Source organism: Pseudonocardia sp. GCM10023141, from assembly GCF_042653605.1.
Genome location: NZ_JBHSIR010000030.1, coordinates 168,575 through 341,692 on the forward strand (window position 1 = coordinate 168,575; position 173,118 = coordinate 341,692).

The window sequence follows — 173,118 nt, forward strand, 5'->3', positions numbered from 1 at the left end:
GGCGATCAACCACGCCCAGGCGGCCGACGTGCCGATCGTGGTCGCGGTCAACAAGATCGACGTCGAGGGCGCCAACCCGGCGAAGATCCGCCAGCAGCTCACCGAGTACAACCTGGTGGCAGAGGAGTACGGCGGCGACACGATGTTCGTCGACATCTCCGCCAAGCAGGGCACCAACATCGACCAGCTGCTCGAGGCCATCCTCCTCACGGCGGACGCCTCGCTGGACCTGCGGGCCAACCCGAACATGGAGGCCCAGGGCGTCGCGATCGAGGCTCACCTCGACCGTGGCCGCGGTCCGGTGGCCACGGTGCTGGTGCAGCGCGGCACGCTGCGCGTCGGCGATTCGATCGTCGCGGGCGACGCCTCCGGGCGCGTCCGGCGGATGCTCGACGAGCACGGCGCCGACGTCATCGAGGCCTACCCGTCGCGTCCGGTGCAGGTCATCGGCTTCACGTCGGTCCCTGGTGCCGGCGACACGTTCCTCGTCGTCGACGAGGACCGCGTGGCACGCCAGATCGCCGACCGGCGCCGGGCCCGCGAGCGCAACGCCGAGCTGGCGGGGCGTCGCAAGCGGATCAGCCTCGAGGACCTCGACGAGGCCCTCAAGGAGACCAACCAGCTCAACCTGATCATCAAGGGCGACAACTCGGGTAGCGTCGAAGCTCTCGAGGACGCGCTCATGAAGATCGACGTGGGCGATGACGTGGAGCTGCGGGTCATCCACCGCGGCGTCGGTGGCATCACCGAAAGCGACATCAACCTCGGTATCGCCGACAACGTCATCGTACTGGGCTTCGGTGTCCGGGCCGAGGGCAAGGCCACCGAGCTGGCCAACCGCGAGGGCGTCGAGATCCGGTACTACACCGTGATCTACCAGGCCATCGAGGAGATCGAGCAGGCGCTGAAGGGCATGCTCAAGCCGGAGTACGAAGAGGTCCAGCTGGGCCACGCGGAGGTCCGCCAGGTCTTCCGTTCCTCGCGCTTCGGTTCCATCGCCGGTTGCCTGGTGATGGACGGGCTGATCCGCCGCAACGCCAAGGCTCGGTTGCTGCGCGACAGCGCGGTGGTCGCCGACAACCTGACGATCAACTCGCTGCGCCGGGTCAAGGACGACGTGGTCGAGGTCCGTGAGGGCTTCGAGTGCGGCCTCACGCTCGGCAACTTCAATGACGTCAAGGACGGCGACGTCATCGAGACCTACGAGCTGAGGGAGAAGCCGCGGGCCTGATGGCCCTCGGACACAGGTGCGGGCCCGCGCCCGCACCTGTGTCCGCGCAGCGGCGCTGCACATGTTCGTAGGCGCGCTCGAGCTGGACGTCCTCCTCGGGGATGTCGGATCGCTCAAGGAGAAGCGATCGGTCGTACGACCGATCGTGGCAGAGCTGCGCAAGCGGTTCGAGGTGGCGGTCGCCGAGGCCGGCCACCTCGACCTGCATCGCAGGGCTCTCATCGGGGTCAGCTGCGTCGCCGCCGAGTCCGGGCACGTCACCGACGTGCTGGACGCGTGCGAGCGGCTCGTCGCGGCCCGCCCCGAGTTGGAGCTGCTCTCGGCCCGGCATCGGATGCTCGGGCCGGAAGACGACTAGGTCGTGCGCGCACCGCGCCCCCGGGCCGCGGTCGCGCACCGGCGACGGAGGAGCTCGTCATGGTGGATCAGGCCCGTGCGCGCAAGCTGGCCAAGCGCATCTCGCAGATCGTGGCCGGCGCGTTGGAGCACGAGGTGAAGGACCCGCGGCTGGCGATGGTCACGATCACCGACACCCGCGTCACCGGTGACCTCCAGGAAGCCACCGTCTACTACACGGTGCTGGGTGCCACCGTCGATGCCGAACCCGACCTGCAGGGTGCTGCGGCGGCGCTGAGCAGCGCCACCGGGGTGCTGCGTTCGATGGTCGGCGCGGGCACCGGGGTCCGGCGCACCCCGTCGCTGACGTTCCAGCCCGACATCGTGCCCGACGAGGCGCGCCGCATGGAGGAGTTGCTGGCCCGCACGCGCGAGTCCGACGCCGAGGTGGCGCGGCTCGCGGCTGGTGCCCAGCCGGCCGGGGACGCCGACCCGTACCGCGCGCCGCGCGAGGTTGCGGACGACGAGGAGTGAGCGCGGTCCGCGTCGCGACCGCGTCGCCACTGCTGCCGGAGCGCGTCGCCGCGGCGGCCGCGCTGCTGCTCGAGGCACGCGACGTCACGCTGCTCTCGCACGTGCAGCCCGATGCCGACACCCTGGGCAGCACGCTGGCGCTCGGGATCGTGCTGCGCAGGCGCGGTGCATCGGTCCGGGTGGCGTTCGCCGCTCCCGACCGGATGCCCGAGAGCCTGCTCCCGCTCGATGTGGAGCACCTCGTGGTCGCTGCCGCCGCGGTGCCGGAACGGGCCGAGCTCGTGGTGGCCTGCGATGCCGCGGAGCCGGCCCGGCTGGGCTCGCTCGCCGGCCGTCTCACCACCGCAGGCGCCACCGTGATGATCGACCACCACGCCTCGAACCCGGGCTTCGGTGACGTCCAGGTGCTGGATCCGGGCGCCGAGGCCACGGTCGTGCTCGTCCACCAGGTGCTGGCCGCGATGCGGGTGCCGCTCGACGTGGACGTCGCGCGGTGCCTCTACGCGGGCCTGGTCACCGACACCCGAGGGTTCCGCACCGCGGGCGCCGCGGCCCACCGGATGGCGGCCGAGCTCCTGGAGGCCGGCGTCGATCCGGAACCGCTCGTCGGACCGATCATGGACGCGCATCCCTACGGCTGGTTCGCGGCGCTGGGCCGCGCGCTGGAGCGTGCGGTGCTCGAACCGGCGGCCGCGGGCGGGCACGGGCTCGTGCACACGGTCGTGCCGCTCGCCGACGTCGAGCGCTTCCGCCCCGAGGAGATCGACAGCGTCATCGACGTGGTGCGCACCGCCACCGAGGCCGGTGTCGCCGCGGTCCTCAAGCAGGTCGGCGAGCGCCGGTTCACGGCGTCGCTGCGGTCGCGGGGCGATGTCGACGTGTCGGTGGTGGCGGCCCGGCTGGGCGGTGGCGGCCACCGTGCCGCCGCGGGGTTCACCCGCAACGGCACGGCCGAGGAGGTGCTGGCGGCAGTGCGCGCGGCACTCGACCCCGCATACACACCACGTCCTCGCACAGCCTGACCCGTCCTCGCGCACCGTCGAGACCGTGCGAAGACCGGAGAAGGTGTGCGAGGACGACGCTTGCGGCCGTCAACTAGCCGCGACCTGGACGTTCCCGGTCACCGTCTTGGTGCGGATCACCGACGCCGCACCGTTGTCGGAGGCCACCGTGAGGTTCTTGCGCCCGGTGATGGTGGAGGTCTCCAGCCGGTAGGGCGAGCCGCCCGGCACCGAGATGGCGATGTTGCCGCTGGTGGAGTTCACCTGCAGCAGGTCGGGCCTGGTCACCGCCTCCACCGTGACGTTGCCGGTGGTCGACGTCGCCATGGTGGTGGCCGAGCCGTGGTCGTGGAACCCGATCGCACCGCTGATGCTCTTCGCGGTGACCGCGCCGCGGGCCCCGGTCACGTCCAGTGCCCCGCTGGCGGTGGCGAGCTCCACCGACGTGGAACGCGGAACCTGGAACTCGTAGTCGATGCGGCAGCCGCCGGAGCCGCCCGACGGGCACGTGGCCGCGATGCGCAGCACGTCGCCGTCCCGGCTGACGGACTCCTGCGGTTCGGCGGCCTGCCGATAGATCCGGCGGGTCACGCTGACCGTGTCGCTGTCGGTGCCGACCAGCGTGATGCGCCCGGCCTCGGCCGACACCACGACCTTCGCGATGGACCCGCCGAGGTCCTCGGTCTTCACCTCCAACGGCTCGGAACCGCCAGACCCGCCCGAGACCACGACGTTGCCGTTCTGGACGGTGACGGACGTGCCGTCCTTGCCGTCGGCCCCGCGCACGGACCGCCCGTCCGTCGACGTCACGGACTCACCGTCCTGCCCGGATGCGTCTGCCGACGATGACGTTCCCGACGTTCCCTGTGCGCTCACGGAATATCCCTCCCGGCCGGGCTGCCCGCTCGTGGAGACCATCGATCCCGATGTCCCACAGGCGGTGAGGCCCAACACGGTTGTTGCTGCGGCGAATATGGCGGCTGTGCGGGTGGCTCTGTTCATCGTCATCACCCCTCCACGACAATGGTCCCGTCGCGGAGGCGGCCGTCGCAGTGGCGCGAGCGGTGGGAAACACCGGCACCCTGGTGAGGGTTTGCTGCCCGTCCGGCAACTGCTCACAGGTGTCCTCGGGTGCGACGATGGTCTGTTACGCCTGCACCGGTCCGAGCACCCGTTCAGCGGGGTCGGTACTCCTGCACGCGCATGCCGGCGAGGTCGCGCTGCTCGGTCACGTCCATCGACTGGCCCAGCCGGCTCGTCACGATCCGATCGGGGTCGGTGTACCAGTCGTGGCTCAGCACGAGCCACACCCGCTGCCGGCCGGCCACGAGGGCGTCGAGGTACGGCACGTCCGACACGGTCATCCGCGGTTCGAGCGCGCCCCGCTCGAACGGCTCCACCGGCAGCCCGCGCGGGTCGATGGACGCCCCGGCGGTGCGGTCGTAGTAGTAGCGGAACGCCAGCTGGGTCCAGCCGGCGTCGAACAGCACGAGATCGCCCGGCGCAGCCCGCTCGGCGACGAACCCGGCCGCGCCCGACCAGTCCTCGATGCCCGCTGCGCCGTAGTAGCTGCTCAGCGAGAACAGGTTGAGCGCCAGCACGGCGGCAACGGCTACGGCCGCCCACCGCCGCCACGGCAGCCGCAGCAGGCCCACCGCGAGCAGCACGGTGAACGGCAACGACGTCCAGATCAACGTCTGGGAGTAGAAGATCGGCCTGCGGATGCTGATCAGCAACTCGCCCACGAGCGGGAACAGCAGCATCATCAGGAGCAGGCCCAGCACCTCGGGCCTGCGGCGCAACGTCCACGCACCGTAGGCGACGAGCGCGCCCGCCACGAGCACGATCGGCACCAGCAGCGGGGCCGGTGACCAGGCGCTCGCCAGGTCACGCAGGTGTTCGAGCACCTTGTTCCACGATGGCGGCGGTATCCAGAAGTCGGCGTCGACCCGTCGCGACTGCAGGAGGAAGCCGGGCAGCCACGGCAGCCAGAGGAACATCGCGACGACGAGCGCGAGCACCCAGTGCCGCACGGCCGGAGCCGTTGCCGCTCCGGGCAAGCCCGCCGGCAGCCGGATGGTGCCGTCCGGATCGCGGGCGAACCGGTCGGCGGCCGCCGCGGCGGCGCGGCGGCGCAGCACCGCCAGCACCACGACGTACGCGGCAACGGTGGCACCGAACAGCACCGCGGTGTTGTGGCTGAGCATCGTCAGCGGCAGCGCGACGATGAACCCGGCCCAGGCCACGATGTCGCCCGTCTCCATCGTGGCGCCGGTGCGCAGCATCCGTAGCAGGCACAGCATCGCCACGGCCGCGAAGAACGGGAGCATCGTGTACATGCGGCCCTGCTGGCCGAACCCGACGTGCAGCGGCGACACGGCCTGCAACAGCGCCACGACCAGGCCCAGCACCACGGGGTTGAGCCGGCAGGCGGCGCCGACGAGCCGGCCGATGCCGTACATGACCGGCACCGTGGCCACACCCCAGGACGCCGAGAACACGCGCAGGGCGGCCTCGGAGCTGTCGGCCGTGACGAAGGGGTGCAGGAGCAGGTAGTACAGCGGCGGGTGCTGGTCGGTGCGCAGCGTCGCGCTCAGCAGCGCCTCGACGGGCTGGCTGGCGATCCAGAGGGTGAACGACTCGTCGACCCAGAGGCTCTTCGCGCCGATGTCATGCAGCCGCAGCGCCAGCGCGAGCAGCGTGACAATGGTGACCAGCGCGGCCGGGAGCCAGGTCCGGCGGCGCGAGGGTGCCCGGTGTCGGGTGGACGTGGACATGGCGGGTCACGTCAACGCTGGACCGGGGAGAGCGCTGCCAGGGAGGAGGCGCCCTGGCTCAGCACGTAGATCCGGTCGCTCGTCGGGCTCACGGCGATGCACACCGGCCCGTCGTCCACCGCGAACGCCTTGGACATCGCGCCGCTCGCGAGGGTGATCGCGCTGACGGTGTCGTCGTCGCGGGCGGCGACGTAGAGCGCGGTGCCGTCGGGGCTGATCGCCAGCCCGATCGGGGCTGAGCCCGCCTTGAACACCTCGGCCTTGGCCTTGCCGGCGGCCGTGTCGACCGTGGAGATCGTCGAGCTGAGCTGGTTGGCCACGTAGAGCGCGGTGCCGTCCGGGCTGACGGCGAGCGCGACCGGCCCGTCCCCGACGGCGATGGTGGACTTCAGGGTGTCGGTCGTGGTGTCGATGACCGACACCGTGCTCTCCCCGAAGTCGCCGGCGTAGAGCGCGGTGCCGTCCGGGCTGATCGCGAGCGCGTACGGGCTCTTGCCCACCGCGATGGGCGCGCCCACCACGGCGTTCTGCGCCGTGTCGATCACGGACACCGTGTTGTCGTCGGCGTTGCCGACATACAGCTTCGTGCCGTCGGGGGAGACGGCGAGGCCGTCGGGGAAGCGGCCGACCGGGATCGCGACCGTCACGGTCGCGGCCTCCGTGTCGATCACGGAGACGGTGCCGCCCTTGGTGTTGGAGACGTAGGCCTTGGCTCCGTCCGGGCTCAGCGCGATGCTGTTGGGCTCGTCACCGACCTTGATCGGTTCCCCGATCGTGGCACCCGTCTCGGCGTCGAGGACCTGGACCGTGTCGTTGGCGATGCTCGTGACGTAGGCGCGCGTCCCGTCCGGGGACAGGCGCACCTCCGCGGGCTGGAGGCCCACGGCCGACGACGTGACCACCGTGAAGGCGGCGGCGCCTCCCAGCAGCCGCGGCGCGACGAAGATCCCGACCGCCACCAGCACCGCGACGATGATGATCGCGATGATCCAGCGCAGCCGCTTGCGGCCCGCCGCGGCCGGTGCCGCCGTCGGGGACGTGGCCGGTCGGGACGCCGGCCGCGACGTGATCCGATCCGATCCGCTCGCCCGGCGCGACGGGATCTGCTCGGTGGCGTCGGCGTTGCGGGTCGAGAGCACCTCGGTGGCGTCGGCAGGCGGGGGCGGGGTGCCCTTCTTGCGGACCGGCAGCATCTCCGTCGGCTCCGCGGCCGCCGGGACCGCGGGTCGCGACACCGTCAACGCCTCGGTGGCGGGGGCGGGTACCGACGGGGTCTTCGACGGTGGCTTGGCGGCCGGCGGCGTACCCGGCCGGCCGGTGGGGTTGCCGTTCGCGGGCCGGTTGCCGGGGATGCCGGTGGAGCGGCCGGGTGCGACCGGGCGGGTCGACGACGGCTGCTGGCGAGCGGCGGCACCGCGGTCCGGGCGACGCACAGGTTGGCTGGGTGTGGCCGGACCCTTCGCCCCGGCTCCCGGTCGGGGCTTCGGCCGCGGGGCCGACTCCGATGCCGGCTTCCGGGCGGCTGCACCCTGTTCCTCGATGCGCAACCGCTCGCGCGCCGCCTGGTTCTCCCGGGCTGCCTGGGCCGCCGCGGCGGCATCCACGCCGGCCTTGGCCTTGGCCTGGGCGGCGGCCTGCAGGGCCTTGGCCTCGGCCACCGCCTCGTCCGTGGCCTTCCCCAGCCAGGGGAGCACGTACTCGCCCGACGGGGTCAGCCCGAACTCGGCGAGCTTGGGCTGCTCGTCGGGGACGTCGGGATCCGCGTCGTCCCAGCCGTGCCGATCCGGGCGGTAGGGGGCGGCGCGGCGGCCGTGACCGGGGCCGGGGCCCTGGGTCGGGACCTTGCCGCGGCCCTGGTTCGACTGTTGCGCGGCGGCTTGTTGGGCTGCTGCCTGTTGCGCGGCTGCCTGTTGCGCGGCGGCGAGCTCGGCTGCTTGCTGGGCTGCTGCTTGCTGGGCGGCTGCCTGCTGTGCGGCGGCGAGTTCGGCTGCTGCCTGTTCCCGCGCTGCCTGTTCCCGCGCCGCCTGCTCGAGAGCTGCTTGTTCTTGCGCAGCTTGTTCTCGGGCGGCCTGTTCTCGGGCGGCCTGTTCGGCGGCGGCCTGCTGTGCGGCCTGCTGGCGGGCCGTCTCCCGCTCCTCGGCGATGAGTTCCTGTGCCGCGAGGTCGCGCGCGACCTTCTCCAGAGCGGCCTGTTCCTGCGCTGCCTGTTCCTGCGCCGCCTGTTCGAGAACGGCCTGTTCGAGAGCGGCCTGTTCGAGAGCGGCCTGTTCCTGGGCGGCCTGTTCGGCGGCGGCCTGCTGGCGGGCCTTCTCCCGCTCCTCGGCGATCAGTTCCTGGACGGCGAGGTCGCGCGCGGCTTGCTCCTGTGCCGCCTGCTCTCGGGCCGCCTGCTCTCGGGCCGCTTGCTCCAGGGCGGCCTGTTCCTGCGCTGCCTTCTCGAGAGCGGCCTTCTCCTGGGCGGCGAACTCGCGGGCGGCCCGTTCCCGTGCCGCCTGCTCCGCTGCTGCCTGCTCCGCAGCTGCCTGCTCCGCAGCCGCCTGTTCGGCTGCCGCGCGGTCCGACGCTGCTTGTTCGGCCGCAGCTTGTTCGGCCGCAGCATCCACCGGCGCTGCGTCGGCCTCGACGTCGGACTGGACGTCGGCCTGCACGGCGGGCTGGATCGTGATCGGGAAGCCGGCCGCTTCGGTCTCCGTGTCGTTCTTGGCTGCGCGGCTCGGCTGCGGGGAGGCCAGCGGGACCTCCAGCGCCGCGCGGGCCGCGGTCGCCAGCGCACCGGCCGTGGCGTAGCGCGTGTCGGGGTCCTTCGCCATCCCGCGGAGCACGACGTCGTCGAGTCCGGGGGGCAGGTCGGCGCGGAACTCCGACGGCCGCGGCGGTGGCAGCTTGAGGTGCGACTGCAGTGACTCCAGCAGGTCCTTCGCGGGGAAGGGCCGCCGAGCGACGAGGCATTCGAACAGCACGCAGGCCAGCGAGTAGATGTCGACCCGAGGGTCGAGCTCACCACCCAGCATCCGCTCGGGTGCCATGTAGGCGGCCGTGCCGACGGCGAGTCCCGGCCGGCTCAGCGTGGCCCCGCCCAGCGTCGTGGCGATCCCGAAGTCGGCCAGGTAGGCGAAGCCGCGCACGGCGGCCTGCTCCGCGGTGCCCACCACGAGGATGTTGGACGGCTTGACGTCGCGGTGGACCATGCCGTCCCCGTGCGCGGCATCGAGCGCGTCGGCCATCTGCGAGATGATGTCGACGGTGCGCGACGGTGAGAGCGGCGCGATGCGCAGCAGCGCCGCGAGGTCGATGCCCTCCACGTAGCGCATGTCGATGTAGAGCTGGCCGTTGATCTCGCCGTAGTCGTGGATCGGGATGATGTGGGCCTCGCGCAGCTTCGCGGCCAGCGCGGACTCGCGGCTGAACCGCACGCGGTACTCGGGGTCGGCAGCGAGGTGGCGCGGCATCCGCTTGAGCGCCACGACCCGGTCGCGGCGGGTGTCGAAGGCGCGGAACACCTCGCCCATCCCGCCCTGACCGAGCATCGCGTCCAGCCGGTACGGCCCGAAGATCTCCGCTCCCGGCTCGGTCTCCACTGCTTCATTCTCCGCGTGTACTGGGGGTGCCGCCGACTCCGGCACGGGGATGGCTCGTCGTCGCGAGGTCAGCACGATGCGTCACCCGCAGCGCTATCGTTCCCTACGCCGCAGACATCGGCTTCCTCATATGCCCTTTCCTGCGTCCTTTCAGCTGTACGCGTGCTCCCGAGCTCGACGGCCACGGCGTTTCCGACGAGCCGTCCGACGTCCGCACGGTGATTCTGGTCGTTCGAACGTCCGTCGCAGACACCGGTCGGGCACATCGTGGACTGGACCGCGAGCGGCACCAGTGCGCTGCGCGCCGCCACGGACTCGGTGATCAGCGCGTCGAGGCAGCGCCCGGTGCGGGTCGCGACCGGTCCGTCGGCGACCAGCACCGGCCGGGACGGGTTCCCGGCCGTCCAGGTGTCGACCGCAGCGCTGACGAGCGGCCGGTACGCGGCCCGGAAGCCGGGGTCGCACGCGCCGGGTGCACCCGATCGCGGCGACGCGTCGACCGCGAGGTCCACCACGATCGCGGCGGGCGACACCGCGGCGATCACGGCCGCCCACTGCTGCGGGCGGGTGTCACATGCCGGTGCCGTCGCCCGCGGCCGGACCGTCAGCCCATCGGGGAGCAGGCCGCAACCCGGCCGGGAGCCGTCGACCACCCGGTAGCGCCCGTTGTCACGCAGGGCGGCCGCCAGCTCGCCCGCGTCGGCGCCGCCGAGCACGAGCACGACCTGGCCGGTGCCGCCCGGGCTGCCGGCGGCGGTGCTCGACAGGAAGCCGCCACCGACGGCCACCGCGAGCAGCGCGACGACCACACCGGTCGCGATCCGGGCGCCCGCCCGACCGCGCGCCACACGCCGCACCATGCCGTCCTGCAGCACGAGCGCCAGCAGCCACGACAGGGCACCGCCGACCCCCAGCAGCGCGAACGGTCGCGCGGCCGGAACCGCCTGCTGCACCAGCCAGAACACGGGCAGGTGCAGCAGGAGCAGCGGGTAGGCCACGTGGCCGAGCTCGAGCGGCAGCCCCCGACCGAGCTCCCGGGCGGGTAGGGAGACGCCGGCGCCCCCGAGCGCGACGAGGAGCAGCGCGGCACCCACGGCGGCGAGCGTCGGTCCACCCAGCGACCACCAGTGCTGCGGCGCCGCAGCGGCGAGCGCGGCCGCGGCACCGATGGTGAGCGACCCTCCCGCCAGCAGCAGCCTGCCGGCCGTGACGGGCAGGTCGCGGGCGCCCCGCGAGGCGACGAACGCCGCGGCCGCCGCCCCCAGCAGGAACTCGGCGGCGCGGACGTGCGTGCCGAGTCCCAGCTCGGCGGCGCCGGCCCCACCGGCGGCCCGCAGCGGCCCGACCAGCGCGGCACCGAGGGCGACGAGCAGCACGGCGAGCCACAGCCAGGTGCGCGGGACCCGTCGCAGGAGGGTGAGCAGCACCGGCCACACCAGCGTGAGCTGCACGAGGATGCCGATGAGCCAGAGCGCGCCGAGCGGGTCGATGCGGCCCGTGTACTCGGCGAAGGGGTCCGTGCGCAGCGATAGGCCCGGCCCGATGCCCAGCGCGGCTCCCCAGGCGTCCAGCATCGATCGGCCGTGGGGGAACGAGGGGAGCAGCTCCCACCAGTTGCCGGCACCGACGACCCCGGCCACGGCGTCGGCCGCGGTGTGGGTGGCGACGGCCGGGGTGCCCAGCAGGGCGGCCAGCGCGACGACGGCGGCCAGTCCGAGCACCATGAGCGGGGCACGGAGCAGGAACTGCTCGCGGTAGTGGGCAACCAGCCCGGAGGTGTCGAGCACCGCCTGCGTCACCCGGTAACCGGCGACAGCGAGCAGCAGGTCGGCACCCAGCAGGTCGAAGGGGACCGCGCCGGTGCTCTGCACGAGCACCAGCACCACGGCGACGCCGGCCAGCCCGACGATCGCGGGTGACGTGCGGGGATGCGTGCTCACGGCGTGCCGGCCCATGCGGAGAAGCACTGCCGGATGGCTTCCTCGGCGGGCCTGCCGAGGAAGGAGTCGTGCAGGTCATCGACGGGGTCGGCGGCTGCGGGATCGTCGTCGAGCTCGAGCTTCCACCAGTACAGGCCGCGGAGACCCCGCTCGCGCGCGGCGCTGCAGGCCGCGGCGAACCAGCGCCGCTGCACGGTCTTGTCCAGCGCTGCGCCCGGTGTGTTGGGGATGGCGGGGTTGTCCATCATCCGCGGTTCGGCCGCGGCGCCCACCTCGTAGAGCACCACGTCCTGGCCGGGTGCCGTGGCGTCGAGCCAGGCCCGCCAGGCGTCGTGCATCTGGGCGGCGGATGCGCCCGCCGCCAGCCCGAGCCGGGGGTAGGCGTCGATGCCGACGCCATCGGCGGGGACACCGGCCTTCGCCTGCGGGTAGGCGTCCCAGTTCGCGGCGTAGCCGATCTCGCCGTGGTAGAGCGTGCGCGCCTGGGCGATCATCGGGGCCCAGTGCGGGTCGCCCTGCAGCGAGTTCAGCTCCGCGGCGATCATGAACGTGTCGACGCGGTGCTGCTGCGCCATCGTCAGGTACGGGCCGAGGAAGTCCTGGTAGGAGGCGTACCAGGCGTTCCGGTCGACGGGTTGGAGGCCGCCGCGCCAGTCGCGGGCGTCGTGCTGCAGCAGGTTGGCCTCGTCCAGCAGCGGTCGGACGGCGACGCGCAGCCCGCTGCGACGGGCCTCGTCCACCACCACGGCGAGCCGGTCCGGCGTCGGCGTCCGGCGGTCGGTCAGCACCGTGCTGGCGGTGATCGACTCGCTGTAGAACGGGAACGAGATGCTGGCCGCGTTGGCCTCCATCCCGATGACGTGGTCGAAGATGCGCTCGGCCTTGCGCCGGATCAGCTCGGGCGTGTCGGCCGGGTCGTCCACCCAGTAGACCTGCACGCCCAGCTCCGGGCGGCCCGGCCGCCACGGATGAGCGGGAGCCGGACCCGAGGCGGCGGTCTCCGCACCGCTCCAGGTCCCGAGCAGCGAGATCGCGCCGGGGGTGGCCCAGGTGGTGATGCCGACGGCGAGCACCAGCGCGGTGCCCACCAGCCAGCGCCAGCCCGTCATCGGGGTTTCGCGATCACGGTGAAGGTGGTGGTGTCGTGGCGGATGAACCGGACGAACCCGCGCAGGACGCCAGCGGCCTCCCACAGCGAGAACAGGGGCATCAGCGCGACCACGGCGATCGACTCCCACCAGATGCGGCGCGGGTCCGCCGACGCGCGGACGTTGATCTTGAGGCCCTCCCAGTAGCTCCAGATCTGGTAAGCGATGTTGACGGCCCAGACGGGCAGCAGCAGGGCGGTGACGGGCAGGGTGTCGACCTGTCCGAGCAGCCCGCCCGCGAGCAGCACGACGCCAACGTGCTGCAGCGGCCCGCAGGCCCAGACGATCATGTTGTGGATCAGCAGCAGCCTGCTGCGCAGCGGCATCCGCCGGTTGGCGGCCAGCTCGAGCAGGCCCCACGCCCAGCGCTCGCGCTGCGTCACGAAGTCCTTGACGCTCACCGGGGTGGCGCCAAGGCAGCGGCCGGGGAACCAGTCGCTGCGCCCGGGGTGGCGACGGGTGAACTCGAGCGCGAACTGCGCGTCCTCCACCATCGCGCGCGGGCCGAAGTCCCAGCCGATGCCGGCCTCGATCGAGGCCCGGACGAGCAGCAGCTCACCGTGCAGCCCGGCACGGGGCGTGCCGCGGCCGGTGGTGGCGGCGAACGTCGAGATGTCGCAGGCCGGGCGGACGGCGTCGGCGAGCCAGACCAGCCGGTCGGTGCCGTGCTCGCGCGGGTAGGTCAGCACGCCCTGGGTCAGGTGCAGCGCGTCGGCGCCGCGGCCGCGCTGGTCACCGACGAAGCGCGCGAGCTCCTCGGCCGTGTCCAGGTCGACGCCCGTGTCGTCGTCGAGGTGCAGCACCCACACGTCGTCGCGCGCCTCGCCGTCGGCGATGCGGTGCACGTGGGCGTAGTGGTTGGCCCTGGCCTTGAACTTCGTGCCGTTCGGGGTGCGGTAGCGGGCCGGCACCATGATGACCCGCGCCAGCGCCGTCGTCCGGGCCAGCTCGCGGATCTCGGCCTCGGCCGCGCAGCCCTCCTCGATGACGATGTCGATCGTGCGGTCCGGGAAGAACGGCGCGAGCCGGGCACAGGAGCGCACCACCCGGTCCAGTGCAGGCAGGGTGTCGTAGCGGCCGATCGTCGGGATCACGACGACGAGGCGGTCGGTGCGCACGTTGTGCGTCGGTCCGCGCCGCCGGGCCGCCCGCAGGCGCCGCACCGTCCGCAGGCCGCCGTAGGTGCCGATGAGCGAGGTGAAGACAGGCAGCGTCCACATCACGGTGGTGACCCAGCTGATGGCATGGACCGGCCCGTGGCCCTGCCAGGCCCACAGCGAGGTGCTGAGCGCGATCACGAACACCACGGGCAGCGCAACCAGGCTCGGCTGCACGGCGCTGCGGGGACGCAGCAGGGGCTTGGGCGCGCTCACCCGGGGCGCGCTCACCCGGGGCGCGGCCGCCGTCCGGGCGCGAGCACGCGGCGCCGGAGCGTGGATCTCCACGGTCCGGTCGGCCGGGTCGATCGCCGGCTCGGCAGTCTGCGCTGTCACCAGATGATGATCGTCATGCCGGCCCGCCGGGAAATATCCCCGCGTGGACACGAGCCGTACCGAGAAGGGGAAGGGTTCTCTTACCGTTGCGCCACCCCGCGTTACGGTGTCCGGGTGACGAGGACCTTCCGTGACGGTTGAGCCAGGACCCGACGTGACCGTTTCCCCAGCACCGGGCCCCGCGGCCCGCCGCGCGTTCCTCGCGGCGGCGATCCGGCGGCCGGGCACGATGGGAGCGGTCACACCGAGCTCCGAGCGGCTGGCGGGTGTCCTGTCGTCGGTGGTGCCGCGTACCGGCCGGCCGGTGGTGGTGGAGCTGGGGCCCGGAACGGGTGCCGTCAGCCGGGTCATCGCCGCGCGCATGCCGCCGGGCGGGCGCCACCTCGCCGTCGAGCTGGACGCCGACATGGTGGCCTACCTGCGGCGCACCAACACCGACCTCGACGTCGTGCACGGCGACGCGCGGCACCTCGCCGGCCTGCTCGCCGAGCGCGACATCGCCCACGTCGACGCCGTGATCTGCGGGCTGCCGTGGGCGCTGTTCGACGACCCGACCCAGCAGACGGTGCTCGGCGAGGTGAGCCGCGTGATCGGCGACACCGGCGCGTTCACCACGTTCGCCTACCTGCACGGGATGACGCTCGCCGCGGCCCGCCGGTTCCGCCGCACGCTGCGCGAGAGCTTCGACGAGGTGCTGGTCAGCGCCACTGTGTGGCGCAACGTGCCGCCCGCGTTCGTGTACGTGTGCCGGCGGCCGACGGCGCATCAGCTCCCCCCGGGGTGAGCGACCGCGTTCCGGCGCGGGAGATCGCGCGGCTGGCCGCACCGGCGCTGCCCGTGCTGGCCGCCGAGCCGCTCTACCTGCTCGTCGACACCGCGGTGGTGGGGCGCCTCGGTGCGGTCTCGCTGGCCGGGCTCGCGGTGGCCGGGGTGATGTTCGCGCTGGTCACGAGCCAGCTGACGTTCCTGTCGTACGGCACGACGTCGCGCGCGGCCCGGCTGCACGGTGCCGGTGACCGCCCGGCGGCCGTCGGCGAGGGCGTCCAGGCCACCTGGCTGGCGCTGGGGATCGGCGTGGTGCTCTGCGGGATCGGTGAGCTCGTCGCGCGGCCGGTCGCCGAGGCGCTCGGCAACGGCGGCGCCATCGCCGACGCGGCCGTCACCTGGCTGCGGGTGGCGCTGATCGGCGCGCCGTTCATCCTGGTCTCGCTCGCCGGGAACGGGTGGATGCGCGGCGTCCAGGACACCGCCCGCCCGCTGCGGTTCGTGCTGGCAGGCAACGCGCTGTCGGTGATCGGCTGCCTCGTGCTCGTGCACGGCGTCGGCTCGTGGATCGGGCTGGGCCTCGTCGGGTCGGCCGTGGCCAACGTGATCGGGCAGGCCGTCGGCGCCGCGCTGTTCCTCGTCGCGTTGTGGCGGGAGCGGGCCGCCGGGCACGTCACGTTGCGGCCCGACCCGGTGGTGCTGCGGGCGCAGCTGGCCATGGCGCGTGACCTGGTGGCGCGCAGCCTCGCGTTCCAGGCGTGCTTCCTGTCCGCGGCGGCCGTGGCCACCCGGTTCGGCGCGGCCAGCGCGGCCGCCCATCAGATCGTGCTGCAGCTGTGGTCGTTCATGGCGCTGGTGCTCGACGCGGTGGCGATCGCGGCGCAGTCGCTCGTCGGGGCGGCGCTGGGCAGCGGCGGCGTGCAGCGGGCGCGAGCGCTCGCCGGGCAGGTCACGCGCTACGGGCTGGTGTTCGGCATCGCGTTCGGGGTGCTCTTCGCGGTGCTGGCAGGCGTGTTGCCGCCGGTGTTCACACCCGACCCGGCGGTGCTCGCGGCCGTGCCGATCCCGTGGTGGTTCTTCGTGGCGCTGCAGCCGGTGGCCGGCGTCGTCTTCGCGCTCGACGGGATCCTGCTCGGTGCGGGCGACGCCGCGTTCCTGCGCACCTCCACGCTGGCCGCGGCCGTGCTGGGCTTCCTGCCCCCGATCTGGGCGTCGCTGGTGTTCGGCTGGGGGCTGGCCGGGATCTGGTCGGGCCTGACGGCCTTCATGCTCATCCGGCTGGTGGCGGTGGGCACCCGCACCCGCTCGGGCCAGTGGGCGGTGACCGGCGCCGTCCGCCCCCGCTGACGTCAGCGCACGTCCCATACCGGCTCCGGCGTCTCCTGCACCTCGCCGTCGCCGCCGAAGAGCACGAAGCGGTCGAAGCCGCGGGTGAACCACCGGTCGTGCGTCACGGCCAGCACGGTGCCCGCGAACGCCGCGAGTGCCTGCTCCAGCGCCTCGGCCGAGGCCAGGTCGAGGTTGTCGGTGGGCTCGTCGAGCAGCAGCAGGGTGGCACCCGAGAGCTCCAGCAGCAGGATCAGCACGCGCGCCTGCTGCCCGCCCGAGAGCGTCTCGAACCGCTGCTCGGCCTGCCCCTGCAGCTCGTAGCGCGCCAGCGACTTCATCGCGACGCCCAGCGTCAGCCCGGCCCGGTCGACGTCGCCGCCGACGAGCACCTCCTGCAGCGTCTTGCCGGTCAGCTCGGGCCGGTCGTGGGTCTGCGAGAAGTGCCCGGGACGCACCCGCGCACCCAGCCGCGCCATCCCCTCGTGCGCCACCGGCCGCATCGCCACGCCGCTGGCCGGCACGCTGTCGGGTTCCGGGTCGGTGCCGCCGCGCGCGAGCAGCCGCAGGAAGTGCGACTTGCCCGTGCCGTTGGCGCCCAGCACCGCGACGCGGTCGCCGAACCACACCTCGAGGTCGAACGGGAACGTCAGCCCGTCGAGCTCGAGCTGCTCGCAGATCACGGCGCGCTTGCCGGTGCGCCCGCCGCCGAGCTGCATCTTGATCGACTGCTCGCGGGCCTTCTCCTCCGGCGGCCCGGCGTCCAGGAACCGGGCCAGGCGCGTGCGCGCGGCCTGCAGCTGCGACGCCATGCCGTCGTTGTGGGAGGCCTTCGCCTTGTAGTAGGCGACGAGCCGCTCGAGCTTGAGCCGCTCCTCGTCCCAGCGCCTGCGCAGCTCGTCGAGCCGCTCGTGGCGCGCCACCCGCGCGTCGTGCCACGACGCGAACCCGCCGGGGTGCACCCACGCCGAGCCGCCCTCGACGGTGACGATCCGCCTCGCGGTGTTGGCCAGCAGCTCCCGGTCGTGGCTGACGAACAGGATGCTCTTGGGCGACTCGGCGATCCGCGCCTCCAGCCAGCGCTTCCCGGGCACGTCGAGGAAGTTGTCGGGCTCGTCGAGCAGCAGCACCTCGTCGGGGCCGCGCAGCAGCAGCTCCAGCGCGAACCGCTTCTGCTCCCCGCCCGAGAGCGTGGCCACCTTCCGCTCCCGCACCGCGTCCCACGGCAGCCCCAGCGCCGCGACGGCCGCGGTGTCGAACTCCACCTCGGCGCCGTACCCGCCGGCCTCGCCCCACGCGGCCAGCGCGTCGGCGTAGCGCAGCTGGGAGCGCTCGGTGTCGTCGAGGGCGTGCTCGGCGTCGCGCAGCCGCTCCCCGGCCGTGCGGACGGTGGGCGGGGCGAGGCTGAGCGCGAGCTCGGCGAGCGTGCGGCCATCGGAGATCGACCCGATGAACTGCCCCATCACACCGAGCCCGCCGCTGCGCGCGATCGACCCGGCCGCGGGCGTGACGTCGCCGGCGATCATCCGCAGCAGCGTGGTCTTGCCCGCCCCGTTGGGCCCGACGAGCGCGACCTTGGCGCCGTCACCGACCCGGAACGAGACGTCGGACAGCAACGGGCGGCCATCCGGGAGTACGTAGCCGATGGCCATGGCCTCGATGTGTCCCACGAGAAGCAGATGGTGGGTGATGGGAGGGGCTGCCGTCGAGGGGATTGCCCAGGTCGTGGTCGGGCGTCCGACCCTGCCCGGCCCCGTGGCGGGGACGGCCGGGAGAATCGCCACCCGTGCCGACCCCCGCAGCAGAGGTTCCGTCCGGGCTCGTCGTCGTCGACAAGCCGGCAGGGCTGACGTCGCACGACGTGGTGGGCAGGCTGCGCCGCATCCTGCACACCCGCAAGATCGGCCACGCCGGCACGCTCGACCCGATGGCCACCGGCGTGCTCGTCTGCGGCGTGGGGCGCGGCACGAAGCTGCTGGGCCACCTCGCGCTCGATACGAAGGCCTACACCGCCACCATCCGGCTCGGGGCCGCCACGAGCACCGACGACGCCGAGGGCGAGGTCGTGTCCACCGCCGACGCCTCCGACGTCACGGACGCCGCCATCGCGGCGGGCATCGCGGCGCTGACCGGCGCGATCGAGCAGGTGCCCAGCTCGGTGAGCGCGATCAAGGTGGACGGCAAGCGGGCCTACGCCCGCGTCCGGGCGGGGGAGGAGGTCGTGCTCCCGGCCCGTCCCGTCACGGTGTCGGCGTTCACGCTCCTGCGGCGCCGCGGCGCGGACCTCGACGTGCTGGTGGAGTGCACGTCCGGCACGTACGTCCGCGCGCTGGCCCGGGACCTGGGCGGGGGGCTCGGCGTCGGCGGCCACCTCACGGCGCTGCGCCGGACCCGCGTCGGACCGTTCACGCTCGAGCACGCCCGCACGATCGAGCAGCTCGAGGCCGACCCGGCGCTGTCGCTCGGGCTCGACGACGCCGTCGGCGTGGCCTTCCCGCGCCGCGACGTCGACGCCACGCTCGCCGCCGACCTGTCCCACGGCCGCCCGCTGCCCGCCACCGGGCGGTCCGGCGTGTACGGCGTGTTCGCGCCGGAGGGGCGCGTGCTGGCGCTCGTGCAGGAGAGCGGCGACGCGGCGCGTCCCGTCGTGGTGTTCGCCCCGGCCGGGAGCTGACACCGCGACCCGCTTCCGTAGGCTGGCCCCCGTGCAGCGCTGGCGGGGACTCGAGGCCGTGCCGACCGGTTGGGGACGCAGCGTCGTCACCGTCGGCGTGTTCGACGGCGTGCATCGCGGCCACCAGCAGCTGATCAGCCGGGCGGTGCAGCGGGGCCAGGAGCGCGGGCTTCCGACCGTGGTCGTCACGTTCGACCCGCACCCCGCCGAGGTGATCCGCCCCGGCAGCCACCCGGCCCGCCTGACGTCGCTGCGCCGCCGCTCCGAGCTCGTCGCGAGCCTCGGCGTGCAGGCGTTCCTCGTGCTGCCGTTCTCGGTGGAGCTCTCCCGCATGGAGGCGCCCGAGTTCGCCCACGAGGTGCTGGTGGAGCGGCTGCACGCAGCCGACGTCGTGGTGGGGCGCAACTTCACGTTCGGCCACCGCGCGGCGGGCGACATCGCGCTGCTGGGCCGGTTGGGCGAGCGCTTCGGCTTCGGCGTGGAGGGGCTGGACCTCATCAGCGACGACGGCGTCACGTTCTCCTCCACCTACGTGCGGGCCTGCATCGACGCGGGTGACGTCACGGCGGCCGCCACGGCGCTCGGGCGGCCCCACCGCGTCGACGGGGTGGTCGTGCACGGCGCGCGCCGTGGCCGCGACCTGGGCTTCCCCACCGCCAACGTCGCCACCGCGCCCTACACCGCGATCCCGGCCGACGGCGTGTACGCGGGGCGGTTCGCGATCGGCGACCGGCTGCTGCCCACCGCGATCTCCGTCGGCACCAACCCCACGTTCTCCGGCCGGGAGCGCACCGTCGAGGCCTACGTGCTGGATGTGGACGAGAACTTCTACGGCTTCGACGTGGCCGTCGACTTCGAGCACCGGCTGCGCGGGCAGGAGCGGTTCGACGACGTCGACGCCCTGATCGCCCAGATGCACCTCGACGTCAAGCGCACCCGCGAGCTCCTCGCCGGCTGACGGGGGTTGCGGGCACCAGTTTTCCCGTTCGCCCACGGGGAGCGGCGCGGGCTGCGAGCATCGGGGCATGACGCCGACCGTGACGATCTCGCCCGGGGCACGCATCGCCGTGAACCGGGAGCGACAGCGGGAGCTCTACGGCGCCCCGCTCGGCGACCGGGTGCGCAGCCTCACCGCGGCGCTGGGCATCTCGCAGGCCCGGCTCGCCCGCACGCTGGGCATCAGCCCGGCGATGCTCAGCCAGCTGGTCAGCGCCCGGCGGGTCAAGATCGGTGATCCGGCGGTGCTGGCGCGGATGCTGATGCTCGACCAGCGCTGCCGCACCGTCCGGATGCCGGCCGATCCGCATGCCGTCGAGGTCCTGCTCGTCGAGGTGGCGGGGGCGCGGTGGCAGTGGACGGGTGGCGGTCGCCCACCGGCGCAGCGCCATTCCGCCGGCTCCACCGGCAGGCGGCGACCGGCGGCCGAGAGCGGTTCGCGGGCCGTGCCGTCGGCGGCCGACGCGTTGCGCGGCATCGCGGCACCGGCCCGGCTCGCCGCCGCGGCCGCCACGCTCGCGTCCTCGTTCCCCGAGCTCGCCGAGGTGCTGCGCCAGGCCGCGGCCCGGCCGAGGAGCTGACGTGCGCCTGTTCACCGCACTCTGGTTGCCCGCCGACGTGGTCGCATCGCTGCAGGCCGACACGGCAGGCCCAGCCGCGCCGCGGGGCTGGCGCCTCACCGCCCCGCGGTCGTGGCACATCACGCTCGCCTTCCATGGTGAGGTCGACGCCGGCGTCCACGCCCGGCGCCTGGAGCGCACCGCGCACGGCGCACCGGCGCCGGTGCTGCGACTGGTCGGGTCGGGTGCGTTCCCGCGGGTGCGCTGGGCCGGGGTCGAGACGGGTGCCGGTGGTGAGCTCACCGACCTCGTGGCCGCAGCGGGAGGCGATCGGGCCCTCTTCGTCGCGCACGTCACGGTGCTGCGGATGCGCGCGCGCCCGGGTCGCGACGCCGATCCCGATCCCGTGCCGTGGTGGGCGGGCCACACCGGCCGCTGGTGGACGCCTCCGGAGGTGCTGCTCGTGGCGAGCGAACCGGCCAAGGGCGGGCCCCGCTACCAGGTGGTGCACCGCGTGCCGCTGGCCGTGGGCCCGACGGTCGGAGGCTTGCCTTCGGGTAAGGCAATACTGGCGTGACCTGGGCCGGTGCCTGCCCGTCGAGGTGACTGCGGCGGCTGTCCGCGCGGCACAGGATGGTTCCCAACACGACACAGGGAGCCACCAATGTCTGCAGGACGAGCCAGCACGGTCGTGCTTGCGGCCATCACCGGTATCGCTGGAATCGTGCTCTCCGGGTGCGCGGGCACCGCGGTGGCGGGGTCGCCGCACACGGCGCCCTTCTCGCCCGCGGCCGCCTCGAAGCCCGGACTGATCGGGGGAACCGGCACGAACCAGGCGTCGGTCATCGGCCAGGGGACCGATGACGGCGCGAGTGCCGGTCCGGTCCCCGACCCCGGAGCTGGGGAGCGTCCGGGGTCGGGGAACGGTGCGGGCGGGGACCGAGGGGTCCCGCCCGCCCCGCAACCCGCGCCCAAGCCGGTGTCGAAGCCCGTCGCCCCGCCCGTCCAGAAGCCGGTGTCCCAGCCCGCGCCCCAGCCCGCGCCCCAGCCCGCGCCCCAGCCCGCACCCGTGCCCGCGCCCCAGCCCGCACCCGTGCCGGCGCCGCAGCCGGCCCCGAAGCCCGAACCCAAGCCCGAACCCAAGCCCGAGCCCAAGCCCGAGCCCAAGCCGGAACCCGCGGCCGCCATCGCCAGCTTCAAGGTCGTCAAGCAGCCGTCCTGCCCCGTGCACGGCACGCCCGACGCGCCGTTCAGCTCGCCCGGCAACGGCGTCACGATCGCCTGGAAGATCACCGGTGCCCACGGAGCCGCGCTCGCCGTCGACAACCCCGGCGTCTATGGTGCCTTCGGCAGCGACTACGCCGCGAGCGGCCAGCTGGAGCTGCCGTTCTCGTGCGGGGAGTCCGGTTCCACCACCACGCACACCTACACGGTGTGGCCTGCGGGGGCCAAGAGCATCTCGAAGACGCTCACGGTCTCGGCCCGCGCGAGCTGACGAGCCGGTGGTCCCGGCAGCCGTCGCTGAATCGTGCCTGGTAACGTGGGGTGCAGGGTTCGGCTGCAGTCCGTGGCGGCCGTAACCGTCTTCCGGCCCCATCACGTGGGATCCCCGGCCTCACGGGACGCAACGAAAGAGGACTACGTGGCACTCGACGCCGCACAGAAGAAGACCATCCTGGACACCTACGGGGTCCACGAGGGTGACACCGGGTCACCCGAGGCGCAGGTCGCGCTGCTGACCAAGCGGATCAGCGATCTGACCGAGCACCTCAAGATGCACAAGCACGACCACCACTCCCGCCGCGGACTGCTGCTGCTCGTCGGCCGCCGCCGCCGGCTCCTGAAGTACCTGGCTTCGGTCGACGTCACGCGCTACCGGTCCCTGATCGAGCGCCTCGGCCTCCGCCGCTGATACCCCCGCTGCCCCGGGCCCACCACGAGGGTGGGCCCGGGGTGGCACACCACCAAACTGAACCGTCGCATCGCAGGTAGACGATCCGCCGGTCCTCGGTAGTGGCTCCCGGGACAATGTGAGTCCCGGCGGCTTCGATCGAAGACCGGCTCGGCGCGAGGATCGCGCCCCCGCGGTGTGGCACCTCATCTCAAGGAGATGCCTACCTTCATGACCGATCCTGATGACAACGTGCACGAGACAAGTGCCGTGATCGACAACGGGAGCTTCGGCACCCGTACCATCCGGTTCGAGACCGGGCGCCTCGCGCGCCAGGCCGCCGGCTCCGTCGTCGCGTACCTCGACGACGAGACCATGCTGCTGTCCGCCACCACGGCGTCGAAGCAGCCCAAGGAACACTTCGACTTCTTCCCGCTGACGGTCGACGTCGAAGAGCGCATGTACGCCATCGGCAAGATCCCCGGCTCGTTCTTCCGCCGCGAGGGTCGCCCCGGCACCGACGCGATCCTCACCTGCCGCCTCATCGACCGGCCGCTGCGCCCGTCGTTCGTCGACGGCCTGCGCAACGAGATCCAGATCGTCGTCACGGTCATGTCGCTCGACCCGCAGGATCCCTACGACGCGCTGGCGATCAACGCAGCGTCGCTGTCCACGCAGCTGTCGGGCCTGCCCTTCAGCGGCCCGATCGGCGCCGTCCGCATCGCGCTGATCGACGGCCAGTGGATCGCGTTCCCGCAGTACGAGGACCTGCAGCGGGCCGTGTTCGACATGGTCGTCGCGGGTCGCATCGTCGGCGACGACGTCGCGATCATGATGGTGGAGGCCGAGGCCACCACCGAGACCAACACACTCATCGCCGGTGGCGCCCAGGCTCCCACCGAGGAGATCGTCGCCGCCGGGCTGGAGGCGGCCAAGCCGTTCATCCGCAGCCTGTGCGTCGCCCAGCAGGCGCTGGCCGACGTCGCGGCCAAGCCGACGCGGGAGTTCCCGACGTTCCCGGCCTACCAGTCCGACGTCTTCGACGCCGTCGAGGCCGCCGGTGGCGCCGACCTGGCTGCCGCGCTCACCATCGCGGGCAAGCAGGAGCGCGAGTCGAAGCTCGACGAGGTCAAGCTCAGCGTCCTGACCGCGCTCGAGAGCAAGTTCGAGGGTCGCGAGAAGGAGCTCGGCGCAGCGTTCCGCTCGCTGAACAAGAAGCTCGTGCGCCAGCGCATCCTGCGCGACCAGGTCCGTATCGACGGTCGTGGGCTCACCGACATCCGGCCGCTCTCGGCCGAGGTCGAGGTCGTGCCCCGCGCCCACGGTTCGGCGCTGTTCGAGCGTGGCGAGACGCAGATCATGGGCGTCACCACGCTCAACATGCTCCGCATGGAGCAGCAGATCGACTCGCTCGGCCCGGAGACGCACAAGCGCTACCTGCACCACTACAACTTCCCGCCCTACTCCACCGGTGAGACCGGCCGGGTGGGTTCGCCGAAGCGCCGCGAGATCGGCCACGGCGCGCTGGCCGAGCGGGCACTGCTGCCCGTGCTGCCCACGCGCGAGGAGTTCCCCTACGCGATCCGCCAGGTGTCCGAGGCGCTGGGCTCCAACGGGTCCACGTCGATGGGCTCGGTCTGCGCCTCCACGATGTCGCTCTACAACGCCGGCGTGCCGCTGAAGGCGCCGGTTGCGGGCATCGCGATGGGCCTGGTGTCCGACGAGGTCGACGGCGCCACGCGCTACGTCGCCCTCACCGACATCCTCGGTGCCGAGGACGCGTTCGGCGACATGGACTTCAAGGTCGCCGGCACGCCGGAGTTCGTCACGGCGCTGCAGCTCGACACCAAGCTCGACGGCATCCCGTCCGAGGTCCTCGCCGCGGCGCTGAGCCAGGCCAAGGACGCCCGGATGACGATCCTCGAGGTCATCGGCGAGGCGATCGACCGCCCCGACGAGATGAGCCGGTTCGCGCCGCGCGTCATCGCCGTCAAGATCCCGGTCGACAAGATCGGCGAGCTCATCGGGCCCAAGGGCAAGATGATCAACTCGATCACCGAGCAGACCGGCGCCGACATCTCCATCGACGACGACGGCACCGTGTACGTGGGTGCTTCCGACGGCGAGTCGGCCGAGGCCGCGATCGGCATGATCAACGCCATCGCCAACCCGCAGCTGCCGAAGATCGGGGAGCGCTTCCTGGGCACGGTCGTCAAGACCGCCGCCTTCGGCGCGTTCGTCTCGCTGGTGCCCGGCAAGGACGGTCTCGTCCACATCTCGAAGCTGGGCAACGGCAAGCGCATCGCCAAGGTCGAGGACGTCGTCAAGGTCGGCGACAAGATCCGCGTCGAGGTCTCCGACATCGACAACCGCGGCAAGATCAGCCTGCTGCCGGTCGGCGAGGACAACGAGACGGGTGCCACCACCGCCGACGACACCGTCGTCGACGCGGCCCCGGCCGATGTTCCCGAGACCGAGACCGCCGACGTCACCGCAGGTTGAGAGACCTGAAGGGGCACGGAGTCACTCTGTGACAGATCTCGTCACGCCGGGGGTGGAGGCAGTCGCCTCCACCCCCGGCGTTTCCCGTAGTGACCTTCCCGGCGGACTGCGCGTCGTCACCGAGTCGGTGCTGGGCGTCCGCTCGGTGTCGATCGGCATCTGGATCGGCATCGGCTCGCGCGACGAGTCCGCCGAACAGGCGGGCGCCGCCCACTACCTCGAACACCTGCTCTTCAAGGGCACCAGCACGCGCACCGCGGCCGGTATCGCCGAGGAGTTCGACGCCGTCGGCGGCGAGCTCAACGCGTTCACGGCCAAGGAGCACACCTGCTACTACGCGCACGTTCTCGACACCGATCTGCCGCTCGCGGTGGACGTGCTCGCCGACGTCGTCACCGATGCCGTCATGGCCCCGGCCGACGTCGAGGTGGAGCGCGGGGTGGTGCTCGAGGAGATCGCGATGCGCGACGACGACCCCGAGGACCTGCTCGGCGAGCTCTTCGACGAGGCGCTGTTCGGCGACCACCCGCTGGGCCGCCCGGTGATCGGCTCGGAGGAGTCGATCCGCGGGATGACCCGCGAGACGCTGCACGAGTTCTGGCGGGGCGAGTACACCGCGCCGCGGATGATCATCGCTGCGGCCGGGAACCTGACGCACGCCCACGTCGTCGACCTCGTGGGCACGGCGCTCGAGGCGGCGGCCCGCCGTGCGGGCGCCGGGGCCACTCCCGCTCCGCCGCGCCGGTTGGCCACGGCCCGGCTCGCGGCGCGGCCCGGTGTCGTGCTGCTGGCCGAGGACACCGAGCAGGCGCACCTGATGCTCGGCGTGCCGGGCCTGTCGCGCCACGATCCGCGCCGCACCGCGCTGTCGGTGCTCAACACCGCGCTGGGTGGCGGGCCGAGCTCGCGGCTGTTCCAGCAGGTTCGGGAGCAGCGCGGGCTGGCCTACTCGGTGTACTCGTCGTCCATCGGCTACGCCGATGCCGGCAGCTTCACCGTCTACGCCGGGTGCGCCCCGGAGCGCCTCGACGAGGTCACCTCGGTGATCCGAGGTGTGCTCGCCGAGGTCGCCGTCGACGGGCTGACCCCTGCGGAGGTCGTGCGCGCGCAGGGCAACCTGCGTGGCGGCATGGTGCTCGGGCTCGAGGACACCCCGTCGCGGATGAACCGCTTGGGCCGCTCCGAGCTCGACCACGGCCGCCAGCGCAGCATCGCCGAGAGCCTGGACCGGATCGCGGCCGTCACCACCGAGGAGGTCTCGGCGCTGGCAGCGGAGCTGCTGAGCGTCCCGCTCACCGCCGCGGTGGTGGGGCCCTACGACGCGGAGTCCGACCTCCCGCCGTCCCTGCGCTCCCTCACCTGACGCGGTGGGTGCGGAAATGCGCCGCCGGAGTATGTCCGAAGTGCCTGCGGAACGCCTCGACGTAGCCGGTGGCGGACTCGTAGCCCACCCGCCGGGCCACCGCCGCCACGGGCACCCGGTTGGCCAGCAGTGGCAGTGACGCCTGCAGCCGCACCTGGGTGCGCCAGTCGGTGAACGTCATGCCGGTGCCCGTCACGAACGCGCGTCGCAACGTGCTCGCGCTGGCCCGCAGGTGCAGTGACCACTCCTCGAGGCTGCGCGGGTCGGACGGGGTGGACAGCAGGTGGTCGGCCACCACGCGGGCGCGGTGGTCTGCAGGCACCGGCAGGGCGACGCCCGGGTCGGGGTGGCGCTCGGCGAGCCCGAAGAACAGTGCCTGCGCCGGTTCCTCGACCGTGGCGTGCAGGCCGGCACCGGCCATCGCCAGCATCAGCTCGCGCAGCAGGCCGTCGATCGCGAACACGGTGGGTGTGGTCCAGTCCAGCGGGCAGGCCTGCGGCCAGACGTAGAGGCAGTGCAGCAGCGACGGCAGGCGGTTGTGCGTGTCGTGGGGCATCCAGGCCGGGATGAACAGCGCCCGTGTCGGTGGCAGGACCCAGGACCGGTCGCCGACGACCGCGGTGGTGAGGCCTTCGCTGACCCAGACGACCTGATGCTGGCGGTGGTGGTGCACACCCCAGCCGCCGGGCTCGTCGGCGTCGAACCGGCAGATCCACATGGTGTGGTCGGCCTCGCCGTCGTGGACGTCGAGCACCGAAACCGGACGAATCTGCTCGCTCGACGGTAGTTCGTGAACGCTCACCTGTGCGCACCCGCCATCAGGCGAGGCTAGCCTAATCCGGTCGTTCGTGGTGTGTCACCCACCCGAGGAGAGTCGTCACGTGTCCATTCCGCGCAGGCTCCCCGGCCCCGCCGTCGCCGCGGTCCTTGGCGTCTTCCTGCTGGTGGTGGCGGCCTGCGGGGCGCCGACGGCCCCCGCCGCCCCGCCCGTCCCCGCCCCGGGGGCGGGCACCTTCCCCGTCACCGTCGCCCATGCGTACGGCTCCACGACCGTCCCGGTGGCACCGCGGCGGATCGTGGTGGCCGGGTACACCGAGCAGGACATCGTGATGGCGCTGGGAAGCACCCCGGTCGGGGTGACCGAGTGGTTCGGTGAGCAGCCCTTCGCCACCTGGCCCTGGGCGCAGGACGAGCTCGGTTCCGCGAAGCCGGAGGTGCTGCACAGCACCGAAGCCGGGCCGCAGTTCGAGCGGATCGCCGCGCTGCACCCCGATCTGATCGTCGCGGTCAACGCCGGGCTGGACAAGGTCCAGTACGACAAGCTGGCGGCCATCGCGCCGACGGTCGCCCAGCCCGCGGGTGCCGCGAACACCTTCGCGCCGTGGGACGTCCAGACGGTCCAGGTCGGCAGGGCGATGGGCAAGGAGCGGGAGGCCACCGACCTCGTCGCTGGGATCAAGGCGAAGTTCGCGGCGGCCGCCGCGGCGCACCCCCGGTTCGGGGGCGTCCCGGTGATCTTCCTGCAGGCCCCGTTCTACGAGGGCAAGGCCATCGCGTACCAGAACGGGCTGAGCACGGCGTTCCTCACCGATCTCGGCTTCGTCGTCCCGCCGGACCTGGCCAGGTTCGCGCCTGCCGACGACACGACCCAGGCGTACATCCCCCTGGAGAACCTCGGCACGCTCAACGCCGGGAAGGTCCTGATCTGGGCGACGGAGAACGCGGCGGCCCGAACCGAGCTCGAGGCGCAGCCGCTCTACCGGCAGCTGACCCCGGTGAAGCAGGGCAACCTCGTGTTCACCGAGCCGGAGCTGGCAGGCGCCATCTACTTCACCACCCCGCTGAGCCTGCCGTTCGTGCTGGATCGGCTCCTGCCGAAGCTGGACCAGGCGCTCAAGGGCGATCCGGCCACGGTTCCCCCGGCCTGAGCGCACCCGTGCCATGATCCGCGGATGGCTCTGACGCTGGTCGCCGCGCTGCTGATCGTCATCGGCATCGCCGGCATCGTCATCCCGGTCCTGCCGGGCGTGATCGTGGTGCTGGCGGGGATCGCGGTGTGGTCCATCCCGCGCGGCGACGCCGTGGGCTGGTGGGTGCTGGGCATCTCGGTGGCGATCGTCGTGGTCGGCAGCGTCGTGAAGTACCTGGTGCCGGGGCGCAAGCTGCGCGACGCCGGGGTGCCGGGACGCACGATCGTCGTCGGTGTCGTACTCGGCGTCGTCGGGTTCTTCGTGATCCCGGTTGTCGGGCTGTTCATCGGCTTCGTGCTGGGCGTCTACCTTGCCGAGTTGGCCCGGCTGGGCAGCAGCTCGCTCGCCTGGCCGTCGGCGCGCAGCGCGCTCGGGGCCGTGGGCTGGAGCATCCTCATCGAGCTGTTCACGGCGCTGCTGGCCACCGGGGTGTGGATCGGTGGGCTGATCATCGCGCCGTAGGGCACGCTGAGGTGCGGCCCGCGCGGATCATGCTCGCCGAGGCGCACAGGATGGCCCGGCGTGGGCGCTGCGGTGCGGGTGGGTTGATCAACGCCCACTGGTTCGGTGTTGACCATGACCCAGTAGGCGTTGATCTTCGTGCCGGTGGTCGAGCGCGCACTGGCTCATGATCGAACCGGAACCTGTGGGCGTTGATCACTCGCCCGGCGCGGCGGCGGGCTCTTGCAACGGGGCCGGCGCGGGGGCGTCGGGTGCGCTTCCCGGTAGGTCCCGCTGGCCGCGTTCGGATGGGGATTCTCCTGACAGCCACTTCCCGCAACGTGGTTGCAGGAAAGTGGCTTTCCTGCCATCGCCGCGCGAGGACCCCGGCAATCCGGAACCAGGCCGCCTGCCCGCACCGGATTAGGCTGACCCGGTGGCGGAGAACGAGATCAGGGTCGGCGTGCTGGGTGCGAAGGGTCGGATGGGCGCGGAGGTGTGTCGCGCCGTCGAGGGTGCCGAGGGCCTCGAGCTCGTCACCCGCCTCGACGAGGGCGACCCGCTCGAGAGCCTCGTCGAGAACGGCGTCCAGGTGGTCGTCGACTTCACCCATCCCGAGGTCGTGCTCGGCAACGTCCGGTTCTGCGTCGACCACGGCATCGCGGCCGTCGTCGGCACCAGCGGCTTCGACGAGAAGCGCTTCGCGACCCTGCGCGGCTGGCTCGGCGACACTCCCGGCAACGTGCTCGTGGCCCCGAACTTCGGCATCGGCGCGGTGCTGATGATGCAGTTCGCCCGACAGGCAGCGCGGTTCTTCGAGTCGGTCGAGGTCATCGAGCTGCACCACGCCCGCAAGATCGACGCCCCGTCGGGCACGGCGGTGCACACGGCGGCTTTGATCGCCGCCGCCCGCGCCGAGGCCGGTCTCGGCCCGGTCCCCGACGCCACCACGTCGGAGTTCGACGGGGCCCGCGGCGCCGACGTCGACGGCGTGCGCGTGCACTCGGTCCGGCTGCCCGGGCTCGTGGCGCACCAGGAGGTGGTGCTGGGCACCACCGGGGAGACGCTGACGATCCGGCACGACTCGTTCGACCGGGTCTCGTTCATGCCCGGCGTGCTGCTGGCCGTGCGGGCCGTGCGGGAGCGCCCGGGCCTGACGGTCGGGCTGGAACCGCTGCTGGGCCTGTCCTGAGCCCATCGAACGGGCCCAGAACAGATTCAGACCAGCTTCAGATCCAGCGACCCGGTGAGCCGGACCTCGCGCAGCACGCCCTCGCCGGTGTCGAAGGCACGGGTGGCGCCGTCGGGCTCCCACCCGGCTCTGGCGTAGAAGCGCCGCGACGCCTCGTCGGCCTCGGGGATCCACGCGAGGCCGTAGAGCGAACCGGCCTCGCGCAGCGCTGTGGCGGCCGCCCCGAGCAGCCGCCCGCCGTGCCCGCGCCGTCCCCAGCGCGGCTCCACCAGCAGCACCCCGATCTCGCCCCATGCGCCCGGGCCGAGCTCCGGCTCGTCGGAGACCACCGCGCCCTCCGGGGCGGAGACCACAGCGCCCTCCGGGGCGGTGGCGACCGCCGCGGCGCAGAAGCCGACGGTCCACTCGCCCTCCGTCGCGACGAGGACGTGGTGCCCGTCGCCTGCTCCGACCGCGGCCGTCCAGGCCTCGCGGGCCGCGGGCCCCGCGAGCTGTTCGATCGCGGCAGGCGGCACGAGCTGGGCGTAGGCGGCGGCCCAGGTGCCCGCCTGGATACGGACGATCTCGGCTACGTCGGGAGCGGCGGCGGCGCGCACCGCGGCAAGGGCCATGGCGCATGGATACCCCACCGGCGACCGGTCCCTGTCCACTGGGTGGGCATCCCGGGCGACATCGGTCGTTCGCTATGGCAACGTGCTGCTGGTGGTCCTCTCCGCTGCACCGGCACCGACCCGCACGATGACCGCGATGCCCTGGATCGCGCTCGGTGTCGTCTACCTCCTCTGGGGCACCACCTACCTCGCCAATCGGCTGATCATCGCCTCGGTGCCGCCGCTGTTCGCCGGCGGCGTGCGCTTCCTGGCGGGTGGGGCGCTGCTGGCCGTGGTCGTCGTCGTGGTGGCCGGACCGCGCGTGCTGCGGATGACGCGGGCGCAGTTCGGCACCACCGCGCTGTCGGGTGTGCTGCTGCCGGCCTGGGGCAACGGGCTGGTGTCCACCGCGCAGGAGCAGGTGGCGTCCGGGCTCGCGGCGCTGTTGATCGCCGCGGTGCCGATCTACATCGTGGTGCTGCGCAGGGTGTCGGGGGACCGTCCGAACCGCACGACGTTGGCGGGCGTCGCCGTCGGGGTGGTCGGCCTCGCCCTGTTGCTGCTCGCGGGACCGTCGAGCGGGTCCGGAGGCGTGCTCGGCAACGCATGGTGGGGGCCGTGGCTGGTGCTGCTGGCCGGGCTCGGTTGGGCCACCGGGACGTTCGCCGCCACCCGGCTGCCCGTGCCGCCGAACCCGTTCGCGATGGCCGCGGTGCAGATGCTCGTCGGTGGCGCGGTGCTGATGGTCACCAGCCTCGCGAAGGGTGATCGCCTCGACGTGGCCGCGGTGCAACCGGTCGCGTGGTGGGCCTGGGCCTACATGGCCGTGGTCGTGTCGCTCGCGGGGTTCGGCGCGTTCGCCTACGTGCTCACGAAGCTGCCGGTGTCGACGGCCTCCACGTACGCCTACGTCAACCCGGTGATCGCGGTGCTGCTCGGGGTGCTCGTCGTGGGCGAGCGGTTCTCGCCCGTGCAGATGGTCGGCGGTGCCGTCGTGCTCGTCGCGGTGGTGCTGGTGGTGATGGCAGAGCGCCCGAGCCGAAACGGTCGGGGGCAAGTGGCAGCATCCCCGGGGTGAGTGCACCTCCAGTCGAGACTCTCGGTCCGAGCGCCGTCCGCCGCGCCGCGCTCGCCGCGCAGGGCTTCGCCGATCCGCGCCCGTCGGGGCCGGTCACCCGGCGGCATCTGGCCCGGACGCTGAGCCGCGTGCAGCTGCTGCAGCTCGATTCGGTCAACGTGGCCGTCCGGGCGCACTACATGCCGCTGTTCAGCCGCCTCGGCGGCTACGACACGGCGCTCGTCGACGACGCCGCGTGGTCGCACTCGGCCCGCAGGCCCCGGCTGCTCGTGGAGTACTGGGCCCACGAGGCGAGCCTGCTGCCGGTGGCCGACTGGCCGCTGCTGCTCTCCGGTGCCAAGCGCAAGGGGTGGTGGCGCCACTACGAGTCGCTCGCCGACCCGGCGCTCGTCAACGACGTGCTGGCCGCGGTCAAGGAGCTGGGCCCCGTCGGTGCCGGCACGCTGGAGGCGGCGCTGGGCGGCACGTCGCGCCCGCGCCCGCCCGGCGCCACCTGGTGGGAGCGTTCCGACGTCAAGCGCGTCTGCGAGTTCCTCTTCGGCCGCGGCGATCTCACCACCGGCAGTCGCGTGCACTTCCAGCGGCTCTACGACCTCACCGAGCGGGTGCTGCCACCCGAGGTGCTCGCCGCGCATCCGATCGATCCCGAGGTCGCCGCCCGGGAGCTGTTGCTGCGCTCGGCCGCGGCGCTGGGCGTGGCCACCGAGCCCGACCTGCGCGACTACTACCGCCTCGGTCCAGCGCAGAGCCGCCAGGCCGTCACCGAGCTGGTTGCCGACGGGCAGCTCGAACCGGTCGCGGTGCGGGGCTGGCGCCATCCCGCCTACCGGCTGCCCGGCGCCCGGACGCCACGCCGGATCACCGGCCGCGCGCTGCTCTGCCCGTTCGACCCCCTGATCTGGGAGCGCGATCGCACCGAGCGGATCTTCGGGTTCCGCTACCGCATCGAGATCTACGTGCCAGAGCCGCAGCGCGAGTTCGGCTACTACGTGTTCCCGTTCCTGCTCGACGGGGAGCTGGTGGGCCGCGTCGACCTCAAGTCCGATCGGGCCGCAGGGGTGCTGCGCGTGCCGGGCGCCTTCGGCGAGCCCGGCATCGACGTGGGCCGGGTCGTGTCCGAGCTGGCCGCGGAGCTGCGGCACATGGCCGAGTGGCTCGGGCTCGACGGGGTGGTGGTGGGGGAGCGGGGTGCGCTGGCCGCGCCGCTGGCGGCGGCGCTGGGATGACCCGGCGCCGCAGACGCACCCGGAGACGACACCGCTCCCCGCCCGGGATCCGGACGGGGAGCGGGTGGCCGGGGTTCGGCCGGTCAGACGGCGACGGTGGCGCGCGTCACCAGCACGTCACCGCTACCGGTGCGGCCGCGCACCCGCAGCGCGGGTCCGCCGGTGCCCGGCCGGTCGGTACCGACCTCGAGGTCGCTGCGGGCCTTGCCCGAGCCCGACGAGAGGTCGAGCTCGGCAGCCACCCCGGGGTGCACGGCCACCCGCAGGTCGCCCGAGCCGCTGGTGATGTCGAGGCTGCCGGCGCGGGCGTCGGCGATGTCCAGGTCACCGGAGCCGGTGCGCGCTCCGAGGTCGGCCGACACCGCACCGAGCCGGATGTCGCCGCTGCCGGTCTTGATGGTGGTGCTGCCGCCCAGCGACGTGGCGGCGATCCCGCCCGATCCCGAGCGCACGCTCGCGCGCCCGCCGACCGTGCCGAGGTCGATGTCGCCGCTGCCGGTCTCGGCCTGCGCCTCGCCGTCGACGGTGCCCAGGGTCACGCGCCCGGAGCCCGACTTCACCGCTGCCTTCGCGGCCCGCCCGGTGACGGTGACGTCGCCGGCACCGGTGCGTGCCGCCAGCACCGAGCCCGCCGGCGCGGTGACGGTGACGTTGAGCGGCACCATCCGCAGCGGGAGCTCCTTGGACGAGCGCACGACGAGCCGCTTGCCACCCGCCGACCAGCTGATCTCGGCGGCGCGCACGGCCTCCGCGCCGAGCTGGCCGAGATCGCCGACCGACGGCCCGCCGGTGGCGTTGCCGATCCAGTTCATGATGCCGCTCAGGCCGCGCGTCCACATGCCGCCGGCCCCCGGGTCGTGGCGGATCTCGACACGCACCTCGGTGGCGTCGGCGTCGTCGAGGTGGACGTCGATGCGGCCGTGGTCGATCTGGATCTCCAGGTCGGCCGGCCCGCTGACCGACCAGCTCTCCTCGCGGCTCTCGGCGGCGTCGGTGTCGCCGTCGGAGAAGCTCGTGAAGCTGGACGAGGTGCTGGAGGTGTGGCCGTCGCCGGTGACGTTGCCGGAGCCGAACACCTGACCCGATCCCGTGACACCGATGCTCTCGCCGGTGAGGTCGCCGTGGATGACCGTGCCGTCGGGCCCGTTGATGTGCACGGACGTGCCGCCCGGCGCCCCGTCGGTGCCCTTGGTGGAGTCGGTGGCCTTGGTGGTGGAGACGCCCGGCTGGCCGGGAGCGCCGGGCGTCGCGGTGCCGCCCGGCCCCGCGGTGGCGGAACCGCCCGCGCCCCCGGACGCCGACGCGCTCGCGCTGTTGCCGGTGTTCTCGCTCTCGCTCATCCCTGCACCCACCCTCGGATCCGGCGGTCGCGGTCGCGATCGCGCTTCATGTCGTCCCGGTTGCCGCGGCCGCGGCGGGGGTCGCCCGCGCCGGAGAGCGCGCCCTGCACGGCCTGGGCGACCCAGGAGTTCAGCGACACCCCCTGCGCGGCCGCCGCCTGCTCGGCCTGGCCCTTGATCTGCTCGACGAGTCGCAAGGTGATGCGGGAGATGTCGCCGGCATCGGCACCGCCGAACCCGCCCGGTCCGCCGAACCCGCCGAACCCGCCGAATCCCGACGGGCCGGGCTCCTCGCCTGCGCTCTCGGCGTCGGGGTGGGCGCTGACGGCAACGCGCACGTCGCGGCCGTCCAGGCGGACCTCGACCACGTGGTCGGGCAGCGCGGCGGTCACCTCGGCGGCGAGGTCGGAGAGCGCGTTCATCAACGCGAGGCGGGCGGAGGGTTCGAGGGCGGCGCCGAGCAGCGCGGCGGTGCGTCGCGTCTCCTCGTCGCCTGCCGCCGCGGCGGACGCGAGGTCCTCCCGCAACTGGCTGACGTACTGGCTGAGGTCCATGACGCCACTATGACGTCATCGGTGACGCCAGTCAAGGAACCCGTGATGTCAGAGGACGGCGAGCGGGTGGTGTCGGGGGTCCCGGATAGGCTCCAGGGCATGCCGGAGACCGTGCCACTGGGCGTCCAGCTCGTCGCCAAGACCGAGTTCACCGCGCCCGACGGCATCCCGTGGACCACGGACGCCGACGGCGGCGAGGCGCTCGCCGAGTTCGCGGGCCGGGCCTGCTACCAGTCCTGGGCCAAGCCCAACCCGGCCACGGCCACCAACGCCGGCTACCTGCGCCACATCCTCGAGGTCGGTCACCTGTCGGTGCTCGAGCACGGCACGGTGAGCTTCTACCTCACCGGCATCTCCCGCTCGCTCACCCACGAGCTGATCCGCCACCGTCACTTCTCCTACAGCCAGCTCTCGCAGCGCTACGTGCCGGAGCGCAACGCGGCGATGGTGGAGCCCGACGTCATCGCGGAGGACCCCGAGCTGCACGCGCTGTTCGACGCGGCCGCCGCGGCGGCCGTCAAGGCATACGAGGAGCTGCTCGCGGGGCTGGAGAAGCGCTTCGCCGATGTCCCCAACGCCACGCTGCGCCGCAAGCAGGCGCGGCAGGCCGCCCGGGCCATCCTGCCCAACGCCACCGAGACACGCATCGTCGTCACCGGCAACTACCGGGCCTGGCGCCACTTCATCGCCATGCGGGCCACCGAGCACGCCGACGTCGAGATCCGGGCGCTGGCCATCGAGTGCCTGCGCCAGCTGCAGGTCGCGGTGCCCAACGTGTTCAACGACTTCGAACTGCAGAAGCTCGAGGACGGCACGGAGATCGCATCCAGCCCGTTCGTCACCGAAGGGTGATCCACATGATCCGCCACCCGGGGTAGCCTCGCCCCGTCCGGCAGTGGGGGGTCACTGGTGCGTGGGGCGGTACGGGATCAGGCGCGTTCGGTCGTGCGCGTCGACATCCCGTTGGTCTGCGACGCCGACGACGTGCCGAGCACCCTGCGTGCCGCGGTCCACGGCTGGTCGCCGGTGCGCGACGACGGCACGGGCGACGTCGCGGTGCTCCGGTTGGAACGGGCCGTCCCGGCCGGTGCGCGGATGCCGCCGCTGCGCCGCGTCGACGAGCTCTGGGACCACCGGTTCCGCGTACTGGGCTTCCCCGACGGGCAGCGCGCAGGCGTCTGGTCCACCGGCCGCATCCGCGGCGAGCAGGGCACGCGCTGGTTCCAGCTGCAGAGCGATCCGGGTGACCAGACCATCGAGCCCGGCTTCAGCGGCTCCCCGGTGTGGGACGAGGAGTCCGGCGCGGTCGTCGGGATGACGGTCGCCGGCGACATCAACAGCGCCACCACCACCGCCTACCTGATCCCGATCGACCAGGTGCTCGGCCTCGACCCGGAGCTGCTCCCGTGCCCGTACCGCGGTCTGGATCCGTTCGGTGAGGAGCACTCGGCCTTCTTCTTCGGTCGCGACGACGACATCGAGCGGCTGGCGGGCGCGCTGGCCGGCCACCAGCTGGTGGCGGTCGCCGGACCGTCGGGTGTCGGCAAGTCCTCGCTGGTCAGGGCGGGTCTGGTGCCACGACTGCGGGAGGCGGGGGCGCGGATCGTCGAGCTGCGCCCCGAGGCCGGAGCCGTGCCGGCCGACGCCGTGGCCGCCGCGCTCGCCACCCGCCGGACCGCTCCCGCACCGGATGGCGGGGGTTCGGTGCTCACCGACGTCGCCCCGGATCCGGGCGTCGTGCTCGTCGTCGACCAGTTCGAGGAGCTGGCCGCCGCCGATCCGACCGCCGCCCGCGAGCTGTTGCTGCAGCTCGCCGCCGCCTCGGCAACCGACGGCGTGCAGGTCGTCGTGACGGTGCGCTGGGAGTCGCTCACCGAGCTGACCAACCCCGCCACCGACGACCCGGCCGTGCGCGACACCGTGCTCGATGCCGGGTCGGCGCTGGTCGCGGGCACCGTGATCGTCGGCCCGATGGGCCGAGCGCAGCTGCGCGACGCCGTTGTCGGCCCCGCGGAACGCGCACCGGGCCTGTCGTTCGAGCCGGGGCTCGTGGATCACATCCTCGACGACGCCGGCTCCGAACCGGGCCAGTTGCCGCTGGTCGAGTCGCTGCTCACCGAGCTGTGGGAGCGTCGCGACGGGGGATCGCTGACGCTCGCGGCCTATCGCGGTGCCGGTGGCGTCGCGGGCGCGGTCGCGAAGCGGGCCGAGGAGCTGCTCGCCGAGTTCCCGCCTGCCGAGCATTCGCGACTTCTGCTGCTCGAGCTGGGCTCGCCAGGCGAGGAAGTCCTGGTCCTCGGCCAGCCCGGGAGCGCTGGCAGGGCGCGGGCCATGACGACGGCGCGTTGCTGCGGGGCACCGGGCTGGCCGCCGCACAGCAGTGGCTGCCCGCCCGCACGGCCGATGTCGCCGCACCGGACCAGGAGTACGTGCGCCGCAGCCGGGCCCGCCAGCGCCGCGAGGTGCGGCGCTGGCGCGTCATCACGGCGGTGCTGGCCGTTGCTGGTGCTGGCCGCGGGGGTGCTGGCCGTCGTGGCCCAGCAGCGGGGCAACAGCCTCGACGAGCGGCTGCGCGCCGCCAACGCCGAGAACCTGGGCCGGGAGGCGCTCGCGCGGGCCGCCGTCGACCCCGATCTCGCGGCCCGGTTGGCGCTGGCCGGCTGGCGGGCGGACCCGTCCAGCCCGCAGGCCCGTACCGCACTGGCCACGACATACCTGGCGAACCAGTCGGTCAGCGGGGTCATCGCGGACGCCAGCGACCGGGCCATCGGCGGGCTCAACGTGAGCTCCAGCGGTGACGTCGCCGTCTTCGCCGGTGATCGCGAACCGTACGTCGTCATGCGTGGCCTGACCGGACCGCAACCGCAGCGCTGGGCCGTGCCGGGGTTGCAGCCGGGGGCCTGGCTGCGGATGAGCGGCGACGGCGCGCGGCTGCTGACCGGCGGGCCGGGCGGGCCGACCAGGCTCTGGGACACTGCCTCCCGCACCGCCGTCGGCCTCCCACTGGAGATCCCCGCAGCTGCGGCGGCGAGCATCCAGCTGGCTCCGACCGGGGACCGGATCGCCTGGCTGGGTCCCGTCGCAGCGGGTGGGCGCCCCGCCTTCCTCTGGGACGTCGGCACCCGGCGGGCCGTTGCCCACGCGCTGCCCCCGATCGTCGATCAGGGAGTGGTCGCGCTCGTCCCGAGCGCGGATCCGGACATCGTGCTGATCTCCTACGGGAATGCGGCCGCCGGGGGCACCCGGCTCGCCGTCCGATCCGTCGGCACCGGCGCGGAGCTGCGCAGCTACGGTGCGAACACGCTGTCGGCCGGGCACGGTGCGCTGATCGTCGCCTGCCGGGACTCCCCGGATCCCGCGGGCGCAGCCGCCGTGTCGGTGATCGATCCGGCGAGCGGGGCCGAGATCCGAGGGCTCACGCTGTCGGTCCAGGACTGCAAGCAGGCCCGGATCTCCGCCGACGAGAGCCACCTCGTCGAGACCGTCCGGCAACCCCCGGGCACCGATGTCATCGCGGCGCGGGTCACCGGCCTGACCAGCGGGACGTGGCGGGACACCTTCGTCCCGCCCGGACAGGAGTCGGTCATCCTCAGCCAGGTCTTCCAGTACGCGCCCCTGCTCGCGGCCGTGCCCGCAGGCGCGGCCGACACGACGCTGCTGAAGGCCAGCGGGCGCTCGGTGCTCCAGCTCACCACCACCCCCGCCATGGACCGTGGCGGCCTCCCGGTGCTGCGCAGCTGGGTCGTCGACGGCGGCACCCGGGTCATCGCGCAGACGGCCACGGCCGACGTCGTGTTCGACCGGGCCACCGGTGCCCGGATCGACGACGCCGTGGCCAGGGCGACACCGAGCCCGGACTACGTCGTCAGCCCCGACGGCGACATCATCGTCGTCGGCGGCCGCGACCACCACTTCGATGTCACGGGCAACGGGCCCGGGCTGGCCCCGGCCGCAGGCTACGAGCCGGGGTCCAACAGCGGGGCGGCCGCCGACGGGCCCGGTTCGGCGCGGGACGGCGATCGCGTCCACTTCGTCGGAGCCGGCAAGCTGTCCGTCCTCGATGCCACGACGCTCGCCACGGTCAAGGGCCCGTTCACCGTGGGCGACGGCGGTGCCTACCCGCCGCCGGAGGTCCGACCCGGCCGCCGCGACGAGGTGGCGGTGATCAACGGGACTGGTGCCGTCGAGCTGTGGAACGTCGCAACCGGCAGCGTCACCGCCACGTTGCGGACGCCACCCGACCGCCCGTCCCGGGTCACGTCGATGGCGTTCTCGCGCGACGGGCAGCGCTTGGCGGCCGTGACGAGCCGCCGCGAGATCGACGTGTGGGACGTGGCCACCGGCGCGCAGGTGCGGCCGCCGATCGTGTTGCCGTTCGGGGCGTGGGTGGTGGGGTTCGACGCCGACGGCAACCTGATCACGGGCAACGAGACGACCACCGCAGGCCGTCAGATCGCCTTCTGGAACCTCGACACCGGCCGTGAGTCGGGGTCGATGCGGCTCACGTTCCACGCCATCGGCCTGCTGTCTCGAGACGGCGCGACGCTGGCGCTCGATCCGTTGCAGTGGGTGGCCCCGAACCAGATCGATCTGACGGCGCGACGCTGGTACGACCACCTGTGCACGACGTCGGACCGGCCGTTCGCGGGTCTCGACCTCGAGGCGCTCCCGGACGGCGTCGATCCCGGCTCGCCCTGTTCCCGAGCACCTGCTCCTACTCGTCGGTAAGGTCGAGGTATGACACTCGCGAGCGACGAGCGCGCTGCGCTGGCCGACACGTTCGACAAGGTCGGCCCGGATCGGCCCACGCTCTGCGGCGACTGGACCACCCAGGACCTGCTGGCCCACCTGCTCGTCCGGGAGCGCCAGCCGTGGGCCTCGGGCGGGATACTGGTGCCGGCGCTCGCACCCATCACCGAGCGGGCGATGCGCGGCTACGCGAAGACGCCATGGTCGGAGCTGGTCGACGAGTGGCGTGCGGGCGCGCCGCTCTGGTCACCGTTCCGGCTGGGCAAGGTCGACGAGATGGCCAACGGCGCCGAGCACTTCGTCCACCACGAGGATGTGCGCCGCGGCGAGCCCGGCTGGGAGCCGCGACCTGCCGACCCCAAGCGCGACGCACAGGTGTGGGCGCTGGTGGGCCGCTCCGGTCGCATGATGTACCGCCACAGCCCGGTCGGGGTGATCCTGCGCCGCCCGTCGGGCGAGCAGGCGGTGGTGAAGACCGGTCCCGGCAGCGTCACGGTGGTCGGCGAGCCGAGCGAGCTGCTGCTGCACGGCTTCGGGCGCGACGAGATCCGGGTGACGTTCGAGGGGGATCCCGCCGACCTCGCCGAGCTCCAGGCCACGTCCCGGGGGATCTGAGCGAGCCGTCGGGACGGTACCGTCAACACATGAGCCCCGCCCCTGTTGACATGCGACCGGGCCGCCCGTTCGGCCGGGTGCTGACCGCCATGGTCACACCGTTCGATGCCGAGGGCGGTCTCGACCTCGCCCGCGCCGAGGAGCTGGCCAGCCACCTGGTCGACCAGGGCAACGACGGACTGGTGGTGAACGGCACCACGGGGGAGGGGCCCACCACCACCGACACCGAGAAGTCCGAGCTGATCCGGGCGGTGATCTCGGCGGTCGGTGACCGGGCCACGGTCGTCGCCGGTGCCGGCACGTACGACACCGCACACAGCATCCATCTGGCGCGCGAGGCCGAGAAGGCAGGCGCCGACGGGTTGTTGCTGGTCACCCCGTACTACTCGCGCCCACCGCAGTCGGGCCTGGTGCTGCATTTCACCGCCATCGCCGATGCCACCGAGCTGCCGGTGATGCTCTACGACATCCCCCCGCGCAGCGTCATCCCGATCGAGATCGAGACGCTGCAGCGCCTGGCCGAGCACCCGCGGATCGTGGCCGTCAAGGACGCGCGCAACGACCTGCGCGTCGGCACCGAGGTGATCGCCACCACCACGCTGGCGTACTACTCGGGCGACGACCCCGTCAACCTGCCGTGGCTCTCGGTCGGTGCCGTGGGATTCGTCAGCGTCATCGGGCATGTCGTCGCCGATCGGCTGCGCGCCCTCATCGACGCCTACGAGGCCGGTGAGATCGAGCGCGCCCGTGCGATCAACGTCACGATGCTGCCGGTGATCCGGGCGATGGGTCGCGTCGGCGGTGCCGTGTTCGCGAAGTCGGCCCTGCGCCTGCGCGGCCTCGACGTCGGCGGCACCCGGCTGCCACTGCCCCCGGCCACCGACGACCAGGTCCGGGCCATCGCGGCCGACCTGGGCGCGGCCGGCGTGGCGCTCGACCCCGAAGCACACGGCCGCGCGGTACGCGGCCACGGCGCACTGGGCGCCCCGGCAACAGCCGACATCGGGGCGGAGGTCGCCTACCGGTGATCCTGCCCCCTCCACACCTCGGCGTCCGAAGACGCCGCATTCCACAGTAAGGAAGATCCACGTGCCCTTGTGCACCCGTTCCACCAGCACCATCCCCGGGGGCGACCGATGAGCCGTCCCCCCGCACGGTCCGACCGCGGCCGTGACCGCAGGCCCCGTTCCGCGCGTCGCGACCAGGGCCGTCCCGACACGCCGCCGCCCCCGGTGGCCGACCCGTCGCTGCCCACCGGTCCGCCCCCCGCGCTGCCCGAGGGCGCGCTGCGCATCGTGGCGCTCGGCGGCATCGGCGAGATCGGCCGCAACATGACGGTCTTCGAGTACGAGGGCCGGCTGCTCGTCGTCGACTGCGGCGTCCTGTTCCCGGCGGAGGACTCGCCGGGCGTCGACCTGATCCTGCCCGACTTCCGGGCCATCGAGCACCGCCTCGACGACATCGACGCGCTCGTGCTCACCCACGGCCACGAGGACCACATCGGTGCCGTGCCGTTCCTGCTGCGCCAGCGTCCCGAGCTGCTGATCGTCGGATCGCGGTTCACGCTCGCGCTCGTGGCGGCCAAGTGCAAGGAGCACCGCCTCACCCCGCACATGCTCGAGGTCGCCGAGGGCGCCCGCATGAAGCACGGGCCGTGGGACTGCGAGTACTTCGCGGTCAACCACTCCATCCCGGACGCGCTCGCCGTCGCCATCCGCACCCCGGCCGGCATGGTGCTGCACACCGGCGACATCAAGCTCGACCAGATCCCGCTCGACGGGCGGCTCACCGACCTGGCCGGGTTCTCCCGCCTCGGTGACGAGGGCGTGGACCTGTTCCTCGTCGACTCCACCAACGCCGACGTCCCGGGCTTCGTCATCGCCGAACGCGAGATCGGCCCCGTGCTCGACGGCGTGTTCAGCCGCTCGCCCGCGCGCATCATCGTGGCCTGCTTCGCCAGCCACGTGCACCGCGTCCAGCAGGTGCTCGACGCCGCGGCGGCGCACCGTCGCAAGGTCGTGCTCGTCGGTCGCTCCATGGTGCGCAACATGGGGCTCGCCGAGGAGCTGGGCTTCCTCAACGTGCCCGAGGGGCTGCTCGTCGACCTCGACACGGCCGCGGACATCCCCGACGCGCAGCTCGTGTACGTGTCCACGGGGTCGCAGGGGGAGCCCCTCTCGGCCCTCGCGCGGATGGCCCGCGGTGATCACCGCTCGGTGCAGATCCGCAAGGAGGACACGATCATCCTCGCCAGCTCGCTCATCCCGGGCAACGAGACGGCCGTGTTCGGCGTGATCAACGGCCTGACGCGCCTCGGCGCGTCGGTGGTGCACTCCGGCACGGCGAAGGTGCACGTCTCGGGTCACTCGCCCGCCGGCGAGCTGCTGTTCCTCTACAACGCGGTGCGCCCGAGCAATGTCATGCCGGTGCACGGCGAGTGGCGCCACCTGCGCGCCAACGCCGCGCTGGCCGTCAAGACAGGGGTGCCGGAGGAGTCGGTCGTGCTGGCCGAGGACGGCATCGTCGTCGACCTCATCGACGGCCGCGCCATCATCACCGGTCGTGTCGAGGTGGGCCGCGTCTACGTCGACGGCCTGTCGGTCGGCGACATCGGCGAGGGCACGCTCGGCGATCGGCTCGTGCTCGGCGAGGGCGGCTTCATCTCGATCACCGTGGCGATCGAGGCCACGTCCGGTCGGGCCGTCACGCGTCCCACGATCTCGGGTCGCGGGTTCTCCGACGACCCCAAGGCGCTCGACGCCGTGCTCCCGCTGGTGGAGGACGAGCTGTCGCGCACGGAGATCGAGGGCATCACCGACCCCCACCGCATCGCGCAGTCGGTGCGCCGGGTCGTGGGCAAGTGGGTGGGCGAGACCTACCGCCGCCGCCCCATGATCGTGCCGACGGTGATCGCGGTCTGATCCCCCGGTATCTCTGGATGGCAGGAAAGCCACTTTGCCGCAACGACGTTGCAGGAAAGTGGCTTTCCTGCAACGCGGCCGAGCGTCCCGCTCCCGCATGGCGGCAACGGGGCGCGGGGCCTCAGCTCGGGTCGTACGGCTTCTGACCCGGCGGCAGGTTCGACAGGTCCGGGGCGATGACGGTCGGCATGTCGCCAGAGTCGGGCAGCCCGACCCTCGCCACGCTGCCCTCCGGGCCCAGCAGCAGGTCGTGGTGCCCCGGCGTCAGCGTCTCGCCCCGGAAGAAGGCCGGCGCCACCCGGCTGTACCCCACCATCAGGACGCCGCCGAGCACCAGCGAGCCGATGCCGATGAGGAAGACGCCGAGCCCACCGCTGCCGAACACCGTGTCGGTCTCGGCCGTCAGGTAGTTCTTGGCCGAGATGATGAACGCGCCGAGCAGCAGCAGCGCGCCGAGCCCGGGCAGCACGCCCTTCGTCCACAGGTCCTTGCCCCGCAGGTGGTGGCGGTAGTACCAGACGCAGGCGAAACCGGTGAGCCCGTAGTAGAAGGCGATGAGCAGCCCCACGGCCGCGATCGAGTCGGACAGGACGTTGGAGCTCAGGAACGTCAGGCCGACGTAGAAGATGATCGACACGATCCCCATCGCCCACGTCGCGTAACTGGGCGTGAGGTAGCGCGGGTGGATGTTCGCGAACCGCGTCGGGATGGCCCGGTAGGCACCCATCGACAGCGCGGCGCGGGCCGTGGGCAGGATCGTGGTCTGCGTGCAGGCCGCCGACGAGGTCAGCACCGAGATGATCAGCAGTATCGAGAAGACCTTGCCGAAGCCGCTGTCGCCGAAGATGGCCGGACCGATGGCGGCGAAGATGTCGCTGGCGTTGTCGGGGTTGCCCAGGCCGATGCCGGTGGTGCCGGTGCCGGCGAACGCCACCGCGGCGGCGGTGACCAGCACGTTCGTCGCCACCAGGAGCAGCGTCGAGATCACGGCGGCGCGGCCGGGCGTGCGGCCCGGGTCGTCGGACTCCTCGTTGCAGGCCACAGCGGTGTCCCAGCCCCAGTAGAGGAACACGGCGATCAGCACGGCGTCGACGATGTCGGTGACGCTCATGCCGCTGGGCCACAACCAGGCCAGGCTCGGGATCGTGGCCGTGTCGGGCGCGTTGCCGGAGTACACCTTCACGAACGCGACGATCGCGAACGCAGCGAGCACGGCGAGCTCGATGCCCAGCAGCGCGTACTGCAGGCGGGCCGAGACCTCGATGCCGCGGTAGCAGATGTAGGTCATCAGGACGATCCAGACGACACCAGCCACGGTGGACCACAGCTTGTCTCCTGCGAGGTCCTCCGCCCCGAACAGCTGGAACGTGTAGGAGCCGGCGATCTGGGCGAGGTTCGCCATGACGATCACGTCGGCGGCGATGATGCCCCAGCCGCCGAGCCAGCCCACCCACGGCCCGAACGCGCGGCCGGCCCACGTGAACGTGGTGCCGCAGTCGGGTTCGGCCTTGTTGAGCTCGCGGTAGGCCACCGCGATGAGGTACATGGGGATGAACGCCAGTACCATGATCCCGGGTGACTTGTCCCCGGCCAGCACCACCACCAGTCCGAGGCTGGCGGCCAGGCTGTAGGCGGGGGCGGTGGACGACAGGCCGATCACCACGCTGGAGACCAGGCCCAGCGCGTTGCCCTTCAGTCCCTTGGAACCGGGAGCCGATCCCGCCGGCCCGTTCGCATCCCTAGCTGCCTCTGTGGTCAACAGTGCCTCCCGGCTCAGCGGACGGACGTGCGTGCGTTGGAGGGAGAGTAGGGCCTGCCACATACCCTTTCGAGAGCCAACCGGGGGACCGTCAACTGATTTCGTGTAAAATCTATTCACCTGCGGCGGATTCCCTCTACCCTTGAGGTTGTGACGGGGACGACGACGGGGGACCAGATGACCACACCTCTCGGCACCGACCGCGCCGAGGCCGCCCGCGACCACCTGTGGATGCACTTCACCCGGCACTCCACCTACGAGCAGGGCGCCAGAGTGCCGATCATGGTGCGCGGCGACGGCTGCCGGATCTGGGACTCCCAGGGCCACGGCTACCTCGACGGGCTCGCCGGGCTCTTCGTCGTGCAGGCCGGCCACGGGCGCCGCGAGCTCGCCGAGGTGGCGGCCAAGCAGGCCGAGCAGCTCGCCTTCTTCCCGATCTGGTCCTACGCCCACCCCTCGGCGATCGACCTGGCCGAGCGGCTCGCGGCGGCCACTCCCGGCGACCTCGACCGCGTCTTCTTCACCACCGGCGGCGGCGAGGCCGTCGAGAGCGCGTGGAAGCTGGCGAAGCAGTACTTCAAGCTCACCGGCAAGCCCACCAAGCACAAGGTGATCAGCCGCGCCACGGCGTACCACGGCACGCCGCACGGCGCGCTGTCGATCACCGGCATCGCCGACATGAAGATGGCGTACGAGCCGCTCGTGCCCGGCGCGTTCAAGGTGCCCAACACCAACGCCTACCGGGCTCCCGACCACCTCGGCGGCGACCTCAAGGCGTTCGGCCGCTGGGCGGCCGACCGCGTCGAGGAGGCGATACTGACCGAGGGGCCCGACTCGGTGGCGGCCGTGTTCGTCGAGCCCGTCCAGAACGCGGGCGGCTGCTTCCCGCCACCGCCCGGGTACTTCGAGCGACTGCGCGAGATCTGCGACACCTACGACGTGCTGCTCGTCTCCGACGAGGTGATCTGCGCGTTCGGGCGGGTCGGTGGCACGTTCGCGTGCTCCGAGCTCGGGTACACGCCCGACATCATCACCTGCGCGAAGGGCATGACGTCGGGCTATTCGCCGATCGGGGCGATGATCGCGAGCGAGCGCGTGTTCGAGCCGTTCAAGAACGGCACCAACACCTTCCTGCACGGCTACACGTTCGGCGGGCACCCGGTCTCGGCGGCCGTCGCGATGGCCAACCTCGACATCATGGAGCGCGAGGGGCTGGGCGAGCACGTCCGCAAGCAGTCGCCGGTGTTCCGGGCGACGCTGGAGAAGCTGCGCGACCTGCCCATCGTCGGCGACGTCCGGGGTGAGGGATTCTTCTTCGGCATCGAGATGGTGAAGGACAAGGCCACGAAGGAGACCTTCACCGCCGAGGAGTCGGAGCGGCTCCTGCGCGGCTTCCTGTCCGGTGCGCTGCTGGAGGCGGGGTTGTACTGCCGTGCCGACGACCGGGGCGACCCGGTGATCCAGCTGGCCCCGCCGCTGGTGGCCGATGTGGCGGAGTTCGACGAGATCGAGCAGATCCTGCGCGGGGTGCTGACGGAGGCGTGGGCGCGCCTGTAGCTCTGCAAGCCCGTCGAGAACGACGTTGCCATGATCAAAAGGCTCATTCGATCATGGCAACGTCGTTCTCGACGGAAACGCCACGGGAAACGGGGACGTCCGGGACCCTTGACGCATGCTCGATGGACCCTTTGTCGGTTCGGCGGCGGTGGACGCCGGCCTGATCACTGCTGCCGCCCTGCAGGGCGATCTCTACGAGTCGGTCTTCCGCGACGTCTTCATCAGGGCAGGCACAGAGCAGGATCTCGTCGTCCGATCCCGGGCGGCTCACCTGCTCTGCCCGGCGGACGGAGCGCTGGGTGGGTTCTCGGCAGCTGCCTTGCACGAAGCCGGCTGCCATCCGCCGAACGCTGCCGCCGAGCTGATCGTCCCGAGGGGCGAGATCCGCAAGCGCCGTGGGCTCGTCGTCCGGCAGGCGGTACTCCCGCCCGAGGACGTCGTCGACATCAAAGGGATGCGGGTCACCACCGCGTTTCGCACCGCGCGCGACCTCGGTCGACGATTGCCGCTGGTCGATGCGGTCGCCGCGATCGATGCGTTGGCCCGCGTCGGCAAGTTCGATCCCGCGATGCTGCGGAACTCCTGTGCGCCGGGCACTCGAGGCTGCCGACGTCTCTACGAGGCGATCAAGCTGGCGAATCCGTTGTCCGGATCGGTCATGGAGACGCGCATGCGGCTCCTCCTCCATTTCGCGGGACTGCCCGAGCCGGTTCTCCAATACCCGCTACGGGACAGCAACGGCGTGCGGTTCGCTCTCATCGACATCGCGTACCCCCAGGCGCGCCTGGCACTCGAGTACGACGGCAAGGAACACTTCACCGACGAGCTGCGCGGCCGCCACGACCGTCGTCGCGACCTGCGAGTGGACGACCTCGACTGGTACACGATGCGGTTCACCGATGAGCAGGTTCTGCAGGAACCGCAGCTCACGGTCGCCAGGGTCCAGCGCCGGCTGACCGAGCGCCTGGCCCGCTTCGCCTCCTGACCGTCGAGAACGACATTGCCATGATCGAATGGCCCTTTTGATCATGACAACGTCGTTCTCGACGGTGTGGTGGGGAGTTAGGGGAGGCGGAACTCCATGTCTGCGGGGAGGTCGGCGGTGTCCATCTGCGCCTTCTGCAGCTTGCCGGCGAAGTCCCAGTTCATCGACTGCCACCGGGTGAACTGGTCCAGCACCCAGATGCCGGACTGGCGGCTGCCGTTGCCCGAGCGCCCGTTGCCGCCGAAGGGCAGGTGCGCCTCGGCGCCACTCGTCGAGTTGTTGACGCTGACCATCCCCGCGCTCACCTGCTCGCGGAAGCGGAACGCGTGCACCGGCGTCGACGTGTAGATCGCCGCCGACAGCCCGTAGCCGTGCCCGTTGGCCAGCGCGATCGCCTCGTCGAACGTCTCGAACGAGGCCACCCCGACGATCGGCCCGAACGTCTCGGTGTTGGCGATCGCGTCATCGAGCCGGACGCCGTCGACGATCGTCGGGTGGGCGTAGATGCCGTTCGCCGCGTCGCCGGTGAACCCCTCGCGCGGGTTGTCGGCCGTGATCCGGCCGGTGCCGGTGGAGCCGTGCAGCGTGTGGTGGGGCTGCACGAGGTCGAGGTGACGTTCGAAGTTCGCGAGGAACCGGTCGGAGATCATCGGCCCGTAGAGCACCTCGCCGGTGGGGTCCCCGATCGTCGACGCCCGCAGCCGCGCGTCCAGGCGCGCGAGGAACTCGTCGTGGATCGACGCGTGCACGATCGCCGTCCCCATCGACGTGCAGCGCTGCCCGGCCGTGCCGAACCCGGAGAACAGCGCCCCCTCCACGGCCAGGTCGAGATCGGCGTCGGGCATGACGACCAGCGGGTTCTTGCCGCCGAGCTCGAGGCACGGGTTCTGCAGGTGCCGGCCGGCGAGCTCACCGATGCGGACCCCGACCGCCGACGACCCGGTGAACCCGATCTTGTCGACGAGCCTCGCGTCGAGCGCCGCCGACAACCCCTCGAACGTCGCGGGCCCGTCGGTGAGCACCGTGTTGAGCACGCCGTCGGGCAGCCCGCCCCGCACGAACAGCTCGGTGAACGCCTCCGCGATCGCCGGCGTGTACTCGGCGGGCTTCCACACCGCGGCGTTGCCGCACAGCAGAGCCGGCACCAGGTACCAGGACGGCACGGCCACCGGGAAGTTGCCGGCCGTGACGATCACCGTCACCCCCACCGGCACGCGGAATGTGAACAGCTGCTTGTCCGACATCTCGCTCGGCACCGTCTGGCCGTAGAGCCTGCGGCCCTCACCGGCGAAGAACGAGCAGGTGTCGATGACCTCCTGCACCTCGCCGCGGGCCTCGGCGAGCGGCTTGCCGATCTCCCGCGTGACCAGCGCCGACAGTGCCTCCTTGTTGGCCTCGACGAGCCGGCCGATGCGCTCGATCACGCGCCCGCGCACGGGAGCAGGGGTGGCCGCCCAGCCGCGCTGTGCGTCGCGGGCCACGCGGCACGCCTCGACGAGGTCGGCGGCCGTGCCGAGCGCGGCCTCCGCGAGGGTCTCGCCGGTCGCGGGGTCGATCGAGGCGAGTCGGGTGCCCCCTTCCTCGCGCCACTTGCCGCCGACGTGGGAACCGATCGTGCGCGTCACGCGCGAACCGCCTTCGCGATCGAGGCGAGTGCGAGCTCCAGCTCGTCCTCGCCGATGGTCAGTGCCGGCCGCAGCCGGATCGAACGCTCCCCGCCGGGGAGCACGAGCACACCCGCCGCGTGCATGCGCTTGACGACGGCGTTGCGGAGGTCGGCCGTGGGCAGGTCGAACGCGACGAACAGGCCGCGGCCCCGGGCGTTGTCGATGCCGTCGATGGCGCGCAGGTCGTCGAGCAGTCGCTTGCCCAGCAGGGCCGCCCGCTCGATGAGCGCCTCGGACTCGATCACCTCCAGGTTGCGCTGCGAGCGCACCATGTCGGTGAGGTTGCCACCCCACGTCGAGTTGATCCGCGACGACACCTTGAACACGTTGTCGGGCACCTCGTCGAGGCGCCCACCCGCCATGATCCCGCAGACCTGGATCTTCTTGCCGAACGCCACGATGTCGGGGTTGACGCCGAGCTGCTGGTACGCCCACGCGGTGCCGGTCATGCCCGCGCCGGTCTGCACCTCGTCGAGCACGAAGAGGGCATCGTTCTCGACGCACAACGCCTGCATGGCCTGCAGGAACTCCGGCCGCAGGTGGTTGTCGCCGCCCTCGCCCTGGATGGGCTCGGCGATGAAGCAGGCGATGTCGTGCGGGTTCGCCGCGAACGCCGCGCGCGCCTGCCCCAGCGCCCGCGCCTCGGCGGCCTCGGCATCGGCCAGGTGCTTGTCGAGGGGGAACCGGATCGCGGGGACGTCGATGCGCGGCCAGTCGAACGTCGGGAACAGCGCCGTCTTCGTCGGGTCGGTGTTGGTGAGCGACATCGTGTAGCCGCTGCGCCCGTGGAAGGCCTTGCGCAGGTGCAGCACCTTCGTGCCCTTGTCGGCGGGCCGCCCGTGCAGCGCGTTGTGGCGCCGCTTCCAGTCGAACGCCGTCTTCAGCGCGTTCTCGACGGCCAGCGCCCCACCCTCGACGAGGAACAGGTAGGGCAGGGCCGGGTCGCCGAGCACGCGCTCGAACGTGGCCACGAACTCCGCCATGTGGGTGGTGTAGATGTCGGAGTTCGACGGCTTGTTGACCGCGACCTCCGCCAGGCGCGCCATGAACGCCGCATCCTCGGTGAGCGCCGGGTGGTTCATCCCCAGCGGGGCGGAGGCGAAGAAGCTGAACAGATCCAGGTGACGGGTCCCGTCCCTGGCGTCGACGATCCAGGATCCGCGGCTGGCCTCGGTGTCCAGCACGAGATCGAAACCATCGACGAGCATGTGCCGGCGGAGGGTGTCGTGCACCGCGCCCGGAGCGACCGTGGTTTCCATACCGTCAAGTGTCTTGACGCGATCCGAACGGCGCACGATGCCGACCGTCGGTGTTCACCGGCGAACTGCCACCATGTCGTTCGTGACGCCGACGGATCGTCAGATCGACGACCTGGACCGCAGGCTGCTGGCCCTCTTGACCAAGGACGGCCGGGCCGCGATGGCCGAGCTGGGGCGCAGCATCGGGCTCTCCCGCACGGCGGTGCTGGCGCGCGTGCAACGGCTCGAACGCGACGGCGTGATCCGCGGCTACCACGCCGAGGTGGAGCTCCCCGGTGTGGCGGCGGCGCACCGGGCGCGGGTGGGGCTGGTCATCCGCACCACCGACGTCGCGGGGTACGTCCGGCGCCTCGACGGGCTGCCCGGTGTCACCGGGATCGAGACGGTTGCCGGCGAGTACGACCTGATCCTGCTGGTCTCGGCGCCGAGCGCGGAGGAGCTGGACGTGGTGCTGGACCGCATCCAGGGCTGGCGCGAGACGATCCGCACCACCACGTGGGTGGTGCTCAAGCAGTACCGCTGAAGGTCGGCGGGGCGGTCGCGCGGGCAGGGTGCCCGCCACCGCGCCAACCTGTTGGCCACCGCGCCGACGTCTGGACGTTGGCGCGGTGGCCACGGGGTTGGCGCGGTCGCCGGACGCCCACGGCGCCAACCCCGTCGCCACGGCGCAACCGGATGCCCACGGCGCCAATCTGTTGGCCACGGCGCCGACGTCAGGACGTTGGCGCGGTGGCTACGGGGTCGGCGCGGTCGTTCAGAACGCCGCCAGGCTGTCCACCAGCCGCTCGGCCTCGGCCACCTCGTCGCTGAGGGGGTGGTCGGCCTCCACCATCGGCAGCCGGCCGGCCGCTAGCCGGAACGCGTCGGCCACCGGCGCCGGGGGGATCTCGGCGCCGGCCAGCCGCAGTGCCCGCACCGCGCCGAGCAGCTCGCAGGCGATCACCGTGCGGTAGGCGTCGGCGGCGGCCCGGGTGCTGCGCGCGGCGTGCGTGGAGAAGCTGGCGTGGTCCTCCAGGCCGCGGGAGATCACCGCGGTGCCGAGCGTGACGGGGGAGGCGTTGTGGCGCAGCTCGCCGAGCGCGTCGTGCGCCACGTACTCGAGGATCATGATCCCGGAGCTGCCCGGCGGCCCCGCGGCGAGGAACGGCGAGAGCCCGGTGAGGTCGGGCTCGACGAGGTCGGACAGGCGCGCGGCCGAGAGCTCGGCGACGTGGTGCAGCGCGGCGCGCAGGTGGTCGAGCGTCAGCGCGAGGTACGCCGTGGAGAACTGGCCGTGGTGGTAGACCTCCTCGGTGTCGATGTCGATCAACGGGTTCTCCGCTGCCGCGTTGATGTCGATCGAGAGCACGCGCTCCAGCGCGTCGACCGCATCCATCGCCGGCCCGTGGACCTGGGGGAAAGCCCGGAGTCCGAACGGATCCTGCAGGCGCCTGCCGACGGGCAGGTCGGCGCCGGACGGGAGCAGCCGGCGCATCTCGGCCGCGCACCGCATCGAGCCGGGGTGCGGCCGCGCCGCGTGCACCCGTTCCGAGTAGGCCTCCGGGGATCCGCCGAGCGCGGTGAACGACAGTGCCGCCACCACCTGGCTCGCGGTGAGCAGGCGCCGCACGTCGTGCCAGGCGAACAGGGCCTGGGCCAGCGTGGCGGCGTTGCTCGAGATGAACGCGAGCGCGTCACCGGGGCTGATCGCCACCGGGTCGAGCGAGCCGACGGCCCACGGTCGTTGCCCGCCGAGGGTGAGTGCGATCTCGGCGAGCGCGGAGAGGTCGCCGGTGCCGATCGCGCCACGGGAGTGCACCAGCGGCACCGCCCCGACCCGCAGTGCCACCTCCAGCGCCTGCATCAGCCGCGGGTGGACGCCGCTGCCGGCGGCGGCGAGCTGGTTGAGCCGGATCACCAGCGTGGCGCGCACGAGGCTGTCGGGCAGCGGCTCGCCGGTGCCGCCCGCGTGGCTGCGCAGCAGCCGCAGGCCGTGCTGATCGGCCGAGTCGGGATCGATGACGGCGTGACGGTTGGCCCCGACGCCGGTGGTGCGGCCGTAGACGGCGCGCTTCGCGCCGGTGTCGACGGCGATCTCGTACGCCTTCCCGGCGCGCTGCACGGCGTCGTCGTCGAGCTCGACCGAGGCGCTGCGTCGCGCGACGCGCACCACATCGCTGCAGCTCAGGTCGCTGCCGACGATCCGGATCCGGCTGCTGTCGGTCATGGCCCCCTCTTGACAAGTATCTATTCACTCTCGAAGCTGAATGAAACTCTTCATTCCTCGAGGTGGCAAGGGTGGAAACAGGACCGCAACAGTCGCTCCAGCAGCTGTTCGGCGACCACCGGTTCACCCCTGCGCAACGGCGGATCGCCGCCTACCTGGTCGCCCACCGCGCCGACGCGGCGTACCTCACGATCTCCGAGCTCGCCGAGCGTGCCGAGGTGAGCCAACCGTCGGTGACGCGGTTCGTCGCGCTGCTCGGGTTCGACGGGTACCCCCGGTTCCGCAAGCACCTGCGCACGGCCGAGCCGGCGGCAGGCGCCTCGGCCGAGCGCAACAAGTTCCAGCGGGCCATCGACCGCGACGCGGGCAACCTCGCCGCGTTGCGCACCCGGCTCGCCGACGACACTGCGCTCGCCGCCGCCGGCCGCCGGCTCGTGGCGTCCGAGCCGCTGGTGGTGATGGGTTTCCGGGTGTCGGGCCCGCTGGCCGCCCTGTTCGGCTACCTGGCGGCGAAGATCCATCCCGACGTCCGCGTGCTCGACGCCGGCGGGAGCGTGCTGGGCGACCGGCTGCGGCACGCGCAGCGCTGCGGGGCCGCCACGGTGCTGCTCTTCGCCCTCCCGCGGTACCCTTGCGAGGCCCGTGCTGCCCTGCTGCAGGCCCGTGACCTGGGCCTGCACACCGTACTGCTGACCGACAAGCCGGTGTCGGCCCTCACCGCCGACGCCGACGACGTGCTCAGCGCCGGCGTGGCCGGCGAGCTCGTGTTCGACTCGCACGCCGCGGTCATGTCGCTGTCGGTGGCGCTGCTGGAGGCCATGGCCGACGCTGCGGGCGCCGCGGCCCAACAGCGGCTGGAGATCTTCGAGGAGTATGCCGCTGACCAGGGGATCTTCCTGCCGGAATGAGCTGGGCGGTGATCCAGGAGCCGGCAGCTGTGGCCGTCGTGTGATGCGGAGCGGGTGCGTCGGTCACCGGATCGGGGGGCCGTTCCCGATACCGTGGACCCATGGCGGGACGGACGACGGCAGGCGGTAGCAGGAGCGCCGCGGCGCGATCGTCGAGCAGCATCACCAGCAACAGCGCCGCGGGTGGCCGGAAGCCCGCGCCACGGCGCAAGAGCACCGGCACCACACGCCGCCCGGCAGCGCGCAAGCCGCCGCCCAGCAAGGGTCCCGACATGATCGACCGCGGCATCGACGGCGTCGGCCGCGGCGTCGCCAAGCTGGGCAAGTCGATGGGCCGCGCCGTCGGGCGCACCCGCGAGCTCGACCCGGCTCACCGCCGCGACGGGCTGGGCGTGGCCCTGCTCGTGCTCGCGGTCATCAGCGCCGCCGGTATCTGGTTCGGGGCGGGCGGCCCCGTCGGCCAGTGGGTGTCCACGGCGCTGTCCTACATCGTCGGGCACGGAGCGGTGGTCCTGCCGGTGCTGCTGGCGCTGGCAGGCGGACTGCTGATGGCCACCAAGCCGAACCCGGACTCGCGCCCGCGCATCGCGGTGGGATCGCTGCTGTTCGCGCTCGGCGTGCTCGGTCTGGTGCACCTGATCTCCGGACGCCCCGACGACCCGTCGCAGTGGAACGTCGGGGGTGGTGCCCTCGGGTACCTCGCCGCCACGCCACTGGCCACCGGGCTCACGGCGTGGGTCGCGGTGCCGGTGCTGCTGCTGCTCTCCGCCTTCGCGTTCCTCGTGCTCACCGGCACCCCGGTGCGGCAGGTCCCCAACCGCGTGCGGCGGCTGCTCGGCCGCGCCGTCGAGGAGGAGCCCACCGACGAGACGGATGCCGATGCCGCGGTGGACCCGATCGACGAGGCCGAGGCGGCCCCGCTGCGCCGCCCGTCGCGCCGGCGCCAGTCCTCGCGCGTGGCCGACGTCTACAAGGACGACTCGCTGCTCGATGAGCCCACCGTCATCGACGCCCCGGCCATCGAGGCGCCGCCCGCGCTGCCGACGGCGCTGCCCAAGGCCCGCAAGTCCCCCGCCGCCATCCCGGCGACCCCGCCCGCGGTCGAGCCGGAGCCCGACGGCGCGGTGGGGGAGCAGCTGCGGCTGACCGTCGCACCGTCGGACGGCACCGTCTACAAGCTGCCGCCGAGCGACCTGCTGCCCACCGGCCCCGTGCCCAAGACGCGCAGCAGCGCCAACGACGCGATGATCGAGCGGATCACCGGCGTGCTGGAGCAGTTCGCCATCGACGCGCAGGTCACCGGCTTCACGCGCGGCCCGACGGTCACGCGCTACGAGATCGAGCTGGGCCCGGCCGTGAAGGTCGAGAAGATCACCCAGCTGACCAAGAACATCTCCTACGCCGTGGCCACCGACAACGTCCGCATCCTGGCGCCGATCCCGGGCAAGTCGGCCGTCGGCATCGAGGTGCCCAACACCGACCGGGAAATGGTGCGCCTGGGCGACGTGCTGCGCTCGGGCACCGCCCGCGCCGAGCAGCACCCGCTCGTCGTCGGGCTCGGCAAGGACATCGAGGGCCACTTCCTCACGGCCAACCTCGCGAAGATGCCCCACCTGCTCGTGGCCGGTTCCACCGGTTCCGGGAAGTCGAGCTTCGTCAACTCGATGCTCGTGTCGCTGCTGTCGCGGGCCACGCCGGACGAGGTCCGGATGATCCTCATCGACCCCAAGATGGTGGAGCTCACGCCCTACGAGGGCATCCCGCACCTGATCACGCCCATCATCACGCAGCCCAAGAAGGCGGCGTCGGCGCTGTCGTGGCTGGTGGAGGAGATGGAGCAGCGCTACCAGGACATGCAGGTCAACAAGGTGCGCCACGTCGACGAGTTCAACCGCAAGGTACGCACCGGGGAGATCACCGCACCGCTGGGCAGCGAGCGCGAGTACCGGCCCTACCCGTACATCCTGTGCATCGTCGACGAGCTGGCCGACCTCATGATGACCGCCCCGCGCGACGTCGAGGACGCGGTCGTGCGGATCACGCAGAAGGCCCGGGCCGCCGGAATCCACCTGGTGCTCGCGACGCAGCGCCCGTCCGTCGACGTCGTCACCGGCCTGATCAAGACGAACGTGCCGTCGCGGCTGGCGTTCGCGACGTCGTCGCTCACCGACTCGCGGGTCATCCTCGACCAGCCCGGCGCCGAGAAGCTCATCGGTATGGGCGACGCGCTGTACCTGCCGATGGGCGCGAGCAAGCCCGTCCGCATGCAAGGAGCGTTCGTCGACGACGACGAGATCTCCGCCGTGGTCAAGTTCAGCAAGGACCAGGCCGAGCCGACCTATCTGGAAGGCGTGACCGTTCAGAAGGCCGGTGAGGCGAAGGAGGTCGACCCCGAGATCGGCGACGACCTCGACGTCCTGCTGCAGGCCGCCGAGCTGATCGTCACGTCGCAGTTCGGCTCCACGTCGATGCTGCAGCGCAAGCTGCGCGTCGGGTTCGCGAAGGCCGGGCGGCTCATGGACCTGCTGGAATCGCGCAACATCGTGGGTCCGTCGGAGGGTTCGAAGGCCCGCGACGTCCTCATCAAACCGGACGAGCTGGAGAGCGTGCTGTGGCTCATCCGAGGTGGCGACGGACCCGCTCCGGACGACGACGAGGACGACTGATCCGCTACTCACGGTGATATCTGTGGGCATTCCCACAGGTGGACGGTCGTGAGCGATCACGCCGCGTGTCACAGTGGTCACCATGTTCTGGAGCAAGCGGCGCCGGGTCGAGGCGCGTGGGGTGGCCGGCGGGCGGCGGGCGATGGTGCCGATCCCGCTGACGGGCGGGTTGTTGAGCGGTGAGCTGCGTGACGAGGACGGCAAGCCGCTCGCCGGCGCCGAGGTGTCGATCTTCGACCGGGGCAGCAGGCGGGTGGCGCGCTCCGACACCGACATCTTCGGGTTCTTCGCCGCCGCGGTGGTGCCGGGCGACTTCCGGCTCCGCGTCGAGGCGGGCGGGTACCAGAGCCTGCACGACCGGGTCGAGGTCGAGTGGGGCTCGCACAACCCGCTCGGCCAGCTGACGATGATCAGGGACGATTCGCTGACCGTCCCGACCGCCGGGCTCTACGAGATCGACCCCGACCACTCGGCGATCCGGTTCGTCGCCCGCCACATCGCGATGTCGCGCGTGTACGGCGAGTTCCGCCAGTTCGCCGGGCGGATCCAGATCGCCGAGCCGTTCGAGGACTCCAACGTCGAGGTCGTCATCGACGCCGCCAGCGTGCACACCAACAGCGCCAAGCGCGATGAGCACCTGCGCTCCGCCGACTTCCTCGACGCCGCCCGGTTCCCGCACCTGCGGTTCGTCAGTCACAAGTTCGCGCGGACCGGCGGCAACCGGTGGCTGATCGACGGCGAGCTGACGTTGCACGGCATGACCAGCGACGTCCAGCTCGACACCACCTACCTGGGCATGCAGGAGTGGAACGGCATGCGTGCAGGCTGCACGGCCACCACCGAGCTGCACCGCGAGCACTTCACCGTCAACTGGCAGCAGATGCTCGGCCGTGGTGTCCCGGTGGTGGGCTCCACGATCCAGATCGTCCTGGACATCCAGGGCGTGCTTGCCACGGGATGATGAGGGGATGAGTGAGCCGATCGATCCTGCGGACCTGCGGATCTCCCACGCCGAGCGCCAGCACGTGCTCGACCTGCTGCAGCGGGCACTCGACCTCGGGATGCTCGACGTCGAGGAGTACGGCGAGCGTTCCGGCCGTGCCGTGCAGGCGGTCACCCGCCGCGACGTCAACGTGCTGGTGGCCGACATCGCCGTGCTCAAGAACCAGGGCGGGCCGGCACCGTCGGACACCGTCGAGCTGCGCGGCGACTTCTCGTCGGTCAAACGCAAAGGCCGGTGGGAGGTGCCGCGCAAGCTCGTGCTGCGCCGCCGGATGGGCTCGGCGGAGCTCGACTTCACCGAGGCGCACATCGTGCACCCGGTCGTCGAGATCGAGCTCGACATCGGCGGTGGGTCCGTGGAGATGCGGCTGCCGGAGGGGGCGAGCGCCTCGATCGACGGGATCGAGGTCACCGTCGGCAGCATCGAGGACCACCGGAAGAACCCGCCGCGCGAGGGCACCCCGCACTTCCTGATCACCGGCCGGGTGCGGTGGGGATCGATGGAGCTGAAGGGCCCGAAGCGGCGCCTGTTCGGCTGATCGACGCGGCTGATCGACGCGGCTGATCGACTCGGCTAGTCGGCGAACTTCGGCGCGCGCTTCTCGAAGCCCGCGGTGATGGCCTCCACCTGGTTGGGGCTGCCGATCAGCGCACCGATCTCCACCTGCTCGGCGGCGAAGCCCGTGGTCAGATCCACGCGGCCGGCCATGTCGAGCAGCCGTTTCGCGGCGCGCACGGCGTGTGGGCTGCGGCCCGCGATCTGCGTGGCCATCTCCAGCGCGGCGGCGAGCGGGTCGTCGGCCAGCTTCGTGGCCAGCCCGATCGCGACGGCCTCGGTGCCGCTCACCATGCGGCCGGTGAGCGTCAGCTCCTTCGCGACGTCGCGGCCGACGAGCTCGGGCAGCAGCTGGGAGCCGGTCATGTCCGGGATCAGGCCCCACTTGATCTCCAGGACCGACATGCGGGCGTCGGGCGCGACGATGCGGATGTCGGCGCCGAGCGCGATCTGCAGGCCGCCGCCGAGCGCATTGCCGCGCACCGCCGCGATCACAGGGACGGCCAACTCGGCCCAGACGTGCGCGGCGCGCTGTCCGGTGGCCTTCGCCGGGCCGTCGGTGTCGGGGAGCTGCACCGATGCCGAGAGCCGGCCGCCCTCCCGCATCGCCTGGAACGAGCCGAAGTCCAGCCCGGCGCAGAAGTCCGGGCCCGCTCCCGAGAGCACCACCACGCGGACCGTCGGATCCGTCTTGAGCTGCTCACCCGTCGTGACCAGCGCGGCGAACATCGCGGGATCGATCGCGTTGCGCTTCTCGGGGCGGGAGAGCCGCACGTCGGCGATCCCGTCGGTCACGATGACGGTCACACGCTGGGCATCGTCCACGGACATGTTTGTCACCCTAGTTGAACGAGTGTTAAGTAAACAGACGTGGACTTCGACCTCCCGAGCGACCTCGTCCGACGCCTCGCCGACCTCGACGCCTTCATCGAGCGCGAGATCGTGCCGCTGCAGCAGCAGGACGACAACGAGCGGTTCTTCGACCATCGCCGGGAGTGGGCGCGCACCGACTTCGAGGGCGGCGGCGTGCCCCGCCGGGAGTGGGAGGAGCTGCTCGGCGAGATGTTCCGCCGCGCCGACGCCGCCGGCTGGCTGCGCTACGGCCTGCCGGAGTCGGTCGGCGGCGCGGGCGGCTCCAACCTGGACATGGCGGTGATCCGCGAGCACCTGGCGCACCGGGGCCTCGGCCTGCACAACGACCTGCAGAACGAGTCGTCGGTCGTCGGCAACTTCCCGTTCGTCCACATGCTGCTGGAGTTCGGGACGCCCGCGCAGCACGAGGAGTTCCTCGCCCCGATGCTGCGCCGCGAGGCCCGCATCGGCTTCGGCCTCACCGAACCCGAGCACGGCAGCGACGCCACCTGGATGGAGACCACCGGCGTCCGCGACGGCGGCGACTGGATCCTCAACGGTGCCAAGCGCTTCAACTCCGGCATGCACGCGGCCACCCACGACGTCGTGTTCGCCCGCACCTCGGGAGCGGCGGGCAGCGCGCGGGGGATCACGGCGTTCTTCGTGCCGACCGATGCGCCGGGGTTCTCCGTGGACTTCCACTGGTGGACGTTCAACATGCCCACCGACCACGCCGAGGTGACGATCAGCGACGTCCGCGTGCCGGACTCGGCGATCTTCGGGGCCGAGGGTGAGGGGCTCGCGGTGGCGCAGACGTTCGTGCACGAGAACCGGATCCGGCAGGCCGCGTCCGGGGTCGGGGCCGGTCAGTACTGCATCGACCGCAGCGTCGCCTACGCCCGCGAGCGGGTGACGTTCGGGCAGCCGCTGGCGTCGCGCCAGGCCATCCAGTGGCCGCTGGTCGAGCTGCAGACCGAGGCCGAGATGCTGCGCGGGCTCGTGCGCAAGACGGCGTGGGAGCTCGACCGGGTGCCGCACATGGAGATCAGCGACAAGGTCTCGATGTGCAACTACCGCGCCAACCGCTTCGTCTGCGAGGCGGCCGACCGGGCGATGCAGGTGCACGGCGGCCTCGGGTACACGCGGCACACGCCGTTCGAGCACATCTACCGCCACCATCGGCGCTACCGGATCACCGAGGGGGCCGAGGAGATCCAGATGCGCAAGGTCGCGGGCTACCTGTTCGGTTTCGCCGGGCCGCGGAAGGTGCGATGACGGAGCTCGCCGAGCGCCTGGCGGGGCGACTCGCCGCGTTGCTCGGCGAGCCCGTCGGCGTGGAAGGGCTGCATCGGCTCACCGGTGGCGCCAGCCAGGAGACGTGGGCGTTCGAGGCGGTCACGGGTGCGACCACACGGCGGCTGGTGCTGCGCCAGGATCCGGCCGACGCCGTCCGCCCGGGCGGGATGGCGCTGGAGGCGGCCGCCATCACGGCGGCGGCCGCCGCGGGCGTGCCGGTACCGCGGCTGGTCGACCACGGCGTGTTCGACACCCCGTACCTGATCACCGAGCACGTCGACGGCGAGACGATCGCACGCAAGCTGCTGCGCGAGGAGCGCTACGCGGCGGCTCGGGCCGGGCTGGCCGCCGAGATGGGCCGCACGCTGGCCCGCATCCATTCCGTGCCGCTCACCGCGGTGCCGGGGCTGCCGTCGGGGGACCCCGTCGAGCAGCTGCGGCAGACCGCCGACGAGGTGGGCGAGCCGCTGCCGACCGTCGAGATCGCGCTGCGGTGGCTCGACCAGAACCGGCCCGAGCCCGTGCCCGCCGCGCTGGTGCACGGCGACTTCCGCAACGGCAACCTCATCGTCGACGAGCGGGGGATCCGCGCCGTCCTCGACTGGGAGCTGGCGCACCGCGGCGACCCCCGCGAGGACCTCGGCTGGGTGTGCGTCAAGGCGTGGCGGTTCGGCACGGCGCTACCGGTCGGCGGCTTCGGCACGGTCACGCAGCTGCTCGACGGCTATGCCGAGGTGGCCGGGCAGCGCCCCGCCGAGTCCGCGGTGCACTGGTGGCTCGTGCACCGCACCACGTGGTGGGCGCTCGGGTGCCGGGAGATGGCGGAGCGGCACCTGTCGGGGGAGACCAGCTCGGTGGAGCTCGCCGCGATCGGGCGGCGGGTCTGCGAGCAGGAGCACGACCTGCTGCTGGCGCTGGGGGAGCCGGCCGGCCCGGTGCCCGCCCCGGTCGCGGCACCGCACTCGGACCTGCACGGCCATCCCAGTGCCGGCGAGCTGGTGGCGGCCGTGGCGGCGTTCCTGCGGTCGGAGGTCCAGCCCGGGGCCGACGCACGGCTCGGGTTCCTCGGGCGCGTCTCGGCGAACGCGCTCGACGGGGTGGAGCGGGAGCTGCGGCTGGGGCCCGAGCAGGAGCGGAGACACCGGGAACGGCTGGCGGCGCTGGGGTACGCCGACCAGGCTGGGCTGTGCGCGGCCATCCGGTCGGGGGAGCTGGCCCACGACGATCCGACGCTGCGGGCCGTGGTGCGGGAGGCGGTGACCGACCGGCTGGCGGTGGCGAACCCCAAGTACCTCCGGTACCCGGGGTGAGGTGTGGTGTCGCCCGGCCGGCAGATCAACAGGAGGGCACAACAGTCACCCGGCGCGGACGAGCCGCATCCCGCGGTCCTCGGGACGGCGCTGTGGTGCGGGTGATCAACGCCCACTGGTTCGGTGTTGACCATGAGCCAGTGGGCGTTGATCAGCGCGTTCGCCGCCGAGCGCGTACTGGCTCATGATCGAACCGGAACCTGTGGGCGTTGATCACTCGCCCGGCGCGGCGGTGGGCTCTTGCATCGCAGCGCGGGGGCGTCGGGTGCGCTTCCCGGTGGGTCCCGCTGGTAGGCCGCGTTCGGATGGGGATTCTCCTGACAGCCACTTTCCCGCAACGCGGGGCGGGAGGAGCTACCCGCCCCGGTGCTCCACGATCCGCAGCGCGATGTCGGCGTAGCGCTGCTCCAGTTCCGGCTCGCTGACGTCGCCTGCCGGGTCGTACCACTGCGAGATCGCGTTGCACGCGGCCTGGATGGAGCGCCGGGCATCCTCGGGATGGGGGCAGTCGAACGCGCCCGCCCGCACCCCCTCCTCCACGATCCGCGCCCACAGCCGCGTCAGCGCCTGCCGCGACGCCACCAGTGGCTCGGCGTGCACCGGGTCGAGGTTGCGCCACTCCTGCGCCGCGATGAGGCTCTCGACGCGTCGCCGCACCCGGTAGGAGACGGTGGCGCGGACGAGCGCGACGAGCCGATCGGCGGGGTCCGGCCCGGCCGCGTCGAGCGCGGCGGTGCAGGCCTCGAGGTACTCGTGGTGCCCGGCGGTGAGCATGGCGGCCAGCAGGTCCTGCTTGCTGGCGTGCCAGTAGTACATCGCCGAGAGGCTCAGCCCGGCACGCTTGGCGATGTCGCGGATCGACGCCCCGTGGTAGCCGCGCTCCGCGAACACCTCCCGCGCCGCCGCTGCGATCGCCTCCCCGCCGAGGCCGCGGGGGATGGCGTCATCGGTCATGCCGCGACCGCCGCGGCCAGTTCGATGAGGAACCGCACCCGCTCGGCGGGCGAACCGGGTTCGGCCGACGGCAGTACCGACAGCGTGGCCGCGTCGACGCCCGCAGCGGCGTACTCCCGCACCTGCTTCGCGCACTCCTGCGCGGTGCCGAACAGCACGATCTCGCGCAGCACGTCGTCGGGAATGGCCCGGACGGCGCCCCTGCGGTCGCCGTCGGCCCACGCCCGCTGCATCGGCGCGAGTGCCGCGCCGCGGCCGAGCCACTCCTGGAACCGTGCGTAGACGGGCACGGTCAGGTAGCCGGCGAGCAGGCGGCGCGCGGCCAGCTCAGCGGCCGGGCCCTCTCCGGGCATCACGAAGATCCGGCAACCGACCTCGAACGGCCCCTCCACCAGCCGGGGCAAGTCGGCGTGCTCGCGCACCTGTGCGATGTCGCCGGCGCCGAGGAAGTTCAGGATCACACCGTCGGCCTCGGCCGCGGCGAGCCGCTGCATCCGAGGGCCGAGGGCCGCCACGACGAGCGCAGGCGGCGTGGCGGGTGGACGGGTGAGCACGAACCCCTCGGCGTGCACCGTCTCGCGGTCGGTGGCCCGGCCGCCCGCGAGTACCTCGCGCAGGAACCGCAGCGTGTCGGCCACCTTCCGGTACGGCCGGTCGAAGGGCACGCCGTTCCAGCCGGTGACGATGACGTCCGAGCCGGCACCGATGCCGAACCGCACGCGACCCGGCGCGATCTCGGCAAGCGTCGCCGCCGTCATCGCCATGATCCCGGGCCCGCGGGTGAACGCCGAGGCCACGAACGGGTTCAGCGTGATCCCCGGCTCCCAGCCTGCGAACAGCGCGAGCGGCAGGTGCGCGTCGTTGCCGTTCGACTCGCCCGTCGCGATGTCGCGGTAGCCCGCGGCCACCAGCTCGCGCAGCAGCGGGCGGTGCTCGGGGAGCGGCACATCGCCGAACGGCAGTGTCAGCCCGAGCCGCATGAGACCCTCCCTGTTGACGAACTTAACGATCGTACAATAGACAGGACTGGTGACCGTTCTCCTCACCAGCAGGGTCGACGACGTCCTGACGTTGACGTTGAACCGCCCCGACCGCAAGAACGCCCTCGACGGGGAGCTGTGGGAGGCACTCGGCCAAGCGCTCGTCGATGCCCGTCGCGACGCCGATCTCCGCGCACTCGTGCTCACCGGCGCGGGCGGGGCCTTCTGTGCGGGCGCCGACCTGTCCGGGGGCACCCGTGGCGGTCACCCGCTGCGGCGCATGCACGGGATCAACGACATCGCGTTGACGCTCCACGAGCTGCCGGTCCCGACGATCGCGAAGGTCACCGGGGTGGCCGTCGGCGCCGGCTGGAACCTCGCGCTGGGCTGCGACCTCGTCGTCGCCACCCCGGACGCGCGGTTCTCCCAGATCTTCGCCAGGCGCGCGCTGTCGCTGGACTTCGGCGGTTCCTGGTTGCTCCCCAAGCTGGTCGGGCTGCAGCAGGCCAAGCGGCTCGCCCTGCTCGCCGAGATGATCGGTGCGGCGGAAGCGAGGGAGCTCGGGCTGGTCACCTGGGTGGTGGAGCCCGGCGAGATCGACGCCTTCGTCGACGACCTGACGGCGCGGCTGGCCGCCTTGCCCCCGGTGGCGGTCGCGCAGAGCAAGGCGCTGCTCAACGAGGGCGCCGACCGGACGCTGCGCGACGCGCTCGCCAGTGAGGCCCGGGCGCAGTCGATCAACTTCGCCACGGCCGACACGAGGGTCGCCTTCGAGGCGTTCCTGGCGAAGACCGACGCCACGTACACGGGGGAGTGGGCGGTCCCGTGACCGTCGCGGTACCCGGCCCGCCCGCTCGACTGGAGGAGCTCGCATGACCCTGTTCGACCTGACCGGTCACGTCGCACTGGTCACCGGCGGCAACTCCGGCATCGGGCTCGGGATGGCGGGTGGGTTGGTCGAGCACGGCGCGGACGTCTGCATCTGGGGCACCAACCCGGTGCGCAACGCCGACGCGGTCGCCGAGCTGGCGCGCCACGGCACCCGCATCCATGCCGTGACCTGCGACGTCGGTGACGAGGCCGCGGTGACGGCGGCGATGGCCGAGACGCTCGAGCACTTCGGCCGGGTCGACTCCTGCTTCGCCAACTCCGGGGTGGGCGGCAGCGGCACGGCGTTCATCGACACGACGCTCGCCGACTTCCGGCGGATCACGCGCGTCAACCTCGACGGGGCGTTCCTGACGTTGCGGGCCGCCGCGGCGCACATGGTCGAGCGCGGGGGCGGTGGCGTGCTGGTGGGCACATCGAGCGTCTCGGCGATCGAGGGCGCTCCCCACAACCAGGCCTACGCAGCCACCAAGGCCGCGCTGATCGCGATGATCCGCGGTTGCGCCGTGGAGCTGGCGCGCTACGAGATCACCGCTCACTCGGTGCTGCCCGGCTGGGTCGAGACCCCGCTGGCGGCCCCGACGCTGGCGACCGAGGGCTTCCAGAAGGTGGTCAAGCGCCGGGTGCCGATGCGGCGCTGGGGCCTACCGGCCGAGTTCGGACCGCTGGCGGTCTACCTGGCCAGCGGCGCCGGTGGGTACCAGACGGGCGACAGCATCGTGGTCGACGGCGGGTACTCGATCTTCTGAGCGGTCACTCGTACCAGGTGCCGAAGCTCCACACGTTGCCCTCGGGGTCCTTCGCCACGAACTGGCGGCTGCCGTAGTCGGTGTCCTCGATCTCGCGCACGATCGTGGTACCGGCGGCGACGGCGCGGGCGTAGCGCTCGTCGGGGTCGGTGACCACGACGTGCACCGACCCCGAGCCGGCGCGGGCGCCGTCGGTGTCGCAGTCCGGGGTGCCCTCCGGCGTGGCGGAGCCCAGCATGATCCCGCCCGCGACGCCGCCCTCGGGTGTCGTCATCAGCAACTCGGCGTGGTGCACCGCGTCGCCGTCGGCGTGGACCACGCGCTCGGTGAAGCCGAAGACGTCGACCAGGAAGGTCAGTGCGGCGCGGGCGTCGCGGTAGAGCAGCGTGGGCCAGACGGTGGGGACGGCGGTTCGGGTCATCGTCATGCGGTGATCGTCGCGCGGACCCCGCGGGTGTGTCTTGGACGAATGAGAGCCACGGGCCTATGACGCCGTGGCCACTGCCAGCCATTCGGTGGCCGTGATGCCGGCCAGGTCGCGGAAGTCGCGGGCCAGGTGCGCCTGGTCGACGTAGCCGCCGTCGGCCGCGACGTCCGCGAGTGCCGGTCGCTGCGGGCCGCGCAGCCGGTCGCACGCTCGCTCGAACCGGATGACGCGGGCGGCGGCCTTCGGCGTCAGCCCGGTCTCGGCCCGGAACTTCTCGCCGAGGTGGCGCCGGCTCCAGCCGACCTCGGCGGCGAGGTCGGTGATGCGCAGCGTGCCGCCGCTGCGCTCGAGCCGGTCCCAGGCGTGGCCGACCTCGGGCGCGACGCGGTCGACACCGCGCGCCCGTCCGGCCAGCACGCCCAGCTCCGTGTCGAGGAGCGCGAACCGGGCCGCCCAGTGCGGGGCCGAGGCGAGCCGGTCGAGCAGCGTCTCGCTCTGCCGGCCCAGCAGCGCCGCCAGGTCGACGACGTCGCCGCCCAGTTCCGCGGCGGGTGTACCCAGCAGCGCACGGGCACCGCGCCACGTCAGCCGCAGCTGCAGGCCCGTCTGCGCGTCACCCTGCGCGATCTCGGCGGGCCCGTCGTGCATCCCGCCGACCATCGCCGCGAACGTGCCGGGCGGCTTGCTGCGATCGGCGTTGGCCAGCATCTCGACCTTGCCGTCGAGACACAGCAGGAACGTCAGGTGCGGCGACGCCACGCCCTGGTGGACGCCCGGCGGCCCGGCCGGCACGTGGAAGCCGGTGTAGACGCTGACCCACGGCCGCAGGGCAGGGTGGGGCCGGTACCAGTGCACCCGTGGCTCCGCGTCGGCCATTCCCGCAGGTTACCCGGCCGGCGCGGTTCGGCGGCTACAGCTTGAGCAGCATCCGGACGTTGCCCAAGGTGTTGGGCTTCACGTGGGCGAGGTCGAGGAACTCGGCCACACCGGCGTCGTAGGAGCGCAGCATCGCGGCGAACACGTCCGGCTCCACCGGGGTGCCGTCGATCTCGGCGAAGCCGTGCCTGCTGAAGAACTGCTTCTCGAACGTCAGCACGAACAGGCGGTCGAGCCCCAGGTCACGGGCCCTGGCGATGAGCGCGCCCACCAATGCGTGGCCGACACCCCTGCCCACGACCGACGGGTCGACGGCCACCGTGCGGATCTCGCCCAGATCGGCCCACAACACGTGCAGCGCACCGCAGCCGACGACCTCGCCGTCGAGCTCGGCGACCAGGAACTCCTGCACGGACTCGTACAGGGTGACGATCTCTTTCGCCAGCAGCACCCGGCCCGCGTAGCCGTCGACCAGGTGCTTGATCGTCGTCACGTCGGCGGTGCGGGCGGCCCTCACGGCCACGGTAGTCACGGCGGAGAAGACTATGCCGTGGGTGCCGCGGGGCGGATCGAGGTCGGCCGGACCCACGGGAAACGGACGAGATCATCACGGGCGGATACCCTGGTGTCCGTGCCCGAATCCCACCACACTGGCGCGCGTCCCGCGTCCGCTCCACGGCGTGCTGCGCTGCTCACGCTGGGTTGCGCCCGCAACGAGGTCGACTCGGAGGAGCTCGCAGGCCGCCTGGAGGGCTCCGGCTGGGAGCTGGTCGAGGCCGACGCCGAGGCCGACGTCATCGTCGTCAACACCTGCGGGTTCGTCGCCGACGCGAAGAAGGACTCGATCGACACCCTGCTCGCGGCGTCCGACGTCGCGAAGGCCAGCGGTGCCAAGGTCGTCGCGGTCGGCTGCCTGGCCGAGCGCTACGGCAAGGAGCTGGCCGACCAGCTGCCCGAGGCCGACGCCGTGCTCGGCTTCGACGCCTACCCCGATCTGGCCGAGCGCCTCGGCGACATCATCGGCGGCCACGCGCCCGAGGCGCACGTCCCGGTGGATCGGCGCACGCTGCTGCCGATCTCCCCGGTGGCGCGCCCGGCCGCCGCTGTCGACGTCGAGATCCCCGGCCACGCCTGGGTGCCCAACCTCGCCCGCCGCCGGCTCACCGACGGCCCGGTCGCCAACCTCAAGCTCGCCTCCGGATGCGATCGGCGATGCGCGTTCTGCGCCATCCCGTCCTTCCGTGGCTCCTTCGTGTCCCGGCCGCCGGACGACGTCGTCGCCGAGGCAGCCTGGCTGGGCATGCAGGGCGTGCGCGAGCTGGTGCTGGTCAGCGAGAACTCCACCTCCTACGGCAAGGACCTGCCCGGTGGCACGCGGGCGCTGGTGCGGCTGCTGCCGCGCCTGACCAACGTGCCGGGCATCGACCGGATCCGGGTCAGCTACCTGCAGCCCGCCGAGATGCGGCCCGACCTGATCGAGGTCATCGCAGGAACCCCGGGCATCGCGCCGTACTTCGACCTGTCCTTCCAGCACTCCAGCCCCGCGGTGCTGCGCCGGATGCGCCGGTTCGGCTCCACCGAGGACTTCCTCGACCTGTGCGCGCGGATCCGGGCGATCTCGCCGGAGGCGGGCATCCGCAGCAACGTCATCGTCGGGTTCCCCGGCGAGACCGAAGCCGACGTCGAGGAGCTCGAGCGGTTCCTCACCGGCGCGCGCCTCGATGCCGTGGGCGTGTTCGGCTACTCCGACGAGGACGGCACCGAGGCCGAGGGCTACGACGGCAAGGTCGCTGCCGAGGAGGTCGCGGCGCGGGTCTCGCGGATCACCGAGCTCGTCGAGGAGCTGATGACGCAGCGGGCCGAGGACCGCATCGGCACCGAGGTCACGGTGCTCGTCGAGAACGCCGAGGACGAGGACTTCGAGTGCATCGGCCGGGCCGACCACCAGGCCCCCGAGGTCGACGGCGAGTGCGTCATCGAGCGGGGTTCCGGCCTGGAGCCCGGCGATCTGGTGCGCGCCGTCGTCACCGGCACCGAGGGCGCCGACCTGCTGGTCTCGCCGCTCGAGAAGCTCCCGCGCAGCGGTCTGGTCGCGGCAGGGACCGGCGCGGGCCGGGACTCCGGGTGAGCTCCCCGGCGGGTGCGGAGCCACCGCTGCTGAACATCGCCAACATCCTCACCGGTGTGCGCCTGGTGCTGGTGCCGGTGTTCGTCGCGGTCCTGCTCTCCGAGGACGGCACCAGCACCAGCTGGCGTCTCGCCGCCTTCGGTGTGTTCGCGCTCGCCGCCATCACCGATCGCTTCGACGGGGAGCTGGCCCGCAGCCGCGGGCTGGTCACCACGTTCGGCACGATCGCCGATCCGATCGCCGACAAGGCGCTCACCGGCGCCGCTCTGATCGGGCTGTCGATGCTCGGCCAGATCCCGTGGTGGGTCACGGTGGTGATCCTCGGCCGCGAGGTGGCCATCACGGTGCTGCGGTTCGTGGTGCTGCGCCACGGCGTCATCCCGGCCAGCCGCGGCGGCAAGGCCAAGACGTTCGTCCAGACGCTCGCGATCGGGCTCTACCTGCTGCCGCTCGTCGAGCTGATCGGTTTTGCCGGCCCCGTCGGGGTGCTGCGCTGGGCGGTGCTGGCGCTGGCCATCGCGCTCACGGTCGTCACCGGGGTGGACTACGTCCTGCAGGCCATCAGGCTGCGATCGGGCGCCCCGCAGTCCTGAAGAGCCTGAGAGTTCACGCTGCGTGGTGGCGTGTTCGCCGTGGGCGGACGCGACCGGACCCCGCGCCGCACGACGCGAAGGCCCGCAACTCGGTACGGTGATCTCACCGGCCGCCGACTCCGCTGTGCTGATCGCGGTGCGGCGGCGTCCGGTGCACGAGGAGGAGGTTCGCATGGCGGTGCTGATGCGGGAGGCGATCGGCGGCACCCTGCGGCGTGCGCGCACGGAGCGCAAGCGCACCCTCCGCGATGTGTCCCGGCGCGCACGGGTGAGCCTCGGGTACCTGTCCGAGGTCGAACGCGGGCGCAAGGAGGCCTCGAGCGAGCTGCTCGCGGCCATCTGCGAGGCACTCGACATCCCGTTGCCCGATCTGCTCACCGAGGCGGCCGAGTCCATCGCCGAGTCGATGGCCCAGACGATCGCCACCGCCACGCGGTCGCGGCGCCCGGTGGGCCTGCGGCACATGGACCTGCGGTTCGCCGGTGCGATCGACGCCAACTCGGGGCCGCTCACCACCCCGGTCCCGGCCGCGATGCCGCTCACCCCGATGAAGCCCGTGGCGCCCGCCATGCCGCAGCCCGTCCGGGGCGTACGCGCGGCCGCCTGAGCCCGATTACCACAATTCTTCCGGGACGCCCGCCGCGGTCGCGGCGGGCGTCGCTGCGTGTCAGGGACCAGTGACTTTCGGTAGCCTGATCTCGGGGTCGCCCCGACGGCGGCCTCCGGAAGATCCCCGATATCGTCCACATGCGGTGGAAGCTGGGCCGATCCGGTGCCACGATGGGGCGAGGAGCACCGACGGCCTATTTCTGACGGCGAATACATACGGCGTTGTTGACGGCGGTGACAGACGGCACCCGGAGGTAGGCGGAAGAGATGGCCAATCCGTTCGTGAAGGCCTGGAAGTACATGATGGCGCTGTTCTCGTCGAAGGTCGACGAGTACGCCGACCCGAAGGTGCAGATCCAGCAGGCCATCGAAGATGCCCAGCGACAGCACCAGGCGCTGTCCCAGCAGGCGGCTGCGGTGATCGGTAACCAGCGCCAGCTGGAGATGAAGCTCAACCGGCAGCTCGGCGACATCGAGAAGGCGCAGGCCGCAGCGCGGCAGGCGCTGGTGCTGGCCGACCAGGCCCGCGCCGCAGGCGACGAGGTCAAGGCCGGGCAGTACGAGCAGTCCGCGCAGGCGTTCGCCACGCAGCTGGTCACGGCCGAGCAGTCGGTCGAGGACCTCAAGACGCTGCACGACCAGTCGATCCAGGCTGCTGGGCAGGCCAAGCAGGCCGTCGAGCGCAACTCGATGATGCTCCAGCAGAAGATCGCCGAGCGCACCAAGCTGCTCAGCCAGCTCGAGCAGGCCAAGATGCAGGAGCAGGCCGCCAAGTCGCTGCAGCAGATGAGCGAGCTCGCGGCGCCGGGCAACACCCCCTCGCTGGAGGAGGTGCGCGACAAGATCGAGCGGCGCTACGCCAACGCGATCGGTGCGTCCGAGCTGGCGTCCAACTCGGTGCAGGGTCGCATGCTGGAGGTCCAGGCCTCCACGGTCGACATGGCCGGTGCGGCGCGGCTCGAGCAGCTGCGAGCCTCGATCCGGGGCGGCTCGGTCGCGGGCGAGGTCACGGCGGGCGACGCCCCGGCCCCGGCCACGCCGCAGATCAACACCCAGAAGCAGCCCGGCACCGCCTGAGCTGCGCCTGAGCACGACCTCGACGCCGCCCGTTCCCCGTTGGGGGGACGGGCGGCGTCGTCGTTGGTAGCGGCCCCGCCACCAACGACACCGCCACCGCCCGCAAGGTCAGCAGGGTGGCCCTGCAGACGTCTGACGTCAGGAAGGCCACCTTGCTGACTGACGTGCGGGCTGACGGAGGGGCGGCGCCGCGTCGGGACGGCAGCCTCAGCCCGGCCCGGGCCCCGGCTGGCAGCGCGGGCACCAGTACGCCACCCGCGCGTAGACGGAGTCGCCCTGCGTCGCGCTCCGGATCCGGGTGCCGCAGCGCCGGCACGGTCGCCCCGCCCGCCCGTACACCCAGTGCTCGCGGCCGCGGGCGAGCTCGCCGGTGGTCGACTGCTGCGGCCGGTCGGCGTTGCGCAGCAGCAGCTCGCGGGCCAGCGCGAGGGTCGCCACCGGGTCGGGGACGTCGCGGGCGAGCGTCCACGGCGAGACGCCGATCAGGAAGCACACCTCGGTCTTGTAGAGGTTGCCGATCCCGGCCACCATCCGCTGCTCCAGCAGCACCGACCCCACCTCCGACGCGCCACGGGCGGTGAACCGGCGCAGCGCCTCGGCGGCGTGGTCCGGTCCCCAGGTGGGATCGAGGAGGTCGGGGCCCAGGTGCCCGACGAGCCGGTCCTCCTGGTCGGTGGGCAGCAGCTCCAGGTCGTGGAGCAGGAAACCGACGGCGACGCGCTCGGCCGTCTCCAGCACGGCCCTGGCCTCGTGGCCCGGTCGGTGCCACGCCATCCCCGGCCGGTAGAGGTGCCATGAGCCGTCCATCTTGAAGTGGCTGTGCAGGCTGCGGCCGTCGTCGAACCGGGTGAACAGGTGCTTGCCCACGGACGCGACGTCGGCCACGGTGAGCCCGGCCAGGTCGTGCTGCACCAGACGGGGATGTCGCAGCTCGCCGCGCACCAGCCGCTGTCCGGACAGCGCGGCCCGCAGCCGCTTCCCGGCCAGGTAGACCGTGTCGCCTTCGGGCACACCGGAACGGTAGCGGGCGCGGGCGCCGCCCACCGATCGGTGGAGGGCGCATCCCCCGCCGCGGTCGATCCGACGGGGCCCCCGCGCGGGCGATGATCGTCAGGTGATCAAGATCTGGGGCTCGCCATCCGGCGGCCACTACCTCACCGTCACCACGACCACCGGGCTGGCGATCGTCCTGCTCGCGGCCGTGAACCTGCTGATCGCGGGGTCGTTCACGTTCTACGGCACGTTCGTGTCCGACCTGAACGCGCGCCGCCGCAGCATGCTCCAGGAGCTGGCATCGGCCTACGCACATCTCTCGGAGACGATGGCGGAGAACACCGAGCTGCACGCGAAGCTGGTGGCGCGGTCCCGGGAGGCGGGTGTGCTCGACGTTCGTACCCGGATGGCAGGGAGAGCCTGACCGAGGCCCACCGGTCGGTTGGTGGAGGCGAGGCTGACGCTGTCCTACATGGACGACGTCGTCGTGCTCGACGTGCGCGACGACGGGATCGGCTTCGAGCGATCGAGGGACGTCGCGATGCCGGCCGGCACCGGATTCGGGCTGGCCGCGATGGAACGACGGGTGCGCCGCATATCGGGCACGTTCGCCGTGGAGAGCGCGCCGGGCGACGGCACCGCGCTGAGCGCCAGCGTGCCCGCGCGCCCGGCAGAACACCAGTACCGCGAAGGGAACGGACATGACAACGACCCGGATCGAGGTCGTGATCGTCGACGATCACCCGATCGTCCGCTGGCTGTGGTGGCCGCCCGCACGGGTGCGGCGAGCGGCGCGGTCGGCGTGGACGTGGTGCTGATGGGTCTGCGGATGCCCACGATGGGCGGGGTGCTCAAGGACTCCCCGCGCGACGAGCTGCTGCGGGCGATCCGCGCCGTGCACCGCGGGGAGGCCGTGCTGTCACCGGCCGTCGCGGACCGCCTGATGGGGCAGGTCCGCATCCCACTGGCCGGCGCGTTGAGCGCCCGTGAGCCGGAGGTGCTGACGATCGTCGCGGACGGCTGCACGAACCGCGACGTCGCCCGCAGGCTGTTCATCAGCGAGGCCACCGTCAAGACCCACCTACTGCACATCTTCACCAAGCTCGAGGTGCGCGACCGCGCGACGGCGGTGGCGGCGGGGTACCAGCGTGGACTGTTCGCCATCGGCGGCTGAGGAGACGGTCAGTCCGGGATCGGCACGCCCACCGCGTAGAGGACGTCCGTGCGGTCGAGCACGAAGCCCGAGCGGGTGGCGACCCCGGCGCTGGCCGTGTTGTCGGGTGAGGTCGTCCAGCAGGGGCGCTGCCCATCCGCGCGGACGTCGGCGATCACGGCGGCGGTGCACGCCGTCGACAGGCCCCGCCCGCGATGGCCCTCCTCGGTGACCACACCGATGTCGACGAACGTGGTGCCGACGAAGAACGGTGTCGCCACCGCGACGAGCCGCTCGCCGTCGAACGCGCCGCGGGCCACGCCCGCCGCGGCCGGCCCGGCCGGGCCGCCCCAGCTCTCGGAGATCCAGTCGAGGGAACGGTCCAGCGCGGCGATCGCGGCCGTGTCGGCCCTGCCGAGCAGCCGGACGCCGTCAGAGGAGGGCGGGGTCGGCACCGCGTCGGGCAGGACGTGGACGATGCGGTTCCACACGCCGAGCTGCGGGTCGATCGCCCGCAGGGCCGGCAGCCACGCGGGCGAGGCCTCGACGAGGCCCCTGATGCCGGAGCCGGCCGGCAGGTGGGCGGGGTCGCCGCGCAGCGCGTAGTTGCCGGCGATCTCCGCGATCACGACCCGTGGGTACTGGCGCCGGTCGGTGCGGCAGCTCCCGAGCCCCGAGGCCACGACCTGCTCGAAGATCATCGGTCCTGGTCGCTCCGGAGCGAACCGGTGGCGCAGTGCCGGGAGTTCCGCCGGTTCCACGATGTGCACCCCACGACGATGACGGTCGGCCGGGATCGGGGCCAGCGGGTTTCCGGTACCCTGCGGGGTATGGATCGGGTCCGGATGCTCGCGGCACGCCTGCCGTTCGCGTCCCGCCGTTCCGGATGGGTGTTCGCACCGGTCGCCGCGCTGCTCCTGCTGGGCTCGCTGCTCGTGGGTGTCTCGGCCGCGGCCGCGGAGCCCTCACTGCTGCTCGGTGTGCTGGGCGCGCTGCTGTGCGCCTGGGGCCTGGCCGCCCACGGCGTGGTGGTGCTGCCCACCACGGCCGTCTACGGGCCCGCCATCGCGGCCCGCGACCATCACCGCGCGCTCGCCCGCCGGGCCGTCCCCCGCCAGCGTGATCCCGATGCTGCCGGCCACACCCGCTCACGCGCGCCGTCGGGGCTGTTCCCGGCGGTGTAGCACGCCCGTGCTCCCCGCCGCCGGATACGCGTCCTGTCCCGGCTGCTCTCGGAGTTCCGCCTTGCCTTCTCACCTCTCGTTCGAGCGTGTCTCGTGCTAGACCCCATCTACTACGCCGTGTCCGGTGTCATGTGGTTCTGGCACCAGGTGTTCGGCTTCCTGCTCGGCCCGTCCAGCGGCGCCACGTGGGCGCTGTCGGTGATGTTCCTCGTGCTGACGCTGCGCGCGCTGATGATCCGCCCGTTCCTCAAGGGGGTGCGGGCCGGCCGCAAGATGCGGGTGCTGGCCCCGCACATCGCCGAGCTGCGCAAGGACCACAAGGACGATCCCGCCCGGCTGATGCAGGAGACGCGCGCCCTGCAGAAGGCCAACGAGGTCAGCACGATGAGCACGCTGGTGCCGGCGCTGCTGCAGCTGCCGGCGTTCATCGGCCTGCTGCACGTGCTGCACTCGTTCAACCGGCCCGGGCTGTCGTTCGAGCAGAACGCCGCCATCGCGAACTACGCGTTCGGGCCCGACCAGGTGCGCTCGTTCCTGGAGGCGCGGCTGTTCGGCGCGCCGCTGTCGTCCTACGTCAGCATGCCGCAGAACCTGCTCGACTCGTTCGGTGCGAGCGTCGATCGCATCGACGTCCTGATCGTGGCGATCCCGCTCATGCTGGTCGCGGCCGTCGCCACCCACTTCTCGGCCCGCGTCACGATGTCGCAGCAGCCGGCCGACGGGCCGATGGCGTCGATCACGAAGTGGACGCCGTGGATCTTCCCGCTGGGCGTGCTCGTGGGTGGGCTGTTCTTCCAGCTCCCGATCGCGATCCTGTTCTACTGGCTGACCAACAACGTCTGGACGCTCGTGCAGCAGTGGCTGGTGCACCGCAACGAGCCCGAGCCTGCCGCGGTGGTGCTGCCGGAACCGGTCGCCGTGGCGGCCCGGCCGGCGGGCAAGCGCCCGGGTGCGAAGCCGGTGGTGCGCTCGACCGTCGCCGTCGGAGCCCGCGGCGCCACGGCGTCGGCGAAGCCCCGCCGCAACTCCTCGGGCCAGCGACCCAGCAGGCGCCGCCGCTGACGCCCGGCCGTCGAGAACGTACCTCCGGTGATCAACAGGGCCTGTTGATCACGGCAACCACGTTCTCGACGGGGCCCGAGCGCCTACGCTGGACCGGGTGAAGGGGCTGCTGCTGCGGTTGTCGGCGCTCGATGTCGGCGCGGAGACCGCGGTGCGCGTCATCGCCTACTTCGACGGCCTGATCGAGCACCGCGCCACCGCTGCCGAGCTGGTGCGCTCAGCCGCGGCGCTCGCGGAGTGCCCGGCCGGGCTGGAGCGGCAGGGGGAGGCGCCGCTGCGCTTCGCCGCCAACGGGTCCGCGATCACCGGCACCCCGGCGCCGTCGGGTGGCATGGAGCTCGCGCCGGGCACGGGCCGCGTCTGGCTGTATCGCCCGGGTGGCCCCGGGCCGTTCGACGACCTCGTGCTGGAACGGTTCGCGCTCAGCGCCCGGCTGCTCGCCGGCCCCGCCCCGCACCTGGCCGACCCCGCTCTCGTCGAGCTCGTGTTGTCGGAGCGCGAGGGACCGGAGGACCGCGGCCGGGCACTGCGGTTGCTCGGGCTCGACCCCGCGGCTCCGGTGCGGGTGGTGGCCGTCGCCGCACCCGAGCCGCGAGCCGCAGCCCTCGCACTGCTGGGGCGCACGATCCCGGTGCGCGTCGCGGTGATCGACGGGCTGGCCGCGGTGCTCGTGGCGGGCGGCCCCGGCGAGCTGCATCCGGTGCCGACCGTCCGCGTCGGGATCGGCGGGGCCACCCCGGGCGCGGCCGCCCGCCGTTCCTGGGCGCAGGCGCGCCTCGCCGTGCGGTTCGCCGTCGCCGACGGCTCGGCCGACGCGGTGGCCGATCACGACGCGTTGGGCTCGATGGTGCTGCTCGCCGAGCTGCCACCTGAGCGGCTGCGTGCCCAACCCGATGTGGTAGCGCTCGCCGCGCTCGCCGCCACCGCCTCCGGTGCACCGGACGTCGCGACGCTGGAGGCGTTCTGCCGCACCGGATCGCTGCGCCAGGCCGCCGCACTGCTGCACCTGCACCACAGCTCCGTCGCGGCGCGGCTGGCCCACGTCGAGAGCGCGCTGGGCTGGCGCCTCGACGAACCGGACGGCCGCTTCCGCGCCCGGTTCGCGCTGCTCGCGCGGCGGCTGGCGCTGGACTGAGGCTGTCGCTAGATCCCGAAAGCGCGCCCCAGTACCGCGATCGACTCGGCGATCTCGCGCTGCGTCACCGCCGCCTGCTGCATGAGTGCCGACCCGTGGAACGTACCGGGGAACACGTGCAGCTCGGTGCGGATCCCGGCCGCCAGCAGCGCCTGGGCGTAGGCGATGTCCTCGTCTCGCAGCGGGTCGAACTGCATGGCCGTGACGTAGGCGGGCGGCAGCCCGGACAGGTCGGTGGCCCGTGCGGGTGCCGCGTGGATCGGGATGTCGGCCCCACCGCGGCGACCCGGCCCGCCGAGGTAGGCGTCCCAGCTGATCTCGGCGCGCGGCCGGTTCCACATCGGGGTGTCGAGGAAGGCCCGCATGCTGGGCGTGTCGAGCCGGTCGTCGATCTCGGGGACGCCGAGGAACTGGAACAGGATCGCCGGGCCGCCGCGGTCCCGGGCCAGCAGCGCCAGCGCCGCGGCGAGGCCGCCCCCGGCGCTGATGCCGTGCAGGGCGATGCGGTCGGCGTCGATGCCGAGCGTGTCGGCGTTCTTGGCGGTCCAGACGAGCCCGGCATGGCAGTCCTCGAGCCCAGCGGGATAGGGGTTCTCGGGGGCCAGCCGGTAGTCCACCGCCACCACCACCACGCCGAGCTCGCGGGCGAAGCGAAGGTTGGCCGCGTGGTCGTTCTCGATGCCGCCGATCACGAAGCCGCCGCCGTGGATGTCGTAGATCGCGGCCGCGACGGTGCGCCGGTGCGGCGTGTAGATGCGGACCGGGACGTCCGGTGCGCCGTCCGGGCCCGGCACGAGCTCGTCCCGGACGTCCACACCGGTGGTGTCCGGGGCCTCGAGCTGGCTGAACCGCTCGCTCATCGCGATCCGGGCCTGGGTGAAGTTCGCGAAGTCGAGGGTGGGGAGCAGGGCGATCCCGGCGGCGATCTCGGGATCGAAGGCGTAACTCATGGGTCCTCCATGGCTTCGGGGATCTACCGTCCATCCTTCGCCGGACGCGACCGGGGTGGCATCCGCCACGCGTCGGAAACCCGATGGCTGCGGCCCGACGAACGCGGCAGGCTGCCCCGATGCCCGTCGAACTCGTCCGCAGCAGCACCCTCACCGACGCCGTCCCGTACGCCTACGCGGCTGTCGTGCCCGCCGACGCGCGGCTCATCCACACCGCCGGTGCCTGCCCCATCGACGTCGACGACCAGGTGGTCGCGCTCGGTGACGTCGCCGGCCAGGCCCGGCAGGTTATGGACAACCTCGAGGTGGCGCTGCGCGCCGCGGGCGCCACGCTCACCGACGTCGTGCGCACCACCGTCTACGTCGCCAGCAGCACGCGCGCCGATCTCACCGCGGCGTGGGACGTGGTGCGGGAGCGCTTCGGTGACCACGACGCGCCGAGCACCCTGCTCGGCGTCACCGTGCTCGGCTACGAGGGCCAGCTCGTGGAGGTCGAGGCCGTCGCGGTCGCGGGTTAGGGCCGCCGCCCGCAGTCCTGCACCCGCTGCGCGGCGGCGCGCAGCCCCCGCCGGGGGCCCAGCTCCTCGACGGCGGCGAGCGCGTAGGCACTGCAGCTGGGGGTGGCCGGGCAGCGCGGGGTGAACCGGCTCAACCAGCGTTGGTAGCCGCGCAGCAGCGCCCGGACCAGTGCGCCACCGCCCCGCGCGGGCACCAGCACCGCGGCGAGTGCGAGCAGCGTGGAGACCCGCAGGAGGAGGTTGCAGTCGCAGCCACCGCAGTCGCAGCCGTCGAATCCGCTGCAGCCGTCGAAGCCGCCACAACCGTCGAACCCGTTGCAGAAGCTGCTGCCGGCGTCGGCGGCATCGATCACTCCGTCGGCGACGTCGGCGGCCGAATCCCGGACCGGGTCCTGCTCGTTGTCAGGCTGTGGCAGGTCGGCGGGTATCTCGTTGGGCACCGCGTGAGTGCTATCCGAGCGATTCGTCCGATGCAAGACCGTTTTCTATGAAGCTTCTGTGAAGCTCGCCCGAAGTGATCGAAATGATGTGAAAGTACCTGGTCAAGAGAACGTTTCGGGTCCAGTGATCGTAAGTAGGAACATGAAGGTTCGACGCCACCCGATGATCACGGCAGCTGTGCTGACCGCCGTGCTCCTCGGTCTGACGGGCACTGCGCACGCAATCGTCAACCGCCGGGCCGCCGCGGCAGGCCCCATCGTGGCCACTGCGGCCCCCGTGGCTGCGGCCACGTCCGCGCCCACCACCGCCAAGAGCGCGCCGGCAGCGAAGGCCGCCGCCACCGCGGCACCCCGGTCGGGGAGCGCGGCGGTGGTGGCCGCCGAGCAGTCCGTGAACGCGCTCGACGAGTCGAGCACCACCACCCAGATCGGTGCGGCGGTGCTCGACCGCTCCACCGGTCAGCTCGAGATGGGTGATGACGGCGGCACCCCGTTCTACTCGGCGTCGGTGGTGAAGCTCTACACCGTGGTCGCGATCCTGCACCGCGTCGAGACGGGCGACGTGACGTTGACCGACGACGTCACCGACGAGATCCAGCGGGCGCTGTCACGCAGCGACGACGAGGCGATGGACGCGCTGTGGTCGGGCTTCGGCGGCTCCGACACGGTGACCCAGGCGATCGCGCTGGCCAACCTCACCGACAGCAGCCCGCCCGACGACCCGTCGCAGTGGGGTGAGGCGCGGATCTCCGCCCGCGACGTGGTGCGCCTCTACAACTACATGCTGACGTCGATGTCCTCCGACAGCCGCACCATGATCATGAACGGGCTGCTGGACGCCCAGGACACCGGCGCCGACGGCTTCGACCAGGCATTCGGCCTGCTCAACCCGCCACGGCCGACCGGAGTGGCCGCCAAGCAGGGCTGGATGTGGTACGGATCCGACCTGTACCTGCACTCCACGGGGGCCTTGGGCCCCAACCAGCGGTTCGTGGTGGCGATCCTGACCAAGGGACCGGCCAACCAGGCCACGCAGTCGGCGCTGGTGACGAAGGCGGCACAGGGTGTCGAGGCGGCGCTCGCCAAGGCGTGACGCCGTTCAGGCGCGCAGCCGCAGCCCCTTGGGGGTGACGCGGAAGCCCGCCTCGGTGAGCACCTCGGCCAGTTCCGAACCCAGCGTGCCGACGCCATCGGCGCGCTCGACGGCCAGTGTGCCCAGCCAGCCCTCGTGCACGGCCCCGGCCAGCGCCTGGGCGCCGGCGGCGAGCTCGGTGTGCTCGGCGGTGAAGGACAGCAGCGACTTGCCGCCGCGCTCGACGTACAGCACGGGAGCGCCGTCGACGAGCACCACCAGCGCACCGGCCTTGCGACCCGGCCGGTGCTTGCTCTCGCCGGACGTGGCAGGCCAGGGCAGTGCCGCCCCGTAGGGCTGCGCCGGATCGGCAGCGGCCAGCACGACGCGCGCCGGACCGGCACTCTCCTCGCCGGGATCGGCACCATCGGGACGGGACAGGGAGCGCAGCCGGTCGATGGCGCCGGGCACGGCGAACTGCGCCGCGCCGAGCCCCTCGACGACGTAGCCGCGCCGGGCCCGGCCCGAATCCTCCATGGCGCGCAGGACGCGGTAGACCGCGGCGAAGCCGCCGCTGACCCGCTCGGTGCCCAGCGCGCCCCGGGTGAGCACGCCGTGGCGCTCGAGGAAGGCCTCGGCGCGGGCGTGGGCGCGGCGGGTGGCATCGGGCTCGCGGGGCACGGCGAGCGCCCAGCGTCCGCCTGCCGAAGGTGGTCCGCTGCGGCTGGGCATGGCGGGACGGCCGGCGCGCAACTGGGCGTAGCGCCCGCGCGGCGCTGCGCGGCGGGGCTTGTGGGCGCCGCGGCCACCCCCGAGTCGCCCGCGCAGCGGGGTGAGCGTGTCGTTGGTGAGCAGCCCGGCCCACACCAGATCCCAGATCGCGTCGACGACGGCGCCGTCGGCGGGCGTCGGATCTCCTGCGTCGACGAGCGTGCGTCCGGCCTGATCGGCGAGCTGCCGGAAGAACAGGGCACCGCCACCGACGGGTGGGGCGTCCGGATCCGGGAGACCCAGCGCCGCCAGCACGGCTCGGTGCAGCGGCGTGCCCGCAACCTCGGGATCGGGCTCGGGCAGCAGCAGATCGGCGACATCCGACGGTGCCACGGCCAGCCAGCCGTCGCTGCCGGCCAGCGGGCCGCAGCCGGTCCAGGTGACCTCGCCCGCCGCGGTGAGCTCGTCGAGCATCGCCGGGGTGTAACCGGGCAGCCGCGCGGGCAGGATCAGCGACTCCAGCGCGCTGGCCGGCAGCGGGGCACCCGCGAGCTGCTCGACGACGCTGAGCACGTCGTCGGGGCCCGGGGCGCGGCGCATCCGGCCGCGTCGATCACCCGACGTGCTCACGACCGCGGCCTGCACGCCCTGCCACGCGGGCAGGAACCGGCCGAGCGCGCGCTGCTCCACGGGCTCGACCTCGGCACGCAGCCGGGCGAGGGACCCGCGGCGCAGCCTGCGCAGCACCTCGGCGTCGCAGTACTCGATGCCCTCGCTCGCCGGCCGCAGCTCGCCGCGGACCAGCCGTCCGCTGCCCACGAGCCGGTCGAGCACGCCGGCGACGACCGCGACACCCAGCCCGAACCGGGCCGCGCAGTCGGCGGCGGGGAACGGGCCGTGCGTGCGGGCGTAGCGCAGCACGATGTCGCCGAGCGGATCGGCGACGGGCTCGGTGAACGTCTCGGGGACACCGACCGGCAGCGCGGCGCCGAGCGCATCACGCACCCGCCCGGCGTCCTCGATGGCCAGCCAGCGCTCCGCGCCCGCGATGCGCACCCGGATGGCCCGGCGGGTGGCTTCGAGCTCGGTGAACCACTCCGGGGCGATGCCCCGCGCGGCGCCCTCGGCCTCGGAGAGATCGCCCAGGAACCGCAGCAGATCGGCGGCGCCCTCGATGTCGCGGGCGTGGCGCTCCGGGGCCAGGCGCTGCAATGCGGCCTCGACCTCGGCCAGCACCTCCGGATCGAGCAGCTCCCGGATGGCCTCCGATCCCAGCAGCTCGGCCAGCAGCGTGGAATCCAGCGACAGCGCCGCGGCCCGGCGCTCGGCCAGCGGGGCGTCCATCTCGTAGAGGAACATGCCCACGTAGCCGAACAGCAGGCTGCGCGCGAACGGGGACGGCGCCGGGGTGGCGACCTCGACCACATGGACCTTGCGGGACTGGATGTCGCTCATCAGCGCGCGCAGCCCGGGCAGGTCGTAGACGTCCTGCACGCACTCGCGCATGGCCTCGAGCGTGATCGGGAACTGCTCGTAGCGCCCGGCCACGGCGAGCAGCTGCGACGCGCGCTGGCGCTGCTGCCACAGCGGGCTGCGCCGCTTCGGATCGCGCCGGGGCAGCAGCAGCGCCCGGGCCGCGCACTCGCGGAACCGCGAGGCGAACACCGACGAGCCGCCCAGCTCCGCGACCACGAGCTGCTCGATCTCGGCCGGGTCGAGCACGACGTCCTCGGCGGTGGGCACGATCTCGGCGCCGGCGTCGTCCATGCCAGAGGAATCAAACAGAGCGGGCAGGCGCAGCACGATGCCGTCGTCGGCGCCCGCGGCGTGGACCTCGACGCCGCGGCGCTCCCGGATGCGCGCGGCGATGGCGAGCGCCCACGGCCCGTTGACCTTGGCGCCGAACGGTGAGTGGACCACGAGCCGCCAATCCCCCAGCTCGTCGCGGAAGCGCTCCACCAGCACGGTGCGATCGCTCGGGACGTGCCGCGTGGCATCGCGTTGCTCGTGCAGGTAGGCGAGCAGGTTGTCGACGGCCCACGTGTCGAGCCCGGCAGCGGTGGCCCGCTCGCGGGCGGGCTCGTCGGCAAGCGCCGACATCTCGCGGACGAACGCGCCCACCGCCCGGCCCAGCTCCAGCGGCCGCCCGATCGACTCGCCCTTCCAGAACGGCATGCGCGCGGGCTGCCCCGGCGCCGGCGTGACGATCACGCGATCGTGCGTGATGTCCTCGATGCGCCAGCTCGACGTGCCGAGCAGGAACGTGTCGCCGACACGGGACTCGTAGACCATCTCCTCATCGAGCTCGCCGACGCGCGAGCCGGCGCCGTCGGCCCCGCCGGGTGTCATGACGAGGAACAGGCCGCGATCGGGGATGGTGCCACCGGAGGTGACGGCCAGCCGTTGCGCGCCGGGGCGGCCCTGCAGCTGATCGGTGACCCGATCCCAGGTGATGCGGGCCCGCAGCTCGCCGAACTCCTCCGACGGGTAGCGCCCGGCGAGCATGTCGAGCACCGAGTGCAGCGCGGAGTCGGGCAGTGCCGCGAACGGGGCGGCCCGGCGGATCACGCGCGTGAGATCGGCGAGCGACCACGGCTCGAGCGCGACCATGGCGACGATCTGCTGGGCGAGCACGTCGAGCGGGTTGCGCGGGTAGCGCATCGACTCGATGGCCCCGATCGTCATGCGCTCGGCCACCACGGCGCACGAGACGAGATCGCCCCGGAACTTCGGGAACACCACCCCGCGGGACACGGCCCCGACCTGGTGGCCGGCGCGACCGACGCGCTGCAGGCCGGACGCGACGCTGGGCGGCGCCTCCACCTGCACGACGAGATCGACCGCGCCCATGTCGATGCCCAGCTCCAGGCTGGACGTGGCCACGACGCACGGCAGCAGCCCGGCCTTGAGCTCCTCCTCGACCTGGGTGCGCTGCTCGCGCGACATGGACCCGTGGTGGGCCTTGGCGACGGTGGCCGGGGCGCCGTTGCCGATGCCGGACTGGCCGACTGCCTCGGCGGGGAACGGCGCATCCAGATCGACGACCGCCTCGCCGACCTCCTCGGCGGCGAGCTCGTTGAGCTTGGCCGTGAGCCGCTCGGCCAGGCGCCGCGAGTTGGAGAACACGATGGTGGACCGGTGGGCGCGCACCAGCTCCAGCAGCCGCCGCTCCACCGCGGGCCAGATGGACGGCCGCTGCGCCGTGCCCGCCGCCGACCCGATGACCTCCTCGTCGGAGCTGCCGGGTGCGGGCCGCTCGTCGAGCGCGGCGAGATCGGGCACCGGCACCTCGACGGTGACCTCGATCGTCTTGCTCGCCTTCGGCTGCACCACCTCCACCGGGCGGCTGCCCGCCAGGAACGTGGACACCTCGTCGAGCGGGCGGACCGTGGCGGAGAGCCCGATGCGTTGTGCGGGCTTCTCCAGCAGCTCGTCGAGCCGCTCCAGCGACAGCGCCAGGTGCGCGCCGCGCTTGGTGCCTGCCACGGCGTGCACCTCGTCGACGATGACCGTCTGCACGCCGCGCAGGGACTCGCGCGCGGCCGAGGTGAGGATGAGGAACAGCGACTCGGGCGTGGTGACGAGCACGTCGGGCGGGGTGCGCGCGAACAGCCGCCGCTCGTCGGCCGGGGTGTCGCCGGTGCGCATGCCGACCGTGATGTCGGGGACCGGCAGCTCGAGCCGCTGCGCCGCCTGGCGGATGCCGGCCAGCGGCGAGCGCAGGTTGCGCTGCACGTCGACGGCCAGCGCCTTGAGCGGGGACACGTAAAGGACCCGGCAGCGGTGCTTGACCTCGGCGGGGGCCGGCTCCGAGGCGAGCCGGTCGAGCGCCCAGAGGAACGCCGCGAGCGTCTTGCCCGAACCGGTGGGGGCGACGACCAGCGCGTTGCGCCCGGCCTGCGCGGCGGCCCACGCACCCTCCTGCGCGGCCGTGGGCGCGACGAAGGCGCCCGAGAACCACGCCTGGGTGGCGGGGGAGAAGCCCTGCAGCGCCGTTGTCACCCGTTCATGATGCGCCGGGGCACCGACAAGTTCCGTCAGCGCTGCAGTTTCGCGGTGAGGGCGGTGCACATCCAGTCCGTCGAACCGGCCCAGAGCACCGTGTAGAACTGGCCGTCGACGGCGCTCTCCTCGGCCCGGTAGCCCGCGCACGGCTGGATCGAGGGCTGCGCCGGGGCGCCCCGTGGCTGCGTGGGCGGGGCGTCGAATCCCAACAGGCTCTCGAGGTAGCACTGCAGCGCGTCGATGGCGGCGCCCGAGGTGCCCCGCACCACCGCGACCATGCCGACCGAGTACACCCACTTCGGCTGGTGGTAGATGCCGATGGCCAGCCGGTCGTTCTCGTAGCCGCACTTGACGACGTCGTTGATCGTGGCGAGGTTCCCGGCGATCCGCTCGATCCGGTCGACGTACGCGGGCATCTTCGCGCGCCAGTTCGGCGGCACGATCCCGAGTGCCTCGGCGGCGAGGCCGACGGGGTCGAAGCAGGGGTTGGCCTTGACCGCGATGTCGGTCCGCGCCGTCGCCCGGTCGAACGTGGGCAGCCGGGACCCGGCCCGGCCGGTGGCAGCGGAGCATCCCGGCGGCGTGACCTTCGCGACGGAGGTCGACACGGCCGGGGTGCCGCCGCCCCCGGACGTTGCGGCCACGCGTGGGTCGTCGCACCCCGCCAGCACGACCCCGACGATCACGACAAGTGCGGCAAGACGTCCCCGGACCCCCATGGCAGCAGCGTGCTGGCGAGGGCCGATCGGCACACGCGTAGTCGGCTACTCGCTCGTCGCGAGCTCGCCGACGAGCGCGGCCACCACCTGCTCGGCGCCGCTGCCGACCTTCCAGGTGCACGCGATGCCGATCGCGGCCACCGATCCGGCGGCCACCACACCCCGCACCGCCTCGGCGACCGTGCCGAGGCGGGGCCCGCCCGGCACCGGGAACAGCAGGCCTGGCAGGTCCTGCGGGTCGATCACGTCGCAGTCGAGGTGCAGGTAGAGCGGCCCGGCCGGCACCGGGATCGCGCCGACGGCGACGTGCTTGATCGCCGACGCCGCGAGGTAGTCGGCCTCCGGCGGGTCGAGGTCGCGCCCGTCGACGAGGACGATGTCCTCCTGCGCGACGGGCTGCAGCCCGATGCGCTCCGCCACGGTGCGGTCGGCGCCGCCGGCGAGCTGCCGGATCGGGAACCCGCCGAGGTAGCCCGACGCCGACGTCTCGGGGGACTGCACGTCGCCGTGGGCGTCGAACCAGACCAGCGACGGGGCGCTCCCGGCACGCTGCAGCCCGGCGACCACCCCGAGCGAGGTGGTGCAGTCACCCGACACCACGATCGGGACGCGCCCGGCCCCGGCCTCCTCCGCGACGGCGGCCGCGACCTGCTCGTAGAGCTCCGCCATGCGCTCCCACGGGGTGCCGGCCGGGAGATCGGGGGTGAGCGTCCGGTCGGCTGTGACCGGGAGCGCGAGGTCGGCGAGGTGCTCGTCGAGGTGGAAGGGCACGGCGATGACGGTCATCGGCGCATCCTGCCCCGGGGTGGCGGCGCAACGCAGCCCGGTTAAGCGTGCGCCCGCGCTGGCCCCGTTGCGGTTGATCACCGCGTTCGCCGCCGAGCGCGCACTGGCTCATGATCCAGCCGGAACCTGTGCGCGTTGATCACTCGCCCGGCGCGAGGCAGGCTCTCCGCATTGCAGGAGGGCCACCTTGCCGCAAGATTCTTGCGGCAAGGCCACTGCCACCTTCCTGCAACGGGGCCGGCGCGGGGCGCTGGGTGCGTTCCGGTTGGGTCTCCGCCAGCGGGAGGCCGTCGCGTGGGGAGGCTCAGGAAAGCCACTTTCCCGCAACGACATTGCAGGAAAGTGGCTTTCCTGCAACGCGAGTTCCCGGCGCGCCGGCCGGGCGCGTCAGGGGTTGCGGGTGCCGATGTTCACCAGCACGAAGGCCGCCATGACCGCGGCCAGCGCGATCATCAGCCCGTCCGGTCCGACCGCATCGATCGCGACGCTGCCGAGCAGCGGCCCGAGCAGGCTCCCGACGGCCCACACCACGCTCAGCCCCGCGTTGACCTCGAGGAGTTGCTGCCCGGCGTAGCGGTTCCCCGCGGCGACGAGCGCGAGCGTCTCGATGCTGCCTGCGGCGGCCCCGAGCAGCACGAGTGCGGGCCAACCCAGCGCCTGCGCCGCGATCAGAACCGGCAGGAGCGCGGCGATCAGCACCACCGTGACGCCGCAACCGGTGTGGACGCGGGACCGACCCCAGCGGTCGGCGAGCCAGCCGATCGGGACCTGCAGCGCGGCGTCGCCCGCGAGGATCGCGCTGATCATCAGCGTCGCCGCGGGCTCGGAGTGCCCGTGTGCCATGCCGTAGAGCGGGAACAGCGCCAGCACCGCTGAGTCGAAGAACGCGAACGCGACGACGGCCGCCACCACGGCAGGCGCCCGGCGCAGGTGCCGCACGAACCCCCAGCCGGTGGCCGGGCCGGTCAGGACCGGTCCACCGGGTGTGCGTCCGAGCAGGCCGATCCCGATCAGGTGGGCCGCGACGGCCATCGCGACCGGAGCGGGGCCCTCGGAGCCCAGCAGCGCGATCAGTCCCGGACCGGCGAGCTGGCAGCCGGTGAACGCGGTGGCGTAGGTGGCCACCATGCGCCCGCGCAACCGGTCGGGGGTGGCCTGGTTGATCCACGTCTCGCCGAGCACGAACAGCGCCGCGGTGCAGGCCCCGCTGATCAGGCGCAGCGCCGGCCACGCCCACAGCGCGGGCGCGCCGGCCAGCGGGACCGTCACGAGCGCCGACCCGGCCACGGCCAGCAGCAGCACCCGCCGCGGTGGGATCCGGCGCGCGAATGCACCGACGAACGGCGCACCGAGCAGGAGCCCGACGGCGGGCAGCGCCGCCATCAGCCCGATCACGGCCGTGTCGACGCCCGTGGCCGCCAGCTTGAGCGACACCAGCGGCACCGTGGCACCGGTGCCGAGCCCGGCGACGGCCACCGTGGCGATGGCACCCACGATCTCCCGCCGGACCTCGCGGCCGAGCCCGGCGGTCATGGCCGCTACCCGTGCCGCACGCTGAACGGCGGCACCGAACAGCCGGTGAGCGCCGCGGCGTCGATCGAGACCGGGCGGTAGCCGCAGGCGTCCAGCCGCGAGATCATCAGCGCCGTCGGGTCGGCCACGACGTCGGCGCGGCCGAACAGGTAGGCCCACTCGTGCTCGTCGCAGCCGTAGTAGGCCGTGGTGTCGAACGTCTCGGTGAACCGGCGCCACGACGTCCGCAGCGTGTCGTTGCGCCAGAGCGTCGGGCAGCCCGCCTGCGTGACCACGACACCGCCGGGCGTCAGAGCCGCGCGGCACATCCGCAGGAACTCGGTGCCGTAGAGCCGGTTGTGCTGGGCGTCGACGTCCGCGCGCTCGTCGGGCAGGTCGACGAGCACGATGTCGTACCGGTCCCGGGTCTCGGCGACGAACCGGTAGCCGTCGGCGTAGTGGACGCGGATCGGCCCGTCGCCCTGCTCCGCGCGGTCCAGCTCGGCGGGGGCGTAGCCGTAGGGGAGGTGCTCGGCGCACAGCCGCACGGCCTGCTCGTCGATGTCGACGTGGTCCACCCGCGACGCACCCGCGGCCACGGCCTGCTGGCAGACCACGCCCTCGCTGGACCCGACGACGAGCACCGCGTCGACCCGGTCGGCCAGCAGGAGCGCCGGCACCATCAGCGCCTCGTGGTAGACGAGCTGGCTGAGCTCGGTGCTCTGCCGGTCGTCGTCGCAGAACAGCGCGACGCCCTGCGCGGTGCGGGCGATCACGACGTGCTGGAACGCGGTGTCACCCTCCCAGAGCACCTCCTCGAGCTCCCAGACCCGGGTCAGGCCCGGCCCCATCGGCTCGTGGATGCGTGTCGTCGTCTGGGTCGTCGTTGTTGGGGTGCTGGTCATGAGAGCTCCTTGCCGCGGTGGACGGTGCGGGTGTGCACGTCGGGGGCGTGCAGCGCCGCCGCGAGCAGCCGGACGGCGAGCTCGGGCTCGGCGCGCTGCCCGCAGGTGAAGACGTCGACGAACGCCGAGCCGCATTCCGGATAGGTGTGCAGCGACGCGTGCGACTCCGACAGCAGCGCGATCACCGTGACGCCCTGCGGATCGAACTGACGCGAGCTGACCTCGAGCACGGTGGCGCCGGCCTGCTCCAGCGCGGCGACGAGCGTGTCGCGCAGGCGCGGTTCGTCGTCGAGGAGCGCGGGGTCGACGCCGGTGAGCTCGGCCAGGACGTGTTGTCCTGCGAAGGATCCGACCGGGAGCGGATCGGCGAGCGGGATGCAGTAGGTCTGCAGCGGCGGGAAGCCGTTGAACGCCACCGAGGCGTAGCTGGCCGTGTAGGCGCCCGCGCTGTGGATGTCGACGTGATCGCCGGCCCGCAGGTCCAGTGGCAGCCGGTAGTCGGTGTGCTGGTAGATCACGTCGTCGCCGTCGCAGGTGGGCCCGGCCAGGCACACCGGGCCGGTCGGGCCGTCGCGACCGGGCGTGGTGAGCCGGTAGGCGATGTACTCGTTCTCGGTCTCGGCGAGGCCGTTGTAGCGCCCGGCGTCGAGGTAGACCCACCTGTGCTCGTCGGTGTCGGACTTGCGCGCCACCAGCACCACCTCGCTGCGCAGCAGGCCCGCATCGGCGACGAGGAACCGTCCCGGTTCCATCAGCAGCCGGGGCCGGGGGAGCCCGGCGTCGTCGAAGTGCCGCAGCAGCGACGCGTCGATCACCGCGACGTAGTCGCTCAGGGGCGGGGCCTGCTGCCGGTAGCTGCCGGGCAACCCACCGCCGATGTCGAGCACCGGCAGCGCGACGCCGCCCGCCGCGAGCTTCGCGGTGATCCCGGCGGCGAACGCGATCCCGACCTCCCACGCCGCCGGGTCGAGCTGCTGCGAGCCGACGTGGAACGACACCCCGGCCGGGTGCAGTCCCAGCTCGGTGGCGCGGGTGAGCAGGTCGACGGCCATCTCGGGGGAGCAACCGAACTTGGTGCCGAACGGCGTCAGCGAACCGGTGTCGCGCAGGACGATCCGGCAGAGCACCGACGCTCCCGGCGCGTGCTGGGCCAGGTGCTCGACGTCGGCCAGGCTGTCGGTGGTGAACAGGCGCACACCGAGTGCGTGCGCCGCGGCGATGTCGGAGCGCTTCTTGATCGTGTTTCCGTAGGAGAGCCGGTCGGGACGCGCCCCCTCCTCGAGGCACAGCCGGATCTCGGCCACGCTCGCCACGTCGAAGCTCGCGCCGAGCCCCACCAGCAACCGCACGACCTCCCGTTCCGGGTTGGCCTTCACCGCGTAGCACAGCTGCGTGCCGGGAACGGCCGCCGTGAGCTGCGCGAAGCGTTCGCGAACGGTGTGCAGATCGATCACCAGGCACGGCGTCGGTGGAGCGTGCCGGTCGAGGTACGCGCGGAGGCGCGAGGTGCCCTCGGGTGTGCTCATGCGCCGCTCCTGGTCGTCCGGTTGCACCCATGGTCGTCACCGACCGCATCCACCTGTCCTCATCCGGAGCAGGAGGTGCGGCCCGGTGATACATACCGGGACGGATTCGGCTGGAGTCCGGCGGGCCGGGCGTGCAGGATCAGGAGGTGAAGAGCCCCACCGCACCACCCGACCTCGTCGCCGTCCAACGCCGGGTGGTCGCCGTGCTCGCCGGGGCGCAGATGCTCGGCGGGATCGGGGTCTCCACCGCCATCGCGGTGAGCACGCTGCTCGCGTCGCGGCTGTCGGGCTCGGAGACGATCGGCGGGATCTCCCAGACCGGGCTCGTGCTCGGGGCGGCGGTCGCAGCGTTCGTCATCGCCAGGATCGCGTCGCGGGCGGGGCGGCGACCCGCGCTGGTCTTCGGCTACGGCGCCGGGATGTTCGGGGCAGTCGGGGCCACAGTGGCGGTCGCGTCCGAGAGCGCGTCGTGGTTGATCGTCACGCTGGTGTTCGTCGGGTCGGCCACGGCGGCGGGTCTCGCGGGCCGCTACGCCGCCACCGACCTCGCCCGGCCGGAGCGACGGGCGCGGGCGCTGGCGCTCGTCGTCTGGGCCTCCACGGTGGGCGCGGTGGCCGGGCCGAACCTGGCGCAGCCCGTGCAGAACCTCGCGGGCCGGCTCGGACTGCCGCCCACCACCGGCCCGTTCCTGTTGTGCGCAACCGCCTTCGCGATCGCGACGGTGCTGGCGTGGGTCGGGCTGCGTCCCGACCCACTGGTGCTGGCCAGGGCGGAGGCCGACGTCGACCCGGGCGAGCCCGTGCGCGGCGCCGACGTGCGTGCGGCGCTGCGCGCGTCCCCGGCAGCGCTGCTGGGTCTGGGCGGAGTGGCGATCAGCCACCTGCTGATGGTGGGCCTGATGTCGATGACGCCGGTGCACATGGACCACGGCGGTGCCACGCTCGCCGTCGTCGGGCTCGTGATCAGCCTGCACGTCGCGGGCATGTACGCGCTCAGCCCGGTGTTCGGGTGGCTCGCCGACCGCGTCGGCCGCACCCGCGTGCTCGCGCTGAGCGGCGCGTTGCTGCTGAGCGCGGGTGTGGTGTGCTCGCTGGCAGGCCCGACGGACACGGCGCTGCTGAGCGTCGGGCTGATCCTGCTCGGGCTCGGCTGGTCGGCCGGGCTCGTCGCCGGTTCCGCGCTGCTGTCGGAGTCGGTGCCGCTGCGCGTGCGGGCCGGGGCACAGGGCCTGTCGGACGTGGCCATGAACGTCAGCGGCGCGCTCGGCAGCATCGCCGCCGGGGTGGTGGTGTCGGGCGCGTCCTACGCGGTGCTCGGCGTCGTCGCGGCGGCGATCGTGGTGCCCTACCTGCTCACGGCGGGCACCTTCGCGGTGAGACGGCCGGTCTCCACGGCCGTCTGACGTCAGACCCCGCACATCCAGTCGCCGGTGGCCGCAGCCGCGACGTCGCCGTCGAACGGCCTGCGGAACGTGAACGCGTACGGGGTGGGTCCGTGTTCGCGCAGGTGCGCGAGCCGGTCCTCGGCCTCGGCAACCGTAGGGAAGTGGCCCTCCGGCACCCACCACAGCACCTGGAAGGCCTCCCGCATCGGCACGAACCACTCGCGCCGCCGCACCATGATCGCGCGGTGCAAGCCGTTGTAGACGTAGTCGCCGAGCGCCTCGATCGACGTCCAGACGCTCATGTTGACCAGCAGCCGATCGTCGCCGAACGCGCGGACGGCGGTGGCGTCACCGTCCTCGGTCTGCAGCCGCCAGACGAAACCCGGTGCGGCGTCGGCCTCGGCGTTGACGGATTCCAGCCCGGCGACGAAGCCGGCGAGCTCGGGCTCGGTGACGGGGGCGATGGGCAGGCCGATGTTCAGCTGGGCGAGGTGCACCCTCCCGACGCTAACGGCGGCCGGCAGGCGCACAAGCAGATTTCCGGCCGCTCAGTGCTTGCGGTTGTGCCACCACCAGCGCAACAGCAACACCAGCGACGTCAGCAGCGCGGCCAGCACGACCAGCTGCCCCGTCAGCGACGAGAAGCCGGTGGGGTCCTGGGCGACGAGAACGGACATCACGCCCATGACGCTACGCGTGGCGGCGCTACCCATCCGCATTGCAGGACGTCCGTCATGGCCTGCGGCCGCCATGAGCGTCGGCGCCGGCGGGTGCGGTTGGGGAGGGTGCCCGGCATTACGGCGCCCTCGCCGGGCGGGCAGATCAGCAGGAGGGCACGACAGCCACCGGCGTGCGCGAGCCGCGCTGCAGGGCCCGGCGCGGGGCTGTGAGGTGCGGTTGGGGTGATCAACGCCTACTGGTTCGGTGTTGACCATGACCCAGTGGGCGTTGATCTTCCTGCAACCACGTTGCGCCAGCTGGTGGCTCACCACGAGCGGGGCGGTGGCGGGCTCGACCGCAGCATCTCAACCAGGTCCCTACCCGCTGCCGCCCCACTCCGCCACCGCCGCGCCGAACGCCGGAGCCGGTGCCGGCCAGCTCAACGCCCTGCCGTCGATCGTGCCCGGCGGTCGGACGAGTGTGAGGCGGCCGTCGGGCGCGTCGAGGTCCTGTAGGTAGGGCGCCGGATCGACCTCGTCGACGTCGACCGGTGCGACGCGGGGGAGTGACTGCATCCACCCGGCCGTCGCGATCAGGGCGAGCCGGTAGTGGTGCGTGCCGCCGTCGCGGCGCTGGCGGGCCAGCCCCAGCAGCGCGGCCGCGGCCGCGAGGTAGCCGGTGGCGTGGTCGAGCACCTGCGCGGGCAGCGCGCCCGGCGCGGCGGCCGAGCCCTCGGTGAGCGCGATGCCGCAGGCGGCCTGCACCAGGCTGTCGAACCCGCGCCGGGCACCCCAGCTCCCGCGGTGCCCCCATGCCGAAAGCGTGACCACCACCAGCCCGGGATGCCGTTCGGCAAGCATCTCGGGGGCGAGGCCGAACCGGTCGAGCGCTCCGGGCCGGTAGCCCGTGACGACCACGTCGGCCCCGGCCAGCAGCGCGTCCAGGGCGGCGGGGTCGGCAGCGACGTCGAGCAGCGCGCTGCGCTTGCCCGGCAGCGTGTCCCAGCCCTGCGCGGCCAGCTCCGGGCGCTGCGGTGCGTCGAGGCGCAGCACGTCGGCGCCGTGCGCGGCCAGGGTGCGGGTGGCGACCGGGCCGGCGATCACGCGCGTCAGGTCGAGCACCCGGGGCCGCCGGACGTCTCGCGCGGGCGCCTCGCCGACCACCCGGTGCTCGACGAGCGGTGGTGGGTCGCCCGCCGTCGCCCGCCACTGCTGCTCGGTGCGCACGGCAGCGGCCACCCCACCGGCCGCGTGCACCGCCGTCTCCAGTTCGACGGCGCCGCGCTCGGCGATGGCGGCAGGCGCGTCCTGTTCCCGGCTGCAGCCCAGCGCACTCAGCGCCGCGGCGCGGTGCCAGTCGTAGTTGGCGTGCAGCCGGATCCAGCCGTCGGCCGTGCGGTGGAACGCCGAGAGCGGCGCGAAGGCACTGCCGGGGGACCGGCCGTCCCGGCGCAGGTAGCGCTCGCTGCGCAGCGCCACGGCGGCCGCGCCGGTGTCGATGGCGACGGGAGCGTCGGTCGCGGCCAGCAGGCTCGCCCCGATGACGGCCGTCCCGACGTCGGTGACGGGGAACGCGGAGCGCAGCGTCGGGGAGGACCCGGTGACGGTGAGCCGGGACAGCGCTGCCGGGTCGCCGCCGAGGGCGTCCCACACGGCGCGAAGGAGGTCGGGCACACCTGCAGCGTGCCACTCACTACCCTGGATGGGGTGCGCATGACCTACTTCCGCGAGCTGATGGAGACGGAGTTCGGCGGCGTCCGGGCCGCCTCCATCGCGCGTGACCACGTCCTGTCCCAGCTCGGAGGGCGCACGGTGGAGCAGGCGCTGGCCGCCGGTTTCGACGCCAAGGACGTGTGGATCGCCGTCTGCGACGCCTACGATGTCCCGCCGGCCCGCCGCTGAGCAGCCGGCTCGAGCCGATCGGCCCGCGCGCTCATCAGGTAGAGCGGGGCGGCCGCCGCGGTCACCGCGGCCCCCACCGCGAACGCCACCACCATCCCGCTGGACTCGGCGAGCAACCCGGCCGTCGCGGACGCGACCAGCCCGCCGACGCGGAACACCAGCGAGTTGATCGAGAGGACGGTGGCGCGGTCGCCGTCGCGGACCTGGCGGTGCACCAGCACCGCGTGGGCCGGGTTCGCCGCACCGTGCACCAGGTAGAAGGCGAGGTAGGCCACGGCGACGCCCGGCACGCCGCCGCCGATCCCGATGCCGAGCACGGCGATCCCCTGCAGGACGCGCATCGCGGCGGCGGCTGCGGTGGTGCTGCACCCCGTCCACCGCAGCACAGCGGGCAGCAGCGCCGATCCCAGCGCGCCCGCCACCCAGCCCGCCGCCGACAGACCGCCGAAGACGGCCGTGTCCGTCGTCGATCCCAGCAGCTGCGCCGTGCGGGGCTGCCACAGCAGCTCGACGACCATCAACCCGACGCCCCAGAACAGCTCGACGGCCACGAGCAGGCGCAACGGCCGCCGCGTCCAGCCCAGCCGCACCGCGTCGCGCACCACCCGTGGGGTGTCACACACTGCCGAGACGGCAGCGCCGAGATCGACGCGCGGGCGTCCCTCGCGCATCAGCACGAGCACCGCGACGACGTTCACCGCCTCGAAACCGAGCGACACGGCGACCGCGGGCGTCAGCGGGTCGGCCACCGGCAGCAGCCCGGCCGCGCCGGTGAGCAGCGCCCCCGCCGCCACGGCCACGTAGACCACGGTGTTGGCCCGCGCCAGATCCCGCGCGAGGTCGCGGCCCGGGTCGCTCGCGAGTGCCGCGTCGACGTACCAGGCCTCCAGCGGGCCGGAGTCCAGCGCCCGGAACACGCCCTGCAGCATCATCGCCACCACGAAGCCGGCCAGCCCGTTGGCAAACAGCAGGACGGCCACGCTCACTGTGCTCACCGCGGCCGCGCCGGCCAGCACCGGACGCCTGCCGACGGCGTCGGCGAGCCCGCCCGCCGGCAGCTCCAGCACGATCACCACGGCCGCCTGCAGCGCCATGGCCAGTCCGATCTCGGCCAGCGTCAGCCCGCGGGAGCCGGCGAAGAGCACGAGTATCGGGATGAGCATGCCGGTCGGGAGCCAGCGCAGGGCGCTCAGCGCGTAGTACGCGCGGCGGGTCGCGGCGGCGGTGCCGTAGGCCGTCGCCGGGCTCATCACAGGGTCGGCTCGTGCTGGGGGAACGCGCGGAAGAAGACGGCCACGTGCTCGCCTTCGGGGTCCTCCTGCCCGATCCAGCGCTGCAGCACGCCCTCCATCTCCGCGTTGAGCTGCTCGAGCTGGTCGACGCGCAGCCGCAGCAGGACGTCGGACGAGGCCGCGGCGTCCTGCCAGCGGGGGGTCCACGACGCCCACTCGGCGTCCCACTGGTGCACGGCCCGCTGCTCGTAGTCGGCCTGGAAGCGGCGCAGGAACGCGGTGGCCGCCGCAGCGGCGGAGTCGTCCTCCCACGGTGCGTCGACCCACTCGGTGGTGCGGTGCGCCGCCCGCCACCAGCGCTCGCGGGTGGAGCCGCGCCCGGACTCCTCCTCGACGAAGCCGTGCCGCTCGAGCTGGCGCAGGTGGTAGCTGGTGGCGCCGCTGCTCTCACCGAGCCGGCGGCCCAGCGCGCTGGCGGTGGCGGGGCCGAGCGCGCGCAGCGTCGCGAGTATCCGGACGCGCAACGGGTGGGCGAGCGCCTTGAGGCTCTCGGCGTCGAGGCGCTTGGCGCCGGTGGGTGGGTGGTCGGCCATGTGCCGACGGTAGAGACGCAAAGGTTTCTTTGCAAGAGAATCTTTGCAAAGATGTGTTGGCACCCGTTCGGCGCGGGAGCCTAGCCGATGGGCGTGTCGATTCGAGGCTCGAACAGGTGTTCGCTACGCTGCTGTCCACAACGCGGGTCGGCCATCCACAGTTTCGAGAGCCGCCCGCAAACCGTCGGTGGTGACCCCTACCGTCGACGCCAGCACGTGAATCAACCCGAGCACTTGAGGTGGAGACGGCGATGGCTACCACACCCGACCGCGAGAAGGCGCTGGAACTCGCCCTCGCCCAGATCGAGAAGAACCACGGCAAGGGCTCGGTGATGCGCCTCGGCGATGACACCCGCCCCCCGATCGGGATCATCCCCACCGGCTCGATCGCGCTCGATGTCGCGCTCGGGGTGGGCGGCCTGCCCCGCGGCCGTGTCGTGGAGATCTACGGACCGGAGTCCAGCGGTAAGACCACGGTGGCGCTGCACGCGGTCGCCAACGCGCAGGCAGCGGGCGGCATCGCGGCGTTCATCGACGCGGAGCACGCGCTCGACCCCGAGTACGCCAAGGCGCTCGGTGTCGACACCGACAACCTGCTGGTGTCGCAGCCCGACACGGGTGAGCAGGCGCTCGAGATCGCCGACATGCTGATCCGCTCCGGCGCGCTCGACATCATCGTCATCGACTCGGTGGCGGCGCTCGTGCCCCGCGCCGAGATCGAGGGCGAGATGGGCGACAGCCACGTCGGCCTGCAGGCCCGGCTCATGAGCCAGGCGCTGCGCAAGATCACCGGTGCCCTCAGCAACTCCGGCACCACCATGATCTTCATCAACCAGCTGCGCGAGAAGATCGGCGTGATGTTCGGCTCGCCGGAGACCACCACGGGTGGCAAGGCACTCAAGTTCTACGCGTCGGTCCGGCTCGACATCCGGCGCATCGAGACGCTCAAGGACGGCACCGACATGGTCGGCAACCGCACCCGCGTCAAGGTCGTCAAGAACAAGGTCGCGCCGCCGTTCAAGCAGGCCGAGTTCGACATCCTCTACGGCCACGGCATCAGCCGGGAGGGCTCGCTGGTCGATGTGGGTGTCGAGCAGGGCATCGTCCGCAAGTCCGGTGCCTGGTACACCTACGAGGGCGATCAGCTGGGCCAGGGCAAGGAGAACGCCCGCAAGTTCCTGCGCGAGAACCCCGATGTCGCCGACGAGATCGAGAAGCGGATCAAGGAGAAGCTCGGTATCGGCGCCGTCCTCGACGCGCAGGCCGAGCCGCTGCCCGCTCCGGTCGACTTCTGAGCGTGGTTGCCCGGGGCGACGGGGGCGGTCCGGAGTCCGAACCGGAATCGGGGCCGGCCCCGGTCGCCCGCTACGAGAGCATCGGATCCGACGCGGCGGAGCAGGCACCCGTCGCCCGCTTCGACGCGATCGTCGACGACGAGGCCGCACCGGTCGCGGAGCTGGGCCACATCGGTACGGCGGCGGCTGAGCCGGCCGCACCGGTGGCCGGGCTGGTCGGTCTCGGCACCTCGCGCCCGGAGCTGCCGCGGGTGATGCGGCTCAGCGAGCTCACCGCACCGGGTCCCACCCGGCGCGGTCGCGGCGATCCGCCGCACCGCTCGTCGGCCGAGCGCCCACCTCCGGCTCCCGGCACCATCACCGCACCCCTCCCACCGCGCAAGCGACGGTCCCGACGCACAGCCGAGAGCGCGCCGGGGCCCGGGTTCGGGCCGGGTCCCGACGAGGTGCTGGGCGATCCCGAGGAGGCCGTCCCCGAGGAGGCCGTCCCTGCGAAGGACACAGGTACGGGCACTGGCAAGCGCCGCCGGGGCTGGGGCGAGCCGGTGGCGCTCGCACCCGGGGTCGATCCGGTGGCGGCGGCCAAGGAGATCTGCCTGCGGCTGCTCAGCGACCGGGCGCGCACCCGTCAGGAGCTGGGGCAGGCGCTGCGCCGCAAGGGCATCCCGGACGAGGCGGCAGCTACCGTCCTGGAGCGGTTCGACGAGGTCGGCCTCATCGACGACGCCGCGTTCGCGGGCCAGTGGGTGCGCTCCCGCCACAACTACAAGGGGCTGGCGCGCCGCGCCATCGCCATGGAGCTGCGCCGCAAGGGCGTCGACGACGAGGTGGCGGGGGAGGCGCTCGCCGAGGTCGACGCCGATTCCGAGGAGAAGCGCGCCGAGGAACTGGTGGCACGCAAGATCCGCTCGATGAACGTCTCCACGCCCGAGCAGAAGGCCAGCGCCCTCCGCAGGCTGGTCGGCATGCTCGCCCGCAAGGGCTACAGCGGCAGCACGTCCTATCGTGTGGTCAAGCAGGCGCTGGCCAACCACGGCGTCGAGCTCGACGAGTTCGGCGAGGCGGAGCCCGGCGACGACTGACCGGTCCCCTCCCCGCACCGCGATCACCCGGCCGGCATCCGGTCGGGAATCGCCTTGATCATCTCGCCGGGGCAGCGGGTGCCGGCGGCCGGCAGCGTCCCGTCGACCAGGTAGGCCAGCACGTGGCCGTTGAGGCAGGTGTTGCCGTGCAGCACGAAGGCGGCGTGACCGTCGCCGTGCCACAGCGCCCGCGCCCCGGGCAGCTGCCGTGCCACGCGGGCCGCTCCGGGGTTCGCCGTGTTGTTGTCCAGCTCGCCGATCCCCACGAGCACGGGTGGGAGGCCGGGTGCGGTGAGCGGGTGCGGCGGGTAGGCGGGCCGGCCGGGGATCCCGACGCACCTGCCGAGCTCGATCCGGCCCTCGATCCAGCCGAAGCGGGGTGCCACGGCCTTGAGGCGCGCCTCGATGCCCTGGAACTGCTGGTAGGTCGGTGTCTGCGGCATGAAGTCGTGGCACAGCGTCGTCCCGAGCATGTTGCCCTGCTCCTCGGGCTGCTGGCCGGGTGACATGGCAAGGAACATCCCCGCATCGCCGTCGCGCGCCTTCGCCATGGCCTCGGCCAGCCGCGGCCACAGGGGCGGCGACATCCCGAACCAGGCTCCGGCGAACAGCTCCTGCACACTCACGGTCCGACCCGCTCCGGCGCTCGGCGCGGGCAAGGGGTGCGCGCCGGCACGGGCCACCAGCTGATCCCAGACCTGCGCGGCGTCGGTGTCGTGCAGCCAGCAGCCGGCCCGTTCCCGGCACCAGTCGCGGAACCGGATCAGCTGCTGCTCCTGGGTCACGGCGTAGTTGCGCAGCCAGTCCTCCAGCCAGGGCTGGGTGTGATCGGCCACGCCGTCGAGGTACATCCGCTCGACCCGGTCCGGGAACAGCTCCGCGTAGGCCTGCCCGAACGTCGTGCCGTAGGAGTTGCCGATGTAGCGGAGCTTCCGCTCGCCCAGCGCCGCGCGCAGCGCGTCGAGATCGTGGGCGGCCTGCCACGACGTGAGGCCGTCGAAGAGCGCCCCGGCGGCCTGGCGGCAACCCGCGTCGTAGGCGGCGTTGGCCGCCGCGTGCGCCTGCCAGCCGGCCTCGTCGACGGCCTTGACCAGGCCGTCGACCGGCGGTTGCGGTCCGGTGCACGGCACCAGGGTGTTGTTGTCGGCGCGGCCGAGGCCACGCATGTCCATCACCACCACGTCGAAGGACGCGGCGAGGTCGTCGACGACCGGCATGCGCGGATGCAGGGTCGAGGTGCTGACGCCGCTGCCCCAATTGACCACGACGGTGCCCACCCGGTGGGCCGGATCCGTGGCCGTGACCCGGCCGAGATTCACCGTCGTGGTCGGTCCGGCCGGGCGCCGCCAGTCCACCGGCACGGTGAGGGTGGCGCACTGGGCACCGTCCCCGCAGTCCGACCAGGCGATCAACGGTGGGGCCTGCGGGGGAGCGTCGGGCACGGGCAGGGAACCGGAGACGGCGAGCACGGCGAGGCCCGCCACGGTGGCGGCGCGGATCGAGGTCAGCATGATCCCAGCGTCGAGTGCGGGCGCCTCCGGATCATCACGCCGGCGCACGCACCTGCGGCCGACGCGTCATCCCGCAGGGTGTCATCCCGGAGCATGACGCCGGCGCGCGCCGGAATCGCTACGGTCGTCCGGTGTCCGGTGCCCTGCCTCAGCCATGGCACATCCGGCTGCACACCCGCCACTGGATCGCGATCGACGTCGTCGTCGCGCTCGGGTCACTGGTGTTCGTCGGCGCCACGGCGCAGCCCGGACCGCCGGTACTGGCCGGGTATGCCCTGGTCGGCGCCGCGACGGTGCCGATCGCGGTGCGCCGGCGGTGGCCACTGCCGGCGTTCGGTGCCGTGCTGGCGGCCGACGCGGCCGGGGTGCTGACGGGCGTCACCGACGGGCCGTTGCCAACGGTGGCGGTCGTGGTCTACACCGTCGCGTCGCTGCAGCGGCGACCCGTCGCGATCGGCGCGCTCGTGGTCGCGGTGCTGGTCGACGCGGTGCTGGCCTTCCCGGTGCCCGGCCTGCCGGGCACCGGCGCGGCCGGTGGCGTGGCGGTGCCGTTCGCGGCGCTCACCGTCGCCGCGTGGTGCCTCGGGATCACCGCGCGCTCACAGCGGGAGTACACGCGGGCCCGACTGGCCGAGGCGGCCGACCGGGTGGCCGCCCAGGAACGCCTGCGCATCGCGCGCGAGCTGCACGACGTGGTCGCCAACGGGATGAGCCTGGTCGCGCTGCAGGCCGGCGTCGCGGGCTACGTCCTCGACAGCCGGCCGGAGGAGGCCCGCCGGGCGCTGACCTCGATCGAGGAGACCAGCCGCGCCAGCCTCGACGAGCTGCGACGGATGCTGCCGGTGCTGCGCGGCGCCCCCGGACCGGATGCCGTCGCCCCCGGACCGGATGCCGTCGCCATGGACACGGCACCCGGGCTGGCCGATCTGGCCGTGCTGGTGGAGCGCAGCGGGAGGGCCGGTCTCGCGGTGACGCTCGACGTGCGTGGCGTTGCGCAGCGGGTGCCGACGGGGTTGGGGCTCTCGGCCTACCGCATCGTGCAGGAGGCGCTGACGAACGTCGTCAGGCACGCCGGGGCCACCACGGTCACCGTCGAGGTGGAGCACGGCCGCAGCGCGCTCACCGTCTCGGTCACCGATGACGGGCGCGGCAGCGGCCGCGCCGACGCACCCGGCGGGCACGGGCTGCTCGGCATGCGGGAGCGCGTGGCGGTCTACGGCGGCACGCTGGTCGCCGGCCCGGTCGAGCCGCCGCGCCAGGGCTTCCGGGTCCGGGCCGTGCTCCCGCTGCAGCGGGGTGACGGGTGAGCGTGCGGGTGGTCGTCGCCGACGACCAGGCGCTCGTGCGCGGCAGCTTCCGCGTGCTGCTGCAGACCACGTCCGACCTGGTGGTGGTGGGCGAGGCGGCCGACGGCCGGGAGGCCGTGCGGCTCGCGACGCAACTGCGGCCCGACGTCGTGCTGATGGACGTCCAGATGCCGGGGATGAACGGCATCGACGCCACCGCGCGCATCACGGCTTCCCCCGAGCTCGCCGCAACGCGCGTGTTGATCCTGACCACCTACGACCTCGACGAGTACGTCTACGCCGGGCTGCGCGCCGGTGCCAGCGGCTTCCTGCTCAAGGACGCCCCGCCCGCCGACCTGATGGCGGGGATCCGGGTGGTGGCGGCCGGGGAGGCCCTGCTGGCGCCGAGCGTCACGCGGCGGCTGATCCGCGAGTTCACCGCGCGCCCGGCGCCGCCGCAGCCGCCCGTACTCCACGGCATCACGACCCGGGAGGCGGAGGTGCTCGTGCTCGTGGCGCGCGGGCTGTCCAACACCGAGATCGCCGAGGAGCTGACGATCTCGCTCAACACGGCCAAGACCCACGTCGGCAGGCTGCTCACCAAGCTGGACGCCCGCGACCGCGCCCAGCTGGTGATCGCCGCCTACGAGGCCGGAGTGGTCAGTCCGAGCAGCCGGTAGTCACTCAGCTGCTCACTCCGCTGCCCCGACCGCCACCTGCCGGCGGTCGGAGGTAGAACGGCGGGGGAGCCCCAGCGCGGTGCCGATCCCCACCAGCACCAGCACCGCGGTCACGCCCATCGCCGGGGCGAACCCGGCGGTGAACGCCTGTGGCGAGGTGTAGTTGCCGGTGGCCGCGAACACGGCCGCCACGGCCGCCACCCCGAAGGCCCCACCGAGCTGGCGCAGGGTGCTGAACGTGCCGGACGCCGCGGCGATGTCGGGCGGCTCCACGGAGCTGACGGCCGACCGGGTCAGTGCCGGCACGGCCAGCGCCATGCCGGTCCCGATGAGCACGAGCGGTGCCACCAGCGCGCCGTAGCCGAGCGACGGCGCGGCGATCAGTGCCACCCAGCCCAACCCGATCGCCATCAGCGCCGTCCCGCAGGCCGCGAGCGTCCTGGCCCCGATGCGGTTGATCATCGCTCCGGCGATCGGGGTGAGCAGGAACGGCGCGACGCCCCACGGCAGCAGCTGCAGCCCCGAGTCGAGCGGGCCCTGTCCGAGTGCGGTCTGCAGGAACTGCGCCATCAGGAAGATCGCGCCGGTGATGGCGGCATTGACCAGGAAGATGCCCGCGTTCCCGGCGGCGAACGCGGGGGACCGGAACAGCCGCATCGGCAGCATCGGGGCCGGGGCCCGCCGCTCCCAGGCGACGAACGCCACGCCCAGCGCCGCGCCGATGACCCAGGACGCCAGCGCCTCCGGGCTCCTCCAGCCTGCGGAGTTGCCCCGCATCAGTGCCCAGACCAGCCCGAACACGGCGCCGGTCACGAGCAGCACCCCGCGGACGTCGAGCGGGGTCCGGGGGCCGACGCTCTCCTCGGTCCGGGTCAGCACCAGCGGGATCGCGGCCGCGACGATCGGCACGTTCAGCCAGAAGATCCACTCCCAGCGCAGGCCCTGCGTGACCAGCCCGCCCACGACCGGGCCCAGCAGCGCGCCGAGCCCCGTGACCCCACCGAAGACGCCCACGGCCCAGCCGCGCTGCTGCGGGGCGAACGCGACGTTCAGCAGGGCGAGCGCGAGCGGCATGATCGCCGCCGCGCCCATGCCCTGGACGGTGCGAGCGGCGATGAGCCAGCCGACGTCCGGCGCGAGCGCGCAGGCGGCCGACGCCAGTGCGAACAGGCCCAGCCCGACCGCGTAGGACTTCCTGCGCCCGAACCGGTCACCCAGACCCGCGGCCGTCATCAGCAGCACCGCGAACGCCACGGTGTAGGCGTTGATCGTCCACTCGAGCTGCTCGATCGACGCGCCGAGGTCGGCGCGGATCGCCGTGAGGGCGGTGGACACGACGAGCAGGTCGAGCACGACGATGAAAGAGCCCACCGACGCCAGCGCGAGCACCCAGCGCTGCGCCGGCGTCACGGGCATCCGGTTGTCTGATGCGGTCATGGTCATTGAGACACCGGCTCCGCCCGGAACCGACCGATGAGTTTCCGCCGCCGGTGGTGTCCCCATCTCCGAGAGCCCGACCCGAGGAGACCCATGGCCGACCAGGAGTTGCTCGCCCGCGCCCAGGCGGGTGACGAGCGTGCGTTCCGCGAGCTCACCGAGCCCTACCGGCACGAGCTGCAGGTGCACTGCTACCGGATCGTCGGGTCGGTGCAGGACGCGGAGGACATCCTCCAGGAGACGTTGCTCGCGGCCTGGCGGGGCCTCGACCGGTTCGAAGGGCGGGCCTCCGTGCGCGCATGGCTCTACCGCATCGCGACCAACCGCAGCCTCAACGCCCTGCGCGACAGCGCGCGGCGGCCCAACCCGGCAGTGGGCGACCGGTCCCGGCCGAGCGACCCGATCTTCCTCGAGCCCTACCCCGACGACCTGCTCGGCGGGCTGCCGGAGCCGGCACCCGGACCGGAGGCCCGCTACGAGTCGAAGGAGTCCCTGTCGCTGGCGTTCGTGGCGGGACTGCAGCAGCTGCCGCCGCGACAGCGCGCCGCACTCGTCCTGCGTGACGTGCTGGGCTTCCGTGCCGCCGAGGCCGCCGGCATGCTCGACAGCACCGAGGCCTCCGTCAACAGCGCGCTGCAGCGGGCACGTTCGACGCTCGAGGCCGCGCTACCGGCCCGGGATCGGGAGCGGGCGCCGGCGCCGCGGTCGGCGCGGGAGCGGGAGGTGGTGGGCCGGTTCGCCGACGCGTTCGAGAGCGGTGACATCGAACGGGTCGTCGCACTGCTCACCGACGACGCGTGGCTCACGATGCCGCCGGAGCCCACCGCCTGCCAGGGGCCGCTGGCGATCGCGGGGTTCTTCCACGACCGCACCTGGTGGGGGCCCGATGCCGTGCGCCTGGTCGCGGTGCGGGCCAACGGGCAGCCCGCGTTCGGCTACTACCTGCGCGACCGGCAGGCGGGGATCGCCCGGGCCAACGGGCTCATCGTCCTGACGCTGGCGGGTGAGCACATCTCGGCGATCACCCGGTTCGGCGACAACGCCCTCCTGCCGGCCTTCGGGCTGCCCCGCACCCTGCCCGGCTGAGCGCAGCCGAGCGCCCACTGGTTGCGGTTCGATCATGAGCCAGTGGGCGCTCGGCCGGCCGCTCGGCGGGGGATCAGCCGCGGTCCTGCTTCTGGCGGCGGCTGCCGCCGTGCCAGTCCTCCTGCTTTCCGACCTCGTCGACACGGACGCCCAGGCCGCTGAGCTGCGGGCGCTCGCGCAGGCTGCGCTTGAGCTCGGCGAAGCCGGGGAAGCGGGCCAGTGCGATCACGTGGTCCCACAGCTGCACGGCCTCCGCCGGGCCGGGCAGCCTGCTGATCACCGGGCCGAAGAACGCGACGCCTGCGGGTGGTTCGAAGTGCAGGATCGGCGTACCCACGTCCTTGCCGGTGAGCGCGAGTGCCTCGTCGGTCTCGGCCTGGATCTCGGCGTCCCACTGCGGCTCGTCGAGCGCGGCCGCGAGCGCGCCGGGCAGGCCCGCCGCGGCCAGCACCGGCTCGACGAACGCGGGGGTGCCGCGCTGGGCCCCGTCGACGGGGGAGCGGTCGAAGATCGCGGTGCCCATCTCCCGGTAGAGCGCGGCCACCGCGTCGCGACCGTGCTCGGCACGGGTGCGGGCGGCCACCCGCAGCAGCCGCAGGCCCGCGGTGTGGCCGGCCTCGTACTCCGGCGGGAAGTGGGCGTCGTAGTCGATGTGGGCGTTGAGCAGGCGCAGCGAGATGAACCGCCAGTCGACGGTGTAGTCGCGCTGCTCCTGCACGGTGCGCACCCACTTGCTCGTCATCCAGGCGAACGGGCAGATGGGGTCGAAGTAGAAGTGGATGTCAGCCGCCATGCCCCGACGCTACGTCGCATCGGGCCGTCGCAGCACCTGGACGTCGCCAGGAAAGCCGCCGGCAGCCGAGAGATCGGCGAGGAAGCCGAGCAGCGTGTCGCGGAAGGCCCGCACGGCGTGTGACGGTGCGAGGTCGGCGCGGCGCGCCAGCCCGACGGTGCGGTACATCGGCGGGGTCAGGACGGTGCGGCGCAAGCGCGGGCGACCGGCGAACACGAGATCGGGCACCACCGCGACGCCGGTGCCGGCCTCCACCAGTCGCAGCACCGAGTCCATCTCGCCGCCCTCCACCGCGAACTTCGGCGTGACACCCGCTTCCGCGTAGGCGCGCAGCGTGACCTCCCGCAGGTCGTAGCCCTGCCGCGGCACCACGAGCGGGCGGCGGGCGAGCTCGCGCACCGTCATCGAGCCCCGCGTCGACGGTGCCCGGCTCGACGACGGCGACGCCACCGACAACCGCTCGCGCAGCAGCGGTGTGCTGTGCAGGGCCGGGTCGATCCCGGCGGCGGGCACGATCACCAGCGCCACGTCGATCTCGCCGCGCACGAGGTCGCGGACCAGCGGCTGCGAGCCGTTCTCCACGAGCTCGAGGCGGATGTCGGGGTGCTGCTCGTGGAAGACCCGCAGCACGTCGGCGAGCACCCCGATGCACAGCGACGGGGTGGCGCCGATCCGCACGCGCCCGCTGCGCAGCCCGACGATCTCGGCGACGGCCCCGCGGGCGCTGCTCATGTCGGCGAGCATCCGCCGCGCGAACGGCAGCACGGCCTCCCCGGCGGGGGTGAGCACCGGCCCGTCGCGCCCGCCACGGTCCACAAGCGACGCGCCCAGCTCGCCCTCCAACGCCTTGAGCTGCCGCGACAGCGTGGGCTGCGCCACTCCCAGCGACTCCGCCGCGCGAGTGAAGCTGCGCACGTCGGCCACAGCCACGAAGTACGCGAGCTGCTGAAGTGTCACCGGAATAGCGTACGTACATCGAGTGGGCCCCGTCGATGCATTGGACGCCACACCGGTGCGGTACGCACGCTGATGGCCATGGTGACTCTCGGAGAGCGCGCAGGTGGGCGTGCCCCGGCACGCAGACGGGTGCGGCTCCCGTCCGTGCAGCTCAAGTTCGTGATGGCGGCCAGCGGCGTGATCATGCTGCTGTTCCTCATCGGCCACATGGTGGGCAACCTCAAGATCTTCCTGGGTGCCGAGGCCATCGACACGTACGCGCACTGGCTGCGGACCGTCGGCGAGCCGGCCGTGCCGGAGCAGACGCTGCTGTGGATCATGCGGGTCGTCCTGACCGCGGCGTTGCTCGGTCACATCGGCTCGGCGATCGTGCTGACGCGCCGGGCGCACAAGGCGCGACCGGTCAAGTACGTGCACCACCGCAAGGTGCAGGGCAGCTACGCCGCCCGCACCATGCGCTGGGGCGGGGTGATCATCGCGCTGTTCCTGGTGTGGCACATCCTCGACCTGACCACCGGCACGGTGAACCCGAACGGCGTGTCCGGTGCCGTCTACGACAACGTCGCGGCCGACTTCGCACCCGACCGCTGGTACGTCACGCTCTTCTACAGCCTTGCCGTGGTGGCCGTCGGCATCCACGTGCGCCACGGCATGTGGAGCGCGCTGCAGAGCATCGGACGCTCCAGCGTCGCCACCCAGCGCACGCTCAAGGGCGTCGCGCTCGGCCTCGCGATCGTGCTGACCGCGGGCTTCCTGTCCGTCCCGTTCGCCGTGCTGACCGGATTGGTGGGCTGAGCCATGACCTTCGCGGATTTCACGATCGGTGAGCCCGTCGTCGACCGGGCCGTACCCGACGGCCCGATCGAGAACCGGTGGGGCACCCGCAAGTTCAGCGTGAAGCTGGTGAACCCGACCAACAAGCGCCACCTCAAGGTGATCGTGGTGGGCACCGGGCTGGCCGGCGGCTCGGCCGCGGCGACGCTCTCGGAGCTGGGGTACCAGGTCAGCTCGTTCTGCTACCAGGACAGCCCGCGCCGCGCCCACAGCATCGCGGCGCAGGGCGGTATCAACGCCGCCAAGAACTACCGCAACGACGGCGACAGCATCCACCGGCTGTTCTACGACACCGTCAAGGGCGGCGACTTCCGCGCCCGCGAGTCCAACGTGCACCGCCTCGCCGAGATCAGCCTGCAGATCATCGACCAGTGCGTGGCGCAGGGCGTGCCGTTCGCCCGCGAGTACGGCGGCCTGCTCGACAACCGCTCGTTCGGGGGCGTGCAGGTCTCCCGCACCTTCTACGCGCAGGGCCAGACCGGCCAACAGCTCCTGCTGGGGGCCTACCAGGCACTCGAGCGGCAGATCGACGCAGGCGGCGTCACCATGTACGCCCGTCACGAGATGCTGGACCTGATCGTCATCGACGGTCGGGCCCGCGGCATCGTCGCCCGCGACCTGGTGACGGGCGAGACCACCACCCACCTCGCCGATGCCGTCGTGCTCGCGAGCGGCGGGTACGGCAACGTCTTCTACCTCTCCACCAATGCCAAGGGTTGCAACGTCACCGCGAGCTGGCGCGCGCACCGCAAGGGCGCCCTGTTCGCCAACCCGTGCTTCACGCAGATCCACCCCACGTGCATCCCGGTGAGCGGTGAGCACCAGTCGAAGCTGACGCTGATGAGCGAGTCGCTGCGCAACGACGGCCGCGTCTGGGTGCCGCTCAAGGCGGGCGACAAGCGCGCGCCGGGCGAGATCCCCGAGGCCGATCGCGACTACTTCCTGGAGCGCCAGTACCCGGCGTTCGGCAACCTCGTGCCGCGCGACATCGCCAGCCGCGCCGCGAAGAACGTCTGCGACGCAGGGCGCGGGGTCGGCCCGACGGGACTGGGCGTCTACCTGGACTTCGCCGAGTCGATCGAGCGGCTGGGCCGCCCCGCCGTGGCCGCGAAGTACGGGAACCTGTTCCAGATGTACCAGCGCATCACCGGCGAGGACCCCTACTCGGTGCCGATGCGGATCTTCCCGGCCGTGCACTACACGATGGGCGGGCTCTGGGTGGACTACGACCTGCAGAGCACGATCCCGGGCCTGTTCGTGGTGGGGGAGGCCAACTTCTCCGACCATGGCGCCAACCGCCTCGGCGCGTCCGCGCTGATGCAGGGACTGGCCGACGGCTACTTCGTGCTGCCCAACACGATCGGCGACTACCTCGCCCGCGGCGTCGACCCGGTGTCGCTGGACGCGCCAGAGGTGAAGGCCGCCGAGGCCGACGTCGCGGGCCGGATCGAGACGCTGCTGTCCATCGACGGCAACCGCACCGTCGACTCGTTCCACCGCGAGCTGGGCCACCTGATGTGGGACAACTGCGGCATGGAGCGCACCGAGGAGGGCCTGCACAAGGCCCTGGAGCGCATCCCCGAGCTGCGTCGCGAGTTCTGGAGCACCGTGAAGGTGCCGGGCGTCGGTGCGCAGCTCAACCAGTCGCTGGAGAAGGCCGGACGCGTCGCCGACTTCCTCGAGCTCGGTGAGCTGATGTGCCTCGACGCGCTGCACCGGCGCGAGTCCTGCGGCGGTCACTTCCGCGCCGAGAGCCAGACCGAGGACCACGAGGCGAAGCGCGACGACGAGAACTTCTCCTACGCGGCGGCCTGGGAGTACACCGGCCAGGGCCGGGCACCGGTGCTGCACAAGGAAGAGCTGACCTTCGACTACGTCCACCCGACTCAGCGCTCTTACAAGTAGGGGAGCCAAAAGTGAGACTCAATCTCCGGATCTGGCGCCAGGCGGGGCCGGACACCAAGGGCAAGATCGTCGGCTATCGCGTCGACGACGCCAGCGAGGACATGTCGTTCCTCGAGCTGCTCGACGTGCTCAACGAGAAGCTGATCCTCGACGGCGACGAGCCGGTGGCGTTCGACCACGACTGCCGCGAGGGCATCTGCGGTGCGTGCAGCATGGTGATCAACGGCGAACCGCACGGCCCGCAGAAGGCCACCACCACCTGCCAGCTGCACCTGCGCCACTTCGCCGACGGCGAGACGATCACGATCGAGCCGTTCCGGGCCGCGGCGTTCCCCGTCGTCAAGGACCTGGTCGTGGACCGCAGCGCGTTCGACCGCATCATCGCCTCCGGCGGCTACATCTCCGCGCCGACGGGATCGGCTCCCGACGCGCACGCCGTGCCGGTGCCCAAGCCGCAGGCCGACCGGGCGTTCACCGCCGCGGCGTGCATCGGTTGCGGCGCCTGTGTCGCGGCCTGTCCGAACGGCTCGGGGTCGCTGTTCCTCGGCGCCAAGATCACCCACCTCGGGGAGATGCCGCAGGGCCAACCCGAGCGCTCCGACCGGGTCGTGCGCATGGTGGCGACGCACGACGAGGAGGGCTTCGGCGGCTGCACCAACACCGGCGAGTGCGCGGTGGCGTGCCCCAAGGAGATCCCACTCGACGTGATCGGCCAGCTCAACCGCGACTACCTGACGGCCGTCACCCACCGCCGCCCCGCGTAGCCCACCCCGTCGAGAACGACGTTGCCATGATCCAGAGGCCCTCTCGATCATGACAACGTCGTTCTCGACGGTGTCCGACTTGGGGGTAGGCGCCGGCGGTCATGATCACGCTAGTGTTCCTGGGCGATGGCTGTTCCGCGTCCGAGATCCGGGGGGATCACATGACCGACACACTGGTATCCGCACGCAGGCTGGCGTCGATCGCCTGCTGCTTCGCCGTGCTGGCGGCACCGGTCGCCGTTGCCGGGCTCGTGACGCCCGCACCGGCGGCGTCGGTGGCGGCGGGTCCGGACGGGCCGGACCCGGTGGGTCAGTGCTGGTGGACGCACGCCTGCGGTGGCGGCCACCCCTGGATCCAGTAACGCGCAGGCGGTCACGCCTTCCGGGGCACCACGATCCCGTGCTCGTAGGCCGTGATGACCGCATGGACGCGGTCGCGCAGCTCGAGCTTCATGAAGATCCGACCGACGTGGGTCTTCACGGTGACCTCGCCGACGAACAGGCTCTCCGCGATCTCGACGTTGGTGCGGCCCTGCGCGACGAGCACCAGCACCTCGCGTTCCCGCGGCGTCAACCGCGCGAGCAGGCCCGCGTCCGGTGCGCGGGGATCGGGGCGGGCCGCGAACTCGGCGAGCAGGTCGCGGGCGACCGCGGGCTGCAACCAGGCGTCCCCGGCGGCGACGGCGCGGGTGGCCGCCAGCAGGTCGGCGGGCGCGGTGTCCTTGAGCAGGAACCCGGACGCCCCGGCGCGCAACGCCTCGTGCACGGTGTGATCGACGTGGTAGGTGGTCAGCACCAGCACCTTCACCGGGGCGTCGGGGTTGCGCGAGAAGCCGTCGGCGGTGATGCGCCGGGTCGCCTCCACGCCGTCCATCACCGGCATCCGCACGTCCATCACGACGATGTCGGGTTGGAGCTGCTGCGCCCCGGTCACGGCTTCCTGGCCGTCAGCGGCCTCGCCGACGATCTCGACGTCGTCGGCGGCGTCGAGCAGCATGGCCAGCCCGCTGCGCACGAGCGGCTGGTCGTCGGCGACGATGACGCGGATCATCCGGCGGGCTGCCGGTCCAGCACGGGCAGGGTCGCCGCCACGCGGAACCCGCCGTCGGCCTGTGGTCCGGCATCGAACCGCGCACCGACCGCAGCAGCCCGCTCGCGCAGGCCGATCAGCCCGTAGCCGGGGCCGGAACCGTTCTGCGGACGCGGCGCGCGGGGTTCACCGCTGGTGATGACCACCTCGAGCGCGTGCTCGGTCCAGCGCAGCTCGACGGTGGTGGGCACGCCCGGACCCGCGTGCTTCGCCACGTTCGTCAGCGACTCCTGGATGATCCGGTAGGCCGACATGTCGGCGCCGGCGTCGAGTGCGCCGGGCGAGCCGGACACCACCACCCTGGCCGGCACCCCGGCGGCGAGGAACCCCTGCACCAGGGCATCGACCTCCCGCAGGCCGGGCGCCGGTGCGAGCTGCTCGTCGGATCGGTCCTCCTCGCCGTCCGCGGGCTCCGCGGTGCGCAGGACGTCGAGCATGCGGCGCAGCTCGATCATGGCCTGCCCGCCGGCACCTTCGATGTCGGCCAGCGCCCGCGCGGCGCGGTCGGTCTTGCCCGCGGCCAGCACGCGGCGGGCACCGGCGGCCTGCAACGTCATGACCCCGACGGAGTGCGACACCACGTCGTGCAGATCCCGGGCGATCCGGGTGCGCTCCTGGGCGACGGCCTCGCGCGCCGTGTGCAGGCGCTGCTGCTCGAGCAGCCCGAGCTGCGCCCGGCGGCTGCGGGCCCACCGGCCGCCCGCCCACGCCCCGGCGACGATCGCGACGAGGAACGTGGTGGACGCGGCCAGCGCGCTCGCCGCGAACTCCGGTGGCGCGCTCGCGACCTCGCCCGCGACCTGGAACCCCACCGGGACGAGCGCCACCGCGAGTGCCGCCGGACCGAATCGGGGCGGTGCGAGGTCGGCGACGGTGTAGAGCGCGACCACCAGCCCGATGACGGGGCCGTAGGACGGGATCGCGATCGACGCGATCGTGCTGTGCAGCCACAGGACGGCGTACACCGCCACCGGCGCCCGCCTGCGCCACAGCAGCGCGACGAAACCGGCGGCGGCGTAGGCCGCGACCCAGGTGGGGAACGCGTCCGGGCCGGCCAGTACCCGAGAGAACCCCAGCAGGTCGACGGCGCAGCCCCCGACGGCGATGCCGGCGTCCTGCGCGTAGCGGCGCCACCGGGGGCGGTCGGGGGGCTCCGTCATGATCACATCATGGCGGCCGGGCCCGGGAGCCGTCGTCCACCCATGGGAGGACGGCGAACGTCCGTCCCCGGCCGGACGCGCTCGGGCAGGCTGCCCGGCGACCCTGGTGGCGCATCGACGACCGATGCGCCGACAAGGGGGAATCATGAGGAAGCAACTGGCGGCCTTCGCGACGGCCGCCACCGTGGGCCTGATGTGCCTGACCGGAACCGGCGTCGCGCAGGCCAGCGAGCCGCCCGGAAGCCCCGGTGGCTACGCCTGTCGCGTGCTGCACTCGGCGAAGAAGATCAGCAGCACCGAGCTCGAGTTCTGGACGCGGGCCGAGGGCGACTGCAACTACGGCTACACGGTGCTGTCGGCGGGGGTGCAGAGCGGGAAGACCCAGGTGGGCCTGCTGCAGAAGTTCTGCAACCCCTCCACCGACGTCAACGCGGCCACCTGCATGCGCAAGGGCATCCGGATGCGCATCGCCAACCCGGCCGGCACCCAGACGTTCGTCGCCATCGGCTACTTCCAGTGGGCCGCCAGCCTGTCGGGGTCCCCGAAGGAGGGTGACTACACCAAGGAGAGCTTCCGTCTCTGACCCGCACCCGGGCGGCCTGGCGTGGGGTCCAGGCCGCCCACCAGCATGATTCGTGTCACAAACGGGAACTTGCCGTGACCACCCGGGGGGCGGTGCGCGGCAGCTGCGTCGTAGGCTCCGGCCAGATCCAGACCCCGGCGCTGCGGGCTTCCTGCGGATGGCGTCGGCACCGCAGAAGACGAGGATTTCCCTGACGTGTCATCCACCACAGATGCGTCCGCCGGGCGGGCGCAGATTGCCGCACGGACGCTCCGCACGGACCGGTGGTGGTTGCCACCGCTGCTCAACTTCGCCGGGCTCGCCGCGTGGGTCATCTACGCGACGATCCGGGCCTTCCTGCAGAAGGACTACTTCGTAGCGGAGTACAACTACCTGACTCCGTTCTACTCGCCGTGCGTCTCGCTCGGCTGCGTACCGGAGGCGGCGCACTTCGGACGGTTCCTGCCCGACGTGTGGTTCCTGCCCTACGCGAGCCTGACGCTGCCGTTCCTGCTGCTGTTCCGGCTCACCTGCTACTACTACCGCAAGGCCTACTACCGGGCCTTCTGGTTGTCGCCGCCGGCCTGCGCCGTTGCCGAGCCGCACAAGAAGTACACGGGTGAGACGCGGTTCCCGCTGCTCGGGCAGAACCTGCACCGCTACTTCTTCTACGCCGCCACGATCATCTCGATCATCAACACCTATGACGCGGTGAAGGCGTTCATCAAGGAGGACGGCAGCTTCGGCCTCGGCCTGGGCAACATCATCCTGGTGGCCAACGTGGTGCTGCTCTGGGCGTACACCGCCTCGTGCCACTCGTGCCGCAGCATCATCGGCGGGCGGCTCAACCACTTCTCGAAGCACCCGGTGCGCTACAAGCTGTGGGGCTACGTCTCCCGGCTCAACAGCAAGCACCAGCAGCTGGCGTGGACCACGCTGGTCTCGCTGGCCGTCACCGACTTCTACATCATGGCCGTCTCGGCCGGATGGTTCTCCGACCTGCGGATCGTGGGGTGACTGACATGACAGGAACGATCGAGACGCACGACTACGACGTGGTCGTCATCGGCGCCGGCGGCGCCGGTCTGCGGGCCGCGATCGAGGCGCGCAGCCAGGGCAAGCGCACCGCGATCATCTCCAAGTCGCTGTTCGGCAAGGCCCACACCGTCATGGCCGAGGGCGGCTGCGCGGCGGCCATGGGCAACGTCAACGCCGACGACAACTGGATGGTGCACTTCGGTGACACCATGCGCGGCGGCAAGTTCCTCAACAACTGGCGCATGGCCGAGCTGCACGCCAAGGAGGCCCCGGACCGCGTCTGGGAGCTGGAGACCTACGGCGCGCTGTTCGACCGCACGCCGGAGGGCAAGATCAGCCAGCGCAACTTCGGTGGCCACACCTACCCGCGTCTCGCGCACGTCGGTGACCGCACCGGCCTGGAACTGATCCGCACCCTGCAGCAGAAGATCGTGTCGCTGCAGCAGGAGGACTTCAAGGCCACCGGTGACTACGAGGCCAACATCCGGGTCTTCCACGAGACCACGATCACCGACCTGTTCAAGACCGACGGCAAGATCGCGGGCGCCTTCGCCTACTACCGCTCCACCGGTGAGTTCGTCCGGTTCAACGCCCCGGCGATCGTGCTGGCGACCGGTGGTGTCGGCAAGAGCTACCAGGTCACCTCGAACTCCTGGGAGTACACCGGCGACGGCCACGCGCTGGCGCTGCGCGCGGGCGCCACGCTGATCAACATGGAGTTCCTGCAGTTCCACCCGACGGGCATGGTCTGGCCGCTCTCGGTGAAGGGGCTGCTGGTCACGGAGTCGGTGCGCGGCGACGGCGGCGTGCTGCGCAACACCGACGGCGAACGGTTCATGTTCAACTACATCGCCGACGTCTTCAAGGACCTGTACGCGACCTCCGAGGAGGAGGCCGACCGCTGGTACACCGACCAGAAGAACAACCGCCGTCCTCCGGAGCTGCTCCCGCGTGACGAGGTCGCGCGCGCGATCAACTCCGAGGTCAAGGCCGGTCGCGGCACGCCGCACGGCGGTGTGTACCTCGACGTCTCCACCCGGCTCAAGCCGGAGGAGATCATCAAGCGGCTGCCGTCGATGCACCACCAGTTCCTGGAGCTCGCCGACGTCGACATCACCAAGGAGCCGATGGAGGTCGGCCCGACCTGTCACTACGTGATGGGCGGCGTCGAGGTCGACCCCGAGTCCGGCATGTCCAACGTCCCCGGCCTGTTCGCGGCAGGCGAGTGCTCGGGCGGCATGCACGGCTCCAACCGGTTGGGCGGCAACTCGCTGTCGGACCTGCTCGTCTTCGGCCGTCGCTGCGGTCTGGGCGCGTCGGTGTACGTCGACGGGCTCGGCGCGGATCGTCCGGCGCCGAGTGCCGAGGACGTCACGGCCGCCGAGCAGCGCGCGTTGCTGCCGTTCTCGACGACCGCGGCGGGCGGGGAGAACCCGTTCGTCGTGCACCTCGAGCTGCAGAAGACGATGCACGAGCTCGTCGGCATCATCCGCAAGGCCGACGAGATGGACATGGCCCTCAAGAAGCTCGAGGACATCGCCACCCGGACCCGCACGGTCAGCGTCACCGGTGACCGCGCGTTCAACCCGAACTGGCACCTGGCGCTGGACCTGCGCAACATGCTCCTGGTCTCGCTGTGCGTGGCCAAGGCGGCGGTGGAACGGCAGGAGAGCCGCGGCGGGCACACCCGCGACGACTTCCCGGTGATGGACTCCGACTGGCGCCACGTGCTGCTGCAGCTCTCGGCGCTGGGCGAGGACAACATCGAGCTGGTGCGCAAGGAGCAGATCCCGATGCGGCCCGAGCTGCTGGATCTCTTCGAGATGGACGAGCTGAAGAAGTACTTCACCGGCGAGGAGCTGGGCGGCCACCGATCGAACCGGGCCGCCGACGCGTCCGGCGCCGGCAAGGGGGAGCAGGCATGACGTACGACGCCCATTTCCGCGTCTGGCGGGGTGACTCCGAGAAGGGGGAGCTGGTCGACTACCCGGCGGAGGTGAACGAGGGCGAGGTCGTCCTCGACATCATCCACCGGCTGCAGCAGACCGAGGCCCCGGATCTCGCGGTGCGCTGGAACTGCAAGGCCGGCAAGTGCGGCTCGTGCAGCATGGAGATCAACGGTCGGCCGCGGCTGGCGTGCATGACCCGGATGAACACGTTCGAAGAGGACGAGGTCGTCACGGTCACGCCGCTGCGCACGTTCCCGGTGATCCGCGACCTCGTCACGGACGTGTCCTTCAACTACACGAAGGCCCGGGAGATCCCCAGCTTCGCGCCGCCGCCCGACGTCGCGCCGGGCGAGTACCGGATGCAGCAGGTCGACGTCGAGCGGAGCCAGGAGTTCCGCAAGTGCATCGAGTGCTACCTGTGTCAGAACACCTGCCACGTCGTGCGTGACCACGAGGAGAACAAGGAGAACTTCGCCGGCCCGCGCTACCTGATGCGGATCGCGGAGCTCGACATGCACCCCCTCGACGTCGCCGACCGGCAGAAGGCGGCGCAGGAGGAGCACGGCCTCGGGTTCTGCAACATCACCAAGTGCTGCACCGAGGTGTGCCCCGAGCACATCAAGATCACCGACAACGCGCTGATCCCGATGAAGGAGCGCGTGGTCGACCGCAAGTACGACCCGCTGGTGTGGCTGGGCAACAAGATCTTCAAGCGCGAAGGGGCCTGAGGCCCCGCTCGTCTCCGTTGCAGGAAGGCCACCTTGCCGCAAGGATCTTGCGGCAAGGTGGCCTTCCTGCAATCCGGGGGCTTGTCGCGCGTCGGGCGAGCGACCCAACGCGCACTGGTTCCGGTTGGATCATGAGCCAGTGCGCGCTCGGCGACGGGCGAACCGCACCGGACGCGCCGGCCGCACTCCAGCGCCTCGTCGAGGGGCGTGGCGTGTGGCTCGTCCGCTGGGGGCTGCGGGCCACGACGGACGTCCGGCAGCTGCCGCCGGGCTCAGAGCCCCATCGACTTGCGGATCTCCGCGAGCTTGTCGGCCGCCTTCTTGGCCCGCTCGGCTTCCTGCTCCTCGATCTTGCGCCCCTGCTCGGTCTCGCCGGCCAGCTCGGTGCTCCCGATCGACGTGGCGAAGCGGCCCTCGATCTTGTCGCGCACGTAGTCGAAGCTCGGCACACCCGCGTCGCTGTAGTCCGGCGTGAAGGCCGGGGGCGGGGAGAACTGCGGGGGTGACTGGTGCACCGGCAACGCCGTGGGTTCCGGGGTGGGATCGGGGACGATCTCGGCGTCGATCGGCTCGGACGAACTCGATGCGGAATCGGGTGAATCAGGCATCGGTGACCTTCCCTCCCTCGACATGACCGTGCGCCACCGACCGTACCCGGTAGTTCACTCGATCAGTCGCACTCTCGCACCTCAAGGCCCGTGACGGTGCCTCGGCGGCCTCGTTGGACAGCCGGGGGCAGCGCGTGACGGGTCCTCACCATGAGCTACGAGAGGACGACGATGACGGCTGCCGCACCGACGGTGGTTCCGGCCGGGCCCGGCGTCGTCTCGCGCATCGCGGCCTCCGGGGTTCCGGTCGAGCTCACGCTCCCGGCAGCGTTGGGGGAGCTGCGCTGGTACGGCAACGCCCGCTTCCTCGGCCCGCGCACGGCCCGCCAGTTCTTCCTCGCGCCGGCGGGGGAGCACCGCCTGATCCCGACGCACGTGCTGCCCGGCGCCCGCGAGAGCCGCGTGCCGATGCGGGGCTTCGACGCCGTCGTCTACGAGGCGCCCGACCGCTCCGACTCCGCGCTGGTCCTCGCCGGGCCCCACCACGAGGCCACCACCTGGTTCGGCGGCCCCGCACCCGACGCCGCCGGGCTCAACGCGCTCCTGACGTCCTTCCGGTTCACCGATGCGGCGCAGGGCGCCACGCTCGTGCCGATGAGTGACCTGCTGGTGCGACAGACCGATGTCTCGATCATCGGACGCAGCCCGCGGTCGGTGCTGGTGGCGCGGCGCGCCGTCGAGGCCCTCCCGACGCTCCCCGACTGGGCGGGCCTGCGGATGGCGGGCGGCGAGATGTGGCGGGCCGGGCGCGTGCTCGACCCGCGGAGCGCGGCGCTGGTCAAGGGCACCCCGCACGAGTGGCGCTACCTCGTCGCGGGCCCGACGGCGGCGATGGACGTGGTCTTCCTCGGCCCGGAGTCCGGACGGCCGCCGCTGGCCCTCGACGATGCCGCCGTCGTCGAGGCGCTCGGCGCGCTCGCCGGCCGCTGGGGGGCCTGAGGATGTCCATCGAGATCGCCGTGGCGCTGCTCGCCCTGCTCGTGGCCCTGTTCGCGTTGGTCGCGCTCGTCGCCGTCTACGCACGGGTGCGGGCGCTGGAGGCCGGGCGCGCGGCCGAGCTGTCGGGCTACGCGTCGGTGGTGGGTCGCCCAGCCCCGCTGCCGGTACAGCCCGAGGCCGGTCAGCGCGGGGCCGTCGTCGCGGTGCTGGACGCGAACTGCGCGCTCTGCCATGGCCTCTGGGACGCGCTGGGCGTCGCTGCCGAGCAGCACCCGGCGCACCGCTTCGCGGCGCTGGTCGACCGGCCCGACGAGTTCCGGCCCGCCGGTCGTGCCGAGCTGGTCGTCGATCCCGCCGCCCGGGCCGAGGTGTTCGAGGGCTACGCGCCGACGCTGCTCGACGTCGGCCCGACCGGAATCGTGCGCGGGCGCACGTTCGTCTACTCCGACACCGATCTGCCGGCACTGATGCGGGAACTGCTGGCGCATCCCACCGAAGCGACAGGGCTGGTGAACGGGGCATGACCCGGCTGGACGACATTCCCACCACGGCCGCGCCGCCGGCAGGCGCCCGGCCGAGCGACGTGGTGGCCCGACTGCGCGCGATCCGCCCCAGCAGGCGGGCCGTGCTGCGCGGCCTGCTGATCGGTGCCGCCGCCGCGGCGCTCGTGCCGCTGGACTGGTACCTGACCCGCCGCGACGCGGCCGCCGCGCCGTCGGAGACCGACAGCAAGTCGGAGTTCATGTCGTGCCAGCCCGCGAGCTACGACGAGAAGGCCAACAACTGGCCTGCCGCCGGCCCTGCGGTCTGCTACGGCGGCTGGCGCCGCGGTTCGTACCCCTGCTCGGACGGCTTCCACCGCGAGGGCGGCTACAGCAACGACAGCGGGGACGAGGAGTACCAGTCCACCCGGCTCGCCACCAACTGCGAGGGCCGCAACGCGTGGCGCTGGAACGGCTGGCGCTGCTCGGACGCCGTCACCGACATCACCTTCCCCGACGGGGAGGTCTACAACGGCATCACGATCGCCGCCTGCGAGATCACGGCCGACGACCGCGGAGCCAACACCGAACGCGTCCCCACCGCACCCGCCCCGACCGCCACCCCCGCCACCCCAGCTCCGACCGCCACCCCAGCTCCGACCGCCACCCCGGCACCCGAGCCCGATCGCCATCCGTCCCCGCCGCGTGGGCTGCTGCCCGCGTTGGGGTCGGGCTGACGCCTCCGTGACGTCCTCGGCGCGCTGGCTGCTGCATCCGCTCACGTTCGCCGCCGGCCTGCTGCTGGTGGGTGCCTTCGCCGCGATCACGGCCATCGGCACCACCCGGGACCTGGCCTCGGCGGGGGCGGTGCTGCTGCTGACGGCGGTGGCGGGTGCCGCTGCCGGGTTCGCCAACTCCGGCAGCACTTGAAGCCACAACTCGGCGTTCCTGCTGAGCGCGTCGGTCTGGCGCGACACCCCCGTCATCCGGTTCTTCGGCAGCGGTCTGCTGCTCGGGGCCGTGCTGGTGGCGTTCGCCGCAGCCGTGCTCGGGGCACTGCCGCAGGCGCTCATCCCCGCTCCGGTCCGCTGGGTGCTGTTCGGGGTGCTGGCGCTGGCCGTGGTGGCGCGCGAGGCCGGTGTGGTGGCGTTCCGGGTGCCGCAGAACGCCCGGCTCGTGGCCGAGGACGTGCAGCACCTGCGGCAGTGGGGCGCGCTGCAGTTCGGTTTCGAGATGGGCACCGGGATGCGGACGTTCTCACCGTCGGCGCTGCCGCACCTGGTGCTGGTCGCGGTGGTGCTCGTCGTGCCGTTCCCCGCTGCGTTCGCGGTGGCGGCGGGGTTCGCGGCCGGCCGGCTGGCGATGCCGCTGCTGTCCAACGCCTGGAGCGACGACGGGGCCTGGACGGTCGTATGGAGCCGCACGGAACGTGTGGTGCGTCCGGTGCTGGCCCTGACCGCGACGGGAGCGCTCGCGGTTGCGATGCTGACGGCATGACCCGTCGAGAACGACGTTGTGATGATCAAAAGGCCCTGTTGATCTTCGTAACGTCGTTCTCGACGGTCTGGGGGTGGCGTGCGCACGCGTGAGGTCGTCGTCATCTACGACGTGTCGTGCCCGAAATGCTCCGCGATCGCCCGGGAGCTGCCCGACCTGCTGCGGGTTCCCGTGAAGGTCAGGTCGTGTCGCGATCCACAGCTCGCTTCGGTTTACCCGACGCTGCGGGCGCCGGTGCGCGCCTGCGCCACGCCGGCACTGGGTCTGATCAGGGGCGACGGGTCGGTGCGATGGTGGCCGGGGGTCACCGGAGCGCTCGCCGTGGTGCCGGTGGTGCGCCTGCGATCGCTGCGTGAGGCCGTCGGGTTGCTGTGGACGGCGTTGCGCAGCCGCTAACGTGGCACCACGTGACCACCACGCCGTACGGGTCCTGGCCCACCCCCATCACGTCCGCGCTGCTGCTGTCCGCGGCGGTCCGGCTCGGGGAGCTGCACGCCGACGGCGCCGACGTGGTCTGGAGCGAGGGCCGCCCGAGCGAAGGTGGCCGCACCCAGCTCGTGCGCCGCACCCCCGACGGGGCCACCGCCGACCTGCTCCCGGACGGGATGAACGCCCGCTCGGCCGTGCACGAGTACGGCGGCGCCGCGTGGTGGGTGCGCGACGGCGTCACGTGGTTCGTGAACTGGGATGACCAGCGCCTCTACCGGCTCGAGCCCGGCGGCGCGCCCCAGGCACTCACCCCCGTGCCCGCGACGCCGCGGGCCGACCGGTTCGCCGACGGTGACGTCGCGCCCGACGGCGCCACGATCGTCTGCGTCCGCGAGCGCCACGACGGCGACGGGGTGCACAACGAGATCGTCCGCTTGGCAGCCGACGTCGCGTCCGGTCGCCCGTCGGCGGCGCCGGAGGTGCTGGTCACCGGCCCGGACTTCGTCGCGGCCCCGCGGCTCAACCACGACGGCTCGATTCTGGCGTGGCTGCGCTGGAACCACCCGGACATGCCGTGGGACGCCACCGAGCTCGTGGTGCGCCACCTGGAGTCCGGCGAGGAGACGGTGGTGGCCGGCGGGCCATGGGAGTCGGTGTCCGAGCCCCGCTGGCAGCCCGACGGGTCGCTGTGGTTCCTCTCGGATCGCAGCGAGTGGTGGAACCTCTACCGCTGGCTGCCCGACGCCGACATCTCCCCGGTGGTGCGGATCGACGCCGAGATCGGCGTTCCGGCGTGGCAGTTCGGGTCGGCGCGCTACGCCGTCGCGGTCGACGGCTCCGTGGTGTTCGCGCGGCGCAAGGACGGCCGGGACGCGCTCGCCGTGCGCAGCACCGACGGCACGATCCGCGAGCTGGACGTGCCGTTCACCGCGATCGCGGCCGTCCGGCCGGCCGCGGAGGGGGGTGCGCTGGTGGTGGCGGGCGGGCCCCGCACCGAGCCCGGTGTCTACCGCGTCGCGCTCTCCGGTGCGGTCGAGGCCCTGCGTGCACCGCGCGACCTCGGTATCGATCCCGGCTACCTCGCGGTCGCCGAGCACGTCACGTTCCCGTCCGTCGACGGCGCGGGCGCGGCCCGGTCGGCGCACGCGCTGTTCTACCCGCCCACCAACCCGGAGCACGACGGCCCCGACGGCGTGCTCCCGCCACTGATCGTGGTGCTGCACGGCGGCCCGACCGCGGCCGCCACCCCGTCGCTGGTGATGGAGGTCCAGTACTGGACCAGCCGCGGGTTCGCCGTCGTCGACGTCAACTACGGCGGCTCCACGGGCTACGGTCGCGCGTTCCGCGAGGAGCTCAAGGGCGCGTGGGGCGTCATCGACGTCGCCGACTGCATGGCCGCCGCTCGCTGGCTCGCCGCGAAGGGTCGTGTGGACGGGCACCGGATGGCGATCCGCGGCGGCTCGGCGGGCGGCTACACCACGCTCGCGGCGCTGGCCCGCGCCGACACCCCGTTCGCGGCGGGTGCGAGCCACTTCGGCATCGCCGACCTGGAGGCGCTGGCGGCCGACACGCACAAGTTCGAGAGCCGCTACACCGACCGCCTCATCGGGCCGTACCCGCAGGACCGTGACGTCTACGTCGAGCGCTCCCCGATCCACCACGTCGAGGAGTTCACCCGTCCCCTGATCGTGCTGCAGGGCAGCGAGGACGTGGTGGTGCCGCCGAACCAGAGCGAGAAGATCGTGGACGCGCTGCGCGAGCGCGGCGTCCCGGTGGCCTACCTGCTCTTCGAGGGTGAGCAGCACGGGTTCCGGAAGGCGGAGAACATCCGCCGGGCACTGGACGCGGAGCTGAGCTTCTACGGTCAGGTGCTCGGCTTCACGCTGCCGGCGGCCGAGGGCATCGAGCCCGTGGTGGTGGAGAACCTGTAGCGCCACGCTGCCGGCGTCGCGATCGCTCGCGACGCCGGCAACGAGGGTGCAGCTCGCCGGATCAGACCTTCGCGAGCTGGTCGTCTGCCGCGCCGGGCTGGCCGGGCAACGCGACGGCCGTGGCGCCAGGAGGCGTCCGCCGCGAGCGCGACAGCCGCCGCTGCAGCGCCGAGGCCAGCGACGTGAGCGCGAAGTTCATGATGATGAACAGGATCGCGAGCACGATGAGGGTCGGGATGTTGTTGGCGAAGTTGCCGGTGATGCCGCCGGAGGCGCGGATCAGCTCCGTGTAGCCGACGGTGAGCTGGCCACCGAGCGCGGTGTCCTTGAGGACCACCACGAGCTGGCTGACGATGGCCGGCAGCATCAACGTCACGGCCTGGGGCAGCAGCACCAGGCGCATGGTCTGGCCCTTGCTGAAGCCGAGAGCGTCCGACGCCTCGCCCTGCCCCCTCGGCAGCGACAGGATCCCGGAGCGCACGATCTCCGCCAGCACCGAGCCGTTGTAGAGCACCAGGCCGGTGACCACGGCGAACAGCGGCCGGATCTCGCTGTCGATGTCGGTGTAGCTGGAGTAGAGCTCGGCGGCGAACACCATCAGCAGCAGCACCGGGATGGCCCGGAAGAACTCGACGATCACGCCGCACGGGCGGCTGATCCACGCATGCTGAGACAGCCGTCCGATGCCGAGCAAGGCGCCGATCGGTAGCGCGATGACCACCGAGATCAGCGCCGCTTCGATCGTGGCGACGAGGCCGGGCAGCAGGAACGCGGTCCACGTCGAGCCGGCGAGGAAGGGCGCCCACAGCGCGCCCGCCCACTGGCCCTTGGCGTCGAAGCCGGCGTAGATGAAGTACGCGATCACGAGCAGGACCAGTACGAACGCGACCGTGATGATCCGGTTGCGGACCAATGCGCGGGGCCCCGGCTGATCGAACAGCACCGACGCGCTCATCGCTTCACCTCCAGCCGGCGGGCCAGCCGTCCGAACAGCAGCCCGGTCGGCAGCGTCAGCACCACGAACCCCAGCGCGAAGATCGCGAAGACCAGCAGCAGGACATCGGACTCGTTCTCCACCATCTCCGACATGAGCAGCGCCGCCTCGCCCACCCCGATGATGGACGCGACGGTGGTGTTCTTCGTCAAGGCGATCAGCACGCTCGCCAGCGGCGAGATGATCGCGCGGAAGGCCTGCGGCAACACGATCGTGCCGATCACGCGGGTGAAGCCCATCCCGAGCGCCCTGGCGGCCTCGGCCTGCCCGACCGGAACGGTGTTGATGCCCGACCGGATCGCCTCGCACACGAACGTCGCGGTGTACACCGTGAACGCGAGCACGGACAGGCGGAAGGAACTGTCCGCGATCGACGTGGTGGAGGTGCTCGACGCCAGCGTGATGCCGAGCGTCGAGGACAGGCCGAGCGAGGCGAACAGCACCAGGATCGTGAGCGGGGTGTTCCGGAAGATGTTCACGTAGGCCGTGGCGAAGCCCCGCATGACCGGAACCGGGCCGACGCGCATGGCGGCGAGGACGGTGCCCCAGATCAGCGCCCCGATGGCGGAGTAGACGGTCAGTTGGATCGTGACCCAGAAGGCCCCGAGGATGTCGTACTTGCTGAAGAGGTCCATGAACTCCGTCCGGTCTTGCAGGGAACGACGGCACGGGAGCGGGGAGCCACCCGAGGGTGGCTCCCCGCATGTGGAACGTCAGGCGGTGCGAACCGTCAGGCGGTGGCGGGCGTCGGCGGGGTCGGGATGGTGTATCCCGACGGGCCGACGTTGTCCTGCAGCGCCTTCTTCCAGCTGCCGTCGGCGATCATCTTGTTGATCGCGTCGGTGATCGCCTTGGTGCCGGCCGCGTCGTCCTTCTTGAGGCCGATGCCGTACTTCTCGTCGGTGAAGCCCTTGCCGACCAGCTTCAGCTTGCCGGGGCTCTGCGCGGCGTAGCCGGCGAGGATGACGTCATCGGTGGTGACGGCGTCGACGCTGCCGTTGAGCAGCGCGGTGACGCAGTCGGAGTACTTGCCGTACTCCTGGAGCTGAACTTCCTTCGCGTACTTGTCCTTGACGTTCTGCGCCGGGGTCGAGCCCTTGACCGAGCACAGCTTCTTGTTCGCGGTCAGCGACTCGGGGCCGGTGATGTCGGTGTTGGTCGCCGACACCAGCAGGTCCTGGTGGGCCACGAAGTACGGACCCGCGAAGTTGACCTTCTGCTTGCGGGTGTCGGTGATCGAGTAGGTGGCGACGATGTAGTCGACCTCGCCCTTCGAGATCAGGTTCTCCCGCTCGGCCGACTGGGCCTCCTTGAAGGTGATCGCCGAGGCGTCGACGCCCAGCTCCTTCGCCACGTACTTCGCGACGTCCACGTCGAAGCCCGCGTACGTGCCGTCCGGCTTCTTCAGGCCCAGGCCGGGCTGGTCGAACTTGATGCCGATCGTGAGCTTCTTGTCGGCCTTGGCCTTGTCGACCAGACCCGCGGCCGCGGTCGAGCCACCGCCTGCGGGGGCAGCGCCGCCGCCACCACCACAGGCGGTCATGGCGACGGCGAGGGCGGCGACGACCGCTCCTGCCTTCAGCGTTCGGGAGAGACGCATAGCTGTGGTACCTCCGGATGTGGTGCCCGCGACGGTTGCGCGGTGGGGAAACATCAGTGGGTGAGGATCTTGCCGAGGAAGTCCTTGGCCCGATCGGACGTGGGGTTGGAGAAGAAGGTGTCCGGGCTGGCGTCCTCGACGATCTCGCCGTCGGCCATGAAGATGACGCGGTTGGCAGCGCGGCGGGCGAAGCCCATCTCGTGGGTGACCACGAGCATGGTCATGCCCTCCTTGGCCAGCGAGGTCATCACGTCCAGTACCTCGTTGACCATCTCGGGGTCGAGCGCGGAGGTGGGCTCGTCGAAGAGCATCACCTTCGGGTTCATGGCCAGCGCGCGGGCGATCGCCACCCGCTGCTGCTGCCCGCCAGAGAGCTGGGCGGGGTACTTGTCCTTCTGGTTGGCGATACCGACACGTTCCAGCAGGGCCATGCCCTGCTTGTCCGCCTCTTCCTTCTTCGCCCTGCGCACCTTCAGCGGCGCGAGGGTGACGTTCTCGAGGATCGTCTTGTGGGCGAAGAGGTTGAAGCTCTGGAACACCATGCCGACATCGGCGCGGAGACCGGCGAGTGCCTTGCCCTCCTCGGGCAGCACCTTGCCGTCGATCTCGATCTCGCCGCTGTCGATCGGTTCCAGCCGGTTGATCGTGCGACAGAGCGTGGACTTGCCCGAGCCCGATGGCCCGAGCACGACGACGACCTGACCGGCAGCGATCTCCAGGTTGATGTTGCGCAGGACGTGCAGCTCGCCGAAGTGCTTGTCGACTGCCGCCATCCGGATCATAGGCTGAGAAGAACTGGTCATCGGGCCTCCGGGCATGGCGGGACGTTAGGGCGAATCGGACACATCAGTCCAGCACCTTGAGGAACCCATAGGGTTGCGCTCGTATAACGCTCTCGGGCGTCGCACGGGCCGGGGTTGGGGAACGAGCCTCGCAGCCGGTGCGCGCGATCGGCATCACCGGGTGGTTCCATCGATGATCCGGATACGGACGACACTGTGGCCCGGCGGCGAGCGCGGCACGGCCGCGCGCGTGCTAGTGGCGGGCATCGCGGACGGCATCTGGCAGGGTGAGGGCCGTGCACATCCTGCTCGTCGAGGACGACGACCGCATCGCGGCAGCGCTGCGCCCGGCTCTGCACCGGCACGGGATCACCACCACCAGGCTGTCGCGGGGCAAGGGCGCTGTCGATCACCTGACCGACGTCGACGTGGTGCTGCTCGATCTCGGGCTGCCCGACATCGACGGTGTCGACGTCTGCCGGGCCATCCGGGCGGTCAGCGAGGTGCCGATCATCGTCGTCTCGGCTCGTGGCGAGGTGGACGACCGGATACTCGGGCTGCACTCCGGCGCCGACGACTACCTGGTGAAGCCCTACGACATCGGCGAGCTGGTGGCGCGGGTGCACGCGGTGTACCGGCGTCGGCGGGTCGGCACCCCGACGGCGGGCGGCGGAGCGGCCGACGTCGTCGAGATCGACGAGGTCGTGATCGACCTGCACCGCCACAGCGTCACCGTCGGCGGTCACGAGGTGGCGTTGACCCGCAAGGAGTTCCACGTGCTGGCGCTGCTCGCGAGCTCGGGTGGCGCGGTGTGCACGCGCAACCGGATCGTCGCGGAGGTCTGGGGCCGCACCTGGGCAGGTGCCAACCGCACGCTCGACGTCCACGTCGCCACGCTGCGCACCAAGCTCGGGCGGGCCGACCTGGTGCAGACGGTGCGCGGTGTCGGCTACCGGCTGGGGCTGCCGGAGACGGCCAGGGCCGATGTCGAGGCGCCCGGTGCCGCGGCGGAGCCCGTCGACAGCAGCTCGGACTAGTCCGGTGCGCGCCCGCCTGCTGGTGATCGTGCTGTTCCTCGTCGGCGTCCTCGCCGCGGGACTCGGGGTGCCGCTGGCGCTGTCCAACGCGGCCGAGGCCCAGCTGCGGCTGTTCACCGACCAGCTCACCGACACCGTCCGGTTCGCCTCCAACGCGCAGCGCCCGCTCACCGAGGAGCCCAACCTCAAGGGCCTCGAGGCCGACCTGGTGAGCTACGACAACGTCTTCCAGGTGGCCGTGATGGTGCTGGACCGCACCGGCACGGTCGTGCTCGCCACCTCCCGCAACCCGCCGCCCACGCTCGACGGCGAGGGGCAGGACCGGGTGAAGCGGGCGCTGGCCGCTCGCCCGTCGGAGGCCTATCCGCTGCTCATGCCGTGGGACGACCGGCCGATGGTGCTGGCCGAACCGGTGCTCGTGGACACCGAGGCGCGCGGGGTCGTCGTCACGATCACCCCCACCGACGACCTGCATGCGGGCGAGGCGCTGGACTGGTCGGTGATCGCCGCGGTCGGGGTGTTGGCGCTGGGACTCTCGGTGCTGGTCGCGCTGCCGATCGTGCGCTGGATCCTGCGCCCGGTCCGGCGGCTCGACGAGGGCACGGGCCGCGTCGCGGCGGCCGTGCTCGCCGGTGCCGAGCCCGAGCCCGTCGCGGACGGGTCGGGGCCACCGGAGCTGCGCAGGCTCACCGCGTCGTTCGATCAGATGGCCGAGACGGTGACGCAGGCCTACTCGGCCCAGCGCGCGTTCGTCGCCGACGCGAGCCACCAGCTGCGCAACCCGCTCACCGCGCTGCGCCTGCGCCTGTCCAACCTCGACGGTCAGGTGCGGCCGGGCGGCATCGAGGACCAGCACGCGGCGCTGGAGGAGGCGGAGCGGCTCTCCACGCTGCTCGACGGCCTGCTCGCGCTGGCCCGCGCCGAGCGCACGGCCCCGCTGACCACCGTGGACGTCGACTACGGGGTGACCGACCGGCTCGACGCGTGGCGCCCGCTCGCCGAGCACACCGGGCTGACGCTGGCCCGCACCGGTGACCTCGGGCTGCATGCGGTGGCGCCGGCGGGTGCGGTGGAGACCGTGCTCGACGCGGTGCTCGACAACGCCGTCAAGTTCACCCCGTCCGGCGGCACGATCACCGTGCACACCGCGCTCACCGAGGCGTTCGTGGAGATCGCGGTGAGCGACACCGGCCCGGGCATGGCACCTGACGAGCTGGAGCGCGCCACCGACCGGTTCTGGCGCAGTCCCGGGCAGATCAACGTGGAGGGCTCGGGGCTGGGCCTGGCCATCGCCGCCCGCACGTCCGAGCTAGCGGGCGGCCGGCTGCGCCTGGACGTACCCGCCGCGGGCGGCCTGCGCGTCACGGCGCTGCTGCCGCGCCCCACCGATGCGTCGAGAACGACGTTGCCATGATCAGAAAGCCCTGTCGATCATGACAACGTCGTTCTCGACGGGGTGGGCGGGGCGGGGGCGCAGGCACCCGCAACTGGCCGAGCATCCAGGCCAGCGTCGCGCCGTAGAGGGTGAACGACACGGTGAACTTGATCGGCTTGAGCCACAGCGGGGCGTCGAGCAACGTGCGCTGGTCGAACAGCGCAACCACCGCCAGCACGACGGTGGCGGCGGCCATCACGACGGCGAACCCGAAGAGCCCGGCGTGTCCGCGGCGGGCGGTGGCGATGACGGTGCGCATCCTCGAGTCTCCTGACTGACGGTGTTAGTCTTTGCGAGCGGCGTCAGTATCAACACGACTGCCTAACACTGTCAAGGAGAGCTGTCGGTGTCAGTTCAGGGTTCGGTCCGGGAGCGGCGGCGCGCCGAGACGATCCAGGAGATCAAGACGGCTGCGCTCGAGCAGCTCGTCGCGTCCGGCACCGGCGGGCTGTCGCTGCGCGGCGTGGCCCGCACCGTCGGGATGACCGTGCAGTCGCTCTACCACTACTTCGACAACCGGGACGCCCTGATCACGGCCCTGATGGAGGACGGGCACGAGGCGCTCGCCGACGCCGTCGCCACGGCCGCGGAAGCGAGCGCAGGACGCTCGTCGCTGGAGCGCAGGCTGGCCGTCTCGGAGGCGTTCCGCGCGTGGGCGGTGGCCAACGGGTCGATGTTCCTGCTGCTGTTCGGCACCCCCGTTCCCGGGTTCGAGCCGCTACCGGGCAACCAGATGGGTCCGGCGACGGCCCGGCTGGCTGGCGCGTTCTTCGAGACGGTCTTCGAGGGCTGGACCGGCGAGCAGTTGGCCGCGATCCCGCTGCCGATCCCCGACGGCGAGATCGCCGGTGTGCAGCATCCGGAGATCCCGGTGCCGCCGGGCGCGCTGTCGCTGTTCATCGAGCTGCGGGCCCGCATCCACGGGCTCGTGATGCTGGAGCTGGCAGGCGAGCTGCACCCCTACAACGAGCACGGTGCGGCATTGTTCCGCAGCGCCGTCCACCGCTGGTCGGCCGAGATGGACGCGCTGCAGCAGGGGTGAGCCCCAGTGCCGACTGTCAGGGGTGGGCGTTCTTCGCGGCCCGGAAGTACTTCTCCGCCCCGGGGTGCAGGGGCACGGGCTGCGTGCTGATCGCCGAGCGCAGGTCGATCGTGAGCGCCGACGGGCTGGCCGCCACCAGCTGCTGCTGCTCGTCGAAGAGCGCCTTCACCAGCGCGTACGCGAGATCGTCTGCCATGCCAGCGCCGACGAGCAGGAAGTTGCGCACCAGCACCGTGGTGATCGCCTCCGCGTTGCGGTACATCTGCGCCGGGACCGTGCCGGAGGCGTACTCCGGATAGGCCGCGCGCATGTCGGTGATCACCTCGGTGAGGTTGAGCAGCCGGATGGGCATGCTCGCGGCGAGCTCCTCGATCCGGGGCGTCGGCAGGCCGCCGGTCCAGAAGAAGGCGTCGATCGTGCCCGCCTTCAGCGCCGCGGCGGAATCGGGGAGACCGAGGTTCTTCGTGTCGATGTCGGCGGTGTCCGACAGCTCGGCCGCGCGCAGGATCCGCTTGGCCACCACGATGACGCCCGAGTCGACGGCGCCGATCGACACCCGCTTGCCGCGCAGCTGGGCGACCGTCTGCACCGGCGAGTCGCGGGGAACCACGAGGTGGACGTACTCGTCGTAGACCCTGGCGAGTGCGCGCGGCACGTGCGGATCCTTCGCCGACGTGTGGTTGAGCTGCTCGGCGGCGGCGTCCACCTGGGAGAACGCGACGTCGGCCGCCCCCGAGATGAGCAGCTGCAGGTTCTGGCCCGACCCGGCCGTCTGCTGCACCGCGGGGGCGTCGGCAAGGCCGAGGTCCTTCTGCCACACCTGCGCCAGGGCGGTGCCGAGCGCGAAGTAGACGCCCTGGTTGTAGCCCGTGGCGATGCTCAGCCTCGTGGTGGCGAAGGACGACGTGCACGCCGACAGCGCCGTGAGCAGGCCCAGCACGCCGAACCCGCGCAGCACGGTGCGCCGGTCCACGTCCCACGGCCCACCTGCCACCGCCTCATCCTGCCGTGCGGATCCGGTGCGGTCGACCCGGCGTGGAAGGCCTACCCTCGGTGCGTGATGCGCAGCTACACCATCCGCACCTACGGGTGCCAGATGAACGTGCACGACTCCGAGCGGATGGCCGGCCTGCTCGAGTCGGCCGGCTACACCAGATCCGAGTCGGACGACGCCGACGTCGTCGTGTTCAACACCTGCGCCGTCCGCGAGAACGCCGACAACAAGCTCTACGGCAACCTGAGCCACCTGGCTCCGGTCAAGAAGGAGCGGCCCGGCATGCAGATCGCCGTCGGCGGCTGCCTCGCGCAGAAGGACCGCGCCGAGATCGTGCGCCGCGCGCCGTGGGTCGACGTCGTGTTCGGCACCCACAACGTGCACGCGCTGCCCGTCCTGCTGGAGCGCGCGCGGCACAACGAGGCCGCGCAGGTGGAGATCGCCGAGTCGCTCGAGGTCTTCCCGTCCACGCTGCCGGCCCGGCGCGAGTCGGCCTACGCCGGCTGGGTGTCGATCTCCGTGGGCTGCAACAACACCTGCACGTTCTGCATCGTGCCCTCGCTGCGCGGCACCGAGAAGGACCGCCGCCCCGGCGACGTGCTCGCCGAGGTGCAGGCGCTCGCGGCCGACGGCGTGCTCGAGGTGACGCTGCTGGGCCAGAACGTCAACTCCTACGGCGTCGAGTTCGGCGACCGTGGCGCGTTCGCCAAGCTGCTGCGCGCCTGCGGCGACGTCGACGGGCTGGAGCGGGTGCGCTTCACCTCGCCGCACCCGCGCGACTTCACCTCCGACGTGATCGCCGCGATGGCCGAGACACCCACCGTCTGCCCGCAGCTGCACATGCCGCTGCAGTCCGGCTCCGACGACGTGCTGCGCCGGATGCGCCGCTCCTACCGCTCCACGCGCTACCTCGCGATCCTCGACGAGGTGCGCGCCTCGCTCCCGGACGCCGCGATCACCACCGACATCATCGTCGGTTTCCCCGGCGAGACGGAGGCCGACTTCCAGGCCACCCTCGACGTCGTCGCGGCGGCCCGGTTCGCCAGCGCGTTCACGTTCCAGTACTCGCAGCGGCCCGGCACTCCCGCGGCCACGCTGCCCGACCAGCTGCCCAAGGCGGTCGTCCAGGAGCGCTACATGCGCCTCATCGAGCTGCAGGAGCGCATCTCCTGGGAGCAGAACCGGGCGCTCGAAGGCCGCGTCGTCGAGGTGCTGGTGGCCGCCGGGGAGGGGCGCAAGGACGGCGCTACCCGCCGCATGTCGGGCCGGGCCCGTGACGGCCGGCTGGTGCACTTCGCGCCGGGCGAGGCGGAGATCCGGCCGGGCGACGTCGTCGAGGTCGCGGTCGGCTACGGCGCGCCGCACCACCTCACGTCGGACGGGCCGGTGCTCAGCCACCGGCGCACCCGGGCGGGCGATGCGCACGGCCGCCCACCCGCCCCCGTCGCCACCGGGCTGGGCCTGCCCGGTTTCGGTGCCCCCACTCCGGTGCCCGTCGCCGCGTCCGGATGCGGCGTGAACCCATGACCGAGATCCCCGAGGAGCTGAGGGCGCTGAACAGCGAACTGACCGGTGTCGAGCGCCGCGTCGAGCGGCGGATCGATCCCGGCGCCACCGCCATGACCATCAGCATCGCCATGCTGGTGCTGGTGATCGCGATGGCGCTGCTGCCGTGGACGGGTCCCGCGCAGGGCTGGCAGATCCTCACCGGCGAGCAGTGGTTCGGCCTGCTGCCGCGCGTGTTCACCTTCACGTCGCTCGGTTTCGGGCTCGTCGTCTCGGCGCTGGCGCTCGCCACGCGGTGGTGGGCACTGGCCTGGCTCTGCGCCGTGGGCTGCGGCATCTCCGTGATCAACGGGGTCTGGGCGATCTGGTCGCGCCAGACCGGGGTGTTCGACGGGGGCAGCGGCCCCGCCATCGGCATGATCCTCGCGCTGCTCGCCATCCTGGTGCTGGCGGGGAGCTGGGCCCGCATCGCCTTCCGCCGCGGCTAGCTACAGCCGGTAACTCCCCGGCCCGTCGAGAACGACGTTGTGATGATCAAAAAGCCTTTTCGATCATTGTAACGTCGTTCTCGACGGAGGGGGGTTGCGCTGGGTGACCGGGTCAGCGCTGGTGAACGGCCTGCTCGGCGGTCTCCAGCCACTCGCGCCACTGGTTGGCCTGCGCCGCGGCCTGCTCGGCGCGCCGCTTGTCGCCGGCGGCCTGCGCCTTGGCGGCCTGCGCCTCGAACTGGGCGACCCGATCACGGAACTGCGCCACTCGCGCCTCCGCCTCGGGATCGGTGCGCTGCCACTGGCGATCGGCGGACTCGCGCACCTTCTCCTCGACGGCCCGCAGCCGCGCCTCCAGCGCCCGGACGTCGTCGCGCGGGACCTTGCCGATCTCCTCCCAGCGCTCCTGGATGCTGCGCAGGGCCGCGCGGGCACCGTTGGGGTCGCTCAGGTCGATCCGCTCCGCCTCGACGAGAAGTGCCTTCTTGGCCTCGCCGTTGGCCTCGAACTCCGCGTCGCGCTCGGCGAACGTGCCCGCCCGCCGCGCGAAGAAGGCGTCCTGCGCGGAGCGGAAGCGCTGCCACAGCCCGTCGTCGGCGTCCTTGTGGGCCCGCCCGGCGGCCTTCCACTCGGCCATGAGGTCGCGGAAACGGGCCGCGGTGGGCCCCCAGTCGTCGGAGCCGGTGAGCGACTCCGCCTCCGTGACCAGCTCCTCCTTGCGGGTCTTCGCCGTGGCGCGCTGGCGGTCGAGATCGGCGAAGTGCGACCCGCGACGCCGGTTGAACGCCTCGCGGGCCTTCGAGAAGCGCTTCCACAGCAGCTCGTCGGTCTTGCGGTCGATGCCGCGGATGGCGCGCCACTCGTCAAGGATCGTCTTGAACCGGTCGCCCGCCTGCTTCCACTGCGTGGCCTCGGCGGCCAGCGACTCGGCCTCGGCCGCCAGCTCCTCCTTGCGCGCGACCGACGCCGCACGTTCGGTGTTGCGGGCGGCGCGTGCCGCCTCGACGCCGGCCTCGGACTGCCCGATCAGGTCGTCGAGCCGGGCGGCCAGCCCGGGGAGATCGCCCAGCACCGTGGCCTCGGCGAGCCCGTCACGCAGCGTCTTCGCCGCGGTGAGGGTCTGCTTCGGGTCGCCGCCGCCCGCGGCCAGCCGGGCCGCGATCAGTTCCGCTTCGGCTCGCATGTCGTCGAAGCGGCGGGCGAAGTGGGCGAGGCCCTCTGCCGGCTCACCGGCCTGCCACGAACCGATCTGACGCTCGCCGTCGGCCGTCCGGACGTAGATGGCGCCCTCGTCGTCGATCCGACCCCACCGGCCCGGTTCGGTGCTCGCCGCCGGCACCGGGGACGGCAGCGGGGCGGGAACAGCCGCAGCGGCTGCCGGTGCCGCGGGTGCCGCGGCCGGGGGAACGGGCCTCGCCCCGCGGGGCGGACCGGGCCGCGGCGGGACCGGGCGCGGCGGACCGGGCCGGGGCGGTGCCGGAGCGGGCGCCGGGGGAGCGGGAACCAGCGGTGCCGTGGCCCCCTCGGCGACACCGGCGGCGAGCGGGCCAGGACCGAGGTCGACCGGTGCCGGCTCGTCGACAGGTCCCGGCGCGGCGATCGGCTCGGTAGCAGCCGACTCAGCTGGGGCCGAACGAGCGCCCAGCACCGCGGGGGTGGGGCCGGCCGGCGCGGCGGGTGCGTCCGGGGCTGCGCTGTCCGGGGTTGCGGCTTCCGGGGACGTGGGGGAGGACTCCTGTCCAGCGACATCGGCGGCGGCGCCGGTGGGCTGCTCGGCGGGTGCTGCGGGTGAGGGTTGCTGCGCCGCACTCGATTCGGGTTGGTCGATGCGGGGCTGCGGCACGGCGGCCGCCTCTCCGCTGGTTCCCGAGTCCGATCGCTGCTGCTCCGTCGTCTGCTCCGACACCGTGTCCTCCTTGCGGTCCGGTCCATCGCGAGCGATGGACGCCCCGCCCGAAGGCGGGGCCGTGCACAGCGGCCTCCGATCATCGGAGATCAGGCCGCCCGGCGATTCAAACAGCTCAGCGGCCGGATCGGAACGCCCCTGAAGGGCACTCCTTCGCCAGCGGCACCTCCGGGGCGACGAGTCGCGCCTGTGCGGGGGCGGAATCGTCGCGCGGATAACCTCGTGACCGTGCTGTCGCGTGTTGTCGTCGTCCCCGAGCCGCCGCTGCTCGTTCCCCAGCTGGCCACGGGTGCGACGGCCGAGACCGCCGACCTGCGTGCCGCCTGTATCGATGCGGTGTCGCGGCTGCGCGCCGCGACATCGGAGTGGATCGTGGTCGGGGCCGACGCCGGTGGGCGCGCCACGATCGGACCAGGCACTCGGGGCAGCTTCATCGGCTTCGGCGCCGACCTCGTGGTCGGGCTCGGGACGGCGGCGGACGGGCCGGTCGACCGCGACCTGCCGCTGCCGCTGCTGATCGCCGGCTGGCTGGCCGCGCAGGTGGCGCCCGGCGCCCGGCTGCGGGGCGAGCTGGTCGCGCCCGACGCGGCTGCCGCCGACTGCGCCGCGCTCGGTGCCGCGCTGGCCGCCGAGTGCGCCGCCCGTCCGGAGCCGGTCGGGCTGCTCGTCGTCGGCGACGGCGCCGCCACGCACACCGCGAAGGCGCCCGGCTACCTCGACGAGCGCGCCGGACCGTTCGACGTCGCGGTGGCCGCGGCACTGCGCGACGCCGACCCGGCGGGGCTCGCCGCACTGGACCCGGAGCTGGCGTCGGCACTGCTCGCCTCCGGACGGGCGCCGTGGCAGGTGCTCGCCTCCGCTGCCACGTGCGGTGTCGACGGGGGAGCCTGGCAGGGCGAGCTGCTGCACTCGTCGCTGCCGTTCGGCGTGGCCTACCACGTGGCGGAGTGGACGCCGTGCCCGAACCGCTGATCGTCGTCTGCGGGCCGACGGCCACCGGCAAGTCCGATCTCGGGCTCGCGCTGGCCGCGGAGCGGGACGGCGAGGTGATCAACGCCGACGCGATGCAGCTCTACCGCGGGCTCGACGTGGGTACCGCCAAGCTGGGGGTCTCGGAGCGGCGCGGCGTGCCCCACCACCTGCTCGACGTGCTCGACGTCACCGAGACGGCGTCGGTGGCGCACTACCAGTCCGCGGCCCGGGCCGCGATCGAGGCGGTGCGGGCGGCCGGGCGCACCCCGGTGCTGGTCGGCGGCTCGGGGCTGTACGTGCAGTCCGTCGTGGACGAGCTGGAGTTCCCCGGCACCGACCCCGCGCTGCGGGCCGAGCTGGAGGCCGAGCTCGCGGCCGCCGGCTCCGGGGCCCTGCACGCGCGGCTCGCCGCCGTCGACCCCGCCGCCGCGCAGGTGATGCTGCCCAGCAACGGGCGGCGGATCGTCCGCGCGCTGGAGGTGATCGCGCTGACCGGGCGGCCCTACCCGGCCCGCCTCCCGGAGGCCGTCGCGCCGCGCTACGACGCCGTGCTGATCGGCGTCGAGCGGCCCAACGCCGACCTGGACGTGCGCATCGCCCGTCGCGTGGCCCGCATGTTCGCGGCCGGGCTCGTCGACGAGACCCGCGGGCTGCTGGAGCGCGGGCTGCGCACCGGGGTCACCGCGGCGCGGGCACTGGGCTACCAGCAGGTCGTGGCGGCACTCGACGGTGACGGCGACCTGGACCGGACCGCGGTCGACACGGTGCTGGCCACCCGGCGGTTCGTGCGCCGGCAGCGGTCCTGGCACCGCCGCGACAAGCGCATCCACTGGCTCGACGCTTCCGAGCCCGACCTGCTCGGCCGCGCCCGGGCCGTGATCGACCACCACGTACGCTCGTGACGTGCAGTTCAGCAAGGGCCATGGCACCGAGAACGACTTCGTCGTGCTCCCCGACCCCGACGGCGTGCTCGACCTGACGCCCTCCCGGGTCGCCGCGCTGTGCGATCGGCGCCGTGGTCTCGGCGCCGACGGCGTGCTGCGCGTGGTGCGCTGGGCTGCGCTGGGCGCCGGGCCCGCTCCGGAGCCGGGCATCGAGTGGTTCATGGACTACCGCAACGCCGACGGCAGCATCGCCGAGATGTGCGGCAACGGCGTGCGCGTCTTCGGCCGCTACCTCGCCCACGCCGGGCTGCACGCGGGCGGCGAGCTCGCGATCGGCACGCGCGCCGGGGTCAAGGGCATCCGGTTCGCCGGTGGCGACGCCGCCGGTGGCGAGGTGTCGGTGGACATGGGCCCCGCGCGCGTCGGCGAGAGCAGCACCGCGAGCATCGACGGCAGCGCGTTCCCCGGCATCGCCGTCGACGTCGGCAACCCGCACCTGGCGTGCGTCACCGACGTCGCGATCAGCGGGTTGGACCTGACGCGCCCGCCCGGCCACGACCCGGCGCTGTTCCCGCACGGGGTCAACGTCGAGTTCATCGCCCCGCTCGGCGACGGCACCGAGACCACGATGCGCGTGCACGAGCGGGGCGTCGGCGAGACGCGGTCGTGCGGCACCGGCACCGTGGCCGCGGTGGTGGCGGCGCTGCGCCAGGCCGGTCGCGCCACCGGCACCGTCGGGGTGCAGGTGCCGGGCGGCCGGTTGCGCGTGACGGTCGACGAGACCACCACCTGGCTGCACGGCCCCGCCGTCCTCGTGGCGCACGGGGAGCTCTCCCGAGCCTGGTGGGACGCGGCCTAGGAACACGGCGGCGCGCCCTCCTGACCGACAGGCGGGGAAACAAACCGGACAGCTCAGCGTTGACGTGGGAGCATGAACACCACGATGACTGAACCTTTCCCGTCCACCTCCGGCCCCGACCCGCGCCGCGCTGCCGCCGACGCCGCGCCCACGCGCGGTGACTTCGAGCTCGAGGAGCGCTCGTCGCTGCGGCGCATCGTCGGCCTCTCCACCGAGCTCACCGACATCACCGAGGTCGAGTACCGGCAGTTGCGCCTCGAGCGCGTCGTACTCGTCGGGGTGTGGACCGAGGGCACCGCCGAGCAGGCGAAGGCCTCGATGACCGAGCTCGCCCGCCTCGCCGAAACGGCCGGCTCCGAGGTTCTCGACGGCCTGATGCAGCGCCGTCCGCGCCCCGACCCCGCCACCTTCATCGGCTCCGGCAAGGTCGACGAGCTGCGCGACGTCGTGCAGTCCACCGGCGCCGACACCGTGATCTGCGACGGCGAGCTCTCACCCGGCCAGCTGCGCCAGCTCGAGGAGAAGCTCAAGGTCAAGGTCATCGACCGCACCGCGCTGATCCTCGACATCTTCGCCCAGCACGCGCAGTCGCGCGACGGCAAGGCCCAGGTCGAGCTGGCGCAGCTGTCCTACCTCCTCCCGCGCCTGCGCGGCTGGGGTGAGGCGCTCTCGCGCCAGGTCGGCGGCCGCGCCGCGGGCGGCGTCGGCATCGGTGGCCGTGGCCCCGGTGAGACGAAGATCGAGCTGGACCGCCGCCGCATCCGCACCCGCATGTCCAAGCTGCGTCGCGAGATCACCGCGATGAAGCAGGTGCGGGAGACGCAGCGCGGTTCGCGTCGCCGCAACGAGGTGCCGTCGGTCGCCATCGTCGGCTACACCAACGCCGGCAAGTCGAGCCTGCTCAACGCGCTCACCGGAGCGGGAGTGCTCGTCGAGGACGCGCTGTTCGCCACCCTCGACCCCACCACGCGCAAGACCACCACCGCCGACGGCCGCACCTACACGCTCACCGACACCGTCGGGTTCGTGCGCCACCTGCCCCACCAGCTCGTGGAGGCGTTCCGCTCCACGCTGGAGGAGACGGCCGACGCCGACCTGCTGGTGCACGTCGTCGACGCCTCCGACTCCCTGCCGGAGGATCAGATCAAGGCGGTGCGCACGGTGCTGGTCGAGATCGGCGAGGAGCGCCACGGCAAGATGCCGCGCGAGCTGCTCGTCGTCAACAAGACCGACGCGGCGGGCGACCTGGCACTGGCCAGGCTGCGCCACCTGCTGCCCGATGCCGTGTTCATCTCCGCCCAGCGCGGCGATGGTGTCGAGCGGTTGCGCACGCGGATCGCCGAGCTGCTCCCGCAGCTCGACGTCGACGTCGAGCTGCTCGTGCCCTACGCCGACGGCTCGCTGGTGGCGCGCATCCACTCCGAGGGTGACGTCCTCGCCGAGGAGCACACCCCCGACGGCACCCGGCTGCACGCTCGCGTCGGCCCGGAGCTGGCCACCGCCGTGCTGCCCTACGCGCTGGCCGGCACGAACGGCACGTCCCACTGATCCAGGGGGCCTTCGGCCAGGGGGCAGTGATCCCCGTGCTCGTGGCGGGCGTGCTCGCGCTGGCGGTGACCGCCGGGCTGACGCCAGCGCCGACTCCCGATCCACCGGCGCCCGTTCCGCCGGCGCGCTGCACCGTCGACGATCCCCGGCTCGAGGAGCTCTCGGGCCTGGTCGTCGACGGCGACGCGATCTGGGCGATGGCCGACGGCGGCAGCCGGGTCACGGTGTACCGGCTCGATGTCTCCGGACCGGAGTGCTCGATCGTCCAGACGCGGACGGCGCCGCTGGACCCCTACGACCCGGAGGACCTCGCCATCGGGCCGGACGGGGCGCTGTGGGTGTCGGACACCGGCGACAACGACCGCAAGCGTGACACCGTCGCCGTGGTCGTGATGCCCGCGACCGGGGCCGCGCAGCTGCACCGCCTGAGCTACCCGGACGGTCCTCACGACGCCGAGGCGCTGCTCGTCGACCGCCAGGGCAGGCCGGTGGTGATCGTCAAGGACTTCGGCGTGTCGATCGGGATCTACCGTACCGCGGCTCCACCGGAAGGGTCCGGTCCGACACCGCTGGTGCGCGTCGGCGCGCTGGCACCGCCCTCGTCGCAGACGGTGGGTGGACCGGTGGGCGGGTTCGGCTCGCGCCTGGTCACGGGCGCCGCGTCGACGGCGGACGGCTCGGTGGTGGCGGTGCGCACCTACACCGACGCGTGGCTCTTCCCCGCTCCAGATGGCGATCCGGTGGCCGCGCTGACCGGCGAGCCCGTGCAGGTGCCACTGCCCGACGAGCCGCAGGGCGAGGCGATCGCCTTCACGTCCGACGGCACGCTGCTCTCCGGTTCGGAGACCCGTGGCGGGGTGTCCGGTCAGATCCGTGCGGTGACCGGTGCGTCCGGGCTCGTGCCGGCGGCCCGCCGGCACGCGGCACCCGCCGCAACGGGATCCCCGAGCGCTCCGGAGGCCGCCACCACGCCCGAGTGGGTTCCGGGTGTGGTCGGCGGCGCCGCTCTCGTCGTCGTGCTCATGGCCACCGGCGTGGCCATGAGCGTGCGCAGGCGGCGCTGAGCGCTCACCGCCCGGTCAGAGGCGCCGCAGCACCGCCACCACGCGACCCAGGACCGTGGCGTCATCACCGGGGATGGGCTCGTAGGCGGGGTTGGCGGGCATCAGCCAGTTGTGCCCGTCGCGGCGCTTGAACGTCTTGACGGTGGCCTCGCCATCGATCATCGCGGCGACGATCTCGCCGTTCTCCGCCACCGGCTGCTGGCGCACCACGACCCAGTCGCCATCGGTGATGGCAGCCTCGATCATCGAATCGCCCCGCACGTTGAGCAGGAACAGCGTGCCCTCGCCGACGATCTCGCGGGGGAGCGGGAAGATGCTCTCCACCGCCTGCTCGGCAAGGATCGGGCCACCGGCGGCGATGTTGCCCAGCAGGGGCACGTACGCGGGAGCCGGGCGCGCCTCTGCCGAGCCGGTGGCATCGGTGTCGTCGGACCCCGCCAGTTCGTCGGGACCCCGCACGTCGACAGCGCGGGTGCGGTTGGGGTCGCGGCGCAGGTACCCCTTCTTCTCCAGGGTGCGGAGCTGGTGGTGCACCGACGATGTGGACGTGAGACCGACCGCATCGCCGATCTCTCGGACGCTCGGCGGGTAGCCGAAGCGCTCGACCCAGTCGCGGATGACCTCCAGCACCTTGCGCTGGCGAGGGGTCAGCCGCTCAGGCTCGGTGGGGGGATCGGGAAACGTGCTGACCTTCACCGCCGTCACCGCGCCCGCAGCGTCGGCCCCGGTGCCGGGCTCGTCCCGTGCCATGTCGTCGTTCCTCCTCGGGGTACTGCTCGGTGCGATCGGCCCGATCCGGTCGAGCAGGCGTCGCCGCTGCCGTTGCCGGCACGCGATGCAGGGGCTCCTCGATCGGGCGGGCCACCGCCGTCGCGACGAACGGTAGCCCCGATCCGGTCGTTCGCCAAACACATGTTCGAACGACACGCGTCCATTTCTCGATTCTGTCGGTGCTCGATGGTAGACATCGCACAGACGTTCGTTCGAACGCCTGTTTGAGTCGAACAGGCGGACCTCGGAGAATCGGAGCGGCGGGATGCGCGAGCAGATGAAGGCGAGCGGTGTGGCGGAAGGGCAACTCTGCACCCCGGATTTCGGCGTGGTGCGCGCGCGTGTCGGCGCCCGCCGCTCCGCCGGACCGGCGGGTGGTCCCGGAGGTGCGGGCGGCCGCGGCCTCGAGCGTGCGGGTGCGCGCCGGTCCAGCCGTCCCCGCCCGGTCCGTCCGGAGGCGGTCGCGGTCGCGGTTCGCCCCCCGCAGCTGGAGCGCCCGCTCCGCGTTGTCCAGCCGGCGTGCGCCGCTCCGGCCCGCCCGCTGCGTCAGCGCGTGCTCGCACGCGCCGCCACCGCACCATCGCGCGCGGTGGTGCGGGTGCGCCGCATCGTCGCGGGCGTCGCGGTCGGCCTGGTCACGGCGGCCGTTGTCGTGGGGCTCGGGCTCCTCGCCGGCGCCACCGCGCAGGTACGCGGCGGGGTCGACACCGCGCCGGCGGCATTCTCGGTCGTCGACGCACCGGCCGCGGCCGCCGGGGAGTCGCTGCGGGTCACGGTCCGCACCCCGGGCACGGTGTGGGATCTCGCCGTCCGGGTCGCTCCGGGTGCGCAGGGCCCGGCGCTCGCAGCCGTCGCCGAGCACATCGTCACCGCCAACTCGCTCGGGTCGGTCGAACTGCACCCCGGCCAGGTGCTCGAGGTGCCGGCGGCTGACGCTGTGCGTGCGCCGCGCCCGATCGGGTACAGCGACGCGCCGATCGGGCCACGTGGTTCCTCGGCCCCTACATGTTGTGGCTACACTGGTGTTGTTCGTCAACAGGTGGGGTCGTGCTCGAGGTGGGCACTGCGCACCTGCCCTCGCCCGCTTCCGGAGGGGATCCGAGCCGATGCGCTGCCCGTTCTGCCGCCACTCGGACTGCCGTGTCATCGACTCGCGCGAGGTCGACGACGGCCAGGCCACCCGCCGCAGGCGCTCCTGCGTCGCCTGTGGGCGACGGTTCACCACGGTCGAGGAGGCCGTGCTCGCAGTCGTCAAGCGCAGCGGCGTCACCGAGCCGTTCAGCCGCGACAAGGTCGTCAAGGGTGTTCGTCGCGCCTGCCAGGGCCGCCCCGTCGACGAGGACGCGCTGGCATTGCTGGCCGCCCGCGTCGAGGAGGCCGTCCGCGCCGGCGGCACGGCCGAGATCCCGAGCCATGAGGTCGGTCTCGCGATCCTCGGCCCGCTGCGTGAGCTCGACGAGGTCGCGTACCTGCGCTTCGCGAGCGTCTATCGCTCGTTCTCCTCGATAGAGGACTTCGAGAAGGAGATCGCCGACCTGCGAGGTCCCGCCGAAGCCGGTACTCCCGCCGACTGAATCCGCCGACCGAACCCGCTGCCGACCGCTCGCCGGTACCGGAGGAGAGGAACAGCATGGCCGACACCGCCGAAACCACATCGGGGCGCGGGAAGAAGCCGGCTGCCAAGCCGGCACGTGTCCCCGGCCTCACCGTCGAGCGGATCCACACCACCGCCGGTGTGCACCCCTACGACGAGGTCACGTGGGAGCGCCGCGACGTCATCATGACCAACTGGCGTGACGGCACGGTCAACTTCGAGCAGCGCGGCGTCGAGTTCCCCGACTTCTGGTCGATCAACGCCACCAACATCGTCACGAGCAAGTACTTCCGCGGCGCCGTCGGGTCTGCCACGCGCGAGTCGAGCCTGCGTGCGCTGATCGACCGGGTGGTCACCGTCTACCACCGCGCGGGGGTCGAGCACGGCTACTTCGCCACCGACGCCGACGCCGAGGTGTTCGCCCACGAGCTCACCTGGATGCTGCTGCACCAGGTCTTCAGCTTCAACTCCCCGGTGTGGTTCAACGTCGGAACCCAGTCCCCGCAGCAGGTCAGCGCCTGCCTTCCCTATGAGTCGCTGGTCAGCACTCCGGCCGGGTTGCGGCCCATCGGCGAGTTGGTCGACACCGACGCCGTCGGCACCAAGGTGTTCGATGCGCACGGGCTCACGAGCGTCGTCGCGACAAAGGCCAATGGCGTTCGCGAGGTGCTCAGGCTGCACACGAAATCGGGGCACACGCTCGACGTCACGCCCGACCACGTCGTCTGGAAGAGCACGGGCAGCGGCTCGGGCCGGTGGGTCGAGGCCGGCACGTTGCAGCCCGGTGACTCCGTCGAATGGCACCGAACGCATTCGTTCGGAGAATCCGTGATCGAGGTCGCGCAGCTCGCGGAGGCCGGGCTCGCGGGATGGCTCCAATCCGACGGATTCGTCGGCAAGTACGACACCGGGACGAACCGATCGCTCACGATCGAGGCGATGACCGTCACGCCCGCGGAGCTCGACTGGGTCACGGTCACGCTGGACGCGGTTTTCCCGGACGTGCATCGGCATCAGCGTTGCGTCGTCACACAGGACGAGAGCCTCGACTGTCGGCGAACTCGCCTGTACGGCGCCGCACTGTCGGATTTCGTCGAGCGCTGGGGCCTGCTCGCTCGCGGCACCGAGATGGTCGTGCCCCCGCACTTGTTCACCGCACCCCTGCCGGTCGTTGCCTGCTACCTGCGGAGCCTCTTCCAGGCGGAGGGCTACGTATCCCGCCGGGAACGCTCCACTCTCGTCGGCATGGACATGATCGGCGAGCAGCTGATCCGTGGCGTGCAGGCGCTGCTGGGACGATTCGGGATCTTCGCCCGCGTCGGTCACAAGGTGGACCCGCGCCCCGATCGGCACGACATCTGGGGCATCCGCATCCAGGACGCCGGGGATCGGCGGATGTTCGCCGACGAGATCGGTTTCATCGACCCGGCCAAGGCGGCCCAGCTGGAGGCATCGTTCGACCTGGCCGGTCGGCCGGCTCGCGCCGTCAAGAGCCTTCAGATCGACCGTATCGAGCGGCTCGGCGAGCGTGCGGTCTACGACATCCAGACCGAGTCGGGTGAGTTCCTTGCCGGCGGTCTACGTGTGCACAACTGCTTCATCCTGGCCGTCGACGACACGATGGAGTCGATCCTCAACTGGTACCGCGAGGAGGGCCTGATCTTCAAGGGCGGCTCCGGCGCCGGTTTGAACCTGAGCCGCATCCGCTCGTCCAAGGAGCTGCTCTCCTCCGGCGGCACCGCCTCGGGGCCGGTGTCGTTCATGCGCGGCGCCGACGCCAGCGCGGGCACCATCAAGTCCGGCGGTGCCACCCGCCGCGCGGCGAAGATGGTGGTGCTCGACGTCGACCACCCCGACATCGAGGAGTTCGTCGAGACCAAGGCCCGGGAAGAGGCCAAGATCCGGGTGCTGCGCGATGCCGGGTTCGACATGGACCTCGGCGGTTCCGACATCACGTCGGTGCAGTACCAGAACGCCAACAACTCGGTGCGCGTCACCGACGAGTTCATGCAAGCCGTCGAGGCCGACACCGATTTCGGGCTGCGCGCCCGGATGACCGGTGAGGTCATCGAGAAGGTCGGTGCGAAGAAGCTGTTCCGCACCATCGCCCAGGCTGCCTGGGCGTGTGCCGACCCGGGGATCCAGTACGACGGCACGATCAACGACTGGCACACCTGCCCGGAGTCCGGACGCATCAGCGCATCCAATCCGTGCAGTGAATACATGCATTTGGATAATTCGAGCTGCAATCTCGCGTCGCTGAACCTGCTCACCTTCCTGGACGATTCCGGGCAGTTCGACGCGGCCCGTTTTCAACGTTCTGTGGAGCTCGTCATCACAGCGATGGACATCTCCATCAGCTTCGCCGACTTCCCCACGGAGCCGATCGGGGACACCACCCGCAAGTTCCGCCAGCTGGGCATCGGCTACGCCAACCTCGGCGCGCTGCTGATGGCCACCGGGCACGCCTACGACTCCGAAGGGGGCCGCGCGGTCGCGGCGTCCATCACCTCGTTGATGACGGGCGCGTCCTACAAGCGCTCGGCCGAGTTGGCCGGTGTCGTGGGGCCCTACGAGGGCTACGCGCGCAACGCGGAGTCGCACCAGCGGGTGATGCGCAAGCACGCCGCAGCGAATGACGACGTCCGCACATTGCCGGCGAGCACGGCCATCCACAAACTGGCCACCGCGGCCTGGCGTGACAACCTCGCCATCGGCGCGAAGAACGGGTGGCGCAATTCGCAGGCTTCGGTGCTCGCGCCCACCGGTTGCCTCACCGGCGACACTCTGGTCGCCACCGACCGGGGGCTGGCCCGGTTGGGTGAGATCGGCGACGCCTACGGCGACCGCTGGCAGCAGCTCGACATGGCGGTGTCGACGGATGAGGGTCCGAAGCAGGCCACGCAGTTCTTTGTGAACGGCGAGGAACCGACCCGGCGGATCGTGACGGAAGGCGGCTACACGATCCAGGGCACGTTCACGCACCGCGTCAAGGTCGTGGACGCATTCACTGGGGAGTGGGTGTGGCGGCGGCTGGCCGACGTCGCTCCCGGCGATGTCGTACCCCTGCAGATGGGTTCGTTCGTCGGCGGGCTGCGCACCGTGCCGCTCCCGGTGCTCGACCAGGCCTACTACACGTCCGACACCCGGTTGGTCGTCCCTGACGCGGTCGATGCCGACCTGGCCGAGCTCGTCGGCTACTTCATGGGCGACGGCAGTCTGCACGCCAAGGGCCTGCGGTTCTGCGTGACCGACGATGACCTCGATGTCACCGAACGTCTCCGCATCCTCGGCAAGCAGCTGTTCGGCCTCGAAGCCACGGTCACGCAGGCCGAGGGCTACCAGGAGGTCGCACTCCACTCGGTCCGGCTGGGCAGGTGGTGGGAGGCCGCGGGATTCGCGAGGCGGCGCCCCAACCCGGAACCCGAGGGCAACGGGTGGACACCGCACGTGCCCGCCGCGGTACTCGAAACCAACGACGCCGAGGTCTACGCCGCGTTCCTGCGGGGGCTCTTCGAGGCAGCCGGCACCGTTCTCGAGGGGGTGCCCTCGGTGTCGACCGCTTCCGCATCGTTCGCCGCCGAGATCCGCACCCTCCTGCTGGCCCTGCGGCTGCCCACCACCACCAGGGAGACGGTCAGCGGGTTCGGCGGACCGATCTTCCAGGTCCGCCTCCGCAACCTCGACCACTCGCTCGGCTTCGATGAGTTCGTCGGATTCATCGGCAGCCGCAAGAATGGGCTCATACCGGAACTCGAGCCCGCACAGGGCGGCAATCGCGATCGAATCCATCTTCCCCGGCAGGTCTGGGACGAGCTGATTCCGATCGGTCACGATCGTCGCAATGTCGTGGTGAACTCCCTGCGAAAGAATGGCGGGGTGTCGCGTACGACGGCACTGCGAATTTTCGAGGAGACCCTCGACCGCCGGCTCAGGTTTGCGCTCGGCTATGCGTTCGAAAGGGTTGCCGAGAACGTGTTCGGCGGCGTTCAGCCCACGTTCGACCTCTCGGTCCCGGACAACGTCACGTACGTCGCCGCCGGATTCATCAGCCACAACACCATCGGGCTGATGATGGACTGCGACACCACCGGAATCGAACCGGATCTCGCACTCGTCAAGTTCAAGAAGCTCGTCGGCGGCGGTTCGATGCAGATCGTCAACCAGACGGTTCCGCGGGCACTCACCCGGCTCGGCTATTCGCAGGAGCAGGTCGAGGCGATCGTCGAGCACGTGGCCGAGCACGGTCACGTCGTCGACGCCCCCGGCATGCGTCCGGAGCACTACGAGGTGTTCGACTGCGCCATGGGCGAGCGGGTGATCGCCGCCATGGGCCACGTGCGCATGATGGCGGCGGTGCAACCGTTCCTGTCCGGGGCCATCTCCAAGACGGTCAACATGCCGGAGACGGCCACCGTCGAGGACGTCGAGAAGATCTACCTCGAGGGCTGGCGGCTCGGGCTCAAGGCATTGGCCATCTACCGCGACAACTGCAAGGTCGGCCAGCCGCTGTCGGCGGGCAAGTCGGCGAAGTCGTCCGGTGGTGGTGAGCAGCAGGTCACGGTCGTCGAGGCCCGCCCGGTGCGCAGGCGGCTGCCCAAGAAGCGGCCGAGCGAGACGATCTCGTTCACCGTCGGCGGCGCCGAGGGCTACCTCACCGCCGGTTCCTACCCCGACGACGGCCTCGGCGAGATCTTCGTGAAGCTGGGCAAGCAGGGCTCCACGCTGTCGGGTGTCATGGACGCGTTCTCGATGTCGATCTCCGTTGGCCTGCAGTACGGCATCCCGCTGGAGTTCTACGTCTCGAAGTTCTCCAACCTGCGCTTCGAGCCGGCCGGCATGACCGACGACCCCGACGTCCGCATCGCCACGAGCGTGCTCGACTACCTGTTCCGCCGCCTCGCCCTCGACCACCTGCCCGCGGAGAAGCGCGCGCAGCTGGGCATCTTCTCGGCCGACGAGCGCACCGCGCAGGTCGAGCAGAACTACGGCGGCGACCCGGTGGTCGACGTGGCGGGGCTCAGCTCGGGTGTCGAGGCCGCGCCGGTGCACCCGGCCGGGGTGAGCCGAGCGCCCGCCGAGGTCGGCAGCTCCACCGAACTGCTGGAGCTGCGCATGGGCAAGGCCGCCGATGCGCCGCTGTGCATGACGTGCGGCACGAAGATGCGTCCCGCGGGCAGCTGCTACCTGTGCGAGGGCTGCGGCTCCACCAGCGGCTGCAGCTGACACCCACCTCCGGGGCACCGCACACACCACAGAAGGTGTGTGCGGTGCTCCTAAGGTGTGTGCGGTGACGACCGTCGCCGATTTCGAGCCGCAGCGGCCACGGCTGTTCGGGCTCGCCTATCGCATGCTCGGGTCCGCCCACGACGCCGAGGACGTGCTGCAGGACGCCTGGTTGCGCTGGTCGGGCGCCGACCGCGCCGTGATCGAGTCGGTACCGGCGTGGCTCGCCACCGTCGTCACCCGGCTGTGCCTGACGCGGCTGACGTCGGCCCGGGCACGTCGTGAGTCCTATCCCGGGCCGTGGCTGCCCGAGCCGGTCCCCACCGACGCCCAGGAGCTGGGGCCGCTCGACACGGCGGAGCAACGGGAGTCGGTGTCGCTCGCGCTCCTGGTCACGCTGGAGCGGCTCACCCCGGCCGAGCGTGCTGTGTACGTGCTGCGCGAGGCGTTCGGGTACGGCCACCGCGACATCGCCGGCGTGCTCGACCTCGACGAGGCGCACTGCCGCCAGCTCTACCGCCGCGCCCGGCAGCACATCGACGGGCACACCACCGCGCAGCCACCGCCGGACCGCGCGACGTGGCTGCAGCTCGTCGAGCGGTTCCTCACGGCCGCCAACGACGGTGACCTCCCGGCGCTGGAGTCGATGCTCGCCGCCGACGTCACGGCGTGGAGCGACGGGGGCGGCAAGGTCAGCGCCGCGCGCCGCCCGGTGCACGGCCGGGAGGAGGTCGCGCGCTTCGTCGCCGGTGTCCTGCGCCTGCGCCGCACCGAGGGTCTCGTCGTCACCGTCGCCGACGTCAACGGGGCGCCTGCGGTGCTCGCCTGGATCGGGGCACAGCTCATCGCAGTCACGAGCATCGAGGTCGTCGATGAGCGGGTGGCGACGGTCCGGTTCGTCGTCAACCCCGAGAAGCTCGGTTACCTCGCGGCGCGCACCACCCCTCCGGGTGGGGTGCGAGCGACGTCACACTCCTAGCTGTCACGCTCGCGGCGGCTGCGCGGTCCTCCCTGGTGACGGCCCGCTGCGGGCCGTGGAGGAGGACGACATGGACACACTGGTGACCGGCGGGACCGGCACCCTCGGCAGGGTGCTGGTGGAGCGGCTGGCCGCGGCCGGTACGCCCGTGCGGGTGCTGAGTCGCCGGGAAGGGCCCGGCCGGGTCGTGGGTGACCTCGACACCGGCGCGGGGCTCGACGCCGCGGTCCGCGACGCTGGCGTGATCGTGCACGCGGCCACCCGGGCCGGCCACGATGTGGCCGCCACGCAACGGCTGGTCGACGCCGCGGTCCGGGCGGGCACGCGGCCGCACCTCGTCTACGTCTCGATCGTCGGGATCGACCAGGTCCCGATGGGCTACTACAAGGAGAAGCTGGCCGCCGAGGAGATCGCGGCCGGCTCGGGGCTGCCGTGGACGATCCAGCGCGCCACGCAGTTCCACGACCTGCTCGACACGGTCTTCCGGTACGGCGCGAAGCTCCCGGTGCTGCCGGTGCTGTCGGGCGCGAGCTTCCAGCCCGTCGACGTGCAGGACGTCGCCGCCCGGCTCGTCGAGCTGGCCACAGCGGCGCCCGCAGGCCACGCACCCGATCTGGGCGGGCCCGCGGTCCGTCCGATGCGCGACCTCGCCAGCGTCTGGCTCGCTGCCCGGGGCAAGCGCCGCCCGCTGCTGCCGGTGCGGGTGCCCGGCGGGATCGGCCGCGGGCTACGCGCGGGCGGCAACCTCACGCCCGCCCACGCCGAGGGTCGGATCACCTTCGAGGACTTCCTCGCCACGACGAGACAGCACGCATGAGGACCACGATCCGGGTCCTGCTGGGCCTGCTCGGCGCTATCGAGTCGCTGGTCGGGGTGTGGGCGCTGTTCTGGCCGCGCGGGTTCTACGACGCCTTCCCGCTGCCCGGCCACCCCTTCGTCTCGCTGCTGCCGCCCTTCAACGAGCACCTGGTCGGCGACGTCGGCGGGCTGAGCCTCGGGCTGGCGATCCTGCTCGTCGCGGGCGCGGTGCGCGCCGACCGCTGGACCGTCCGCGTGGCGGGACTGGCCGGGCTGGTCGTGCTGCTACCGCACACGATCTTCCACGCGGGGCACCTCGAGCACTTCCCGCCGGTCGACGCCGTCATCCAGACGGTCAGCACGGTCGCGCAGATCGTGGCGCTGGTGGTGGTGCTCGCGCTCAGCGGTCGGCTACCGCAGTTGCGGCCGGCCACCGTCGCAGCGTGAGGGCTCAGGGCTGAGCGAGTCCGACCCGGAACGCATAGCGGACGGCGTCGGCGCGGTTCTCGACGCCGATCTTGGCGAAGGCGTTGTTGATGTGCGTCTTGACCGTGGTCTGCTCGACGAACAACGCGGTGGCGATCTCGGCGTTGGACAGGCCGCGGGCGATGAGCGTGATCACCTCGCGCTCCCGGCCGGTGAGCCCGGCCGCCTCGGGATCGGATGCGGGGGAGCCGCCCCCACCGTCGACGAGTGCCGCGACCAGCCGCCGGGACACGTCGGCGTCGAACGTCGAATGGCCGGCCGCTGCCGAACGGATCGCTGCGGCGATCTCGCTGCGCCCCGCGTTCTTCGTGAGGTAGCCGCGGGCGCCGGCGGCGAGCGCGGTGGTGATCGACGCGTCGTCGGCGTAGGTGGTGAGCACGAGCACCGCCACGTCCGGATGGTCCCGGGTGATGCGCGTGGTGGCGCCCACTCCGTCGAGCCCCGGCATCCGCAGGTCCATCAGCACGACGTCGCACGGGGTGTCGCCGAGCAGGTCCACGGCCTGCTGGCCGTCGGCAGCGGACCCGACCACGTCGATCCCGTCGGTCATCTCCAGCAGCGCGACGAGCCCGTCGCGGACTATCAGCTGGTCGTCGACGACGAGCACCCGCACGCCGCTCACGACGGTACTTCCGCAACGACGGTCCAGCCGTCACCGTCCTGCCCGGCGCGCAGCTGCCCACCCACGAGCGCGAGCCGTTCCCGCATGCCGGTGAGCCCGTTGCCGGGTGGTCCCGACCGCTCCTGCGGTGGCCGGAGAGGGGAGTCGTTGTGCACCGTCAGCCGGACGGCGCCGGGCGCGAACTCCAGCACCACCTGGACGGGGGCGCCGGGGGCATGGCGGGCGGCGTTGGTCAGTGCCTCGCGAGCGGTGCCGGTCAGCGAGACGCCGACCGCGGCGGGTACCGGCCGCGTGGGGCCTTGCACGGCGATGTCCGGGACAGGGCCGAGGTGGTCGCGGCGGTGGCGCTCGGCCAGCTCGGCGAGGGCGGCGGGCAGCGGAAGGGCGTCGGAGCGCAGCGCCGTGACCGCCGCATGGGCCTCGTCGAGGCCCTCTGCGGCGAGCCGGCGCGAGCGTTGCACCCGGGCGAGCGCGCCGGTGGCGTCGCCCTGTTCGAGGAGCGCCTCGGCCACCTCCAGCTGGACGCCGAGCGCGCCGAGCGAGTGGGCCAGTACGTCGTGGAGCTCGCGAGCGATGCGCGTGCGCTCGTCGAGCGCGGCGGCCCTGGCCTGCTCGGCCTGCGCCCGACGGGTCTGTTCCAGCAACGCGGCGGTCTCCATGACGCTCAGGTGGTACTGGCGGCGGTACAGCGCCGACATCGTGACGAAGGCGGCGACGCCGATCAGGATGAGCAGCGACGCGAAGGGCTTGCCCGCGTGCAGCCACTGCCAGGACAGCAGCCCCATGATGGCGACGGCGAGCCCGCCCGACACCAGCGGTGGAGTGCGGGTGTGCGCGACGAACATCGCCAGCACGACGAAGAGGATCACGGTGCCGGTGGTGTCGCCCGCCACCACCGTCGATGCGGCCGAGAGGGCCGCGACGGCCAGCGCCACCAGCGGTGCCACACGCCACCGGCGGTCGGTGGCCAGGAAGAACAGCCAGCACGCCACGGCCAGCGCGTAGGCGAACCAGATCCAGGCGGCCGGGACCTCCGCGGCGATGAGCATGCCCGCGATCACGGCGGTGCCCACCAGACGGCCGAGCCATCCGGACTCGGGCCCGCCCGCGCGCAGGGCCGCCCCCACCCGGGTCAGCACGCCGTCGGTCATGGCTCCAGTCTTGCAGGTTCGATCACCGGCGGGGCCTGCGCAGGATCGTCGCCAGCACCACCACCAGCAGCAACAGTCCGAGGAACACCGCGCCGATGACGATCAGGCGGCCGAACAGCAGCTCCTGGAGGATGTCGGCTCCGTCCATGGCGAGGACCATGATCAGCGCTCCCCGTCGAGGTAGCGCGACGCGGTCCGCCCGACCGTGCCCCACATGCCGCCCCGGTCACCGAGGGTGCGGGCCAGCGGCCCCGCCATCCGCTTGGCGTCGTCCAGCCGTCCGGCGCGCCGGGCGAGCAGGATCACCACGGTGGCGAGGATGGCGACGCCGGCGACCACGGCGGCGATGATCAGCACCCGGTACATCAGGAACAACATCAGTGTCTGCATGCCGTCGACGCTAGGAACGGGACGGGGTGGAGGAGGACCTCCCGCGGGTGGAGGTGGGGGTGGAGATCGGGTGCCGGCGTTGCCCGGCCTCTCGCTGTGCGAAGCGGATGCTGCTGTCGGCTTCGCGCGACGATCCGGCGCCCGGACCGGCGGGGAGGTCGCGACCGTGAGGATCTGTGGAGCTCTACTGCCGGCTCTCGGGGCAGCCACATGGTTCCCTGTGGCGCATGACGGCGGGCTGGGGACAGCCACAAGGTTCCATGAGGCGCTCCGGCGGCGGCCAGGACCCAGCCCCGTCGGCCAGCCACCAGCCGCAACCCCCCATGACCCTCCAACCAGAAGCCCAGCCCTCCACCACCCGCCATCCAGGAGCGGGCACACTTGTTGCATGAGCAACGTCGCGACGGATGTCCCGGTCGAGTTCTGCAGCGGCGACGCGTCGGCGGGTCCGGTCCGCCAGCTGTTGCCGGCCCGCGCCGTCTCGCTGGGACCGGGCACCGAGGTCCGACGGCTGCTGCCCAGCCTGGGGCGGCGGATGGTGGGTGCGTGGTGCTTCGTCGATCACTACGGTCCCGACGAGATCGCAGCACGCCCCGGGATGCAGGTGCCGCCGCATCCGCACATCGGCTTGCAGACGGTGAGCTGGCTGCTGGACGGGGAGGTGCACCACCGCGACAGCCTCGGCAGTGACGTGGTGATCCGCCCCGGCGAGTTGGGCCTGATGACGGCGGGGGCCGGGATCGCGCACGCCGAGCAGTCGCCGAATCCGCACGGGGCGCTCCTGCACGGTGCCCAGCTCTGGGTCGCCCTGCCCGACGCCGAACGCGCGATCGCGCCGCGGTTCGAGCACCACTCCGGGTTGCCGGTGATCACCGAGCCGGGCCTGCGGGCCACGGTGCTGCTGGGGGAGGTGGCGGGCGCGCGCTCGCCCGGCCGCGTGCACACGCCGCTCATGGGGGTGGATGTCGAGCTCGCACCGGGCGCCGACGTGCTGCTGCCGCTGGAACCGGACTTCGAGCACGCGGTGCTCACCGTGTCGGGCGCCCCGGACATCGACGGCGGCGAGCTCGCGGCCGGTGCGCTCTGCTACCTCGGGTGCGGCCGGTCCCAGCTGCGGCTGCGGGCGCCCGCGGGTGGCCGGTTCCTGCTGCTGGGCGGCATCCCGTTCGACGAGGAGATCGTGATGTGGTGGAACTTCGTCGCCCGCGCCGGGGCCGAGGTGGCAGCGGCTCGGGCGCACTGGCAGGCGGGGCCGCCGACGCACGGCAGCGACCCGCTCTTCGGCGCCGTTCCCGGCTACGACGGGCCGGCGCTCGGCGCGCCCGACCTGCCGCCCACCCCGCTCAAGCCCCGCGGTCGGGCCCGCTGAGCCTCAGCCTGCCTGGTAACGCGATCCGGTGATCAGCGCCTCCACCGCGTGGCTCTGCACGCGGAACGTGCGGCCGAACCGCACCGCCGGCAGCTCGCCGCTGTGCACGAGCCGGTACACGGTCATCTTCGACACGCGCATCCTGGCGGCTACCTCGCCGACGGTCAGGAACGGCGCCTCGATCACGTCCGGTCTGCCGTGCTGCTCTGCGGCCATCGCGACTGCCTCCCCACCATCCCGATCGGGTCCACCGATCGCATCGCGGCGAACAGTAGCCGACACTCCGTCACCCTCCGGGGTAGTGCGATGACCGCTGATGGGTGAACCGCGGGCGCCCGGAGGGGTGCAACGCACACAGCCGGCGCATGCGCGAGTCCGGCGTAGGGTGACGGGGCGGCGCGAGGGAGCGAACCCGTGCCCGGACGGGGGAGCACTGGTGGATCCGGCCTACACGCAGCCCGGCACGTTCGTGGATTCCGACGCGCCCGAGGTGCTCACGTTCGCCCGGAAGGCCGTCGGATCGGCCACGGATCCGGTCGAGCGGGCCGTGCGGCTCTTCGACGCCGTGCGCGACAGGATCTGGTACGACCCGTTCGGCATCACGCCCGATCCCGCCGCCTACCGGGCGAGCGCGGTGGCCACGTCGCAGGCGAACTGGTGCGTGCCGAAGGCGGTGCTGCTCACGGCGGCGGCCCGCGCCGTCGGGATCCCGGCCCGGTTGGGTTTCGCCGACGTCCGCAACCACTTCCAGACGCCGCGCCTGCGCGCCCGGATGGGCGGCTCGGACGTCTTCGTCTACCACGGCTACAGCGACCTGTACCTCGACGGCCGGTGGGTCAAGGCGACGCCGGCGTTCAACGCGGAGCTGTGCGCGCGGTTCGGCGTGCCGCCTATCGCGTTCGACGGCCGCCAGGACGCGCTGCTGCACGCGTTCGCCGCCGACGGTTCGGCCTACATGGAGTACGAGCGCGACCGCGGCGTGCACGCCGATCTGCCGCTCGACGAGGTGCTGGACGCGCTCACCTCCACCTATGGCCAGGAGATGCTCGTCCCATCCACGGGACGTGCCACCGACGCCTTCAGTGCCCCGACGTAAGGTCCGGGAGTGATCGAGGACGACGACCCGGACGGTGACTGGACGGCTCCCGGTGTGTTCCGGTGCGCCCCCGGCGTCTACCGCATCCCGCTGCCACTGCCCAACGACGGGCTGCGGGCGGTCAACGTCTACGCCGTCGAGGACGGCGATGGCGTCACGCTCGTCGACTCCGGATGGGCGTTGTCGCAGGCCAAGGAGCTGCTGGGCAAGGCGCTGGCGGCGCTGGGCTTCGGGTTCCCCGACGTGCGGCAGTTCCTCGTGACGCATTCGCACCGCGATCACTACACGCAGGCCATCGTGCTGCGCCGCGAGTTCGGGATGCGGGTGGCACTGGGCCGCGGCGAGCAGCCCGGGCTCGAGCGGATCAACGATCCGGACCGCGAGGAGCGCGGGCACACCCGCAGACTGCGCCGCGCCGGGGCGTTCGAGCTCATGCGCACGCTGGCGACGATGCCGAGGGAGGAGCAGGACCTCTCGCTGTGGGAGCCGCCCGACCAGTGGATCGAGGACGGCGCGCAGATCGAGATCGGTGCCGGCGTCACCGGCCGCCGGCTCCAGGCGGTGGCCACCCCCGGCCACACCAGCGGCCACGTCGTGTTCGCCGACGAGGCGTCGGACCTGCTGTTCGCCGGGGATCACGTGCTCCCGCGGATCACGCCGTCGATCGGTCTCGAACCGATCCCGCCGAAGAGTCCGCTCGCTGACTTCCTCACCTCGCTGCAACTGGTGCGCAACCGTCCGGACGCCGCGTTGCTGGCCGCACACGGACCGGTGGGCATGCGTGTCCACGAGCGGGTCGACGCGCTGCTGGCCCACCACGGCGCGCGCCTCGACGCCACGCTCGCCGCGGTGCGGTCGGGTCGCCATACCGCCGAGGAGGTGGCGGGGGTGCTGACGTGGACGCGGCGCGAGACCCGGCTCGCCGACCTGGATCCGTTCAACGCGATGCTCGCGACGCTGGAGACGCTGGCACATCTGGACGTGCTCGTGGAGCGGGGCCTCCTGACCACGGAGACCGACGACGGCGTCGCCCGCTACCGGGTGTAGTCCCGATTCATCCTTCGTAGAGCCGCCTGCCACGTCTGGGCTGTTCGGACGTACGCTGCTGGACCATGTGGGGGCGGGGCTCGGTCGCCGGGCGGCTGGCGTTGACCGTCGCCGCGGTGGCGATCGCCGCCACCGGTGTCGTGGTCGCCGCCGACGGGTCGGCGTCGGCCGGCGGGACGCCGCGGGTCGCGGTCGCGCCTGCCGCGCTGAGCGGCTGTGCCGCCACCGGCCCGTACGCGGTGCCGGAGCTGACGAGCGCCGGGGTGCCGGCCGGGCTGACCCTGTGTCGCAGCGGTCCGATCACGATCACCGAGCCCGGCGCGGTCGTCGACGGCTGGGAGATCGGCGGCGGCATCGTGGTCGACGCGCGGGACGTGGTGGTGCGACGCAGCCGCATCATTGGTGACGGATCGGTGCCCTACGGGATCCGGACGACGCGTGCGGGTTCGGTGCGGATCGAGGACACCACGCTGACCGGCGACTTCCCGGAGGCCGCCGTCGGTGACGACCGCTGGACGGGTACGCGGATCGAGATCACCCGCGTCACGCACGACGGGGCCCGCCTCGGCGTCCGGGCCCGGCTGCGCAACAGCGCGGTGCACGACTTCGCACCCGGCCCCGAGACGCTGGCCCACGGTGTCGTCCTGCACGGAACGGGCAGCGACGTGCTGGTGGAGGACTGCCGCGTCGAGCCCGGCCCCGCGGCAGCGAGCGCGGTGTGGGTGGCGGCGACCGCCTCGCCCCGTGTCGCGGACGGGCCCGGCGTGATCCGCGGCAACGTGCTGGGCGGCGGGCGCTCCACCGTGCGGGAGGAGCCCGTCTCGGGCATCCCCACCGACCTGCTGATCGCCGGCAACCGGTTCCAGCGCGCGGTGGGTGTCGTGCCGCTGCAGGTGTCCCCGCATGCCGTGCTCATCGACAACCGGTACGTCGACGGCGGGATGCTGCCCGCGCGCTGAGTCGGCCGGCTACACGCCGTGATCGAGGTGTCACTCCTGTGACAGATGTGACCTCTGTGGTGGAAGTGACCAGTCCATTCGCGACACGCCCGGCATGTCGCGAGTTGGCGAGCCGCGCCGGCAACGGGCAGACTGATCACCACAACCGATCCCGGGATGAGTTCCGGGCAGAGCAGATCATCGCGACGCGAGGGCGTAGGGGAAGACGATCCTCGTCGACGTTGGAGGTCTGCAGTGAATGCACGCGGCGTGGTCTTCGTCCACTCGTCGCCGACTGCGGTCTGTCCGCATGTCGAGTGGGCGATCTCCGGCGTGCTCGGAACAAAGGTGTCCTTGCAGTGGACACCGCAGCCCGCGGTACCCGGTCAGCTTCGTGCCGAATGCACGTGGATGGGTCCCGTGGGTAGCGGCGGCGCGCTCGCAGGAGCACTGCGGGCGTGGTCGATGCTGCGGTTCGAGGTCACCGAGGAGCCGAGCCCCGGGGTCGATGGCGAGCGGTTCTGCCAGGTCCCGACTCTGGGTATGTGGAACGGGCGCACGAGCGCCAACGGCGACATCGTCGTCGGGGAGGACCAGCTGCGGGCGTTGATCGCCCAGGTGCCCGCCGCGCAGATCCCGGCGCGGATGAACGACCTGCTCGGCTCCGCATGGGACGACGCGCTGGAGGAGTTCCGCTTCGCGGGCGACGGCGCGCCGGTGACCTGGTTGCACCAGGTGGGCTGAGCAGCATAGGCCAGACTGCATCCCGTGCGGGGAAATGCGGCGGTGTCGCGACGCGAGCGGCTCGTCGTCGTCGCGCTCGGAGCGTTCGTGGTGGTGCTGGCGGTCACGGCCGCGGTCACGGCCGGGGTGCGGCTGCGGGGCCTGCCGCCCTCGATCCCCGCGAGCGGTGCCGGATCGGGCGTGGTGGAGCTGAGTCCCGACGCCGCCCGGCATCCACAGGGCGGCGCCGTGCGCGATCAGCTGCAGCGCCACTTCGACAGCATCAACCAGCGCGACTACGCGGGCTGGACGACCACCGTGGTGGACAAGCGGGCGGCGCGCAGCCCGGAGCCGAAGTGGCGGTCGGACTACCGCAGCACCCAGGACGGCACCATCCGCATCGACCGGATCGACGACGCGCAAACGGGTGCGCTGCTCGTGCGGATCCGGTTCGTCAGCACGCAGGACGTGGCCGACGCCCCGGACGCCACACCCGCGCCGCGGTTGTGCTGGTTGAGCACGTTGCCGATGGAGGGAACGCCGCCCCGGATCGGTCTGACCCAGGGCGACGGTTCCGTCTCCACCGCCTGCTGACCGGCGTGGGTCAGACCTTCGTGAACGCCACGGCGGCGTTGTGCCCGCCGAAGCCGAAGGAATCGCACACCGCTGCCTGCAGGTCCATCTTCCGCGGCTCCCCGGCCACGACGTCGAGCTCGACGCCGGGATCGAGGTTCTCCAGGTTCAGCGTGGCCGGGATGATGCCTTCCTTGATCGAGAGCAGCGTGATGATGCTCTCGACGGCTCCGGCCGCCCCGACCATGTGACCCAGCGCCGACTTCGGTGCCGTGAGCACCGGGTGGTCACCGAGTGCCTTGCGCACGGCCTTGGTCTCGCCGACGTCGCCCGCCACCGTGGAGGTGGCGTGGCAGTTGACGTGCCCGACGTCCGACGGGTCCAGACCCGCCATCTGCACGGCCTTGGCGATGGCGCGCGACTGCCCGCGACCCTCCGGTTCCGGCCCGGTGATGTGGTAGGCGTCGGCACTGAGACCGGCACCGGCCAGCTTGCCGTGCACCGTGGCACCGCGGGCGGCCGCGAAGTCGGCCCGCTCCAGCACCATGATGCCCGCGCCCTCGCCGAGCACGAAGCCGTCGCGAGCGGTGTCGAACGGTCGCGACGCGCGCTCGGGCTCGTCGTTGCGCAGTGACAGCGTGCGGGCCTGCACGAACCCGGCCACCGTGATGCCCGTGATGCAGGCCTCCGCGCCACCGGCGATGACGACGTCGACCTCACCGGCCCGCAGCAGGCGCAGCGCCCACGCCAGCGCCTCGGCGCCGGACGCGCAGGCCGAGACCGGCGCGTGCACACCCGCCTGGGCGCCCATCTCGATCCCGACCACCGCGGCCGGGCCGTTGGGCATGAGCATCGGGACGGTGAGCGGCGAGACCTTGCGCAGGCCGCCCGTCTCGAGCAGGTCGTCCTGGCCCAGCAGCGTGACGGCGCCACCGATGCCGGTGCCGATCACCACGGCCAGACGTTCCGGGTCGACAGCGAGGCTGCCCGGCTCGCCGAGTCCCGAGTGCGCGACCGCCTCGCGGGCGGCGATGACGGCCACCTGCTCGCAGCGGTCGAGCCGGCGGGCCTGTACGCGGGCGAGCACGTCGGTGGGCTCCACGGCCAGCGGGGCCGCGATCTTCACCGGCAGCTCGTGGCGGTCGACCCACTCGTGGTCGCCGTCGATCCGGCGCACGCCCGAACGGCCGGCGAGCATGGCCTCCCAGGTGGAGGCGACGTCACCGCCCAGCGGAGTGGTGGCCCCGAGGCCGGTGACGACTACCTCGATAGGAGAGGTCGTCACTGGTTCTTCGCGATGTAGTCCACCGCGTCACCGACCGTCTTGAGCTCGGCCAGCTGGTCGTCGGGGATCTTCACACCGAACTTGTCCTCGGCCTGCACGGCGATCTCGACCATGGAGAGCGAGTCGATGTCGAGGTCGTCGACGAAGGACTTGTCGGCGCTCACGTCGGCGGTGTCGATGCCGGCGACCTCCTCGACGATCTCGGCGAGGCCGGCGAGGATCTCGGCGTTGTCAGCCACGGTGGTTCTCCTTCTGGGTGGGAAACTCGTGATGCGGGTCAGGTGGAAAGCCTTAGGGAAAGATGACGACCTGGCCCGCGTAGGACAGGCCCGCTCCGAAGCCTACGAGGAGCACCGTGTCGCCCGAGCGCACCCGTCCGTCGGCGCGCATGTGATCCAGCGCGAGCGGGATCGACGCGGAGGACGTGTTGCCGGAGTGCACGATGTCGTCGGCCACCCGCAGGTCCTCGCGGGCGCCCTCCTTGCGCAGCTTCTTGGCGACGGCCTCGATGATGCGCAGGTTGGCCTGGTGGGGCACGAGGACGTCGATGTCGGCGGGGGTGAGCCCGGCCAGCTCGATGGCGCGCAGCGCGACAGGGGCGATCTTGGTGGTGGCCCAGCGGAACACCGCCTGGCCCTCCTGGAAGAGCTTGGCGTTGTCGTCCTTGATGTGGATGACCGGTGCCAGGTCGCCGGCGCTGCCCCAGGCGACGGGTCCGATACCGACCGAGGCCTCGTCGGCCGCCGGGCCGACCACGGCGGCGCCCGCGCCGTCGGCGAAGATGATGGCGGTGGAGCGGTCGGTCCAGTCCACCCAGTCCGAAAGCTTCTCCGCTCCGATCACCAGCACGTTCTTCGACGAGCCTGCGCGCACCAGGTCGGCGGCCGTGCCCACGCCGTAACAGAACCCGGCGCAGGCGGCGTTGAGGTCGAACGCGGCGGGGGCGCGGATGCCGATGCGGTCGGCCACCTGCGCGGCGCCGTTCGGGATGGGCGTGGGCATGGTGCAGGTGGCGAGGATGACCGTGTCCACGTCGGACGGCTCGAGGCCCGCGTCCTTCAGCGCGCGGGTGCCCGCCTCCACGGCCATGTCGACGAGCAGCGTCTTCTCGTCGGCGACGCGGCGCTCCTGGATGCCGACCCGCTCGCGGATCCACTGGTCGTTGGTGTCCATGGTGGCGGCGAGGTCGTCGTTGGTGACGATCTTGTCGGGCTGGGCGGAGCCCAGGCCCAGCAGACGGGCGCCGGGGACGGTGGGGGTCAGCTTCATGCCTGCGCTCCTGAGGCGTGCTCGGCGATCAGTGCTGCGGCCTTCTCGAGGTCGTCCGGGGTCTTCAACGCCACCGTGGCCGTGCCCTTCAGCTCGCGTTTCACCAGGCCGACGAGCGTGCCCGCGGGCGGGAGCTCGATCACGGCGGTGACGCCCAACCCGCGCAGCGTCGCCATGCAGGCGTCCCACCGGACCGGGCGGGTGACCTGCGCGATGAGCCTGCGCAGCGCCTCGGAGCCGGACGGGACCACCGTGCCGTCGGCATTGGACAGTAGCGGCCAGGTCGGGTCGGCGGGAGTGATCTCCGCCGCGTGGTCGGCGAGCGCGGACTCGGCGGGCGCCATGAAGCGGGTGTGGAACGCACCGGCCACCGGCAGTGCGATGACCCGGGCGCGCTCCGGCGGGTTCTCGGCGAGCGCGGCCAGCGCCTCGACGGTGCCGGCGGCGACGATCTGGCCGGCGCCGTTCTGGTTGGCCGGGTCGAGCCCGAGTCCCGCGAGCGTCTTGAGCACGAGCTCGGGGTCACCGCCCAGCACGGCGCTCATGCCGGTGGGCTCCAGCGCGCAGGCGGCGGCCATCTCGCGGCCGCGTACCGCGGCCAGAGCCACGGCGGCGTCGGGGGACAGGACACCGGCGATCGCCGCCGCAGCCAGCTCGCCCACGGAGTGACCGGCGACCGGGCTGCCCGCCGGCAGCTCCAGGCGGGCGGCTGCCAGCAGGGCCGACGCGACCACCAGCGGCTGCGTGACCGCGGTGTCCTTGATCTCGTCGTCGTCGGCGGTGGTGCCGAGGCGCTGCAGGTCCAGCCCGATGGTGTCGGACCAGCGCGCGATCGTCTCCTGCGCGGCCGGGTCGTCGAGCCACGGGCTGAGCATGCCGGACTTCTGGGAGCCCTGGCCGGGCGCGAGGAGTGCGATCACACCGCACAGCGAACACCGTCCGGGATCGGGGCGGGATACCGGGAGGCACGAACTCGACGTCCCGGTTTTGGAGGAAACCTCCAAAGAGGGCGGTGTACTTGACCGAGTCGTGCGGGTGGCGGCGGTCTCAGCTTGTAGGAAGCCCGCAGGTCAGGCCTTGTCGCTGGGCAGCGCGTCGCCGCCGATCCGGCCGAGGACGAGCGCCACCCGCAGCACGAGCGCGTCGCGCGGATCGGTGGGTGCCCGCCCGGTGAGTTCACTCACCCGGCGCAGGCGGTAGCGCACGGTGTTCGGGTGCACGAACAGCGCGCGGGCGCACGCCTCCAGCGCGGCACCCCCCTCGAGGTAGGTCGCGAGCGTGCGCAGTAGCTCACCGCCGCCCGCGAGCAGTGGCGTGATCACCGCGTCGATCAGGTGCTGGCGAGCAGTGGCGTCCCCGGACAGGGCCCGCTCGGGGAGCAGGTCGTCGGCGGCGACGGGCCGCGGGGCGTCGGGCCAGCCGGGTGCGGCGCGCAACCCGGCCAGTGCGGCCCTGGCGCTGGTGTGGGCAGCGGCGAGGTCGGGTGCCACCGGGCCGACGACGACGGGCCCCGGGCCGAACCCGCGCGCGAGGCGGGTGAGCAGCGCGGCGTCGGGGCAGCTGGGTTCCTGTGCGACGAGCACGATCAACCGGCTGCCCTGCACGCCCACCAGCACCGATCTCCCGGCCTGCCCGGCCTCGAGCCGCACCTCGCCGGGGCCTTCGCGGCCGTCGACGGCGGGGGTGCCGGCCATCACCAGCAGCGCGGCGGCCGGATCCCAGCCGAGTGTCGAGGCCCGCGAGACGAGCTCGTCGTCGGCCTCCCCGCGTACGACGCCGTCGACGACGAGCGCCTCCTGCCGGGCGTCCCACGCCCCGCGGGTCTCCGCGGCGCCCGCGTAGACGGTGGCGGCGGCGAAGGCGATCTCGCGGCCGAACCGCAGCGTGCTCTCCACGAGCGCGCGACGCTCGGTCTCGTCGGCCGCGAGCGGGGGCAGGTGGCGCTCGAAGACATCGGTGGCGATGCGGACCAGGTCCACGGTCTGGCGCAGGCTCAACCGGCGGGCCAGGTCGCGCGGCGCGATGCGGAAGGCCTCCGCGGTGAGGCGGATCGTCTCCCCGCGCTCGCCGAGCCATGCCACGAAGTTGGCCACGCCGGTCTGCGTCACGATCGCCACTCCGGCCCGTTGCTCGGCGGACAGGCGCGCGAACCAGGGCTGGTGCTCCTCCATGGCGACGAGGCAGGCGGCCGCGAGGTCGCCCGCGGCGAGCTCGATGCGCCGCCGGGTGCCTGCGGACACGACGCCCGGCTGGTGGCCACCTTTCGACATGTGTCGCAGCATGGCAGGTACCGGGAATGCCCCATGATTGGATCTTGTTGCAGAAGCAACTACCTTGAACGGAGGAACGTCATGGCTCGCACCGCGCTCACCCCGGCGATCGACGTCCGGCGGGCAGGCGACCGGTTCCACACGCGGATCAGCTGGCTGGACTCGCACCACAGCTTCTCGTTCGGCCCGCACTACGACCCGGACAACACCCACTTCGGGGTGCTGATGGTGAGCAACGACGACATCGTCCGGGCGGGCAGCGGCTTCGACACGCACCCGCACCGCGACATGGAGATCGTCACCTGGGTGCTCGAGGGCTCACTGGTGCACCAGGACTCCACCGGGCACTCCGGCCTGATCTATCCCGGATTGGCGCAACGGATGAGCGCCGGCACGGGCATCCTGCACTCCGAGAAGAACGACTCGTGGCGCATCGACGCCACGCAGGGCCGGCACGACGAGGACGTCCACTTCGTGCAGATGTGGGTGGTGCCCGACAGCGACGGCATCACGCCGGGCTACGAGCAGCTCGACATCGGCACCGAGCTGGCATCGGGCCAGCTCGTGGTGGTGGCCTCGGGCATGCCCAAGCACAAGGGGGACCGGGCCATCTCGATCCGGCAGGAGCACGCGGCTCTGTACGCCGCGCGGCTGCTGCCGGGCGCCGGCACGGCACTGCCCACGGCCCCGCTGGTGCACCTCAACGTCGCCCGTGGTTCGGTGGAACTGGAAGGCGCAGGTGTGCTCGGCACGGGGGACACGGCACGTGTCACGGCCGGAGAGGGCCAGCGGATCGTTGCGGGCTCTGATGGCGCCGAGGTGCTCGTGTGGGAGATGCACGCGACGCTGGGTCAGAACTGACGCAGACCAGCTGATTTCCGGAGCCGACTCGCGCCGGGCGGTGCCACCGCCCGGCGCGATGTCGTACGTCGACTCCCCGCACGGGTGCGGGAGAGCTCAGGTCACGGACGCCCCAGTACGGGCCTGCGGCGTCGGGGACCGGGATCAGCCCAGCGGGGTGACCTTGGTGGCCTGCGGGCCCTTCTGGCCCTGCTCGATGTCGAACGACACACGCTGCCCCTCGTCGAGGCTCTTGTAGCCGTTCGTCTGGATCGCCGAGTAGTGCACGAACACGTCCGCGCCACCACCGTCAGGAGCGAGGAAGCCGTAGCCCTTTTCGCTGTTGAACCACTTGACGGTGCCCTCTGCCATTCTTGCTCTCCTCGTACCCGTGCGCCGGGGCTCTGGCCCCCGGCATCGCGCCGCCGGACGCTATGAGTCCTCGCCCGGATGGGACGCCTTTCTCGATCACGCTGAGGTCGGCGTCCGGCGGAGCGTATCGTGTTGCGGCCGCTCTGCCGAGACCCAAGAACATGTGTATTTCCGACGGCGCCGCAGGTGAGCGGCTCGCGTTCGGCCCAACGGGCCCCCGCCGTGGCGGCGCTCCGGTGAGGAACGCCGCCACGGAGATCCACATCGTCAGGCGTTGCCGGAGTCACTCGTCTGGGGACCGGCCGCCTGCGGGTCGTCGATCCGGTACTTCGCGGCCGCGTCGGCCACCGTGGCCCGATCGAACTCGCCGCGGGCCGCGAGCGACTCGAGTGCCGCCACCGTGATCGACTCCGCGTCGACGTTGAAGTGGCGGCGCACGGCGGGCCGGGTGTCGGACAGGCCGAACCCGTCGGTGCCCAGCGTGGTGAACGGCGCCGGCACCCACTGGCGGATCAGGTCCGGAACGGCGCGCATCCAGTCCGAGACGGCCACGACCGGCGCGCCGCCGTCGCCGAGGGTGCTGGTGACGAACGGGACGCGCTTGTCCTCGCCCGGGTTGAGCAGGTTGTGCTGCTCGCACTCGACGCCGTCGCGGCGCAGCTCACCCCACGACGTGACCGACCAGACCTCAGCGCCCACACCCCACTGCTCGGCGAGCATGTCGCGGGCCTGCAGCGCCCACGGCAGCCCCACCCCCGAGGCCAGCAGCCGCACCTGCGGACCGTCCTCGCGAGGGCTCTCCGCATAGCGGTAGATGCCCTTGAGCAGGCCGTTGACGTCCAGGTCGGCCGGTTCGGCCGGCTGCACGTACGGGTCGTTGTAGACCGTCAGGTAGTAGATGACGTTCTCGCCGCCGAGCACGTCGGGATCGTCGTCGCGGCCCTTGCCGTACATGCGCAGCAGGCCGTCCCTGACGATGTGCGCCACCTCGAACGAGAACGCCGGGTCGTAGGCCACGACGGCCGGGTTGGTGGCCGCCAGCAGCAGCGAGTGGCCGTCGTTGTGCTGCAGGCCCTCCCCGGTGAGCGTGGTGCGTCCCGCGGTGGCCCCGATGAGGAACCCGCGCGCCATCTGGTCGGCAGCCGCCCAGATCGAGTCGCCGGTGCGCTGGAAGCCGAACATCGAGTAGAAGACGTAGACCGGGATCATCGCCTGGCCGTGCGTGGCGTAGGACGTGCCCGCCGCGGTGAACGAACCCACCGAACCGGCCTCGTTGATGCCCTCGTGCAGCAGCTGGCCCTGCTCGGACTCGCGGTAGGCGAGCATGAGCGTGGCGTCGACGGACGTGTACTGCTGCCCGTTGGGGTTGTAGATCTTCTGCGTCGGGAACATCGAGTCCATGCCGAACGTGCGGGCCTCGTCCGGGATGATCGGCACGAACCGGCTGCCGATCTCGGGGTCCTTCACCAGCTCGCGCAGCAGCCGCACGAACGCCATCGTCGTGGCGACCTCCTGCTTGCCGGAGCCCTTGCGGATGAAGTCGTAGACCTTGTCGCCGGGCAGCACGAGCGGCTTCGCCGCGACCCGGCGCGAGGGCACCGCGCCGCCGAGCGCCTTGCGCCGCTCGGTCATGTACTCGATCTCCGGAGCGCCCTGGCCGGGGTGGTAGTACGGCGGCAGGTACGGGTTCTCCTCGAGCGCCTTGTCGGTGATCGGGATGCGCTGCTCGTCGCGGAACTGCTTGAGGTCGGGCAGCGTGAGCTTCTTCATCTGGTGCGTGGCGTTGCGGCCGGCGAAGTGGGCGCCCAGCCCGTAGCCCTTGATCGTCTTCGCGAGGATGACGGTCGGCTGGCCGTGGTGCTCGGTGGCCGCCGCGTAGGCCGCGTAGACCTTGCGGTAGTCGTGCCCGCCGCGCTTGAGGTTCCAGATCTCGGCGTCGGACATGGGCTCGACCAGCGCCTTCGTCCGCGGGTCGCGACCGAAGAAGTGGTCGCGGACGTAGCCGCCGTCGTTGGCCTTGTAGGTCTGGTAGTCACCGTCGGGGGTGTCGTTCATGAGGTTGATCAGGGCGCCGTCGCGGTCGGCGTGCAGCAGGGCGTCCCACTCCCGGCCCCAGATCACCTTGATGACGTTCCAGCCCGCGCCGCGGAAGAACGACTCCAGCTCCTGGATGATCTTGCCGTTGCCGCGGACCGGCCCGTCGAGGCGCTGCAGGTTGCAGTTGACGACGAACGTCAGGTTGTCGAGGCCCTCTGTGGCCGCGATGTGGATCAGACCGCGGGACTCCGGCTCGTCCATCTCGCCGTCGCCGAGGAAGGCCCAGACGCGCTGCTGGTCGGTGTTGTGGAACTCGCGGGCACCCAGGTAGCGGTTGAACCGCGCCTGCATGATCGCGTTCATCGGGCCCAGCCCCATCGAGACGGTGGGGAACTCCCAGAAGTCCGGCATGAGCCGCGGGTGCGGGTAGGAGGGCAGCCCGTGACCGGGTCCACCGTGCGACAGCTCCTGGCGGAACCCGTCGAGGCGATCTTCCGACAGCCGGCCCTCGAGGTAGGCGCGGGCGTAGATGCCGGGGGAGGCGTGGCCCTGGATGTAGATCTGGTCACCCCCGCCAGGGTGATCCTTGCCGCGGAAGAAGTGGTTGAAACCGACCTCGTAGAGCGTGGCCGACGACGCGTAGGACGAGATGTGACCACCCACGCCGATGCCGGGACGCTGCGCGCGGTGCACCGTCATCGCGGCGTTCCAGCGGATCAGCCGGCGGTAGGCGCGCTCGGCCTCCTCGTCGCCGGGGAACCACGGCTCGCGGTCGGTGGGGATCGTGTTGACGTAGTCCGTGCTGGTCAGCGACGGTACGCCGACGTGTCGCTCCCGTGCGCGCTGCAGCATCCGCAGCATCAGATAGCGCGCGCGCTGCTGTCCGGCAGCGTCCAGGACCGCGTCGAAGGAGTCCAGCCACTCGGCTGTCTCCTCCGGGTCGATGTCCGGCAGATGCGCGGCGAGGCCGTCGCGGATGACGTGTACTCGGCGGGCGGGGGCCCGCACATCGTCGGGGCCGTCGGTGGTCTGGCCGTTCAAGGGATCTCCCTGCAGGGCTCGAGCTCGGTGTTGCGCTGGGTGTGTCTGCGTGTCGTCCCCTATCGTGCCCCTCGGCGTGCAATCCCGTAACGAGTGGTTGCGCACCGACGACTCACGTGTTCGGATTCCGCATCCGGATGCGCGCTCGCGCGTTGAACGCGCGAGTGTAGGAACGACGAAAAGAGGTACACGCGTGGTCGCCGCGGAAGATGCCGGACGTACGTCCGACATCGCGGGCAAGCTCGGCGTCGAGCCGGGCATGGTCGTCCAGGAACTCGGTTGGGACTCCGATGTCGACGAGGCGGTGCGAGATGCCGTCGAGGAGAGAGCCGGAGACGAGCTGCTCGACGAGGACGCCGATGAGGCCGTCGACGTCGTGCTGATGTGGTGGCGCGAAGGCGACGGCGATCTCGTCGACGCCCTCATCAACGCCATCGGTCCGCTCGCCGAGAGCGGTGTGGTCTGGGTACTGACCCCGAAGACGGGTCGCCGAGGTCACGTCGAGCCGAGTGAGATCGCGGAAGCCGCGCCCACGGCCGGCCTGTCGCAGACGTCCAACGTCAGCGTCGGGGACGACTGGGCAGGTGCGCGTCTCGTGGCACCGAAGGCGGCGAAGTCCCGCAGGTAGTGAGCGCTCATCCGCCGTTGTCGCGGCGGATGCGCATCGCCAACTCGGGATCTAGCTCCCACCACAGCTGCGGACGGGCGTCCGCAGCTGCTTCGTCATGCCCTGATGCGGTGGCATGAGCGGCCGCCGCGGCGTCGGCGGCGTCGAGTTCTGCGTCGATCACGGCGGCCTCCCGCTCGCTCTCCCGCGCCATCCGCATCAGGACGGCGCCCAGGAACGGCAGCCCGGCGATGTCGCCGCCGATCCACAGCACGCCGGCCCCGATGATCTGGTCGACCCGCACCGACGGACCCCACCCGCGGGCGAGCTCGGCGTAGTAGGCCGGGGCGATCAGCGGGCCGAGCCACAGCGCGAGGCCGAGCGCGCCGTCGGCCACCACCTCCACGAGCGTGATCGCGACCGTCACCATGTACGGGTCGGTGCGCGGCGTCGGATCCAGGCGCAGCCGCGTCCAGAAGTAGCCGAAGCCACACACCAGCAACCCCAGCCCGGCGAGCACGGCGACCCACCCGCTGCGCAGCGTCGCCTCGTAGAGCGGCGTGAGGTAGAGGACGGGCAGGGGCGCCACCAGCAGCAGCGTGACGACCACGGGGAACGTGAGCAGGTGGGCGACCCGGCTGCGCCGCGCGGCCCCCAGGCGCGCTCTGAGGGCCGCGGGCAGCACGTCCCGCAGCAGTGACACGGGCGCGCCGAGTGCCAGCAACATCGGGGTGACGGTCAGCAGCACGACGTTCTGCAGTGCCCGGTCCCAGAACAGCGTGCCGGCGTAGACCCCGACGAACGTGACGGTGACGAGCAACACCGACACCAGTCCACCCAGGAAGGCGAGGGTGCGGGCGCGCGGCCACGGCCCGTCCCGACGACGCAGCGCGCCCAGATAGCCACCCCCGGTTAGCCCGACGCCGGCGAGTACGCCGGGCGCCGCCGTCCAGGCGGTGAACGCGCGGGCCAGCGTGAACGGCGGTAGAACGGAAGCAATGGCAACGACCACGTCGCCCAGTGTTCCCCCCTCGACGTCTAGGCTCGGTACGGCCCGCGAACGACCCCGCACCGCATCAAGGAGAACTCCGCTCATGGCACCCGAGGTGGGAACCGAAGCTCCCGACTTCACTCTCAGCGACCAGAACAAGCAGGAAGTCACGCTGTCGTCGTTCCGCGGCAAGCGCAACGTGCTCGTGGTCTTCTACCCGTTCGCGTTCTCGGGGACGTGCACCGGCGAGCTCTGCGCCGTCCGCGACGACCTCGCGAGCTTCCAGAACGACGACGTCCAGATCCTGGCCGTCTCCGTCGACCACTCCTTCGCGCTCAAGGCGTGGTCCGACGCCCAGGGCTACCAGTTCCCGCTGCTGGCCGACTTCTGGCCGCACGGCCAGGTCGCCCAGGCTTACGGCGTCTTCAACGAGGACAAGGGCTTCGCCCTGCGCGGCACCTTCCTCGTCGACAAGACCGGCATCGTGCGGTTCACCGAGGTCAACCAGCCCGGCGAGGCCCGCGACCAGGATGGCTGGAAGAAGGCACTGGCCGCCGTGTAAAGATCTGCGTCGGAGTTTCCACGACTCCGACGTAGCGGGCGCGTAGCTCAGTGGAAGAGCACTCGGTTTACACCCGAGCGGTCGCAGGTTCGAACCCTGCCGCGCCCACCAGTCTGACCAGCAAGAACGCACTGCCGGCTGATCCTGACCGTCGCTCGTGACACGGAATGTGACACGAGCGTGCGCTACGCTCGGCTCGTGACACGGCCCAGACCAGGCCGCCGACGGCAGCGAGGCACGATCGACGAGCTGCCGAGCGGTGCCCTTCGTGTGCGCGTGTTCGCCGGCGAGGACCCGGTCACGGGCAAGCGCCACGACCTCGTGGAGGTCATCCCGGCCGGCCCGAAGGCGCCCGCCCTTGCGGAGGCGGCGCGAACGCGGCTGCTCAACCAGGTCGACGAGCAGCGCAACCCGCGCACGAACTCGACGCTCGACCAGCTCCTCGACCGCTACCTCTCGACGCTCGACGTGGGCCGCACGACCCACCGCATGTACACCCGCTACCTGGAGAAGCATGTACGCCCGTTCATCGGCAAGCTCAAGGCCGGTGCGGTGGATGCCGACGTGCTCGACTCCCTGTACGCCGAGCTGCGCCGGTGCCAGGTGCACTGCACCAACCGTCTGGGCAAGGACCATCGAACTCCCCGTGATCACGACTGCGACGCTCGTTGTCGACCTCACGAGTGCAAGCCGCTCTCGGCGTCGACGATTCGGCAGATCCACTTCGTCCTCAGCGGTGCCTACAACAAGGGCATGCGGTGGCGGTGGGTATCGACGAACCCGGTCACGATGGCGACCCCGCCGGCGGCGCGAACACCGGACCCGCGGCCGCCGACGACGGAACAGGCAGCGCAGATCCTCGCCGAGGCGTGGCGCGATCCGGATTGGGGAGCGCTTGTCTGGCTGACCATGACGACCGGTGCGCGGCGCGGGGAGCTGTGTGCGCTGCGGTGGTCGCATATCGACCTACCGTCAAGCGTCATCACGCTGCGGCGCAGCATCGCGCAGGACGGCACTCACCGCGAGGAGAAGGACACCAAGACCCATCAGCAGCGCAGGCTGACGCTCGATCCGGCGACGGTCGCGGTTTTGACCGAGCTCTGGGAGCGATCCTGCCAGCGAGCCGCCGCCCTCGGCCTGGTGCTGGGCCATGACGCTTTTGTGTTCTCGCTGGCGCCCGACAGCGCGACGCACCTCGTCCCTGGCTCCGTATCGCAGCGATACAGCCGGATGGCGAAGCGGCTTGGCCTGGATACGCACCTGCACAGCCTTCGGCACTATTCCGCGACAGAGTTGATCGCCGCGGGCGTCGACGTCCGTACGGTGGCCGGCCGACTCGGGCACAGCGGCGGCGGAATCACCACGCTGCGGGTGTACGCGGCGTGGCTGTCGGAGTCCGACCAGCGTGCATCCGCCGGGCTGCTTGCCCGACTGCCGGCACGGCCTGAACCAGCGGTGGAACCATTCGAGCGTGCGAAGACAGAACCGTTAAGCCCGCGCGAGGTGCTCGCCGCCGACCTTCGGAATCAGATCCTGGACGGCACGTTTTCAGAAGGTGGCTTCCTGCCCGGAATCAAGCAGCTCGCGGCGGAGCGTCGGCTATCGGTCAGTACCGTGCATCGAGCGATGGAGCTGCTCAGGGCCTGGGGGCTAATCGGCGGGGAGCCTGGTCGGCGGCCGATTGTTCAATGGATTCCGCCAGACTTGTTTGAATCCACGCCTACCTTCAGTGATGGTGATGTCTACGAAGTGGATAGTGCTGGCGAGGCGACGCGACCGCTGGAGGTGCCCGAAAATTGCCGCTTCTGGACCGTAGTGGTTAGGGGTCCTCGCGGGTTTGAATCCCGCCCGCGACATGTCCGCGCCTCGCTTGATGACCCCGACTCGTTCCGCCCGCACCTAGTCGGGATTTTGCGCATCGAGCGGGATGTCGAGTTGAGTGCATCCGAGGAGCGGTCAAGTGAGTATGAGCTTGAGGTTCGAAGGTCGAGTGACGATGCAACACCAATCATCACTTTACGCTGGAGTTAGGTCGATCGGCCTGGCCCCTCCTGGAGGTTGCCCGGCGCTGGCCGTCTGCCGTTAGACTCGTGTCCGCTGCCATGTATCGCAGGGTGAAAGGTTGGTGCCTGAAGCATGAGCCATCCGGGTGACTCTGAACGGTATGAGCGAGAGCGGCGAGAGCGAGCGGAAGCGCTAAAGAAGCGGCAAAGGGAAGAAGAGCGGGCGAGAACATTGCGCGGCCAGCTTCTCAAGTATCCGGCGACTGTCGCAGGAACCGCATGGGTGCTCTGGCGGCCTGGCGTTGATCCTGCGGAGCGATTCAAGAGCTGGGAGAGTGGCGCAAGAGCTAAGCGGATTGCCGCCCTCGCAGCTGGAACAATCGTAACACTCCTAGTCTTGGCGGCTGCGGTCTTCGCGATTGGAGCAGCGTTTGCGACTGGATTCTGGTGGGGCATACTCTCCATACTTGGAAGCCTGACGATTGGCGGAGTTGCTCTTGCATATACCTACGATGCGGTTGGTAAGACGGTGTCAAATCCGCAGGAACTTTTCAAATCTTTCATAGCTGATAGTTTTGGCAAGGATTGCTTCGTTTCATGGGAGGAGCTTCGAGGTGGTCCGTTCGCTTCGCGAGGATCCGCGGCGGGTCGTGTTGCGGCAGCGATAGGCAGTATTCAGGAAAGTTACTCTCTGAAGACGGGGTGGCTTTCTAGGGAGACTCTAGTGCGGGCCCACGGGGATGCCTGGAGTAGTCTGATGCGTGCCAGTAAGGCTAGTCCCGATGTGCGCGAGGCCCACTTGTCTGAGGTTGCTGAAAGTCTTGAGTCTGTTGCAACTCAGGTGGCGGCACTCGACATGGACCTCCTGTCGAGGGAGCGCGCGGACGAGCTCAAGGGACTGCAGGAGGACTTTCTGGAAATGCGTAATCGAACCGAGGCTCTCTCTGATGATGTGATATTGACTCGGCGCTTTCTCATGGAGAATCCAGAATAGCCAAGCTGCTATTTGGTGCGAATTAGCCGATGGACGCGCCTCTGAAGTAGTGAGCCGCGCATTCGGCGGTCGAGTATTTCTAAAATCGGCAAAGTGTCACTGCGGCAGATGTGTTCGCCGCTTGGTCGGACAGTGCGTAGTGCGCCCCGTGACCGAGCGTCGGAGATCTCCGGTGTCAGGCGCTAGCCTCTCTCCTGGACGAGCGCTCAAGGATTGAGGGTGTCAGCACGTGGCTCCGCGCGGGACTTATCGTCAGATCGCCGACGAGATACGTCTGCAAGTCCAAGGCGGCGAGCTGCCGCCTGGCATATTGCTTCCCTCGGAGCTCGCGCTGGTGGAACGGCACGGGGTGTCACGTGGAACGGTCCGGTCGGCTCTGACGCTTCTTGCTGAGGAGGGACTAATCGAGGTCGTTCCCGGCCACGGCCGTCGGGTTGTCGGCGCAGTCGAGACGAGTCCGACAACGGCGTGGCAGCGGATCGCCGCGGCTCTCAAGGCTCGACTCGAAACAGGGGACTTCGGCCCAGACGAGCCGCTGCCGAGCGAGGCTGACATCGTCGCCGAGTACGGCGTGTCCCGGAACACTGCACGACGCGCCTACCGCCACCTCGCCGAGACTGGCGCCGTGGTGATCCGGCAAGGCGCCGGTGCTTACCCGGCGCTTGGTAGCGAAGCCTCAGCCGAGGAGTAGCGGCTACGGTCGAGTGCATGACGCGCCAGCAGGATGACGCAGACCGTTGGGTTGTGCACGGCGAACGACCGATCTACGAGAACGAGTGGGTCACCGTTGGGCTCGCCGACATCTCCGTGCCATCGGGTGAGCGGTTCGAGCACCACACGGTCACGCTGCCGCCGGCCGCGATGACGGTCGTGCTCGACGACGCCGGCCACAACGTGTTGATGGCCTATCGGCATCGGTTCGTGTCCGACAGGTGGAACTGGGAGCTTCCCGCCGGGCTGATCGAGACGGGCGAGGCGCCTGCCGACGCCGCGGCCCGTGAGATCGAGGAGGAGACCGGATACCGGGCGCGGACTCTCGAACATCTGCTCACGTTCGAGCCGATGATCGGTACGGTGCGCTGTCCGCATCACGTGTTCCTCGCGCGGGGAGCCGAGCGCGTCGCGGAGGCCACGGAGGTCAACGAAGGCGTGTTCGAGTGGGTGCCGCTGCTCGACGTGGCCGACCTGATCGCAAAGGGGCGCGTCTCCAGCTCTGGCGCGTTGGTCGGGCTCCTCCATGTTCTGGCCATCAGCGGCCCAGCAGCGCGCTCAGGCGCTGAGTAGTTCGGCGATCCGTCGGCGTTGACGTTCCGAGCCTGCACGGCCCGCCAGATCGGCCGCCAGCCGCGCCTGTGCCCGTGCTTCGGCGGATTCGCCTCGTTGCTGGTGTGCGATGGCGAGGTCTACCCGCAGTCCCACCTCCGCACGTCCGTACTGTCCCTCGCCCATGGCCGCGAGCGCCGACGACAGGTCGTCGATAGCCGCCTTCTCGCCGAGGCGAGCCAGGCAGTGCCCACGCCACCGGCTGAGATGGGCCGCATCGAGCATCAGGTAGGGCAAGTCGCTTTCGACGGAGTTGGGCAGGACGGCCGCGGAGTCGTCGAGAGCGCGCAGCGCGGCATCGCGTTCGCCGAGCGCAGCGAGTGCCTCACCCTCGGCGGCATGGAGCCACGCCCTCAGCGACGTCGGGACTGAGGTGCCGGCCACGAGGCGCGCGTCGCTGATCAGCGCCAGTGCTTCCGTCGCCTGGCCGGTGTCGAGGAGCACATAGGCCTGCTGCGCACGCGCGTAGCTGAGACCGGCGAGCCCGTTGCTCTCTCGCGCTGCGGCCGTTGCGATCTCGTGCATCCGCCACGCGTCGTCGAGCTTGCCCATGTCGAGCGCCTGCCAGCCCGCGAGGGCCGCGGCCTGTCCGAGTTCCTCCGCTGCTGCTTCTCGGTGGGCCCCCGGGAGTGCGTAGTGGACGAGGTGCTCGATGTTCTCGACGTGGGCGGCGGTCTGCCGGTACACCGATGCTCCGCCGAGCCTGCGGTCGAGCATGCGGATGCTCTGCGTTTGGCCGCGGAGGAGAGCAACGAGGCCACCGTCGAGCTTCGTGAATGTCGGCCGTTCGCCCAGCTCTGACGCATATCGCTCGACCGCTTCCAGGGGGCTGGGTGCGTCGACGAGTCCGAGCTCGATGGCGGAGAGGCCGTACACCTCGCAGAGCAGCTCACGATAGAAGTCTCCGACGCTGCCGCCCTGGTTTTCCCAGACGGCGATCCGCCGGCGCAGGCTCTCGTCCTTGGGTAGGGCCTCGTTCCGTCGACTGGCAGCGGTGCGCAGCGCGTGCAGCAGCTGTGACTGCTTCCATCCACGCTCGGCACGGACCAGTGCCAGCCGGTTGCCCATGCGTTTCACCGCCCGAACTGCTGCCCGATCTGTCTCATGTGTTGGTCGCAAGTGTGCCCAGAGGCCCAGCTCCTTCGTGGCGGAATGAAACAAGTCGCCGACTCCGAGTGATCGGCCGACGCCGGACCCGCTCGTGGACGTCCCCCGCGTCACCTAGCCGAGTACGTCTCTGACCTGCACGAATCAGGGATGACGGCCGGACTCGCGTCACCTCACGTCACCTCGCGTCATCTGTTGTCGCCTGCCTCCACGGCCGCATCTTGGAGTCGCACCAAGAACAGCGATTGACCGAAACCCCAACTCGTACCTACGATGTCTAATACACGTACGGTACATGTTTAAGAGGAGTGATGATGCGAGGTCTGAGAGTCACATCCGAGCCGCCGGCGGCAGCGCCGACGTTCTACAGCGTCGCCGAGGTGGCGCGGATGTTCGGGATGTCGTCCATGACCGTCTACCGCGCGATCGCCGCGGGCGAGTTCCCGGCGGTCCGGATCCGCGGCCGGCTGATCGTCCCGGCACGGGCGGTCGAGTCGATGGTCGACGCAGCCGTTGCAGATCAGGCCGTGGTCGACGCAGCCGAGTTCGTGCCCGAGGGGCGGGGAGCGTGATGGAGAACGTAGGTCTGTTGATCTTCTTCGCACTGGTGGGGATGTTCATCTGCGCGAAGGTTCGAGTGGTCGGTGGGGCTGTCGTGTTTGCCCTGGTGGCGCTGGTCCTGTTCGTGGGCACACCGGTGGGTCAGGGCCTGCCGGGCGCGGTGTCCTCGTTCATGAACGCGGTGAACGGGGCAGCGACGCCGGTCCTGACGAAGCCTGTCGGCGGGTCGGGGGCTGCTGGATGAGCGCCCCAGCGAAGGAGCTGCCCGAGCTTGTGCCGGTAGCGGTGGATCGCGAGTGGCGGGACCGGGCGGTGTGTCGCGCGGTCAATCCGGAGCTGTTCTGTGTGCCACGAAGACGGAGAGCGAGGTCGAAGTGTCATAGGTGACCTTGGTCGATGTCG

General features: G+C 72.0%; 164 protein-coding genes, 1 tRNA gene and 1 pseudogene (1 of these 166 running past the window's edge). 99 read left to right on the forward strand and 67 right to left on the reverse strand.

Annotation, left to right across the window (positions count from 1 at the left end; genetic code table 11):
- From infB to ACFPFQ_RS18640, 4 genes are all read left to right on the forward strand, one after another.
- Positions 1 to 1,231, forward strand: the final stretch of a protein-coding gene (gene infB / locus ACFPFQ_RS18625) for a translation initiation factor IF-2 (protein ID WP_379620418.1). 1,865 nt of this gene lie to the left of the window's left edge; 1,231 of the gene's 3,096 nt are visible here — the last part of the coding sequence; the start codon falls outside the window, past its left edge; its stop codon occupies positions 1,229 to 1,231.
- A 61-nt stretch (positions 1,232 to 1,292) separates the two neighbouring features.
- Positions 1,293 to 1,589, forward strand: coding sequence for a DUF503 domain-containing protein (locus tag ACFPFQ_RS18630; protein ID WP_379620420.1), 297 nt, complete (start codon positions 1,293 to 1,295; stop codon positions 1,587 to 1,589).
- Between the two features lie 59 nt (positions 1,590 to 1,648).
- On the forward strand, positions 1,649 to 2,101 hold the full coding sequence (gene rbfA, locus ACFPFQ_RS18635; RefSeq protein WP_379620422.1) for a 30S ribosome-binding factor RbfA: 453 nt from the start codon (positions 1,649 to 1,651) through the stop codon (positions 2,099 to 2,101).
- The gene (locus ACFPFQ_RS18640) at positions 2,098 to 3,123 is read left to right on the forward strand and encodes a DHH family phosphoesterase (RefSeq protein WP_379620424.1); all 1,026 of its coding nucleotides are present in this window, start codon (positions 2,098 to 2,100) and stop codon (positions 3,121 to 3,123) included. The genes rbfA and ACFPFQ_RS18640 overlap by 4 nt, the downstream gene beginning before the upstream one ends.
- 69 nt (positions 3,124 to 3,192) lie before the next feature.
- Here ACFPFQ_RS18640 and ACFPFQ_RS18645 read toward each other — a convergent pair whose 3' ends face one another.
- The 6 genes from ACFPFQ_RS18645 to ACFPFQ_RS18670 form a co-directional block, all read right to left on the reverse strand.
- On the reverse strand, positions 3,193 to 3,912 hold the full coding sequence (locus ACFPFQ_RS18645) for a hypothetical protein (protein ID WP_379620426.1): 720 nt from the start codon (positions 3,910 to 3,912) through the stop codon (positions 3,193 to 3,195).
- 365 nt (positions 3,913 to 4,277) lie between these two features.
- Complete coding sequence (locus ACFPFQ_RS18650; RefSeq protein ID WP_379620428.1) at positions 4,278 to 5,879, reverse strand: glycosyltransferase family 39 protein; 1,602 nt, start codon at positions 5,877 to 5,879, stop codon at positions 4,278 to 4,280.
- Between the two features lie 11 nt (positions 5,880 to 5,890).
- On the reverse strand, positions 5,891 to 9,457 hold the full coding sequence (locus tag ACFPFQ_RS18655) for a protein kinase domain-containing protein (protein ID WP_379620430.1): 3,567 nt from the start codon (positions 9,455 to 9,457) through the stop codon (positions 5,891 to 5,893).
- 68 nt (positions 9,458 to 9,525) lie between these two features.
- On the reverse strand, positions 9,526 to 11,397 hold the full coding sequence (locus ACFPFQ_RS18660; RefSeq protein ID WP_379620432.1) for an acyltransferase family protein: 1,872 nt from the start codon (positions 11,395 to 11,397) through the stop codon (positions 9,526 to 9,528).
- Positions 11,394 to 12,506: a glycoside hydrolase family 113 gene (locus ACFPFQ_RS18665; RefSeq protein WP_379620434.1), complete on the reverse strand. Its 1,113-nt coding sequence runs from the start codon at positions 12,504 to 12,506 to the stop codon at positions 11,394 to 11,396. Before ACFPFQ_RS18665 ends, ACFPFQ_RS18660 begins: the two co-directional genes overlap by 4 nt.
- Positions 12,503 to 14,038: a glycosyltransferase family 2 protein gene (locus ACFPFQ_RS18670; protein WP_379620436.1), complete on the reverse strand. Its 1,536-nt coding sequence runs from the start codon at positions 14,036 to 14,038 to the stop codon at positions 12,503 to 12,505. The genes ACFPFQ_RS18665 and ACFPFQ_RS18670 overlap by 4 nt, the downstream gene beginning before the upstream one ends.
- 154 nt (positions 14,039 to 14,192) lie before the next feature.
- On the opposite strand from ACFPFQ_RS18670, the gene ACFPFQ_RS18675 reads away from it, so the two are divergent.
- Together ACFPFQ_RS18675 and ACFPFQ_RS18680 are read left to right on the forward strand one after the other, a co-directional pair.
- Complete coding sequence (locus ACFPFQ_RS18675; protein WP_379620438.1) at positions 14,193 to 14,822, forward strand: class I SAM-dependent methyltransferase; 630 nt, start codon at positions 14,193 to 14,195, stop codon at positions 14,820 to 14,822.
- On the forward strand, positions 14,819 to 16,150 hold the full coding sequence (locus tag ACFPFQ_RS18680; RefSeq protein ID WP_379620440.1) for an MATE family efflux transporter: 1,332 nt from the start codon (positions 14,819 to 14,821) through the stop codon (positions 16,148 to 16,150). The genes ACFPFQ_RS18675 and ACFPFQ_RS18680 overlap by 4 nt, the downstream gene beginning before the upstream one ends.
- 2 nt (positions 16,151 to 16,152) lie before the next feature.
- Here the strand turns inward: ACFPFQ_RS18680 and ACFPFQ_RS18685 are convergent, their stop codons facing one another.
- Complete coding sequence (locus ACFPFQ_RS18685; protein ID WP_379620442.1) at positions 16,153 to 17,799, reverse strand: ABC-F family ATP-binding cassette domain-containing protein; 1,647 nt, start codon at positions 17,797 to 17,799, stop codon at positions 16,153 to 16,155.
- A 116-nt stretch (positions 17,800 to 17,915) separates the two neighbouring features.
- Here ACFPFQ_RS18685 and truB point away from each other — a divergent pair, with 116 nt between their 5' ends.
- The 8 genes from truB (at position 17,916) to ACFPFQ_RS18725 (ending at position 26,115) form a co-directional block, all read left to right on the forward strand.
- Entirely contained in the window at positions 17,916 to 18,803 is an 888-nt protein-coding gene (gene truB, locus ACFPFQ_RS18690; protein WP_379620444.1) for a tRNA pseudouridine(55) synthase TruB, read from the forward strand.
- Between the two features lie 31 nt (positions 18,804 to 18,834).
- A complete protein-coding gene (locus tag ACFPFQ_RS18695) occupies positions 18,835 to 19,761 on the forward strand; it encodes a bifunctional riboflavin kinase/FAD synthetase (protein ID WP_379620446.1) in 927 nt (308 codons plus the stop codon).
- A gap of 67 nt (positions 19,762 to 19,828) precedes the next feature.
- Complete coding sequence (locus ACFPFQ_RS18700; RefSeq protein ID WP_379620448.1) at positions 19,829 to 20,380, forward strand: XRE family transcriptional regulator; 552 nt, start codon at positions 19,829 to 19,831, stop codon at positions 20,378 to 20,380.
- Position 20,381: 1 nt separating this feature from the next.
- Complete coding sequence (locus ACFPFQ_RS18705; protein ID WP_379620450.1) at positions 20,382 to 20,936, forward strand: 2'-5' RNA ligase family protein; 555 nt, start codon at positions 20,382 to 20,384, stop codon at positions 20,934 to 20,936.
- Between the two features lie 87 nt (positions 20,937 to 21,023).
- Positions 21,024 to 21,854 (forward strand): hypothetical protein, encoded by an 831-nt coding sequence (locus ACFPFQ_RS18710; RefSeq protein ID WP_379620452.1) that lies wholly within the window; start codon positions 21,024 to 21,026, stop codon positions 21,852 to 21,854.
- A gap of 147 nt (positions 21,855 to 22,001) precedes the next feature.
- Complete coding sequence (rpsO, locus tag ACFPFQ_RS18715; RefSeq protein WP_379620454.1) at positions 22,002 to 22,271, forward strand: 30S ribosomal protein S15; 270 nt, start codon at positions 22,002 to 22,004, stop codon at positions 22,269 to 22,271.
- Positions 22,272 to 22,481: 210 nt separating this feature from the next.
- Positions 22,482 to 24,752, forward strand: coding sequence for a polyribonucleotide nucleotidyltransferase (locus ACFPFQ_RS18720; protein ID WP_379620456.1), 2,271 nt, complete (start codon positions 22,482 to 22,484; stop codon positions 24,750 to 24,752).
- A gap of 28 nt (positions 24,753 to 24,780) precedes the next feature.
- Positions 24,781 to 26,115, forward strand: a complete 1,335-nt coding sequence (locus tag ACFPFQ_RS18725) for a M16 family metallopeptidase (RefSeq protein WP_379620458.1) — start codon at positions 24,781 to 24,783, stop codon at positions 26,113 to 26,115.
- On the opposite strand, the gene ACFPFQ_RS18730 is transcribed toward ACFPFQ_RS18725, so the two are convergent.
- Positions 26,108 to 26,917, reverse strand: a complete 810-nt coding sequence (locus ACFPFQ_RS18730; protein WP_379620460.1) for an AraC family transcriptional regulator — start codon at positions 26,915 to 26,917, stop codon at positions 26,108 to 26,110. The two genes, ACFPFQ_RS18725 and ACFPFQ_RS18730, sit on opposite strands and share 8 nt — an antisense overlap.
- 79 nt (positions 26,918 to 26,996) lie before the next feature.
- On the opposite strand from ACFPFQ_RS18730, the gene ACFPFQ_RS18735 reads away from it, so the two are divergent.
- From ACFPFQ_RS18735 to dapB, 3 genes are all read left to right on the forward strand, one after another.
- The gene (locus ACFPFQ_RS18735) at positions 26,997 to 28,043 is read left to right on the forward strand and encodes an ABC transporter substrate-binding protein (RefSeq protein WP_379620462.1); all 1,047 of its coding nucleotides are present in this window, start codon (positions 26,997 to 26,999) and stop codon (positions 28,041 to 28,043) included.
- A 24-nt stretch (positions 28,044 to 28,067) separates the two neighbouring features.
- Positions 28,068 to 28,547 (forward strand): DUF456 domain-containing protein, encoded by a 480-nt coding sequence (locus ACFPFQ_RS18740; RefSeq protein ID WP_379620463.1) that lies wholly within the window; start codon positions 28,068 to 28,070, stop codon positions 28,545 to 28,547.
- 415 nt (positions 28,548 to 28,962) lie between these two features.
- Entirely contained in the window at positions 28,963 to 29,718 is a 756-nt protein-coding gene (dapB, locus tag ACFPFQ_RS18745) for a 4-hydroxy-tetrahydrodipicolinate reductase (protein ID WP_379620464.1), read from the forward strand.
- A 26-nt stretch (positions 29,719 to 29,744) separates the two neighbouring features.
- Here the strand turns inward: dapB and ACFPFQ_RS18750 are convergent, their stop codons facing one another.
- A complete protein-coding gene (locus tag ACFPFQ_RS18750; RefSeq protein ID WP_379620466.1) occupies positions 29,745 to 30,329 on the reverse strand; it encodes a GNAT family N-acetyltransferase in 585 nt (194 codons plus the stop codon).
- Positions 30,330 to 30,411: 82 nt separating this feature from the next.
- Here ACFPFQ_RS18750 and ACFPFQ_RS18755 point away from each other — a divergent pair, with 82 nt between their 5' ends.
- Both ACFPFQ_RS18755 and ACFPFQ_RS18760 read left to right on the forward strand, forming a co-directional pair.
- Complete coding sequence (locus tag ACFPFQ_RS18755; protein ID WP_379620468.1) at positions 30,412 to 31,386, forward strand: EamA family transporter; 975 nt, start codon at positions 30,412 to 30,414, stop codon at positions 31,384 to 31,386.
- A complete protein-coding gene (locus ACFPFQ_RS18760; RefSeq protein ID WP_379620470.1) occupies positions 31,383 to 32,612 on the forward strand; it encodes a winged helix-turn-helix domain-containing protein in 1,230 nt (409 codons plus the stop codon). Before ACFPFQ_RS18755 ends, ACFPFQ_RS18760 begins: the two co-directional genes overlap by 4 nt.
- An 83-nt stretch (positions 32,613 to 32,695) precedes the next feature.
- Here the strand turns inward: ACFPFQ_RS18760 and ACFPFQ_RS18765 are convergent, their stop codons facing one another.
- Entirely contained in the window at positions 32,696 to 33,952 is a 1,257-nt protein-coding gene (locus ACFPFQ_RS18765; protein WP_379620471.1) for a DUF4097 family beta strand repeat-containing protein, read from the reverse strand.
- Positions 33,949 to 34,506 carry a toxin-antitoxin system HicB family antitoxin gene (locus ACFPFQ_RS18770; protein ID WP_379620473.1) on the reverse strand — a complete coding sequence of 186 codons (558 nt, stop codon included), beginning with the start codon at positions 34,504 to 34,506 and terminating at the stop codon, positions 33,949 to 33,951. Before ACFPFQ_RS18770 ends, ACFPFQ_RS18765 begins: the two co-directional genes overlap by 4 nt.
- 99 nt (positions 34,507 to 34,605) lie before the next feature.
- Between ACFPFQ_RS18770 and thyX the strand changes: the two genes are divergently transcribed.
- The 5 genes from thyX to ACFPFQ_RS18795 all read left to right on the forward strand — a co-directional run bounded on the left by thyX (position 34,606) and on the right by ACFPFQ_RS18795 (position 42,791).
- Positions 34,606 to 35,358, forward strand: coding sequence for an FAD-dependent thymidylate synthase (thyX, locus tag ACFPFQ_RS18775; RefSeq protein ID WP_379620475.1), 753 nt, complete (start codon positions 34,606 to 34,608; stop codon positions 35,356 to 35,358).
- A 93-nt stretch (positions 35,359 to 35,451) separates the two neighbouring features.
- Positions 35,452 to 39,234: a trypsin-like peptidase domain-containing protein gene (locus ACFPFQ_RS18780; RefSeq protein ID WP_379620477.1), complete on the forward strand. Its 3,783-nt coding sequence runs from the start codon at positions 35,452 to 35,454 to the stop codon at positions 39,232 to 39,234.
- 9 nt (positions 39,235 to 39,243) lie between these two features.
- Positions 39,244 to 39,870, forward strand: coding sequence for a TIGR03085 family metal-binding protein (locus tag ACFPFQ_RS18785; RefSeq protein ID WP_379620479.1), 627 nt, complete (start codon positions 39,244 to 39,246; stop codon positions 39,868 to 39,870).
- A 29-nt stretch (positions 39,871 to 39,899) separates the two neighbouring features.
- Positions 39,900 to 40,898: a 4-hydroxy-tetrahydrodipicolinate synthase gene (gene dapA, locus ACFPFQ_RS18790; RefSeq protein ID WP_379620481.1), complete on the forward strand. Its 999-nt coding sequence runs from the start codon at positions 39,900 to 39,902 to the stop codon at positions 40,896 to 40,898.
- Between the two features lie 108 nt (positions 40,899 to 41,006).
- The gene (locus ACFPFQ_RS18795; RefSeq protein ID WP_379620483.1) at positions 41,007 to 42,791 is read left to right on the forward strand and encodes a ribonuclease J; all 1,785 of its coding nucleotides are present in this window, start codon (positions 41,007 to 41,009) and stop codon (positions 42,789 to 42,791) included.
- Positions 42,792 to 42,912: 121 nt separating this feature from the next.
- Here ACFPFQ_RS18795 and ACFPFQ_RS18800 read toward each other — a convergent pair whose 3' ends face one another.
- Complete coding sequence (locus ACFPFQ_RS18800; RefSeq protein WP_379620485.1) at positions 42,913 to 44,550, reverse strand: APC family permease; 1,638 nt, start codon at positions 44,548 to 44,550, stop codon at positions 42,913 to 42,915.
- A gap of 177 nt (positions 44,551 to 44,727) precedes the next feature.
- Here ACFPFQ_RS18800 and ACFPFQ_RS18805 point away from each other — a divergent pair, with 177 nt between their 5' ends.
- Both ACFPFQ_RS18805 and ACFPFQ_RS18810 read left to right on the forward strand, forming a co-directional pair.
- A complete protein-coding gene (locus ACFPFQ_RS18805) occupies positions 44,728 to 46,107 on the forward strand; it encodes an aspartate aminotransferase family protein (protein ID WP_379620487.1) in 1,380 nt (459 codons plus the stop codon).
- Between the two features lie 115 nt (positions 46,108 to 46,222).
- Positions 46,223 to 47,092: a DUF559 domain-containing protein gene (locus tag ACFPFQ_RS18810; RefSeq protein WP_379620489.1), complete on the forward strand. Its 870-nt coding sequence runs from the start codon at positions 46,223 to 46,225 to the stop codon at positions 47,090 to 47,092.
- A gap of 77 nt (positions 47,093 to 47,169) precedes the next feature.
- On the opposite strand, the gene ACFPFQ_RS18815 is transcribed toward ACFPFQ_RS18810, so the two are convergent.
- Both ACFPFQ_RS18815 and lat read right to left on the reverse strand, forming a co-directional pair.
- Positions 47,170 to 48,717, reverse strand: coding sequence for an aldehyde dehydrogenase family protein (locus ACFPFQ_RS18815; protein ID WP_379620491.1), 1,548 nt, complete (start codon positions 48,715 to 48,717; stop codon positions 47,170 to 47,172).
- Positions 48,714 to 50,018, reverse strand: coding sequence for an L-lysine 6-transaminase (lat, locus tag ACFPFQ_RS18820; RefSeq protein WP_379620493.1), 1,305 nt, complete (start codon positions 50,016 to 50,018; stop codon positions 48,714 to 48,716). The genes ACFPFQ_RS18815 and lat overlap by 4 nt, the downstream gene beginning before the upstream one ends.
- 82 nt (positions 50,019 to 50,100) lie before the next feature.
- Between lat and ACFPFQ_RS18825 the strand changes: the two genes are divergently transcribed.
- Complete coding sequence (locus ACFPFQ_RS18825) at positions 50,101 to 50,541, forward strand: Lrp/AsnC family transcriptional regulator (RefSeq protein ID WP_379620495.1); 441 nt, start codon at positions 50,101 to 50,103, stop codon at positions 50,539 to 50,541.
- 231 nt (positions 50,542 to 50,772) lie between these two features.
- On the opposite strand, the gene ACFPFQ_RS18830 is transcribed toward ACFPFQ_RS18825, so the two are convergent.
- A complete protein-coding gene (locus tag ACFPFQ_RS18830) occupies positions 50,773 to 52,224 on the reverse strand; it encodes an aromatic amino acid ammonia-lyase (protein WP_379620497.1) in 1,452 nt (483 codons plus the stop codon).
- Between the two features lie 71 nt (positions 52,225 to 52,295).
- Between ACFPFQ_RS18830 and ACFPFQ_RS18835 the strand changes: the two genes are divergently transcribed.
- From ACFPFQ_RS18835 to ACFPFQ_RS18850, 4 genes are all read left to right on the forward strand, one after another.
- Positions 52,296 to 53,132, forward strand: coding sequence for a MurR/RpiR family transcriptional regulator (locus tag ACFPFQ_RS18835; protein ID WP_379620499.1), 837 nt, complete (start codon positions 52,296 to 52,298; stop codon positions 53,130 to 53,132).
- 101 nt (positions 53,133 to 53,233) lie between these two features.
- Positions 53,234 to 55,798, forward strand: coding sequence for an FtsK/SpoIIIE family DNA translocase (locus ACFPFQ_RS18840; protein ID WP_379620501.1), 2,565 nt, complete (start codon positions 53,234 to 53,236; stop codon positions 55,796 to 55,798).
- 82 nt (positions 55,799 to 55,880) lie between these two features.
- Positions 55,881 to 56,759 (forward strand): YceI family protein, encoded by an 879-nt coding sequence (locus ACFPFQ_RS18845; RefSeq protein ID WP_379620503.1) that lies wholly within the window; start codon positions 55,881 to 55,883, stop codon positions 56,757 to 56,759.
- Between the two features lie 7 nt (positions 56,760 to 56,766).
- The gene (locus tag ACFPFQ_RS18850) at positions 56,767 to 57,339 is read left to right on the forward strand and encodes a DUF1707 SHOCT-like domain-containing protein (RefSeq protein WP_379620505.1); all 573 of its coding nucleotides are present in this window, start codon (positions 56,767 to 56,769) and stop codon (positions 57,337 to 57,339) included.
- A gap of 35 nt (positions 57,340 to 57,374) precedes the next feature.
- Here the strand turns inward: ACFPFQ_RS18850 and ACFPFQ_RS18855 are convergent, their stop codons facing one another.
- Positions 57,375 to 58,187: a crotonase/enoyl-CoA hydratase family protein gene (locus tag ACFPFQ_RS18855; protein ID WP_379620507.1), complete on the reverse strand. Its 813-nt coding sequence runs from the start codon at positions 58,185 to 58,187 to the stop codon at positions 57,375 to 57,377.
- 39 nt (positions 58,188 to 58,226) lie between these two features.
- Here ACFPFQ_RS18855 and ACFPFQ_RS18860 point away from each other — a divergent pair, with 39 nt between their 5' ends.
- Both ACFPFQ_RS18860 and ACFPFQ_RS18865 read left to right on the forward strand, forming a co-directional pair.
- Entirely contained in the window at positions 58,227 to 59,483 is a 1,257-nt protein-coding gene (locus ACFPFQ_RS18860) for an acyl-CoA dehydrogenase family protein (protein WP_379620509.1), read from the forward strand.
- Positions 59,480 to 60,814, forward strand: a complete 1,335-nt coding sequence (locus tag ACFPFQ_RS18865; protein WP_379620511.1) for a phosphotransferase family protein — start codon at positions 59,480 to 59,482, stop codon at positions 60,812 to 60,814. The genes ACFPFQ_RS18860 and ACFPFQ_RS18865 overlap by 4 nt, the downstream gene beginning before the upstream one ends.
- Before the next feature lie 354 nt (positions 60,815 to 61,168).
- On the opposite strand, the gene ACFPFQ_RS18870 is transcribed toward ACFPFQ_RS18865, so the two are convergent.
- Together ACFPFQ_RS18870 and ACFPFQ_RS18875 are read right to left on the reverse strand one after the other, a co-directional pair.
- On the reverse strand, positions 61,169 to 61,768 hold the full coding sequence (locus tag ACFPFQ_RS18870) for a TetR/AcrR family transcriptional regulator (protein WP_379620513.1): 600 nt from the start codon (positions 61,766 to 61,768) through the stop codon (positions 61,169 to 61,171).
- Positions 61,765 to 62,748 (reverse strand): LLM class F420-dependent oxidoreductase, encoded by a 984-nt coding sequence (locus tag ACFPFQ_RS18875; protein ID WP_379620515.1) that lies wholly within the window; start codon positions 62,746 to 62,748, stop codon positions 61,765 to 61,767. The genes ACFPFQ_RS18870 and ACFPFQ_RS18875 overlap by 4 nt, the downstream gene beginning before the upstream one ends.
- 49 nt (positions 62,749 to 62,797) lie before the next feature.
- Between ACFPFQ_RS18875 and ACFPFQ_RS18880 the strand changes: the two genes are divergently transcribed.
- Together ACFPFQ_RS18880 and ACFPFQ_RS18885 are read left to right on the forward strand one after the other, a co-directional pair.
- Positions 62,798 to 63,577, forward strand: coding sequence for an enoyl-CoA hydratase/isomerase family protein (locus tag ACFPFQ_RS18880; RefSeq protein ID WP_379620517.1), 780 nt, complete (start codon positions 62,798 to 62,800; stop codon positions 63,575 to 63,577).
- Between the two features lie 43 nt (positions 63,578 to 63,620).
- Positions 63,621 to 64,385 (forward strand): SDR family NAD(P)-dependent oxidoreductase, encoded by a 765-nt coding sequence (locus ACFPFQ_RS18885; RefSeq protein WP_379620519.1) that lies wholly within the window; start codon positions 63,621 to 63,623, stop codon positions 64,383 to 64,385.
- Between the two features lie 4 nt (positions 64,386 to 64,389).
- On the opposite strand, the gene ACFPFQ_RS18890 is transcribed toward ACFPFQ_RS18885, so the two are convergent.
- From ACFPFQ_RS18890 to ACFPFQ_RS18900, 3 genes are read right to left on the reverse strand one after another with little or no spacing between them, the layout of a single operon-like run.
- Complete coding sequence (locus ACFPFQ_RS18890; protein WP_379620521.1) at positions 64,390 to 64,812, reverse strand: VOC family protein; 423 nt, start codon at positions 64,810 to 64,812, stop codon at positions 64,390 to 64,392.
- A gap of 57 nt (positions 64,813 to 64,869) precedes the next feature.
- The gene (locus ACFPFQ_RS18895; RefSeq protein WP_379620523.1) at positions 64,870 to 65,688 is read right to left on the reverse strand and encodes a helix-turn-helix domain-containing protein; all 819 of its coding nucleotides are present in this window, start codon (positions 65,686 to 65,688) and stop codon (positions 64,870 to 64,872) included.
- Between the two features lie 34 nt (positions 65,689 to 65,722).
- Complete coding sequence (locus tag ACFPFQ_RS18900) at positions 65,723 to 66,220, reverse strand: amino-acid N-acetyltransferase (protein WP_379620525.1); 498 nt, start codon at positions 66,218 to 66,220, stop codon at positions 65,723 to 65,725.
- A 99-nt stretch (positions 66,221 to 66,319) separates the two neighbouring features.
- On the opposite strand from ACFPFQ_RS18900, the gene rimO reads away from it, so the two are divergent.
- The 4 genes from rimO to ACFPFQ_RS18920 all read left to right on the forward strand — a co-directional run bounded on the left by rimO (position 66,320) and on the right by ACFPFQ_RS18920 (position 70,095).
- The gene (rimO, locus tag ACFPFQ_RS18905) at positions 66,320 to 67,816 is read left to right on the forward strand and encodes a 30S ribosomal protein S12 methylthiotransferase RimO (protein ID WP_379620527.1); all 1,497 of its coding nucleotides are present in this window, start codon (positions 66,320 to 66,322) and stop codon (positions 67,814 to 67,816) included.
- Entirely contained in the window at positions 67,813 to 68,409 is a 597-nt protein-coding gene (gene pgsA / locus ACFPFQ_RS18910) for a CDP-diacylglycerol--glycerol-3-phosphate 3-phosphatidyltransferase (protein WP_379620529.1), read from the forward strand. The genes rimO and pgsA overlap by 4 nt, the downstream gene beginning before the upstream one ends.
- A gap of 172 nt (positions 68,410 to 68,581) precedes the next feature.
- Entirely contained in the window at positions 68,582 to 69,016 is a 435-nt protein-coding gene (locus tag ACFPFQ_RS18915) for a helix-turn-helix domain-containing protein (protein WP_379620531.1), read from the forward strand.
- Positions 69,017 to 69,285: 269 nt separating this feature from the next.
- A complete protein-coding gene (locus ACFPFQ_RS18920; protein ID WP_379620533.1) occupies positions 69,286 to 70,095 on the forward strand; it encodes a PspA/IM30 family protein in 810 nt (269 codons plus the stop codon).
- Positions 70,096 to 70,302: 207 nt separating this feature from the next.
- Here ACFPFQ_RS18920 and ACFPFQ_RS18925 read toward each other — a convergent pair whose 3' ends face one another.
- Positions 70,303 to 71,106, reverse strand: a complete 804-nt coding sequence (locus tag ACFPFQ_RS18925; protein ID WP_379620535.1) for a DNA-formamidopyrimidine glycosylase family protein — start codon at positions 71,104 to 71,106, stop codon at positions 70,303 to 70,305.
- A 103-nt stretch (positions 71,107 to 71,209) separates the two neighbouring features.
- On the opposite strand from ACFPFQ_RS18925, the gene ACFPFQ_RS18930 reads away from it, so the two are divergent.
- Positions 71,210 to 71,512, forward strand: a complete 303-nt coding sequence (locus ACFPFQ_RS18930) for a hypothetical protein (protein ID WP_379620537.1) — start codon at positions 71,210 to 71,212, stop codon at positions 71,510 to 71,512.
- A 21-nt stretch (positions 71,513 to 71,533) separates the two neighbouring features.
- Complete coding sequence (locus tag ACFPFQ_RS18935) at positions 71,534 to 72,262, forward strand: LuxR C-terminal-related transcriptional regulator (RefSeq protein WP_379620539.1); 729 nt, start codon at positions 71,534 to 71,536, stop codon at positions 72,260 to 72,262.
- Positions 72,263 to 72,270: 8 nt separating this feature from the next.
- On the opposite strand, the gene ACFPFQ_RS18940 is transcribed toward ACFPFQ_RS18935, so the two are convergent.
- Positions 72,271 to 73,011, reverse strand: coding sequence for a GNAT family N-acetyltransferase (locus ACFPFQ_RS18940; protein ID WP_379620541.1), 741 nt, complete (start codon positions 73,009 to 73,011; stop codon positions 72,271 to 72,273).
- 60 nt (positions 73,012 to 73,071) lie between these two features.
- Between ACFPFQ_RS18940 and ACFPFQ_RS18945 the strand changes: the two genes are divergently transcribed.
- The 3 genes from ACFPFQ_RS18945 (at position 73,072) to ACFPFQ_RS18955 (ending at position 75,622) form a co-directional block, all read left to right on the forward strand.
- Complete coding sequence (locus ACFPFQ_RS18945; RefSeq protein ID WP_379620543.1) at positions 73,072 to 73,425, forward strand: DUF6412 domain-containing protein; 354 nt, start codon at positions 73,072 to 73,074, stop codon at positions 73,423 to 73,425.
- A gap of 93 nt (positions 73,426 to 73,518) precedes the next feature.
- Positions 73,519 to 74,487 carry a membrane protein insertase YidC gene (gene yidC, locus ACFPFQ_RS18950; RefSeq protein ID WP_379620545.1) on the forward strand — a complete coding sequence of 323 codons (969 nt, stop codon included), beginning with the start codon at positions 73,519 to 73,521 and terminating at the stop codon, positions 74,485 to 74,487.
- Positions 74,488 to 74,584: 97 nt separating this feature from the next.
- A complete protein-coding gene (locus ACFPFQ_RS18955; protein WP_379620547.1) occupies positions 74,585 to 75,622 on the forward strand; it encodes a helix-turn-helix domain-containing protein in 1,038 nt (345 codons plus the stop codon).
- Positions 75,623 to 75,630: 8 nt separating this feature from the next.
- Here ACFPFQ_RS18955 and ACFPFQ_RS18960 read toward each other — a convergent pair whose 3' ends face one another.
- Positions 75,631 to 76,572: an alpha/beta hydrolase gene (locus ACFPFQ_RS18960; protein ID WP_379620549.1), complete on the reverse strand. Its 942-nt coding sequence runs from the start codon at positions 76,570 to 76,572 to the stop codon at positions 75,631 to 75,633.
- Positions 76,573 to 76,691: 119 nt separating this feature from the next.
- On the opposite strand from ACFPFQ_RS18960, the gene ACFPFQ_RS18965 reads away from it, so the two are divergent.
- Positions 76,692 to 77,090: a RidA family protein gene (locus tag ACFPFQ_RS18965; protein ID WP_379620550.1), complete on the forward strand. Its 399-nt coding sequence runs from the start codon at positions 76,692 to 76,694 to the stop codon at positions 77,088 to 77,090.
- Here ACFPFQ_RS18965 and yidD read toward each other — a convergent pair.
- Positions 77,087 to 77,530 (reverse strand): membrane protein insertion efficiency factor YidD, encoded by a 444-nt coding sequence (gene yidD, locus ACFPFQ_RS18970; RefSeq protein ID WP_379620552.1) that lies wholly within the window; start codon positions 77,528 to 77,530, stop codon positions 77,087 to 77,089. The two genes, ACFPFQ_RS18965 and yidD, sit on opposite strands and share 4 nt — an antisense overlap.
- A 163-nt stretch (positions 77,531 to 77,693) precedes the next feature.
- On the opposite strand from yidD, the gene ACFPFQ_RS18975 reads away from it, so the two are divergent.
- A complete protein-coding gene (locus ACFPFQ_RS18975; RefSeq protein ID WP_379620554.1) occupies positions 77,694 to 78,623 on the forward strand; it encodes a serine hydrolase in 930 nt (309 codons plus the stop codon).
- A 6-nt stretch (positions 78,624 to 78,629) separates the two neighbouring features.
- On the opposite strand, the gene ACFPFQ_RS18980 is transcribed toward ACFPFQ_RS18975, so the two are convergent.
- The 7 genes and pseudogenes from ACFPFQ_RS18980 to ACFPFQ_RS19010 form a co-directional block, all read right to left on the reverse strand.
- Positions 78,630 to 83,315 (reverse strand): ATP-dependent helicase, encoded by a 4,686-nt coding sequence (locus ACFPFQ_RS18980; RefSeq protein ID WP_379620556.1) that lies wholly within the window; start codon positions 83,313 to 83,315, stop codon positions 78,630 to 78,632.
- 35 nt (positions 83,316 to 83,350) lie between these two features.
- Positions 83,351 to 84,037 carry a hypothetical protein gene (locus ACFPFQ_RS18985; protein ID WP_379620558.1) on the reverse strand — a complete coding sequence of 229 codons (687 nt, stop codon included), beginning with the start codon at positions 84,035 to 84,037 and terminating at the stop codon, positions 83,351 to 83,353.
- A gap of 45 nt (positions 84,038 to 84,082) precedes the next feature.
- A complete protein-coding gene (locus ACFPFQ_RS18990; RefSeq protein ID WP_379620560.1) occupies positions 84,083 to 84,823 on the reverse strand; it encodes an arginase family protein in 741 nt (246 codons plus the stop codon).
- 387 nt (positions 84,824 to 85,210) lie between these two features.
- Positions 85,211 to 86,356: an MFS transporter gene (locus tag ACFPFQ_RS18995; RefSeq protein ID WP_379620562.1), complete on the reverse strand. Its 1,146-nt coding sequence runs from the start codon at positions 86,354 to 86,356 to the stop codon at positions 85,211 to 85,213.
- A 5-nt stretch (positions 86,357 to 86,361) separates the two neighbouring features.
- The gene (locus ACFPFQ_RS19000) at positions 86,362 to 87,240 is read right to left on the reverse strand and encodes a spermidine synthase (protein WP_379620564.1); all 879 of its coding nucleotides are present in this window, start codon (positions 87,238 to 87,240) and stop codon (positions 86,362 to 86,364) included.
- Entirely contained in the window at positions 87,237 to 87,617 is a 381-nt protein-coding gene (gene speD, locus ACFPFQ_RS19005; RefSeq protein WP_379620755.1) for an adenosylmethionine decarboxylase, read from the reverse strand. The genes ACFPFQ_RS19000 and speD overlap by 4 nt, the downstream gene beginning before the upstream one ends.
- Positions 87,615 to 88,766: pseudogene (locus tag ACFPFQ_RS19010) on the reverse strand (type III PLP-dependent enzyme); the annotation flags it as partial. The gene speD and the pseudogene ACFPFQ_RS19010, both read right to left, overlap by 3 nt.
- Before the next feature lie 146 nt (positions 88,767 to 88,912).
- Here ACFPFQ_RS19010 and ACFPFQ_RS19015 point away from each other — a divergent pair.
- The gene (locus tag ACFPFQ_RS19015) at positions 88,913 to 90,169 is read left to right on the forward strand and encodes an MFS transporter (protein ID WP_379620566.1); all 1,257 of its coding nucleotides are present in this window, start codon (positions 88,913 to 88,915) and stop codon (positions 90,167 to 90,169) included.
- A 2-nt stretch (positions 90,170 to 90,171) separates the two neighbouring features.
- On the opposite strand, the gene ACFPFQ_RS19020 is transcribed toward ACFPFQ_RS19015, so the two are convergent.
- The 3 genes from ACFPFQ_RS19020 to ACFPFQ_RS19030 all read right to left on the reverse strand — a co-directional run bounded on the left by ACFPFQ_RS19020 (position 90,172) and on the right by ACFPFQ_RS19030 (position 92,484).
- Positions 90,172 to 90,648: a DUF3291 domain-containing protein gene (locus ACFPFQ_RS19020; RefSeq protein ID WP_379620568.1), complete on the reverse strand. Its 477-nt coding sequence runs from the start codon at positions 90,646 to 90,648 to the stop codon at positions 90,172 to 90,174.
- 51 nt (positions 90,649 to 90,699) lie between these two features.
- Positions 90,700 to 90,831: a hypothetical protein gene (locus tag ACFPFQ_RS19025; protein WP_379620570.1), complete on the reverse strand. Its 132-nt coding sequence runs from the start codon at positions 90,829 to 90,831 to the stop codon at positions 90,700 to 90,702.
- Between the two features lie 357 nt (positions 90,832 to 91,188).
- Entirely contained in the window at positions 91,189 to 92,484 is a 1,296-nt protein-coding gene (locus ACFPFQ_RS19030; RefSeq protein WP_379620572.1) for a CoA transferase, read from the reverse strand.
- A 33-nt stretch (positions 92,485 to 92,517) separates the two neighbouring features.
- Between ACFPFQ_RS19030 and ACFPFQ_RS19035 the strand changes: the two genes are divergently transcribed.
- Positions 92,518 to 92,712 (forward strand): DUF3046 domain-containing protein, encoded by a 195-nt coding sequence (locus ACFPFQ_RS19035; RefSeq protein ID WP_379620574.1) that lies wholly within the window; start codon positions 92,518 to 92,520, stop codon positions 92,710 to 92,712.
- Here the strand turns inward: ACFPFQ_RS19035 and ACFPFQ_RS19040 are convergent.
- Positions 92,685 to 93,962, reverse strand: a complete 1,278-nt coding sequence (locus tag ACFPFQ_RS19040; RefSeq protein ID WP_379620576.1) for an MFS transporter — start codon at positions 93,960 to 93,962, stop codon at positions 92,685 to 92,687. The genes ACFPFQ_RS19035 and ACFPFQ_RS19040 overlap by 28 nt on opposite strands.
- Complete coding sequence (locus tag ACFPFQ_RS19045) at positions 93,962 to 94,537, reverse strand: ArsR/SmtB family transcription factor (RefSeq protein ID WP_379620578.1); 576 nt, start codon at positions 94,535 to 94,537, stop codon at positions 93,962 to 93,964. The genes ACFPFQ_RS19040 and ACFPFQ_RS19045 overlap by 1 nt, the downstream gene beginning before the upstream one ends.
- Positions 94,538 to 94,788: 251 nt before the next feature.
- On the opposite strand from ACFPFQ_RS19045, the gene recA reads away from it, so the two are divergent.
- Both recA and ACFPFQ_RS19055 read left to right on the forward strand, forming a co-directional pair.
- Positions 94,789 to 95,832 carry a recombinase RecA gene (gene recA, locus ACFPFQ_RS19050; protein WP_379620580.1) on the forward strand — a complete coding sequence of 348 codons (1,044 nt, stop codon included), beginning with the start codon at positions 94,789 to 94,791 and terminating at the stop codon, positions 95,830 to 95,832.
- Positions 95,833 to 95,834: 2 nt separating this feature from the next.
- Positions 95,835 to 96,914: a regulatory protein RecX gene (locus ACFPFQ_RS19055; protein WP_379620582.1), complete on the forward strand. Its 1,080-nt coding sequence runs from the start codon at positions 95,835 to 95,837 to the stop codon at positions 96,912 to 96,914.
- A 23-nt stretch (positions 96,915 to 96,937) separates the two neighbouring features.
- Here ACFPFQ_RS19055 and ACFPFQ_RS19060 read toward each other — a convergent pair whose 3' ends face one another.
- Complete coding sequence (locus ACFPFQ_RS19060; RefSeq protein WP_379620584.1) at positions 96,938 to 98,425, reverse strand: alpha/beta fold hydrolase; 1,488 nt, start codon at positions 98,423 to 98,425, stop codon at positions 96,938 to 96,940.
- Between the two features lie 131 nt (positions 98,426 to 98,556).
- On the opposite strand from ACFPFQ_RS19060, the gene ACFPFQ_RS19065 reads away from it, so the two are divergent.
- Positions 98,557 to 99,732: a sensor histidine kinase gene (locus tag ACFPFQ_RS19065; RefSeq protein ID WP_379620586.1), complete on the forward strand. Its 1,176-nt coding sequence runs from the start codon at positions 98,557 to 98,559 to the stop codon at positions 99,730 to 99,732.
- Positions 99,729 to 100,391, forward strand: coding sequence for a response regulator (locus ACFPFQ_RS19070; RefSeq protein WP_379620588.1), 663 nt, complete (start codon positions 99,729 to 99,731; stop codon positions 100,389 to 100,391). The genes ACFPFQ_RS19065 and ACFPFQ_RS19070 overlap by 4 nt, the downstream gene beginning before the upstream one ends.
- Before the next feature lie 12 nt (positions 100,392 to 100,403).
- On the opposite strand, the gene ACFPFQ_RS19075 is transcribed toward ACFPFQ_RS19070, so the two are convergent.
- Positions 100,404 to 101,828, reverse strand: coding sequence for a DHA2 family efflux MFS transporter permease subunit (locus ACFPFQ_RS19075; RefSeq protein WP_379620590.1), 1,425 nt, complete (start codon positions 101,826 to 101,828; stop codon positions 100,404 to 100,406).
- A gap of 93 nt (positions 101,829 to 101,921) precedes the next feature.
- On the opposite strand from ACFPFQ_RS19075, the gene ACFPFQ_RS19080 reads away from it, so the two are divergent.
- Positions 101,922 to 102,914 carry a sigma-70 family RNA polymerase sigma factor gene (locus ACFPFQ_RS19080; protein ID WP_379620592.1) on the forward strand — a complete coding sequence of 331 codons (993 nt, stop codon included), beginning with the start codon at positions 101,922 to 101,924 and terminating at the stop codon, positions 102,912 to 102,914.
- Positions 102,915 to 102,987: 73 nt separating this feature from the next.
- Here ACFPFQ_RS19080 and ACFPFQ_RS19085 read toward each other — a convergent pair whose 3' ends face one another.
- Together ACFPFQ_RS19085 and ACFPFQ_RS19090 are read right to left on the reverse strand one after the other, a co-directional pair.
- Positions 102,988 to 103,707: a DsbA family protein gene (locus ACFPFQ_RS19085; protein WP_379620594.1), complete on the reverse strand. Its 720-nt coding sequence runs from the start codon at positions 103,705 to 103,707 to the stop codon at positions 102,988 to 102,990.
- 9 nt (positions 103,708 to 103,716) lie between these two features.
- Complete coding sequence (locus ACFPFQ_RS19090) at positions 103,717 to 104,664, reverse strand: LysR family transcriptional regulator (RefSeq protein ID WP_379620596.1); 948 nt, start codon at positions 104,662 to 104,664, stop codon at positions 103,717 to 103,719.
- A gap of 78 nt (positions 104,665 to 104,742) precedes the next feature.
- Between ACFPFQ_RS19090 and ACFPFQ_RS19095 the strand changes: the two genes are divergently transcribed.
- The 4 genes from ACFPFQ_RS19095 (at position 104,743) to ACFPFQ_RS19110 (ending at position 108,529) form a co-directional block, all read left to right on the forward strand.
- Positions 104,743 to 105,459: a succinate dehydrogenase cytochrome b subunit gene (locus tag ACFPFQ_RS19095; protein ID WP_379620598.1), complete on the forward strand. Its 717-nt coding sequence runs from the start codon at positions 104,743 to 104,745 to the stop codon at positions 105,457 to 105,459.
- Positions 105,460 to 105,462: 3 nt separating this feature from the next.
- On the forward strand, positions 105,463 to 107,403 hold the full coding sequence (locus tag ACFPFQ_RS19100; RefSeq protein WP_379620600.1) for a fumarate reductase/succinate dehydrogenase flavoprotein subunit: 1,941 nt from the start codon (positions 105,463 to 105,465) through the stop codon (positions 107,401 to 107,403).
- An 11-nt stretch (positions 107,404 to 107,414) separates the two neighbouring features.
- On the forward strand, positions 107,415 to 108,167 hold the full coding sequence (locus tag ACFPFQ_RS19105) for a succinate dehydrogenase/fumarate reductase iron-sulfur subunit (RefSeq protein WP_379620602.1): 753 nt from the start codon (positions 107,415 to 107,417) through the stop codon (positions 108,165 to 108,167).
- Positions 108,168 to 108,328: 161 nt separating this feature from the next.
- Positions 108,329 to 108,529, forward strand: coding sequence for a hypothetical protein (locus ACFPFQ_RS19110; protein ID WP_379620604.1), 201 nt, complete (start codon positions 108,329 to 108,331; stop codon positions 108,527 to 108,529).
- Between the two features lie 11 nt (positions 108,530 to 108,540).
- On the opposite strand, the gene ACFPFQ_RS19115 is transcribed toward ACFPFQ_RS19110, so the two are convergent.
- Positions 108,541 to 109,218 carry a response regulator gene (locus ACFPFQ_RS19115; protein ID WP_379620606.1) on the reverse strand — a complete coding sequence of 226 codons (678 nt, stop codon included), beginning with the start codon at positions 109,216 to 109,218 and terminating at the stop codon, positions 108,541 to 108,543.
- Positions 109,215 to 110,417, reverse strand: coding sequence for a sensor histidine kinase (locus ACFPFQ_RS19120; protein WP_379620608.1), 1,203 nt, complete (start codon positions 110,415 to 110,417; stop codon positions 109,215 to 109,217). Before ACFPFQ_RS19120 ends, ACFPFQ_RS19115 begins: the two co-directional genes overlap by 4 nt.
- A gap of 145 nt (positions 110,418 to 110,562) precedes the next feature.
- Here ACFPFQ_RS19120 and ACFPFQ_RS19125 point away from each other — a divergent pair, with 145 nt between their 5' ends.
- From ACFPFQ_RS19125 to ACFPFQ_RS19140, 4 genes are all read left to right on the forward strand, one after another.
- Positions 110,563 to 111,000 (forward strand): hypothetical protein, encoded by a 438-nt coding sequence (locus tag ACFPFQ_RS19125; protein ID WP_379620610.1) that lies wholly within the window; start codon positions 110,563 to 110,565, stop codon positions 110,998 to 111,000.
- A gap of 195 nt (positions 111,001 to 111,195) precedes the next feature.
- Complete coding sequence (locus ACFPFQ_RS19130; protein ID WP_379620612.1) at positions 111,196 to 111,996, forward strand: hypothetical protein; 801 nt, start codon at positions 111,196 to 111,198, stop codon at positions 111,994 to 111,996.
- Positions 111,997 to 112,001: 5 nt separating this feature from the next.
- Entirely contained in the window at positions 112,002 to 113,942 is a 1,941-nt protein-coding gene (locus ACFPFQ_RS19135; RefSeq protein WP_379620614.1) for a fumarate reductase/succinate dehydrogenase flavoprotein subunit, read from the forward strand.
- A complete protein-coding gene (locus tag ACFPFQ_RS19140) occupies positions 113,939 to 114,694 on the forward strand; it encodes a succinate dehydrogenase/fumarate reductase iron-sulfur subunit (protein WP_379620616.1) in 756 nt (251 codons plus the stop codon). Before ACFPFQ_RS19135 ends, ACFPFQ_RS19140 begins: the two co-directional genes overlap by 4 nt.
- Before the next feature lie 272 nt (positions 114,695 to 114,966).
- Here the strand turns inward: ACFPFQ_RS19140 and ACFPFQ_RS19145 are convergent, their stop codons facing one another.
- Positions 114,967 to 115,302, reverse strand: a complete 336-nt coding sequence (locus ACFPFQ_RS19145; RefSeq protein WP_379620618.1) for a hypothetical protein — start codon at positions 115,300 to 115,302, stop codon at positions 114,967 to 114,969.
- A 150-nt stretch (positions 115,303 to 115,452) separates the two neighbouring features.
- On the opposite strand from ACFPFQ_RS19145, the gene ACFPFQ_RS19150 reads away from it, so the two are divergent.
- The 7 genes from ACFPFQ_RS19150 (at position 115,453) to ACFPFQ_RS19180 (ending at position 120,580) form a co-directional block, all read left to right on the forward strand.
- A complete protein-coding gene (locus ACFPFQ_RS19150; RefSeq protein WP_379620620.1) occupies positions 115,453 to 116,241 on the forward strand; it encodes a hypothetical protein in 789 nt (262 codons plus the stop codon).
- A 2-nt stretch (positions 116,242 to 116,243) separates the two neighbouring features.
- Positions 116,244 to 116,765, forward strand: a complete 522-nt coding sequence (locus ACFPFQ_RS19155) for a hypothetical protein (protein WP_379620622.1) — start codon at positions 116,244 to 116,246, stop codon at positions 116,763 to 116,765.
- Positions 116,762 to 117,460: a hypothetical protein gene (locus ACFPFQ_RS19160; protein WP_379620624.1), complete on the forward strand. Its 699-nt coding sequence runs from the start codon at positions 116,762 to 116,764 to the stop codon at positions 117,458 to 117,460. Before ACFPFQ_RS19155 ends, ACFPFQ_RS19160 begins: the two co-directional genes overlap by 4 nt.
- A 7-nt stretch (positions 117,461 to 117,467) precedes the next feature.
- On the forward strand, positions 117,468 to 117,653 hold the full coding sequence (locus tag ACFPFQ_RS19165; RefSeq protein ID WP_379620626.1) for a hypothetical protein: 186 nt from the start codon (positions 117,468 to 117,470) through the stop codon (positions 117,651 to 117,653).
- Positions 117,654 to 117,743: 90 nt separating this feature from the next.
- A complete protein-coding gene (locus ACFPFQ_RS19170) occupies positions 117,744 to 118,220 on the forward strand; it encodes a hypothetical protein (RefSeq protein ID WP_379620628.1) in 477 nt (158 codons plus the stop codon).
- A gap of 78 nt (positions 118,221 to 118,298) precedes the next feature.
- Positions 118,299 to 118,616, forward strand: coding sequence for a hypothetical protein (locus ACFPFQ_RS19175; RefSeq protein ID WP_379620630.1), 318 nt, complete (start codon positions 118,299 to 118,301; stop codon positions 118,614 to 118,616).
- Between the two features lie 11 nt (positions 118,617 to 118,627).
- A complete protein-coding gene (locus tag ACFPFQ_RS19180) occupies positions 118,628 to 120,580 on the forward strand; it encodes a prolyl oligopeptidase family serine peptidase (RefSeq protein WP_379620632.1) in 1,953 nt (650 codons plus the stop codon).
- A 61-nt stretch (positions 120,581 to 120,641) separates the two neighbouring features.
- Here ACFPFQ_RS19180 and ACFPFQ_RS19185 read toward each other — a convergent pair whose 3' ends face one another.
- From ACFPFQ_RS19185 to gluA, 4 genes are all read right to left on the reverse strand, one after another.
- Positions 120,642 to 121,535: an amino acid ABC transporter permease gene (locus ACFPFQ_RS19185; protein WP_379620634.1), complete on the reverse strand. Its 894-nt coding sequence runs from the start codon at positions 121,533 to 121,535 to the stop codon at positions 120,642 to 120,644.
- Positions 121,532 to 122,209, reverse strand: coding sequence for an amino acid ABC transporter permease (locus ACFPFQ_RS19190; protein WP_379620636.1), 678 nt, complete (start codon positions 122,207 to 122,209; stop codon positions 121,532 to 121,534). The genes ACFPFQ_RS19185 and ACFPFQ_RS19190 overlap by 4 nt, the downstream gene beginning before the upstream one ends.
- A 95-nt stretch (positions 122,210 to 122,304) precedes the next feature.
- Positions 122,305 to 123,174: a glutamate ABC transporter substrate-binding protein gene (locus ACFPFQ_RS19195; protein ID WP_379620638.1), complete on the reverse strand. Its 870-nt coding sequence runs from the start codon at positions 123,172 to 123,174 to the stop codon at positions 122,305 to 122,307.
- A gap of 53 nt (positions 123,175 to 123,227) precedes the next feature.
- On the reverse strand, positions 123,228 to 123,956 hold the full coding sequence (gene gluA, locus ACFPFQ_RS19200; RefSeq protein WP_379620757.1) for a glutamate ABC transporter ATP-binding protein GluA: 729 nt from the start codon (positions 123,954 to 123,956) through the stop codon (positions 123,228 to 123,230).
- A gap of 296 nt (positions 123,957 to 124,252) precedes the next feature.
- Here gluA and ACFPFQ_RS19205 point away from each other — a divergent pair, with 296 nt between their 5' ends.
- Together ACFPFQ_RS19205 and ACFPFQ_RS19210 are read left to right on the forward strand one after the other, a co-directional pair.
- Entirely contained in the window at positions 124,253 to 124,993 is a 741-nt protein-coding gene (locus ACFPFQ_RS19205) for a response regulator transcription factor (RefSeq protein ID WP_379620640.1), read from the forward strand.
- A 4-nt stretch (positions 124,994 to 124,997) separates the two neighbouring features.
- Positions 124,998 to 126,407, forward strand: coding sequence for a sensor histidine kinase (locus ACFPFQ_RS19210; RefSeq protein WP_379620642.1), 1,410 nt, complete (start codon positions 124,998 to 125,000; stop codon positions 126,405 to 126,407).
- Here ACFPFQ_RS19210 and ACFPFQ_RS19215 read toward each other — a convergent pair.
- Positions 126,355 to 126,687: a hypothetical protein gene (locus tag ACFPFQ_RS19215; protein WP_379620644.1), complete on the reverse strand. Its 333-nt coding sequence runs from the start codon at positions 126,685 to 126,687 to the stop codon at positions 126,355 to 126,357. The genes ACFPFQ_RS19210 and ACFPFQ_RS19215 overlap by 53 nt on opposite strands.
- 87 nt (positions 126,688 to 126,774) lie before the next feature.
- Between ACFPFQ_RS19215 and ACFPFQ_RS19220 the strand changes: the two genes are divergently transcribed.
- Positions 126,775 to 127,470, forward strand: a complete 696-nt coding sequence (locus ACFPFQ_RS19220; protein ID WP_379620646.1) for a TetR/AcrR family transcriptional regulator — start codon at positions 126,775 to 126,777, stop codon at positions 127,468 to 127,470.
- A 16-nt stretch (positions 127,471 to 127,486) separates the two neighbouring features.
- Here ACFPFQ_RS19220 and ACFPFQ_RS19225 read toward each other — a convergent pair whose 3' ends face one another.
- Positions 127,487 to 128,464, reverse strand: coding sequence for a TAXI family TRAP transporter solute-binding subunit (locus ACFPFQ_RS19225; protein WP_379620648.1), 978 nt, complete (start codon positions 128,462 to 128,464; stop codon positions 127,487 to 127,489).
- 66 nt (positions 128,465 to 128,530) lie between these two features.
- On the opposite strand from ACFPFQ_RS19225, the gene miaB reads away from it, so the two are divergent.
- Together miaB and ACFPFQ_RS19235 are read left to right on the forward strand one after the other, a co-directional pair.
- Positions 128,531 to 129,991 carry a tRNA (N6-isopentenyl adenosine(37)-C2)-methylthiotransferase MiaB gene (gene miaB / locus ACFPFQ_RS19230; RefSeq protein ID WP_379620759.1) on the forward strand — a complete coding sequence of 487 codons (1,461 nt, stop codon included), beginning with the start codon at positions 128,531 to 128,533 and terminating at the stop codon, positions 129,989 to 129,991.
- Positions 129,988 to 130,458 carry a hypothetical protein gene (locus ACFPFQ_RS19235; RefSeq protein WP_379620650.1) on the forward strand — a complete coding sequence of 157 codons (471 nt, stop codon included), beginning with the start codon at positions 129,988 to 129,990 and terminating at the stop codon, positions 130,456 to 130,458. The genes miaB and ACFPFQ_RS19235 overlap by 4 nt, the downstream gene beginning before the upstream one ends.
- A 112-nt stretch (positions 130,459 to 130,570) precedes the next feature.
- Here the strand turns inward: ACFPFQ_RS19235 and ACFPFQ_RS19240 are convergent, their stop codons facing one another.
- Positions 130,571 to 132,106: a DUF349 domain-containing protein gene (locus ACFPFQ_RS19240; protein ID WP_379620761.1), complete on the reverse strand. Its 1,536-nt coding sequence runs from the start codon at positions 132,104 to 132,106 to the stop codon at positions 130,571 to 130,573.
- A gap of 480 nt (positions 132,107 to 132,586) precedes the next feature.
- On the opposite strand from ACFPFQ_RS19240, the gene ACFPFQ_RS19245 reads away from it, so the two are divergent.
- From ACFPFQ_RS19245 to ACFPFQ_RS19265, 5 genes are all read left to right on the forward strand, one after another.
- Entirely contained in the window at positions 132,587 to 133,336 is a 750-nt protein-coding gene (locus ACFPFQ_RS19245; protein WP_379620651.1) for a hypothetical protein, read from the forward strand.
- Complete coding sequence (miaA, locus tag ACFPFQ_RS19250) at positions 133,312 to 134,238, forward strand: tRNA (adenosine(37)-N6)-dimethylallyltransferase MiaA (protein WP_379620653.1); 927 nt, start codon at positions 133,312 to 133,314, stop codon at positions 134,236 to 134,238. Before ACFPFQ_RS19245 ends, miaA begins: the two co-directional genes overlap by 25 nt.
- Position 134,239: 1 nt before the next feature.
- A complete protein-coding gene (gene dapF, locus ACFPFQ_RS19255) occupies positions 134,240 to 135,079 on the forward strand; it encodes a diaminopimelate epimerase (RefSeq protein ID WP_379620655.1) in 840 nt (279 codons plus the stop codon).
- 84 nt (positions 135,080 to 135,163) lie between these two features.
- A complete protein-coding gene (hflX, locus tag ACFPFQ_RS19260) occupies positions 135,164 to 136,627 on the forward strand; it encodes a GTPase HflX (protein WP_379620657.1) in 1,464 nt (487 codons plus the stop codon).
- 26 nt (positions 136,628 to 136,653) lie between these two features.
- Positions 136,654 to 137,691: a hypothetical protein gene (locus ACFPFQ_RS19265; RefSeq protein ID WP_379620659.1), complete on the forward strand. Its 1,038-nt coding sequence runs from the start codon at positions 136,654 to 136,656 to the stop codon at positions 137,689 to 137,691.
- 15 nt (positions 137,692 to 137,706) lie between these two features.
- Here ACFPFQ_RS19265 and lexA read toward each other — a convergent pair whose 3' ends face one another.
- Both lexA and ACFPFQ_RS19275 read right to left on the reverse strand, forming a co-directional pair.
- Positions 137,707 to 138,441 (reverse strand): transcriptional repressor LexA, encoded by a 735-nt coding sequence (lexA, locus tag ACFPFQ_RS19270; RefSeq protein WP_379620661.1) that lies wholly within the window; start codon positions 138,439 to 138,441, stop codon positions 137,707 to 137,709.
- 567 nt (positions 138,442 to 139,008) lie between these two features.
- Positions 139,009 to 139,245 carry a hypothetical protein gene (locus ACFPFQ_RS19275; protein WP_379620663.1) on the reverse strand — a complete coding sequence of 79 codons (237 nt, stop codon included), beginning with the start codon at positions 139,243 to 139,245 and terminating at the stop codon, positions 139,009 to 139,011.
- A gap of 323 nt (positions 139,246 to 139,568) precedes the next feature.
- Between ACFPFQ_RS19275 and nrdR the strand changes: the two genes are divergently transcribed.
- The 5 genes from nrdR to ACFPFQ_RS19300 all read left to right on the forward strand — a co-directional run bounded on the left by nrdR (position 139,569) and on the right by ACFPFQ_RS19300 (position 147,506).
- Positions 139,569 to 140,036: a transcriptional regulator NrdR gene (gene nrdR, locus ACFPFQ_RS19280; protein WP_379620665.1), complete on the forward strand. Its 468-nt coding sequence runs from the start codon at positions 139,569 to 139,571 to the stop codon at positions 140,034 to 140,036.
- A 56-nt stretch (positions 140,037 to 140,092) separates the two neighbouring features.
- The gene (locus tag ACFPFQ_RS19285; RefSeq protein ID WP_379620667.1) at positions 140,093 to 145,282 is read left to right on the forward strand and encodes an adenosylcobalamin-dependent ribonucleoside-diphosphate reductase; all 5,190 of its coding nucleotides are present in this window, start codon (positions 140,093 to 140,095) and stop codon (positions 145,280 to 145,282) included.
- A gap of 64 nt (positions 145,283 to 145,346) precedes the next feature.
- Positions 145,347 to 146,261 (forward strand): RNA polymerase sigma-70 factor, encoded by a 915-nt coding sequence (locus ACFPFQ_RS19290; RefSeq protein WP_379620669.1) that lies wholly within the window; start codon positions 145,347 to 145,349, stop codon positions 146,259 to 146,261.
- A gap of 70 nt (positions 146,262 to 146,331) precedes the next feature.
- Positions 146,332 to 147,078, forward strand: coding sequence for an SDR family oxidoreductase (locus tag ACFPFQ_RS19295; RefSeq protein WP_379620671.1), 747 nt, complete (start codon positions 146,332 to 146,334; stop codon positions 147,076 to 147,078).
- Positions 147,075 to 147,506: a hypothetical protein gene (locus ACFPFQ_RS19300; RefSeq protein ID WP_379620673.1), complete on the forward strand. Its 432-nt coding sequence runs from the start codon at positions 147,075 to 147,077 to the stop codon at positions 147,504 to 147,506. Before ACFPFQ_RS19295 ends, ACFPFQ_RS19300 begins: the two co-directional genes overlap by 4 nt.
- Before the next feature lie 4 nt (positions 147,507 to 147,510).
- Here the strand turns inward: ACFPFQ_RS19300 and ACFPFQ_RS19305 are convergent, their stop codons facing one another.
- The 4 genes from ACFPFQ_RS19305 to ACFPFQ_RS19320 are packed head-to-tail and all read right to left on the reverse strand — an operon-like array spanning position 147,511 to position 149,708.
- Positions 147,511 to 148,167: a response regulator gene (locus ACFPFQ_RS19305; protein ID WP_379620675.1), complete on the reverse strand. Its 657-nt coding sequence runs from the start codon at positions 148,165 to 148,167 to the stop codon at positions 147,511 to 147,513.
- Entirely contained in the window at positions 148,164 to 149,318 is a 1,155-nt protein-coding gene (locus tag ACFPFQ_RS19310; RefSeq protein WP_379620677.1) for a sensor histidine kinase, read from the reverse strand. The genes ACFPFQ_RS19305 and ACFPFQ_RS19310 overlap by 4 nt, the downstream gene beginning before the upstream one ends.
- Before the next feature lie 22 nt (positions 149,319 to 149,340).
- Positions 149,341 to 149,466: a hypothetical protein gene (locus tag ACFPFQ_RS19315; protein ID WP_379620679.1), complete on the reverse strand. Its 126-nt coding sequence runs from the start codon at positions 149,464 to 149,466 to the stop codon at positions 149,341 to 149,343.
- A gap of 14 nt (positions 149,467 to 149,480) precedes the next feature.
- Positions 149,481 to 149,708, reverse strand: coding sequence for a hypothetical protein (locus ACFPFQ_RS19320; protein WP_379620681.1), 228 nt, complete (start codon positions 149,706 to 149,708; stop codon positions 149,481 to 149,483).
- A 388-nt stretch (positions 149,709 to 150,096) separates the two neighbouring features.
- Here ACFPFQ_RS19320 and ACFPFQ_RS19325 point away from each other — a divergent pair, with 388 nt between their 5' ends.
- Complete coding sequence (locus tag ACFPFQ_RS19325; protein ID WP_379620683.1) at positions 150,097 to 151,077, forward strand: pirin family protein; 981 nt, start codon at positions 150,097 to 150,099, stop codon at positions 151,075 to 151,077.
- A 3-nt stretch (positions 151,078 to 151,080) separates the two neighbouring features.
- On the opposite strand, the gene ACFPFQ_RS19330 is transcribed toward ACFPFQ_RS19325, so the two are convergent.
- Positions 151,081 to 151,293 (reverse strand): helix-turn-helix domain-containing protein, encoded by a 213-nt coding sequence (locus ACFPFQ_RS19330; protein ID WP_379620684.1) that lies wholly within the window; start codon positions 151,291 to 151,293, stop codon positions 151,081 to 151,083.
- A 220-nt stretch (positions 151,294 to 151,513) separates the two neighbouring features.
- Between ACFPFQ_RS19330 and ACFPFQ_RS19335 the strand changes: the two genes are divergently transcribed.
- The 5 genes from ACFPFQ_RS19335 (at position 151,514) to ACFPFQ_RS19355 (ending at position 155,475) form a co-directional block, all read left to right on the forward strand.
- Positions 151,514 to 152,173 (forward strand): transglutaminase-like domain-containing protein, encoded by a 660-nt coding sequence (locus ACFPFQ_RS19335; RefSeq protein WP_379620686.1) that lies wholly within the window; start codon positions 151,514 to 151,516, stop codon positions 152,171 to 152,173.
- Positions 152,174 to 152,182: 9 nt separating this feature from the next.
- Positions 152,183 to 153,220, forward strand: a complete 1,038-nt coding sequence (locus ACFPFQ_RS19340; protein ID WP_379620688.1) for an MBL fold metallo-hydrolase — start codon at positions 152,183 to 152,185, stop codon at positions 153,218 to 153,220.
- A 65-nt stretch (positions 153,221 to 153,285) separates the two neighbouring features.
- The gene (locus ACFPFQ_RS19345; protein WP_379620690.1) at positions 153,286 to 154,179 is read left to right on the forward strand and encodes a hypothetical protein; all 894 of its coding nucleotides are present in this window, start codon (positions 153,286 to 153,288) and stop codon (positions 154,177 to 154,179) included.
- Positions 154,180 to 154,413: 234 nt separating this feature from the next.
- Positions 154,414 to 154,902, forward strand: coding sequence for a DUF3145 domain-containing protein (locus tag ACFPFQ_RS19350; protein WP_379620692.1), 489 nt, complete (start codon positions 154,414 to 154,416; stop codon positions 154,900 to 154,902).
- Between the two features lie 24 nt (positions 154,903 to 154,926).
- Positions 154,927 to 155,475: a hypothetical protein gene (locus ACFPFQ_RS19355; protein ID WP_379620694.1), complete on the forward strand. Its 549-nt coding sequence runs from the start codon at positions 154,927 to 154,929 to the stop codon at positions 155,473 to 155,475.
- Between the two features lie 10 nt (positions 155,476 to 155,485).
- Here the strand turns inward: ACFPFQ_RS19355 and ACFPFQ_RS19360 are convergent, their stop codons facing one another.
- The 5 genes from ACFPFQ_RS19360 to ACFPFQ_RS19380 form a co-directional block, all read right to left on the reverse strand.
- Complete coding sequence (locus tag ACFPFQ_RS19360) at positions 155,486 to 156,739, reverse strand: beta-ketoacyl-[acyl-carrier-protein] synthase family protein (RefSeq protein ID WP_379620696.1); 1,254 nt, start codon at positions 156,737 to 156,739, stop codon at positions 155,486 to 155,488.
- The gene (locus ACFPFQ_RS19365; RefSeq protein WP_379620698.1) at positions 156,736 to 156,978 is read right to left on the reverse strand and encodes an acyl carrier protein; all 243 of its coding nucleotides are present in this window, start codon (positions 156,976 to 156,978) and stop codon (positions 156,736 to 156,738) included. The genes ACFPFQ_RS19360 and ACFPFQ_RS19365 overlap by 4 nt, the downstream gene beginning before the upstream one ends.
- Before the next feature lie 52 nt (positions 156,979 to 157,030).
- Positions 157,031 to 158,008, reverse strand: coding sequence for a beta-ketoacyl-ACP synthase III (locus tag ACFPFQ_RS19370; protein WP_379620700.1), 978 nt, complete (start codon positions 158,006 to 158,008; stop codon positions 157,031 to 157,033).
- Positions 158,005 to 158,928, reverse strand: coding sequence for an ACP S-malonyltransferase (locus ACFPFQ_RS19375; RefSeq protein ID WP_379620702.1), 924 nt, complete (start codon positions 158,926 to 158,928; stop codon positions 158,005 to 158,007). The genes ACFPFQ_RS19370 and ACFPFQ_RS19375 overlap by 4 nt, the downstream gene beginning before the upstream one ends.
- 150 nt (positions 158,929 to 159,078) lie before the next feature.
- Positions 159,079 to 160,278 carry a PucR family transcriptional regulator gene (locus ACFPFQ_RS19380; protein WP_379620704.1) on the reverse strand — a complete coding sequence of 400 codons (1,200 nt, stop codon included), beginning with the start codon at positions 160,276 to 160,278 and terminating at the stop codon, positions 159,079 to 159,081.
- An 81-nt stretch (positions 160,279 to 160,359) separates the two neighbouring features.
- On the opposite strand from ACFPFQ_RS19380, the gene ACFPFQ_RS19385 reads away from it, so the two are divergent.
- Positions 160,360 to 161,139, forward strand: a complete 780-nt coding sequence (locus tag ACFPFQ_RS19385; protein ID WP_379620706.1) for a pirin family protein — start codon at positions 160,360 to 160,362, stop codon at positions 161,137 to 161,139.
- Positions 161,140 to 161,283: 144 nt separating this feature from the next.
- Here the strand turns inward: ACFPFQ_RS19385 and ACFPFQ_RS19390 are convergent, their stop codons facing one another.
- Both ACFPFQ_RS19390 and aceE read right to left on the reverse strand, forming a co-directional pair.
- On the reverse strand, positions 161,284 to 161,490 hold the full coding sequence (locus ACFPFQ_RS19390) for a cold-shock protein (protein WP_075941971.1): 207 nt from the start codon (positions 161,488 to 161,490) through the stop codon (positions 161,284 to 161,286).
- A 267-nt stretch (positions 161,491 to 161,757) separates the two neighbouring features.
- Positions 161,758 to 164,568: a pyruvate dehydrogenase (acetyl-transferring), homodimeric type gene (aceE, locus tag ACFPFQ_RS19395; RefSeq protein WP_379620709.1), complete on the reverse strand. Its 2,811-nt coding sequence runs from the start codon at positions 164,566 to 164,568 to the stop codon at positions 161,758 to 161,760.
- 193 nt (positions 164,569 to 164,761) lie between these two features.
- Here aceE and ACFPFQ_RS19400 point away from each other — a divergent pair, with 193 nt between their 5' ends.
- Positions 164,762 to 165,196, forward strand: a complete 435-nt coding sequence (locus tag ACFPFQ_RS19400) for a DUF3052 domain-containing protein (RefSeq protein WP_379620711.1) — start codon at positions 164,762 to 164,764, stop codon at positions 165,194 to 165,196.
- A 7-nt stretch (positions 165,197 to 165,203) separates the two neighbouring features.
- Here ACFPFQ_RS19400 and ACFPFQ_RS19405 read toward each other — a convergent pair whose 3' ends face one another.
- Positions 165,204 to 166,187, reverse strand: a complete 984-nt coding sequence (locus ACFPFQ_RS19405) for a cytochrome c oxidase assembly protein (protein ID WP_379620713.1) — start codon at positions 166,185 to 166,187, stop codon at positions 165,204 to 165,206.
- An 82-nt stretch (positions 166,188 to 166,269) separates the two neighbouring features.
- On the opposite strand from ACFPFQ_RS19405, the gene ACFPFQ_RS19410 reads away from it, so the two are divergent.
- The 6 genes from ACFPFQ_RS19410 (at position 166,270) to ACFPFQ_RS19435 (ending at position 171,009) form a co-directional block, all read left to right on the forward strand.
- Positions 166,270 to 166,728: a peroxiredoxin gene (locus ACFPFQ_RS19410; RefSeq protein WP_379620715.1), complete on the forward strand. Its 459-nt coding sequence runs from the start codon at positions 166,270 to 166,272 to the stop codon at positions 166,726 to 166,728.
- Between the two features lie 36 nt (positions 166,729 to 166,764).
- Positions 166,765 to 166,839: transfer RNA gene (locus ACFPFQ_RS19415), tRNA-Val, on the forward strand.
- A gap of 159 nt (positions 166,840 to 166,998) precedes the next feature.
- Positions 166,999 to 168,759: a tyrosine-type recombinase/integrase gene (locus ACFPFQ_RS19420; RefSeq protein WP_379620717.1), complete on the forward strand. Its 1,761-nt coding sequence runs from the start codon at positions 166,999 to 167,001 to the stop codon at positions 168,757 to 168,759.
- Between the two features lie 105 nt (positions 168,760 to 168,864).
- The gene (locus ACFPFQ_RS19425; RefSeq protein WP_379620719.1) at positions 168,865 to 169,725 is read left to right on the forward strand and encodes a hypothetical protein; all 861 of its coding nucleotides are present in this window, start codon (positions 168,865 to 168,867) and stop codon (positions 169,723 to 169,725) included.
- 229 nt (positions 169,726 to 169,954) lie between these two features.
- Positions 169,955 to 170,416, forward strand: coding sequence for a GntR family transcriptional regulator (locus ACFPFQ_RS19430; RefSeq protein ID WP_379620721.1), 462 nt, complete (start codon positions 169,955 to 169,957; stop codon positions 170,414 to 170,416).
- A 17-nt stretch (positions 170,417 to 170,433) separates the two neighbouring features.
- The gene (locus ACFPFQ_RS19435; RefSeq protein WP_379620723.1) at positions 170,434 to 171,009 is read left to right on the forward strand and encodes an NUDIX hydrolase; all 576 of its coding nucleotides are present in this window, start codon (positions 170,434 to 170,436) and stop codon (positions 171,007 to 171,009) included.
- Here the strand turns inward: ACFPFQ_RS19435 and ACFPFQ_RS19440 are convergent.
- Positions 170,995 to 172,116 (reverse strand): hypothetical protein, encoded by a 1,122-nt coding sequence (locus ACFPFQ_RS19440; RefSeq protein WP_379620725.1) that lies wholly within the window; start codon positions 172,114 to 172,116, stop codon positions 170,995 to 170,997. The two genes, ACFPFQ_RS19435 and ACFPFQ_RS19440, sit on opposite strands and share 15 nt — an antisense overlap.
- A gap of 353 nt (positions 172,117 to 172,469) precedes the next feature.
- Here ACFPFQ_RS19440 and ACFPFQ_RS19445 point away from each other — a divergent pair, with 353 nt between their 5' ends.
- Together ACFPFQ_RS19445 and ACFPFQ_RS19450 are read left to right on the forward strand one after the other, a co-directional pair.
- Positions 172,470 to 172,727: a helix-turn-helix domain-containing protein gene (locus tag ACFPFQ_RS19445; RefSeq protein ID WP_379620727.1), complete on the forward strand. Its 258-nt coding sequence runs from the start codon at positions 172,470 to 172,472 to the stop codon at positions 172,725 to 172,727.
- A gap of 17 nt (positions 172,728 to 172,744) precedes the next feature.
- Positions 172,745 to 172,960, forward strand: a complete 216-nt coding sequence (locus ACFPFQ_RS19450) for a hypothetical protein (protein ID WP_379620729.1) — start codon at positions 172,745 to 172,747, stop codon at positions 172,958 to 172,960.
- Positions 172,961 to 173,118 lie beyond the last annotated feature (158 nt).

Excerpts from the sequence above, each read along its gene's own strand:
- ACFPFQ_RS19045 (WP_379620578.1), bottom strand. The coding sequence starts at position 94,537 with ATGGCCGACCACCCACCCACCGGCGCCAAGCGCCTCGACGCCGAGAGC.
- ACFPFQ_RS18895 (WP_379620523.1), bottom strand. The coding sequence starts at position 65,688 with ATGGCCGACGCGGAGCCACGGGTGCACTGGTACCGGCCCCACCCTGCC.
- ACFPFQ_RS19150 (WP_379620620.1), top strand. The coding sequence starts at position 115,453 with ATGAGCTACGAGAGGACGACGATGACGGCTGCCGCACCGACGGTGGTT.
- ACFPFQ_RS19320 (WP_379620681.1), bottom strand. The coding sequence starts at position 149,708 with ATGCAGACACTGATGTTGTTCCTGATGTACCGGGTGCTGATCATCGCC.
- ACFPFQ_RS19085 (WP_379620594.1), bottom strand. The coding sequence starts at position 103,707 with ATGGCGGCTGACATCCACTTCTACTTCGACCCCATCTGCCCGTTCGCC.
- lexA (WP_379620661.1), bottom strand. The coding sequence starts at position 138,441 with ATGGCACGGGACGAGCCCGGCACCGGGGCCGACGCTGCGGGCGCGGTG.
- ACFPFQ_RS19390 (WP_075941971.1), bottom strand. The coding sequence starts at position 161,490 with ATGGCAGAGGGCACCGTCAAGTGGTTCAACAGCGAAAAGGGCTACGGC.
- ACFPFQ_RS19040 (WP_379620576.1), bottom strand. The coding sequence starts at position 93,962 with ATGAGCCCGGCGACGGCCTACGGCACCGCCGCCGCGACCCGCCGCGCG.
- ACFPFQ_RS18810 (WP_379620489.1), top strand. The coding sequence starts at position 46,223 with ATGCTCGATGGACCCTTTGTCGGTTCGGCGGCGGTGGACGCCGGCCTG.
- ACFPFQ_RS18960 (WP_379620549.1), bottom strand. The coding sequence starts at position 76,572 with ATGAGTTACGCCTTCGATCCCGAGATCGCCGCCGGGATCGCCCTGCTC.
- miaB (WP_379620759.1), top strand. The coding sequence starts at position 128,531 with ATGCGCAGCTACACCATCCGCACCTACGGGTGCCAGATGAACGTGCAC.
- ACFPFQ_RS18710 (WP_379620452.1), top strand. The coding sequence starts at position 21,024 with ATGTCTGCAGGACGAGCCAGCACGGTCGTGCTTGCGGCCATCACCGGT.
- ACFPFQ_RS18805 (WP_379620487.1), top strand. The coding sequence starts at position 44,728 with ATGACCACACCTCTCGGCACCGACCGCGCCGAGGCCGCCCGCGACCAC.
- ACFPFQ_RS19440 (WP_379620725.1), bottom strand. The coding sequence starts at position 172,116 with ATGGGCAACCGGCTGGCACTGGTCCGTGCCGAGCGTGGATGGAAGCAG.
- ACFPFQ_RS19235 (WP_379620650.1), top strand. The coding sequence starts at position 129,988 with ATGACCGAGATCCCCGAGGAGCTGAGGGCGCTGAACAGCGAACTGACC.
- ACFPFQ_RS19140 (WP_379620616.1), top strand. The coding sequence starts at position 113,939 with ATGACGTACGACGCCCATTTCCGCGTCTGGCGGGGTGACTCCGAGAAG.
- ACFPFQ_RS19115 (WP_379620606.1), bottom strand. The coding sequence starts at position 109,218 with ATGATCCGCGTCATCGTCGCCGACGACCAGCCGCTCGTGCGCAGCGGG.
- ACFPFQ_RS19215 (WP_379620644.1), bottom strand. The coding sequence starts at position 126,687 with ATGCGCACCGTCATCGCCACCGCCCGCCGCGGACACGCCGGGCTCTTC.
- ACFPFQ_RS19095 (WP_379620598.1), top strand. The coding sequence starts at position 104,743 with ATGGTGACTCTCGGAGAGCGCGCAGGTGGGCGTGCCCCGGCACGCAGA.
- ACFPFQ_RS18795 (WP_379620483.1), top strand. The coding sequence starts at position 41,007 with ATGAGCCGTCCCCCCGCACGGTCCGACCGCGGCCGTGACCGCAGGCCC.
- ACFPFQ_RS18840 (WP_379620501.1), top strand. The coding sequence starts at position 53,234 with ATGGCGGGACGGACGACGGCAGGCGGTAGCAGGAGCGCCGCGGCGCGA.
- ACFPFQ_RS18965 (WP_379620550.1), top strand. The coding sequence starts at position 76,692 with ATGCCCGTCGAACTCGTCCGCAGCAGCACCCTCACCGACGCCGTCCCG.
- ACFPFQ_RS18700 (WP_379620448.1), top strand. The coding sequence starts at position 19,829 with ATGACGCCGACCGTGACGATCTCGCCCGGGGCACGCATCGCCGTGAAC.
- recA (WP_379620580.1), top strand. The coding sequence starts at position 94,789 with ATGGCTACCACACCCGACCGCGAGAAGGCGCTGGAACTCGCCCTCGCC.
- ACFPFQ_RS19060 (WP_379620584.1), bottom strand. The coding sequence starts at position 98,425 with ATGCTGACCTCGATCCGCGCCGCCACCGTGGCGGGCCTCGCCGTGCTC.
- ACFPFQ_RS19195 (WP_379620638.1), bottom strand. The coding sequence starts at position 123,174 with ATGCGTCTCTCCCGAACGCTGAAGGCAGGAGCGGTCGTCGCCGCCCTC.
- ACFPFQ_RS19435 (WP_379620723.1), top strand. The coding sequence starts at position 170,434 with ATGACGCGCCAGCAGGATGACGCAGACCGTTGGGTTGTGCACGGCGAA.
- ACFPFQ_RS19285 (WP_379620667.1), top strand. The coding sequence starts at position 140,093 with ATGGCCGACACCGCCGAAACCACATCGGGGCGCGGGAAGAAGCCGGCT.
- ACFPFQ_RS19160 (WP_379620624.1), top strand. The coding sequence starts at position 116,762 with ATGACCCGGCTGGACGACATTCCCACCACGGCCGCGCCGCCGGCAGGC.
- ACFPFQ_RS18750 (WP_379620466.1), bottom strand. The coding sequence starts at position 30,329 with ATGGCCCTTGCCGCGGTGCGCGCCGCCGCCGCTCCCGACGTAGCCGAG.
- ACFPFQ_RS18765 (WP_379620471.1), bottom strand. The coding sequence starts at position 33,952 with ATGAGCGAGAGCGAGAACACCGGCAACAGCGCGAGCGCGTCGGCGTCC.
- ACFPFQ_RS19330 (WP_379620684.1), bottom strand. The coding sequence starts at position 151,293 with ATGGCCGCAGAGCAGCACGGCAGACCGGACGTGATCGAGGCGCCGTTC.
- ACFPFQ_RS18885 (WP_379620519.1), top strand. The coding sequence starts at position 63,621 with ATGACCCTGTTCGACCTGACCGGTCACGTCGCACTGGTCACCGGCGGC.
- ACFPFQ_RS19080 (WP_379620592.1), top strand. The coding sequence starts at position 101,922 with ATGGCCGACCAGGAGTTGCTCGCCCGCGCCCAGGCGGGTGACGAGCGT.
- ACFPFQ_RS18770 (WP_379620473.1), bottom strand. The coding sequence starts at position 34,506 with ATGGACCTCAGCCAGTACGTCAGCCAGTTGCGGGAGGACCTCGCGTCC.
- ACFPFQ_RS18845 (WP_379620503.1), top strand. The coding sequence starts at position 55,881 with ATGTTCTGGAGCAAGCGGCGCCGGGTCGAGGCGCGTGGGGTGGCCGGC.
- ACFPFQ_RS19380 (WP_379620704.1), bottom strand. The coding sequence starts at position 160,278 with ATGTCGAAAGGTGGCCACCAGCCGGGCGTCGTGTCCGCAGGCACCCGG.
- ACFPFQ_RS18650 (WP_379620428.1), bottom strand. The coding sequence starts at position 5,879 with ATGTCCACGTCCACCCGACACCGGGCACCCTCGCGCCGCCGGACCTGG.
- rbfA (WP_379620422.1), top strand. The coding sequence starts at position 1,649 with ATGGTGGATCAGGCCCGTGCGCGCAAGCTGGCCAAGCGCATCTCGCAG.
- ACFPFQ_RS18720 (WP_379620456.1), top strand. The coding sequence starts at position 22,482 with ATGACCGATCCTGATGACAACGTGCACGAGACAAGTGCCGTGATCGAC.
- ACFPFQ_RS19190 (WP_379620636.1), bottom strand. The coding sequence starts at position 122,209 with ATGGACCTCTTCAGCAAGTACGACATCCTCGGGGCCTTCTGGGTCACG.
- ACFPFQ_RS19315 (WP_379620679.1), bottom strand. The coding sequence starts at position 149,466 with ATGGACGGAGCCGACATCCTCCAGGAGCTGCTGTTCGGCCGCCTGATC.
- ACFPFQ_RS18855 (WP_379620507.1), bottom strand. The coding sequence starts at position 58,187 with ATGTCCGTGGACGATGCCCAGCGTGTGACCGTCATCGTGACCGACGGG.
- ACFPFQ_RS19075 (WP_379620590.1), bottom strand. The coding sequence starts at position 101,828 with ATGACCGCATCAGACAACCGGATGCCCGTGACGCCGGCGCAGCGCTGG.
- ACFPFQ_RS19325 (WP_379620683.1), top strand. The coding sequence starts at position 150,097 with ATGAGCAACGTCGCGACGGATGTCCCGGTCGAGTTCTGCAGCGGCGAC.
- ACFPFQ_RS18920 (WP_379620533.1), top strand. The coding sequence starts at position 69,286 with ATGGCCAATCCGTTCGTGAAGGCCTGGAAGTACATGATGGCGCTGTTC.
- ACFPFQ_RS18830 (WP_379620497.1), bottom strand. The coding sequence starts at position 52,224 with ATGACCGACAGCAGCCGGATCCGGATCGTCGGCAGCGACCTGAGCTGC.
- ACFPFQ_RS18870 (WP_379620513.1), bottom strand. The coding sequence starts at position 61,768 with ATGACCGATGACGCCATCCCCCGCGGCCTCGGCGGGGAGGCGATCGCA.
- ACFPFQ_RS19120 (WP_379620608.1), bottom strand. The coding sequence starts at position 110,417 with ATGACGGAGCCCCCCGACCGCCCCCGGTGGCGCCGCTACGCGCAGGAC.
- ACFPFQ_RS19185 (WP_379620634.1), bottom strand. The coding sequence starts at position 121,535 with ATGAGCGCGTCGGTGCTGTTCGATCAGCCGGGGCCCCGCGCATTGGTC.
- ACFPFQ_RS19310 (WP_379620677.1), bottom strand. The coding sequence starts at position 149,318 with ATGACCGACGGCGTGCTGACCCGGGTGGGGGCGGCCCTGCGCGCGGGC.
- gluA (WP_379620757.1), bottom strand. The coding sequence starts at position 123,956 with ATGATCCGGATGGCGGCAGTCGACAAGCACTTCGGCGAGCTGCACGTC.
- ACFPFQ_RS19425 (WP_379620719.1), top strand. The coding sequence starts at position 168,865 with ATGAGCCATCCGGGTGACTCTGAACGGTATGAGCGAGAGCGGCGAGAG.
- ACFPFQ_RS19125 (WP_379620610.1), top strand. The coding sequence starts at position 110,563 with ATGAGGAAGCAACTGGCGGCCTTCGCGACGGCCGCCACCGTGGGCCTG.
- thyX (WP_379620475.1), top strand. The coding sequence starts at position 34,606 with ATGCCGGAGACCGTGCCACTGGGCGTCCAGCTCGTCGCCAAGACCGAG.
- dapA (WP_379620481.1), top strand. The coding sequence starts at position 39,900 with ATGAGCCCCGCCCCTGTTGACATGCGACCGGGCCGCCCGTTCGGCCGG.
- ACFPFQ_RS18865 (WP_379620511.1), top strand. The coding sequence starts at position 59,480 with ATGACGGAGCTCGCCGAGCGCCTGGCGGGGCGACTCGCCGCGTTGCTC.
- ACFPFQ_RS18975 (WP_379620554.1), top strand. The coding sequence starts at position 77,694 with ATGATCACGGCAGCTGTGCTGACCGCCGTGCTCCTCGGTCTGACGGGC.
- ACFPFQ_RS18740 (WP_379620463.1), top strand. The coding sequence starts at position 28,068 with ATGGCTCTGACGCTGGTCGCCGCGCTGCTGATCGTCATCGGCATCGCC.
- ACFPFQ_RS18915 (WP_379620531.1), top strand. The coding sequence starts at position 68,582 with ATGGCGGTGCTGATGCGGGAGGCGATCGGCGGCACCCTGCGGCGTGCG.
- ACFPFQ_RS18985 (WP_379620558.1), bottom strand. The coding sequence starts at position 84,037 with ATGGGGGTCCGGGGACGTCTTGCCGCACTTGTCGTGATCGTCGGGGTC.
- ACFPFQ_RS19145 (WP_379620618.1), bottom strand. The coding sequence starts at position 115,302 with ATGCCTGATTCACCCGATTCCGCATCGAGTTCGTCCGAGCCGATCGAC.
- ACFPFQ_RS18850 (WP_379620505.1), top strand. The coding sequence starts at position 56,767 with ATGAGTGAGCCGATCGATCCTGCGGACCTGCGGATCTCCCACGCCGAG.
- ACFPFQ_RS18665 (WP_379620434.1), bottom strand. The coding sequence starts at position 12,506 with ATGACGGGCTGGCGCTGGCTGGTGGGCACCGCGCTGGTGCTCGCCGTC.
- ACFPFQ_RS18990 (WP_379620560.1), bottom strand. The coding sequence starts at position 84,823 with ATGACCGTCATCGCCGTGCCCTTCCACCTCGACGAGCACCTCGCCGAC.
- ACFPFQ_RS18785 (WP_379620479.1), top strand. The coding sequence starts at position 39,244 with ATGACACTCGCGAGCGACGAGCGCGCTGCGCTGGCCGACACGTTCGAC.
- ACFPFQ_RS19155 (WP_379620622.1), top strand. The coding sequence starts at position 116,244 with ATGTCCATCGAGATCGCCGTGGCGCTGCTCGCCCTGCTCGTGGCCCTG.
- ACFPFQ_RS18875 (WP_379620515.1), bottom strand. The coding sequence starts at position 62,748 with ATGCGGCTCGGGCTGACACTGCCGTTCGGCGATGTGCCGCTCCCCGAG.
- ACFPFQ_RS19000 (WP_379620564.1), bottom strand. The coding sequence starts at position 87,240 with ATGACCAGCACCCCAACAACGACGACCCAGACGACGACACGCATCCAC.
- ACFPFQ_RS19370 (WP_379620700.1), bottom strand. The coding sequence starts at position 158,008 with ATGAAGCTGACCCCCACCGTCCCCGGCGCCCGTCTGCTGGGCCTGGGC.
- hflX (WP_379620657.1), top strand. The coding sequence starts at position 135,164 with ATGACTGAACCTTTCCCGTCCACCTCCGGCCCCGACCCGCGCCGCGCT.
- ACFPFQ_RS19385 (WP_379620706.1), top strand. The coding sequence starts at position 160,360 with ATGGCTCGCACCGCGCTCACCCCGGCGATCGACGTCCGGCGGGCAGGC.
- ACFPFQ_RS19300 (WP_379620673.1), top strand. The coding sequence starts at position 147,075 with ATGAGGACCACGATCCGGGTCCTGCTGGGCCTGCTCGGCGCTATCGAG.
- ACFPFQ_RS19345 (WP_379620690.1), top strand. The coding sequence starts at position 153,286 with ATGTGGGGGCGGGGCTCGGTCGCCGGGCGGCTGGCGTTGACCGTCGCC.
- ACFPFQ_RS19410 (WP_379620715.1), top strand. The coding sequence starts at position 166,270 with ATGGCACCCGAGGTGGGAACCGAAGCTCCCGACTTCACTCTCAGCGAC.
- lat (WP_379620493.1), bottom strand. The coding sequence starts at position 50,018 with ATGGAAACCACGGTCGCTCCGGGCGCGGTGCACGACACCCTCCGCCGG.
- ACFPFQ_RS18630 (WP_379620420.1), top strand. The coding sequence starts at position 1,293 with ATGTTCGTAGGCGCGCTCGAGCTGGACGTCCTCCTCGGGGATGTCGGA.
- ACFPFQ_RS19135 (WP_379620614.1), top strand. The coding sequence starts at position 112,002 with ATGACAGGAACGATCGAGACGCACGACTACGACGTGGTCGTCATCGGC.
- ACFPFQ_RS19110 (WP_379620604.1), top strand. The coding sequence starts at position 108,329 with ATGACCGACACACTGGTATCCGCACGCAGGCTGGCGTCGATCGCCTGC.
- nrdR (WP_379620665.1), top strand. The coding sequence starts at position 139,569 with ATGCGCTGCCCGTTCTGCCGCCACTCGGACTGCCGTGTCATCGACTCG.
- ACFPFQ_RS18890 (WP_379620521.1), bottom strand. The coding sequence starts at position 64,812 with ATGACGATGACCCGAACCGCCGTCCCCACCGTCTGGCCCACGCTGCTC.
- ACFPFQ_RS19295 (WP_379620671.1), top strand. The coding sequence starts at position 146,332 with ATGGACACACTGGTGACCGGCGGGACCGGCACCCTCGGCAGGGTGCTG.
- ACFPFQ_RS19100 (WP_379620600.1), top strand. The coding sequence starts at position 105,463 with ATGACCTTCGCGGATTTCACGATCGGTGAGCCCGTCGTCGACCGGGCC.
- ACFPFQ_RS18995 (WP_379620562.1), bottom strand. The coding sequence starts at position 86,356 with ATGACCGCCGGGCTCGGCCGCGAGGTCCGGCGGGAGATCGTGGGTGCC.
- ACFPFQ_RS18945 (WP_379620543.1), top strand. The coding sequence starts at position 73,072 with ATGGATCGGGTCCGGATGCTCGCGGCACGCCTGCCGTTCGCGTCCCGC.
- ACFPFQ_RS19445 (WP_379620727.1), top strand. The coding sequence starts at position 172,470 with ATGCGAGGTCTGAGAGTCACATCCGAGCCGCCGGCGGCAGCGCCGACG.